We start from the raw sequence: 230,686 nt of genomic DNA, 5'->3' as shown, positions 1-230,686 counted from the left end.
GTAAGCGCGTATCCTTAAACCATCTTAAAAAAGGTGACTTATTATTCTGGGGTTCAACTTCATCTCCTTACCACGTAGGTATTTATGTTGGTGATGGTAAGTATGTTCATGCCGCAACGCCAGGTCAAGGTGTTAAAAAGCAAGCTATTGGCATGTAATTTTACCCATCAGCTGCTAAGCGTGTTTTATAATTATTAAGAATAGAAATTAAAAAGCTCAATCTGCAAAATATGATATGAACCCCGAAATTCGGACAAGAATTTCGAGGTTTTTGTTATGTCCAAATTATCTAAACAAGACAAAATTGATATTTACAATAGCTGGAAAAATTATGGTAAATCAGTTGAGCAATTAGGTAGAGAATACAATGTTACTTCTGGTAATTTAAGATATGTATTAAGCTTAATGGAGCGTTATGGAGTAAAAGTTCTAGATAAGCCATACGAAAATTATGCAACAGAGTTCAAAGAAAAAGCCATTAAAAGAGTCCTTTTTGCTCATGAATCAGCCCGCCGAGTATCATTAGAGCTAGGTTTATCCAATGGTGGACAAATTCATAATTGGATTCGCAAATATAAAGAAGATGGGTATAATGTCATTAATCACAAGAAAGGCAGACCTACCCATGAAGAACAAAGACAAGCAGATAGAGGAGCTTCAAAGGCAGATAAAAGACCTAAAACAGAAGAACTTAAGACTTACTGTCGAAAACGAGTTTGTAAAAAAATTGAACGCCTTAGTCTCCCAAAGAACCAAAAACCAACAGCACAAGAAATAGCTACTACGGTTACTCAGCTAAGGCAGGAACTTCACGTAACCGTTAAGTTTGTGCTTGATACGATCAATGCCAATCCTGATCTGCCACATCTGTCGCGCAGTAATTATTACTACACTTTGACTAAAGATGACAAAAATTTAAAAAACGAAAAAGTTATGAAGCGGATTAAAGAAATATTCGAAGAGCACAGACACCGGTATGGTTACCGCAGAATTACTGCTCAATTGCATCGAGAAGGTATGAGAGTGAATCATAAGCGCGTCAAGCGATTAATGGTCAAAATGCATTTATATGCCATTACCATCAGACGTAGATTTAAATATTCAAGCTATAAAGGAACCATCGGGAAGATCAAGCCTAATTTAATTAAGCGCAATTTTGGGGCTATTATACCTGATAGACATTGGTATTCAGATATTACTGAGTTTCATCTTAATGGAGAAAAGTTATATTTGTCTCCTGTTATGGACGGTTGTACGCAAGAAATTGTAGCTTATACATTAAATCGTCATCCAGTATTAAAACAAGTTATGGATATGCTGGATTTAGCTTATAAGAAACATCCAGCTCTTAATGGCCTAATTTTTCATACTGATCAAGGCTGGCAATATCAGCACGCTGCATTCCAAGCTTGGCTTAAAAATCATGGTGTTTCTCAATCTATGTCACGCAAAGGCAATTCTTCTAAGTGTATAATTTTTTGCGGTAAGTTGAATAATTAATTAAAAAAGCTCAAATCCTTTGAAATTGGACTTGAGCTAAAACAAAAAGACCAGTAGTCTGATGTTAACGAAAAAAACACATTAGAAGCTGGTCTTTTATGGAATCTATTATAGCTGATATCGTAAAAATTATTAAGTCTGAAAATAATGTTATTGCCCGTGAAAAGGCATTAATGTGCTATTTCTTTGATCTGATTAGAGAATTGATGACAGCAGCACTAGAAGAAGTTGATGCTGGTCTAGTTGAAGAGACTAAAAAGCAAGGCTATCAGATCGAGAAGAAAAATAAGCGTTCAGTTGTGACTGCCTTTGGTGAAATCAGCTATTGGCGCAGAAGATATGCTTGTCCTGGCAAAAAGGCTAAATATCCACTGGATAAGCTGATGGGCTATGACAAATATAAGCGTTACAGTGTTTTGGCAGTGAAGGATATTTTGCAGGTTAGCGCCGTGGCAACTTACCGCAATACTGCTTTAGCTGTTAATACTCTCTCCTGTTTCAATATTAGCCATAGTCAAGTTGGCAAGCTGATTGTGCAAGCAAGCAAACAGATTAAAGCACAGCAGCAGTCTGAGGAAAGATACGATGGTATTGCTCAAAAGAAAAAGGTGCCAGTGCTTTATCTTGAAGGCGATGGCGTTGTGATTAAAGGCACCAAGAAGCGACTGGAATTTCATCGCTATCAAGTCTGCGAGGATATTATTAATTTAAGCAAGACACGCAGAAAGAGAGTACAGGCCAAAGAGTTTGTTTCTTTAAGCCGCTTGGATGCTTTGCAAGAAATTAAAGCTTATTTAGCCAATACCTATGACTTAAGCGATACTTTAATCATCAGTAATGCCGATGGCGGTGCTGGCTATGCCAAGAAAGACTTTGATGAAATAGTTGGCTATTGCCGGCAGCACGAACACTTCTTGGATGTCTTTCACTTGAACAAAAAGATTAAAGATCGTCTAAGCTTCATGCCGGCCATGCAAGGCAAATTGATCAGTGCAGTTGAGTTTAAATATGACCGTCACTTGACTGACGTGATTTTAGACACGATTGAAAGCAATCTGATTGATGAGCTGAATACGCCAGAAAATCATGAGAATTTAAGGCGCCTGCGCAGCTATCTTCATCGTCGCTGGGTGGATATTAAGCCATTCAAAATGCGTCATTTGTCAGTAATTAAGGCAATTGGCTGCTGTGAGAGCAATCACCGCAAGTATACTTATCGCGTCAAAGGGCAAGGAAAATACTGGTCAGAAGATGGTGCCGAAGGAATTCTGCGTGTGCTGACTTGCATTAAAAACAAAGAGCTGGAATACTGGCTTAGCAGTGAATTTGCAGGTGGGCAGCTCGATATTGGTGATCAGGAAGAATTGAAAGGTGCAGTTCGTGCCAGCCTAAGAAAGACGCATGAAGCTCATCTGGGCATTCATCACGGCGCCATTGAAAGCTTAACAGCAGGACATAGCTATTTAAACGATTTTAGCAGAAAAATAAATCAAATAAATATTTAAGAAATTAAGGTCAGACTAATGGCTAATAGCCTACCGCAAAAATATTGACACTTACGCAATTCTTTAGATGATGGCTTAATGGAAGTTTTTTTGGTATTCTTAAGCGTGAGATGTTCTATGGCTTTGAAAAAACATTCAAAACCATGGATGAATTAGAGCAAGCAATCAAAGAATACATTCATTACTACAATCATGATAGAATCAAAACGGTACTAAAAAACCATACTCCGATAGAATATCGAAATATGGTCTTAAATAAAGCAGTCCAATAATATGTCCAAAATTTGGGGTTCATATCAATACAGGTTGAGCTTTATTTTTTATCTATTTTATTATTCAGCTACTTTTTCAGAAGCATTTACACGGTCGTTATGACGCTTGATGATTAACTTAACAATCGCATTAGCTACGTTAGTATTCTTCAAAAGTGGACCATGTGAATATGAACCGATGAAGTTACGGTAACGCAAGCCTTCTACATGATCTTGTGGGTTATTCCCGTATCCTTCAATCATGTCGCCGAGTGAATGCAATTTATCTTTGTCATCAAAGTAGGTTTGACCGGAGTGATTTTCAAAGGCTTTAACTTCGCCCCATTCAGTCATATAACGCGTATCACCAATCATACGCTTGTCTGATTTAAAGACAGTGTGCAATGGCAAAATACCTAAACCAGGAATTGTTATACCAGAATTTGTTTTGTAATAATTACCCATTAATTGGTAACCACCACAGATGCAAAGCATTGGATTATCGCCGTTGATATATTCCTTCAATGTGTCTTTGTGACGTGGCAAGTCTTTAGCAACTACTGTTTGTTCAAAGTCTTGACCACCGCCGAAGAATACAAAGTCGTAATCAAAAGCGTTGAATTCATCACCAAGTGAAATATTATCAACTTGAGTGTCGTAGCCTTCACGCTTTAATAAAAAGCTGAGGATCTTGACGTCACCGGAATCACCGTAAGTATTCATCAAATCTTCGTAAAGATACGCAATTTTAATTAATTTATCGCTCATTTTATCGTCCCTTATTTGCTTAGAAATTTATGCTCTTAGTATAGCTTAATAGCTAGAGTGGAGCAAAGGATTAATATTTTGTTATCAAACTCGATGAGGCAAGAATGATGTCAATAATGTATACAGTGTTTTCTTCAATAAAGTAAATAATAGCGTATTTCTTAAAATTAACTCGTCGATATTTTCCTGAAGGAGTTTTTACATATCTTTCTGGAAAATATCTTAGAGATTGCATAGTTTGTTCTAGACCTGTGACATAATCTTGAGCTGTCTGTGATGATTGAGATAATTGTAAAATCGCATTATATATTTCTTTAAGAGCCATGATTACATTAGGTGTTAATCTAATTGTGTATTCTTGCATGGCTTTTAGATCCCTAATTCTTTATTGAGTTGAGCAAAAGCTTTGTTAATTTCAACATTTTTACCATTTTTTGCATCTTGAGCATGTTTAGCTAGTCTTGCCTCAAGCTCTTCCTTAGTCATTTTGTTCATATTCATCCAATCTGGAGTAACGTCACTTAATTTGTCTTCCCAACTAGATTTGACGACATCATATTGAGCAGTGGCTTCTGCGATCATCATTGCCGTATCATGGTCATTTTTATTTTTTCTTGGCTTTGACGATAGGTCAAAAGGAATGCTATCGGTTAATGCAATTTGCCGTAAATAAATATCAATTGCGACTGACATGGGCATCCCTAGTTTGTTTAATACTTTTTCTGCATTTTGTTTTGTTTCTTTGTTAACACGGATGTTAATTGCTGCTTTTTCAGTCATAATTTAGCCTCTTTATGTAAAATATGTAGTTATTTTGTAGTTTACTACTAAATATTATCATAAAATAGCACATAAATAAGCAACTAGTTTCCAAAACTAGTTGCTTATTTTAATAATTGTTCATGAATTAAGTTTTTTCACAAATATATAGATTAATGTAGTTGCTGCAACACTAGAGACAGCTATAATCCATTCGGTAGTGGTGATTGAGTTGTGTGCCAGCAGCTTGTAACCGATGAAGCCGATCTGATAAATGAGATTACAGAAGTAGACTACATAAAAAATAGTTTTAAGTGTAATTTTCATTGTTATTCTACCTTATCTTCTGCAGCCCAGTGATTAATTGGTCCCCACTTAGAACCAACATTGATAGAGTGAGAGATAGCTTCATAGGTAAAGTCCTTACCAATTTTAACTGCATCAATAATTGATTTACCTTTAGCAAGCTCTGCTGCAATGACTGCAGATAAAGTATCACCGGTACCGTTTACGCGGTCAGTCTTAAAGTGTGGTTTGGTAAATTCATGGAAATTTCCATCTTCAGTAAGTAAGATATCGGTAACTTCAGCTTGATCAGCGTCGTGTCTGCCCTTCATCAAGACGTTCTTAGCACCCATCTCTTGCAATTTTTTAGCACCGGCGTGAATTTCTACCTTATTCTCCAATTTCATCCCGGTTAGCTTTTGTTGTTCATAAAAGTTAGGAGTGATCACGTCAGCTAATGGTAAGAGTCGATCTAAGAAGGTTTGGTAAGCATCGTCATCAAGCAAAGTTGCGCCATGCTTGGTGATAATTACCGGATCAAGCACAATTTTACCCATGTCATATTTTTCAAGATTATCGGCTACACAGTCGATAATTTCTTTATTTGCAAGCATTCCCGTCTTGGCAGCACTAATTTTGAAGTCATCATTTAATACGTCGAACTGCTTTTGAATGAAGTCAACCGGCATAATCTGTTGCGCAAAAATTCCGGTTGTATTGCCGGCTACAGCAGCGGTCATTAAGCCCATTCCGTAAACGCCACGGTCATAAAATGCGTGCAAATCGGCGGGCATACCGGCACTACCATCGCTATCATTTCCTGCAATGGTTACTGCGATTTTTGGATCTTTTATCATTTCATACACCTCTTAGTCTTAATGTTAAGAAAATTATAACGTAGTTACAAAAAGAACTGCTAGAATCTGCATACAAAAAACAGTAAACTTTTAAGAAAGCGCTTTTGTAGGAAAGAGATTTAAAATGGCTGAGCAATATATTTTATCAATTGATGAGGGAACCACTTCAACTAGAGCTATTCTGTTTGATCATAATGGAAAGGAAGCAGCTTCTGCTCAAAAAGAAATACCCCAATATTTTCCAGAACCAGGTTGGGTAGAACATGATGCTCATCAAATTTGGATGGCGGTACAAACGACGATTGCTAACGCGTTTATCAATTCAGGTATTTGGCCTAGTCAAATTGCAGCAATTGGTATTACTAATCAACGTGAAACGACGGTTGTTTGGGATAAAGATACAGGTAACCCTATTTATCATGCAATTGTTTGGCAGTCACGTCAGACGACTAAATTAGCCGAAAAGCTTAAAAAAGAAAGCTATAGCGAAAAAAACAGGCAAAAAACAGGCTTAATTATTGACCCATATTTTAGTGCAACTAAGATTCGCTGGATTTTGGACCATGTTCCTGGTGCTCAAGAAAAGGCAGAACAGGGCAAGCTTTTATTCGGCACCATTGATAGCTGGTTAGTATGGAAATTAACTAATGGGCAAAAACATGTGACAGATTATACTAATGCCGCAAGGACTATGCTTTTTAATATTCACACGCTTGAGTGGGATGATGATATTTTAAAGTTATTAAACATCCCTAAGCAGATGCTGCCAGAAGTACATTCTAATTCAGAAATTTATGGTGAAACTGCAGACTGCATGTTCTTTGGCGGTACTGTGCCAATTGCAGGAATGGCTGGTGACCAACAAGCCGCTTTATTTGGGCAACTGGCTTTAAAGCCAGGCATGGTAAAGAATACTTATGGTACCGGTGCCTTTATTGTGATGAATACTGGTGAAAAGCCGACGGATTCCAACAATAATTTGCTTACTACCATTGGTTATGGCATTAATGGCAAAATCGCCTATGCCTTAGAAGGATCAATTTTCGTAGCAGGTAGCGCAATTCAATGGCTGCGTGATTCAATGAAGCTGATTAAACATGCACCAGATTCTGAGCAAGCAGCTTATGAATCAACTTCAGAAAATGAGGTCTATGTTGTACCAGCATTTACAGGGCTGAGTGCACCTTATTGGGATGCGGAAGCACGCGGATCAATTTTTGGTGTTACACGTGGAACAACAGATAAAGATATTATTAAAGCTACTTTGCAATCTTTGGCTTATCAAACTCGGAATGTAGTTGATACTATGCAAAAAGATTCTGGTATTAAGATCCCAGATTTGCGAGTTGATGGTGGTGCAAGCAACAATAACTATTTGATGCAGTTCCAGGCAGATATTTTAAATATCACGATCGAACGGACTAAGATTTTAGAGACTACTAGTCTGGGTGCCGCATTTTTAGCTGGCCTTGCCGTTGGTTATTGGAAAAATACGGATGAATTAAAGCATATTTTCAAAATCGGACAAGCTTTTGAGCCTAAAATGTCTGATGCAGAAAGAGATAAACTATATTCCGGCTGGCAGCGTGCAATCAAGGCAACGCAAGTTTTTGCACATGATTAGTGATGTATAATAAAATGTAATATATTAATACTTTAACAAGGAAAGGTAAGAAAAATGGAGCACGACAGAATACTTGCTTTAGATGGACCGCGTAATTTTAGAGATATCGGTGGTTATAAGAATGATAAAGGACAACACGTAAAGTGGAATAAAATATATCGTTCTGATTCGCTTAGCTCTTTATCTGATGAAGATGAGCAAAAGTTAGCCGATCGTAGAATCACAGTTGATATCGATTTGCGTTCAAAGTATGAGCAAAATGCGGCACCTGATAGGCGATGGCCTAACGTGCGGTATGTTGATGCCCACATTTATTCAGAAAATCGCAAGGAAAACAAGGGTGATAACAAGCTCTATCGTTTCATTCATCATATTCCTGACATGGGTGATAACTACTTAGGTGAGATTTACCAACAAGTTTTGCTTAATACCCACAGCCAGCATATGTTTGCCAAGATTTTTGCGGAACTTATTGAACTTCCAGAAGAGGATGCCTTGGTTTATCACTGCAGTGCGGGAAAAGACAGAACCGGTATGACATCAGCTTTGATTTTGACTGCTCTTGGCGTCGATGATGATACGATTGCGCAAGATTATTTATTGACGAATGAACTGTATAATTTTGCATTAGCCAAGCAATACCCTGATGATAATCAGATTGCCAAGATGGTTTCTAAAATGAACCTGACCAAAGGAGAAGGCCCAGCAATTCGCGGAATTACCGAAACAATCCGTGCAGGTTGGGGCGATTTTGATGGTTTCTTCAAAAAAGAACTTCATTTTAGCCAAAGTGATCTAGATAGATTTAGAAAGATGTATTTAGAATAGGAAATATATGACAACATTATCTGATGTAGCTAAAGAAGCAAATGTTTCAAAAATGACAGTATCTCGGGTGATTAATCATCCTGAGCAAGTGACGCCAGAGTTGCGAGTAATAGTTGAAAAGGTGATGAAAGATTTAAATTACCATCCTAATTCAATTGCCCAAGCTTTAGTTAATAATCGTACTAATGTAGTCAAATTTATTACTTTAGAAGATATTGATACAACCGAGCCTTATTACATGAACTTGCTTTTCGGCTTTGCTCGAGGCTTGAATACTAAGCAATATGCCATGCAGTTAGTAACTGATCCCACCCAAATTAAAAAAGGTCATGCTGATGGTTATTTGATTACGGGTGCGCGGAATAAAGACTATGATATGTTCGATAAGCTGGATAAGCCGTTCGTATTATTCGGTGAAAATCACCGCGGATATGATTTTATTGATACAGATAATCAAACTGCTGAGAAAATTGCTACACAATATGCATTAGATCGCTTATACAAACGCATTATTTTTATTGGAATTGATATTAAAGAGCCGTTTGAATATTCACGTGAAGCTGGTTACATCAATACTTTGCAGCAGCATCAACTAATTCCGCAGATATATCGTGTTCCTAATCATAGTCATAAGGCACAAGAAATAATTCATGAGCATTTTAAGGAATTTAAGAAAGACACGTGCTTTATTTGTGCGAGTGACCGAATTGCGGTGGGCGTAGTCAGACAATTGCAAGATGAGGGAGCTAGAATTCCAGAAGATTTTGGCGTCATTGGCTTTGATGGGGTATTCTTGGACCAAGTTTCTAATCCTAAGTTAACAACAATTAAGCAGCCTATTTTTAAGATGGGTGAAATGTTAGCAAGCATGCTGTTACAAAAAATTGCTCAATCTGGTTCTCCTCAAGGAGAAGTTATGTTTAAGCCAGAGCTAATTAGACGTGAAACTACTAGATAATAGATGCGCATTGATTTTCAAATCAATGCGTTTTTTCATTTTAAAATCTTTTTACTATTTAAATGAAAGCGCTATACTTGAAATGAGACGTAAGTTATAGATACATGAATTACAAATAGAGGTCATAAATTTATGAAAAAAGTTTTAGCGATTAATTCAGGTAGTTCTTCTTTTAAATATAAGCTCTTTTCTTTTCCTAGCGAGCAAGTGATTGCAAAAGGTGGAGCAGAGCGTGTAGGGATGCCAAATTCAATTTTTAAAATAAAATTGGCTAACGGTAACGAATATATCAAAAACATGTCGATCCCTACGCAAAAAGATGCAGTAAAGCTATTGATTGAGTGCTTAAAGAAATATCAAGTTGTAGAAAATTTAAGTGAGATTAAAGGGGTAGGTCACCGAATCGTTAACGGCGGTGAAGTCTTTTCTAGTTCTGTAGTTATTGATAATCACAATCTTCATAAACTTGAACGAATTGCTCAATTTGCACCGTTGCATAATGGCCCTGAGACAGAAGGCGTTAAAGCCTTTATGAGTATTCTCCCTAATGTCCCACAGGTTGCGGTTTTTGATACTGCATATCATCACACTCTTGACGCTGTTCATTATTTATATTCTATTCCGTATAAATACTATAAAGATTACGCAGTGCGTAAATACGGTGCACATGGCACTTCTGTACGCTACGTTGCACCTCGTGCAGCCGAGATGATGCATAAAAACATTAACATTGCCCGTTTAATTGTTTGTCACTTAGGATCAGGTTCATTGATAAACTTTGGGACTGATTAAGCAAGGATACCCCCCATTTTAATGCGGGGAGGAATTGCACTTTCAGTCCCTTTTTCTTTCTATTTATAATTCACTATTTAGGTTATGATATAATATTTAATGAATACAGCTAAGGGGGGTGAAATTATTTGGATCAATCAGTTGTTATTAAAGCTCAATTACTCAATATTGATGATGAAACAGCCCAAGCTTTTTCAAATACCATGTGCAAATATCGTGATGCCTGCAACTTTATCTCGCAGTATATTTTTGAACATGCTTTTGAATTAAAACAGTCCAAGTTAAACAAAGCTCTGTATCATGATTTGCGTGATAAGTTTGAACTTAAGAGTCAAATGGCACAGTCAGCCATTAAAATTGTTATAGCTCGCTATAAGACAGTTAAGACCCAGCTCTTTCAACATCCTTTTCGTTACGATACTGGCAAGAAAGATGGCAAAGGTCGTGGTATTTGGGCACAGATCTATCGTGATTTAACTTGGCTTTGGCAACCGATTAATTTCAAACGCCCTCAGCTTGATTTACAGCGTGGTCGAGATTGGTCTTACCTATCTACTACTAACCAGCTATCATTAAATACCTTGAATGGCAGAAGGAAAGTAGATTTTGTGTGCAAAGGCTTTGACCAGTATCTTGATCAGACTAAATGGAAGTTTGGTTCACTTAAAATGCTTCAATTAAGAGGTAAATGGTATATTCACCTTAGCGCTACCACGGCTATACCGGAGTTTGAAGCTGAACAGGCAGTGCATGTCGTGGGGATTGATCGCGGCTTGCGGTTTTTAGCCGCTTGCTATGATGAAAAGGGCAAATCAATCCTTTTTAGTGGTCAAAAGATATTGCGCAAAAGGCGCAAATATAAGAAGCTAAGAGCGGAGTTACAAGCTAAAGGAACTAAATCTGCTAAGCGTAGATTAAAGAAGATTGGTCAACGAGAGAACCGTTGGATGAGCGATGTCAATCATCGTTTAACTAAGACACTCATTGACCATTATGGCTCTAACACGATCTATGCCTTGGAAGATTTAACTGACGTACGTTTTGCCACGGAAAAGTCGCCAAAGGATCAGCGCTATGAAATAGTGTCATGGGCTTTTTACCAATTTGAGCAATTCTTGACTTATAAAGCTAATTTGAACTCTTCTGCAGTAGTAAAAGTGCCAGCTAAGTATACCAGTCAGCGCTGTCCTAAATGTGGACGTATCCACAAAGATAACCGAGATCATGAACTGCATCTCTATACTTGCGATAAATGTGGCTACAAGTCCAATGATGATCGTTTAGCAGCCATGAATATCCAATTTTTAGGCACGCTTTACCGCAGTGGTGAAGAAGCACCTCAATTTAACAAACAAGCATCTGTCGAGTAGTACTTGATGGATAAACGGGCATCGTCAACTGCCCGATGATGTAGTCTCTTTAGGTGGGAGTCGCAAGACGCTATTACCACAATTCTGAAAAGAATGAGAACTACAAACCCCGGAATTTATTCCGGGGTAGTTGATCAGATATGCGTGATTTGATTGAAAGCGATGAGCCAAGAGCCAAATTAGCTCGCCGCATTTATATTAATTGTGTAGTTCGCTATGTTGGTGCTTATGCTGCAGAAATGGATGGGGTAGACGGTATTGTCTTTACGGCCGGTATCGGTGAACATGATCCCGGCATTCGTGCAGGAGTAATGTCTTCTTTGAAATATCTAGGCTTAAAGGCTGACTTTGAAGCTAACAGAACTGATGGTGAAAAATTTATTTCAAAGCCAAATTCTAAGGTTAAAGCATTGATCGTGCCAACTAATGAAGAAGTAATGATTGCCCGTGAAGTTATTAAACTTACGAGATAATAGAAAAATAATTATTAAAAGAAAGGGCGTATCGTAAGATGCGCTTTTTTTGATACCGGTAACATCCTTCTACATATTGAAACCGGTTTCTTGCATCGACTAAACTATGCATGGAGGAAAAAATTATGGCACATTGGTATGATCACGCAATTATTTATCAAATTTATCCTAAGTCTTTTCAAGATAGCAATGATGACGGTATTGGCGACCTAAATGGTATTCGCGAAAGAATTCCATACTTGCAAAATTTAGGGGTTAATGCCGTTTGGCTTAATCCTATTTTTGTTTCACCTCAGGTAGACAACGGTTATGATGTCTCAAACTATTTTGCCATTGATCCACATATGGGAACAATGGAAGACATGGAGAATTTAATCAAAGAACTTCATGAAGCTGGGATTCATATTATTATGGATTTCGTCTTAAATCACACTTCAGATCAGCATCCATGGTTCCAAGATGCAATTAAGAATCCTGATAGTCTGTATCGTGATTATTATATTTTTGCAGGTCATGATGGCAAACGCCCTAACAATTGGGGCAGCTTCTTTGGTGGCAGCGTTTGGGAGCCAGATCCAGCAGGAACCGGCCAATCTTATTTTCATTTATTTGATAAGCGCATGCCTGATCTTAATTGGAAAAATTCTGAAGTACGCCATGCCATGCTTGAAGTAGCCGAATTTTGGCTAAAAAAGGGAATTGATGGTCTGCGGCTTGATGCATTTATTCACATTAGCAAAGCTGATTTGAGACAAAATTATCCTAATAAAAATGGCAATGATAAACCTGTTATCGCGGAACCATTTTTTGCTAATTTGCCACAAGTTCAGGAATGGATGCGACCATTTTGCGAAAAGATAAAACAGGATTATCCAGATGCATTGTTATTAGGTGAAGCTGCAAGTGCTAGCGTAAATTTGGCTGTTGATTACACTAATAAGCGTAATCATTTGATGGATAGCGTTATTACTTTTCGTTACTTTACTGATGATGAATCAAAAGTAGACAAACGTTATCCTGAACAATATCAACCAAAGGAACTTGATTTTACAGCCTTTAAGCAAAACCAAGTTGTTTGGCAGCAGACTTTAGCAGGCGTTTCGCAGCCAACGCTTTATTGGAATAATCATGACATGGCTAGACTTGCTACCAGAGTAGCTAAGACTCTAACGCAGGCTAAGAGCTTGGCAATGTTAATGTACTTACAGCGCGGGATTCCGATCATTTATTACGGTGAAGAATTAGGCTTAAAGAACTTGCACTTTACTAGTGTCGATCAATTTGAAGATCAAACGGTTGCACCATGGATTAAGAAAGCAGAACAAGCAGGTATCAGTAGAGAAGACGCGATGACAATGGTTAGTGAAACGCATAAATTGCCAGCCCGTGGTCTAATGCCATGGAATGACACTAAAAATTATGGCTTCACTGAAGGAACTCCATGGATTAACGGAAAGATCGAAAATCACGTTTCAGTTGCTAGTGAAATGACTTCAGATAGCAGCATGTTTACTTTTTATAAAAAGATGATTGCCCTTAAAAAAGAAAATTTGTTCCAAAAAGGCGACTATTACATGCTCCCAACTGATAAAAATAGCTATGTTTACCAGCGTGATTTAAACGATGAAAGTGCAATTGTGGCTGTTTCCTTAAGCAATGAGAAGATTACAATAGAAATTCCACAAGGATATACAGAAGAAAAATTAAAAGCAGGAGAATATCAATTAACTAACAGGAAGTTAACCTTGATGCCTTATGCAGGTGTTGTGTTGAAAAAGGAGAATTAAAACATGCAATTAGCAGCATTAAAACACAGAACTGAAAGTGAAGACAGCTTTGTAATTGATGCGACTCATGTTCGTGTTCGTTTTCATAGCGCAAAGAATGATGTTGAAAAGGTTATTGTGCACTATTGCGATAACTATTTGCCATTAAACCAGGCTAAAACAATTGAAATGACTAAAATTGGTGAAGGCCAAGTCGAGGATCACTGGGGAGCCACCCTTGAGGCACCATTCCATCGTTTAAAGTACACATTTGAAGTAATTGGTAATGATGGAACCAGCGTTGTTGTAGGTGATAGGGCAATTAGCAGCGATGTTGAAAGTGCTCTGATGGAAGACGGATATTATTTTAAGGTGCCGTATTGTCATGATATTGATATGGTTAAGACACCAGAATGGGTAAGACATACTGTTTGGTACCAAATTTTCCCAGAGCGTTTTGCTAATGGTGATAAATCTAATGATCCTAAAAATGTAAAGCCTTGGAATCCTGAAGACCATCCTGGTCGAGAAGACTACTACGGTGGTGATTTGCAAGGTGTGTTAGACCATTTGGATTATCTAAAGAAGCTAGGAGTAAATGGCTTATACTTCTGTCCTGTTTTTAAAGCAGGGTCCAACCACAAATATGACACGATTGATTACTTGCAAATTGATCCGGAATTCGGTGATAAAGATCTATTTGCCAAGGTAGTTAATGAAGCTCATGCACGTGGCATGAAAGTTATGCTAGATGCGGTGTTTAACCACTTAGGTGATAAGTCAATGCAATGGCAAGATGTGGTCAAAAATGGCCCAAGTTCTCGTTTTGCTGGCTGGTTCCACATTAATGAATATCCGGTTGAACCATATTATGATCCATTGCAAGGTGAAGGAAATCCTCAATTTGATACTTTTGCCTTTGAAAAACACATGCCAAAATTAAATACTGCTAACCCTGAAGTACAAGACTTCTTGCTAGAAATAGCAACTTACTGGGTGAAATACTTTGACATTGATGCTTGGCGTTTGGATGTTGCCAATGAAGTGGATCATCATTTCTGGAAGAAGTTTCATAAGGCTGTGACTGATATCAAGCCAGACTTTTACATTGTCGGTGAAGTTTGGCACTCAGCTCGTCCATGGCTTAATGGTGATGAATTTACAGGTGTAATGAATTATCCATATACTTTGCAAATTGAAGATCATTTCTTTAAGCACAAGCTAACAGCTGATCAAATGACCAAGCGTTTAACTGATCAGCTCATGAAGTACCGTGATTCAACTAATGCAGCAATGATGAACATGCTTGATTCCCATGATACTGCTAGAATTTTGACAGTGGCTAACGGCGATCAAGATTTGGCTTTGCAGGCATTAACCTTTGAATTTGTGCAAAAAGGCAGTCCATGTATTTATTACGGTACTGAAATGGGAATGACTGGCGGCAATGACCCAGACTGTCGTAAGCCGATGGATTGGTCAAAAGAAGATGGACCTGTTTGGCAAAGAGTTCATGAACTGATTAAGTTCCGTTTAGACCATGATGAGACCTTCGGAAAGGGTACAATTAAGTTACACGTAACAAAAAATGGCTTGATTGAGGTTGATAGAGACGGAATTGAATCTGTTAAGGCATACTTTAATACCACCGATCATGATGTAAAAATCGATTGTAAAGATTCATTTAGTCAAGATTATCAAAATGGAGTATTGGCTCCAAAAGGCTTTGTAATCACGGTTCGCTAAAAGTTACTTTTAATAAGCATGAGAAAAGAAGGCAGATTAGGGTCTGCCTTCTTTTTTCATTACTAAATTCTGATACCGGTAACAAAGGTTTTGATATTGTAAACCGCTTTCAATTCGAAGATAATGTAAGCGTAAACAAAAGAGCACCTGATGTTGCGGGAGATTTAAAGTATATGAAACGAATTTTTGAAATTGATCCTTGGAAGATAATTACTCATAATTTCGATCCAGAAAATAAACGATTACAGGAAAGCATGACTGCAATCGGTAATGACTACATGGGTATGAGAGGAAACTTTGAAGAAGGCTATTCTGGTGATAGCTTACAAGGCACATATCTTGCAGGTGTTTGGTTCCCAGATAAGACTCGTGTTGGTTGGTGGAAGAACGGTTATCCTAAGTATTTCGGTAAGACACCTAACGCACCAAGCTTTATTGGAATTGGAATTACCATTAATGGTGAAAAGTTAGATTTAGCTAAAGTTAAATTTGATGATTTCGAATTATCACTTGATATGCATCAAGGCCTCCTTACAAGAAGCTTCATTTATGAAGGCAAGGACGTCAAAGTTAAATTTGAATTTGAACGTTTCCTTCATATTGTTCAAAAAGAAGCTGCTTTAATCAAAGTAAAGGCTACAGTGCTTGAAGGTCACGCTAAGATCGACTTCGATTCTACACTAGATGGCACGGTGGTAAACGAAGACAGTAATTATGATGAACGCTTCTGGTTGCCACTTGGTGAAGATAAAGATGCTAGAACAATCCAAGTAAAAACTAAAGAAAATCCTTATGAAGTACCTCAATTTACTGTTTTACTTAAGCAAAGCTTGCGCCATGATGGCGAATTTGTCGAAGGAACAGTATCAACTGAAAGTGCAAAATTAAGCGAAAAGCTATCAATTGAATTAGCTGAAAATGAAAGCTATGAGCTTGAAAAAGATGTCATCATTGTAACTAGTCGTGACGTCAAAGACAAGGATCAAGCTAATGTTGCAGCAGGTTTAATGAAGAAGCTTCAATCTAAGTCATTTGCAGAAAACTTAGCAGATCATGAAGCCGTATGGAAGAAGCGTTGGGACAAGTTAGACGTTGTCATTGCTGGTGATGATGCCGCTCAACAAGGTATCCGCTTTAACATTTGTCAATTATTTATGACTTACTACGGTGAAGATGAACGCTTAAACGTAGGCCCTAAAGGCTTTACTGGTGAAAAGTACGGTGGTGCTACTTACTGGGATACTGAAGCTTACATCGTTCCAATGTACTTATGTGTAACTGATCCAAGCGTTACAAGAGCACTTCTTCAATATCGTCACGATCAATTGCCAGGTGCTTACCATAACGCTAAAGAGCAAGGTTTACCAGGTGCGTTGTTTCCAATGGTTACATTTAACGGAATTGAATGTCACAACGAATGGGAAATCACTTTTGAAGAAATACATAGAAATGCAGATATCCCTCATGCAATTGCTATGTACACTGATTACACCGGTGATGATAGCTATGTTAAGAATGAAGGAATGGACGTTTTAGTTGGTACAGCAAGATTCTGGGCAGCCAGAGTTCATTGGTCAAAGTGGCGTAACAAGTACGTTATGCACGGTGTAACCGGTCCTAACGAATATGAAAACAACGTTAACAACAACTGGTTTACCAACACAATGGCAAGATGGCTTCTTCAATACACATTGAAGCGTTTGCCACTTGCTACGAAGGAAGCTCAAGAAAGAGTTCATGTCACTGAAGAAGAAAAAGAAAAGTGGCAAGACATCGTTGATAAGATGTACCTCCCAGAAGATAAGGAACGCGGCATCTTCTTACAACAAGATGACTTCCTAGACAAAGACATTCGTCCAGTTAGCGAAATTGAAGATCAACGTCCAATTAACCAACACTGGTCATGGGACAAGATCTTAAGATCACCATTTATCAAGCAAGCCGATGTTTTGCAAGGTATCTACTTCTTAAATGATCAATACACCAAGGAACAAAAGGAAAAGAACTTCGACTTCTATGAACCATTAACAGTTCACGAAAGTTCACTTTCACCATGTATCCACTCAATCTTGGCTGCTGAACTTGGCAAACAAAAGAAGGCCGTTGAGCTTTATGAAAGAACAGCTCGTTTAGACCTTGATAACTACAACAATGATACGGTTGATGGTTTACACATTACCTCAATGAGTGGTTCATGGCTTGCAATTGTTCAAGGCTTTGCAGGGATGCGTTACGATCATAATCAATTAAAATTTGATCCATTTGTTCCTGATAAGTGGGACCACTACGGCTTTAAGATTAACTACCGTGGTCGTTTGATTGAAGTTTATGTAGATCACAAAGAAACTAAGATTACTTTGCATAAAGGCGAAGACTTAGATGTTGTAGTTAAAGGAAAGAAACTTACTCTTAAAGAAGGTGAAACCCAGAATGCTTAAAGGATTATTGTTTGATTTAGATGGTGTTTTAACCAATTCAGCTAAGTTTCACTTAACAGCATGGAACAATTTGGCAAAAGAATTAGGCATCACTTTAACCGATGAGCAACTCAACAGCTTGCGTGGTATTTCAAGAATGGATTCGCTTGAATTGATTCTGAAATATGGTGGTCAAGAAGACAAATACACCGAAGCAGAAAAAGAAAAATTCGCTGCCGAAAAGAATGCCAAGTTCGTTGAACAAGTTGAAACGATGACGCCAAAGGATATCTTACCAGGTATCCCAGAACTTTTGGCAGATGCTAAGAAGCAAAACTTAAAGATGGTAATTGCTTCAGCTTCAAAGAATGCACCTAAGATTTTGACTAGATTAGGAATCATGGATGAATTTGATGGCATTGTTGATCCAGCAACGCTACATCACGGCAAACCAGATCCTGAAATCTATGAAAAAGCTCAAGCCATTGCAGGTCTCAAGACTGATGAAGTAATCAGTTTTGAAGATGCGGCAGCAGGTATTGAATCAATCAAAGCCGCTGGTCAATTTGCAGTCGGCATTGGTGATGAAAAGCTACTCAAGAGCAAGGGTGCAGATTATGTAGTTCCATCTACAGCTGACTTGAAGCTGAGTGAGATTGAAAAAGTTTTTGAAGAAAAAGAATAAAAACTAAAAGAGAGTAGGGGAAACAATGGTTGAGGTTGATTTAAACCATATTTACAAAAAGTATCAAGGTAATGATAGATATTCTGTAAATGACTTTGACTTACATATTAAAGATAAGGAATTCATCGTTTTCGTTGGTCCATCAGGTTGTGGTAAGTCAACTACATTAAGAATGGTCGCAGGTTTGGAAGACATCAGTAAAGGTACTTTGGAAATTGATCACAAGGTAATGAATGATGTCGCTCCAAAAGACAGACACATTGCGATGGTTTTCCAGAACTATGCTTTGTATCCACATATGACTATTTACGACAACATGGCTTTTGGACTTAAGCTTCGTCACACGCCTAAGGCTGAAATTGATGAAAAAGTTAAAAAAGCCGCTAAGATGTTGGGCCTTGAAGAATATTTGGATAAAAAACCAGGTGCTTTATCTGGTGGTCAACGTCAGCGTGTAGCTTTAGGACGGGCAATCGTTCGCGCAGTTCCTATCTTCTTAATGGACGAACCATTATCAAACTTGGATGCGAAGTTGCGTGTAACGATGCGTATCGAAATTGCTAAGCTTCACCAAGAATTGGGTACTACAACTATTTATGTTACCCACGACCAGACTGAAGCTATGACCTTGGCTGACAGAGTTGTTGTTATGTCTATTGGCCGAGTAGAGCAAATCGGTTCACCGCTTGAGGTTTACAACAAGCCAGTTAACATGTTTGTTGCTGGATTCATTGGTTCTCCTCAAATGAACTTCTTCAATGTTCACTATAAGGATGGACGAATTTCAGATGGTAAAGGTTTGAACATCGGTATCCCTCAAGGTAAAGCTAAGATACTTGACGAAAAAGGATACAACGATAAAGATCTTGTCTTCGGTATTCGTCCAGAAGATATTCACTCAGAAGAAGCATTCTTGCAAACTTGGCCAGATTCAGTAATTGAATCAAACGTTGTTGTTTCAGAACTTTTGGGTGCAACTATTCAACTTCACCAAGAAGTTGATGGTACTGAATTTACCGCGATTGTAAATTCACGTGATTATCATAAGCCTGGTGACAAAGTTAAGATGGGCTTCGATGTTAACAAAGCTCACTTCTTTGACAAAGACAGCACCAAGGCAATCGTTAACTAATTTTATTACAGCTTACAACCTTATGTAGCAAAGGCTACTGTTGTTAAGAATTATTTATTGTTTTGATTTTTTTGGGAGGAAAAGTTATGAAAATTTGGAAGAAAATGGCTTTAGGTAGTGCCGCTGTTCTTGCAGCAATGTCACTTGCAGCATGTTCAAACGGTTCATCAGATTTATCAAGTAGTAGTAACACTAGTTCAAAGAAAGCTAACTTAACTCTTTGGGTAGATACTGAACAAGTTCCTTATTACAAGCAAATTGCAAAGGACTTTACCGAGAAAAATAAGAACATTAAGGTTCGTGTTGTTCAAAGTCCTAACGGTTCAGCTAACGCTAAGACTGACGTTGGTAAGGACCCATCAAAGGCTGCCGATGTATTTGAAGTTCCTAACGACCAATTAGGTCAAATGGCTGAAGCTGGTTACATTAACCCACTTTCACCAGAAGCAACTAAGGACATTAAGGCAAACTACATCGATGTTGCTTCAAAGGGTGTAACTTGGAAGAACAAGGTTTACGCATTCCCATACGCACAACAAGCACAAACCATGTACTACAACAAGTCTAAACTCTCAGCAGAAGATGTTAAGGACTGGAAGACTTTAACCTCTAAGGGTGTTGTAGCTACTGACTTTACTAACGCATACGTAATGTGGCCAGTAATGTTCTCAGCAGGTACAAAGCTTTACGGTGCTAACGGTGAAGACCTTAAGGGTTCAACATTCGATTCACAAAACGGTGTTAACGCTTTGAAGTGGTACGCAGCTCAAAAGAACAACAAGGGCGTAATGCAAACTTCAAACGCTTTGAACCAATTAAAGAAGGGTCATGCACAAGCTATTCTTGATGGTCCATGGAACGCAGCCAACATTAAGAAGATCTTAGGCAAGAACTTCGCAGTTGCTAAGTATCCTAAGATTGAAGTTGGTGGCAAGAGCGTACAAATGGAAGCATTCCTTGGTATCGAAGGCTTCGCAGTTAACTCAAACACTAAGAACGCTAAGGCTGCTTCAGAATTAGCTGCTTACATCACTAACAAGAAGGCTCAATTGATCGCTCACAAGGAAGCTGGTCAAATCCCAGTACTTAAGACTGCTGTAAACTCAAGTGCTGTTAAGAATGACCCAGTGGCTGAAGCTGTAATTGAAATGGCTAAACCAGGTAACTCAGTATTACAACCTAAGCTTCCACAAATGGCAACATTCTGGAACGAATCAGCTCCACTTATCAGTGGTACTTACGACGGTAAGATTAAGCCTTCACAATACAAGGCAAAGCTTGCTAAGTTGCAAAAAGATATTTCTAAGAAATAATTAAAATAATATTTCTTAAAGCATAAGCAAAGGTTGGCCGTTAATCCCAACCTTTTTGCCTAAGAAGGGGAGAAGTTATGTTTCTAAAGAAAAAGCATGTAGCTCCTAAAGCGACATATCGTGAAGTATGGTCTAAAGGTGATATTGCTACCAAGTTATCATTTTTCTTGATGGGTAGTAATGCCTTAGCCAACAAGCAATGGGTAAAAGGTCTTGCATTATTAATCTCTGAAATTGTATTCATTGTTTGGTTCATATTCAGTGGTATTTCAACTTTAGGTATCCTAGCTACATTAGGTCCTATTAAGAGCAAAAAAGTTGTCTATGACTCCGCTCAAGGTGTATATATTACGAAACAGCCTTCAAACTCAGTTTTGATTTTGCTGTTCGGTGTTTTAGCAATTATCTTATGTATTGCAATGATTTATCTTTATATTGTTAACTTAAGATCTACTAGACACAATTACATTTTGAAACGTGATGGCGAACATATTCCGACTAATATTGAAGAACTTAAGAGCTTGCTTGATACTCGTTTACATGCAACTTTAATGGTAATTCCATTATTGGGTATCTTGTTCTTCACAGTTTTTCCAACGGTCTTCATGATTTCAATGGCATTTACTAACTATGATCGTCAACACCCAATTGCCTTTTCTTGGACAGGGTTCCAAGCATTCGGTAATGTGTTGAGTGGTGACTTGGCTGGTACTTTCTTCCCAGTATTGGGTTGGACTTTAATTTGGGCCGTAGCTGCCACTGCTACTACTTTCTTCTTTGGTGTTTTACTTGCCATGTTGATTGAATCAAAAGGCATTAAGTACAAGGCCTTTTGGAGAACCGTCTTCGTAATCATTTGGGCTGTCCCACAATTCGTTTCACTTTTGATGATGGCTCAATTCTTAGACTATCAAGGTGCTTTTAACAACATTTTGATGAACTTGCACTGGATCAGTTCACCAATTCACTTCATTGATAACCAAGCTTCTCCATTAGTTGCGAGAATTACCGTTATTCTTGTTAATATGTGGATTGGTATTCCAGTTTCAATGTTGGTTTCAACTGCAATTATTCAAAACTTGCCAACTGATCAAATTGAAGCTGCCAAGATTGATGGTGCCAACGCTGCACAAATTTTCAGCTCAATCACTTTCCCACAAATTCTATTCGTGATGGCACCTTCACTTATTCAACAATTCATTGGTAACATCAACAACTTCAACGTTATCTTCCTGTTGACGGGTGGTGCACCAATGAACAGTAAGTATAACGGTGCCGGGTCGACTGACTTGCTGGTAACGTGGCTGTATAACTTGACGTTCGGTCAAGAGCAGCGTTATAACGCGTCAGCTGTACTAGGTATCTTAATCTTTATTATTAGTGCGGTCGTCTCGCTGATTGCATATCGCCACACTAATGCTTATAAGGAGGGCTAGAAATGAAGTCATATTCAAATCAAAGACGGCTCTCATTAATCTTTCGGTATATCCTGTTAGCATTACTTGCAATTATCTGGATTTTACCAATTGTGTGGATCGTCTTAGCAAGTTTTTCATACAATGATACTGGATTTGTTTCGACCTTCTGGCCAGAACAATTCACGTTGCAGAACTATATCGGTATTTTTACTAATCCGCAATACCCATTTGGTAACTGGATCATTAACACATTAATTGTTTCTCTTCTCTCAATGGTTATTTCAACATTCTTAACTATTTCAGTTGCCTATGTTCTGTCACGACTTCGCTTTAAGTTTAGAAAACCATTTTTGCAAATTGCTTTGGTTTTAGGGATGTTCCCAGGCTTCATGTCTATGATCGCTTTGTACTACATCTTAAAAGGCTTAAACATGTTAAACCTCTTAGGTTTGTTACTTGTTTATGTTGGTGGTGCCGGACTTGGCTTCTACGTTGCTAAAGGTTTCTTTGATACTATTCCTAGATCAATTGACGAAGCTGCTGAAATTGACGGTGCTACTAAGTGGCAAGTGTTCTTACACATTGGTTTGCCACTTTCAAAGCCAATGATCGTTTACACTGCTTTGACTGCATTCATCGCTCCATGGACAGACTTCATTTTCTCAGGTATTATTCTTTCAACTTCAGGAAATGCTAAGACTTACACTGTTGCTTATGGTTTGTACAACATGGTGCACACAGCCAAAGGTAACGCGACTGCATACTTCGCACAATTCGTTGCAGGGTGTGTAATCATCGCGATCCCTATTACTATCTTGTTTGTCTTCATGCAGAAGTTCTATGTTAACGGAATTACTGCTGGCGCAGATAAGGGTTAAGGTAAATATAAAATTGCTTATGCTAAAAAGCGCTTTGCTCGAAAGGGCAAGGCGTTTTTTGTACCCAAAATTAATCAATATGTTTTTGCTCCTTGCGTAACCGCTTTCGTGTTAGAATGAAGCTGAAAAAGAAACGAAAAAAGGGTTTCTCAAGGACATGAAAATGACGAAAATAAAAATTATTCAAGGCGATATTACTAAAATGAAGGCAGATGCCATCGTTAATGCTGCTAACAATTCTCTTCTTGGTGGCGTTGACGGTGCGATTCATGCGGCAGCAGGTCCGCACTTGCAAGAGGAATGTATGACTTTATATGGCTGCCCAACAGGAGAAGCAAGGATAACGCGTGGCTATAAGTTGCCAGCAAAATATGTAATTCATACAGTAGGTCCAGTATATTCGGGCGACTCAAGTGATGCGCATATGCTTGCATCTTGCTATTACAACTCACTTGTTTCTGCCTAAGCGATCTAATTCAGTGACCATTACAATATCACCCTCACGAATATAGGCCAACATTTTTTGCAGTTCTGGCCGATTAGTGTTAGCCCCACTTAATTTATCCGTAAATAGTTTATCAACGTCTCTTAAAGCCGCTAACTGTCGATCTAAATGTTGTCCCTTGGAACTCACACGCGCATAACCGATTTTAGCCATTTTCAGCTCTCCTTTTGGACAGCTCTAATGAACATTTGTAATTCCTAGTATAGCGCAGAAATAAAAACGGCCACTAGGGTATACCCTAGTGGCCGTTTTTGATCCATTATCAATGGCTTTTTAAATTAGGGCCTAGTACTTTTGGAATGGAAATACTTTCCAACACCAAAAATTCTAGACCCGATAAAATTAGTGATTTCCTGATAATTGAATGGAATATTGGTGGTGTTAATATGAGGAATCATGGTCAATATCTGATTATGATCAATAGGGATCATACCAACGTAGAAGTTGTTTAAATCAATAACGGTCAAAGAATTAGGAACACGCAGTTTAAGCGCTTCTTGGGCTAAAGCTTTCATATTATAGGCATTATTATCAGATATTAAAGTAATATCACTGCCTTCACAAAGGTAGAAATCTGCTGAAGCAACATTACCAAGTAGCTGAAAAGTTGACTGATTCATGATATCTCCTTGACTATTTACAAAAAAGTGCTTTATTTTGCAGAATTAGGCATGTCCTTCTTATTCTACAAGTATATAATTAAAAATAGGTTAGCTCAATATAATTGAACTGGAAGGAGTTTATAATGGGAGAAAAGAAATTACATTATAAAATGTATAAAGATGGCAAAAAATTCGTTTTTGCCGCAATCCCTACACTGTCTTTTTTTGCCTTCAGTGGGGTATCAACGGTAGCAGTTCATGCTGATACCACCTCAGGGAACTTAACTGCCGCCACTGTAAACAGCACTAGTGATACGAAGAGCGCTGTTTCATCAGCAGCTACTGTAGCAAGTAGTAGCAGTGCAACGAAGGCCGATTCAGCTAATGCCACCAGCACTAATGAATACTCTGCATCTGCAAGCAATTTAAGCAAGACAGGTGCAGCGAGCACGTCAAACAGCACTGCAGTTAAGACAAATGCAAAGTATGCAAATTCTGTGGAAACAGTGGATAATAACAAGCGTGGTAATAGAGAGAATACACATTCTATTAACCAAAGACGAATTGTCAAAAGAAGTGCAGTTGTTCCAAGTGCTGGTAAAATAACGATTAATAGAGATAATTTCACAGTATCTGTAACAGCCAGTGACGGAAGCACTATGAACAATGGCAGCTCATTCAATTTATCTGGCCAGTTAGCACACCTAAAGGCAATTAACCTAGGATTCACGCTAACACAAGATGGTACGTTAACTCCTGGATCAACTATTAAAATTCCAGTTAGTGTCACTAATAATTCATCAGCTCTAGTTAGTTCAGCACTTAGTTCAGGGACTAGCTTGGATATCCAAAGCGTTGGTACAATTAAATATCAGGCAGATGATCGCTATGGTACAAGTGGAAGCTATATTATTACTATTGGCGATAGTTTTGACCAAATTATCGGGAAAAAAGTAATTGCTGCTGTAACGGAGAAACCCGCTGAAACTGCTTCACTGGTTGCTACGAATAGTACTCAGAATATTGTTTTAACTATTGATGATAATACTTTTACTTTTGTGCCTGTAAAGAGAATTTACGAGAAGGATACTCAAAATTATAGCAGTAGTGATTATGCTTGGAGCCCTGCTGCTGATCAAATTAACACCGGTACTACTATTAAAGATCCTAACTATGTTAACAACATGCTGGAAAGTAATGGTACCGATGCCGGTAATACAAAAATTCCCATGGGCAACATTGTTAACATCCAGCGAGTGAAAACATCGGGATCAGCTATTACAAACATTCATTTGGGCAAATACTTGGGTACTCAAACTCTTCCAATTAGTGAAGATGGCACCTATTTAATCAAAGGTGATGATAGTGCTGACTCCAATTTTAAATCCGGTACGGGTGTGACGAATTTAAAATTGTAGTCAGCACTATTTAGTTATAAAATATGAGGTGTAGTTAATTTTTAGCTTATCCAAGCGAATCTACCCTAAATGTAGACAGGAAATTTAGATAGACTTCTAACATGACTACAAAATTTGTAAACTTTTGTAAAACTGTTAGAAAGGAAACATTTATAAAACATGACAAGAACAATTGCTCATAAACGCTTAGTTGTTGGAGAAAAAAAGCAAAGATTTGGCTTCCGTAAGACGATTTTAGGTCTCTGCGGGGCAATCTTGGGCAGTACCTTATTGATGGTGAATGTTGCTAATAACGCTAACACGGTACATGCCGCTGAATCTGATCCAGGCCAAGCAAAATCTGTACAAAGTGATGACAGTGCAGATAAAGAAGTTGCACAAACTAAAGCTGGTGCAGCTAAGGATAATGGCGCAAATACTGATGCCAGCAAAGATTCAGCTAAAACGCCAGTTGAAGCTAAGGGCAACGAAGGCACTAATACTGCTAACGGCTTAAACGGTAAAGCTGGCCAGCCTTTAGCTAAGAAAGAGGTGCCGCAGCTTGATTCATCTTTAAAGCAAGATGAAAAAGCTGGTGCAGCTAAGGATAATGGCGCAAATACTGATGCCAGCAAAGCTTCAGCTAAAACGCCAGTTGAAGCTAAGGACAACGAAGGCACTAATACTGCTAACGGCTTAAACGGTAAAGCTGGCCAACCTTTAGCTAAGAAAGAGGTGCCGCAGCTTGATTCATCTTTAAAGCAAGATGAAAAAGCTGGTGCTGATAAAGGCGCAACTGGTACTGGTGCAGATAAATCAGGTGCAACCGGTGCTGGCAAAGGCACGCAAGGTACAGGCACAGGCGCTGATAAAGGTGCGCAAGGCGACAAGTCAGCAGATGTTGCTGGCAAGTACGTACCAAACCAAAATCAAGTTACTACTCACTCTAAGGATACTCATAGTAAAGTAACTGGTAAGACCGATTCAACCAGTGCAAGCAGTGCCAGTGATACGAAGAGTGTTTTTCAGTTGCTAATGGCCTTATCATCTAATAGTGTCCAACCAGCTACCTCCATTAGTGATGATACTTATTTAAAAAATTTAGGAATTGATATTAACGACCTAAATACTAACAGTGTTTTAAAATTAGCTTCTCTGTTCCATATTTTTGCAAATCAAGCTAGTTTATCGGCGGATACTAATGGTAATTTAGCTGTTAAAATTTTAAATGGCTCTAACGATTTTGGTACACGTGGTGATTCATACAATTTAACTAGCGGTGATATTTATTACATTCAACAACTGGCCAAACATCTTCAAAGTAACGCTTTTAGAAATAAAACATCTAATCATGTAGTATTAGGTAAAGATGTTAATGTATCAATTGAAAATAACAAGGTCTTGATCAATGGTATCACTATGGATAATTTAAAACCTGAAGATGTTTATCAAGATACCAATGGGCGAACCTATATTGATTTTAGTGATGTATTTCAACAACTAGTAAAGGCATCTACCAGTTATGCTAGTACTCCTCAGTCAAAAGGTGTTATTTCAAATTATGATGACATGAATAATCGCTATGTTGATGTTTCGAAAGTAGCAACTGGAACACAAATTATTTATGTAAATGTTCCATTCAAATATTTGAGTGCTCCTCAGCCGATTACAATCAAGGGAATATCTCAAGAAGAAAATGGCCCCACTATCGTCATTAACGTTACTGATATTCCAAATGGTGATCAAAATATTTCTACACAAGTTCAATTAGATTATGATGATGGAACGAATTCTCTACCCAACAGTGAAGGGCATTCAGAGCCTAACCATGTATTATGGAACTTAGGTACCGGTGAACAAGTCTTCAATTTCAGCAGTGGTCGGTTTATGGGAAGCGTTTTAACACCTAATGCGACTATTAATGCTGGAGTTAACATCGATGGGAATATTGTTGCTAATATCGTTAATATAACCGGCGGTGAATCGCACAGATGGGATATTCATCCACAACCGACGAAGCCAGCTCCAACGATTACGACAGAGAAGAAGACAGTTAATGAGACCATTCATTATGTCTACAAAGATGGCTCAAAGGCAGTCGATGACCATGTTGCTAAGCCAGTAGAGTTCACACGTCAAGTCTCAACTGACGCAGTAACTGGGGCAAAGACGTATGGTGCTTGGTCAGCAGATCAAAGCTTTGATGCAGTCACAAGTCCTGAATTAAAGGGTTATACAGCTGACAAGGCGCAAATTGACAAGCAAACAGTTAATGGGGACTCAAAGGACTTAGAATTCACGGTTACCTATACCAAGAACGCTCCAACGATTACGACAGAGAAGAAGACAGTTAATGAGACCATTCATTATGTCTACAAAGATGGCTCAAAGGCAGTCGATGACCATGTTGCTAAGCCAGTAGAGTTCACACGTCAAGTCTCAACTGACGCAGTAACTGGGGCAAAGACGTATGGTGCTTGGTCAGCAGATCAAAGCTTTGATGCAGTCACAAGTCCTGAATTAAAGGGTTATACAGCTGACAAGGCGCAAATTGACAAGCAAACAGTTAATGGGGACTCAAAGGACTTAGAATTCACGGTTACCTATACCAAGAACGCTCCAACGATTACGACAGAGAAGAAGACAGTTAATGAGACCATTCATTATGTCTACAAAGATGGCTCAAAGGCAGTCGATGACCATGTTGCTAAGCCAGTAGAGTTCACACGTCAAGTCTCAACTGACGCAGTAACTGGGGCAAAGACGTATGGTGCTTGGTCAGCAGATCAAAGCTTTGATGCAGTCACAAGTCCTGAATTAAAGGGTTATACAGCTGACAAGGCGCAAATTGACAAGCAAACAGTTAATGGGGACTCAAAGGACTTAGAATTCACGGTTACCTATACCAAGAACGCTCCAACGATTACGACAGAGAAGAAGACAGTTAATGAGACCATTCATTATGTCTACAAAGATGGCTCAAAGGCAGTCGATGACCATGTTGCTAAGCCAGTAGAGTTCACACGTCAAGTCTCAACTGACGCAGTAACTGGGGCAAAGACGTATGGTGCTTGGTCAGCAGATCAAAGCTTTGATGCAGTCACAAGTCCTGAATTAAAGGGTTATACAGCTGACAAGGCGCAAATTGACAAGCAAACAGTTAATGGGGACTCAAAGGACTTAGAATTCACGGTTACCTATACCAAGAACGCTCCAACGATTACGACAGAGAAGAAGACAGTTAATGAGACCATTCATTATGTCTACAAAGATGGCTCAAAGGCAGTCGATGACCATGTTGCTAAGCCAGTAGAGTTCACACGTCAAGTCTCAACTGACGCAGTAACTGGGGCAAAGACGTATGGTGCTTGGTCAGCAGATCAAAGCTTTGATGCAGTCACAAGTCCAGCTATTAAGGGTTACACGCCAGATCAGGCTGAAATTGACAAGCAAACTGTGACTGGAGACTCCAGTGACCTTGACTTCACAGTGGTTTATACTGCTAATGGAAGCAGTATTCCTGTTAACCCAAATAAACCGGCTGAACCAAATAAACCGGCTGAACCAAATAAACCAGCTGAACCAAATAAACCGGCTGAACCAAATAAACCAGCTGAACCAAATAAACCAGCTGAACCAAATAAACCGGCTGAACCAAATAAACCAGCTGAACCAAATAAACCAGCTGAACCAAATAAACCAGCTGAACCAAATAAACCGGCTGAACCAAATAAACCGGCCAAGCTAAATAACCTAGGCAAATCAACTAACCCAGGTAAATTGGTCCAGAATAGTAATATGGCATCAGTGAGAAACAAAAAGCAGGCTAATGAAAATGAATTACCTCAAACTGGTGAAAACAATAGTCAAAGTCAAACAATGTCATTTATTGGTATTTTGTTGGCAATGTTTGGAAGTTTATTCGGTTTTCTTGGTATCAAGAAACATCGTAATGATTAACCATTAAATAAATATATCTGTAGTGAATATAGATTATTTAAAGAAGACCCTGAAGAATATTATTATTCTGGCTCTGTGTCAAACATCCTAAAGTAAGAGGTATCAAGATTGTGACGACAATCTTGATACCTCTTTTACTATACTTAAATTGAGGTTGAGGTCGTCAACATCAGTGGAATATACATTCCGAGTGTCAAACTGGCCCAACAACACGTAGTGAACAGTTAGATTTAGGATGTGGGTCCTTGAGATCGAATTTAGAAAATGAACGAATCTGCGAAGTTGTTACCTCAAAAATATATGGAAGGCGATAAAGTGCACGTTTTAGGTATTGATGTGAGTCGTGGAAAGAGTAATTGTGCTCTTTTACACGATCATACGGTTATTAAGGAGTTTCAGATTATCCATAATAAGTCTGGATTGGCAAAGCTCAAGTCAATAATTACGAGTGACCTGCCAGTCATGGCAGTATTTGAAACGACTGGTATTTATTCTAGAGTTCTGACTCGTTTTTTTAGCGAGGAAGGAATGAATTACCTTGAAATAAATCCTTTGGAGTCCTCAATTCGCATGGCGGGGTTGAGAAGGCAAAAAACAGACCGTTCAGATGCAGTTAAATTAGTGCTCCTGGGAATTGATCAGAAGTCACTGATTCATGGTCGTAGACCATATTCAAGGCCATATGAGCAACTTCATTTAATGGCACACCGCTATCTAGAAATAACTAAGGAGAGATCCCGGATTATCAATCATTTACATGCCGCACTTGATCAAACATTTCCCGAGTTAAACGATATATTTAACCCAATTCGATCAGTGCTCGGCTTAACTTTTGTTAGTCTCTTTCCCCACCCTGATTTTTTAACAGGATATATTCCAGGAACGATGGCAAAACAAATCATTGGCTTGGTAAGTCCTAAAATCCATTTGGATTTAATCGTACGTAGATGTAATGAGGTCTGGCAGGCAGGCCAATTGTCGTACCCAGCACAATCTGCGAATTCATTTCTGACTAATCAAATCCATAGTTATTGTGAAGAGATTCAGCGATATAATCAGGCCCATGACTTATTAAAACGCCAATTGATCACTTACGCGAAAACTTTTCCGGAGTTTAAACTCATTGCGAGTATTCCTGGGGCGGGAGAGATATCAACTGCCCTGTTACTAGGATTTACAGGAAAAATAGCGAGATTCCCAAGCTATAAGCAGCTGAATGCTTAAGTAGGAATAGATCTACGACGAACCCAATCCGGAGGGCTCAAAGAAGCTGACCGGATTAATCGGAGAGGTCAAAGTAGTGCCCGTTATATTATGTTTGAAATGATTAGATCCATGCTAGAAATAAAGCACGCATTGATAATCACATTGTGGATTACTACTATAAGTTAAAAAAAGGACCACATCCTAAACCGGATATGGTTGCCATGATTGCTTGTGTGAACAGGCTTGATAGGACGATTATGAATTTGGTCCGCACAAACTAAATTTATAATTACGCAAGAACTTTCCATTAAGCAGACTATTTAAATACCAGTATAGTTGATATTTATGACAGCTTTTTTCTGTCAAAAAGCTATCACTGGTTAGTGTACTCTTTTTTTAATAAGTTGATACTTGACATCATATTAGAAATGGTGTTGATTAATGGTTTTTATCTTTTGAAAGGTCCACTCTTCGGAGTGGGCTTTTTGTTATTGAACCGAAAAACTCCGTTTGAGAAGTCAGATGGCCGCAATTATGCTCTGTAGCCCTGTTTTTGGGCACACTCCTCCCCGGGGTGTCGTACACTGACTTTTCTAGGCAATCAGTTGGTAGATCCGTTCAAACATGCGCTCTTGAAGGAAGCCCGGCTAGAACAGGACTTCCCGTGCAAGCCGCTTAAGACGGTAGCAAAGTTAAATAACTGAAACTTGAAAGTATGAAGACAGACTGATCCCTTGGTATCACAGGGCATATCTTAATTAATTTAACCATTTAGCTTGCTGTTAACAGCGAAACTAACCGTTTCGGCAAAAATGTGAAGAACTGATTCATCATCTGAATAATTTGGGCTCTTCTTGCATAAACTTCATGATTAATAATCGTTTTTAAAGAATTTAGAAGCCATATCAGTGCTTGAGACAACTCAATATCTGGCATGGCTTCGTTCATTATAAAGAATAAATCCCCAATGGTGTGATCATCCTGATTTTGCCGTTCCTGCCAAGCTAATAGGTCATAAGTCATCATGACAATTGCTAAATGGCCACAAAGCCCGTCATAATTTTGAACTTGTGATTTGTCGAGCCGCAAGTATTGCTTGGCAACTTTAAAGTAATTCTCAATTTGCCATCTTCGGGCGTATAGTTGAATGATCTCTTGTGGCTGAAGGCCTAACTGAGTCGTTGCCAGTACTAGGTAGTCATCTTGACGGGCCCGATTAGCCACAAATACCAAGCGAAGCTTGAATTTTTGGTTCCCGACGTGCACTTCGACAAAGCAGCTGTATTGATAAGCTTGCTTGGGTTAATATTTTGAGGCCTGCAGTCGCTTGTATAATGCTTTAACTGAATATTGCCGTCCGCGATATTGATAGTAAATTTTGCTGGACCGTTTAAGCATGCCCACGCCGTTTAATCCCAACTTGGTTAATTCATAGAACATTTTTGGTGAGCTATACCAGCTATCAAATAACACATAGTCAGCTAGAACGCCATTTGCGAGGGCTTGCTTGACAAGTTGCAATGAAACGAGGTTCATTTTTTGCTGTGCTTGGCGACGTCTCCGGCCAGCAATTGTTCGTTGATCGGTTGTTTTAGCTGATTTTCCAAGGACGTTTTGTGGCTTCTTGGAAGACATTAATGCAAAGTTGATCGATAAGAATGTATTGGCGTCACTCCAACCCAAAGTTAAAGCCCGGTATCCCTTAATATATAACTGTTTGTCATGGTCAAAGACTCGCGCTAGTAATTCGGTTTGGGTGGCGTAGTCACGGGAAAAGAGTGTATCGTCAATGATCAATGCTAACCGCCGCCGGCGGTCAATAAACGGTCGTAAATGCTTGATTAAATGACTCCCAACTTGACAAATCAAGCGTTGCCAATTGATCCGGCCATCGTTCAAATTATTTCTGACGGTGCGACTGGTAAAGTTAGGTGTTTCATGGGCTCGATAAAGCGAGCGTCCCAGGAACTTTGTCGTGAGCAGCCATTCAATGACCTTCATCAAGCTGATTTCTGAATTCCGGCGATAATTCACCAACTTGGTGAGTTTAGATAGACCAATGAGGGAAGTAAATTGATGAACAATATTATGAAGCTCGTTTTCTGTATTTTTTTGTCTTATAATATTCATGACGTAAGTCTCCTTTGTATCTTGGTTTTGGTCGACTAAAGTATACAACGCAGGAGAGCTTGCGTTTATTTTTTTGCCAAAAAAGCCAATAACCACACGCCTTTGGCGTGATTATTAGCTTTCAAGTTTCAGTAACTATGTAAAAGGTCATTGGCAATTTGGTTGTCAATGACCTTTTATCGTCCTTATTTTGATCTTGTTACCTAATGATTAAAGGAAACGGAAACGACTTTTGAAATCGGATGTGGGGCAATCGTAGCCGGATTGCCAACGACGGTCAAATGGCTAGGAACATTTACCAGCACAACGGCACCGGCGCCAACCTTGCTGTATGGCCCAATCTCGATTGGCCCCAGTATCTGGGCATTGGCGCCAATGAAAGCACCCTTTCTGACGTGAGGGTGGCGCCGGCCCTTATCCGTCATACGCCGCGTGCCAAATGTCACACCATGAAGAATGGTGACGTCGTCTTCGATGATGGCGGTTGCGCCAATAACAGTTCCCACCCCGTGATCGATGAAAACGCGTTTGCCGATAGTTGCTTCGGGGGCAATTGTAATTCCAGTAACTTTAGCGGCGTGTTGGCTAATTAAGCCAGCTATGACGAATCGTTGATGACTGGCAAAGAAGTGAGCAATCCGATACCAGAACAGTGCCCGAACCCCGGGATACGTTAGAATCACCTGAAGCAGACTATGAGCGGCCGGATCACGCTTGAGAATGGACCTTGCTGTTTGAAACATCTTGATGGCTCCCCTTTAGTTTATCGAATCCACGTTCCAGGTCGGCTAATAGGTCTTTTTGATCCTCAACGCCGACTGACAGACGGATTAGTTCGTCCTTGATGCCGTTTTTAAGCCGGATGTCACGGGGGATTGAACCGTGAGTCATCAAGGCTGGAATTTCGATGAGACTTTCAAGAGCGCCCAGACTTTCGGCCAGGGTGATAACTTGGAGTTGTTCGACAAATTGTTTGGGATCCAGACCGGCTTGTAATTCGAACGAGATCATTGCGCCAAATCCGTGCATCTGTTTCTGAGCAACTTCGTAATCCGGATTGTTAGGATCGCCAGGATAGTAAATTTTGCTGACCAGCGGCTGATTTTTCAAATAATTGAAGATTACTTCCGCATTGGCCAAATGAGCCCGCATTCTAAGTGAGAGGGTCTTCATTCCCCGTTGCAATAACCAGCTCTCCTGGGGTGCCAAGATGCCGCCGATGGCATTTTGCAGGTACCCAATTTTTTCGCCAAGGGCTTGATCCTTAGTGACTACCAGGCCGGCAACCAGATCACTATGGCCACCAAGATACTTAGAAGCACTGTGCAAAACGATATCCACGCCAAGGTCTAAGGGCCGTTGAACGTATGGCGATGAGAAAGTGTTGTCGATAATGCTTAAAATACCACGGTCCTTAGCAATTTTAGCGACGGCAGCGATATCGGTTACCCGCAGCAGTGGATTGGTCGGGGTTTCCAAATAAATGGCCTTTGTGGCGGGGGTGATGGCGGCTTTAACGGCTTGCAGGTCGCGGGTATCAACGACGGTAAACGTCATGCCGAATCGTTTTAAAACCGCGTCAATCAAGCGGAAAGTCCCACCGTAGACGTCATTGCCAATGACGAAATGATCGCCGGCAGAAAATAGTGAGAACACCGTATCGATGGCCGCCGAACCGGAAGCAAACGCAAAGCCAGCGGTGCCGTCTTCCAAATCGGCAATTAATTTTTCAACCGCTTCCCGGGTGGGGTTACCCGAACGGGAATATTCGTATTCGTTTTCACCAATCTTCTGTTGATGAAAGGTGGATGCCATATAGATTGGGACTGATGTTGCGCCTGTGTATTTGTCTTCGCTGATGCCACCGTGAATTAATTTTGTATCAAATTCCATAATCATTGACCTCACTTTTTTAGTTGTTAGATTTAAGTTGATTAGTTGTAAATGTTTTCACTCATGTAACGCTCGCTGCTGTCTGGAAAAACCGTGACGATTGAACTGTTTTCTGGTAATTCATTGGCTACTTTAAGACTAGCTGCTAACGCGGCCCCGCTGGAACTGCCAATGAAGAGCCCTTGTGTTTTGGCCATTTGTTTAACCTGATCAAATGCGTCGTTGTCAGAAATGGTGAGGGTTTCATCAATTTGGACGTCTTTGAAGAAGGGCGGAATAAATTCGACACCAATCCCTTCCGTTTTGTGGGGATGAGCCGGGCCACCATTTAGAATGGAGCCTTCGGGTTCAACGACGACGGTCCGGGTTGCTGAATTCTGTTCTTTCAGATATCGGGCGATGCCGGCAAATGTACCGCCACTGCCCGCGCCAGCAACGAACGCGTTAATTTGAGCAGGGACGTCTGCTACTAACTCCGGCGCCAAGGTGTGGTAATAAGTCGCTGGATTAGCCGGATTTTCAAACTGCATCGGCACAAAACTGTTTGGGGTCTTCGCTGCCAACTCGCGCGCTTTTTGGATGGCGCCTTTGATTCCTTGGTCGCTCGGCGTGTTGATGAGAGTCGCCCCGAGAGCCTTCATCAGCTGTTGTTTTTCAAAACTAAACTTTTCAGGGACGACGAGGATAGTTGGCAAGCGGTGCTGTTGGGCGGCCAGGGCCACCCCAATGCCGGTATTGCCGGCGGTGGGTTCAATAATGGTGGTTTTTCCTTCAGTCACTTTACCGTGGTCGATGGCGTCTTGAATCATGTACTGACCCAAGCGGTCCTTGATGCTGCCGCCGGGATTAAACATTTCAAGTTTGGCGTAAATATGACTGTGGTGAGGAACGTTAATTTGTAGGTCGATCATCGGGGTATGGCCGATGAGTTGGGAAACGGATTGAATAAGCATGGTAAGATCCTTTCTGAATAGTTGTTTTAACTGTTAGACTGCGATTCAGGAAAGATGATCTTTGGCGATGTTAAATGGCCGGTTGGCTGCAGTGAATAGAAAAGGGGCGCGAAATTATGAAAAATCAGAATTCTCGCGCCCTTAGTTCAATTCCAGCCAAGTGGACATTGAACTTCTTTTAAGGTCATTATTCCTCAAAAAATGTCAATGCTAACAGGCCGAACATCGCCAAAAAAGCGTTGTTCGACAGCAACAATTAATCGCATTAAACATTGATTGAGTCATAGTGACACCTCCGAAATTTTTTGTTGCCATAAATATACATAATCCCAGTGGAAGTGTCAAGGATTTTTAAGAAATAAAATGATAAATTGCTGGGGAATTTTATTAATCTGTCACAAAATATGTCAGCTCAGGGTCAATTCAAGAAGGTGGTTATCATCAAAGAATCTCGACATCAATTACCACTGTGAATTGTTGAATATTAATAACTTTGATATTCAATAACGGGTCAAGTAAAATAGGGTTAACCTGGAAGATGGACAATTAATACGGAAATGGGGCTTTTGGGGTGAATATCGAAAAGTTTATCGCCAGACGAAAGGAATTGGGGTATTCTCAAAGCGAACTGGCGCGGGGAATTTGCACCCGGGAGTTTGACAGTTTGAGAGCTTTATTTTGGCCTTTATCCTTGATATAAAGCCTTTTTCCTTGTCAAATTTTTGCTTTAATAATTGCGTACTTTATCGTATTTTTATACAATTAGATTATCAATAATTCATCTAAAACCTAGAGGTATCAGGGCATGCGCGTTAAAGTAACCAAAAATAAAAATTCTCAATCTTTATTATGTAATTAAAGACGTCAATGTCGCTGGCAAACAGACAACTAAAATTGTGGCAGCGCTTGGTAATGAGAATCAGTTGAGAGAAAAGCATCCAGATTATGAACCCCTGGTGTGGGCAAAGAAACAAGCCAAATTACTGGCACAGAAAGAAAAGGCTAACCAAAATTCCTTAATCAAGAGCTTTTCGGCTGCTAAACTGATTGAAAAAGACAAGCAACGCAGCTTTAATGTTGGTTATTTGTTTCTACAAGATATCTTGTCACAGCTTGGGTTAAAGCAAGCCTGCAAAAAGATTCAGGCACAAACTAGAATAAAATATGATTTGTACGCGTGGTGCTAGTTAAATCGTTTTAGTTAAATAAAAAGTCCAATCTTGTTAGACTCGACTTGTAAATAGTAATAATAGGAAAGAGTCTGACTCGATTGAACTACCTCAAGCTTAAGCGTTTTTTTCGCCATTTACAAGTTAGTTTTAGTCGTTTGAATATGATTTGTCGTTCCTGGTACAAGCTGTATGCACCGGATTCTTTGAAGCATCGCAGAAATACTGATCAGACCAAGATATCTGATAGTTCTATACTGGCTATGCTTATCTGGCAAGCAGAATTAGGAATCGAATCTCAAAGAAGATTCTGTAAATTCTTTGCAGAATTATCCCATTCAAGATTTAATCGCAGATCTCGTCAGCTTTTACCACTGATTTACTTGATTCGTCATGTTCTGAACCAAGAAGTAGATCTGTCAGGCAAAATATTGATTATTGATAGTTTTCCTGTTCCGGTCTGTCAGCCTGTTCGCAATTATCGCGTTAAAATCTTTCATGATATGGCTGATATTGGATACAAAGCAACGAAAAAAGTCTACTATTATGGCTTTAAGGTTCATGCCATTGTAAGTGATGACGGCTACTTGCTTGATTACGCAGTAACTAAAGCATCAGTGCATGATGCCAAGGAAACTACAGAACTGATGGCCAATGCCCATCCTGTTAACCATTATCTTTTAGGTGATGAAGGCTACCTCGGCAAAGATTTAGCTTTCAAGTTAAAACAAATGGGCTATAAACTTTGGACACCATACCGCAAAAACATGCAAGGCGCCAAAGAGCGCAATGATCATCAGCTAATGGCTATCAGAAGAACAATCGAGAGCGATTTCTCCTTGCTTAGCTATTACAACGCTGAAAATAATCGTGCTCGGAGTCTAACAGGTTTTCAGGAACGGCTTGAAGCTGCAGTTTTAGCTTACAATATGGCATATTGTCTAGAACGATTTAACTAGCACCACGCGTATGATTTGTATAATATTTTAGCTTTACTTATTTATGCGAGAATTCTTTCTCCTTCTTCTAAAAAATCTAGTCTAGCTTATATGCAGGAAATGCTTGGCGTCGATTTGCCTAACCTGCACGATATTTATCGTGCACTTAGTCTCTTATCTGAGCGCAAAGAGGAATTAGTTAGTGCTAGTTATCACCATAGTATTAATGTTAAGCCGCGTGATACGCGCATTCTGTATTATGACTGCACTAACTTCTACTTTGAAATTGAAGCAGCTGAAGATATGAAGCAATATGGCGTTTCTAAGGAACACCGTCCTAATCCAATCATTCAGATGGGGCTATTCATGGATGCCAATGGCTTGCCTTTAAGTTTTACCTTATTTGATGGCAATAAGAATGAACAACCATCCATGAAGCCGCTAGAAAAAGAAATAATGCGAGACTTTCACCTGTCCGATTTTGTTGTCTGCACTGATGCCGGTTTATCTTCTAACCAAAACCGGAAATATAACAGCTTCAGTAATCGACACTTTATTACTACTCAGTCAATTAAGAAATTAAAAAAGAATCTTAAAGATTGGGCATTAGATCCTAGTGGCTGGCAAAAGCCTAATGATAAAACTCAATACAATTTAAATGAGCTTAATCTAGAAACAGATGACAGTATCTATTACAAGATACGCCCGATTAATGAAAATGACTTAGAGCAGAATCTATTCGTGACCTTCTCTCCTAAATATTTGCGCTATCAACGCCAAATTCGCCAAGGTCAAATTGATCGAGCAATCAAACAAGCTAATTCCAAACAAAAAAACAAAAGAAATAATCCCAATGATCCTGGACGCTTTATTAAGGAAAAACACTTTACTAAAGAAGGTGAGAAAGCCAATCAAGTTCAATACTTGATTGACAAAGAACGGATCAAGAAAGAGGAAATGTTTGATGGCTTCTACGGCATTTGTACTGATCTAGAGGCTTCACCGCTAGAGCTAATTAAAATCAATAAAAATCGTTGGGAAATCGAACGCTGCTTCCGCGAGATGAAGACCGAGTTTCAAGTCCGGCCGGTTTACGTAAGACGAGAGGATCGAATAAAAAGTCACTTTTTGGTTTGCTTCTTAGCCCTGCTGGTCTTTCGCTTATTTAAACAAGAAATACCAGGCTATAGCAGCTATGAATCAATTAAAACTTTACGCCAATTTAATCTCGCTGAAATCAGCGCAGGAGATTATATACCAATCTTCCAAAGAACAGATTTAACTGATAAAATTCATGATAGCTTTGGCTTTAGACTAGACCGTGAGCTAATCACACAAAAATATTTCAAAAAATTTATAAACAGACCAAAAAAGAGAAAAAGTACGCAAAAAATTGAGCATGGTAAAAGCCCCAGAAAGCCTAATAAATAGGCAATCTAGGGCTTTTTTATCTTCTAAAACTGTCAAACTCAGGAATATAAGTGTGACTGGTACGGAAAGCAATTAATCGTGGTCAGTGCTAAGAACACTTCCCGAATCTGCTCAGCTTGCGGGCACAATGACGGCGCCAAACCCTTAGCAATTCGGGAATGGACATGTCATAACTGCCAGACCCACCATGATCGGGATATTAATGCGGCAGTTAATATCCTGAAGCGCGGCTTAAAAGCTGTTGGCTAGGGACTAGCCATGGTAAGAGAGCAGGGTTCTGTAAGTTAGGTGTTCGGCATACCGATGTAACAGCCTAAATACTACTTCGTGTTCCCAGAAGCTCGGTCATTCATGGCCGAGTAGTTCACACAGCCACTATTTAACCGGTACCTGCTTAACGCTATTAACAGCTTCGCGAATCTGCTTTGTAAATTTCCCAACAGCAGCTGGCGCCTGTTGTTTTTCTTTGGCGACAATGTCAACGATGGCACTACCAATAATCACGCCGTCAGCGATTTCGGCCATTGTTCGCGCCTGTTCGGGCGTATGAACACCAAACCCAATGGCAGTCGGAACATCAGTATACTGCTTGATATTGGCAACCAGGTCTTTTAAGCCGTTGAAGAATTCGTTTCGTTCACCGGTAATTCCCAGTGAGGAGACTACGTAGATGAAGCCGGAAGCACTCTTAGCGATCTTTTCTATCCGATGTCCGGACGTCAGCGTAATCAGTGGGATAATGTCGATGTTGTACTTCTCGGCGATCGGCACAATCTCATCACGACTTTCATATGGTAAATCGGGAATTACCAGCCCGGACACGTCTAGGTCGGCACAACGCTTCAAGAAGGCGTCATAGCCATATTTGAAGACGATGTTTAAGTAAGTTAGAAAGACGATTGGAACGTCGGTTTGTTTTCTGGCTGCTTCGACAATCTCAAAGACAGTCTTGGTGCGGACCTTTGCGTCAAAGGCTCGCAGGTCGGCTGCTTGAATAACCGGACCATCGGCGACTGGATCGGAAAAGGGAATTCCTAATTCAACAATGTCGGCACCGGCGTTTGCGAGCGCAACTACATTTTTTACAGTTGTATCAAAGTCCGGGTCATCAGCGACTACGAACGGAATAAAAGCTTTATGATTTTTGAAAATTTCTGATAAATTACTCATCAATGTCCACTCCTTTATATTTGGCGATGCTTGCGACATCCTTGTCACCACGCCCGGAGAGGGTGCAGACAATAATTTGATCTTTGGACATCTTTGGCGCAATTTTTTCAACGTAGGCAACGGCATGGCAACTTTCAATTGCGGCTACAATGCCTTCTTCCCGGGCAATGTATTCGAATGCCTGAACAGCTTCATCATCGGTAATCCCAACGTATTGCGCCCGGCCTTCCTGGGCAAGCGCCGCGTGTTCCGGACCGACACCCGGGTAATCCAAACCGGCTGAAATTGAGTAAACCGGATCAATTTGACCGTCATCGTTTTGCATGAACAGTGATTTCATGCCGTGGAAAATACCAACCGTTCCCCGTTCGATAGTAGCAGCAGTCCGATCAGTATCGACACCTTTGCCGGCACCTTCAACACCGACTAATTTAACGGATGGGTCATCGATATAGTCTGCAAAGCTGCCAATGGCATTACTACCGCCACCGATACAGGCAACAACCATATCCGGCAGTCGGCCTTCCTTGCTTTGGAGCTGCTGTTTGGATTCCTTTGAAATAACGCTTTGGAAGTGTTTGACAATGGCTGGGAATGGTGCCGGTCCAACAGCTGAACCCAGCACATAGAATGTGTCTTCACTTCGGCTGGCCCACTCCTGCAAAGTTGCGTTAACGGCATCTTTTAGAAGCATTGAACCGCTTGTGACCGGATGAACCTTGGCGCCAAGAAGTTCCATTCGATAAACGTTTAGCTTTTGACGGTCGGTATCTTCCTTGCCCATGAAGATTTCACATTCCATCCCCATTAAGGCGGCAATCGTTGCGGTGGCAACACCATGTTGGCCGGCACCGGTTTCAGCGATTAAGCGTTTTTTACCCAAGTGCTTGGCCAGCAGTGCCTGACCAATAACGTTATTAATCTTGTGAGCACCGGTATGGTTTAAGTCCTCACGTTTTAAGTAGATTTTAGCACCACCGAGGTCTTCGGTCATATTCTTGGCATAGTATAGCAGAGATGGCCGATTGGCGTAGTTAACCAATAGATCATTCAGTTCTGCTTTGAATTTGGGATCGTCTTTTAAGTCGTTGAAGACTTTAGTTACTTTTTCAAGTTCGGTCATCAGGATCTCGGGGATGTATTGGCCACCGAAATCTTTACCATAACGGCCGGTTTGCTTTTCATTTTGTTTTGCTTCATTCAGTGTTTTCATAATAAAATTTCCTCTTTTACTTTTTTAATAAATCGGGTTATCTTACTGGCATCTTTATGGCCGGCTGTTTCGACACCGCTGGAGACGTCAACAATATCGGGGCGAACGATTTGAACGGCTTGAGCAATGTTTTCAGACGTTAGGCCACCCGCCAGAATAAGTGGGCGGTCAATATGTGGAATGGCTTTTAAGTTAAGAAGTCGGCCGCTGCCCTTACCGCTGTCAACCATCAGGTAGTCGGCGGTAGAAGTCAGATCAATTGACTGACGTTCAAAGACCTGAATAACCTGGAGACCGGCTTGTTGTAGTCGGGTGATTTCTGTTGGCATGCTTTTACCATGCAGCTGGGCAATATCAATGGCGCCGGCTTTGTAGGCGGCCAGAATATCGTCAGCGGATTCATTGACAAACACGCCGACAGCTTTAATACCAGGCATTAACAGCATTTTTAGTGCTAAGGCTGTTTCAAGTGATACCTGGTGGCGGCTGGGAGCGAAGACAAAGCCGGCAAAATCAGCGTCGGCGGCGTTAACCGCCAAGACATCGGCCGGTTTCATCAGACCGCAAATTTTAACTTTAACCATTTTTAGACCTCCTTGAACGTTTCAATCAGTTGCTTTTTTTGATCGGACCTCATTAAGGTTTCGCCCATCAGAATGGCATTGAAATTGGCTGCTGCCAGCTTTTTAACATCCTGTTTGGTTTTAATGCCACTTTCGGCGACCACAGGGATTGTTTGTGGGACCATTGCCCGTAACTTTAAGCTGTTATTGAAATCCACTTTGAAATCTTTGAGGTTCCGATTATTAATGCCGATGATTTTAGCACCGGATTTTAACGCCTGGGTGACTTCATCAGCGGTATAGGCCTCAACGATTGCCTGCATACCTAACTGTTCTGCCAATTCCCGGTAGGCAATTAACTGCTGGTTGTCCAGAATGGCAACAATCAACAGAATAATGCCGGCACCGTTGGCCTTGGCTTCATAAATCATGTAAGGATCGATTGTGAAGTCTTTGCGCAAGGTTGGAACTGATACCGCTTGGCTGATGTCTTTTAGATAGTGCAGGTGGCCGTTAAAGTAATCCGGCTCGGTTAAAACGGAGATTGCATCGGCACCGGCCTGGTCATAAGCCTTGGCAATTTTCAAATAGGGGAAATCGGTGACGATGGTGCCCTTTGAGGGGGATGCCTTTTTAACTTCGGAAATAATGTGTAAACCGGGCTGCTTTAAGATAGAAAGAAAATTCGGCTTGGTGGTTGCCGGCATGGCAGCGACTTCACGTTTTAATTCGGTTAATGAGTGACGCTTTTGGTGGCGAATCAATCGTTTTTTGGTAACGGTAACCAGATCATCTAAGATCATGCCACCACGTCCTTACGTTTGTTGGAAAAGGCCAACAGCCGGTTGAGCTCCTCGAGGGCTTTGCCATCATCAATGGTTTTGGCTGCCAAGTCAATGCCGGCTTGAATTGATAGTTCAGGATGAGCCAGGTGAAGTGCCGAACCGGCGTTTAATAAAACGATGTCGCGTTTAGGGCCCTTTTTGCCGGATAAAATATCGCGGGTAATTTTACCATTATCTTCGGGGGTGCCACCGACCAATTCGTCTCGTTGACTGCGGTTGAAACCGAATTGTTCAGGCGTCAGTGTATAGCAGGTTAACTTGCCGTCTCGTAATTCAACGACGGCGGTTTCATCAGCAGTCGTCATTTCATCGAGGCCATCGCGACCATGAATAACCATGGCTTTTTTAACGCCCAGCTTCTTCAAAACATTGGCCAACGGTTCAAGTAACGATTCATCGTAGACACCAAGTAATTGGCGGGTTGGATGGGCTGGATTTGCCAGTGGGCCGAGGATATTAAAGATTGTTCGGAAACCAAGTTGCTTTCTAACCGGCGCAACGTACTTCATTGACTTGTGATATTCCTGGGCGAATAGGAAGGCCAAATTATTTTCCTTTAAACTTTGGTAGCTAACGGCTGGTGTTTCGTTAATATCTAAACCAAGGGCTTCCAATACGTCGGCAGCGCCACTCTTGGATGAAGCAGCGCGGTTGCCATGCTTGGCAACTTTAGTGCCGGTTGCCGCAACCACAATGGCACTGGTTGTTGAGATGTTGAAAGTGTTGGCATGATCACCGCCGGTCCCAACAATTTCCAAAACATCATTAGTTTCCGGAAAGGCAAGGGCATGGCTTCTCATAGAGGCTGCCGCACCGGCAATTTCATCAATCGTTGGATTCTTGGCGGTTAAAGCCGTCAATAAACTGGCAGTTTGAACTTCAGATGCTTCACCGTTCATAATTTCATCTAGAACAGCTTGGCTTTCTTCAAAGGTTAGGTTTTCGTGGTTAACGACTTTTTCAATGGCTTGTTTGATCATAATAGATTCCTCCAAATTTAATTTGATTTAAGTTGTTGTGTCATTACGATGAGGTTTAATATGACCTTTGCCATCGTTTGATTTCCTTTGTTAGTTGCATATCCAAGACCTCCGTTTATACAAAAAATCCGCCCATAACTTCGATAAGTTAAGGACGGATTTTTCCGCGGTGCCACCTTAGTTCAATTAACCGGGTCTTCAACAAATAATCATGATCGATTAGTATGAAATTCCCAATTAATTACGCTTAGCGAGGGACCAACATCCCTCCGACAACTGACGTATGCCTGCACGTTTCTCCGTACTCGAATACTTTCGGGAGAACCCTCCGTGGTCCATTTAATCATCTGCGTTCGATTGCACTCTCAGCAACGGCAACTCTCTTTGCGTGCACAATGATCTTGATCTCCACGTCATCGGTTTTTCTCATGGACGAATATTAATTGTTGCTTGTATATTAGAGGCTTTCCGGCAAAATGTCAATGATTTTAATGAAACTTTTTTAGCTAATGTTTTGAAGTTACCAAAAATCAGCGCCCGTTTTGGATGAACATCCGTTAGAAAACGTTGATATAGCAAGGATAAAGGGATGCTGATTATTTGGATAAATGCTGATTCAATTACGTTAAAAAATAAAATGTTTTTTTGAACTTAACAACATTTAATGATTCTGAGAATTAAATGAGAATTTAAGTAAAAACAACTAGCTTTTAGAGTGGGGAAGTGGTAAGACTAATGGTGAGAGAAATAGGGGAAGTGATTGCATGCAACGTCAATTAAGACCGACACAGGGTCAATTTAGGAATCAGGTTCAAGACGCGTTACATAAAAAGCGAGTCGATGAGATTAAGCTAATCGGTGATTTTGCGACCATCGCGAACTTTATCATGTACGTTTCATATATTGGCCTCAATTGTCAAGTTAAGTGCAACACTAATGGCCTATTCTTATAATTGGTCTAGAAAGTTAAACCAGTTGTGGCATAACATCCGCTGGACAACTATAGCTTAAACAGCGGCGGGGACGGTGATTCAGCGTGTCTTGAACCAACTGCAGATCCACTAATGAGAGGTTTTTAAAGGAATGCCCCTTTGGGAAGAACTCTCTTAATTGACCATTCACATTCTCATTAGTGCCCCGTTCCCAGGGAGAATATGGATGGGCAAAGTGGATTTCCGTTCCTTGAACCTGATTTAAACTAGCGAATTCCGAGCCGTTGTCAAACGTGATCGTCCGAAAGTTTTCTGCACCGTAATCATCAATCGTATCTTGGAGGGCTTGCCGGCAAGCCTCTGCCCGGTAATCAGGCAATTTAACGATAATTTCCATCCGGCTAACTCGCTCGGTTAACGTCATTAAAGCTGGTTCGGACTCAACCCGTTTGGCTTTCACTAAGTCGCCTTCCCAATGGCCCAACTCCTGACGTTTCCGAATCACTGCGGGCCGGTCTTCAATGGACTGTCCAAGCCGTTTTTTATTCAGACGGGCATGTCGGTGATTCGGGCGTTTAACGCGGCGACGTAGCTTCATGGGTAAATCATAGTTGTGAAGCTCCGGGAGCTTGCCAGCCTCGATATACCGATAGACCGTAGCCGTTGATGGGCAGGGAAAGCCCGGGTAATGAGCTTTGAAATAGTGGACATACGTATCGACACTGAAAACTCGTGGCTTAGCTTTTAAAGCTTTCGGCAGGGACTTGAAGAACACGGCAGCCCGCTGCAGTAAACCTTTGGGGTGACACTTGGCCCGCTGTTCTCGATAGTAAGCCGCCCCGCGCTCGGCAAAGTAGCCCTGATATGACCAAAGATCAGCTCCTAAAAGATGGGTTTAAAGTGCTCCATAACTGTTAGATTTCTTGTCTAACAGTTATGGAGCACTTTAGGTTCCCTGTGCTTTTTTATTTGTTCAAAAACAGCAACCGTAATTTGTTTTTTCCCAGTACTATAGCTAACTTAAATGTACTTTTCATTAGCCAACGTTAAAATTCGTCTTATACTAAAATCTAATTGTTTAAACGTGATAATCAATGTGATATTATTGTTATATGCCAACAAAGGTTGTCAACAATGTTTAAATTGTTCGTATACTATCAAAAATGGAGGAATTGGTGTTGAAAACAAATCGCTATGTTGTTGCGTTTGCAGGTGTCATGTTTCATTTAATGATTGGTTCCGTTTATGCTTGGAGTGTTTTTACTAATCCAATTGCAAAACAAAATGGTTGGGCAGAATCCTCAGTCGCTCTTGCATTTAGTATCGCTATTTTCTTCTTGGGAATGTCAGCCGCCTTTATGGGCAAAGTCGTTGAAAAAATAGGCCCTAGACTAACGGGAACTATTGCTAGCTTTCTTTACGGAACTGGAACCATTATGACTGGTTGGGCTATCCATCAAAATTCAATTTGGCTATTATATCTCTCATATGGTGTCATAGGCGGCTTAGGACTGGGAGCAGGATACGTTACCCCTGTATCAACAATTATTAAATGGTTTCCAGACAAACGCGGTTTAGCAACGGGGTTAGCTATTATGGGATTTGGTTTTGCAGCAATGCTGACTGGTCCTGTTGCTCAACAGCTAATGGCTAGTGTTGGTCTTGAACAAACATTCTATCTCTTAGGAACATTTTATTTTGTTATTATGCTGCTCGCTGCACAGTTTATTGTTCGTCCAAATCTGGCACTATCAAGCACTACTGAAAATAGCATTTCTCAAAAAAGGGGAACACGTCTAACCCGAGGACCGGAGCTAACAGCTAACCAAGCCCTCAAAACTAGATCCTTCACTTTTCTTTGGATAATGTTCTTTATCAATATTACATGCGGGATCGGCCTTGTCTCAGCTGCATCCCCCATGGCTCAAAGTATGACCGGCATGTCTGTCCAAACAGCCGCAATTATGGTTGGAATCATAGGCCTTTTCAATGGCTTTGGACGTTTGATATGGGCAGCTTTGTCTGATTATATCGGGCGCCCTGCTACTTTCAGTGCCATTTTTATTCTCGATATTGTAATGCTTTCAGCCATGCTCATCTTCAAATTACCGCTCCTATTTGCCATTGCATTATGCTTGGTGATGTCTTGTTATGGAGCAGGATTTTCTGTCATCCCAGCCTACTTAGGTGATGTCTTTGGTACTAAAGAATTAGGAGCTATTCATGGATATGTACTGACAGCATGGGCTGCTGCCGGAGTTGTTGGACCATTACTATTATCATTAACACATCAACTGTTCCACAATTATACTTTGACATTAGCTGCCTTTATTTTGATTGATCTATTGGCACTGCTAATCTCATTCTGGATACAACGAGATTTCATTAAAGCCAGCAAATTAATAAAAAGCAAATCATAAAAAACTACTTTAAAGCGCATTAAATTATTAAAAACTAAGACAAAATTGCATAAAAAAGAGTCTAAAACAGCATGAGCCGTAAAGTGCAACACAAAAGTTAGACAAAATTGAATATTTTTAAACTGCTAAGGCATGTTCCCTGTATTCGCAGGGAGTCATGCCTTTTGTTTTCTGTGATATTCGTCGATTGTTAAACCAATCGACGTAATTCTTTGTGATTTCCTTGAATTCTCCAATATCTTTACATTGTGGAAATCCATTAAGACATTCTGTTTTAAGAAGATGAAAGAGTGCTGCTTCTTCAGCAAGCTCAACGCAATCAGCTGCTAGCCATGCTTCAAGTTCTGCTGCAACCACTAGTCAAGCTTCATCAAGTGCTACTAGCTCAGCTGCATCATCAACAGCTTCAACAACCTCAACGACTTCAACACAGACGACTCAACAAACGACCACGACACAATCATCAGCTCAGACTAGTCAAACTCAAGCTCAACCGAGCCAAGCTAGCCAGACCCAATCAAGTCAAACACAAACTAGCAAACCTGCTGCTCAGACTACAACTCAAACGTCTAGTTCAACATCAAACTATAGCAACAATGGTTCTGATAGTGCTGCTAAGGCTTGGATTGCTGGTAAAGAATCTGGTGGTTCATATTCTGCTCGTAACGGTCAATACTTCGGTAAGTACCAATTAAGTGCTTCATACTTAAACGGTGACTACTCCGCTGCCAACCAAGAACGTGTTGCTAACAGTTATGTTGCTTCACGTTATGGTTCATGGAGCAACGCCAAGAGTCACTGGCTTGCTAATGGCTGGTACTAAAAAGCCACTTTAAATTAATAAATAAATGCAAAGATTGCGGATCATTTCTGATTCGCAATCTTTTTTTCTACTATTAAATCCGTGCTGAAGCACGTGTGTCCCCCCACCAATACCCATTACAAAGTTACTCAGTTGCTAAGTGACTTTATAATGGGCCTTAGAGCATGCTGACAACCCGTTATTTAGATATGCGATATGCTTATTCTAGCAACCGCTTTAAGACGGACACGATCCAGACCTGCTAGTTGTCTCCCCCAATCGACGACCCGCTCTCCCAACCAAAATACCACATGTTTTTATTTAACAATTCACCAACCTTAACGGAGAAAATCCAACTAATTTCCTGACTAAGTACAGTCCCGAACCCCCGACAGTTTGACGACTAGTCCACAACGACAACCACATACCATTCAGCTATGGCGTAATACTAACCCAGTAACGTTTTAGTAGCGATCGTCATGGGCTACTTTTGGCATAAACCTACTATAGTAATACTTAATTAATCGACGCCTTCGTTAACCGACCACAATTGACTACACGATGCGCAACTTCTATCAATTATCTGCTTTACCGAAAAATAATTAGTCAGTACCACGTCTCCACGCAATAAAATGACTAGTTAAGTGTCACTGTAATCAGACCTCCCGACAAATTAACCCGTCAAAATTCACTAGTTAAGAAATTCAGAACGGTGCCTTACTATGCCCACGAGGACCAACGACTGTATCTAGTTCAAAATCGCCGATGCGATTACGTTGATTAATCATCATGGGACGCTGTTCAATTGATCGCCCCAAAGATTGATTATATTTGGATCGTTGGTCAACGTTACGCCGTTGGCGTACGCCATGTTCAGGTAGATCATTCAAGGAGAAACCAATTCTCCCCTGATTTAGCCAATTATAAATAGATTTAGTAGCTAGTTTAAATTCGTGAGCAATCATTCCTGGTGACCAGCTTAGACGTAAATGGTTGAGAATTTTTTGCTTTAACTCATCGCTCAGCTTAGTTTTCCGACCACATCGTGATCGGTTCAGCCGAATGCCCATTTGGATATTGGACAGCCCTAGCTCATAAAAGGTTTCGATTTTAATTCGTTCGGAATAGGTTATACTAGACAAAAGATCAGCTCCTAAAAGATGGGTTTGTGGTAAACACCATTTTAAAGGAAGCTGATCTTTTTTGTCCAAACAGCGTTCGGATTAATTTTACAATCTACCTTACTTGATGTTTTCACAGAATCCGTGTATTCTCTTATTTAAAGTAAAACCTATTTTTATTTTACTCGTTTAAAAGTACTTAGTACTTTTATTAATTGAAAGGAACTTGCATTTATTATGGATAACACGCAACAACGCCCCACGTTCATCTTCTTAATTATTGGCACGGCTTGGTTATTTGATGCCATGGACGTCGGGTTGCTATCATTTATTATGCCCATCGTCCATCAGCAATGGGCACTATCTAATTCACAAACCGGCCTGATTAGTTCAGTCAGCACCATTGGCATGGTCTGTGGTGGATTTTACTTTGGCCACTTAGCCGATCGGATTGGCCGCAAGAATACCTTGATCGCCACCTTGCTGACATTCTCAATCGGCAACCTGATTTTGGCCATCTCACCAGGTTTTTACACATTTTTAGGCATTCGCTTCTTCGTTGGCATGGGGCTTGGCGGGGAATTACCGGTTGCGGCCACCTACATTGCCGACATTTACAGGGGGACTAAACGTTCGCAGATGCTAATTCTGGCAGATAGTTTTTGGGCCCTCGGCTGGTTGGTGGCGTCATTTTTATCATTTCTACTAACGCCGGTTCTAGGATGGCGGGGAATTCTTGTGGTAACCGCAATCGCCGGTGTTTTCGCAATTGTATTACGAAAACACATTCATGAAACAGCACCGAAGAGCACCGGAACTCAACACTGGCTTGTTAGTCTGAAAACCACTTTTAAACCCTGGACACTGATGCTTTGGCTTGCTTGGTTTATGGTGATGTTCAGTTACTACGGTATGTTCATGTGGTTACCAAGTATCATGGTTGATAAGGGCTATGGTATCGTGAACAGCTTTGGTTACACCACGATCATCGTCGTTGCCCAATTACCGGGGTACCTCTGCGCATCGTGGTTAGCCAAGCGCATTCGGGTCAAGTACGTCTTTGCCATTTATATGTTGGGAACGGCCTTTGGCGCCATCATGTTTGGCCAATCAGCGTCAGCCCTTCTCATCGTGATTTCTGGCTGTGTCCTTTCCTTCTTTAACTTAGGGGCATACGGGGCCATTATCGCATTGACGCCGGAACTCTATGCTCACAATATTCGGGGAACCATGACCGGCATGGCGCAAGGAATTGGCCGCATCGGCGCAATCTTTGGCCCCCTCTTAATTGGGGTCTTAATGGATCACCAAATTAGTATTAGTATTATCTTCGTCATTTTTATGGTTTCACTGTTGATCGGTTCGATTGCCGTTTTGGCATTGCCCAGCGCTGATCAGCAACCTAACGGGGAGGTCAACCAATGAATCCCATCGTCTTAAAGGAAAAAATCAGCGAATTTTTGAAAGAAGATTTAGGTTTCGGGGATCTCAGTGTCGCGTTTCTGCCAGGCGGAACCCCCCTATCTGGATCATTTATCGCCAAGCAGAGTGGCATTATTTGCGGTCAAGAAATTCCCCAGGCAACTTATGACTTACTGGGTCACGCAACCTATAAACCACGAATTCCGGACGGCGCTCCGGTTAAGGCCGGCGACATCATTGGCACAGTTTCCGGGACAGCCCAAACCCTACTATCTGGTGAACGGGTCACCCTTAACTTAATTCAGCGAATGAGCGGGATTGCCACCCAGACGACACACTTCGTCAAGCTATTGGACGATGCGACCATTCGAATTACGGATACTCGTAAAACTGCTCCCGGCTTGCGATTATTTGATAAGTACGCCGTCAGCGTTGGCGGCGGCTTCAATCACCGTTTTGACCTAACTGGCGGGATTATGTTAAAGGACAACCATATTGCCTTAGCGGGCGGGGTGACCCAGGCGCTTGCGGCCGTTAAACGGCATGTCGGCCCCCTCACCCCAGTTGAGGTCGAAGTGGAAACCGAAGAAGAACTTCGCCAAGCCGTTGCTGGCGGTGCCAATGTCATCATGTTTGATAATCAGAACCCTGAAACGATCAAGCAGTGGCGCCAGCTCGTCCCAAAAACGATTAAGGTCGAAAAAAAAAAAAGGGGGGGCCCCCCCCCCAAAAAAAAACCCCCCCAACCGCCCCCCCCCCCCCCCCCCCTCCTTTTTCCAAACAAAAAAACCCCCCCCCCCCCCCCAAAAAAAATTTTTTGGTGCCCCCCCCCGAAAAAAAAAACCCCAAAAAGGGGGCCCCCCCCCAAAAAAAAAAAAAAAAAAAAAAACCCCCCCCCCAAAAAAACCTTGACCGGCCTTTTCTTTTTTTTAAAATTTATCAAAAACCCCCCCCCCATTGCTCATAAACTGGAAGTTTGTCAAATGGTGTCGAAGGATAGTTTCTATCCTTTGGAGATCTCCTCGTGTGGGAGATCTTTTTTGTTGTTTTATTAGTTGCGGCGTTTAATCTGGTGTGTTGTCTGAATATCGTACTTGAAGGCATAAGAAATAAGCCTACCATCGTGACGTTATTGTGGTAGATAATCTAGGCAATCAGCTGGTAGACGCGTGTGAACATATTGGCCTGATTGGAGAAGCCATAACAAGCACGTTTGAGCTCCCTGATCATACGGTTGATGCCCTCTATCGGTCCGTTAGAGTAGGACGATTTGGCGGCGTTAATTACTCCATTAAGATTCTTTCGTAGGGTATGCATGGCCGTATCTAGGGGCGTGCCGTTAGGCTGATAGTTAGTGATGATATTCTTGAGTTCATCAGCGTGACGCCCCATCAAAGCATCGTGGAGATCGATGTAGGTTTCATAAGCTGTTTTGAAGGCCGGAAACGTATCGGTTCCAATATCAATAGCGTTCTGTTCGGTCGAGTACTCATTCAGGCCGAAGAGGTAGCGGCTCTTTTGTATGTCAGGGTTGGCCTTGTGGAATAGGCGCCATAGTGATTTCAGTACTTTATATTTCCGCGAATGCTTGTCGAGTTGCTTAAAACATTGAGTGCGAATGGTATCCATCGTCCGGCCCATTAATTGAATAATGTGGAACCGATCAATAATGAGTTCGGCGTTAGGGAATAGTTCGTGCACGAATGCCTGATAGGAGGCGTTCATGTCCATGATGACGCGTTGAACCGCGGCCCGTTCTGCGGTGCTGTACTGACTAAGAAAGAACTGTTTGATGGTTCTATTAAGGCGGTCGCTAAGTACTTTAACTGATTTGTGAGTGTCGGCGTCAATGCAAATAAACGACATGGAGCCGTGCGTGGAACGGAATTCATCAAAGCATAGATTAATCGGTAACCGGCGGCTCGCGTGTGGATGAATATTAGCCGTCAAAATACGCTGAACTGAGTTTGTCGAAATACCGGTGAGACTGGCGATAGTCTTAGCCGGGAGTGATTTACTGGCTAGCTTCAGCACATGAGTCGCTAGTCCGTGACCGATGGCGTGGTTGGTTGATACCACTGGAGTGGTGGCCGTACAAGTGCTATGGCAGTTACTACAACGCCAGCGTTGCTTGTTTAGCTCTAGAATTACGGGCCGGTCCATGGGTCCTGCAATGTGGACATGAGTGAGCTTATGTCCGTTAGGGGGCAACCCACAGCTGTGCTGCTCTACCTTATTCTAACGGCTGTCTTGAAGGCTTCAATCGCAAAATCAAACAAATCGAACGAACAGCTTTTGGCTATTCCAATTTTACCAATCTCTTAACCAGAATTCGTTTGGAAGAAGATCTGTACAAAGAAAAAGAACCAAACAGCCTTTTAATGGCTGCTTGATTCTCTTCATTTACTCATTATCAACAGGAGTTGACAAAGAGCCGAAATACTTTCCAACACCAAAAATTCTAGACCTTTTAAAAAAAAAGGGGGGGGGGGGGGGGTGGCGGGGAAAAAAAAAGGGGGGGGGGGGGGGGGGGGGGGGGGGGGTAAAAAAACGGGGGGGAAAAAAAAAAAAAAAAAGGGGAAAAAAAGGGGGGGGGGGGAAAAAAAAAGGGGGGGAAAATTTTGGAAGGGAATTTGGCCTTCATTTCCAATGAAATAAGATTGATGGTTTCATGAGCCTCAGCGGCATACAATGTTGCCCCTAAAATAAGGTGTGTTTTTTGATCAACGCTTACCTTATAAAGCCCGCGTTGATCCTCCAAGACACGGGCCTTTGGAATCGCCTTGACTGATAGCTTGAAGGTTTGTAAATCATAACCTGCACTCTTAGCTTGACGTTCATTTAAGCCGACGTTAGCCAGTGGTGGATTTAGGAACGAAGCAGTCGGTATCACCATTCGATCGGCCGTTGAGCGATCCCCCTTATCAAACAATTGATCTACAATAATACGAAAATCATCCAATGAGACATAAGTGAACATAGGACCGCCATTAACGTCGCCCAAAGCCCAAACGTTTTGTACTGTGGTCCTTAAATGATCATCGACCTGAATAGCACCACGACTGGTTAAAGCAATATCGGTATTTTCTAGCCCTAAACTATTTATATTAGGCCGTCGACCGACTGCAACCAATACCGCATCAAATTTCGCAGTGTTACTTTGATCACCTTGTTGATAATATAATGTAACCTTCTCACCATTATCTTTTACTTGAGTTAGTTGAGTCGCCGATTTAATCTCGATCCCTGCGTCAGTCAGATCTGCTACGACCTCGGTCGCAATATCAGGATCTTCGCGCTCTAACAATCTGGTATGTTGGTCGAAAATCGTTACATGCGTACCAAAGGAATTAAACATTCCAGCAAATTCAAGGCCAATATAACCGCCACCAATAATTGCTAGTCGTTTCGGTTGTTTCTCCAATTCCATAGCTTCTTTAGACGTAAAAATCCGCTGACCGAATTCTAACCCTGGGATTGATGGCCAATTTGAAACCGCTCCAGTATTAATGAAGATGCGTTCACCTCTCACCTTCTTAGTTGTTCCATCACTCATTTCGACTGCCAAAACATGATTGTCGATAAAACGTGCTGACCCATCCCAAATTGTTGCTAGTGGCTCATCAGCCACCATGTGATAGTTTTTGTCTCGCAACTGTCTAGTCATCTCACCACGCTTATTAACTGCCGTAGTAAAGTCTAAGCCACGTTGACCATTTAAAATTAAATTTTTAGATGGTAGGCAGCCAACATTGATGCAAGTCCCTCCATACATTTGTTTTGACCGTTCGATCAGAAGCACGGGCTCATCATGCTGCGCCAAGTACTTAGCTAATGTCTTACCCGCCTTACCAAATCCAATAATAATATTTTTAAATTTATCCATTGTTTTACCCGCCTTTTACTAGTCATTTGTTATTGCACTTATTATAAGTAAGTAAAGTGTCAAAAGCAATTTATATGCTCAACTACCTATTTATCTGACTTGACTTTATAGTCATCATTTTACCACAGCTTTCCCTCTAGTAGCTGATTTTATGACCTTCTTTACTTTTATAATCGTACTGTCTGGTAGGGTTTGCGCCCGCTCTTGGACCGCCCTACTGGACGCTTGTTATTTCCCATTGCAGCAGTATTATTAGCCTTGCTTGCTGACCTTGCTAGTGTTGTAGCTTTCCTTTGCTGTCAAGAGCGGTTTTATTGCTCTTGGTTGATTTTTAATTTCCCTGCTTAATCCATTATACAAGTGAATTAAGTGTTGACCAAGCACAATAAAAATTAAGTCATGGGGTTTCATAGGATCCTAAATTTGATCAAATTAAGAATCAGCAAAACATCTTTTGTAGATACCCTTTTTTTTAATTCTTGGAGTTTTTCAAGCTTACGCTGATGAAGAGTGATGAGATGATCAAGTTGTTTAAAGAACGACCCGATTTTGATTTGCTCATCTTTTTCGACTGGTATCATAATATCCTTTGTCAGCAAATCAGCCTTAGTCATTCCTTTAATTGATGTACCTTGAATATTGTTCAATTCTTTTTGAAGTAGCTTATAAATTGAATACAATCCAAATTGCTCGTCAACATGTAACTCACTCAATGATAGAAAATCTTGTGATGTCGCAAATTCTTGTTTCATAAGGGTTAGCTTACCTACACCAACTCGAGTAACTATTGCAATTGAATTAGCAGGAATAAGTTTTGCGGCAGAATTTTTGATGGCATTATCTGTAATAAATTTATCCAAATTTACCTCTTGAACATCATCAACTGTGAGATTTGAACTTTGAATCCACGGAATATTTCCGTCCCAGTATTCTGTAACTGCCGTTTTTGGTGTCCCACCACCATAAGTTGTTTTCGAAAAATCAGACAACTTACGCTGTTCCCAAGCGTCAGCAAACCCTGCAAATCTTAATTGCGGGAACTTGCTGCCATTTTCGGCGGCTAGTAACTTAGCTGCTTCGTAAGGTGTCGGGAACTCAATCGCCCGTTTAACCTGATTAAATTCGGTATCAGTTAAAGGGTGTCCCTGCAATTTAGCATAGTTATTGTTATTTAATTTATCACGAAAATTAGCCCATAATTGATCCGGCGTCGCACCATACAGGTCTTTGCGTTCCACCCATTGATTACTTCCGGTCGTTAAGGTTTTAACAACTTCTTTTTCAAATGCCAGTTCCAACATAAAAACATTCCTTCTCCCACCTTTAAATTACTCACTAGTTTATTATACGCGAACAGATTAGCGTTTAGGTTTCATAATTTGTTAATAGGATAGATTGTAAAATTAATCCGAACGCTGTTCGGACAAAAAAGATCAGCTCCTAAAAGATGGGTTTAAAGTGCTCCATAATTGTTAGACAAGAAATCTAACAGTTATGGAGCACTTTTTCTATGGTCAAATATAGTTCAGAATTAAAAGCAGAAGTCGTTAGTGAATATCTTCAAGGTGACATTAGTATCAGTCTTCTTTCAAAGAAACGTAACTTGCCTCGAATACAAGTAGGTAGATGGATACAAAACTTTCGTTTGAGCGGCGCAGACGCTCTTAAACGAAGAAGAGTTAAACGAAGTTTCTCAGTTGAGTTTAAAGTTGATGTGATAAACTACTATCAAACTCATGATGAAACTTTAGCCGAAGTATCCGCAAAATTTGATGTTAATTCTTGTCAAATCAGTCTTTGGAGGACAGCCTTCAATGAGTATGGTATAGAAGCCTTGAAGCCTCATCCGAAAGGCAGAAAAACCAAAGTGAAACATAATAAGAAGAAATTACGTAAGTTAGTAAACAAGAACGAAATCGATCAACTTCGTGAAGAATTGACGAAAAAGAATCAAGAATTATATGATGCAAAATTGGAGAACGAAATCTTAAAAAAATCAATGACCCTGTTCGGAACCTCAAAGGACGAAAGAAAACACAAATAGTTGATCAGATCAGGGTCGAACAAGAGTCTCTTCCGAAATCTAACCGGTATAAAGTCGGCGATATTCTTAAGACCATTGGACTTAAGAAAGCGACTTATCATGATGAACGTAAACGTATCAAAGATTATGTAGATAAGTATGAAGATGTAAAAGTAGAGATACTAAAAATTGCCGAAAGCGGAAGATATCGCGGACGTCTAACCTACGGTTATCGTCGCGTTCAAGAAGAGCTCATTAAATTAGATATCCATCTATCAGACGCCGTAGTGCGTCGTTTGATGGATGAATTAAATGTTCAAGTAAGCCTTTATAACCGCCACAGAAATGGTAGATATTCATCTTATAAAGGTACAGTTGGAAAAGTGGCCCGTAACGTTCTACATCAGCATTTTAATGAAACCGTACCTTTCAAAGTATTACATACCGATGTTACACAAGTACGCTTGGCCGATACTAAGTGGGCTTACGTTTCAGCTATTACTGACGAAGCAAGCAAGGAAGTTTTAGCATTTCAAGTAAGTAATAGTCCTAACAGTAAACTAATTATGGATACACTCGATGAACTCACAGAAAATATTCCGGAAGGAATAAAACCAATAATTCATTCAGATCAAGGTTGGCATTATCAATTGAATTACTATACCGATAAACTCTCTGAAAAAAATTTATACAAAGCATGTCTCGTAAGGGAAACTGTCTTGATAATGCGCCAATTGAAAGCTTCTTTCATCTTCTTAAAACAGAATGTCTTAATGGATTTCCACAGTGTAAAGATATTGGAGAATTCAAGGAAATCACAAAGAATTACGTCGATCGGTTTAACAATCGACGAATATCACAGAAAACAAAAGGCATGACTCCCTGCGAATACAGGGAACATGCCTTAGCAGTTTAAAAATATTCAATTTTGTCTAACTTTTGTGTTGCACTTTAAATGAGGTGATCTTTTTGAATCTTTTAAGAAATTATAGCTGCTAATGCAGCACCAGTCCGAGAGTTTTTATCGTTTAGGCTATCTTTTGGATGACCTTCAAAACAAACTTGACCGCCGAATTTACCAGCATCGGGTCCCATATCGACTAACCAATCGGCTCGTGAAATTAATTTCAGATTATGTTCAATCAGAATTAATGTATTGCCCTTATCAACCAATCCTTCAAATAAATCGATCAATTGTTGAGTATCCTGTAAGTGCAATCCGGTTGTTGGTTCATCTAAGAAATAGATTCGGCCGGTATGATTCAATTCCATTGCTAACTTAACACGTTGCACTTCACCACCAGATAAAGTGGTCATCGACTGGCTAAGATTCAAATAACCAAGTCCAACTTGGTGGAGTAGACTAACCTTTTTGTAGATATCTGGCACATCTTTGAAAAACTCTAAAGTGTCGTTGATAGAAAGATTTAGAACCTCAGAAATATCTTTGCCATGATAAGTGTATTGTAGTGCTTCTTGGCTATAACGTTTCCCATGACACAACTCACATTCTTGAACGATTGGATCCATGAATGCCATCTCGGTGATCATCACACCTTTACCTTTGCAACGGGGACAAGCACCTTTACCGTTATAACTAAATAGTTGTGTTGAAACGCCATTGTTGGCTTTACTGAAAAGCTTTCGTAGAGGATTTAAAATGTTCAAGTAAGTTGCAGGTGTAGAACGAATATTCAAACCTACAGAATCCTGACTCAAATCAATATAGTCTTGATCAGAAACTTGTTGTTTGAAAGCTTGGACTAAAGTACTTTTTCCAGAACCTGCTGGTCCAGATATCACGGTCATTACACCTTGAGGGATTCTGGTAGATACGTCTTTTAAATTATGAGAAGTTACATGATTAACATTTAGCCAAGATTGAGGTTCACGAGGCTTTGGGAAAGTGATTTTTTCTCGTAACATTTTACCCGTAATCGTATCTGACCGTAATAGTTCGTCGTAGGTACCAGTGGAAGTTACTTGACCACCATTTTTGCCGGCTTGTGGTCCCATTTCCACGACATAATCTGCTGTCGAAATAATGGCAGGGTTGTGATCAACTAGGATAATGGTATTGCCATGTTCCTTGAGCTTTTTTAAGGATTGGGTAATTAATTTAATATCGTGAGGATGGAGTCCTACACTTGGTTCATCGAGTACGTAAACTAAATCGGATAGGGAACTCGTCAAATATTTGGCAATTTTAATTCGTTGAGCTTCTCCACCAGATAGAGTATCAGTTCCACGGCCAAGGGAAAGATAACCTAAACCGATGTCGACCAAAGCTTGAATTTTACTACGTAGTTCACGCACCATTGTTTTAGCCTTGGGGTCCGAGATATTATCCAAAAATTTTAGGACACTTACTAAATCCATATCGCTGACTTCTGCAATATTTTTGCCAGCAATTTTACCAGTTAGAGCCTTTTTGTTCAGACGTGTTCCATGACATACTGGGCAAGGTTTTCGAGTGACAATCTTTGATAAGGCAGCTTCATGATGACGACCTGAGGCACTATGAATAACAGAGCGAAGCATACGTGGAACTAGTCCTTCATATAATGCCGTACGGCCCCAATTTGCCGGTGGATTTTTTAATTTTTGTTGCGGAGCGTGCATGAATAAATCATATTCTTCATCGGTGTAGTCTTTAATTTTTTTGTCTAAATCAAATAATCCACTGTTGCCATATTCCTTCCAACGCCAAGTTCCCGGTTGAAAACCGGCAAAAGTCATTGCACCTTCATTGAGTGATTTATTAGGATCAATTAATTGACGTTCATCTATGTCGTCAACAAAGCCTAATCCCTGACATTTTGGACACATTCCCTGAGGTAGGTTGAGGTAGGTTAAAGGAAAACCATTCAGAATACCCAACCCAAGGCTGTCCAATTCGAGAAAACATCAAACGTAAGACGGAATAGATGCCGGTGTAGGTTGCCAGAGTAGATCGAGAATTACGACCAATAGGCTTCTGTTCAACCACAATTGCCACTGGTAAGTTGTCGATTCGGTTCACCTCAGGTTGACCGTATTTAGGCAAATATTGTTGGGTGAAACTAGGAAAAGTTTCATTCAATTCACGTCGGGAAACAGCGGCTAATGTATCAAAAACTAAAGAGGACTTACCAGACCCAGAAAGGCCAGCAAATACAGTCGTTTTATGCTTAGGAATATCTAAACTGACATCCTTTAAGTTATTTTCTTGAGCTCCATGGATAGAGATAGTCCCATCTGCAAATAAATCAGTCATAAAAACCTCCAACAGTAAATTTATAATTCCATTATATATAGAAATCTCGTTTAACAAAAATAATCGGGTCTAGAATTTTTGGTGTTGGAAAGTATTTCCATTCCAAAAGTACTAGGCCCTTTTTGATAACAAAAAAAGGCATCTCAGCCTCCCTAGTGCTATGCTTTAAGCGACGAAACTCAAGATAAGCGGGGTAGGAATAGATGTCTCAACTAGATAATACACTTAAATTACTGGGAATTACAGACACAAACATTCAGGTGTTCGGTACTCGTGAGGAATTTCATGGTCGGGGCTCGGGTCGCAAAAAGTATTTGGTCATCCAGGCAGAGCTTACCTACACACTCAGGCGCTGTCCCAGCTGTGGATACAATACGTTGCCCCCTAACGGACACAAGCTCACTCATGTCCACATTGCAGGACCCATGGACCGGCCCGTAATTCTAGAGCTAAACAAGCAACGCTGGCGTTGTAGTAACTGCCATAGCACTTGTACGGCCACCACTCCAGTGGTATCAACCAACCACGCCATCGGTCACGGACTAGCGACTCATGTGCTGAAGCTAGCCAGTAAATCACTCCCGGCTAAGACTATCGCCAGTCTCACCGGTATTTCGACAAACTCAGTTCAGCGTATTTTGACGGCTAATATTCATCCACACGCGAGCCGCCGGTTACCGATTAATTTATGCTTTGATGAATTCCGTTCCACGCACGGCTCCATGTCGTTTATTTGCATTGACGCCGACACTCACAAATCAGTTAAAGTACTTAGCGACCGCCTTAATAGAACCATCAAACAGTTCTTTCTTAGTCAGTACAGCACCGCAGAACGGGCCGCGGTTCAACGCGTCATCATGGACATGAACGCCTCCTATCAGGCATTCGTGCACGAACTATTCCCTAACGCCGAACTCATTATTGATCGGTTCCACATTATTCAATTAATGGGCCGGACGATGGATACCATTCGCACTCAATGTTTTAAGCAACTCGACAAGCATTCGCGGAAATATAAAGTACTGAAATCACTATGGCGCCTATTCCACAAGGCCAACCCTGACACACAAAAGAGCCGCTACCTCTTCGGCCTGAATGAGTACTCGACCGAACAGAACGCTATTGATATTGGAACCGATACGTTTCCGGCCTTCAAAACAGCTTATGAAACCTACATCGATCTCCACGATGCTTTGATGGGGCGTCACGCTGATGAACTCAAGAATATCATCACTAACTATCAGCCTAACGGCACGCCCCTAGATACGGCCATGCATACCCTACGAAAGAATCTTAATGGAGTAATTAACGCCGCCAAATCGTCCTACTCTAACGGACCGATAGAGGGCATCAACCGTAAGATCAGGGAGCTCAAACGTGCTTGTTATGGCTTCTCCAATCAGGCCAATATGTTCACACGCGTCTACCAGCTGATTGCCTAGATTATCTACCACAATAACGTCACGATGGTAGGCTTATTTCTTATGCCTTCAAGTACGATATTCAGACAACACACCAGATTAAACGCCGCAACTAATAAAACAACAAAAAAGATCTCCCACACGAGGAGATCTCCAAAGGATAGAAACTATCCTTCGACACCATTTGACAAACTTCCAGTTTATGAGCAATGGCGCGGAGGTTATTGATAAATCTTAATAAAAAGATAAAGACCGTCAACGATTTAATCGAGTGAAGGATCCAATTGGTCTGTTTAAATTCTGCGAAGCGCTAACCGTATTGGGCTAACTTTTAACGGCTCCGGCAACCAGAAAACTGATATCGAGTGGTGTCACGTCGTTGGTTAGATTGCCAATCGAAATGAAGTCGGCGCCGCAGCCCTTAAAGGTGCTGATTGATTCGGCGGTGATCCCTCCAGATGCTTCGACCTTAATCGTTTTTGGGACGAGCTGGCGCCACTGCTTGATCGTTTCAGGGTTCTGATTATCAAACATGATGACATTGGCACCGCCAGCAACGGCTTGGCGAAGTTCTTCTTCGGTTTCCACTTCGACCTCAACTGGGGTGAGGGGGCCGACATGCCGTTTAACGGCCGCAAGCGCCTGGGTCACCCCGCCCGCTAAGGCAATATGGTTGTCCTTTAACATAATCCCGCCAGTTAGGTCAAAACGGTGATTGAAGCCGCCGCCAACGCTGACGGCGTACTTATCAAATAATCGCAAGCCGGGAGCAGTTTTACGAGTATCCGTAATTCGAATGGTCGCATCGTCCAATAGCTTGACGAAGTGTGTCGTCTGGGTGGCAATCCCGCTCATTCGCTGAATTAAGTTAAGGGTGACCCGTTCACCAGATAGTAGGGTTTGGGCTGTCCCGGAAACTGTGCCAATGATGTCGCCGGCCTTAACCGGAGCGCCGTCCGGAATTCGTGGTTTATAGGTTGCGTGACCCAGTAAGTCATAAGTTGCCTGGGGAATTTCTTGACCGCAAATAATGCCACTCTGCTTGGCGATAAATGATCCAGATAGGGGGGTTCCGCCTGGCAGAAACGCGACACTGAGATCCCCGAAACCTAAATCTTCTTTCAAAAATTCGCTGATTTTTTCCTTTAAGACGATGGGATTCATTGGTTGACCTCCCCGTTAGGTTGCTGATCAGCGCTGGGCAATGCCAAAACGGCAATCGAACCGATCAACAGTGAAACCATAAAAATGACGAAGATAATACTAATACTAATTTGGTGATCCATTAAGACCCCAATTAAGAGGGGGCCAAAGATTGCGCCGATGCGGCCAATTCCTTGCGCCATGCCGGTCATGGTTCCCCGAATATTGTGAGCATAGAGTTCCGGCGTCAATGCGATAATGGCCCCGTATGCCCCTAAGTTAAAGAAGGAAAGGACACAGCCAGAAATCACGATGAGAAGGGCTGACGCTGATTGGCCAAACATGATGGCGCCAAAGGCCGTTCCCAACATATAAATGGCAAAGACGTACTTGACCCGAATGCGCTTGGCTAACCACGATGCGCAGAGGTACCCCGGTAATTGGGCAACGACGATGATCGTGGTGTAACCAAAGCTGTTCACGATACCATAGCCCTTATCAACCATGATACTTGGTAACCACATGAACATACCGTAGTAACTGAACATCACCATAAACCAAGCAAGCCAAAGCATCAGTGTCCAGGGTTTAAAAGTGGTTTTCAGACTAACAAGCCAGTGTTGAGTTCCGGTGCTCTTCGGTGCTGTTTCATGAATGTGTTTTCGTAATACAATTGCGAAAACACCGGCGATTGCGGTTACCACAAGAATTCCCCGCCATCCTAGAACCGGCGTTAGTAGAAATGATAAAAATGACGCCACCAACCAGCCGAGGGCCCAAAAACTATCTGCCAGAATTAGCATCTGCGAACGTTTAGTCCCCCTGTAAATGTCGGCAATGTAGGTGGCCGCAACCGGTAATTCCCCGCCAAGCCCCATGCCAACGAAGAAGCGAATGCCTAAAAATGTGTAAAAACCTGGTGAGATGGCCAAAATCAGGTTGCCGATTGAGAATGTCAGCAAGGTGGCGATCAAGGTATTCTTGCGGCCAATCCGATCGGCTAAGTGGCCAAAGTAAAATCCACCACAGACCATGCCAATGGTGCTGACTGAACTAATCAGGCCGGTTTGTGAATTAGATAGTGCCCATTGCTGATGGACGATGGGCATAATAAATGATAGCAACCCGACGTCCATGGCATCAAATAACCAAGCCGTGCCAATAATTAAGAAGATGAACGTGGGGCGTTGTTGCGTGTTATCCATAATAAATGCAAGTTCCTTTCAATTAATAAAAGTACTAAGTACTTTTAAACGAGTAAAATAAAAATAGGTTTTACTTTAAATAAGAGAATACACGGATTCTGTGAAAACATCAAGTAAGGTAGATTGTAAAATTAATCCGAACGCTGTTTGGACAAAAAAGATCAGCTTCCTTTAAAGTGGGAGACAAAACAAGTATTCCTTTGGCAGCGGTGGTGGCCGCTTTAGGGATCCCGGTACCCATGATCTCCGGTCGGGGCCTCGGCCATACCGGTGGAACCCTGGATAAACTGGAAGCCATTCCAGGCTATCAGGTTGAAATTAGTGAGCAGGATTTCATTAAACAAGTCAAGAAGGATCACTTAGCCATTATCGGCGCCACGGGAAATATTGCGCCGGCCGATAAGAAGATCTACGCCTTACGTGACGTAACCGATACGGTTGATTCAATTCCACTAATTGCCGGTTCAATTATGAGCAAAAAGATTGCTTCTGGGACCGATGCCTTGGTGATTGATGTTAAAACTGGTGCGGGCGCCTTCATGAAGACATTGGAAGATTCTAAAGCGCTTGCCAGGGCCTTGGTTGACATTGGCAAAGGCGTTGGCATGCAATTTATGGCGCTGATTACCGACATGAACCAGCCATTAGGGAATGCGATTGGCAACTCACTTGAGATTGAAGAATCAATTGATTTATTGAAAGGTAATGGCCCAGCTGATTTGGAAAAACTGATTGTGACTATTGGTGGCTACATGGCAGTCATGGGTGACAAAGCTAAAACGACTGCTGAAGGGCAGAAAATGTGTGAGGAAGTCATTCATAATGGCCAGGCCTTAGCCAGCTTCGAAGCGATGGTTAGGGATCAGGGTGGTGATCCCAATGTTGTCAACGATCCAAATGGGGTCTTGCCCCAGGCTAAATACTAAATTCAATTACCTGCCAAAACATCAGGTGTGATTGCTAAAATTGTTGCCGATGAAGTTGGCGTTGCCAGCATGTTACTCGGTGGGGCCGTCAAAAGGCTGACAATCAATTGGATTACTCGGTTGGTATTGTACTCAATAAAAAGATTGGTGATAAGGTCGAATCTGGTGAACCGCTGTTAACGATTTATAGTAATCGTGAAGAGGTTGATGATATTAAGAAATTGTTGTATGACAATATTGAAGTGGCAGACACAGCCAAAGTGCCAGAGTTGATTTACACAACGATTGAGTAAGCCGATTTTAATCAGTGAATCAGCCATAATGATGATGTAATTTTGGAACCATCATAATCCATCCCCAAAAGCTTCACCTGCGATGCATAAGTAGCGCTCAGAGGTGAAGCTTTTTTGCTGCTCATTTGAACTGAAGCTACTTTAAATATCCGTTATTTAAAAAAATCTTTACGGGTCCTCGCAACCCGTATACAATGACGTTTATTGGCATGCCGTTAACCAAAATAGTTTGATATTCAAACTAATATGGTATATGATGTGTTTTGTTCAAATATTTAAAAAAATCTTTACGGGTCCTCGCAACCCGTATACAATGCCGTTAACCAGAATAGTTTGATATTCGAACTAATATGGTATATGATGTGTTTTGTTCAAAATGAGGGGCTTCATGTTTTTAATTTTAAGGGACGCCTCTCAATAATTAGTTCGGGTTTTGAACTAATTTAATTGGATGTAGATGTTTGCAATTGAAAGGAAGAAATCAATGAGTGTATTAGATGCAGCTGAAATTATGGATTTGATTCCGAACCGTTACCCAATCCTGTTTATGGATAAGGTCGACGAATTAAATCCTGGTGAGTCAATTATTTGTACCAAGAACGTGACAATTAATGAAGAATTTTTCCAAGGCCATTTTCCTGGCAATCCAGTCATGCCTGGTGTGTTGATCATTGAGTCACTTGCCCAAGCCGCTTCAATTTTGATTTTAAAGACAGAGAAATATCAAGGCAAAACGGCTTATCTGGGGGCAATTGACAGTGCCAAATTCAGAAAAGTCGTCCGTCCGGGCGATGTCCTTAAACTACACGTCACCATGGAAAAACAACGTGACAATATGGGCAAAGTTAAGTGTGAAGCAAAGGTCGAAGATAAGGTTGCCTGTTCTGCAGAGTTAACGTTTATCGTCCCTGATCCTAAGAAGAAAATCTAATTTGGACAAATTGGTAGGAGACTAATCTCATGAATGCAATAAGTGATGAAATTAAAGAAGACTACAACTTCATTAGCGATTCTTTGGTGGACATTTATGATCAGATTATGCGAATCGAAGAGAGCGAAATCAAGAAGAGCCGTTTTAAGGACATCACCGCAAAAGAATTGCATTTGGTCCATACGATTGGCTTACATGACCATAAAACGACGTCCGAGGTTGCTCGGATCTTGCGATTGAGCAAGGGAACGCTGACAGCTAATTTAAATAATTTGGAACGCAAAGGGTACATTTTCCGGATAAGGAATCAACGGGATCGGCGAATCATTAATTTGGTGTTAACTAGTAAAGGCCGACTGCTTTACCGAGCCCATTATGCATTCCATCGAAAATTGGTTGAGCAGTGTCTCAAGGGATTCGACGGTTCGGATATCAAAAAAATGAAGCAAGCGTTAATGAACGTGGAAGATTTTATTGGTGAGGTTTCGGGTAGATGAAATTTGAAGATTTCAAAATCATGGCAACAGCCAGTTCGGCACCTGACCACGTTGTGACTAACGATGAGTTAGCGACGATGATGGATACGTCAGATGAGTGGATCACGCAACGGACCGGGATTAAGCGCAGACGGATTGCGACTGAGGAAACGACCAGTTCAATGTGTACTGATGTGGCGACACAATTAATTGCCCAAAGTGACTTAACTGCTAAAGATATTGATTTGATTGCGGTGGCTACGATGTCGCCGGATTATCTCACCCCATCTGTGAGTGCGATGGTTCAAGGTAATATTGGGGCGGATCATGCCATTGCCTTTGATATTGACGCAGCCTGTTCAGGATTTGTTTACGGGTTACATTTGGTAAAACAGATGTTGATTGCCAATCAGCAAAAAAATGCCATTTTGATTGGTGGCGAAATCCTCAGCAAATTGTTGGATTGGTCTGATCGATCCACCGCAGTGCTGTTTGGCGATGGTGCTGGCGGCGTTTTGATTCGAAACACAGCTGTGGATAAGGGTTCGTTTATCAGTGAAGATCTGCGGACATTAGGTAATCTGGGTCAATATTTAACTGCTGGCCAAACAGGCAATCCGTCACCATTTGCAACAGATCAACAGCCATTTTCACCGTTCTTCAAGATGAATGGCCGGCGAGTTTATAGCTTCGCCGTTAAGAACGTGCCAGAATCAATTAACGACGCCTTGAAGCAGGCCAATTTAACGGCTGATGAGGTTGACTGTTTTGTTTTACATCAGGCCAACCAACGGATTGTGGAACGGATCGCCGATGAATTGGCGGTCTCGATGGCTAAGTTTCCAATTAACATTGATGAATATGGAAACACCGCTGCGGCCAGCGAACCAATTTTGTTAGATCAATTAGTTAAACAAAAAATCATTAAAAGGGGGGATGTCATCGCCCTATCCGGATTTGGCGGCGGATTAACGGTTGGAACCATGATTATGAAATATTAGCAAGCAATGAACATTGATGAACAAAAAAAGAATAACAAACATTTAGAGGAGATTTATTATGACTAAAGAAGAAGTATTTAACAAGATCAAGGACATTATCGTAGACCAATTGGACGTAGACGCTGACAAGGTTAAAGAAAACACCAATTTCAAGAACGACTTGGATTTAGACAGTTTGGACATCTTTGAAGTGATTGACAAGATCGAAGACCTTTACGATATCGAAATCGATACTGATGAAGGTATGGAAACTGTCGGTGAATTAGTTGATTACGTTTTGAAGCAAAAAACTGACAAGTAGGTCGATAATTTGAAACTAGGTTATTTATTTAGCGGCCAAGGTAAGCAATTTGACGAAATGGGACAGGACTTGTATCAACAAGAACCTGTTTATCGGCAAACAATTGATCAAGCTTCCGAAGCTTTGAATATGGATATGAGCGATGCCACCGTTTTTGATAATCCGGTCAATACCCAAGTGGCGATTGTCGCCATGAGTACAGGGATTGAACGGATTATCAATCAAGATTTTGGTGATCCAGTTGGTGCCACTGGTTTGAGTCTTGGTGAGTATAGCGCGATTGTCGCTGCCAAGGGATTGGACTTCAGTGATGCCCTTCAATTGGTTCGTGATCGCAGTCACTACATGGATCAAGCCGGTCAGGATCATCCTGGCAAAATGGCGGCTGTCTTAAAAACGACTGCTGACATGGTCGACCAAGCGGTAAAAGTCGGTTCGAAGAAGGGTGAGATCTATGCAGCCAATTACAACACAGATTCTCAAATTGTGATTGGTGGTTCCATTGAGGGGCTTCAGGCAGCTACCGATTATCTGCATGAGCACGGTGTTAAACGGGTTGTCCCGTTGAAAATGACGGTTGCGTCTCACACCCCATTTATGCAGGAGGCCTCCGATTTGTTGGCAAAACGAATTCAAGATGTCTCGTTTAACCAGTTGGCTTTCCCAGTGATCAGTAACACAACGTCTCAACCTTTCGAAGTTAACACGATTAAGCAAACGTTAATCGATCAGCTCATTAATCCAACCCATTTTTATAACTGCATTCAACAGCTTACTCAATTGGGTGTTGATACAGTTGTTGAACTGGGCCCTGGCGATACGCTGATGAAGTTTGCCAAGAATGTGGTGGCGAACGATCATACATTCCATATTGATAGTGTTAAGACGTTAAACGATTTTCGATCAAAAGCAAAGTTGGTGAAATAATGAGTGACACAAAACAAGTTGCATTAGTAACCGGAGCTGCCAAGGGAATTGGCCTGGCAATCGCTAAACGGCTTTCAAGTGATGGGATGACAGTTGTGATTAACTCACACCATACCTTAACTGACGAAGAGAAACAAAGCTTTTCAGACGCAGGCTTTTCATTTGATAATTTGGTTGGCGATGTGGCTAATGAAGCCGACGCTGAAAAAATAGTCGGCGAAGTTGTTGAAAAATACGGTCAAATTGACGTTCTGGTGAACAATGCCGGCATTACAAAGGACAAGTTGTTAAGCCGGTTAAAGTTAGCTGATTTTAAAGCCGTGATCGACACGAACCTGGTGGGTGCTTTTAACATGACCAAGTTTGCGATGAAATTCATGCAAAAGAGCCGCTCAGGGGCCATTGTGAACCTGTCCAGCATTTCTGGGTTACATGGTAATTTGGGTCAGGCAAATTATTCAGCCAGCAAGGCCGGACTAGTCGGGTTAACGAAGACCGCTGCTAGAGAGGGTGCCCTGAGAAATATTCGGTGTAACGCAGTTGCCCCCGGAATGGTTGCCACTGACATGACTGGTAAAATGAGCGAACGCCGACAAAAAGAATTTACGGATCAGATTCCGTTGAAACGATTTGCCGAACCTGATGAGATTGCTGACGCGGTCGCATTTTTGATTCATAATCAGTACATCACTGGCCAAGTGGTCACGGTCGATGGCGGTTTAACAATTTAGAGTTGTTGAAGGAGTAAATTAATGAGCAGAGTAGTGATTACCGGAATGGGAATTGTTTCCCCAATTGGAAACGATGTTGAAAGTTTTTTGAAGTATTTATTTGCTTCTAAAGTGGGCATTAATCCAATTACCAAATTTGACGCAGAGCCGACTGGCATTACCGTTGCTGGTGAGGTGAAAGACTTTGACCCGTTAAAACGAGTTGACAAGAAGTTTGCCAAGCGAAATGACTTGTTCTGTACTTATGCACTGTATAGTGCCAAAGAAGCAATGGAGATGGCTGGTCTCACCGAAGACAACATTGATCCTGAAGATCTTGGCGTGATTTATGGTTCTGGAATTGGTGGCTTGACCACTATTCAAGAACAGGTTATCAAGATGCATGATAAGAGCCCTAAGCGGGTATCCCCATTGTTTGTTCCGGATTCAATTATTAATATGGCGGCCGGTAACATTTCGATTGCTTTTAATGCGCTGAACACCAGCCAGGGAATTGTCACCGCCTGTTCATCAGGAACTAACGCGATTGGAAATGCGTTTGAGTATATCAAGCAAGGCAAGGCGAAGGCCATTATTGCGGGTGGAACCGAAGCGTCAGTGAATGAAATTGGAATCTCTGGCTTCGCGGCCTTAACGGCATTGTCCAAGGAAACTGATCCAAAGAAGGCTTCAATTCCATTTGATAAGGATCGGAATGGATTTGTGCTTGGTGAAGGTTCTGGAACTGTGATCCTTGAAGATTACGATCACGCCAAAGCCCGCCATGCCAATATTTTAGCTGAAATTGTTGGTTATGGAACCACCAGCGACGCCTATCATATGACTGCCCCGGATCCAGAAGGCAAGGGTGCCATTCGTGCCATGCAACAAGCGGTTGATGAAGCCGGCATCGATGAAACCGAAGTTGATTACATCAATGCTCATGGAACCAGCACTCATGCTAACGACAGCGCCGAATCTAAAGCTATTAAACAAGTCTTTGCCAAGAATGACCATGTTAAAGTCAGCAGTACCAAAGGGATGACTGGCCATGCACTGGGAGCTGCCGGCGCAATTGAAGCCGTTGCAACGATTGGCGCAATCCAGCATAACCAGATGCCCGTGAACGTCGGTGTGGTTAACCAAGACGAAGCCTGTGATATTGAGTTGGTTAACGACGACAATAAAAAAGCCCCCGTAAATTACGCAATTAGTAACTCATTTGGTTTTGGAGGCCATAACGCGGTAATTGTATTTAAGGGATGTGATTAAACAATGAATGAGAAAGAAATTGAACGCTTGCTTGAGAAATTTGATCAATCATCACTGAAAGACTTCGAATTGACTCAGGATGACTTCAAATTAAAGTTGAGTAAACGTGAGCAGAATGACCAAGTTGTTGTTCAGCAGCCGACTGGTTCTAAAACGCCAGTCAGTGAAGTGCCAAAATCTACCAGTGCCAATTCTCAACCTGCTGGCGAGCCGCAACAGTCAGTCAAGGACAATGTTGCTGAAATTAAGGCACCGTTTGTCGGCGTCGTTTACTTTGCACCAAGTCCGGATAAACCGGTTTATAAAAAACAGGGTGACCACGTTGAAAAAGGTGAGGTCGTTTGTGTGATTGAAGCCATGAAGATGATCAACGAGGTCAAGAGCGATGTCACTGGAACAATTTCTAATATTTTAGTTGAAGATGGGAGCATGGTCGAATATGACCAGCCGATTTTTCAAGTCACGAAGGGGTAATTAAATGAAAACAGCAGTAAATGATGTCATTCCACAGCGTTATCCCTTTGAAATGATTGATAAGTTTATTGATGTTCAACCAGGAGTTTCAGCCTCAGCCATTAAGCTGATTTCGATTAATGAGTGGTTCTTTGCCAACCAAACGAGTAGTCGATTAGCAGTGCCACGCCCAATTATGATCGAGGCAATGGCTCAAACCGGGGTTGCGGCGATTTTGTCGATTCCTGAAAATAAAGGGAAGAATGTCTTTTTCGGTGGAATCAAGAATGCCACTTTTCAAGATGACTTTCGACCCGGTGACAAATTGGAATTTGAAGTTGTCATGAAAAAATTGAAACGGAATATTGGCTTGGGTCACGGGACGATTCATCGTGATGGCCAATCAATTTGTGAAGCTGATTTAATTTTTGCAGTTGAATGACGGAGGTGAGCAGATGTTTAAAAAAGTATTAGTGGCTAATCGTGGTGAAATTGCCGTCCAAATTATTCGGGCACTGCACGATATGGGCATCACGGCGGTAGCAGTCTATTCTAGTGCTGATAAAGACAGTTTGTTCGTTCACTTAGCTGATGAGGCAATCTGTATTGGTGGGCCACAACCGAGCGAGTCGTATCTCAATATGGCTCAAATCATTAGTGCTGCTAACCTGACTGGGTGTGAAGCAATTCATCCTGGCTACGGATTCTTGTCAGAGAACGCCGAATTTGCGGAACTCTGCGAAACCTGTCATATCAAGTTTGTCGGTCCCAGTCACGAATTGATTTCGCTGATGGGTGATAAATCAAATGCCAGAGAAGCCATGGAAAAAGCTGGCGTGCCAGTAATTCCTGGTAGCCAGGGAGTTGTCAAAACAGTCAGCCAAGCAGAAACAGTTGCAGAAAAAATTGGCTTCCCAGTCTTATTGAAGGCAGCTGCAGGTGGCGGTGGTAAGGGAATTCGTGAGGTTGATCGACCAGAAGATCTTCATAGTGCCTTCGAGCAGACTCAACAAGAAGCCCGGGTATCGTTCAACAACGATGATATTTATGTCGAAAAATTGATTCGAAATGCCAAACACGTCGAAATGCAAGTCATTGCCGATGAATTTAACCACGTGGTCTATCTGCCAGAGCGGGATTGTTCCCTTCAGCGGAACCACCAAAAGGTGATCGAGGAAAGCCCCTGTGTCCAGATTTCACCGACTGAACGGAAAAAATTGGGCGAAATTGTTGCCAATGCAACTTTAAAATTAGGCTATACCAATACAGGGACCTATGAATTCTTGATGACCGAAGACCACCACTTTTACTTCATGGAAATGAACACCAGACTTCAAGTTGAGCACACGATTACCGAAGAAGTGACCGGTATCGAATTGGTTAAAGCCCAGCTGAAGGTTGCTGATGGGCAAGAGTTGCCATTTACGCAAGCAGATGTAGCCGTAAAGGGACATGCCCTTGAGTGTCGTCTCAACGCCGAAGATCCTAGTCATAACTTCGCTCCCCGACCAGGTCGGATTAATCATTTGTTCTTTCCGGCTGGGTCACTCGGAGTTCGAATTGATTCCGGGGTCGCCCAGGGAAGCTTTATTTCACCATTCTATGATTCAATGATTGCCAAAGTGGTCGTTCATTTGAATGATCGGAATACCGTAATTGCCAAGATGAATCGAATTCTAGAGGAACTCAAGATCAATGGGGTAGTGACTAATCAAACCTTCTTAAAGTATTTGATTAACACTGCTGAATTTAATTCCGGCCAGTATTCAACCAACTTTATCGAGAATCAGGTTTTAACGAACAAGGAGGGATTCCATGTTGCAGAGTCGGTTTAAAATGCCCAGTCATGACGAATTAGTCAAACGAATGGATGCAATCCCCGACCATGTACTGCGGGAATGCCCAATTTGTCATGCCAAGTTTTTATCGATGAGGTTGGGCCGTGACCATACATGTCCAAAGTGTGGGTATGGTTTTCGGATTTTGGCCAAACGGCGTGTCAAGATCACATTTGATAAGTTCACTGAAATTGATCAAAATATCACGGTTCCTGATCGATACACTGATGAGAAGTATCGAGCTAAGATTGCCAAAGCCAAGAAAGTAACTGGTCTTAACGAAAGTGTGCTGACTGGAATTGGGTCGCTGAATAAGCAACAGGTTGCTGTGGGCATTATGGATCCATTTTGGATCATGGGTAGTCTGGGCAGTGCAACCGGTGAAAAAATTACCCGGTTGTTTGAACTGGCCACTCGAAAGGATTTACCAGTGGTCATGTTCACCTCTTCAGGTGGTGCTCGGATGCAGGAAGGCATACACTCCTTGATGCAAATGGCAAAGGTTTCCAGTGCCGTTGCGGAACATAGTGCGGCTGGGTTATTGTACATCGTGGTTCTTTGCGATCCAACGACTGGTGGGGTGACTGCCAGTTTTGCAATGGACGGGGACATCATTTTAGCTGAACCACACGCTTTAGTGGGATTTGCCGGTCGTCGTGTAATCGAACAAACAATCATGCAAACACCCCCCAAAGATTTTCAAAGCGCTGAAACCGTCATGAAACATGGCTTCATTGATCAGATTGTGAAACGGTCCGACATGAAGAAAACACTGACCCAACTCCTCCGCTTACATACAAAGGAGAATGCATATGGTTAATGAAACAGCCTATCAGCGGGTTCAAGGTGCTCGTAGAAAAGATAAAATTTCGACTGCAGAGCTGATTCATGGTTTGACAACTGACTTCTTTGAGCTCCATGGCGATCGATTAGAGGCGGATGATCACGCGTTGATTGGTGGAGTTGGTTTGTTGAACAACCGGCCAATCACGGTTGTGGGTATCCAAAAGGGCGCTGATACTGACGAGAATATTGACCGTCATTTTGGGAGTTCGACGCCGCAAGGTTATCGCAAAGCACTACGCTTAATGAAGCAAGCTGAAAAATTCCACCGGCCCATTTTGGCGTTGGTTAATACACCAGGTGCCTGGCCAGACGTGGAATCCGAATATCATGGTCAGGGCTCAGCAGTTGCTCAATGTATCATTCAGGGGATGCAGCTCAAGGTACCTTATATCAGTATCATTGTTGGCGAAGGTGGGAGTGGGGGAGCTCTCGCCTTGGCATGTGGTGATCAGGTGTTGATGTTTGAGGACAGTATTTACTCCGTTCTCTCGCCCGAAGGCTATGCAAGTATTATGTGGAAAGATTCTTCAAAGGTGCAACAGGCTGCCGAAGAACTTGGATTAACTCCAGAGAGTTTACTGAAAGATGGTATTATTAATCAAATTATTCATGAATATAAACCTGGTGATGATTTAAGTGATTTGCGCGACTTCTTGGACAAACAGTTTACCGAACTCGAGAATTTGCCAATGAGCGAATTAATTGAACAGAGACAACGACGTTTTAGAAATTATTAATTCTTGAATTTGCACTTAATTTGACAATTCAAGTTAAAAATAAAATGGAGGCCCAATCATGAGTGACTTTTTAGATGGTAAAACAATCGTAATCATGGGGGTTGCGAATAAGCGAAGCATTGCTTGGGGATGTACTCAGGCAATTATGAACCAGGGCGCAAAAGTTGTCCTGACGTATCAAAATAATCGGATCAAGAAGAGTCTGAAGCGCTTTGTTCCCGAAGACCTGGACTTACTTGAATGTGACGTTTCAGAAGATGAAAACATTGAAAAGGCGTTCGCTGAAATTGGCGACCGCTATGGTAAGATTGACGGTGTCATTCATGCCATTGCTTATGCTGACAAGGATACATTGACTTCTGGATTGGTTAATACCACTAAAGATGGGTATGATTTAGCCCAAAATATCAGTGCTTATTCATTAATTGCAGTTGCCAGATATGCTCAACCAGTGCTGAACAACCCAGCCAGCATCTTGACGTTGACTTACTTTGGGTCCACTCGGGCAATCCCTAATTACAATATGATGGGCGTTGCCAAAGCCGCTTTGGAAGCCAACGTCCGTTATTTAGCATCAGATTTAGGTGCGACTGGTATTCGAGTGAACGCAATTTCTGCTGGGGCCGTTAAGACATTGGCAGTTACTGGGATTAAACATCATGGCGAGTTATTAAAAGAATCCGAATCACGGACAGTTGATCAAAAGAGTGTTACAACTGATGAAATTGGTAACGTTGCTGCCTTTTTGATGAGTGATTTGTCAACTGGAATGACCGGCGATGTGGTATATGTTGATAAGGGCGTTCATCTGATTTAATCAGGACGGTCAATTGTCAAAGCCGGCGAGGAAAATGAGGTAATAAAATGGCGGATCATCAATCACAGATTTTACGAGCATTATTGGAACTGGATAACCGTTATATTTCCGGAAATGAACTTGCTCGGCACTTCAACATCAGTCGGCCGGCCGTTTATAATAACATTCAAAAGCTTAAGCAAAAGGGGCATCTGATTGAGACGAAGAAGGGATTGGGATACAGCTATCAGAAGTCAAAATGTTTTGATGCTCAAGTGATCGATCATTATCGAGTGACAACTTACCCGGTCAGAACGCACGTGTTTGATCGGCTAACTTCAACCAATGATTACGCTAAGCAGTACGGCACCGAAAAAACGGTGTACAAGCCCCAGATCTTCGTGACGGATACCCAGACGAAAGGGCGTGGGCGCTTGGGTCGGCGATTTTATTCACCAGCCAAGACCGGTATCTATATGAGCTTGCTGATTCCGATTCAAACTCGCCAAACGCTGCATTCCGGGTTAATCACAACTGGCACAGCCGTCTGTGTAGTTCGTTCACTTCAACCCTTTTTTCCACAGGTCGATTTTCGCGTGAAATGGGTCAATGATATTCTTGCTCATGACAAAAAATGTGGTGGGATTTTGACTGAGACAACTGCCAGTCTTGAAGATGGCTCTCATGAAAATGTGATCGTGGGGATTGGTCTCAACGTTGATTCAGATGACTTTCCGGATCCGATTAAACACAAAGCCGGCGCAATTGTTGCTCATAGCCAAATTGACCGCAATAAGATTGTGGCCAAGATTATCGACAATTTCTTTTACATGTATCAAACTTACCAAACTGGCAATTTTTTGTCGGAATATGCGCAATTATCAGATATCCTGGGTCGAAAGATTCGGGTCGAAATGGGCAGCCGGGTCTATCTGGGCATTGCTGATCATTTCGATAATGAAGGGGCATTGGTGATGAACACTGATTCAGGCCAGCTAACAGTTTCTAGTGGTGAAGTGACGAAAGTTTATTTACCAGAGAATGGTTATACTGGCTGAGCTAATCCATTACATTTATGGTTAACTTGGATTGGGGTTCACTTAACCGTTAACAACTCATAGGAGCGTTTAGATGAAAATCACAGAAATTGTTCAAACGGCACTGATTACTGCAACCATTATTATTTTGGAAATGATCCCACCGTTACCACTTGGTTTCATTCCGGTTCCAATTGTGATGCAGAATTTGGGAATCATGTTAGCAGCCGTAATTTTAGGACCCAAAAAAGGAACCCTGGCGATTTTCGGGTTCCTCTTGCTGGCGTTGATTGGTTTTCCAGTGCTCAGTGGTGGTCAGGCAGGGCCTGCATTTTTTGCCGGACCAACTGGCGGCTATTTGCTCGGGTGGTTATTAACGCCACTCATGATCGGCTATGGTCTTTCCCGGCCATTTATTAACCGTCGTTGGAGTCGATTAAGTATTATCTGGTTCGCCGGCGTCTTATTGGTCGATGTTATCGGCTCAGTCTGGTTATGGCTGGTCAGCCCGATTTCATTGATTGGGTCACTCGTGTCAAATTTGGCATTTATTCCGGCGGATACATTGAAAGCAGTGGCTGTTTATTTGGTGGCCGAGAGAATGCGGATTTGGAATAAAGAAACCATTCGTTTATAAGAATACAAAAATTGATAGTGTCCAACAGATAAGGCTCATCATCCGAAATTCAAATTCTCGAATTTCGAATGATGGGCCTTATCTAGTAACGGACGATTTTTGGCTCTTTGTCAAATCCTGTTGATAGAGAGTAAATGAATAGAATCAGGCAGTCATTAAAAGGCTGTTTGGTTCTTTTTCTTTGTACAGATCTTCTTCCAAACGAATTCTGGTTAAGAGATTGGTAAAATTGGAATAGCAAAAAGCTGTTCGTTCGATTTGTTTGATTTTGCGGTTGAAGCCTTCAAGACAACCATTAGAATAAGGCAATTCTGCTCCATTGAGCACTGCTGTTAGATTGTGTTTAAAGGTTAAAAGCGTTTTATGCATTAGAGTCCCAATTTGATCTTTGCAGTTGATTAATGACTTAAGCTTTTGAGTATTACCCGTTTCAATGGCTTGAATAAAGTCTTGCATTAGGTTATATGAATTCTCTAAAGCAGTATTGGCATTGATGCCTTCTGTGACTACTTGGGCTTGAGTTAAGCAGTCTTTATAATGCCAATTGTAGCGAGGATGAACCTTTTCGAGCTCATCAAACTTCTTCAAGTATAATTTCCAAGGAGATTTGAGCAGCTGATACTGTCTGGATCTTTTATCAAAGGTCTTCATGACTTTAACTCTCAGTGAGTTGAAAGAACGCGTAAGCATTTGAATCATGTGAAAGCGATCGATGACAATCTGAGCATTAGGGAAACAGGCTCTGACAATGTCCTGATAGTAAAAGTTGAGATCCATCGTAACGGTTCTAACGTTGGCTCTGGCTTGAGGCGAAAAACGTCCAAAATACTTAAGCAGATTCTTCTTATAACGCGTTCTAAGAATCTGCACGACTTGATGACTATCGCCGTCTAAGCAGATAAAGTGCAGCTGACGATCAACGCCTTTGAATTCATCAAAAGCCAAATGAGCTGGCAAATATTCGTAGCTGTCAATAAATCGGTGTGAACAGTTGCCCAGCACTCTCTGGACGGTATTGATTGAAACATTGTTTTCTCTGGCAATACTAGTCATAGATCGATCTTCAGTTAAAGCTGATAATACCTTAAGCTTAGAAGCATTAGAAATAGAACAGTATTTGTTTACTAGTTCAGATTGAGCCATGGACCAGCGCTCACAATCACGACATTTAACTCGCTACTTAGCCAATCTGATAATGACAGGCAAACTGGCATTAGCTGTCGGATAGTGAATATTGGTAATCAAGTGGCCATTGTGCAAGAGATCCAGGGAGCCGCAAAAAGGACAAGCAGGTTGAATCAGTTCAGCTTCATAGATTTTATGATTTTGTAGTTTGATCGATTTATAAAAACAATATTTTCGTCTTTAACATCAAGCTCGAATTTAATACAATGATTAAGAGAGGACATAGAAATCACCTTTATTTATAAAATGTTTAGTGGAATAGATTTTTTATTAAAGAGGACTATGTCCTCCTTTTTTAATGCAATAAAAAACCTGTTAACAGCTTATCATATAGATAAGTCATCAACAGGAAAAATTGTAGAGCCATTTAAATCAACGAATTGCTTGTCTCTGAGATCAAATTCTCGGTGACTTTTTTATTTTACAGATTTAATTGAAAACAGCGGCAGCTTTTCCAGATAGATGATGTCCGTTCGATTAGCGGCATCACCCTCCGCTAAAATGGCGCATTCAGCAACCGTCTTTGCATGAGCCTTTGTTAACAGCCGTTCAGCCGCCTCCAAAGACCCACCAGTTGAAATCACATCATCCACCAAAATAACGTGTTTACCGGCCAGCTGCTCAGCGTCATGGCCATCCAACACAAGTTTCTGCTCATCGGTAGTCGTAATTGATTTAACAGAAACTTCCAAGGGATCAGTCATGTAGGCCTTAACACTCTTGCGGAGAACAACAAACTTGGGATGGTTCGTGAGGCGACTCATTTCCTCAGCTAACGGAATTCCCTTACATTCAAGGGTCACAATATAATCAAAGTTCTCAGTAATCTTAGTGGAAAGTTGTTGAGCAGCTTCGTGAGCCAATTCCGAATCACCTAACAACACAAACGATGCAATCGCCGTGGTATCATTAATTGGAATAATTGGTAACGTGCGCTTCAGCTGGCCAACTTTTAATTCATATGTTTGTTCCATGGTTATACCCCCAAGCCGATAAGCGGCAAAATAAATTTCAGTGCGGCACCCGTTAACAAGCCTGTAAATGGATCAACAATTGCGGTCACGACCAAGGTGAGGGCCGCAATCACACTGTCAGATCCTTGCATGGCCGTGGCGGCATTCTCTGGAAAGATGACAACGGCTCCTAAGATTAACAAGAATCCGACAATTGAAGCCGACGGCACGTACTTGCCAATCTTAGGCAACCAGCCGGCAAATAGAATGACGGCCATGATGAGCATCATCATGATCCCGGCAATCACGGGTTCCGGGGCGCTGGCGGTCGCCGAAATAATCGTTTCAACAGGCGCCCCGCCCAACAAACTGGTTCCCATGTCGGCAAACGCCTGCGTCCCGGTCAGCAAGTTTAAATTAACCGGATTGGGCTTAATTCCAGTCATCTGACCGGTAATGAGTCCATAAGAAATATTGGCCCCAATGTTCAAGCAGGCCAAACTCAATGCCCCGCGAATCACCCGAATATTGAAAATTGGTTTTAAAAAGTGAAAGCGGCGTTCAACGACGTGTGCGGGTAATTCCGCTTCGTAATGGGTCGCAAAGACGGCAATCAAACTGGAACCAATCACCGATAACGCGATGGTCCAAACTAAATCTTTTGTCAGTAGATAGGTCACAATTGCAATGGCAACCGAAGAAATACCAGCCGTTCGTTGTTTTCGCGCCATGTTGACAGCGATTTTGGCCAACATGATCCCCACGCCGGCCATCATCCCAGCCATAATTGAATTGCCAAGAACGGCCACGATTTTTGTCAGCGTCCCACTAACCCCGATCACTGCCATAATGAGCGAACCACCAAAGATGATTGAGGTTCGTTCGCGGGTTGTATCACCCAGGTTTCCGGTAAGGGCTAATGACTCCGCCTGAAATGAAATCGGTGCGACAGACCCAAATGCACCGTTGACCGCGGATGCTAATACAAATGAGAAGGTTGTCGGGAACACGGCAAATCCCAATCCCATTGCCATAATTCCCTGCGGAATTCCGTTTAAAACCACGCCAATTGCGGCGAGTAAGTCGGCTATCCAGTGCATGCCAAGTTTCCTCCTAATACGAATGCTTATGTATTTTTTAACTAATTCGTTCAGGTTTCAATATAATAATATCGCATATTTATAAAAATAGCCACCCCCGATTTAAAATTGAAGTGCAACACTTGATAACTAGACCAATTAGACTAGCTTAAAAGGCCATGAAGGCCTATTCTTATTATTAACGACAAAATCAACAGATAAGGATAGGTGTCTTCATGACCCAAACTAAGAATATCATGCCTAAGCATTACCAACAACTCCAATCTTTTGAACGCGGTCAAATTGAGTCTCTGACTCGATTAGGATTTGGCGTTCGTCAGATCGCCAGCCGGCTTCACCGGAGTCCCAGCACCATTTCTCGCGAATTAAAACGCGGGTTAACCACCCAGATTGATTCCCAGAAACATCGGTCATATCAGGGCTACTTTGCCGAGCGCGGGGCGGCTTACTATCGAGAACAGCGGGCCAAGTGTCACCCCAAAGGTTTACTGCAGCGGGCTGCCGTGTTCTTCAAGTCCCTGCCGAAAGCTTTAAAAGCTAAGCCACGAGTTTTCAGTGTCGATACGTATGTCCACTATTTCAAAGCTCATTACCCGGGCTTTCCCTGCCCATCAACGGCTACGGTCTATCGGTATATCGAGGCTGGCAAGCTCCCGGAGCTTCACAACTATGATTTACCCATGAAGCTACGTCGCCGCGTTAAACGCCCGAATCACCGACATGCCCGCCTGAATAAAAAACGGCTTGGACAGTCCATTGAAGACCGGCCCGCAGTGGTTCGGAAATGTCAGGAGTTGGGCCATTGGGAAGGCGACTTAGTGAAAGCCAAACGGGTTGAGTCCGAACCAGCTTTAATGACGTTAACCGAGCGAGTTAGCCGGATGGAATTTATCGTTAAATTGCCTGATTACCGGGCAGAGACTTGCCGGCAAGCCCTCCAAGATACGATTGATGATTACGGTGCAGAAAACTTTCGGACGATCACGTTTGACAACGGCTCGGAATTCGCTAGTTTAAGTTTAAATCAGGTTCAAGGAACGGAAATCTACTTTGCCCATCCATATTCTCCCTGGGAACGGGGCACTAATGAGAATGTGAATGGTCAATTAAGAGAGTTCTTCCCAAAGGGGCATTCCTTTAAAAACCTCTCATTAGTGGATCTGCAGTTGGTTCAAGACACGCTGAATCACCGTCCCCGCCGCTGTTTAAGCTATAGTTGTCCAGCGGATGTTATGCCACAACTGGTTTAACTTTCTAGACCAATTATAAGAATAGGCCATTAGTGTTGCACTTAACTTGACAATTGAGGAACTTTTTATTGATTAATTGACGGAGAAAACACGGGATTTCAATCCCGTGATGAATCCGGCCTTTTTTCTTTTGTTTTTTTGCTTGTTCCCCTTCTTCCTTAAACATATGTTTGATACAATCTTAAAAAGAAAGGAGGGAACAAATGTGCTAAAAGGGATCAAATTAAGACTCTATCCTAATAAAATTCAACAAAACCAGCTTGAGCAGATGTTTGGCAATGATCGTTTTGTTTGGAATCAAATGCTGGCCATGATGAATGAGCGCTATCAGAATAATAAAGATTTGCCTTTTTTAGGCAAGTTCAAGCTGAATTATCTGCTTAAGCCGCTTAAAAAAGAATATCCTTTTTTGAAAAACAGCGATTCTTCAAGCTTGCAGGTAGTTAATGAATTCCTAACTCAATCTTGGAAGAACTTCTTTCAAGATAAAACTGGTCAAATTGGCAAGCCTCGTTTTCATTCACGCAAGTATCTGAAAAAGTCTTATACGGGCAAGTCAATCATAAAAACTGCAGGTAAAAGGTACTTGAAGATTCCTAAATTAGGCTATGTCAAAACCAGCAAGACTGGAGTTTTGCAAAACACTAAGATTAAGCGCTACACTGTTCTGCTTGAACCAACAGGAAAATATTATTTGTCTCTACAGGTGGAAATATCTGAACCAGAGAAGTACAGCTTAACTGGCAAACAGGTTGGGATTGATGTTGGCGTGGCTGATTTAGCGATTCTGTCTAATGGGCTAAAATATCCTAGTTTTAATAGCTCTTATTTTGAAAAGAAAGCTAAAATTTGGCAGAAAAAGTATTCTCGCCGTAGACATTTAGTTAAATTACTAGTTTTACAAAATAAGAATAAAAGGGTGCTTTGTCCTAGAAGCTTAGAAAGCTTTGCTAATTGGCAAAAAGCGCAAAAGTCAAAAGCCAAATACCAAGCTAAAGCAGCTAATCAGCGCAGAGATTATCTGCATAAACTAACTACGCATTTAGTTAAGCAATATGATGTAATTGCGATTGAAGATTTGAAAACCAAGAATCTTCAGAAAAATCATCATTTGGCTAAGTCAATTGCCAATGCTTCATGGCGAATGTTTAGACAAATGCTAGAATACAAATGCGAATGGTATGGCAAGAAACTAATTGCAGTTGATCCCAAGAACACTTCCAGAATTTGTTCAAAATGTGGCTATAACAGTGGCGCTAAGCCATTAGAGATTCGTGAATGGACTTGTTCTAAGTGGTCAGGGACTGACCATGGTAACAAGCTGAGTTCCGTGAGTTAGGTATTTGACTAGTTCAATGTAAGATCCTAAACACTACTCAGTGTTCCCAGAAACCCGGCACTTCAGTGCCGGTGTAGTTCATAGTTGTCCGGGTTCTTGCATTAGCAGCATCAAATACTGATTTAGTCGCATTCCAGATTCGTTCGGCAATGTCGGCATGATTCATGGTATAAAGGTGAATTCCGTCAACGCCTTCAGAAACAAGATCGATAATTTGATCAACAGCGAACGCAATTCCGGCCTCCCGCATTGCTTCCTTACTGTTCTGATAACGATCTAAAATAGCACTGAACTTTTTAGGTAGTGGAACCCCTGTAATTTGAGTAATTCGTTCAATTTGTTTCTTGTTGGTACAAGGCATGATGCCGGCTTCGATTGGGACGTGAATCCCGGCAATTTCAGCCTTTTCCTGGAAATCATAAAAAGCTTGATTATCGAAAAATAGTTGACTGATCAGGTGATCGGCGCCAGCATCGACTTTGGTTCTTAAATGGGCAATATCATCAACAAACCCAGTGGCCTCAGGGTGACAATTTGGGTAACAAGCACTGGCAATGCTAAAGTCTGGTCGATTTTGATGAACAAAGGCTACCAGATCATTGGCGTGATTAAAGTCACCAACTGGTTGTTTTCCGGGAATTTTATCACCGCGAAGACCTAAAATGTTTTTAACATTAAATTCTGAGAGATTATCCAGTAGGTTTAAAACCTGTTCGCGGGTTTGGTACAATCCGGGGACGTGGGCGACTGCCGGGATGTTCAGCTGATTTTGAATTAAATCAGCAATCTGAACGGTACCGGTATAGTGGTCAGATCCACCAGCCCCTGATGTAACCGAGATAAAATCCGGATTAATTGATTGGAGCTGTTGAAGGGTTGGTAAAATTGCTTCTTTGGGCGAGTCTTTCTTAGGCGGGACGACTTCCAGGGAAAAGACAGTTTTATTTTTAAATAACGCTGTTAGGCTCATTTATCTCACTTCTAACTTTCTTCGTTGCATCAACAATATTTTGTAGACTCTTAAAGGATTCTTCTTCAGTTCGCGTCTTTAAGCCACAATCCGGATTAATCCAAATCTTGTCAATTGGTAGTTTATGAACGAGTTGTTTAATCAAGTCCTCGACTTCTTTTTCAGATGGAATTCGTGGTGAGTGAATATCGTAAACACCGGGTCCAACTTCAGTCTGGAAGTTTGCAGCAACAAGTTGATCAATTAAGGTAAAGTCGGCACGGGAAGCTTCAAATGAAATGACGTCGGCATCCAGTGCATCAATCGCCTTGATGATATCGCCAAATTCACTGTAGCACATATGAGTATGAATCTGGGTGCTTGCTTGAACCTTACTGTGGACTAACCGGAAGGCTGGAACTGCCCAGTCGAGGTATTCAGAATACCAGTTGGATTTACGCAACGGTAAGTTTTCTCGCAAAGCCGGTTCATCGATTTGGATAATTTTGATGTCGTGTTTTTCAAGATCCAGGACTTCATCTTGAAGGGCTAAAGCAATCTGGGTGACTGATTCTTTAGGTGAAACATCCTCACGTGGGAATGACCAGTTAAAAATCGTAACCGGACCAGTCAGCATGCCTTTGATTAATTTATCAGTGTGGTTTTTCGCAAAGACAGAAGCTTTTACGGTGATTGGTGCGGTTCGTGAGATATCGCCCCAGATGATTGGTGGTTTAACCCCTCGGGTACCGTATGATTGAACCCAACCGTTTTGCGTAAAGACGAAACCGTCAAGCTTTTCACCAAAGTATTCAACCATGTCGTTTCGTTCATATTCACCGTGAACAAGGACATCCAAACCAATTTCCTCTTGCTTTCTGAGGATACGAACAATCTTATCTTCGTTAAATTTGTCGTACTGTTCACGGGTAATTTCACCCTTGCGAAGTTTTGAACGATTTTGACGAACATCTTTAGTTTGTGGGAATGAGCCAATTGTTGTTGTTGGTAAAACTGGTAAATTGAATTCTTTTTTCTGAATTTTTTCACGTTCACTGCGTTCTGGCAAACGGGTATAATCAGCCTGACTTAAACTGGCAATTCGGTGATGAACAACTGGGTTGACTGGATGTTTAACGCTTTGAAACAGGTTGTCGTTTTTCGTTAAAGCAATTTTACCATCCGCTTCATCATGATAAATATTATCGAGTTCTTTAATCTCATCCAGTTTTTGTAAGGCAAAAGCAAGATACTGTTTCACATCGCCAGGCAGCTTTGTCTCGTCTTCTGCAGTGTATGGGACATGCAGAAGGGATGTGGAACTATTTAATACAACCGGGGCTTTGGTGTTGAGCTGGTTTAAAAAGTTAATGGTATTTTCATAATGATTACGCCAAATATTTTTGCCGTTTACAACTCCGGCGAATAGGATTTTATCATCTGGGAACCCATTTTGTTTTAACAGCTCATTGTTGTACTTGCCTTCAACGAAATCCAAACCGATTCCATCAAAGTTCTTTGAAGTGACATCATTATAAATATCACGAATATCGCCAAAATAGTTTTGCAAAAGAATCTTCGTTGATCGTTTCTCGGCAAGAATGCCGTCATATAAGTCGTCAAAGAGTTGTTTTTCAACAGAGTCAACGTCGAAACTTAAAGCGGGTTCATCGATTTGAAGCCACTTAACGCCCTTTTGACTCAAGCGGTCAATAATTTGTTTGTAAGCTTCAACCAACGCCTCAACATAATCTCGGGGCTTGGTGTCTTCAATAAACCGACTTAGCTTCAAAAGGGTGTAAGGACCGATAACAACAGCCTTGGCATTGATCCCTTGTTCAAGGGCTTCGTTAATTTCATTAAACAATTTATTGCCAACTAATTTAACGTTAGTTTCTTTTGAAAATTCAGGAACAATGTAGTGATAGTTGGTGTTAAACCACTTTTTCATTGGGAGAGCCTTCACGGTTTCAGAACCATTTTGATAGCCCCGGGCTTGAGCAAAGTATTCGTCCAATTCGGATAAGTGAAGATCTTTATAACGGGAAGGGATAATGTTTAATATGTTGGCAGTGTCCAAAACACCATCAAAGAATGAAAAGTCACCTACTGGAATTAGATCAATGCCTGCATCTTTTTGAGCCTGCCAGTGATTTTTTCTGATTTCGTAAGCTGTTTGTTGTAATTCTTCCTGGTTAATTTTATTTTTCCAATAATGTTCAGTGGCAAATTTTAATTCACGGTGATGGCCAATGCGTGGGAACCCAATAATTGTTGTTGTCATAGTTGTTAAATCCTCCTTGATTTAAGTACGCAATTGTTAATGAGAGTGTCTGATTTTCGCTAATCATTTGGGAAAGGTTAAAGAAAAAGACGCTGCAATCTTTGTCAGATTGTAGCGTCCATAAAAAGCAGTATTAATGGATCATTTCAGAAACTAGATAACGTGGCGTTCGAAAGGTTGATCAGAGATCCCTTGTGACAAGATTTCTTTACTCCACTCTTTAGCAGAGAACAATGAATGGTCACGGTAATTACCGCAACTATACTTGTCAGTCCCTTGAACGTCTTTCCATTCGATGTCGTTGGCAATTGCGTCGAGTGACCCCTTCAAAGCCTTTGCGACTTCAGTGGTGCTGTGTTCACCCCAAGTAATTAAATGAAAACCGGTTCGGCAGCCAAATGGTGAGCAATCGATAACCCCGTCAAGGCGATCTCTAAGTAATCCGGCTAAGAGATGTTCAATCGTATGCAACCCTGCAGTAGGAATGGCATTGGTGTTTGGTTGAACAAGTCGTAAGTCGTAATTAGAAATGACGTCGCCCTTTTTTCCAGTTTCTTCAGTGATGAGACGAACGTAAGGTGCCTTTACCTTTGTGTGATCTAATGTAAAACTTTCAACTTTTGCCATAAGATATCATATCTCCTTAAAATTTATTAATTACAGTTACTATCTTAACAGTCACTACTGAATAATAAAATCCCTTAGAGCGGTTCAGCAAATTCGTCCCCACATATCAGAAATAATCTGACGGAGGGGCGAATGCTTCGCTGTACCACCCTGAATTCGTATTACTCTCGCAAGCAATACCTCTGAAAGTGCCAATTATTCCAAATTCTCATAATTGATACCCTGTGAGTTAACGGTCACAGCCGACAACCAAGCGTTAACTTAATTGCACTATTCAGAGTTCATATTCGCTGATTGTTAAGATATCCTTTTTCACCAACCGGATTCTCTTTGAATCTTGTTAAATCAGTTAATCTTCTCTTCAGAGCTTTTCCCTAATCGGATTAGCATTAAAATCTAATGATAATAGTAGTCGACTTTTTAATATTTGTCAACTGTTATGTTGAAACCGTAAGTGTCAATATTTTTGCGGTAGTCCAAAAATCATTAGTCTGACCTTAATTTCTTAATATTTTATGTGGTTTAACATTCGATCTAATTTAGCTAAATAGCTTCCCCCGACAACCTCTGCTGTTAGTGCCCCGTGTTGAATGCCAACATGAATTTCATGGCGACGCTTCAAGCTGTCTCTGGCCGCTGCCAGCAGCTTCTTGTGATCTAAGCTGATTAATTTGCCTGCTTCAAAATCACTATTTAGCCATTGCTCTAAGTCACGATTCTTGATACAGGCCAAAATCCGAAGCATGCCTTCTGCTCCAGCTTCAGACCAGTATTTGCCTTGGCCTTTAACACGATAAGTGTACTTACGGCGATTGCTTTCACAGCTGCCAATTGCCTTAGTAACCTTCAAATTACGCATTTTAAACGGTTATTTGAACTCTAAGGCATAAATCAATTTGCCTTGCAGTTCTGGAGCGAAACAAAGTCGGTCTTTAATCTTTTTGTTCAAATGGAAGACATCCAAAAAGTGCTCATGTTTAGCGCAACGACCGACAATTTCATCAAAGTCCTTTTTCGCGTAACCAGCACCACCATCGGCATTACTGATGATCAAGGTATTAGCTAAATCATAAGTGTTAGCTATATATTCCTTAGCTTCATTCAAAGCGTCTAGACGACTTAATGACACAAATTCTTTGGCATTAGTCCGCTCTCTACGTTTGCAGGTCACATTACGTAATCCTTCACAAACTTGATAGCGATGAAACTCAAATCGTCCTTGAGTGCCTTTAATCATGACGCCATCGCCTTCAAGACAAAGAACTGGCACTTGCTTCTTTGCAGTTTGAGCATCATAACGACTATCAGCTTCTTGTTGCTCTTTGATCTTTTGACCTGCAGTCTTAACTAAATTGCCAATCTGAGCGTGACTAATATTAAAACCCGAAAGACAATTAACAGCTAAGGCAGTATTGCGATAAGCAGCGACGCTGCTTACTGCCGGGATATTTCTTACTGCCAAGACGCTATAATGCTTGTACTTATCAAAGCCCATGAATTTATCTAAAGGATAGCGACTTTCTTGCCCAGCTTTAACGTACCTTCTTCTGACATAAGTCGCTTCGCCAAAAGCCATATTGATTGAACGTTGATTCTTCTTTTCAATTTGGTAGCCCTGATTCTTCATTGATTCACTTAGCTCTTGATCTGCTCGTTCCAAGGCTAAGGACATCAATTCTCTGATCAAATTGAGAAAGAAAAAGGCTATAGCTTTTTCTCGCTTAATAATATTAGTTTCAGACTTTATAATTTTGACGATTTCAGTTACACTTAATTCCATAAAAGACCAGCTTCTAATGTGTTTTTTTGCTTAACATCAGACTACTGGTCTTTTTGTTTTGGAGTCAAGTCCTGAAATGGATTTGACTCCTTTTAATTTATATTTAAACGTTACCGCAAACTATTTTACACTTAGACGGTTGGTTCACAGGGATCCGATTATGAGATTTGGCAACATATTGCCAAATCTAAAGATGCCAAAAAATTAGGTTTAAAAATAAAAGTTAAACAGATTACTGATGTGGTTCAATTAAATAAAGCTACAGCTCAGGGGAATGTTGATGTTAATGCATTTCAATCTTGGAGTTATTATTTAGCTTTGGAGTTATTATTTAGCTTATAACAAAGAAAATAAGTCTGATAAATTAGCGGCATTAGGTACTACTTATATGGAACCTTTAGGCATTTATTCTAAAAAGTATAAAAAAATAAAGGATATTCCTAATGGTGCAACAATTGCTATTGCTAATAATCCATCACAAGCTGCACGTGGTTTAATTTTGCTACAAAAGGCCGGTTTGATTACATTGAAAAATAATTTTGTTTATTTAGGTACTATTAGTGATATCAAAAATAATCCTAAACATTTAAAATTTAAAGAAATTGATGATACTACTGGTCCACGTGTCATCAATAGTGTTGATGCGGTCTTAATTTCAAATACTGTTGCCTTAGAAGGTCATTTACATGTACTAACTGATTCTAATTTTCATGAAAAATTTGATCAAAGTACGAAAGACAATATTAATATTCTAGCTACTGCAGCTAAAAATAAAAATAACTCAGTTTATAAGAAATTAGTAAAACTATATCATAAAAAAATATTCAATCGTATATTAAAAATAAATACTATGGTACAAAAATCGAAGTTAAAAAATCACTATCATACTTTGATAATTAATTTTTATGGAGGGTATTATAAATGACTAAACTTGCAATTGTTACTGGTGCGGGTCAAGGAATTGGAAAAGGGATTGCTGAACGTTTAGTGAAGGATGGATATGCTATTGCTGTAGCAGACATTAACAGTGAAACAGCTACAGAAGTTGCTAATAAGTTACGCAATAAAGGTTATCAGGCTAAGGCCTATTATGTTGATGTAGCCAATCGCAATGAAGTCTTTGCACTTGTCAAACATGCTGTAGGTGATTTAGCATTATATGTTAATAATGCTGGGATAGCTTTTATTGATAGCTTTATTGATTCTGACCCTAAACGTGTTGAACGTTTATTTGATGTAAATCTTAAAGGTACATACTGGGGTATTCAAGCTGCAGCTAAGCAATTTAAAAAGCAAGGAAAAGGAGGCCGGATTATTAATGCAGCATCATTGGCTGGATATGAAGCTTCTGCTCTGCAAAGTGCTTATTCTGTTTCAAAATTTGGAATTCGTGGCTTGACTCAAGCTGCGGCCAAAGAATTGGCAGTAGATAAAATTACTGTTAATGCTTATAATCCAGGAATTGTTCGCACAAAAATGCGAGATTCAATTGATAAAAAAATTGCAAAAATTAAACATGAAACAATAACGCAGCAACAAGCAAATTGTCTCAAGAGATAGCGCTTGGTCGTGAAGCAAAATCTAGCTATGTAGCTGAAGTTGTGGCTTGGTTTGCTTCATCAGGTGCTGAGTATGTTACTGGACAATCACTTCAAGTTGATGGTGGAATGAGATTTCATTAAAAAAATATTTAGAATAAATAATCTCTAATAACAATAAAAATAGTTATTAGAGATTTTTTTGTCAAAAAAGCAAAAAATAACACCTACATTATTTTTGGAAGATAAAATAAATTTAAAAATAATTTTGTATTATCAAAACGGCTTAGCCACAATATATTGATTATAAATAATCAAAAATCTACATGTTGTATTATTGAGCAGACGATGCTATAGTATGTTTACACATATATTAGATAAAACAATAAATAATGATAGGAGCAAATATGAGTTATTATGATCATTCACAGTCACCAGTTGAATTTGCTTACAATAACAACGGCAAAAATATGCGAGCTATTAACTGGAATGACATTAAAGATGATAAGGATCTTGAGGTTTGGAACAGAGTTACTCAAAACTTTTGGTTACCTGAAAAAATCCCAGTTTCGAATGATATAAGTTCTTGGAATCAATTATCTGATGACTGGCAACAGCTTATAACTCGCACTTTCACTGGATTGACTTTATTAGATACAACTCAATCAAGTGTGGGTGATGTAGCCCAAATTAAAAATTCACAAACTGATATAGAGCAAGCTATCTATGCAAATTTTGCTTTTATGGTTGCTGTCCATGCAAGATCATATGGAACTATTTTTTCTACTTTATGTACTAGTGAACAAATTGAAGAAGCGCATGAATGGGTAGTTAATAATGATGCTTTACAAGCAAGAGCTAAAGCGGTAATTCCGTATTATACAGGCAATGATCCGCTTAAATCAAAGGTTGCCGCAGCAATTATGCCAGGGTTCCTGCTTTATGGTGGTTTTTATTTACCATTTTATTTAGCTGCAAGAGGTAAATTGCCTAATACTGCTGATATTATTAGATTGATCTTAAGAGATAAGGTTATTCACAATTATTATAGTGGTTACAAATATCAATTGGCCGTAAAGAAATTAGCTCCAGCTAAACAAGCAGAAATGAAAAAATTCGTTTTTAATTTCTTAGATAAACTAATTGATTTGGAAAAGAAATATTTGCACGAGCTTTATGATGATTTTGATTTGGTTGATGATGCAATTCATTTCAGTTTGTATAATGCAGGTAAATTTTTACAAAATTTAGGCTATGATTCTCCTTTTACCGCAGAAGAAACTTATATTTCTCCAGAAGTATTCGCTCAATTATCAGCTCAAGCTGATGAAAACCATGATTTCTTTTCTGGTAATGGTTCTTCATATGTAATGGGAACAGGAGAGGAGACTAAAGATGATGACTGGGATTTCTAAAAAGCCATTAGTTGTCTATTATTCTTCCACTTCAAATAATACAGCACGCTTTGTAGAAAAGTTAGATTGTAATTCTATTAGGATTCCTATTAAACTCAGTAAAGAAATTTCAGTTTCTGAAGAATATATTTTAATTACGCCAACTTATTCTGGTGGCCATGGGACTACAGGTGCTGTGCCTAAGCAAGTTATCCACTTTTTGAACAAATTGGCTAATCGGCAAAAATGTATTGGTGTTATTGCTAGTGGAAATACCAATTTTGGTAATTCTTTTGCCTTGGCAGGGGATGTAATTTCTAAGAAATTACATGTTCCTTATCTATATAAATTTGAGTTACTGGGAACAACTGAAGATGTAAATAATGTTAATAAAATAATTGCTGATGCAGGTGAAGACAATGACTGATAATCTTAATCATGATTCATATATTTCTTTAAATGCACTTACTAAATTTAAAGATGAAAAAGGAAATTATAATTTTAAAGCTGACAAGGAAGCTACTAAGCAATATCTTGAAAATCATATTGAACCAAGAATGAAAAAGTTTGCTTCTTTAGAAGAAAAATTAGCTTATTTAGTTGATAATAATTACTATGATAAAAAAGTTCTAGATTTATATACACCTAAATTTATTAAAGAAATTTTCAAATTAGCTTATGCACAAAATTTTAGCTTTTTGAACTTTATGGGTGCAGCTAAATTCTATAAAGCATATGCCTTAAAAACAAACGATAATAAACAATTTTTAGAACGTTTTGAAGATCGGGCTGTTATGAATGCTTTATTTTTAGCTGATGGCAATGAAGAACTGGCCTTGAATTTAGTTAAAGATATTATTAGTAATCGTTTCCAGCCAGCAACTCCGACTTTCTTGAATGCAGGTAAAAAGAGACGTGGTGAATATATTTCATGTTATTTGCTCAGAGTTGAAGACAATATGGAATCAATTTCACGAGCAATAAGCACAAGTCTGCAATTATCTAAACGTGGTGGTGGTGTTGCTCTATGCTTAACTAATTTGCGTGAATTAGGTGCACCTATTAAAAAAATGAAGAATTTATCTAGTGGGATAATTCCTGTAATGAAATTACTAGAAGATTCATTTTCTTATGCCAATCAATTAGGGCAAAGACAAGGTGCCGGTGCAGTTTATTTAAGTGCCCATCATCCCCAGATTATGCAATTTTTAGATACTAAACGAGAAAACGCTGACGAAAAGGTAAGAATTAAATCTTTATCACTTGGCGTAGTGATTCCAGATATTACTTTTGAACTAGCCAAAGAAAATAAAAAGATGGCTTTGTTTTCACCATATGATATTAAACGTGAATATGGTAAACCAATGTCAGATATTTCAATTACTAAAGAATACCAAAATCTCCTTAATAATCCATGTATTAAAAAGACATTTATCAGTGCTAGAAAATTCTTCCAAACTATTGCTGAAGTTCAATTTGAATCAGGGTATCCTTATATTATGTATGAAGATACTGTCAATCGAAGAAACCCACAAAAGAAATTGGGGCGGATCGTGATGTCTAATTTATGTTCAGAAATTGCTCAGGTTAATACGCCAAGTACCTATAATGAAGACTTAAGTTTTAATAAGACGGGCTACGATGTTTGTTGTAATTTAGGATCACTTAATATTGCAGCAGCAATGAATAGCGCTGACAAGTTAGGTGGTTTGGTTTCTGATAGTGTTCAAGCGCTTAATCGTGTTGCCAGGTCTTCAGATTTAGATTGTGCTCCTTCAATTAAAAAGGGAAATAAAGCTAATCGAGCAATCGGTCTAGGAGCAATGAATTTACATGGCTTTTTAGCAACTAATCATATTTATTATGATTCACCAGAAGCAGTTGAATTTACAGGAATTTTCTTTTATACAATTGCATACCATGCATTTAAAGAATCAAATAAATTAGCTGAAAAGTATGGTGCTTTTAAAGGATTCAAAGATTCATCATATGCTAGTGGTGATTATTTCAAAAAATTTATTGATGAGGAAGTCTCACCGAAAACAGACAAGATTAAAGAAATTGTAGCTAAATATAAATTAGTTATTCCAACTAAAGAAGATTGGGAAGAATTGATTACTAAAATTAAAAAGACAGGTATAGCTAATGCTAACTTATTAGCAGTTGCACCTACTGGATCAATTAGTTATTTATCTTCATGTACACCAAGTTTGCAGCCAGTAGTAGCTCCTGTTGAAACACGCAAAGAGGCTGATTTGGGTCGAATTTATGTACCAGCTTATAAGATTAATAAAGACAATTATGAGTATTACGAAAAGGGTGCATATGAAGTAGGACCTAATGCTATTATTGATATTACAGCTGCTGCACAAAAGTATGTTGATCAATCAATTTCGTTAACTTTATTTGTTGAAGATAATGCAACAACAAGAGATTTAAATAAGGCTTATATTTATGCCTTTAAAAAGCGATGCAACTCAATTTATTATGTTAGAGTAAGAGAAAAAGTTTTAGCTGGTAGTGAGAACTTGACTGCAGACGAATGTTTAATTCAAAATGGTGCAGAATGCCAGAAATGTATGATTTAGTTTAATAATAGAAAAGCAGCTAAAGAGTTTACTTTAGCTGCTTTTTTTATACTTTTTTTATATGAGTAGGAAAAATTATTCTTGTTTAAATTGCTTAATATCATTAAGCAGGCTGGTATAAACATAATTTAAGTTAACATATTGTGACCTTTTTTGAAGTTCTTTTAATATTTTTTGTTGCTGATTAGTTAAAGATAAATGTTTTAATGCAATTTGCGATTGAATATACATGACTAGTTTGCTCGTATAAGCCAAAGGATGATCACCTTTTTCAGACTTTTGCATAACTAAGCCTGCGGCATCTCTAATTGTCTTATATTTGTTTATATTTAATTCATTATACATATCATCGAAAAAAGCTGCGATAAAATTGTCCTAGAAAAACATGAAACTTTCAAGCTTTTTTTGTGTAGTTATTACAATATCTTTATCTGCCTTTTTTTCTTTTTCCTTTTTATTCATAAACTACATTTGATGAATAATAGGTCTAAAAATACAATTTAGATTCATCCTTTTGTCACTTCCTCTCATAGAGGCTCTAATTTTTTTATTTTTTATTTCCTAAATCTACTTTTAATATTAATTTTTCTAAAATGTTCATTTTTTTCCTTTGCTTAATTAATTTATGCTTTAAGTATATTGGGTTTTAGTTTGAAAAAATAAAAAAATCGTATTTGAACATTTTCACTTAAAGATGTTCAAATACGACAATTTAAATGTGATTATTTAAAAATTTATCTAGCTCACTTCCATACTCGCTCATTCCGGCAAATTTAACATTAGAAATAATGGTTTGGCATTTATTCAAGTCATCCTTATTATGATTAAAATGATAGCTCGATAAATATTTGTAAAAACAGATCATATCTTTATAAAAAAAGAATTGTGGTTTTAGGAAACTGTCAAATAGTTTGTGTAAATAGATCTTTCTCGTAAATTGATTTTTTAATTTTTTCTTAGTCAAAGTAGGATTCCAATGTATCCTGCACTTGGCCGAAGCCTTTATGGATTCGGTTGAAGTAGCGATCATTGTAGCTTATTGCCTGAATGCCAATGAAAGTATCAAGCGACTGCTCGCTTGGAAACTCTGCTTTGGGCTTTGCCTTGCGTTTAACGACATTGTTAAAGGATTCAATCATGTTGGTGGAATAGATTGAGGGTCTGATCTGTTTGGGATAGTTGTAAAAGACCAATAGATCAGGCTCAATGTCTTTTAGATTCCTAATGACATGATTGTATGCCTTGTTCCATTTGTCATAGAATGCATGAAGAGTTTGTACAGCGGCTGTCTTGTTAGGCTGCCTATGAATCTGCTTGAAATCGTTCATGATTGTCTCACGATCGTCAACACGCACTTTATTGCAAATATTGCGCATGACATGAACCAGGCAGCGCTGAAAATGTGCTTTGGGATAAGTCTTTGCCAGAGCTGTTTTCATGCCGACAACACCGTCAGACAAGAAAAGCTCGACTTGCTTCAAACCCCGCGATCTCATGTTTTGAAGCATTTCAGTCCAAACTTCGACGTTTTCGCTGGGTGCTATGCAGTAGTCGATTACTTCTTTATGGCCATTGGGCCTGATGCCGATGGCAATATAGACGGCTTCACGCTCAAACGTTTCTCGGCACAGCGGAAGATACGTTGCGTCAAGATAAACGCAAAAGAACCTGTCGCTAAGCTTGCGTTTGTGATAGGCTTCAACCTTTGGAATCATTTGCTTGGAAATATTTGATACCTGAGCCGGACTGTAATGGCTGCCGTACATCTTTTCAATCAGATCGGCTATTTCTCTGGTAGTGACGCCTTTGGCATAAAGCTTGATAATCATGCTTTCCAGGACGTCCGAGTGCTGCTTGTAGTCAGGCAGAGTGTGCTGATGAAATTCGCCGTTTCTGTCTCTGGGAACCTGAATTTCGATCTGGCCAAACTGCGTATCAACCTTGCGATAATAGATGCCGTTTCTGGAATTGCCAGAGTTCCATCCGCTTTTTGCATAAGGATCATAGCCTAAAAAGGCAGTCAATTCAGCTTCAAGCAATTGATTAACTGCAGTTTGAATTTCCTTGCGCAAAAAATCATTAACTTTGTCTTGATTGAATAGTGCTTGAGCCATATTTTTGGTAAAATCATTCATGAAGGAGTTCTTCTTTCTGTATGTTGTTTTTTTGTTCAATCCAATCATACGAGAAAGGAACTCCTTTTTCTAATGTTTTCAGAAATTAATTTAAGGAATCATTCATCCTTACACAAACTATTTTACGGTCTCGGTTTTAGTGGTAACTTTTCTGAAGTAGTAACTAAATAATCTACATAGTTGTAATTGTTTTCCTTTATTGACAAACAAAGCAAATTAGCCAATATTGCTAACAATACTTCTTGAATTTCGGTTTCATTACTACTAATAAATTTAATGATTGCATTTTTAGCAATCATTAAATTACTATCTAGGTCATAAAAATCCATGAAATTACAAAATAGAGTTAACTTTTCTTTATTAAGATCGGGAATATTAAATACTCGGTCTTTTAAAGCGTTTCTGACTTCAATATCTGGCTCTTCTTCATCATCCTTTAAAGACTCAAGCCATCCTTTTACTATTAAAATATCGTCAGTCTTATCAGTTGAACCGCTTTTTTCAAGATTCTGTATTATCTTTTTAAGTAGTACTTTGTCTGAATGATAGTAAGCATCCATTACTTCAGCTTCAAGATCTATTTTATATTCATGTTGAAAACTACCTTTTAAGCTTAACTCTTTAAAGAAAGACCATAAAGGAATATTGTTATATTCCAGTATTGCAATCAAATCTTCCGCAGTAATTCGGTGCTCCTTTTTTTCAACTTATGAATACGCTAATGATTATCACTTATCAAAAATTTACATGGTACTAAGTGCTAACATTTATTTATATAAATACACTAAAAAACGCAGCTTTGACTGCGTTTTTTCTAACTATAAATACAATCAAATCATTGTAATAACAATCCAGATTATATTTGTAACTAATAATACTAGTGCAACTATTCCCTTAAATAGCGGACGCTTCTGTAAAGAAGTTAATTGGTTAACTAAATGTTCTACACTAGCACCAATAACTATGTTCATGAGCACCATTACCATACGATAAGGAAAGTTCCCCCACCATGATGTTAAGTTTAGTACTGCTAATAACGTAAAAGTTATTGTTACATCATAAGAATATAAGAGACGTTTTAGCAAAATAATGCACCTGCTTGATAGATCAAGATTTAGTAAATTTATTGATTAATTGCCGGAGAAAACACGGGATTTCAATCCCGTGATGAATCCGGCCTTTTTTAGTTTTTTTGCTTGTTCCCCCCTTCTTTCTTAAACATATGTTTGATATAATCTTAAAAAGAAAGGAGGGAACAAATGTGCTAAAAGGGATCAAATTAAGACTCTATCCTAATAAAATTCAACAAGGTCAGCTTGAGCAGATGTTTGGCAATGATCGTTTTGTTTGGAATCAAATGCTGGCCATGATGAATGAGCGCTATCAGAATAATAAAGCTTTGCCTTTTTTAGGCAAGTTCAAGCTGAATTATCTGCTTAAGCCGCTTAAAAAAGAATATCCTTTTTTGAAAACCAGCGATTCTTCAAGCTTGCAGGTAGTTAATGAATTCCTAACTCAATCTTGGAAGAACTTCTTTCAAGATAAAACTGGCCAAGTAGGCAAGCCTCGTTTTCATTCACGCAAGTATCTGAAAAAGTCTTATACAGGCAAGTCAATCATAAAAACTGCAGGTAAAAGGTACTTGAAGATTCCTAAATTAGGCTATGTCAAAACCAGCAAGACTGGAGTTTTGCAAAACACTAAGATTAAGCGCTACACTGTTCTGCTTGAACCAACAGGAAAATATTATTTGTCTCTACAGGCGGAAATATCTGAACCAGAGAAGTACAGCTTAACTGGCAAACGAGTTGGGATTGATGTTGGCGTGGCTGATTTAGCGATTCTGTCTAATGGGCTAAAATATCCTAGTTTTGACAGTTCTTATTTTGAAAAGAAAGCTAAAATTTGGCAGAAAAAGTATTCTCGACGTAGACATTTAGTTAAATTACTAGTTTTACAAAATAAGAATAAAAGGGTGCTTTGTCCTAGAAGCTTAGAAAGCTTCGCTAATTGGCAAAAAGCGCAAAAGTCAAATACCAAGCTAAAGCAGCAAATCAGCGCAGAGATTATCTGCATAAACTAACTACGCATTTAGTTAAGCAATATGATGTAATTGCGATTGAAGATTTGAAAACCAAGAATCTTCAGAAAAATCATCATTTGGCTAAGTCAATTGCCAATGCTTCATGGCGAATGTTTAGACAAATGCTAGAATACAAATGCGAATGGTATGGCAAGAAACTAATTGCAGTTGATCCCAAGAACACTTCCAGAATTTGTTCAAAATGTGGCTATAACAGTGGCGCTAAGCCATTAGAGATTCGTGAATGGATTTGCCCTAAGTGTCAAACCAAGCATGACCGAGATATTAATGCGGCAGTTAATATCCTGCATAAAGGAAGTACAAAGCTAAGTGGTCAGGGACTGGCCATGGTAACAAGCTGAGTTCTGTGAGTTAGGTATTTGACTAGTTCAATGTAAGATCCTAAACACTACTCAGTGTTCCCAGAAACCCGGCACTTCAGTGCCGGTGTAGTTCATAAACTATTAGAGTACTGAATCCGCCACATATTGCACTCAATACAATATTTAAAACCATATTTGAAATATGTGGCGCAATTATAAAATTATATAACTCTATTACTAGGGTTAAACAGATAAAAGTATAAATTGCTTGCTTTTTTTTCATAAAACTATTGCCATCCACAACTAGTAACTGTTCTTGCTAAGAAATTATAATCAACCCAAACTCCACCTTTAATACTGCTTCCCACTAGTGCAGATACTGATGAGCTAATTGCTCTCACTGCAAAGATAGCTAAACCACCTGAAACATAATTAGCAATAAGTGCACCTACTTACAGCTCCAGCTGCTTGAGCTGTCAATTTAGAAAGTTTTTTCATTTTTTTTGTCCCCCATATTTGAAAAGAATTATTAAGGCTTACCAGGGAATAAAATGATAATTATATCTTCTGGTCTCATAACTTTATTCATTTCTTTCAAGTTTGTTGATCATTATTATACAGAGGCTTAAACGAAAAATATCAAAATAGCTATATTTGACTTTTATTAAAAAATGGTCATTTGTATTTTTTCAAAAAGTTAGCTAATTCATTAGCATATGCGTTCATTTCAAAGGTTCTAAATGCCTCAATTGCTTTATTACATTTACCAAGATATTTTTCCTCACCCAGATTTTTGTACTTAATAAAATTAATTAAAAATAGATATACCGACCTATAAAAAATAAGATCTGGATTATCAATATTTTCTTCTAATACATTTGTATAAAGCTTAATATCTTTTAAATCATTATTTTCAATTAGGATAATCAACATATTTACGCAAAGTGAAACTAGATACTTTTGAATAATAATGTTATTGGTCTCTCGATATTTTCGAATTAAGCTTTGCGATATGATTTTATTATCAGAGAGTGAATAAAATCTCATGGAATTACCATATAACATGATTTTAGCTTCATCGAATTCATCCATGCTAAATAGCTTCTCTCTAACTTTATCTTGCAATTTTTTATTATCTCGAAGACTATTATTCATTAAAGCTAAGAAAATATCCGCATACAATAATTGATCAGTTTTAGCCTCACTTGATAAGCAGCTATCCTTAATCTGCTGTCTGATTTCTTCTAACTTACTTTTATCATTTTGAAAATATGCCTGCGCTAACAAACTATTTAGCTTTTCCTCTAGAAACTGATTTTCTTCGTAATTCTCATCTAATCTACCGAAAAATTGTTTTACTGAAATTTGATTGTAAATCAATAAACTAATTAAATCTTTTGCTGTAATCTTGTGTTTTCCTTTTTCAACTTTGGAATAATAAGATGGAGAAAGTATTTCGCCAGCAAATTCCTTTTGTTTTTTATTTTGGCTAACCCTGCATTCTCTGAGTAATTCTCCTATTGTCACAGAAATCACCTCCGATATCAAAAAATAATTTAATGACTATTTTAGCGATACAAGGATTAAAATTAAAGCAATGAAATATAAAGGGCTCCAACTTGGAGCCTTTTTATGTAGAGTTAAACACTATTCTTGTAGTTAATCATTCACTGCTACGGTAGAATTAACTCCTTTTTCAGTTTTCTTAACTTTAATGCCCATTCGTACAGCTACAAACAAGACAGTTACTTCTACTACTAACAAAACAATTAAAGCATAACGTACATCACCCATACCAGAAATTGTCGTAAAAATAGTAGTCATTACTGTAGCTGAAGCCATGGCACAAGTATTTAACAAGCCCATAGTTGATGCTAAAATTTTATGCTCAACTGTATTAACCAGCCATTGAGTTAACTTGATAGAGGCAATGCTGGCTGTAGCTGCTAGCAAGAAGAAGAATGGTAAGACAATGTAAATGTTAGCGATAATTGTAGCTAAAGTAGTTAAAAAGCTAAGACCACCAGCAACAATTGTCATCGTGAATGCTGAAACTTTTCTAAATAATTGTTGACCAAACATGCTACCAAATGCGGCACCACAGCTAACTAACACGCCCATTACCGCCATAGTAAAGCTGTAATTACCAATTAACATTGTTGACTTGTGTCCTGCCATTACAATTGGAATTAATGCACTCATGGCACCTAATACACCATTGAGTAGAGCTACAATAACCATGATTGTTAATAAGCCTTGCGCTTTTTTAGCTTGAGTAAATGAATCTTTCATAGTGGCAAAGAACTTTTGCTCATTTACTTCTGAGCGTTCAAGAGTATTGCCATTCTTTTTGTGTTTTAATCCAACACTGGCATATAAGAGTCCGGCGGCTAAAAACGTGAAGGCATTGATAAAGGCTAAGTTAGAGTATGACAAGAATAAGAGCAAACCTGAACCAACGAATTGGGCGATCATATTAATGATTTGTGATACCCCACCAGTAAAGCCCTCAGCTTCACCGAATTCCTCTTTACCTACAATATCTGCAATTAATGGTGATACTAACCCACCTGAGTAAGAGCCAAAGGTATCAGAGAAAAAATTGATTACTACCACTGCGATAACAAGGTTCCAATCTGAAACTTTAGCTACAAACAAGAAACCAACAGTTGCGTAGAGAGCGAATCTTACTACAGCCATTAAGAAAATATTCTTAAACTTGTTGCGAGTTCTATCAGCTAAGTAACCAGCAAAAATTTCGAATAATCTAGGAATTGATTCTGAGATTGCAATTAAAGATAGGGCAAGCGAATAATTATGCAATTTACTTGCATAAGTCATAAATGCCAAATAGAAAAGTACGTCGCCCGTGCCTGAAAGAAAACTGGCAATAGAAAATCTTCTGTAGTCCTTATTTTTCAAAAATACGTTCATAATGTTTAACTCCTTTGCTTTAATGTTGATTTAATCTTAGCAAGGAATTAAAATTATTTTTAAAAATTTCGTATTTGAACATTCGGAGGGAAAGCATGACAATTGGAGAATTACTCAAAGAAGAAAGAATTAAAAAGGGACTAACACAAAAGAAATTTGCAGGTGGTATTGTAAGTGTTTCTTACTATTCTAAAGTTGATGCTTTTGTTACGACATAATCAAGAACATAGCCGTCGTCGCTGACAATCGCATGAACTTTGAAACCATAATAGTAGATCTTTTTGGTTGCCTTATAGCCAATATTCGCAGAACCGCGAAAAATCCTTACGCGATAATTGCGAACCGGCTGACAAACTGGAACGGGAAAACTGTCAATAATCAAGAATTGTCCGCTTAAATCAACTTTTTGATTCATTTTTTGGCGTATCTGATAAATCAACTGGAGCAGCTGTCGAGAACGGCGGTTAAAACGCGAATGCGATAGACAGCCGAAGCATTCGCAGAACCTTCTTTGTGATTCGATTCCAGTCTTGGCCTGCCAGATAAGCAAAGCCAAGATTAAACTGTCCGTAGCTTTTACCCGGTTGATGTTTCGCCGTTGACTAAATTCAGCCGGAGCAGATAAACGATACCAGTACCGGCAAATTTTGACTAAATCTTTAAAACCAACTTGTGTTAGGATGACTAAAACGCTTAAGCTTAAGGCAGTTCAATCAGATCAGACTCTTTTCTATTGAATACTACAACTTGAGTCTAGTCCGATTGGACTTTTTTATTAACTAAAACGATTTAACTAGCACCACGCGTATTGGTATCTATGTTTTTAGAGTCTTTATATAGATTAACTGCATTTTTTGCAGTTCCGCTTGTAGCAAGGGCTTCAGGCTTTTTTTGCCCATATTCGCCCCTTAAATAAACATCAGTAGCTTTTACATCGAGCTTAGAAAGGTATAGACGATTCGGTTCATTCTTTTTAGTCTTTGGGTTAAATCCCATTTGCTTTTGTAAGAGTAAGCCAGTTGATTTAAGTTCAGCTTTTATTTTAATAACTGAAACTTGAAAGCTAGAAATCACGCTCTTTCCGCATGGTTTCTAGTCTTTTTTGCGTAAAAATAAAAACGCAGGATTTCTCCGCGTTATACTTTAAGTGTCAAATCCAAAGTAAAGGAGATCCTACGCAATGAAAAGTATAACGCAATTTAACCAAGAAAAGGACACTAAATCTTTAATTTCTTCATTTACTAAGTTAATTGGTCTAGGTGATTTGAGTAAAAAGGTAAACTTCAAACGACATTCCCTGGTTAGCCTGTTAATGGTTATTACCTGGATGATCAAGGCTAGATTTGCGCGAAAGTCGCTTTATCGCTGTCAGCGCGCCAAGAATTTTACTGCTAAAACTGGCAGAAATGTGCTCAATGATGGCCGCATCAACTGGCAGAAGCTGGTCTGTTTGGCTGCTGTTAAACTGATTTCTGTTTTGAAACCGGTAATTGATCGACGTAGAAGATTGGCTTTAATCGTTGATGACACGCTAATGGCTCGTTCTTGTTCTAAGAAGACCGAATTATTGGCTAAAGTCTATGATCATGACAAGCATGAATTTTTAACCGGCTATCGTGGTCTAACTGTTGGCTGGAGCGATGGCAATACTTAGCCTTAAACAAATCACAGATTCAAAGCTATGACGGGCAATGCGGCTACATTGCCGTGACAGCTCTAACTTATGATCTGTTGGCTTGGCAAGAAAGACAGAGTATCGATGATCGAATCTTAGGCGATTTATTCTATTTAATGAATGAAGCGCTGCCTGATTTAGCCTTTGAAGAGGCATTGGTCTACCTGCTTACCGCTCTTAAAGAAGCAAAAGCAGAGATCTCCGCCACAGTGGAACAAATATTAGACAACTTTATTAAGTTATTGCCGGTTTTCATGCAAAAGCAGCTGCTGCGGACATCTTAAAAACTAATTTAAGAGACAAAAAGCCAGATCCAATATGGATCCGGCTAGTTTTAGTGCTTTCAAGTTTCAGTTATGGATTAAAAGTAAAACTAGCGAAAGCGATTACTTATTTATCTCGATAAGAAATACCCCATGCGAAGATCAAAATTAAAATAAAGTTCAATAATAAAGTAAATCCGGTTACCCAGAAAACAGTCGCATAGTTTGAAAAACCCGAAATGGCAGAACCCATTAATGATCCAAGTACTGCACCTACTGCTTGGAAAGACTGATTATAACTAAAAATTCGACCAAAACTTTCTTTAGGAGTATTCAGAGTTAAAACAGTTTGAGCTGCAGGCAACATTCCCGCACTAGCAATACCTAATAAGAAACGTAAGAAGGCAAGCATCCACGGATTATTAGTTAAAGCCATTGGTGCAAATAAAATGAAGCCGATGACTAAACCTACACGCAAAACGCGTAACGGCCCAATTTCATCCATCTTATGGCCAATCTTAGATGCAGCAAGCAAAGTACCAAGTCCTGGCGTTGCTGCTACGGTACCAGCAACAAATGCAACATCAGAACCATGAGGCATCATTGATTTTACGTATAATGAAACGATAGGATCAATTGACATAGTTGAAGATTGAACCAACAGCGTAGTGATGAACATAACGATAATTAATTTAATGCTTGGCAAACTCTTCATGATTTCGCCCATTGGCTTCATCTTTTCGCGAGAAATTGGGGTGAAGTCTTCATGAACCAGGAATGTTGTTCCTAAAAATACGATGAACATCAAGACACCAGTAATAAAGAACGGAATACGATAGCCCCACGCACCGCCAAAGATATTGCCAAAGAAACTGGAAAGGGTACCACCTAATAATGGGCCGACCAAGTTGCCGGCAGTACCAGCGGTCATCATCTGACTCATTACCCAGCCGCTACGTTCGTGCGGCGTTTCACTGGCCATCAATGCGGTAGCGTTGTTGATATAACCCGAAAAAGATCCCTGGATGAATCGCATGATAACGATATAAATCGCATTTGGTGCAAAACCAGTCAAGGTAATAGTAATTGCCATTACGCCGGATGCACGCATACACATTAGTTTTCTTCCTTTACGGTCAGCTAAACTGCCCCAATATGGAGAAACTATTGCCTGGGCGATAAAGGTCATCGCAAATGCTAGACCAGAATATAGGTTAATTTGTAATTTAGAATAATTACCCAAATCAGAAATAAACAGTGAGATAAAGGGCATTGTCATTGAGTAGCCCATCCCGGTAATGAAACAACCTAGCCACAGGGTATAAAAAGCTTTGTGCCACCCCGCAGGCAGATTGCGTGATTTAATAGCAGTCAAATTGTCATCTCTTTCAAAAAATAAGAATGGTTTTTAACATCCATTTTAGCACATACAAAAAACTAAATATTTTTTCAATTTTTTACAATAGAAAAACTATTAACCAAATAATGTGCTACGATAATGGTTCTAGAAGGGAGTTATTCTTTATGGCACATATGTCACGGCGAGAATATCGCATGAAGAAGGAACATAGACAAGGCGGTACAGATCAATCACGAGTTAATTATGCTAAAAATAAGGCAAATAGTCGTGAAGAATTTAGAAGCAAAAAAATTAGCAACCCTAAACCTGCTGCTAATACCAAAATTGATCTTTCACGAGAAAATTATAATCACGTAAAGCTTAATTTTTGGACAATCTTTTCTGATCGACCATATATCTCAGTTGCAATTATTGTTCTAGCACTATTTCTTGCCATAATTAAATTATGGTGGGGATTATTAATCTTACTGTTAGTAGTAATTGTCGGAATACATGTCATTGGCCACAGTCACCACCCTCATCAGGTGCTTAGTCTTGAGTTTCATTTAAAGGCCTCAAGAAAATTAAGCATGTTAAGAGCTTTAGAGTTAGGTGGCTCAGTTACCATGTTTTTGGCTACCTATATGAAACAGGTGGTTACTGTTGATTTCTCATCAGCAGGTTCAACTGATAGTTTCCAAATTATCCAAGGAGCCTTATCCAATAATGGTGGTTACTATGGTCAGCAAGGATCGTATTTCTTGAGTTTGTTAAATACAGTTACTGGCGGTCAGCTTTGGAGTTCATATCGTTATGCTACAAATAGTGCGCAAATGATGGATAGCAACTCAGGGCGCTGGATTATTATGTGGATCATGCTTTTGATGATTGCCCCAGCTTTTTGTGTATTGGCACAATTCTTTAAAGAACCATATTCTAGAAATGTGACTTTGATTACTTCATTGATTACCACATTTAGTTTTATCTTAACTCCTGTTTTAATGCGTAAATGGGTAGTTGGTTATGCTATGGAAAACCAAATGGCGAGAGAAGCAGCGAATAATGCTGTTCACATTGGGACGATGGCCTACGTTGGAATGGCTTGCTCGATCCTAGTATTAATAATTGCAACCTATCGGGTAATTAAACAAGACAAGTTTGAATAAAGAAAAAACAGCTTAGTCAACTTGACTAGCTGTTTTTTTGAAAATTAAGGAATAAATTAATTTTAGTACCAGTTATGTGCTAACCAAAATCTCTTAGCGTTAACCCATGAACCGTAACGACCATAAACGTATCTGTCAGCAGTAAGTTCTTGGTTCTTTGGTGATAAGTCACCGTGTAAGTAACCGATGCTTAATTGGTACTTACCGTAACATGAACCGTTTCTAGCAGTGTAGCTACCGCCTGATTCACGCATTGCGATCCATCTCTTAGCTGCCTTTTCTTTATTAGACATCTTCTTAGCAGCTTGAACAGTTTGACTGGTAGAATTGTTAGCAAAAGTTTGTGCAACTGCGACACACGCAAAGGCAAGTGCTAATGCAGCTACTAATTTAACAAAAATAGATTTAACTTGTTTACTCATTGATTTCATTCCTTATTAAAACTTACTTTTAAAAAATTTATATAGTTCTTAATGACTATGCTTATATATTACAAGGTCTATATGACAGCAATGTTACAAAACGAAAACGGCACTCTTACAATCAGAAAGAAATTGCCTTTTTTAAGCACTTTTACCGATATTTTGGTAAAATTTAGAGTAAATTATGCTAATTAGGAGGCAAATATATGGCAGTTAAACGTTTTTATGAAACTTTCCACCCAGAACATTACGATTTGCGTATTAATGTAAACCGTAAGAATAAAACTATTAATGGTACTTCCACAATTACTGGTGATGTAATTGAAAATCCAGTATTTATTAACCAAAAATTTATGACCATTGATAGCGCTAAGGTTGATGGTAAAAATGTTGATTTTGATGTAATCGAAAAAGATGAAGCAATCAAAATTAAAACAGGAGTAACTGGCAAAGCTGTAATCGAAATTGCTTATAGCGCACCACTTACTGATACTATGATGGGTATTTATCCTTCATATTACGAATTAGAAGGTAAGAAGAAGCAAATCATCGGTACGCAATTCGAAACTACTTTTGCTCGCCAAGCATTCCCATGTGTGGACGAACCTGAAGCTAAAGCTACATTCTCACTTGCTCTTAAGTGGGATGAACAAGATGGTGAAGTTGCACTTGCTAACATGCCAGAAGTAGAAGTTGACAAGGATGGCTACCACCACTTTGAAGAAACTGTCCGCATGTCTAGTTACTTAGTTGCCTTTGCCTTTGGTGAATTACAATCTAAGACTACTCATACTAAGGATGGCGTATTAATTGGCGTTTACGCAACTAAGGCACACAAGCCTAAGGAATTAGACTTCGCTTTAGACATTGCTAAGCGCGCAATTGAATTTTACGAAGAATTCTACCAAACCAAATACCCACTTCCACAGTCATTGCAACTTGCATTGCCAGACTTCTCAGCTGGTGCCATGGAAAACTGGGGTCTTGTAACTTACCGTGAAGCATACTTGCTCCTTGACCCAGACAATACTAGCTTGGAAATGAAGAAGTTAGTTGCCACAGTTATTACCCATGAATTGGCTCACCAATGGTTCGGTGACTTGGTAACCATGAAGTGGTGGGACAACTTATGGCTTAACGAAAGTTTTGCCAACATGATGGAATACTTATCAGTTGATGGTTTGGAACCTGACTGGCACATCTGGGAAATGTTCCAAACTAGTGAAGCTGCATCTGCATTGAACAGAGATGCTACTGATGGTGTTCAACCAATTCAAATGGAAATTAATGACCCAGCAGATATTGACTCAGTCTTTGACGGTGCCATTGTTTATGCTAAGGGTTCAAGAATGTTAGTCATGGTTCGTTCACTTCTTGGTGACGACGCACTTCGCAAGGGTCTTAAGTACTACTTCGACCACCACAAGTTTGGCAATGCCACTGGTGATGACCTTTGGGATGCACTTTCAACTGCAACTGATCTTGATATTGGTAAAATCATGCACTCATGGCTTAAGCAACCTGGTTACCCAGTAGTTAATGCCTTCGTTGCTGAAGATGGTCATTTGAAGCTTACGCAAAAGCAATTCTTCATTGGTGAAGGTGAAGATAAGGGTAGACAATGGCAAATTCCATTGAATGCTAACTTCGACGCACCTAAGATTATGTCTGATAAAGAAATTGACTTAGGCAATTACAAGGTACTTCGCGAAGAAGCAGGTCACCCACTTAGACTTAATGTTGGCAACAACTCACACTTCATCGTTGAATATGACAAGACTTTGCTTGATGATATTTTGTCAGATGTTAATGAATTGGATCCAATTGATAAGTTACAATTGCTTCAAGACTTACGTCTCTTAGCAGAAGGTAAGCAAATTTCTTACGCTTCAATTGTTCCACTTTTGGTTAAATTCGCTGATTCTAAGTCAAGCTTGGTAATTAACGCACTTTACACTACTGCAGCTAAGCTTCGTCAATTCGTTGACCCAGAATCAAATGAAGAAAAGAACTTGAAGAAGCTTTATGATCTCTTATCAAAGGATCAAGTTGCACGTTTAGGCTGGGAAGTAAAGCCAGGCGAAAGCGATGAAGATGTTCAAATTCGTCCATACGAGTTGAGCGCAAGTCTTTACGCTGAAAATGCGGACTCAATTAAGGCAGCTCACCAAATCTTTACTGAAAATGAAGATAACTTGGAAGCATTGAATGCAGATATTCGTCCATACGTTTTAATCAATGAAGTTAAGAACTTTGGCAATGCTGAATTAGTTGATAAGTTAATTAAGGAATACCAAAGAACAGCTGACCCATCATACAAGGTTGACTTACGCAGCGCTGTAACCAGCACCAAGGATCTTGCAGCTATCAAGGCTATTGTTGGCGACTTTGAAAATGCTGACGTAGTTAAGCCACAAGATTTACTTGGTTGGTACCGTGGTTTACTTGCTAACCATTATGGTCAACAAGCAGCTTGGGACTGGATCAGAGAAGACTGGGATTGGCTTGACAAGACTGTTGGTGGTGACATGGAATTTGCTACATTTATCACTGTTACTGCAGGCGTCTTCCATACCCCAGAAAGACTTAAGGAATTCAAGGAATTCTTTGAACCAAAGATTAATGTTCCACTTCTTAGTCGTGAAATTAAGATGGACGTTAAGGTCATCGAAAGCAAGGTTAACTTGATCGAAGCTGAAAAAGATGCTGTTAATGATGCAGTTGCTAAAGCAATTGATTAAGTAATATAAAGTAATAAAAATAAGGATCTATCTGTAAATAGGATAGGTCCTTATTTTTCGTGGTGTAATTGTTTTTATTGCTTACCTTAGATAAGAAGGGAGTTTTTCTTTGGGTAAACGAGATTCAAATACAGCATTCTTGGGACAGCCAAAGGGCTTGTCCACTTTATTCTTCACTGAAATGTGGGAGCGTTTCAGTTACTACGGCATGCGGGCTATCTTATTATTCTACATGTATTACGCAGTTACCAAAGGTGGTTTGGGGATGTCTCAAACTACTGCTGCTTCAATCATGTCGATCTATGGTTCGCTTGTTTATTTATCAACACTAGTTGGAGGCTGGCTTTCTGACAGAGTATGGGGCTCTAGAAAAACAGTCTTCTACGGCGGTGTGCTTATTATGTTGGGACACATCGTTTTGGCTTTGCCAGCTGGTGTAACGGCGCTATACAGTTCGATTGCTTTAATCGTTGTAGGTACTGGATTATTAAAGCCGAACGTATCCGATATGGTTGGTGGTCTTTATTCTGTTGAAGATCGCCGTCGTGACGCTGGTTTCAGTATTTTTGTTTTCGGGATTAACTTAGGCTCATTTATTGCTCCATGGCTTGTACCATGGGTAGCTCAGGGCTTCGGTTTCCATATTTTTGGTAGCCAATTGAACTTCCATGCAGGATTCTCATTAGCTGCAGTTGGTATGTTCTTTGGTTTAGTACAATATGTACTTGGTGGTAAAAAATACTTATCAACTGAAAGTCTGACACCTAATGATCCTATTGATAAAGGCGATTTGCTTAATGTGATCAAGTGGGTTGTCATTATTATCATCGCAATTGTTGCAATTTTAGCCGCTATGGCAGGAGTAGGGCAATTAAGCGTTGATAATGTAATTACCTTATTAACTATTTTGGCGATTGCATTGCCAATCTACTACTTCGTGATGATGCTTCGCAGCTCAAAGGTTACTAAGATTGAACGCTCAAGAGTGAAGGCATACATTCCATTATTCTTCGCCGCAGCTATTTTCTGGGGAATAGAAGAATCAGGTTCAGTTGTTTTGGCATTATTTGCGGAACAAAGAACTGTTTTACATATTGGTGGTTGGCATTTTACTGCAGCTAACTTCCAGTCGCTTAATCCATTGTTCATCATGATTTTGACGCCAGTGTTTGTATGGCTGTGGGAACACTGGAAAAAGCAGCCAACTGCACCAGGTAAGTTTGCGGCAGGTCTTGTGTTTGCTGGCCTTTCATATATGTGGATGGCACTTCCAGGGATGCTCTATGGTACAAGCGGCAGAGTAAGTCCATTCTGGCTAGTGGGGTCATGGTTTATTGTTGAAATTGCGGAAATGTTGATTTCACCAATTGGTTTATCAATTACAACCAAGCTTGCGCCAAATGCATTCCGCTCACAGATGATGAGTATGTGGTTCATGGCTGATGCAACGGGGCAGGCAATTAACGCTCAAATCGTTAAGTTCTATTCATCTGGCACAGAAGTACAATACTTCATGGCTGTTGGGCTAGTTAGTGTTGTATTTAGTGTAATTATGTTTGTTTTAGTTAAGAAAATTAACGTCTTAATGGAAGGCGTACATTAGAATATGAAAAATGACGTGGGAATAATCTCACGTCATTTTTAAAATCTGCGTAAATAAATGCTATAGACTACTAATAAAACACCAAAGATTAAGAAGATAATTGCTAAACTGCGTTGCCATTTAGCCTCATTAGTTTTAGTATTATCTTTTTTGGCGTTATTATTCTTAATACTTACACATCTTAAATATGAAATTGCTGCCATAACTAAGCAAATGATTCCGATAATTAACATAAAAACCTCTCAAAAATCTATATCTTTATGTATAATTTTACGCAAAAAAATAATGCCATTCAAATTTGAATAGCATTATTTTTCATTTCTTAGTAAACAATTACTGCATCATTAGTAGAAACATTGCTCCATACGCTTCTAATTTCGGCAGGACGAATATTTACGCATCCGTGTGAGCCACCGCGTAGATAAGCAGTTTTGCTCCAGTCATTTCTCCAGCTGGCATCGTGCAAGCCGCAACCACTTAAAGTAAATGGCATCCAATATTGAACTTTAGATGCATATTTAGAACCATCATCATTAAATCCACGTAAAACGCTTGGTGATTCCTTGTACATGATGTACCAAACGCCTTTTGGAGTTTGATTGCCTTTGCCGCCTTCAAGGGTACCGGTAACTACATCGTTTAAGTGAACAACAACGCGTCCTTTGCGAACGACCCATAATTCTTGGTTTTTAATTGAAACAACAACGTAGTTATTTCCGATACCGTTGTTGCTCTTGCCATAACCATGCGCATAAGTGCTGTAGCCATCGCCATAAATGTACTTGCTACCATCAAGTTCAGTAGTTCCATCGATAAAGGCCTTTTCTACAGCAGCTTTTGCTTTCTTAAGATAAATGCCCCAGCCGTAGCTTTCATTAGTTACGGTAATGGTTTTGCCCTTAGCTTTGTTACCAACAGGAACCATGAATTTGTAGCTCTTTTTCAAAGTTTGAACTTCTTTGTTGATATCGTGAAGCTTATTGGTCAAATTTTTAACATCAGTGAAATTATATTTGCCATCTTTATAGGTGACTTCACCAATTAAATCTTCAGCCTTTAATGTGTATTTTTTACCAGCAATGTTATAAGTTACAGAAGCTTTTGGCATCTTCTTCAGTTTTTCTTTTGCTTCACTTAAATCTTTAGAATTATAAGTGTATTTTTGATTGTTGATTAAATCGGTATGCTGCTTATCGAAATATTCTTTAACTGTTTGTTTATCAATGGTTTGAATATTTGCATCCCGTTCAGAAATTATTTTTTTATTTCTTAAAAAGATGACATTATCAGCTTTTTCATTAATCTTTGTCATGGCCTTATTAACTGTCAACTTGCCGACTTTAACGCCATAGATTGTAACATTGGGATTGAAATGAGTAGAAGCAAAGGTACGCTCACGTTGTTCAGCTTCTACTTTTTTATTATGGAAAAATACGCCACCAATAATTGCAATTATAATAATTACGCCGATAATTATTAAATAGAGATTATTGCGATTATTATGTTTTCTTAGTTCTGTTCTAGATTGCATTTTATCAATTACCTATCTCATTAGATTTTCGAATAAGTGTTTGTTTTGAAACAGTATAGCACTATTTTTATCCTAGCAAAGTTACTATTGTATTATGTTTCTAGGATAACATACGTTATCAATTTTAACAGATTTCGAGGGATAATATGAATAATAATCCACTTGTTTTTCAAATAAAAATTATGGCCCGCATTCAGGCGGCTCTTTAATTCACCTACATATGCAAATCGTAGGTTTTGAGCATGAGGATGGGTATGAACTACACCGGCACTGAAGTGCCGGGTTTCTGGGAACACTGAGTAGTGTTTAGGATCTTACATTGAACTAGTCAAATACCTAACTCACAGAACTCAGCTTGTTACCATGGCCAGTCCCTGACCAGTTGGCGTTGCTTTATGCAGGATATTAACTGCCGCATTAATATCTCGGTCATGCTTGGTTTGACACTTAGGGCAAATCCATTCACGAATCTCTAATGGCTTAGCGCCACTGTTATAGCCACATTTTGAACAAATTCTGGAAGTGTTCTTGGGATCAACTGCAATTAGTTTCTTGCCATACCATTCGCATTTGTATTCTAGCATTTGTCTAAACATTCGCCATGAAGCATTGGCAATTGACTTAGCCAAATGATGATTTTTCTGAAGATTCTTGGTTTTCAAATCTTCAATCGCAATTACATCATATTGCTTAACTAAATGCGTAGTTAGTTTATGCAGATAATCTCTGCGCTGATTAGCTGCTTTAGCTTGGTATTTGGCTTTTGACTTTTGCGCTTTTTGCCAATTAGTGAAACTCTCTAAACTTCTAGGACAAAGCACCCTTTTATTCTTATTTTGTAAAACTAGTAATTTAACTAAATGTCTACGTCGAGAATACTTTTTCTGCCAAATTTTAGCTTTCATTTCAAAATAAGAGCTATTAAAACTAGGATATTTTAGCCCATTAGACAGAATTGCTAAATCAGCTACGCCAACATCAATTCCAACTCGTTTGCCGGTTAAGCTGTACTTCTCTGGTTCAGATATTTCTACCTGTAGAGACAAATAATATTTTCCTGTTGGTTCAAGCAGAACAGTGTAGCGCTTAATCTTAGTGTTTTGCAAAACTCCAGTCTTGCTGGTTTTGACATAGCCTAATTTAGGAATCTTCAAGTACCTTTTACCTGCAGTTTTTATGATTGACTTGCCTGTATAAGACTTTTTCAGATACTTGCGTGAATGAAAACGAGGCTTGCCAATTTGACCAGTTTTATCTTGAAAGAAGTTCTTCCAAGATTGAGTTAGGAATTCATTAACTACCTGCAGGCTTGAAGAATCGCTGTTTTTCAAAAAAGGATATTCTTTTTTAAGCGGCTTAAGCAGATAATTCAGCTTGAACTTGCCTAAAAAAGGCAAAGCTTTATTATTCTGATAGCGCTCATTCATCATGGCCAGCATTTAATTCCAAACAAAGCGATCATTGCCAAACATCTGCTCAAGCTGGTTTTGTTGTATTCTATTAGGATAGAGTCTTAATTTGATCCCTTTTAGCACATTTGTTCCCTCCTTTCTTTTTAAGATTATATCAAACATATGTTTAAGAAAGAAGGAGGAAACAAGCAAAAAAACTAAAAAAGGCCGGATTCATCACGGGATTAAAATCCCGTGTTTTCTCCGGCAATTAATCAATAAATATATTCACCCTAATAATTTTGAAGGCGAAACGCTTTTTGATGAAAATGGGGTAGAGGTCAATATTGCTGAACATCCAGTGCAAGGATATACGGAATTGAATATCAACCTTTTGAATAAAGATAGCATTGATTTGTGGGCTGATTGGATTCAAAGCGGTGCAAAATATTTGCTTAATATCATGTATAACGGCAGATGTGATTCATATAATTTATTTTTCTATCCTCGTGAAGATGGCGGCATTTGTGCTAAGTATATTACCCGTTTTGAGGCACCACCATATTTTGTAGGCTATAAATTATCTCAGGTAAATGATGAGATCACTTTGGACAAAGAAGCGCATCGCTTTAGAGAGTTTTATGATAATGGATCAAAGATTGACTAAAAAAGCCTTCTCGCAATGAGAAGGTTTTTCGTTAGAATTCAGTATGAATAATGTCATCTTCTGGACGATGTGCTTGGATACGCAAGACTTGCCAAGCCAAATCACTTTCTGGTTCAGTGAGATTGATAGTTAATTTACTATCTTTAAAAGCAAAATCTAGGTCGGCTCTGTGATCGATCCATTCAACGCGGTTAGGTTCTTGAGTTAAACCAGATACCACGATTTTTTCAGGAAGTGGGCGCTTTACAAAAACATATTTTTGGTAATCTGCATGCCGATTTTCTAAAATAAAACCATTGTCTGTTTCAAGATTGCTGTGTTTACCTTCATTTAAGGCATGACCAAATAAGTGCATCCAAGAGTTAATGGTATCAGGCAATTTTTGAGTAGCATCATCAAATTTGCCATCGGTTACAGGGATGTTAATGATAGTATTTTTACCATTTTGGCGGTTATTGACGATTGTATCAATTACATCATCACCGTTTAAATCGATGCCATCTGCTTTGTCAGCTAGAAAAATGGTGTATTTACTGCAGGCTTTTTCAAAATCATCTTTTTGAGCATTGGTCATGACAGCACGTGCACCAATGTTTCTAGCAGTTTTAACTAAAAAGTCTGCATCCGCATTTCCGTTAATTTTAAAATTTAAGACAATTGCAAAATCAGGATTCATCGTTTTTCCTCCTTATTAATTACTAGTTAAGTTTAACCTAAAGAAGTGAAATCTAAAAATGAAAATTATTATTGCACCCGCAAAAATTATGAAAATTGATCGCGATTTTTTTCCAGTTCAGTCTAAGCCTGAATTTTTAGACAAGACTAGGATTCTAGAAGAATTCCTAAAATCTCGTTCTGAAGACCAACTAATTGAGTTATGGCATGCCAGTAAAAAAGTAACAGAGCAAAGCATTGAGCAACTGAAAAATATGAATTTAGATAAGCGGTTAACTCCAGCAATTTTGGCTTTTTTAGGCATTCAATACCAATATATGGCACCGGATTTGTTTACTCAGCCAGCGCTTGATTATATTCAAAAAAATCTGCGCATTTTATCTGGCTTTTACGGGATGCTTAGACCTTTTGATGGTGTTTGCCCATATCGTTTAGAACTCAATACCAAAATGAAGGGCTTTATTGATTATAGCTTGTATCATTTTTGGAATGATCAAATTGCTGAAAGTCTGTTTAAAGAAGATGATACAGTCATTAATCTGGCTTCCAAGCAATATATGCGCTTAGTCAAACCTTATTTAAACGAAAATCGAAAAATGATCACCATCGATTTTCAAGAATTGAAAAATGATCAATGGAAAACCGTAGGTGTTCATGCCAAGATGGCACGTGGTGAAATGGTGCGTTTTATTGCCGAAAATCAAATAAAAAATCCCGCAGAATTGCAAGATTTTCATGATTTTGAATTTCAATATTCACCTGAAGCTAGTTCTCTCGACCATTATGTCTTTAGAACTCATTTTGATTTTAAACGTCATTAAAACGCAGGTTTTAAAAATTGCGCAGTTAAATCGGCTGCCATGTCTTTGTACTCACCACTGAATCTATGATCAGCATTTGGGATCATATGCAGTTCACTGTTTTCGTAAACTTCATCGTATTTCTTGGCGTATTTTGGATCAACAACTTGGTCATTAGTACCGGCGATTACAGAAACTGGTCTAGTGAAACGTTGTGATACTTCATAAATTGGTAAAACTTGTGCGGTTCTTAAATAAAAGCCACCAAGCTTCATCCCTAATTTATTGCCCACGAGTGGTACGACATCAGGAATATGATTTGGATCATAAGTTGCGCCCTGAGTATTGCCTCTTAATGCGTCGTCTTTTAATTGAGCAGCAGGAGCTAAAAGTACAACTTTTTTAACAACGTCAGGATAAAGACCTGCAAGCATTGATGCCACTACGCCACCTTGAGAATGTCCCACTAAGAAGATGTCTCGAACGTGTGGATCAGTACGTACATAGTCTAAAATTGCTTTACCATCGGCGATCTCATTGCAGACAGTCATGTCTTCAAATTTACCGTCGCTTTCGCCATGCCCATTAAAATCAAAACGAACGCTGGCAACATTTTCATCGCGTAAATCATCAGCAATTTGTCTTAATAAATCTGTATTTCTATTAGCAGTGAAACCATGCATAATAATTGCCATGTCATAGATTTCACCAAATGGTTCTTCACGGTCACCTACTAGGGTTAAACTGTCTCTTTCAATCGTAATGCGGGACATAAACATTCTTCTTTCTAAATTGGTCTACTATTATTGTAAACTTTTTCAGGCAGAATATAGTAGAAAAGAAATTAAGAAATTGGAAAGATTGTGCGATTACGCGTAAAATTGATTCGTTAATTAAATCATGCGAGGTATTAATGATGGAAATAGTTTTTATTCGTCATGGTCAAACAGATGTTAATAAGGATAATCGTCTTCAAGGTGCACATGTTGATGCAGAATTGAATGATTACGGCCGCGCTTATGCTAAAAAAGCTGCAGCTAACTTTGATGAAAATAAGTTTGACGTAGTATATTCCAGTCCAATGAAACGAGCAGTAGAGACTGCTAAGATTTTTACTAAGGGAAAGAAAAAGATTAATCTTGATGATCGCCTGCTTGAATTTGATTTTGGCGACTGGGATGGCAAGAAGATGGATGATATTGTTAAGGAATATCCAGATGTTGTTGATCCTTGGGAAAAGATCGATCGTGACTATATTAAATATGCCAAAAATGGTGAAAGCTACGAAGATTTTGATAAGCGATGCGGTGACTTTTTAGATGAAATGTACCAAAAGTATCCTGATAAAAAGGTGTTAGTAGTAGCTCACGGCCGCTTGATTCGAATGATAGCTGCTCACTACTTAACTAATGGCGACATGGATAAAATTGATACGATGAATAACTGTGCTTTAGCAAAATTTAGCGTTAAGAAGAAGATTGCACGAATGATCTTCTACAATCGGCTACTTGCTTAATGAAAAGCGAGCAGCTTTTTTTATGTATATGTATTGACAATGCGTCACAAAAGAATAATATAGTAATTGATTAGTGACGAAACGGCAGTGTGTTGAAAGAGAGGATAAAAATGGTTAAAGCAACATTTAAAAATTTACCTTCCGCTAAACGCCAACGAATCGAAAAGGTTTTGTTAGAAGAGTTTAGTAGCTATCCTTTAGCAGATGCTAAGGTTTCCCATATAGTAAAAAAAGCAGATATTGCACGTGGTGCATTTTATAAGTATTTTGATGATTTAACAGATGCTTATGTCTACATGTATAACATCGCAATTGAAAATATTCATGCTAATATGAGTCCCGATGAAAAATTTGATCCAGATCATTTTTATGATCGAATTGTTAAGTTCATTGATAAAACTCAAAATAGCAAATATGAACGCATGATGAAATTGCACATGTCACAAAATGAATATCTCATCCCGGATAATTTCAAAATTTATTCAAGACAATTATTGAATATGAGTCCTGAATTGTGGAGTGCAATGGTTTTAAGTCATGAAGTAATTAATCTTTGTTTGTCAGACCCAGAAAATCAAGAGAAAAACTTGGCTCGTTACAAGAAGAGCTTATACATGATTGCAAAGGGGATGGAATAATTGTTTTTAGCACTAAAAGAAATTAAACATGAAAAGTTGCGCTATGGCTTAATTATTTTAATGATCTTTTTAATCAGTTATTTAATTTTTATGTTGTCATCACTGGCTGTAGGTTTGGCGAGTGAAAATACACAAGCAATCAATAGTTGGGGTGCTAAGAAAGTTGTCCTAAATAAAAATGCCAATATTAGTTTGAGTCAGTCTATTTTGACTAAAAAAGACTTAAAAGATGATGAGATTGGTAAAAATGAAGCATATATCGGTCAAGTGGCGGTTGTAGTTAAGTCTAAAAAACGGCCATCTGTTTCTGCGCAATTTTTAGGAATTAAAAAAGATCAATTTATTTATAAAGATCAGGACTTGGTAGCCGGTAAGCGAGGAAAAGGTAAAACAGAAATTACCGTAGATTCAAGCTTAAGAGATAAAGGCTATCGTTTAGGCGATAAAATCAGCTTAAACGGTTCAGCCAGAAAGTATAAGATCGTGGGCTTTGTTAATAACGCCAAGATCAACATCGCTCCAATTATTTATGGCTCCTTTGCCACCTGGAGAAAGTTACGGATGGTAGCGCCAAATGTGGCCGCTGCAGCAATCGTTTCGAAAAATGCTAATTATAAATACAACTATAAAGATGCAAAAACGTATCCGATTGCTACATTTATTAATAAATTGCCAGGCTATACTGCACAGAATATGACTTTCGAATTAATGATAGGTTTCTTATTTGTCATTTCTCTAATTATCATTGCGGTATTCCTATATATTTTAACCATGCAAAAAATGCATAATTTGGCTGTAATGAGAGCACAAGGAATTCCAAATAAAACCTTGGTTGGTGCGACAGTTAGTCAATCAATTATTTTAGTAGTTGTGGGCGTAGTGATTGCTCTAATATTGATGTGGATTACAGCTGCTGTTTTGCCAGCTGCCGTCCCAATGAGCTTTACCCCAGCCATTATGGTTGCTGGTACGTTAGGGATGCTTGTAATGGGCATTATTGGTAGTTTGATTCCGATTAGATCTATTTTGAAGGTTGATCCTGCAAAGGCAATTGGTGAATAAAATGGCAGTAATTGAGTTGAAAAATGTAGAAAAATTTTACGGTAAAGGCGATGCTCGAGTTGAAGCGTTAAAGGATATCAATTTTGAAGCCGATAAAAGCAAATTGGTTTTAATTATGGGACCGTCCGGTGCAGGTAAAAGTACTTTTTTAACGATTGCCGGATCGCTGCAAAAACCAACTTCAGGCCAAGTTATCGTCAATGGGGAAGATATCAGCAAGTTTTCTGATAAAAAAAGAAACAGCTTACGTTTAAATGAAATTGGTTTTATTTTACAAGCTTATAATTTAGTTCCATATCTGACTGTTCATGATCAATTTGTTTTGGTTGATAAAGTTAAAAAAGAAGGTAATTTGTCCAAAGAAGATTTAGACAAATTGCTCAAAGATTTGGGGATTACTAAATTAGTTAAAAAATATCCTAATGAATTGTCAGGCGGTCAGCAACAGCGTGTGGCAATTGCACGTGCACTTTATGCTAATCCTGCAATTTTGCTGGCTGATGAGCCTACGGCATCTCTTGATACGCAAAACGTAGAAGAGGTTGGCAAGTTGTTTAAGAAACTTGCTAAAGAACGTGAAAAAGCAATTTTGATTGTCACCCACGATCCTCGTCTTGAAAAATATGCGGATCATATTTATGAGATGACGGATGGAAAAATGAGTCAAAAGAAATAAAAAATACCTAGTTCAAACTAATGAACTAGGCTTTTTCATTTGAATTATAAGTTAGGATCCATCTTAAAACGAAGTGGTGAGTCTGCAGTTTGTTTGGTAATTAATTTAGCAGATAGTTCCTTGAAAATATCAGCGGCAGTTTTAGCCATCTTTTCATTAGCTTCGTTAACTAAGTCGACCTTCTTTGCTTGGTCAGTTTCTTTAGCTAATTTTTGATCATATTCGTAACGCAGACGAGTGGTTTTTTCTCTAGCATCGTCCTGGGCATTGCCTAAATCTGTTCCATATTTGTTCCAGTCGCGATCAGCTAGAGTGCTTGCCAGTTTAAATACCCAGTAGGCAGAATTGGTGCTGTAAGTTTCCTTGCCATATTTGTACATGGTAGGGACTTTAGTTCCTTGCGGATAAAATGGAACATAAACGCTTTGTGCAGCTACACCCATTGCTAGCCAATGAATCATATTTTCACCGTTTAATTCTAACAAGTGAGATTCTTGGGTAGTAGCAACAGAAATAGGTCTGAATGTCGCATTATTTTTGTTCTTCGGATTAGTCAAATCATAAGGCGTATTTTGGTAATGATTGCTCAATACGGCTTGTGCATCTTGAATAGAGATTGGCTTATCTGGTTTTCTAATAAATGGTAAATCAAAATCTTGCGGCTTTTGTTCAACAGATGGTGTTAACAATTTTTGTCCAATCCAAACACGTGGGGTGTTGTAATGCAAGTCGCTATCATCGTGCGTGCCAAAGATTTCGCGCCAGTTAAAGACTGCATCTTTAGGCCATAATTGATTTTGATAGACAAAGTCTTTTAAATTCTTTGAATACATAAAATCATTGCCGTCAAAGACGACTGCTTGAATGGCTAATTGATTGGCAACAACTGCATAAGAATCATCTGGAATTCTTTGGGCTACCCATTGATGCCCCGAACCGATTTCCATATACCATGCTTCGTTGGGATCACTGAATAAAATACCATCTGCTTCAGCAGCACCATGTTTTTCAACAATTTCACCTAAACGCTGTACACCTTCACGGGCAGTTTTAATATATGGCAAAACAACGGTTACCATTGCCTCTTCTAAGATGCCTTTTTCTGTATCAAAAGGATCTACTGCTAATACACGTTCATTAGCATAGGCACTTTCTGTAGCACTCATTGCTACGTGGTGTTCATTAATTCCATCTTCTTCAAAGACGCCGTACTTATCTGTCCATTCTGGCGTTGATGAATATGAAAATATAGTCTCTGGTAAGTCCATTTCAAATTTGTTATCTTTTGATTTGAAATGGTTATTTTTTACATTGTCTTGATGTGGATTGAATGCTAGATGCTTAGGCCAAGCAGTTTTTGCATCTTCATTTCGTCCGATGATCACGCTTCCTGTTAAGGAAGCTTTCTTACCAATAAGAATAGAAGTACATGATGAACGTCCAATTACATTATTCATAAAAAAATCACGCTTTCTAAATCGGAGACTGTAAAATAGTTTGTGTAAGGATGAATGATTCCTTAAATTAATTTCTTAAAATATTAGAAAAAGGAGTTCCTTTCTCGTATGATTGGTTTGAACAAAAAACACATACAGAAAGAAGAACTCCTTCATGAATGATTTTACCAAAAATATGGCTCAAGCTCTATTCAATCAAGACAAAATTAATGATTTATTGCGTAAAGAATTACAACAAGCAGTTAATGACTTGTTAGAAGCTGAATTAACTGCCTTTTTAGGTTATAATCCTTATGCAAGAGACGGCTGGAATACCGGCAATTCTAGGAACGGTGCCTACTTTCGCAAGGTGGATACGCAGTTTGGCAAAATTGAAATCCAGGTGCCACGAGACCGCAACGGCCTGTTTCATCAGCACACGCTGCCTGACTACAAGCAGCACTCCGATGTCTTGGAAAACATGATCATCAAGCTTTACTCTAAAGGTGTAACTACCAGAGAGATAGCTGATTTGATTGAAAAAATGTATGGCAGCCATTACAGCCCCGCTCAAGTATCCAATATTTCTAAGCAGATGATCCCCAAGGTAGAGGCCTATCACAAGCGTAAGCTGAGCGATAAGTTCTTCTGCGTTTATCTAGACGCTACCTACGTTCCTCTGCGCCGAGAAACTTTTGAACGTGAAGCTGTCTATATTGCCATTGGTATCAAACCTAATGGCCACAAGGAAGTTATCGACTACTGCATTGCGCCCAATGAAAACATTGAAGTCTGGACGGAGCTGCTCCAAAGCATGAAGTCTCGCGGCTTAGAGCAAGTAGAGCTTTTTCTTTCAGATGGCGTTGTGGGCATGAAGACAGCACTGGCAAAGACCTATCCTCAAGCTCATTTCCAGCGTTGCTTGGTTCATGTCATGCGTAATATCTGCGCTAAAGTACGCGTGGAGGATCGCGAGGCAATTATGAACGAATTCAAGCAGATTCACCAGCAAGCCAATAAAGCAGCTGCTGTTGATGTATTGCATGCCTTCTATGCCAAATGGGACAAGAGTTATAATCATGTCATAAGAAACCTGAAAGACATCGAGCCGGACCTGCTGGTCTTCTATAATTATCCTAAGCAGATCAGAGCTTCAATTTACTCTACCAACATGATTGAATCTTTTAACAACGTCATTAAGCGCAAGGCTAAGCCTAAAGCAGAGTTTCCGACTGAACAGTCGCTTGATACTTTTATTGGCATTCAAGCAATGAGTTACAATGACCGCTACTTCAACCGAATTCACAAAGGCTTTGGTCAGGTTCAGGACACCTTAGAATCTTACTTTGATTAAATAAAGAATAAAAAATCAATCTATGAGAAAGATCTATTTACACAAAAGATTTGACAGTTTCCTAAATCGCATTTGTAACATAATTATAATGTAATTGTATTAATTTTTATATTATATTTAAAATATGTAAAAAAAGGGGGTCTGGGCATGGCTGAAGGACCAGAAAATAAATCAATTGAGTTAACGACAGATTATGCAGATCATACTATTAATATGAAATTTTCTGATAATCTGACAGATGATCGTGAGCGAGGCTACATTCTTTCTGCAGCTTTCTTTTCATTCTGTGCTGCACAAGGGTTAGATAAACAAGCAGTTATTGAAATGGTATCCTCACATTATGATCAATTTACCGGAGATAACGGTTCATCGCTATTTAAGTGACTATAAGAAAGTGACAAAAATACAATGTTTAGACTTTCATTTGTTATTTATTGGATATATGATGTACATGAAGATAAAAATAACAAGCGTATTGAAAAGCACATGTTTAACAAATGATTGAGGTGTATTAAAATGGCAAGAAAAAAAGAAATAAGCAAAGACAAGATTTTAGATACTGCTTATAAGATGGCTATTAAAGGCGGAATTGAAGGCTTAACAGCTCGTAGTATTGCGAAGGCAGGACACTTCTCAACTCAACCTTTATATCTAGAATTCGATAATATGGGAGATCTTCGTAATCAAGTATTGAAGAGAATTTCTTCAGATTTAAGAACTCACACTTTGCACCAAAAGGTCACTGGTAAGCCTTTAATCGACTTGGATTTATCATACATTGATTTTGCACAAAAGCATGTTAACTTGTTCCGTGCAATGTTCGTTGATGGTAAGTTCGGCAGCAAGATTATTGCTGATACTTTGATGGATCTTGGAATTGAAAAGTTTAATGAACAATATCCTGACACTGGATATGATAAAGACAAGATTAATGACATTGTGATTGCTAACTGGATTTCAACTACTGGTATGGCTGCATTGGTTGTAAATGAAATTGCAAGTTTCAACCAAAACCAAATCATTAATGTTTTGAATGCTCAAATCCATGATGCTATGCTTAACGATCGTCTTAGCGAAACAGAAGAGAATCCAATGTTTGCTGCAGATGACGAAGTATCTCTTAAGGATAACTTAGCATAATATTTCATCAATCATCTGTGCTTTTTAATCTGAAAAGACACCTTACAATAGTGAGGTGTCTTTTTGCTGTTAAAAAACAGCTATTTTTGTGGTCATTAGGTTATAATTAATATATTAAAGGAATTTTCAAAAGGTGGTTTTTATGAAGGTACTCGCTTTATCTGGCTCAAATGCAGATAACTCATTTAACGAAAAATTGCTCAAAGCTATTATCAAAAATTTAGATTATAAATACGACTTCGACTTTGCAACTGTTAAGGGCTTACCAATGTTCAAAGAAGGTGTTGAGGCTCCTAAAGAAATTTTAGATTTAGGTGAAAAAGTTGGAGATGCTGACATGATCTTGATCGGTTCTCCAGAACAACAACACTCAGTTACAAGTGCCTTAAAGAGCGCTCTTGAGTGGCTTTCTAGTTCAGTTCATCCTTTCCATGACAAGCCAGTTGTAATTGTTTCAACTTCACCAATGCCTCAAGGTGCTGCCCGTTCTCAAACTCGTTTAAAGAGTATTTTAGCTGCTCCTGGTTTTAGTGCTCACGTATTTAATGGTGATGAATTCATGATGGGAATAGCACTACAACAATTTGATGAAGAAGGCAATTTGGCAGAACCAGGTACGCTTAAGTTTTTGAATCACTTCTTTGATGAAGTAGATGATTGGTATGCACAACTTACTAAGTAGGGGGCTTATTTAAATGAAATTATTAGTAGTCGTTGGTACAAATGCTCCATTTTCATATAATCGTTTTTTAGCAAAATTTATTGCTAAGCGTTATGCAGATAAGGCTGATTTTGAAGTTAAAGAAATTGATCAAATTAAGCCTTTCTCTAGAACAGCTGAACCAGATGAAGCTACCAAAAATTGGATTGAAGATATTAAAAATGCAGATGGCGTAATTTTGACTACACCTGAATATGATCATGCTATTCCTGCAGCTCTTAAAAGTGCTCTTGAATGGCTTGGCTCACACGCTGGTCCTGATGTAATGAAGATGAAACCAGCAGCAGTTGTGGGTACATCATACGGTATTCAAGGCTCAAGTCGTGCTCAAGAAGATGCACGTGAAATTTTGCTTTCACCTGATATGAGCGCTAATGTTTTGCCAGGCAACGAAATTTTAATCGGTGGTGCACCAAGCAACTTTGATAAAACTACTGGTGATCTTTCAAATGAAGACTACATCAAGCAATTAGATGCAATGATGGATAACTTCATCAAATTTGTGGAACAAGCAAATAAATAATTTTGCTAGTTCTCTAGCTCAATAATAAAATTACCGGATAGAAAGCTATCCGGTTTTTTATCAAAAATGAAATGTAATGGGGGTGAATTAAATGGTGGATCCAATTGTTTTGCCATTAGAGCGAGTCCGCAATCCTCGTGATTTGGGCGGCTATATTGGCGATCATGGACGTAGAGTAAAGATGTATCGTTTACTTAGAACAGGCAAGATCAGTAATATTACGTTACATGATCAACAATTCTTGCTTGATTATGGTTTGACTAAAATCATTGATTTACGCTCGCCATTAGAGTGTCATAATATGCCTGATAGTAAGATCCCGGGCGTAGAACACATTAATTTGTCTATCTCTACTGATGATAATACGCAAGGTGGCAAAAAAGACCTTGCTAAAACGTTTGAAATTTATCGTCATGACCAATATGCTGGTTTTAAAATGATGTGTGATCGTTATCGCTCGCATGTATTAAAAGAGCATGCCCAAAATAGTATTCACAAAATTCTAGAAGTTTTAGCTAATACTGAAGATGGTGCAGTTCTTTATCATTGTTCAGAAGGTAAGGATAGAACAGGAATTGTGACGGTGGTTGTTCTTTACCTATTGGGCGTTGATATGGAGACTATTAGGCAAGATTATCTGTATTCAAATTATATGCTAAATGATTACCGCGCCGTGCGAGATAAGAAGATGCAAGAAGAGGGAGAAAATTTATGTTTCCGCGCCAATATGCGCATCTTAGGTTCTGTCTCTGATGCATTCTTAGATACTGCATTAATTGCAATTGAAAAAGATTTTGGTGGTATCGATAATTATCTTGAAGAAAAAATTGGCGTAACGCCGGAATTGCGTGATAAATTACGTGAATTGTATTTAGAGAACTAGAAATTAAAATGATTAAAGATTTAGCATTAGAACAAGTAGTAGGTCATCACCATGCTTTAGGCACGTCGATTACTTTGCAAATATTCGGGACACAAGATCGAAGCTTATTGAAAAAATCTTTTGATTTAATTGATCATTATGAAGATATTTTTACTGTTAATCGTGATCAATCTGAAGTAATGGATATTAATCATGCCTCAGGTGATTATCCTGTTCAAGTTTCGAGTGCAGTCTATAGCCTAGTGAAGTTAGCCGTAGAAAAAAGCAGAGAAAATTTTGGCTTTAACGCTTTGATTGGACCAGTAGTAAAATTATGGCATATCGGTTTTAAAGGCGCTCATGTCCCTAAGGATGAAGAAATTAAAGACAAGATGCTGATGACAGATCCGTTTAAAGTAGAATTAAACGATCAAGATCAAACCGTTTTTCTTCAAATGAAGGGAATGGAATTAGATCTTGGTGGTATTGCTAAGGGCTGGATTGCCGATCGAATTCGTGATTTATGGCTAGCATACGGCGTTGAGGCAGGCATTATCAATCTAGGTGGTAATATTCTACTGGTAGGCGATTCACCTAAACGAGATAATGGCAAATGGGTTATCGGTATCCAAGATCCAAAAGAGCCTCGTGGCGATAATATTACTTCTGTAATGGTAGGAGAATGTTCAGCTGTAACTAGTGGTACATATGAGCGTTATCTAGTGGTTGATGGGCATAAGTATCACCATTTAATCGATCCTAGAACTGGTTATCCTGTAAAAACAAATTTGGCAGGCGTAACCACTTTTACAAAAACATCAGTTGAAGCAGAAATTGAATGCAAGAGATTATTCTTTGTAGGTCATCCTCTTGAGAATTGGCATGATAATCCCGACAGAATCGGAGCAATTTTTGTTTATAACGATGAACATGTTGAATACGACAATTTTAATAAGTAAAAAATAGGACTAAGCAAATAGTTTGTTTAGTCCTATTTTGTTTACCCAACGGTCTTGCCAATATTGAAGATACTGTTGAAGACGCCGTTGGAAAGCCCAGGTGTGCTGTAGATAATGAAACGCAAAAAGCTAGAATCTATTGTCTGTTGCATGAACCATGGATTTTGCAAAGCATTGAACATTGATAAGACAACGTAGACTATGAAGTAGCTGGCTACTAGGGATGCTAGAGCTCCTAGAACATTATCTAAAAGGCTGCCAAGATTAGTGGCGTGTGGATTTTTAGCAGGAATCCAGCCTTTAAATATTTTCATGATCATTTTACCAACAAAGAAGATAATGAAGAAGGCCGCAAAGCGCGCGATCATCAATTCTACATTAGTTGTTGAGTTGCTTTTGATCATTTCTCCCGTAATTTGGGTATAAAGCCAATTGCCAAATGGATTTTGCATGAAAATTGCAACCATGAAGACAATGGCGGAACAAATTAAACCAATAATGTATCTGGTAAAGCCAGTTTTATAGCCCGTATAGGCTTTGTAAGCTAAATAAGCCAAAACAATTAAAGTAACAACCATTTTTCATTCTCCTTTGCGGAATATTATACCCTATTTTGCATGCGGCAAAACTTTGACGATTGCAATAAAATACTTCATAATTGTAAGGACGATTTATCTTTACTAATAAGTATATAGCGTTAAATTTAGAAGTGTGAAACAAGGTTTCACGGGTGAAAAATGAATCCTGAAAAATTTATCTTAGAATTATCAAAACATAATTTTATATTAACTGATAAACAAAAAGAACAATTTAAACTTTATTTTAAATTCTTAATTGAGGTCAATGAACATGTTAACTTGACTCGAATTACAGAAGAAAATGAAGTTTATCTCAAGCATTTTTATGATAGTATTACGCCACTTTTTGTTTTTGGCGATGTTTTTAAAGATGGAGCTACTCTTTGTGATGTCGGAGCAGGAGCTGGTTTTCCTTCGATTCCGTTGAAGATTTTAAAGCCATCTCTTAAAGTAACAATTGTTGATTCACTAGCTAAAAGATTAACTTTTTTGAAAGACCTGATTGCTAAATTGGGTTTGGATAATGTGGAGTTGGTTCATGGTCGTGCCGAAGACGTTGGTCAAAATAAGCTTTATCGTGAAAAGTTCGACATTGTTACCGCACGTGCCGTAGCCAAGATGAGCGTTTTGAGCGAGTATTGCTTACCGCTGGTAAAAAAAGACGGCTATTTTGTAGCTCTTAAGGGGCCAAAGGCTGAAGACGAACTGGATGAAGGCAAAAAAGCACTTGCAGTTCTCGGCGGCAAATTGATTAAAGATGAAGAGCTGACTTTACCAGGAACTACAGAAGAAAGAACTTTGGTTTTAGTTAAAAAAGTAAAAGAGACGCCAAAGAAATACCCTCGTCAAGCAGGGACGCCGCGGCGTAAACCAATATGTTAATAGGAGGATGAAGAATGTCATTATTTTCTTTTATGCATCATGATGAAGAAATCCCCAAGAATAAGCAAATTCAAGATCTTGAGTTAGATAAGATTGTTCCTAATCAATATCAACCACGACGTCAATTTTCTGATGACTCAATTAAGGAATTGGCTGATACTCTTGATCAAGATGGATTGCTTCAACCAATCGTAGTACGTGAAGATGGTGATGATCACTATGAGATTATTGCAGGTGAACGTCGCTATCGTGCTGCTAAGAGTTTAGGCTGGGAGACTATTCCAGCAATCGTCAAGAATATGAACGATGATCAAGCAGCTTCTCTTGCTTTAATTGAAAACTTGCAACGAGAAGACTTGAACCCCATTGATGAAGCTAAAGCTTATACTAATTTAATGAAATTAAATGATTTAACTCAGACTGCTTTGGCTAAAGACATGGGCAAATCTCAATCTTATGTTGCAAACAAGTTGCGCTTGCTCAAATTAGATGATGATGTGCAAACTGCTTTAGTTGAAGGCAAGATTACTGCTCGTCATGGTCGTGCTCTTTTAAATTTAGATGCTGCAGATCAAAAACGAGTTTTAGCTGAGGTTGAAGCTAAAGGCTTGAATGTAAAGCAAACTGAAGAAATTGCTAAAGATGTTGATGCCTACTTTAATCCTCAACCTAAGAAGAAAGAAAAAGCAGAACAAAAGCGTGTTGTTAACCGCATCCCTAAGGATCTTAAAGTTCAAATTAATACCATCAAGAAGGCTGTTAAATTGGCAAAAGATTCAGGAATTAAGGTTAAAATTAAAGAAGATAAAAATCCTGATGATTATAAAATCACCATTGAATTAAAAAGAAAGTAGAAAGGATGGGAAAATATGGTAAATGTAATTTCGGTTGCTAACCAAAAAGGTGGCGTGGGTAAAACCACTACTACTATTAATCTAGCAGCCTCAATTGCCGACCGTGGTTACCGTGCTTTAATTGTGGATATTGACCCACAAGGAAATGCCACCTCTGGTTTAGGAATTGAAAAATCAGAGATTGACCAGGACATTTACAATGTTTTGATTGACGAAATTCCAATCCAAGATACGATTCATCATACGTCAACAGCTAAGTTAGACATGGTTCCAGCAACTATTAATTTATCTGGAGCTGAAACTGAGTTAATTAGCATGATGGCACGTGAAACGAGACTGAAGTCATCTTTAGATGCAATTAGTGATCAATATGATTTTGTCTTTATTGATTGTCCTCCTTCATTGGGGCAGCTTTCAATTAATGCCTTTACTGCATCCGATTCAATTTTGATCCCAGTTCAAAGTGAGTACTACGCTATGGAAGGTTTAAGTCAGCTTTTAAATACTATTCGTTTAGTACAAAAGCACTTCAATAAGGACTTAGGCGTTGAAGGCGTGCTTTTAACTATGCTGGATGCTAGAACTAATTTGGGTGCTGAAGTAGTTAAGGAAGTACAATCATACTTTAGTAAAAAAGTTTATAAGACAATTATCCCAAGAATTACTAAATTAGCAGAGGCTCCAAGTTATGGTCAGTCGATTACCGAATATGCTCCAAGATCTCGTGGTGCTAAGGTATATGATGATTTAGCAAAAGAGGTGTTAAAAGCTCATGGTAAGAGACTCCAAAAGTAAAGAAACTAGAAAAAAAGGCAGCTTAGGCCGTGGTATTGAAGCCTTATTTGAAGATGAACCACAAATTGAAGAGACTGAAGAAGTTCAAGAACTCAATTTAAGTGAGATTCGGCCTAATCCATACCAACCTAGAAAACGATTTGACGATAAGAGCCTGAAGGAATTATCTGATTCTATTAAGGAGAATGGCGTTTTTCAACCTATTGTCGTGCGCAAGTCCGTCAATGGCTATGAAATTATTGCCGGTGAACGCCGTTATCGTGCATCGAAGTTAGCTAAGAAAAAGACTATTCCTGCAATTGTTCGTAAGTTTGACGAGAGTCAAATGATGGAAGTTGCAGTACTAGAAAACTTGCAACGTGAAGATTTGACCCCACTTGAAGAAGCTCAAGCTTATGAAATGCTACAAAAAAATCTTGGCTTGACTCAAGAAGAAGTTTCTAAGAGAATGGGCAAATCTCGTCCATATATTGCCAACTATTTACGTTTATTGACTTTACCAAGCAAAACTAAGTGTTTATTGCAACATGGCGAATTATCAATGGGTCAAGCTAGAACTCTTTTAGCTTTAAAAGATAAAGACAAGATTGATGGCTTAGCTAAAAAGGTGGCCCAGGAAGGGATACCTGTTCGTAAAGTTGAAGCCTTGGTCAATGAAATGAATGCCAAAAAGCCTCAAAATAAGGCTATTAAGAAGTCAGCCTTTATTAGAGCAAGTGAAAACCAACTTTCTAATAAGTTTGGCGCAAGCGTTAATATTTCAGAAACCAAAAAAGGTAAGGGTCACCTATCAATTGATTTTACTTCTGCTGAAGAGTTGAATAGAATTCTTGATATGTTAGGTGTTGATTTAGATGACTAAAGATATCGCTTATAATTTAGCTGATACAGTTCAAATGAAAAAGCCCCATGCATGCCAAGTAAATGACTGGGAAATTTTGCGTATGGGTGCTGATATTAAGCTGAAGTGTATGGGATGCGGTCACATGGTTATGATGCCACGTAGCGAATTTAACCGGAAGCTGAAAAAGGTTCTAACTAAGGCTAATGATCCGGTTAATGCAAAAAAAGAGCAATATGTGCCAAAAGATCGTATCGTTCGCCCAAATTTTAGATAAAATAGACAAGTAAGATAAAAATTATAAAAATAGATTTTTTAGAAAAAGAGGACAACAAATGTCATTAACTGCTGGTATCGTTGGTTTACCAAACGTTGGTAAGTCAACTTTGTTTAATGCGATTACTAAGGCTGGTGCAGAAATGGCTAACTACCCATTTGCCACCATTGAACCAAATGTCGGAATGGTTGAAGTTCCTGACAAGCGTTTAGCAAGAATTCAAGAATTGATTCCTGCTAAGAAGATTGTGCACACTACTTTTGAATTTACTGATATTGCCGGTTTGGTAAAGGGTGCTTCAAAGGGTGAAGGTCTTGGTAACAAATTCCTCGAAAACATTCGCCAAACTGATGCTATTGTTCACGTAGTTCGTGCTTTTGATGATGACAACATTACTTCAGTTACAGGTAAGGTTGATCCAGAAGAAGACATTAATACTATTAACTTAGAGCTTGCAATTGCCGACCTTGATGCTGTTAACCGCCGCATCAACAAGGTGAAGAAAGTTGCTCAACAAGGCGACAAGGAAGCTAAAGCTGAAATGGCTGTTCTTAATAAGTTGCAACCAGTTCTTGAAGAAGGTAACGCTACTCGTTCAATCGACTTCAATGAAGATGAACAAAAGATTGTTAAAGGCTTATTCCTTTTGACTTCTAAGCCAGTTATTTACGTAGCTAATATCGCTGAAGATTCAATGGCTGACCCCGAAAGCGACAAGTACTACCAAATCGTTAAGAAACATGCTGAAAGCGAAGGTGCTGAATGCTTAGGTATTTCTGCCGCAACTGAAGAAGAAATTGCTGGTATGGATGACGATGAAAAGAAGGAATTTCTTGAAATGGAAGGCGTTGAAGAATCTGGTTTGGACCGTTTGATTCGTGCTGCTTACCACATTTTAGGTCTTAGAACCTTCTTTACTGCTGGTGGTCCTGAAACTCGTGCTTGGACTTTCCACAAGGGTATGAAGGCTCCACAAGTTGCCGGTGTTATTCACTCAGACTTTGAACGTGGCTTCATTCGTGCTGAAGTTGTTTCCTTTGACGATTTGGACAAACTTGAAACTATGCAAAAGGTTAAGGAAGCAGGTAAATTGCGTCTTGAAGGTAAGGACTACGAAGTTCAAGACGGTGATATTATCGAATTTAGATTTAATGTCTAGGAGTAAGAATGGCTGAAGAGACAAAAAAAGAACAAACAGCTTCAAATATTGATAGTGAAAAGCAAGCAAAACTGAAGCGTCAAACTGAAGCTGATAATCAAGACGAAGAAATTAAGCAAATGGATCCTAAGGAATTACGTAATAAGTTGAGTAATAAAAATCAAGATTACGTTTTCCGTTTGGAAAAAGAATTACAATTGCAAGGTTCAATTTCTCGTGCTGAAGCAGTAGAGATGACTGATAAATTATTAGGCGAAATTATAGTGGCTCAACGCCACGGTCAACCAGCCAATGGTTTGTATTTAGCTTCTCCAAAAATCAAGGCAGAACAAATGCTTCATCCAAACAAGAAGCCAGTTGCAACTCCATTTTGGCAATTAGCTATTGATGGTGCCTTGATGTATCTTGCAATTTTTGTCGGTTTGTTTGGAATCGTTGCTTTATTTGAGACTAAGAAGCAACCCGCAAACTCTCAAATGGGTATTTTGACTTTAGCCAGTGTAGGTATCGTAATGGGTATCGGTATGGTTAAGTATAATGACTGGATTATGCCTAAAAATGGCAAGCGTCAATCATGGGCTAAGATTATCTTAGGCATGATCGCAGTTGTCGTTGTATTATTCGTATGGATTTGGTTATTATCTCTTCCAGCCTTGAAGCCAATTAACCCAGTATTACCAGGTGAAGTTGATATTATTATCGCTGCAATTGCATTTGGTGCTCGCTACTTGTTCAGAAGATATTACAAGATTACAGGTTCACCATTTGCACCAAATGTACGACGCAAATAATTTGCTTCTTTTTAAGAAAAAGTACATACTTAATTTAATAACGTCAAAAAAAGATAAATAGGTAACAGCCTATTTATCTTTTTATTTATGAAGTGCATGGTAAGGTGGGTCTATATGGTCAAAACATTAAGCAAATCGATTAGACAATATAAAAAATTGTCATTGCTTTCACCATTATTTGTTATTGGCGAAGTAATTATCGAAATGCTGATTCCATATTTGGTCGGAATTTTGATCGATAATGGAATTATGAAGGGGAATATGTCCTATATCAGTAAAATGGGGTTGTTATTGCTGATAATAACTATCGTTTCATTGATATTAGGTGCTAGTGCGAGTTATGTTTCAGCACATGCTGCAGCGGGTTTTGCGGCTAACTTGCGTAAGGATATGTTCTACCATATGCAGGACTATTCTTTTGAAAATATCGATCGTTTTTCAAGTGCTAGTTTGGTTACGCGTTTGACTACTGATGTTAATAACTGCAAATGGCATATCAAATGATTATCAGAATTGCAGTTAGAGCACCAATGATGTTCTTGGTTTCAATTGTGATGTCTGTAATAATTAGTCCAAGATTATCTTTGATTTTCTTAGTTATAGGCCCAATTTTTGCGATTCTATTAGGATTAATTATTAAATCTGCATATCCATATTTCCCTGAGATTTTTAGAGGATATGACCGCATGAACCAAGTCGTTCGTGAAAATGTTCGGGGTATTCGCGAAGTAAAGACTTATGTTCAGGAAAAAAATCAGATTAAGGAATTCGAAAAGTCATCAGGCTTTATTTATAAGTTGTTCGCTACAGCGCAAAAGATCATGTCTTTGAATGCACTAGTTGTAGCTGCCGTTTTGAACATTTCTACTTTAGCTATCTGCTGGTTTGGGGCTAAAGAAATTGTTGGCGGCACTTTGCAAACTGGTCAACTTATCTCAATGTTCACATATTCAAACTCTGTTTTGTTCAGTTTGAATATTTTAGCTATGATTACTACACAATTGATTGTTTCAGGTGCTAGTGGTCGTCGTATTGCTGCCGTAATTACTGAAAAGCCAACCATTGAAAATCCTAAGAAGCCACTTAAGCGTTTGACTAACGGTGAAATTATTTTTGATCATGTTAGTTTCAAATATGAATTAGCTGATAAAACCGATGCGTTACATGATATCAATTTGCATATCAGATCAGGTGAAACTTTAGGAATTATCGGTGAAACTGGTTCTTCTAAGTCAACTTTGGTTTCTATGATTCCGCGTTTGTATGATGTAACGGCAGGTGCCGTTCGTGTAGCGGGTCATAACGTTAAGTCATACGATTTAAAAACTTTGCGTGATAACGTTGCGATGGTTTTACAAAACAACGTTTTGTTCACTGGTACGGTAAAGGATAACCTCAAGTGGGGTAACGAGAATGCTACTGATGAACAAGTCGTAGCTGTAGCTAAAATTGCGCATGCTGATGGCTTTATCCGTGAAATGCCAGATGGTTACGATACCATGATTGAACAAGGTGGTAACAACGTATCTGGTGGTCAAAAGCAAAGAATTACTATTGCGAGAGCTTTGCTTAAGAATCCTAAGATTTTAATTTTGGATGATTCTACCTCAGCTGTTGATACCAGTACTGAACGTGAAATCAGAACTTCTTTGGCTAAAGACATGCCTGATACAACGAAGATCATCATTTCACAAAGAATTGTTTCAATTAAGGATGCTGACCGTATCATCGTTATGGATCACGGTAAAATTCAAGATATTGGAACGCATGAAGAATTAATGAAGACTAACGAGCTTTATAGTTCAATTGCTAAGTTCCAAGAAGAACAAGGAAAGTAGGTGAGCGTTTTGGATCAAGCAATAGATAATAAAAAACAAACTACGGGCAGCCGAATTAAAATTTTGATGCGTTTGCTTAAGTTGGTAAATAGCACAAGTCCATGGATGCTCACCATTTCCATGATTACAATCGTTTTGGCAGCGGCAAGTAATGTTATTGGTTCACTATTTATTGAACGCTTAATCAATGACTACATTATTCCGTTGACTAAGGAAAAGGTGCCAAATTATGGCCCGCTTGCAACTGCTATTGCGGTAATGTTTGGTATTTATGCCATTGGTTTTTTGTCCAACTATTTATTCAATATGTTAATGGGTGTGTTAGCCCAGAAGGTGCAATTCCGTGTTCGTAACGAAATGTTTACCCACATGGAAAGCTTGCCAATTTCATATTTTGATCAAAATGAATTTGGCGATATCATGAGTCGTTATACTAACGATATTGATACCTTAATGCAGATGATTTCACAGTCAATTCCGCAATTTACTAACTCAGCTTTGAGTTTGATCTTCGTTGTCGTAGCGATGTTCTCACTTAGTTGGCAATTGACGGTCTTCTCATTTATCATTTTTGCCATGTCATTTGGTATCGTACGTTTCTTGACCTTAAGATCAAGTCACTACTTCCAAGTTCAACAGAAGAAGTTGGGACAAATTAATGGTTATAACGAAGAAATGCTTAATGGTTTGAAGGTTATTAAAGTCTTTAGCCATGAACCAGAATCTAAGGCTGGTTTTGATAAATATAACGAAGAATTGCGTCAAGCCTCAGGTAAGGCTAACACCTATGCCACTATTCTTTTCCCAATTATGGGTAACATGGGTAACTTGCTTTACGTTTTAATTGCCTTTGTTGGTGGTGCCGTTGCTATTAACGCTTGGGCTCCGCTTTCTCTTGGTGCTATTGGTTCATTCTTGCAATTATCAAAACAATTTAGTATGCCAATTGCCCAGATTTCACAACAGTTGAACTCAATTGTAGTGGCTGTGGCCGGTGCTGAAAGAATCTTTAACTTGGAAGATCAAGCTTCAGAAGCTGACAATGGCGATGTTACAATTTCACGAGGCGCTGAAGTTGGCAGCATGTGGAATTGGAATGTCCCTGAAAAAGATGGCTCTGTTAAGAAAGTGCCAGTTCGTGGACACATTATTTTTGATCATGTTAACTTTAGTTATGTTCCAGAACACCCAATCTTGCATGATATTTCAATCAATGCCAAGCCGGGCATGAAGGTTGCCTTAGTTGGTGAAACTGGTGCTGGGAAGACCACTATCTCGAATATGTTGAACCGTTTCTACGATATTGATTCAGGTAAAATTACATATGATAGTATCCCAATTAAGCAGATTAAGAAGGATGATTTGCGTAGATCACTTTCAATTGTTTTGCAGGAAACACACTTGTTTACTGGTACTATCATGGACAACATTCGTTTCGGTAATCCTGAAGCCAGTGATGATGATGTTTACCAAGCAGCTAAATTATCACACGCTGATGAATTTATTCACGACCTTGATCATGGTTATGATACTGTGATTGATGGAGACGGCGGAGACTTGTCACAAGGACAAATGCAGCTGCTCAGTATCGCTAGAGCGATGATTGCCGATGAGCCCGTAATGATTTTGGACGAAGCAACTTCAAGTATCGATACCAAGACCGAAAAGATGGTTCAAGCGGGGATGGACAACTTGCTTGCTGGACGAACTAGTTTCGTTATTGCCCACCGTTTGTCAACTATTGTTAACTCTGATTTGATCTTGGTTCTTGATCATGGTCATATTATTGAATCTGGTAACCATGAAGAACTCTTGAAGCAAAAGGGTTATTACTACGAACTCTACACTGGTAAGAAAGAAATTCAATAAAAGCGAAATAGAGCACAAGTTGCTCTATTTTTTGCATTTTTCTAAAAAATAGCTTTAATTTTCAGCCTTTTAGAGAAAAATAGTAAAATATAGACCATAGGATCTGCTACACTTATAATAGATAAATTTAAATAGACTATAACCAATTAGCAAAATAAAGAGAGGGGTTTTCTTTATGAAAATCTTAGTTGTTGATGATGACAAGGAAATCGTAGAATTATTAAGCATCTATCTGAAAAATGAAGGTTATGAACCAATTGCGGCATATAGCGGTAAAGAAGCAATTACTAAATTAACCACAACACCAGATATTGCTCTGATGATTTTGGACATAATGATGCCAAATATGTCAGGAATTGAAGTAATTAAAGAAGTTAGAAAAGATTCAGATATTCCAATTATTATTGTTTCAGCCAAAACTGGTGATATGGACAAGATCCAGGGGTTAATCACTGGTGCTGACGACTACGTATCTAAGCCATTTAATCCACTTGAAGTAATGGCTAGAGTTCGCTCACTTCTTCGTCGTAGTCAAAAACGAGTTAAAGATGATGAACCTGATGTTTTAGAGGTAGGCCCACTAGTTATTAATCGTGATTCACACGAAGTTAAAACTATTGATGGCAAGGCAATTCAATTAACTGCTCTTGAATTCGGCATTTTATATCTTCTTGCTAGTCACCCTAACCGAGTATTTTCAGCAGATGAAATCTTTGAACGTGTATGGCAACAAGAATCTATCGTTTCGGCTAAAACTGTAATGGTTCACGTTTCCCACTTGCGTGATAAGATTCAAAAAGCTACCGGCGGTGAAGACGTTATTCAAACTGTTTGGGGCGTAGGATATAAAGTCGAGGCATAGTTAATGAAAAAAGAACGCGTCAAGTTGACTGGCGCTGAGAAGAGTGAATTGTTTGCAGAAGGAATTGTCACGATTGTCCTTCTGCTTTTGTTAAATCTATCAATCATTATTTTGATTCACCTGGCTATTTTGCAAGATGAAAGCTTGGTCAACGGCATTTATTTCTTAAAAAAGACAATGACCTTTGCAGGTGGATATCATCTTTGGTCTTGGCAAAATACGTTTATTATTTTGATGGGTGTTGGCGATATCGTCGTTTTATACTGGCGCTTAATCAGACGCTACCATCAGATGCAGCTGCGCCACGTTATTTTGGAGTTGCACTATATCGCAAGTGGTCATTTTGATCACCGCATTAACTTCCGGGTACGCCCAGATTTGCAACGAGTGGTTGATTCAATTAATTCATTGGTTGATAGTACAGTTCATTCCATCAATGAGGAACGTGCAATTGAGCAATCAAAAGATGAACTGATTACCAACGTTTCGCATGATATTAGAACGCCGTTAACTTCAATTATTGGTTATTTAGGATTGTTGAAAAGTGGAGTGGCTTCGCCAGAAGATCAACAAAAATATGTCGATATTGCTTATACCAAGGCGGAGCAAATGAAGTCGCTGGCCAATGATTTATTTGAATATACTACGCTTAAGTCCACTAAGTTGAATTTGACTAGTCTGCATATTTATTCAATGCTAGAACAAGTTGCCGCTGGATTCGAACTGGAAGCGGAGAAAAAGGGCATAGAAATTAAAATTGAGGCTCGTCCTAAAGATTTAACTATCAGGGCAGATGCAGAAAAATTAGTTAGTGTCTATAACAATTTGATTTCTAATGCCTTTAAATACGGCATTGGTGCTACGCAAATTAAATTGGTAGCCAATCTAGTAAACAAGCGAGAAGTTGAATTACGTGTAGAAAATAATGGTGAGCCTATTCCAAAGAAATCATTGAAAAAGATATTTGACCGTTTTTACCGCGTAGAAACGTCGCGCAATACTAAAACTGGTGGTACAGGATTGGGGCTTTCTATCACCAAGGGTGTGGTCGATTTGCATCATGGTACTATCAGATGCGAATCGGATAAGAATTGGACAAGTTTTATTATTCGTCTGCCACTTAATCCTAAGAAGACAAACAGCAAGGGCTAGCTGTGTTATAATTTTGATTGAAATGTTTTAATACAACGAGGAGAAAGTTAATGAGTATTTCTTTAAATACCTGTATTTTAATTTTAAAAGAGCATCATTTACTTAAGTCGAGTGCAGTACAAGATACTGTTGCAACCAAGATGGAATACGTGTCATATGATTCACGTGATATCCAAACTAATACTTTATTCTTCTGTAAGGGTGCAGGTTTTAGACCAACATATTTATCAATGGCTAAGGATAATGGGGCAATCTGTTATGTCGCTGAACAACCTTATCCAGAAGGTAAAGGGATGCACGCTTTGATCGTGCGTGATGTGTCAAAGGCAATGGCACTACTTTCAGCTGCATTCTTCCGTTTCCCACAAGATGATTTGTATGTCGTAGCATTCACTGGAACTAAGGGTAAGACTACTTCTGCATACTTCTTGAAGGGGATGCTTGATCAAGCTAATGGTGGCAAGACTGCTTTAATTTCATCAGTTAATGATGTTATTGGACCAAAGCCAGAAGACAGCTTTAAGTCTAGTTTGACTACTCCAGAAAGTTTGGACTTGTTCCGTGATATGCGTACTGCTGTTGATAACGGAATGACTCATTTGGTAATGGAAGTTTCAAGTCAAGCATATAAGAAGAATCGTGTCTTTGGTTTAACTTATGATTTAGGTTTCTTCTTGAATATTAGTCCAGATCATATTGGACCGAATGAACACCCTAACTTTGCAGATTACTTACACTGCAAGTTGCAATTGTTGGTAAATTCACGTAAGTGTATTATCAATGCAGAAACAGCTCACTTCAATGAAGTTTACGCTGCAGCCACCACCACTACTAATCCTGATAGCATTTACTTATTTGCTAGAGAAGATTTTGAAAATCCAGATTTAAAGGTGCCAATTGACTTTAGATTTGCTTCTCAAGAATTGGATATGAAGGAGACTCGCTTCAAGCTATTCTGCGCTAGTGATAAAGCACGTAAGTTGCCAATCAACGGTGACTATACTTTGAAGATGCTTGGTGACTTTAACGAATCCAACGGTACTGCCGCAATTATTGGTGCTGGCCTTGCTGGTCTTAACCATGATCAATGTGCTAAGGGTATTCGTGATGTAACTATTCCAGGCCGTATGCAGACTGAAAGAACTAAGAATCACGGTATGGTTGTAGTTGATTATGCCCACAATAAGGCTTCAATGATGGCTTTGATGAACTTTATGCAAAGTGAATTCAATAATCCTAAGATTATTGTGGTTGTCGGTGCACCTGGGGACAAAGGCGTATCTCGTCGTCCAGGCTTTAGCGAAAGCTTGAGTGCATATGCAGATAAGGCATTCTTAACTACTGACGATCCAGGATTTGAAGATCCTAAGAGTATTGCCGAGGAAATAGATTCGGGTATCGATCACTCTAAATGTGACGTTACGATTGAATTAGACCGTAAGAAGGCAATTCATGATGCGATTGCTATGGCTGGCCCAGATGATGTAGTTTTAATCTGCGGTAAGGGTGCAGATGCATTCCAAAAGATTCGCGGTGTGAATACTCCATACCCATCAGATATCGTAGTTGCTCAAGAAGTGATCAATGAATTAGAAGGTCAAAAAGAGCATTTTAGAAAGTAGAAGATAAGATGAAACATTTCTTTAGTATTATTGGTGGAATGGGAACCATTGCCACTGAAAGTTATGTTCGTTTAATTAACCATCGAGTAAAAATTGCGCGAGACCAAGATTATTTAAACTATATTTTGGTTAATGATGCTCAAGTTCCTGATAGAACTGCTTATATTAAGGATCATTCTAAGCCTAACTTCTTTTATGACTTAAAAGATGATGTAGAAGGCCAGGATAAGCTAGGAACAGACTTTTTGGTTATGCCATGTAATACTGCGCACTATTTCTATGATGATTTGGCTGCACTTACCGATAAGCCATTTTTGCATATGATGCGGATTGCAGTGCATAATTTTATTGATAATTATCCTGATGAAAAGAAGATTGGCTTAATTGCTACAGAAGGGTCAATTTATGATCATTTATATGCTGATGAAATTCAAAAGGTTGGCAGAACGGTAGAATTAGGTGGTCCTGAGATTCAACCGATGGTCAATGAATTGATTTATTCTGATATTAAAGAAAAAGGCATTGTTGATCATGACTTGTATCACAAGATTCTGAAAACAATGCATGATAAGTATGGCTGTAACGTTATTTTGCTTGGCTGTACTGAATTATCTTTAGCTCAAGAAAAGGCGCCAGATCATCCTTATAACGTGATTGATCCGCAATCAATTATTGCTGACGTGTCAATTGAGGTTGCGCTTAAGATTCGTCACGGGATGGATCCTGAAGAAGCATGTAAGAAATATATGTATAAGTAAAAAATACCGAATCAGTATTAAGCTGGTTCGGTATTTTGTTTTCGCTTAATTTACAATATCGTAATGTTGTATATCGTAATTTACAATATTATAATGTTGTAAATCGTAATATTGTAAATGAAAGGGAGGCTAAGAATGAAGTTTGTTGGAAGAAAAAAAAATTAGCCAGCTTATATCAACATTATTAGACGAATGAACTACACCGGCACTGAAGTGCCGGGTTTCTGGGAACACTGAGTAGTGTTTAGGATCTTACATTGAACTAGTCAAATACCTAACTCACGGAACTCAGCTTGTTACCATGGCCAGTCCCTGACCAGTTGGCGTTGCTTTATGCAGGATATTAACTGCCGCATTAATATCTCGATCATGCTTGGTTTGACACTTAGGGCAAATCCATTCACGAATCTCTAATGGCTTAGCGCCACTGTTATAGCCACATTTTGAACAAATTCTGGAAGTGTTCTTGGGATCAACTGCAATTAGTTTCTTGCCATACCATTCGCATTTGTATTCTAGCATTTGTCTAAACATTCGCCATGAAGCATTGGCAATTGACTTAGCTAAGTGATGATTTTTCTGAAGATTCTTGGTTTTCAAATCTTCAATCGCAATTACATCATATTGCTTAACTAAATGCGTAGTTAGTTTATGCAGATAATCTCTGCGCTGATTAGCTGCTTTAGCTTGGCATTTGGCTTTTGACTTTTGCGCTTTTTGCCAATTAGCAAAGCTTTCTAAACTTCTAGGACAAAGCACCCTTTTATTCTTATTTTGTAAAACTAGTAATTTAACTAAATGTCTACGTCGAGAATACTTTTTCTGCCAAATTTTAGCTTTCTTTTCAAAATAAGAGCTATTAAAACTAGGATATTTTAGCCCATTAGACAGATCGCTAAATCAGCTACGCCAACATCAATTCCAACCTGTTTGTCAGTTAAGCTATACTTCTCTGGTTCAGGTATTTCAGCTTGTAGAGACAAATAATACTTGCCCGTTGGTTCAAGCAGAACAGTGTAGCGCTTAATCTTAGTGTTTTGCAAAACTCCAGTCTTGCTGGTTTTGACATAGCCTAATTTAGGAATCTTCAAGTATCTTTTACCTGCAGTTTTTATGATTGACTTGCCTGTATAAGACTTTTTCAGATACTTGCGTGAATGAAAACGAGGCTTGCCAATTTGACCAGTTTTATCTTGAAAGAAGTTCTTCCAAGATTGAGTTAGGAATTCATTAACTACCTGCAAGCTTGAAGAATCGCTGGTTTTCAAAAAAGGATATTCTTTTTTAAGCGGCTTAAGCAGATAATTCAGCTTGAACTTGCCTAAAAAAGGCAAAGCTTTATTATTCTGATAGCGCTCATTCATCATGGCCAGCATTTGATTCCAAACAAAACGATCATTGCCAAACATCTGCTCAAGCTGGTTTTGTTGTGTTCTATTAGGATAGAGTCTTAATTTGATCCCTTTTAGCACATTTGTTCCCTCCTTTCTTTTTAAGATTATATCAAACATATGTTTAAGAAAGAAGGGGGGAACAAGCAAAAAACTAAAAAAGGCCAGATTCATCACGGGATTGAAATTCCGTGTTTTCTCTGACAATTAATCAATAAATTTCAATTTGTAGTTATTTACGGTCGGCGCCGAATCGGTAAAACTGCCTTGATCAATGAATTTTTAAAAGACAAGAAAGCGATCTACTTTACTGCCATTGAAGAAAATAAAGAAGATAATTTGCGACTATTTTTGTCATTTGGCTTTTCGCTGATCAAATGTGATCAACATAAGGAAAAAGAATTAATTTTGAAGACTCATTTTGATTGTTTAGGGCTATAATAAGAGCAAAAAAATCAAAGAAGGTCTCAAAATGTATCAAGAAGATAAAAATGACTTGAAGATTTGGCTTTTGAATAATATTACTGAACTTATTAGTAGACGAAAATACTAAGCCAGAAGAACGCAAAGTTTTGCTCAATGCTAAGCATCAACTCGAAACTGGCGAATCAGCTAACTATGTTTGCAACTTGATTCGTGTAGGACTTGATCCGTTAAGCTGGCAGAGTAAGCTATCTAAAGGTGTAACTAAGTTTCACTATGAGATTGCAAACGGTGCTCGTCCTGTTTCTCATCAAGCGGGAGCACTTGGCGGTGCAACTTTGGGCTTAGCCTTTTCTGATATTGGTAGAAGATAAAACAAAAATTAAATATAAAAAAATTAGCTATCAGACTAGATTAGTTTGATAGCTATTTTTTGCGTATTAATACTAAATTATATTTTTACAGCATTTAATCATTGCAATACAATAATAGTATAAAGATATATGATGAGGCTAAAAATATGATTGAAGTAACCGTTGATTTTATGTTGTTAAAAAGAAAGATGAAATCAAAAGATTTGGCTAAGGCAATCGGTATTACACCAGCCAATTTATCTATTTTGAAAACAGGTAAGGCACATGGTGTTCGTTTTGATACGCTTAGCAAAATTTGTGAGGCATTAGATTGCCAACCCGGTGATCTGCTCAAGTATGTGCCAGATGATGAAGGTGAAAAAGATGAAAAATAAAAATGAATTTTCAGCTTTAAAGTTATTTATCTCAATGCTGATTGCCTGGGCAATAGTATTTGTAGGAGCCTGGGCTAGTAAAGGCTTCAGTGCAGACTTTTTCGCCATGCCACGTTTTACTATAGTGCTAGTTGTTTCTGTTGCCGGTGCAATCGTAATAGGGCCAGCGATTTATGGCTTTTTATATATCGGCAGGAGGCATGACAAGTAAAATCCGTTAGTGAAATTTTGAATTATATATTGACAAATCCATCAATATATATTAGTGTATTAGTTAAGTAGTACAGATACGGAAAGACGTGTAGACATGGTCATTACAATAAGTGCAATTATAGTTTTAGGTTATTTAGCCGTTTGTTTTTTAGTCAGTATGGCTAGAACAAGTGGAGCAAAGCGTGAAGAATGGCATGTCTACAATGGACAAGGCATGAGCTTTGGAGATGCCTTTGTGAGATATTTTATTGAAGATATCACGCTGGGGCATGTAACGATTTAGGAGGTGTACGTATGATGATGTACTTACTATATATTTTGATTGGTTTGTTGATTGTTTTAGGTGTTAATTTAGCAATCACTGCATTTTGGGCAGTGCATGATATGTACGTACACCGAGATCGAGAAGACCAAGATCTTACTACTTTCAAAAAATATTTTGTTAAAAATAATAATATTCCGACTAAAATGTCAGATATTTTCAATTAACGAAGCCGCCGCAAGGCGGTTTTTTTGCTGGAAAAAGTTTCGGATTCCCTGTTTTGAGTTAATCTGCAGCACTATTATGTTAAAATTGAAAGCGAATACAAGAAGGCTTGAATAGGGGAATCCTATGACTAATAAATTAATTAACTTTACTAAAGATGGACAAAAAATCATTTTAAATTATCAAGATCAACCGCTAGAGCTAACAATCTTAACTCCAGAGATTATTCGTGTGTTTCAAGATCGCGGCAACGCCAGCAATTCTTATGCTATTGAAGGCGATAAGAAAATCAAGACTGACTTTGATATTGAAGACAAAGGCGATCATACCGAAATAACGACTGAAAAGCTAATCGTCAAGGCATACGATGACGAAAAGATCGATGTCTACGATGAAAAGGGCGATCCATTAATCATGGATTATCGCGGCACTAGAACGCCAATCGATCGTCAGATGGATAAGGAGCACTTGAAGCTTGCTGAATCAGAAGGTCACGATGTTAAGAAATTGCTTGGCATGCATGACGAAAACTATTATGAAATTATCAAGACTTTAGCAAGCGATGAACAATTTTATGGCCTGGGTGATAAGACTGGTTTCTTAAACAAACGTCATTATGCTTATGACAACTGGAACACAGATAATCCTGACCCACAAGTAGAAAGTTTTACTCGACTTTATAAGTCAATTCCAATTTTGCTTGGTATTAAGAATGGGCATCCTTACGGTATCTTCTTTGATAATACTTACCGGAACCACATTGATCTAGGTAAAGAAAGCAACAATTACTATTACTACTCAGCAGTTGATGGTAATGTTGACTACTACATCATTGGTGGTGATTCACTTAAGGAAGTTATTACCAACTATACTTATTTGACTGGTCGTGTACCAATGCCACAAAAGTGGACATTAGGTTACCAACAATCACGTTGGGGCTATAGTGTCAGTCAGAAGCAAGTAGAAAAGATCGCAGAAAACTTGCGTAAATATGATTTACCATGTGATGTTTTGCATCTTGATATCGACTACATGGATGGCTACCGTGTCTTCACTTGGAGAAAAGATACTTATGAAGCTCCAGAAGATTTTATTAAAAAGATGCGCAAGCTCGGCTTCAGAATTATTACAATCATTGATCCTGGTGTAAAGAAGGATGACGACTACAAGATCTACCAAGAGGGTCTTGAGAAAGGCTACTTCGTTAAGGCACCAGATGGTACGGTTTATGTGAATGAAGTTTGGCCAGGGGATGCCGTCTTCCCAGACTTTGGTCGCAAACAAGTGCGCGAATGGTGGGCTAAGAACTGCAAGTACTTGGTTGACTTAGGCGTTTCAGGTATTTGGGACGATATGAACGAACCAGCTTCATTTAGAGGCGAAGTTCCAGAAGATGTTGTCTTCCATAACGAAGATGAAAAGACGACTCATAAGAAGATGCACAGCGTCTATGGTCATAACATGGCTAAGGCAACTTATGAGGGACTTAAGAAGTATTCAGGCAAGCGTCCATTTGTAATTACCCGTGCCGCATATGCTGGAACACAAAAGTTTTCCACAGTCTGGACTGGTGATAACCAAAGTTTGTGGACACATGTACAAATGATGATTCCGCAATTATGCAACTTAGGGATGAGTGGATTTAGTTTTGCTGGTACTGATATTGGTGGTTTTGGCGCTGATACTACTCCTGAACTTTTGACTCGTTGGATTGAAGGAGCTTTGTTTAGTCCACTTTACAGAAACCACGCGGCTCTAGGAACTCGTTCACAAGAGCCATGGGTATTTGGTGAACCAACATTATCAATCTATCGTAAATACTTGAAGTTGCGTTACCGCTTCGTGCCATACTTGTACGATGAATTTTATCGTGAAAGTAAAACTGGTTTGCCAATCATACGTCCACTTGTCTTGAATTATGAAAATGATCCACATGTGTATAACATGAATGACGAATACATGGTGGGCGAAGACATTTTGACAGCTCCAGTTGTTCAAGAAGGTCAAACGGAGCGTGCTGTTTACTTACCAGAAGGTGAATGGATCGACTTCTGGAATGGCGTTGAATATAGCGGCAAGAATACGATCCTGGCTGATGCTCCAATTGATAAATTACCATTGTTCATTAGAAAGAATGCTATTTTGCCATGGGGCAAGGAAGTTAGTCACATTTCTGATGAGCCAGATAAGACCATGACCTTCAGAGTCTTTGGTGACAAGGTCAAGTACACTCATTATCAAGATAATGGTCTGGACTTCAATTACCAAAATGGCGAATACAACTTATACGATGTGGAAGTTGCTGACGGCCATGTGAAAATTAAGTTGGCACATCATGGTTATGCACATGAATATCAACAGATTATAGTTAAGTTAGCTGATCGCGAAGTTGTCTTTGATTATTGCGACGGTGAATATGTAGAAAAATAGAAATGAATTTGTAGCCATCGATTAAATTCGGTGGCTATTTTTTGTGGGTGGAAAAATTGTAAAATTCAAGATGGAAAAATGTTAAAGTTGAATATTATAAGGCTTCAACTAGTGTATTTCATGAACTAGTTGGAGCTTTTTTGATACCAAATCAGTCTACTTTTTCTTCAAAATCGGTCCTTCTTTACATGTGAAGCTGTCGTTTTTATATAATCTCATGAAAGGGGATGAACGCAATGACCATGAGAATATGGAACAAAGTTTTAAGCATTGAATTAATTATCGGCATGGTGATCTCAATAGGTGTCGGAATAATAGTCGAAAACATTCCGCAGCTTTACTGGTCAAGAGTATGTTGGATTACGCTCGCAGTTTTAGCAATTATTTTTGCTTTGCAAATTTGGGGCAAAAATAATCATACAGTCAAGCATGTTAGTCAATGGCTTAGCAATTTGACACTGATTTTGATATTTAATTTCTTGATTTACACGGCTGTTTCTACTATTAATTTAACGAATAAATCGCTGGTTCTTGTTAGTTCAATTGTTGGATTATTGCTATTTCTAGTGGTTGATATTCCAGTAGTTGTAGTTAACTTCCCAGTAGTAAAAAATTGGTTCATGCGTTTATTCATGGTCTTCCTCTTGTATGTGAATGATATTTACAATGTTAATCGTTTTTTAGGGACTACCAATGAAGTTAAACTAATTTTGCATTCAGGCGTGGTAGATGCAATTGCATGCTTTATTTTGACATTCTTTATTGCCAGGGCGTGGAATTTTAGATTTAGCTGGAATTTAAAGTTGATTAAAACGAAGTATTTTCAGCTGTGGTTGCTTTGTTAGCAATAGTGATTTCCTTTATTGATTAATTGCCGGAGAAAACACGGGATTTCAATCCCGTGATGAATCCGGCCTTTTTTAGTTTTTTTGCTTGTTCCCCCCTTCTTTCTTAAACATATGTTTGATATAATCTTAAAAAGAAAGGAGGGAACAAATGTGCTAAAAGGGATCAAATTAAGACTCTATCCTAATAGAACACAACAAAACCAGTTTGAGCAGATGTTTGGCAATGATCGTTTTGTTTGGAATCAAATGCTGGCCATGATGAATGAGCGCTATCAGAATAATAAAGCTTTGCCTTTTTTAGGCAAGTTCAAGCTGAATTATCTGCTTAAGCCGCTAAAAAAAGAATATCCTTTTTTGAAAACCAGCGATTCTTCAAGCTTGCAGGTAGTTAATGAATTTCTAACTCAATCTTGGAAGAACTTCTTTCAAGATAAAACTGGTCAAATTGGCAAGCCTCGTTTTCATTCACGCAAGTATCTGAAAAAGTCTTATACAGGCAAGTCAATCATAAAAACTGCAGGTAAAAGGTACTTGAAGATTCCTAAATTAGGCTATGTCAAAACCAGCAAGAATGGAGTTTTGCAAAACACTAAGATTAAGCGTTATACGGTCGTACTTGAACCAACGGGCAAGTATTATTTGTCTCTACAAGCTGAAATACCTGAACCAGAGAAGTACAGCTTAACTGGCAAACAGGTTGGGATTGATGGTGGCGTGGCTGATTTAGCAATTCTGTCTAATGGGCTAAAATATCCTAGTTTTGACAGTTCTTATTTTGAAAAGAAAGCCAAAGTCTGGCAAAGAAAATATGCTCGTCGCAGACATTTAGCTAAATTATTAGTTTTGCAAGACAGTAATAAAAAGGTGCTTTGTCCTAGAAGCTTAGAAAGCTTTGCTAATTGGCAAAAAGCGCAAAAGTCAAAAGCCAGATACCAAGCAAAAATAGCTAATCAGCGCAGAGATTATCTGCATAAACTAACTACGCATTTAGTTAAGCAATATGATGTAATTGCGATTGAAGATTTGAAAACCAAGAATCTTCAGAAAAATCATCATTTTGCTAAGTCAATTGCCAATGCTTCATGGCGAATGTTTAGACAAATGCTAGAATACAAATGCGAATGGTATGGCAAGAAACTAATTGCAGTTGATCCCAAGAACACTTCCAGAATTTGTTCAAAATGTGGCTATAACAGTGGCGCTAAGCCATTAGAGATTCGTGAATGGACTTGTTCTAAGTGTCAAACCAAGCATGACCGAGATATTAATGCGGCAGTTAATATCTTGCATAAAGAAAGTAAAAAGCTAAGTGGTCAGGGACTGGCCATGGTAACAAGCTGAGTTCTGTGAGTTAGGTATTTGACTAGTTCAATGTAAGATCCTAAACACTACTCAGTGTTCCCAGAAACCCGGCACTTCAGTGCCGGTGTAGTTCATGTGGATCAGACGTATCTATCCAAAATTGATTTTACAAACCGATGATTTAGGTCCATGTCAAAACTTTAAGCGCGGTTTGCTTAATTAATGGGTGATAGATTATGGATTACAAAGATCAAACTTCGATGCAAAAAACACAACTAAGCATTTCCGTTGATGAAGATTTAGCTAAGGATGTCCAAGAAAATTAGAAATGCTAGGATTAGATCAAAGTGATTTTTTAATAGGTCTTTTGACTAATATAGCTAATAATAAAAAATTACCTTTTAGCAAGCTTACTAATGAAGAAGAGGAAAAAGCAATATTGGCTGCTAAATTAAGTGCATTAACAACGAGCTGGGGAAATATTCCTGAGTTAAAGAATTTACAACAGTTGAAAGAGTGGCTGAATGAAGAAAGAAACGATTAATATTCAATTGGACAAGGACATCGTTAATACGGCAAAAGCAATTCTAAAAGAAAATAATTTAGCCATAGATGATGCGGTTAAAATGTTGTATAGCCAATTTGTTTTAACTGGGCAGTTACCGTTTAAAATTGGTAAAGGGAAGAATTAATGTCAAAAATAATAGATTTCTTAATCACATACGTCATACTTTTGTGTTACTTTATATTGGATTCCAAAGGAATAAGTTTTCAAATATTCATCAAACCAGCAAGAAATAATCTTGTTGGTTTTTCTTCGTCATTTTTGCGGATTCTTCGTCAAATAGGGTAAAATGACTAAGAATAATTATGAGTGACTAAGAAAACAGATCATGTAAACACGCATGATCTGTTTTTTGCGTAAAAACTGCATAAAAATGAATTTTATTGAAGAAAAATTACTAAAAATGATTATTCTTGAATAAATATGATTGATTTTGAAAGAAAAAGCGGATACAATAATGATCGAGGTGAAAAAAAGAATGCTGACACAGGAACGCCAAAGCTTAATTGAAAACTACGTTAATCGGCACGAAGTGTGCCGCGTTAGTGAGTTATGCGACTTAACTGATACATCCGAATCTACTATCCGTCGAGATCTTATTCAGATGGAGAAGAACGGTATGCTTAAGCGCGTGCATGGCGGTGCTCAATCAGTAAAGAATTTCTCTCGTGATGTTTCCCAAAACGTCCGCTTTAATTTGAATCACGACGTTAAGATCGCGATTGCTAAATATGCAGCTCGCAACTTCGTTCAACCTGGTGATAATGTCTTTATCGATGCGGGAACGACCACATATGAATTAGTTCCATTTTTGGCCGATATTCCTAAGGTGAAGATCATTACTAATGGCGTTGAAACGGCGTTATGCAGCTTGAATCACGGCATCAAGACCATTTTAATTGGTGGCGAGGTCAAAGACGACACTCATGCGGTGATTGGTCAAACCGCACTTGCTCAAATTAGAGGGATGAATTTTTCAGTTAGCTTTGTTGGAGCCAACGGAATCGAAAAAAATGGTAATCTTACAACGCCAGATCCCGAAGAAGCTGCAATTAAGGCTGCCGAAATCAAACAGGCTAGACATGCTTATGTTTTAGCTGATTCATCCAAGATTGGTGAACGCAACTTTGCGGTTTTCGCCAACACTAAGGACGTTTACGTGGTAACAGATCAACTTAAAACCAGTCAAAAAGCGGCATTACCTGCCGATATCAACCTAGAGGAGGCAAAATAATGATCTATACAGTAACTGTTAACCCAGCGCTTGACTATGTTCTTCAATTAGAAAAAGTTAACCGCGGGGAAGTTAACAGAACTAATAATGATGCATTTTTAGCAGGTGGGAAAGGAATTAACGTTTCTCAAATTCTTAACCAATTAAGTGTTGATAACACTGCTTGGGGCTTTGTTGGTGGCTTCACTGGCAAGGAATTGGTTCGTCAATTGAACCAAAAGAGAATTGAAAGCGACTTTGTTACTATTTTAGACAACACTCGTGTGAACGTTAAGATTCACGCAGAAAAGGAAACTGAAATTAACGCAGCTGGTCCTAATATTACTGACCAAGAAATCACTGCTTTCAAGGATCGTTTGAACGACTTGAAGAAGGGCGACATTGTTGTCATGAGTGGTTCACTTACTCCAAGCTTGCCAACTGATTTCTATCAATCACTTCTTCCAACTATTAAGGAAGCTGGTGCAGAATTCGTAGTTGATACTACTGGTCAAGCTCTTCTTGATACTTTGGAATACAAGCCATTAGTAATTAAGCCTAACCACCATGAATTGGCTGACCTCTTTGGCGTAACCTTTGATTCTAGCGACGTTATGCTTGAATATGCACAAAAGTTGCTTGATATGGGTGCACAAAACGTAATGGTTTCAATGGCTGGTGAAGGTGGTTTCCTTTTGACCAAGGATCACGTATACCACGCTAAGGGTGCTGTTGGTACTGCTGTTAACTCAGTTGGTGCTGGTGACTCAATGATCGCTGGTTTCGTTGGTACTTACTACAAGACCCAAGATCCTAAGGAAGGCTTCAGAATTGGTATGGCTTGTGGTGCTGCTACTGCATTTACCAAGGATATTGCTGTAAAGAGTCAAATCGATGCAGTATTACCACAAATTAAGGTTGAACAAATTTCTTAATTTATAAGGGAGAAAGATAAAGATATATGAGAATTAAGGACATATTAAGTCCTGAGTCCATGATTATGGAACTCAAGGCTAAGAATAAAGAAGATGCCATTAAGGAAATGGCTGACCTTGAAGTTGCAACCGGCATCGTTAATGATGAAGATGCATTTATCAAGTTTATCTGGGACCGTGAAAATGAATCTACTACCGGTATTGGTGGAGGAATCGCAATGCCTCACGCACGTAACAAGTCAATTAACAAGGCTCGTGTATTGTTTGCTAAGAGTAAGGAAGGCATTGACTACAACTCACTTGATGGTCAACCAGTTCACTTATTCTTCATGATTACAGCACCAGCTGGTGCTGATAATACTCACCTTCAAGCTTTAGCTAAGCTTTCTGGTTTATTAATTGATCCAGAATTAGTTGAAAAACTTAAGGCTGCTAAGACTCCAGAAGAAGTTATCGACCTTTTTGAAAAGGCTGAAACTAAGAAGGACGAAGAAGACAAGAAAGCTGCTGAAGCTAAAAAGGCTAAAGAAGCTGCTAAGGCTCAAGGTAGTTCAGATGATGACAACAAGCCTTTAATTGTTGGTGTTACTGCATGTATCAACGGTATTGCCCACACTTACATGGCTCAAGAAGCCTTGATCAAGGAAGGTAAGAAGCGCGGTATCGAAGTTAGAATCGAAACTAACGGTTCTGAAGGTGTTAAGGATAAGTTAACCCCTGATGAAATTAAGCGCGCTAAGGGGGTTATTATCGCTTCTGACAAGAAGGTTGATATGCCACGTTTTGACGGCAAGCACTTAGTTAACCGTCCAGTTGTTGATGGTATCAACAAGCCAGGCGAATTAATCGATGACATTATGGATGACAAGGCAGATGTTTACCACGCAAGTGCAGCTGATAAATCAGCTGAATCATCAAGCACTGAAAAGCCAGGCTTATGGGCAGGCATTTACAAGAACTTGATGAACGGTATCAGCCACATGCTTCCATTCGTTATTGGTGGTGGTATCTTAATGGCCGTATCATTCATCGTAGAAAACTACATGGGTGGTCCTAAGACACCAGCATTCGTATTCTTAAACAATGCCGGTAACTTGGCCTTTGCCTTCATGGTTCCAGTTCTTGCTGCTTACATTGCCGAATCAATCGGTGATTTACCAGCCCTTATGCCAGGTTTCGTTGGTGGTTACATGGCTGCGATTGTTAACGGTCAATTCCAAGTTAACGTTCAAGCACACGCAACTTCACCAGCTGGATTCTTAGGTGGTATCGCTGCTGGTTTCATTGCAGGTTACTTAATGGTTGGCTTGAAGAAGCTATTTGCTAAATTACCTCACTCAGTTGAAGGTATGAAGCCAATGCTGTTCTACCCAATCTTGGGCTTGCTGTTAATTGCAGCTATTATGTTCTACATCATTAACCCAATCTTTAGTGGTATTAACTTTGCTATTACCCACTTCTTGAACGGTATGGGTACTGGTAACTTGGTACTTCTTACCACTATCTTGGCAGGTATGATGTCAATCGATATGGGTGGTCCTTTCAACAAGGCTGCTTACGTATTTGCTTCAGGTGCCTTTGCTAATGATCCACACTCAGCTACTGCTGCTATTTTGATGGCTGCCGTTATGGTTGGTGGTATGGTTCCTCCATTTGCTACAGCTATCGGTACTACATTCTTCAAGAATAAGTACACTTTGGAAGAACGTCGTGCAGGTGTTTCAAACTGGGTATTAGGATTCTCATTCATTACTGAAGGTGCTATTCCATTTGCAGCTGCTGACCCAGGTCGTGTAATTCCTTCATGTATCATTGGTTCAGCTGTCGGTGGTGCGTTAGTTGGTTTATGGCACGTTGGTGTTCCAGCTCCTCACGGTGGTCTTTGGGTATCACCACTTGCTGGTAATATTGGTGGACCAAGTCACATTTTGTTCTACTTCTTTGCAACTATTATCGGTTCTGTTGTAGCTGGTTTGGTTATGAGTTTCTGGAAGAAGAACGTTAAAGACGATCCTAACGAATAAAAAAGCGTAATTGAGTAAAATAATTTAAGTTATTAATCAAAAAATGCTCCATTATGTAAAAAACGTATTATAATATAAATATCTTGATGATCTCTACTTAAATCAAGATACTCTGTTATGTTGGCTCTTTGTCAAATCCTGTTGATAATGAGTAAATGAATAGAATCAGGCAACCATTAAAAGGCTGTTTGGTTCTTTTTCTTTGTACAGATCTTCTTCCAAACGAATTCTGGTTAAGAGATTGGTAAAATTGGAATAGCCAAAAGCTGTTCGTTCAATTTGTTTGATCTTGCGGTTGAACCCTTCAAGGCAGCCGTTAGAATAAGGCAGGGCTGCTCCGTTAAGCACAGCTGTTAGATTATGCTTAAAGGTTAATAGTGTTTTGTGCATTAAAGTTCCAATTTGATCTTGGCAGTTGATTAACGATTTGAGCTCATGCGTATTGCCAGTTTCAACGGCTTGAATAAAGCTTTGCATCAGGTTATATGAATTCTCTAAAGCAGTGCTGGTGTTAATGCCTTCTGTAACTACTTGTGCTTGAGTTAAGCAGTCTTTGTAATGCCAGTTGTAGCGAGGATGAACTTTTTCAAGCTCATCAAACTTCTTCAAGTATAATTTCCAGGGAGATTTGAGCAGCTGATACTGTCTGGATCTTTTATCAAAGGTCTTCATGACTTGGACTCTTAGTGAGTTGAAAGAACGCGTAAGCATTTGAATCATATGAAAACGATCGATGACAATCTGAGAGTTAGGAAAACAAGCTCTGACGATATCTTGATAGTAAAAATTAAGATCCATCGTGACCGTCTTAACGTTAGCTCTAGCTTGGGGCGAGAAACGACCAAAATACTTAAGCAGCGTCTTCTTGTAGCGAGTTCTAAGAATCTGCACGACTTGATGACTATCGCCGTCTAAGCAGATAAAGTGCAGCTGACGATCAACGCCTTTGAATTCATCGAAAGCCAAATGAGCTGGCAGATACTCATAGCTGTCAAGGAAACGGTGAGAGCAGCTGCCTAAAACTCTTTGAACAGTGTTGACAGAAACATTGTTTTCGCTGACAATGCTGGTCATCGAACGATCTTCAGTTAACGCAGACAAAATTTTTAGCTTAGAGGCATTAGAAATAGAACAGTATTTATTTACCAATTCAGACTGAGCCATAGACCAGCGCTCACAAGCGCGACATTTAACTCGTTGCTTAGCCAATCTGATAATGACCGGTAAACTTGCATTAGCTGTTAAATAGTGAATGTTGGTAATCAAATGGCCATTGTGTAAGAGATCTAGGGAGCCGCAGAAAGGACAAGCAGGTTGAAGCAATTCAGCTTCATAGATTTTGTGCTTTTTCATCTGGACCATTTTGTAGAAATAGTCTTTGAAAACAATATTTTTTTCTTTAATATCAAGATCAAATTTAATACAATTATTAAAAGAGGACATAGAAACACACCTTTATTTATAAAATGTTTAGTAGGATAGATTTTTTATTACAGGGGACTATGTCCTCCTTTTTTATGCAATAAAAAATCCTGTTAACAGCTTATCATATAGATAAGTCATCAACAGGAAAAATTATAGAGCCGTTATGTTTTGCGCTACCTTCGGGTAGCGCTTTTTTTTTTTGAGAAAATTAAAGGGATAAAATAAGCTAAAACTAGTAAGTAGGTGAAAAAGTTGAATGATCAAATTATCCGGATCACTAGGGCTCTCAATCATCCAATCCGTATTCAAATTCTTTATTATTTAAATGATCATCAAAAAAGCAGCGTAAATAATTTAGTTAAACAATTCGATGTTAGCCAGCCAGCTATTTCACGTCATCTTAGAATCTTAGAGGAAGCTAAGCTGGTTAAAAGTGAACGGGTTAAGCAAGAAAAATACTATAGTTTAGCTGATAACCATATTATTAAAATCTTGGATGTTTTACGTCAGCACGTCAAAGAATAGCTAAGTGTATAATTTTTTGCGGTAAGTTGAATAATTAATTAAAAAAGCTCAAATCCTTTGAAATTGGACTTGAGCTCAAACAAAAAGACCAGTAGTCTGATGTTAACGAAAAAAACACATTAGAAGCTGGTCTTTTATGGAATCTATTATAGCTGATATCGTAAAAATTATTAAGTCTGAAAATAATGTTATTGCCCGTGAAAAGGCATTAATGTGCTATTTCTTTGATCTGATTAGAGAATTGATGACAGCAGCACTAGAAGAAGTTGATGCTGGTCTAGTTGAAGAGACTAAAAAGCAAGGCTATCAGATCGAGAAGAAAAATAAGCGTTCAGTTGTGACTGCCTTTGGTGAAATCAGCTATTGGCGCAGAAGATATGCTTGTCCTGGCAAAAAGGCTAAATATCCACTGGATAAGCTGATGGGCTATGACAAATATAAGCGTTACAGTGTTTTGGCAGTGAAGGATATTTTGCAGGTTAGCGCCGTGGCAACTTACCGCAATACTGCTTTAGCTGTTAATACTCTCTCCTGTTTCAATATTAGCCATAGTCAAGTTGGCAAGCTGATTGTGCAAGCAGGCAAACAGATTAAAGCACAGCAGCAGTCTGAGGAAAGATACGATGGTATTGCTCAAAAGAAAAAGGTGCCAGTGCTTTATCTTGAAGGCGATGGCGTTGTGATCAAGGGCACCAAGAAGCGACTGGAATTTCATCGCTATCAAGTCTGCGAGGATATTATTAATTTAAGCAAGACGCGCAGAAAGAGAGTACAGGCCAAAGAGTTTGTTTCTTTAAGCCGCTTGGATGCTTTGCAAGAAATTAAAGCTTATTTAGCCAATACCTATGACTTAAGCGATACTTTAATCATCAGTAATGCCGATGGCGGTGCTGGCTATGCCAAGAAAGACTTTGATGAAATAGTTGGCTATTGCCGGCAGCACGAACACTTCTTGGATGTCTTTCACTTGAACAAAAAGATTAAAGATCGTCTAAGCTTCATGCCGGCCATGCAAGGCAAATTGATCAGTGCAGTTGAGTTTAAATATGACCGTCACTTGACTGACGTGATTTTAGACACGATTGAAAGCAATCTGATTGATGAGCTGAATACGCCAGAAAATCATGAGAATTTAAGGCGCCTGCGCAGCTATCTTCATCGTCGCTGGGTGGATATTAAGCCATTCAAAATGCGTCATTTGTCCGTAATTAAGGCAATTGGCTGCTGTGAAAGCAATCACCGTAAATATACTTATCGCGTCAAAGGGCAAGGAAAATACTGGTCAGAAGATGGTGCCGAAGGAATTCTGCGTGTACTGACTTGCATTAAAAACAAAGAGCTGGAATACTGGCTTAGCAGTGAATTTGCAGGTGGACAGCTCGATATTGGTGATCAGGAAGAATTGAAAGATGCAGTTCGTGCCAGCCTAAGAAAGACGCATGAAGCTCATCTGGGCATTCATCACGGCGCCATTGAAAGCTTAACAGCAGGACATAGCTATTTAAACGATTTTAGCAGAAAAATAAATCAAATAAATATTTAAGAAATTAAGGTCAGACTAATGGCTAATAGCCTACCGCAAAAATATTGACACTTACAAGAATAGTTTGAGTTTGACAAGCATATAAAAATATGTTTATATAATGATGTCATTCTAGAACAAAAGCATTTAAATAAAATTCAGCAAATTTTACATTTTAAGTATTTCTTATAATTTATAAGTTTTTATTGATAGCATCAGGTCTAAGCGACTCTGGTGCTATTTGTGTACGCTTAAAAATATTGACACGATTATCAAACTAGCTTATTCTAACTTTAAGTCAGAAAAGAATTGCTGAATAATTTTCTGATTTAAATGCTTTTTTTGTATGGAGAAACATATATTGAAAAAAATTAAATCTAGAATTACTAAGTCACTTTTTATTATGGGATTAATGGGCATGATTATGCTTCTAGCTTCTGCGTGCTCAAATAAAGACCAAGCTAAAACTAAGTCAGATAAAGTTTCTATTGTCACTACGACTAATGTTTATGCAGATATTGCCAAGAACGTTGCAGGTAAGTACGGCAGTGTTCAAGCAATTATTAAAAATAGTGCAACCGATCCGCACGATTTTGAACCAACTACTGCCGATGCTAAGAAGTTAACTAATGCCAATATTATTGTTGCCAATGGCTTAGGCTACGATAGCTGGATGAACAAGTTAGCTAGCTCAGTAAGCAAGAAGCCTGTCTTAGTAGGTGAAGACTTAATGGGGCTCAAGAAGGTCGACAACCCTCATATCTGGTATGATTTAGATATGCCAACCAAGTATGTTAACTACTTAGTTAAGCGTTTATCTAAGTTAGACAAAAAGCACGCAGCTTACTTTAAGGAAAATGGTGACAAGTACTTAGCTAAGATTGCTAAGGTTAAGCAAATTGCCAAGTCAGCTGATAAGAAGAACAATAAGCCCGTCTTTGTTAGTGAACCTGTTTTTGATTATGGTTTAGAAGAGGCAGGTTACAAGATTGGTGACAAGGAATTTGAAGAAGCTATCGAAAATGGTACTGATCCAAGTCCTAAGACCATCAACAAGATGACTAATGAAATTAAGGACAAGAAGATCGCATTCTTTGTTAATAACACTCAAGCAAGTAGTTCAACTGTGAAGACTTTCGTTAAGCTTGCTAAGGAAAACGGTGTACCAGTGCTCAATGTGTGCGAAACAATTCCAAATCATATGACTTACTTAGATTGGATGAGAGAAAATTACCAAAATTTAGCTAATATTAGCAAAAAATAGATAGAATTTAGCAAGTAAAGGGGATGCTAAATTGATTTTAGATGTGAATGATCTTTCGATGAGATTTGATACCAAGACCGTTTTTCAAGATATAAATTTTCATCTTGAAAAAGGATCGATGACTGCTCTACTGGGGCCAAATGGGACAGGAAAGACAACCTTAATTAAGATTTTGATGGGGATGCTTACACCAACTGATGGTAGCTATAATTTTTCATCAGATGTTAAGCTAGGATATGTGCCACAATTTAGAAATATTGATTCAGAATATCCACTTTCAATTCGTGCGTTTGTTGGTTTGAATGCACCACTTTTTAAAACCAAAAAGGTGAAGGATCAGATCGATCATCAATTGGTTGAAACTCACTTAGATCCAATTGAGGATACTCGAATGGGTGAAGCTTCAGGAGGGCAAAAGCAGCGTGCATATTTGGCACAAGCATTGCTGGATAATCCTAATATGATTATTCTGGATGAAGCCACAGCGAGCCTTGATCCGGCAGCTAAGGAAGAATTGATGGGGCTGATCAAACACCTTAATCAGGAACACAAGATTACGGTTTTGTTCGTCACTCATGATATTCCATTAGCTAAAAAATATATGACTGATTATCTCTATCTTAATAAGGGTTCAATCAGACAGGGAAAGATGAGTGAGTTTAAGGAGGATTTCGAATAATGTTTCAATATGAATTTATGCGTTATGCCTTCTTAGCAAGTACATTTATTGCGATTACCTGTGGGATTGTCGGAGTCTACGTTGTAGCACGCAGCTATGCCTTTTTAGCACATACCTTGTCAGAAATCGGTTTTGCGGGAGCAGCCTTTGCCGTGTTCATCGGTATTGCACCGTTATGGGGGATGTTGCTCTTTACGCTATTAGGTTCAATTGGTGTTGGTGAATTGTCCTTGCACAGTGATCAAAAAGAGTCTTCAATTAGTGCAATTTCTGCATTGTTCATTGGACTAGGTGTTTTATTTCTTGCCATCTCAGGGTCTAATAGCCGCTATGCAACGAATATTTTGTTCGGTAGTATCATCGGTGTAGACAAACAAGGCGTGATCCAACTGGTTGTTTTATCAGTCATTGTTTTGCTGATGATCTTGCTGGTTCAAAGAAACTTGAATTTCGATTCATTTGACCATATCGGTGCTATTGCGCACGGCGTGCATACTGGCTTCGTAGGAATTGTTTTCCTCATTTCTTTAGCTATGTCAGTTGCTATTGGTGCACAAATTGTTGGTTCATTGCTAGTATTTATCTTGCTAACATTGCCATCTTCAACTGCCCGTCATATCGGCCGAACGATTCCAGCAATGATTGCCTGGTCAGTCTTCTTCGCTCTAGTAGGTGTCTGGGCAGGTCTATATTTAGGCTTTATTACTAATTGGCCTGTCACATTCTTTATTGCAACGATTGAGGTAGTGATTTACCTAGTTGTTTATGGCATCCATGTAGTTAAACATCGCTAATAAAAATAAGAAGCAGGTTGAATCTCAACCTGTTTTTTCATTGGAAAAGAAAAAGAACTACTCCATTCCGAGGAGTAGTTCTTAAATGATGTGAGAAATTTTACTTTCCATTAATTGTTATATAGTTTGTTGGGCAAAGTTGCAAGCAAAAATTTTAATTTTTTTATTGACTTTAAGTAAGTAATTCTATATTATTACTTGTGAAAAGTAAGAAAGGAGTGAGCTAAATGTTTGTACGTCAAGAAAATTCTTGTTGTTGCATTTGTCAAAAAATTGACAATTTATTTGGCGTACAGTCATTTTCTCGCGCAAGGATTTTCTGTTTTCTATCATAAATAGGAACTTTTCATCTGTTACAAAGATTATCCAAGGAGTCATTGACAGTATGTGTCAATGACTCCTTTTGTTTGCTCAAAGTAATGCAAGGGGGATTTTATGCAAACATTTGTAGCGCTTATAGTAGCGATGGCTTTATTAGCTGGAATGATCTATCTTCATCATAAAAAGTGGGGATTTACTAAATTAGTATTTTTATCATTAGTTGTTGGAATTGTATATGGTATTGGTTTGCAACTGATATTTGGAGCAAAAAGTTTAGTAATTAGTCAAAGTATGGATTGGCTTTCTATAGTTGGGGATGGTTATATTTCGCTTCTTCAAATGTTAGTTATTCCATTGATTTTTGTTTCTTTAGTAGGTGCTTTTACTCAATTAAAAGTTACAGAAAAAATTCATAAGATTGCAGGAAACGTCTTAGTAGTTTTATTAGGAACAACAGCTGTAGCATCATTTATCGGTTTCATTAGTGTGGTTTTATTTCATTTACAAGGTGCCAATTTTGCACGTGGGTTAACTGCTACTTCGCAGGCGTTAACTTCAATTAGAGACCATCAAGAATCGCTTAAGAATGTAACTTTAGCACTACAAATCGTTTCATTCTTTCCCAAAAATATATTTGCAGATTTTGCAGGTATGCGAGCAGCAAGTACTATTGCAGTGGTAATTTTTTCATTATTTGTCGGGGTAGCATTCTTAAGTCTTAAGAAAGAAAAAACAAAATTAGCAGAGACCTTTGCACGTGGTATTCAAGCTTTGAGAGCTATTATTATGAAAATAGTAAAAATGGTCTTAGAGTTAACGCCTTATGGAATTTTTGCTTTGATTGCTCGTGCCGCCGCTACTAATAGTTTTACGACAATGGGTAAATTATTAATATTTATTATTGCTGCATACTTTGCAATTGGGGTAATGTTCCTAGTACACGCAGTTTTATTGATGATTAATGGAATTAATCCGATTACTTATTTTAAAAACGTTTGGCCAGTATTAGTTTTTGCTTTTACTTCTAGAACTAGTGGAGGAAGTCTTCCCTTAAATGTTAGAACACAAAAAAATCAGTTGGGTGTGAGTGATACAATTGCTGATTTTAGTGCTAGCTTTGGTTTATCCATAGGTCAAAATGGATGTGCTGGAATTTATCCATCAATGGTTGCCGCAATCAGTGCGTCTGTTGTAGGTGTAAATATTTTTTCATGGCAATTCATATTGACCTTGGTATTAATTGATGTGATTTCAAGTTTTGGCGTTGCCGGTGTTGGTGGAGGATCAACTTTTACTACTTTAATGGTTTTAGGTGCCTTAAATTTACCCGTTTCAGTGCTAGGAATTTTAATTGCGATTGATCCAATTGTAGATATGGCTAGAACAGCATTAAATGTTAATGATTCAATGCTTGCAGGGGTAATTACTGCCAAAAGATTAGGTGAATTAGATTTTAAAAAATTAAATAGTACTGCTCAAATTATGGATTATGAATAATAGATCTAAGTTTCATGACTAAAAAGTCCTAGATTGTTTATGTCTTTTACTGAATATTTAATATTAAATTTTGAAATTTGTAATAATTGATAAAGTTTACGTATTTGATTTTAACTTTTAGACACTGTCAAATAGTTTGTGTAAATAGATTTTTCTCGTAGATCGATTTTTTAATCTTTTATTTAGTCAAAATAGGATTCTAAGGTATCCTGAACCTGACCAAAACCTTTGTGGATTCGATTGCAATAGCATTGTTGCCAATCATTTGGTTAATTATTTCGCTTGGTGTGATGCGAATGCCAGCTGCACGTGCTTGTGTGATTGGATTAGTATTAACGATTGTACTTGCTATCGTTAGTTTTAAATAGCCGGTTTTAGATACTATGACAGGAGCCCTAGAAGGGATCATCATGGGTATTTGGCCAATCATGTTCGTAATCGTGATGGCGTTATTTGCGTACAATGTAACTACTGAATCGGGCGGAATGAAAATCATTCAGGACATGCTGGCTACGATTTCAACTGATAAGCGCATTATCGTGCTAATTATTGCTTGGGGCTTTGGTGGCTTTCTTGAATCAATTGCCGGTTTTGGTACAGCGGTCGCAATTGCGGCAGGTATTTTGATTGCCTTTGGGTTAGATCCAATTAGAGCGTCAGTAATTAGTCTGATTGCCAATACCACTGCAACAGCATTTGGTGCAATTGGATTGCCAATTTTAACATTGGCTGAAGTAACTAACTTGAAGCAAGAAAATTTATCCTTCATCGTAACTTTGCAATTATTCGTTTTGGTATTGCTAGTGCCATTTATTTTGGTAATTTTGACGGAAGGCAGCATTAAGGTTGTTAAAGGCGTTGGCTTGATTACCTTGATGTCGGACTTGGCATGGCTATTCCCCAGGTAATAGCCGCTAAATTTGTTGGTGCAGAATCACCTGCAATTGTAGGTTCACTTTGCACAATCACTATTACGGTTTTATTTACCAGATGGCATGAAGATGAAGAAGGACCTGATGTGGAGCGTCCAAGTACGAAGGAAATGCTTAAGGCATGTTCACCATTTATCTTGGTCTTTATCTTCGTCATTTTTGCATCATCATTGGTAGCGCCAGTGAATAATTTGCTCAGCAAGGCTACAACTAACTTGGTTATTTACACTGGCAAGAATCCTAATACCTTGGCTATTAATTGGTTAAATTCTCCAGGAACATTGCTTTTGATTTCCACATTAATTGGGGAACCATTCAAGGCGTTAGCTTTAAGAAAATGATGCAGATTTTAAGACAATGCATTAAGAGCGTGTGGAAGACCACGATTACGGTTTGCGCCATTGTAGGACTTGCTAAGGTGATGGTCTACGCTGGTATGACTGATGCATTAGCTATTGCCTTGGTAAGCTTGCTTGGACCTGTTTATCCATTGTTTGCACCGTTAATTGGAGCTCTTGGAAACATTCTTAACAGGCTCCGCTACTTCAGCTAACGTGCTCTTTGGTAACTTGCAACTGTCAGCTGCAACGGACTTAGGTGTAAGCAAGTACTGGGTTGTAGCGTCGAACATGACGGGTGCAACGGCAGGGATGCTGTCACCACAGAATATTGCGGTAGCAACCGGTGCGATTAATCGTGAAGGTGATGAAGGCGAGATCTTGAAGGAAACTGGCAAGTGGGGCAGTCTGTATCTCGTGATTTGTTGCGTCTTCTTGTATGTAGTTGGTTTAGTTGCAGGGATGATCTAATGGATGAAAAATTAAAATCTGTTCTGCTTAGTATGAAAACACAGCCAGATATTACTGGTGATGTTGAAGCAATGACAATAATTGATCATGCTTTAAGTGAAATAGAACAAGATATTGATCTAAATAAGGTTATTTTTAAGTTAAATCAGGAAATTGATAATTATTCATTGATGCATGATTTCAAGTTACCATCAACGTTAACTAAATTAAAAATTATGCTAGATGAAAATCCAAATAAGTGGACGGGAGCTGGCTTGACAGGTTCCATTTAAAAGCAAAAAGCTGATAATTCACGTGAAAGTGAGTTGTCAGCTTTTTTGTATGGGTATCTTTTTCAAGTCAGTGTCATTAAAAACTTATCGATATCAAATACGCTGAAATGATACCAAAAAAATGAGAGTTTGGAAAAAGTTTTATTTATTCTTGATGATTCTTATCAAATTCTTCCTGAGCTTTAAAATTACGCTCAAATATTTCGTAACGTTTTTGTTCAGTGGCTAGTTTCTTTTTGGCATATTCGGTAAGACTAACAACATCTTGATCAGCCTCGTAAGTAATGTATTGCGCTTTATCGTCTTTTTCGATGATTAAAGATGGCATTTCATTTTTAGCAAGTTCTAAGTTAATTAGCTCTCGACCAGTTATGCCATTTCCGTCTTCAAAGGGATGAATTCGTTCAAAATTAATATGTGCAGCCATCAGATTTTGGAGGAATTCATCTTTAGTTTGACTGTTTTCTAGACGATAATTGGTATTTTCTGCCCATTGTTTGACAGCAATAGGAGTCTCAGCTACGGAAGAAGTTTGGAAATCAGCACCTAAGATCATATTTTCATTTTGTTTGAATTTACCTGCAGTACCAATGGTATTTTTAGTTAATTCAAATTATTGTAATTTCAAAATATTATCAATGGTTAATTCCGCATTATTGTTAGTCATATTGAGCATTAGATAGAATGCATCTTTTTGATTACTGGCTTCGTAAATATCACGTAGCTTAACGCCTTTATTATTCACAAAAGTTACTCTGTCGTATAAAACAATGGCTTCCGTTTGCCCGAGCGATAATGAATTACCTTCAATTGCATTTGAGTGATAGGCAAAACGGACTAAAGCATCCCTAATATAATCTGGAGAATAAGCCTGCATGAATTACTTACCAATCAAACTCTCGAATTCGTTCAATCTCTTTTCAAAAGTCTTGAAAGCATCTTCCAAATAATCGGGCTTAGTCATGTCAACGCCGGCACGCTTCATGATCTCAGTAGGATAGTCACTAGAACCTGACTTAAGGTAGCCCAGGTATGCATCCCTATCAGCCTGACTACCATGCACAACCTTGTTAGCCAAAGCCGTTGCAGCCGCAAATCCAGTCGCATATTGATAAACGTAGAAGTTGTAGTAGAAGTGCGGAATTCGTGACCATTCAAGCGCAATATCGCCACCAGGTTCAACACTGTCGCCGTAGTAATGCTGGTTAATTTGACCATAAACATCATCCAAAATATCGGCAGTCAATGGTTCGCCCTTAGCATCTGCTTCGTGGATAAATTGTTCAAATACCGCAAATTGAGTTTGGCGGAACAATGTACCCTTGAATGAATCAAGGTAGTAGTTCAAGATGAATGCGCGCGTCTTAGGATCAGTAATATGGTCCAAGAAATATTCAGTCAAAATATTTTCATTAGTGGTTGAAGCAATTTCAGCCACGAAGATTGGGTAATCACCGTAGATATAAGGCTGACTGTGGCGGGTGTACCAAGAGTGAACTGAGTGTCCAGTTTCATGAACTAAAGTATAGAGTGAATCGATATTGTCTTCCCAGTTCAAAAGTTCATATGGATCGGTATCGTAAGCACCACCAGAGTAAGCACCAGTAACCTTGCCCTTAGATTCAACAGGGTCAATCACACGGTTGTTAAAAATATAATCAACATGCTTTAAGTAGTCTTCGCCAAGTGGCTTCAAGGCTCCTTTAGCTACCTTTTTAGCCTCTTCAAAGTTGTAAGACAAAGCAGGCTTACCAGTTAGCGGCACGTACATGTCCCACATTTGTAAGTCTTTAAGACCTAAAATTTTCTTGCGCAATGCGACATAACGGTGAAGCAAGTCAAGGTGTGAATCAACTTCTTTAATTAATGTGTCGTAAACTTCAACAGGTACGCCGTTATCAGCTAATGCGGCTTCACGAGCTGAATCATACTTGTGCATGCGTGCGTTGTAGTTATGTTTTTTCACAACGCCGGAGAGAGTAGAGGCAAGCGAGTTTTGGAATTGACCATAGCTGGCATAGAGAGTATTAAAAGCACCTTTACGCACGTCACGATTTTGGGACTGAATCAATAATGAATACAAGCCATTGGATAATTGCTCCATGTTGCCGTCTTCATCTTGCATATAGCCATATTCCATGTCAGAGTTGGTTAAAACGTTAAAGGTATTCTCTGACACGCTCATGGCATCCCCTGCGTCAGCGATAATTTTTTCTTCTTCTGCTGGCAAAGTGTGAGGACGCTTGTTAGTGATCATTTCCAAATAGTGGGCGTAATCAGCTAATCTTGGCTCGTCTTTTTTGAATTGCTCAAACTTTTCGGCAGGGATACTCAAAATTTCAGGATTAATAAAACTGGTTGCTGCTTCAAATTGATTGGACAAGCTTTGCACGCGGCTAACGTAGCCCAAATAATGTGAGTTAGAAGTATCAACATCGCTAGACATAGTGGCATAAACGTAAATATTTTCTACATCACGTTTAACTGCCAAAATCTTGGTCAAGCCTTCATACAAATCTTTGCCTGATTTAGCCAAGCTTCCCTTTAATTCACTTAGCTTAGCCACCTCATCTTTTGCCTTGTCAAAGGCATTTTCCCAGTCTTGGTCTGTTTTAAAGATGCGGGTTAAATCCCACTTCAAATCTTCTGGGACTTCGCTTCTTGTTGGAATCGCCATAAATTTTCCTCCATTAATTACATTTTGTATACATCATAATTCGATGTACAATGAAACACAAAAAATAAGTTATTATTAATTATAAGTAATTTTATTTCATCTAGCGATTAAAAGTGATACAAATGAACATGTATTAATTTTGAAGGGAAAAGATACAGATAATGGACCAAAATCCAAAACGAAGAGAAGAATACCGAGCAAGACAATCCTCGCTTAATCTCCACCGCAATCGTGCTTTTGCTGCAGAAAGTACCGTATATAAAAGTGGCAATATGTTTGCACGCTTTATTGGCGTAGTCGCATTAGTGGTCATTTGCTTTGGGGTAGCTTGGGCTGCGCACATGTATTTCACCATTCATAGTGCAGTTGATGGTAAAGGCGATAGCAATGTGCCAGCTTCAGCTAAGATTGCCAATAGACAACCGATTTCTGTTTTAGTTTTAGGTGTGGATCAAGGTATTGAAGGGCGTCATGATCGTGGTAATTCAGATACTATGATTTTAGCTACAGCTAATCCGCAAAAAAATTCTGCAACGATGACCTCGATTCCGCGTGATACCTTGGCTGATATTAAAGGCGATCCAGGAGACAAGTACTTCATGTTTAGGGTGAATTCTGCCTATGAAATTGGTGGCAGTCAATCAAGCATGAAGACCGTTTCGAGCATGTTAAATGTACCAATTGATTATTACCTAGAAGTAAATATGAAGGCGCTGCGTAGTTTGGTTAATGCGGTAGGCGGCGTAGATGTTAATGTGCCATTTGACTTTTCATATGACTGGTGTGATTTCCATAAAGGAAAGCAGCACTTGAATGGTCGTCATGCCGTGGCTTATGTCCGTATGAGAAAAGAAGACCCACGTGGTGACTACGGCCGTCAGCTTCGCCAGCGTCAGGTAATTGAAGCAATTATGACCAAGGCTATGTCAGTTAATACTATCAGCAATTACCGTAAGCTTATTGATATTTTCAATAAATATGTGAAGACTAATTTAACCTTTAACGATATGCTTAGCCTGGTTTTGAATTATCGTGGCTGTGCAAAGAACTTGAAGAGTGGTTATATTCAAGGGCATGATGCTTGGATTGATGGCTCTTCGATTCAGGTTGCTTCAACTAAAGAATTACAAAAGATTTCAAATAGAATTCGCAAGAATTTAGGTTTAGAAACTGAAACTTTAGATAATGAAGAGACACGGCAAAATGATTTGAATGACCAAAATAGTCATATCAAGTGGGACGATCCGCAAGCATTTACTAATTATCAGATCTATGATCAGAATTCAGATAAGCCTGCAAGTGGCTCTAGCTCTGGTTATGGCAAGAATCCTGATGCTTCGTCGTCAAGCAGTAGTAGTTCTAGTTCATCATCAAGTAGTGGCGGCTGGAAGTTTCAATGGTAAAAATTAACAGCATCCTGATATGGGATGCTGTTTTTTTTGCTGATGTAAAATAAACTGAGAGGTGAGGAATATGATTGGCACAATTGTAAATACATTAGCGTTATTAGTAGGAACGTCCATTGGTTGTTTAGTGAAAAAGGGGATTAACAAGCGTTACGAAGACGTTTTGTTTATCGCAATGGGGCTAGCCGCTCTAGGTATTGGCTGGGAAAACGTGACCAACACCATGCCTAAGAGCCACTATCCCGTTTTATTCATTGTCAGCCTAGCTCTAGGCGGCGTATGTGGGACCGCTCTGGACATTTCTGGGCGTTTTGATCGGTTGGTTGCAAAAGTGGGAAAATCCAATTTAGGTAAAGGCCTTGCAACTGAAATCTTGCTTTGCTGTATCGGGGCGCGCTCTCTATTGTAGGCCCTGTTATTGCGGCTGTAAAAGGCGACAACACCATGCTGTTCACTAATGCTACGCTGGATTTTGTAACGTCGATGGTTTTTGGTGCAAGCTTCGGCTGGGGGATGCTGGTTGTTGCTCCCGTTCTATTCTGCTGGCAAGGCAGCATTTATCTCGTTGCCAAATTTTTATCGGCAAGCTTTTTTACCTGTCCACTAGTAACAGAGATTTCCATTGTGGGCGGCTTCTTAATTGCCTGTTCAGGGTTAGCCCTGTTAAAAATTCGTGATGTTAAAACGCTGAACTTTTTACCATCACTACTTATACCAATCATCTTTTTCATTATTAAAGATGTAACAGGTCTATTTAATTGGAATTGATTTTTCTAAAAATTTTGCCAGCCATAGTGTGATGATGGATCAAATGTTGTTTTATTCCCATTAATTTAAAGTCGGCATTTTTGGCAACCCGTTCACTTTTACCATTTTCAACCGCGACGATTAAATCAACGTATTTAAGATTTAACTCGCTGAAGGCATACTTGCATACTTCAAGAACGCTTTTAGTCATAATACCGCGGCCTTGGTATTTGCTAGACAGCCAATAGCCGATTTCGCCTTTTTGGTTGGTGATTAAATTATGCAAATCGATCATGCCGCATGGTTCACCATTAACAAGAATGGTTAATACGATCATGCGCTCTTTGACCATGTCGGCTTGGATGGTTTTGATAAATTTGGCTTCGTCAGCTGAAGATTGCATGTTATAAGCCCAAGGCAGCCATTTACCCATGCTTTCTCGGTCATGCGCGATCGCTTGATAAAGATCAATTGCCTGCCAAGTTTGCGGCAACACTAAATGGATGCCTAAGTCATCGATTTGGAAGTGGATTAAAGAAAAATAGTAATGGACATTTTTTTTCATTTTATCGTCCCTTTCTAAATACAAATTGAGTTATTGCAAGTATACTTAATTCATATTCAAAAGTCATTGTAAAGTTGGCTAAATTTTGCTAAGTTCGTAAAAGTTACTGCTTTTGCGTTGAAAGGAGAAAATTATGCAAAAAAAAGAATCAATATTTCCAGTCATTTATGGCATAATTTCCGCAATAATTGCTTTTATTGCCGTATTTTTTATCTGCCTGCACACTTTTAGATTGAATTTGCAATTAGCGATTATACTGGCAGGTATTTTTGCAATTTTCTTTTTTGGTTTGTCTTATTTTAGAGGTCATGCTTCAGTTGAAATCAAGCGCATCGTTTATAAATATAAGTTAACGGATCAAGAAGTGGCTAATATTACGGGGATGAAGCCAAGCGACTTTCCAATTTATCATGATCGCTTGCAACTGATTCTGCCTAAGCGTTACTGGCCTCGCGTGCTTGATGCGCTGCAAAAGTATGAAAAAGAACAAGAATCTACAAATAATAGTTAGAGGGGAAAATGAGTTTATTAACTGTTAAAGACTTAAGTCAAAGTTTTATCGACAAGACTTTGTACGAAGATGCCAATTTTGTGTTGAATAAGGAAGACCACATGGGGGTTACTGGTCAAAATGGGGTAGGTAAATCTACCTTGATTAAGATCTTGACGGGTGAGATTATCCCAGATGAAGGTCAAGTTAAGTGGCAAAACAAGATTGATGTTGGCTATTTAGACCAGTATGCCAAGCTTGCACCTGGTGTAACTATCCGCGGCTTTTTGCGGACCGCTTTTGATGATCTTTTTAAGAAAGAACAAGAATTAAACGAGCTGTATACCAAGTATGCTGAAAATAGCGACGATAAGCTGCTAGAAAAAGCTGGCAAGATTCAAACATACTTGGAAGAAAATCACTTTTATGACATTGATACCGAGATCGAGCAAGTCGCAGCCGGATTGGGGCTAGCAGATCTAGGTTATGATCACGATGTTTCTAAGCTTTCAGGTGGGCAACGTTCTAAGATCATTTTAGCTAAGCTTCTTTTGCAAAGCCCTGATGTTTTAGTACTAGACGAACCAACTAACTACCTGGATGTATCGCATATTGACTGGCTGGTTGATTATCTGAACAACTTCTCTGGCGCCTTTATCGTAGTTAGTCACGACTACGACTTTTTAGGTCGTATTACCAATTGCATTATTGACATCGATTTTGGTACGATTACGCGTTATACCGGTACACTGAAGCAAGCGTTACGTCAAAAAGTGGCTAACCGTGAAACCTACCTTAAGGCTTATGCTAACCAGCAACGCAAGATTGCTAAGACTGAGGCATATATCCGCAAGAATAAGGCGGGTACTCGTGCTAAGAGTGCTAAATCTCGTGAAAAACAATTAGCAAGAATGGACGTTTTAACACCGCCGAAGAACAACCGGCGGGCTAAGTTTGAATTCCCATATGTAGCTACGGCTTCTAACTTGCTTTTGCAAGCGCAAGACTTGGTTATTGGTTATGATCATGCGTTAGTTAAGTCCGCCTTTAATTTCTCCGTTGGTGGGGATGAAAAAGTAGCGATCACTGGTTTTAACGGAATTGGTAAGACCACGTTGCTTAAGACTTTATTGGGCCAATTGAAGCCAATTTATGGCTCATATGAATTATCTGTAACGGCAAAACTGGCTTACTTTAAGCAGGACTTAGCTTGGCCTAACAACAATATGACGCCGCTACAATATTTGCAGGAAGAATTTGAACGCAAAAAGCCAAAGGAATTACGACAAGCGCTCGCACGGATGGGCTTGACTGCACAGCAAGCCATGAGTCCATTAAAAGAATTATCTGGTGGGGAACAGGAAAAGGTGAAATTAGCCAAAATGCAGTTTGAACCTGCTAATTTGCTTTTCCTTGATGAACCGACTAACCACCTAGATAACGATACTAAGGATGCGTTAAGAAAAGCCATTGTCAATTTCCCAGGTGGAGTAATTATTGTTAGTCACGAACGCGACTTCTTCCGTGGTGATTGGGTAGATAAAACAATAGATATTGAAACAATGAATTGAGGATAAAACTATGTCCGATAAGCACGATGGTGAATTTTATCAGGAAATATTGGATATTTGTTTAACCGCTGGACGTTTGATGATTGAAGGCGGCAGTGAAATGTATCGGGTTGAGGATACAATGCTAAGAATTGCTCGCAATGCAGGGGCAGAAGATCCTCGTGTTTTTGCCACGCCTACCTGTGTGTTTATGAGCTTGAATCATGGCAATCTCTCTCAAATGAAGCAAGTGCGCGATCGTAACATTGATTTGGAGTTAGTAGATCGTGTTAATGCATTGTCACGTCAATTTGCAGTTAAGCAAATTGATTTGCCTCAGTTGAAAGAAAAGATAGCCAAAGTAGCCGATGCGCCGTTCTTTCCAATGTGGATGCAAATCATCGGTGCGGCAGTCCTTAGTGCAACCTTGATGGTTTTGTTTATGGACAATTATGACTGGGTTGATTTCCCAGGTGCAGCCATAGTTGGGGGCCTCGGTTTTTGGGCATATTGCGAGTTTAAAAAGTATACTAAGGTCCGCTTTTTATCAGAACTAATTGCGGCAATGGTGATGGGCTTTTTAGCCATAGGACTGAATTGGCTGGATTCACAGATGATTGTGGGCAACATTTTGGTTGGAGCGCTGATGACTTTGGTCCCAGGACTGGCTTTGACAAATGCTTTGCGCGATTTGTTCATGGGGGATCTGCTGTCTGGCATCGTAAGAATGTGTGAGGCCGTTTTAAGTGCACTAGCTTTAGGTGGCGGCGTCGCCATTGTCTTGAAGTTCATGGGGGTCTAGGTATGCCTTTTTGGTTAGAGATAGTAATAAATGTAGCTTTTTCTTATATTGCTTCTGTGGGTTTTGCTATCACGATTAATGTTCCGCATCGTGCCCTTAATTCATTGGGGATTAGTGGTGCCGTTGGCTGGATGGCTTATTGGTTTTGTTTTCATTTAGGCATGGGTAGAATGGTTTCTAACCTGATTGGGGCCTTTTTGATCGGAATTTTGGGACTGTTTTTTGCTAGGAGAAAAAAGTGTCCTGCAACGGTCTTTAACATTCCTGCATTGGTGCCGCTGGTGCCGGGGATGCCAGCATATCAGGCCGTTCGTGCCCTTGTAGCCGATAATTATACGCTGGGTCAAGAACTCATTTTGCGGGTGGCGATCGTCACGGTCGCAATTGGGTTAGGATTTCTATTTTCTACAATGTGCATTGAAGCATTCTATAGGATAAAATATCGGCACTTAAAGAAGATAATGCTGTACATGAAACGTAAAAGATAGTACAATACGTAGCTGACGAGTCGATTAGTTAACGCGAGATGCGTATATTTATGAGATAGAGGACATCCGCCTTAAGTGGCAAGCACGGGAAGTGCTGATGTTGGACACACTGATGTGAACAGTTTGCATGTCCACATATGCTTATGCATGTGCCTTGAGTTAAAAAGGACAAGCTTTACATGAGCTTGTCCTTTTTGTTTTGCTTAATTTATTGATTAATTGCCGGAGAAAACACGGGATTTCAATCCCGTGATGAATCCGGCCTTTTTTAGTTTTTTTGCTTGTTCCCCCCTTCTTTCTTAAACATATGTTTGATATAATCTTAAAAAGAAAGGAGGGAACAAATGTGCTAAAAGGGATCAAATTAAGACTCTATCCTAATAGAACACAACAAAACCAGCTTGAGCAGATGTTTGGCAATGATCGTTTTGTTTGGAATCAAATGCTGGCCATGATGAATGAGCGCTATCAGAATAATAAAGATTTGCCTTTTTTAGGCAAGTTCAAGCTGAATTATCTGCTTAAGCCGCTTAAAAAAGAATATCCTTTTTTGAAAAACAGCGATTCTTCAAGCTTGCAGGTAGTTAATGAATTCCTAACTCAATCTTGGAAGAACTTCTTTCAAGATAAAACTGGCCAAGTAGGCAAGCCTCGTTTTCATTCACGCAAGTATCTGAAAAAGTCTTATACAGGCAAGTCAATCATAAAAACTGCAGGTAAAAGGTACTTGAAGATTACCAAATTGGGCTATGTCAAAACCAGCAAGAATGGAGTTTTGCAAAACACTAAGATTAAGCGCTACACTGTTCTGCTTGAACCAACAGGAAAATATTATTTGTCTCTACAGGTAGAAATATCTGAACCAGAGAAGTACAGCTTAACTGGCAAACGAGTTGGGATTGATGTTGGCGTGGCTGATTTAGCGATTCTGTCTAATGGGCTAAAATATCCTAGTTTTAATAGCTCTTATTTTGAAAAGAAAGCTAAAATTTGGCAGAAAAAGTATTCTCGACGTAGACATTTAGCTAAATTATTAGTTTTGCAAGACAGGAATAAAAAGGTGCTTTGTCCTAGAAGCTTAGAAAGCTTCACTAATTGGCAAAAAGCGCAAAAGTCAAAAGCCAAATACCAAGCTAAAGCAGCTAATCAGCGCAGAGATTATCTGCATAAACTAACTACGCATTTAGTTAAGCAATATGATGTAATTGCGATTGAAGATTTGAAAACCAAGAATCTTCAGAAAAATCATCATTTGGCTAAGTCAATTGCCAATGCTTCATGGCGAATGTTTAGACAAATGCTAGAATACAAATGCGAATGGTATGGCAAGAAACTAATTGCAGTTGATCCCAAGAACACTTCCAGAATTTGTTCAAAATGTGGCTATAACAGTGGCGCTAAGCCATTAGAGATTCGTGAATGGACTTGTTCTAAGTGTCAAACCAAGCATGACCGAGATATTAATGCGGCAGTTAATATCCTGCATAAAGGAAGTACAAAGCTAAGTGGTCAGGGACTGGCCATGGTAACAAGCTGAGTTCTGTGAGTTAGGTATTTGACTAGTTCAATGTAAGATCCTAAACACTACTCAGTGTTCCCAGAAACCCGGCACTTCAGTGCCGGTGTAGTTCATATAAAGAGCCTGCCGACCTTGTTGGTCGTAGCTTTGTTCTAGTTTGTGCCAGTTGACTGCTTGATTTTTAAAACCATAAGGATTGTTGAGGTAGACAATCTTCTTTTTCTTGTTGTAACCTGTAATTACGCAAGCATGCGATGACGGGGTAACGTTCACCTTACCAGCGTTGGTTTCCCACGTCTGCATGTTGTTGACGCGGCTAAAGGTTGTAGTGGTAATAATTAAAACGGGATGGCCATCAGAGACCAGTTTTAATACCTTCAGGAAGTTGCTGTCAGAGGCATTGACGATATGATTGGTGTATTTACGCGCAACGTTATAAAGCGGCCCGTTATAAACGCACCAGCCGGCATTAGCTACGGTCATATGACCAACGAAGCCTTGATTAGGGTTACCGCGATATTTTCCATTATCCGTAAAAGAATCAACGTGTTGAATGTTTTGAGCTAATTCATTTTTTGATACTTTAATGCCATAATAGTTCATGAGCATAGCTAAGCTAGTTACCTCACAGCCGTTGGGCAAATCAGGTAATTGATTATCTAGAGGAACATTTAACTTTTGTTTCTCTTTCATCGTCATCCAATTAAGTTCATCATCAATTTGATTTTTATTGGTCAAGTAGGTTAGACTAAGCACAAAAATTAATCCAATTGGGATAATTAAAAATAAGTACTTTAAATTAATTTTTTTATTTTTCATTGATAAACTTTGGGACTGATTAAGCAAGGATACCCCCCATTTTAATGCGGGGAGGAATTGCGCTTTCAGTCCCTTTTTCTTTCTATTTATAATTCACTATTTAGGTTATGATATAATATTTAATGAATACAGCTAAGGAGGTGAAATTATTTGGATCAATCAGTTGTTATTAAAGCTCAATTACTCAATATTGATGATGAAACAGCCCAAGCTTTTTCAAATACCATGTTCAAATATCGTGATGCCTGCAACTTTATCTCGCAGTATATTTTTGAACATGCTTTTGAATTAAAACAGTCCAAGTTAAACAAAGCTCTGTATCATGATTTGCGTGATAAGTTTGAACTTAAGAGTCAAATGGCACAGTCAGCCATTAAAACTGTTATAGCTCGCTATAAGACAGTTAAGACACAGCTCTTTCAACATCCTTTTCGTTACGATACTGGCAAGAAAGATGGCAAAGGTCGTGGTATTTGGGCACAGATCTATCGTGATTTAACTTGGCTTTGGCAACCGATTAATTTCAAACGCCCTCAGCTTGATTTACAGCGTGGTCGAGATTGGTCTTACCTATCTACTACTAACCAGCTATCATTAAATACCTTGAATGGCAGAAGGAAAGTAGATTTTGTGTGCAAAGGCTTTGACCAGTATCTTGATCAGACTAAATGGAAGTTTGGTTCACTTAAAATGCTTCAATTAAGAGGTAAATGGTATATTCACCTTAGCGCTACCACAGCTATACCGGAGTTTGAAGCTGAACAGGCAGTGCATGTTGTGGGGATTGATCGCGGCTTGCGGTTTTTAGCCGCTTGTTATGATGAAAAGGGCAAATCAATCCTTTTTAGTGGTCAAAAGATATTGCGCAAAAGGCGCAAATATAAGAAGCTAAGAGCGGAGTTACAAGCTAAAGGAACTAAATCTGCTAAGCGTAGATTAAAGAAGATTGGTCAACGAGAGAACCGTTGGATGAGCGATGTCAATCATCGTTTAACTAAGACACTCATTGACCATTATGGCTCTAACACGATCTATGCCTTGGAAGATTTAACTGACGTGCGTTTTGCCACGGAAAAGTCGCCAAAGGATCAGCGCTATGAAATGTTGTCATGGGCTTTTTACCAATTTGAGCAATTCTTGACTTATAAAGCTAATTTGAACTCTTCTGCAGTAGTAAAAGTGCCAGCTAAGTATACCAGTCAGCGCTGTCCTAAATGTGGACGTATCCACAAAGATAACCGAGATTATGAACTGCATCTCTATACTTGCGATAAATGTGGCTACAAGTCCAATGATGATCGTTTAGCAGCCATGAATATCCAATTTTTAGGCACGCTTTACCGCAGTGGTGAAGAAGCACCTCAATTTAACAAACAAGCATCTGTCGAGTAGTACTTGATGGATAAACGGGCATCGTCAACTGCCCGATGATGTAGTCTCTTTAGGTGGGAGTCGCAAGACGCTATTACCACAATTCTGAAAAGAATGAGAACTACAAACCTCGGAATTTATTTCGGGGTAGTTGATAGAAACTATTTTAGCAAAATCTTATTATGAATTCTAAAAATGGATGACAAAAAAATTTTTTGTAGTATGTTAGTGAGTAGAATTAACAAAAAGGAAAGTTTATTTTGAAGATTAATTTAGAAGATTTAAATGATAAAATTGAAAATCAAGATTACATTCAAGATCTTGAAACAGTAAAATATGGCGATATCAGCAAGTCTAAGAGCAAAATTAAGCCCTATGCAGAGAAGATGGTTAAGGAGGTTGCTGCTGCGTTTAAGCACGATTCATTAGTGCAAACTCAATTAGCGGTAACAGGCCAGCGACCAGTTACCTTTGCTTTAGAGACTAACATTATCAACTTGCCTTACAGCAATTATAAGAAGATTGCCAACTTTTTTGAGGAAGGACAAGAATATCCGCTTAATGTTTATTTTGAAACGCGGTCTGATTATGTCAATGTTTCGCACTTTAGAATTGATCAATTGGCAACTGAAGAAGAAGTTGAAAAAGATACTGATAAGGTTGTAGATCAACTAGTAGAGGCAATTATTGAAAAATTGAAAGTTGTGCGCGAATACCAGGTTCCAGAAAAGGCAACGGCTAAAAAGAAAGAAACCAAGAAAAGCAAAACTACTAATATAATGTAGAGCAAGGAGGACGAGACATGTTTAGCTGGAATATTATTGGTATCTTAATCTGGGTTGCCATCATACTTTATTTAGTATTTATTATCCAAAATATTCGTAGCAGACGAATTAAAATGATTATCAAACAGCATAAGCACTTTAGTTGGCCTAACTTTATCTTGACTGTAGTTGAAGTTGTCGTTTTGTTAGTGGCAGCTGGCTGGATGTTTAATCAGACCTTTATGGATAATCCAGATTTGGAAGATGCGAGTCGAATTACTTCAAGCGTTAAATATGAACCGCTGATAATGAAGACAGGGGTTGGCAATTCAAGCTATGTCACGATTAATTCAGCTAAGAAGAGATACGGTTCTCAATCATATACATTTTATAAGGCAGGAAGCAAAATTACAGCGTCTAGCGATTATGCATCGATTGCATATGGTGATACGGCATTAGATGTTAATGCGGAAAAGATTCCATATGTTAAAAAGACGCTCAAGAAGATGGATAAGAGATATCAACGTGCTTATGTAGCCATTTATACGGCCACATATAAGAAGAACTGGCAAAACGGTATTGGAATGCACGCGGGGCATTTGGCAACGCGTTACTACTTGATCCGGGTGCCAGATCAAAGTTTTATCAAGCAAGGAAAATAAGCAAAGAAAATCCCCATTCAAAGACGAATGAGGATTTTTTTATTGATTAATTGACAGAGAAAACACGGGATTTTAATCCCGTGATGAATCCGGCTTTTTTCTTTTGTTTTTTTGCTTATTCTCCCTTCTTTCTTAAACGTATGTTTGATATAATCTTAAAAAGAAAGGAGGGAACAAATGTGCTAAAAGGGATCAAATTAAGACTCTATCCTAATAGAACACAACAAAACCAGCTTGAGCAGATGTTTGGCAATGATCGTTTTGTTTGGAATCAAATGCTGGCCATGATGAATGAGCGCTATCAGAATAATAAAGATTTGCCTTTTTTAGGCAAGTTCAAGCTGAATTATCTGCTTAAGCCGCTTAAAAAAGAATATCCTTTTTTGAAAAACAGCGATTCTTCAAGCTTGCAGGTAGTTAATGAATTCCTAACTCAATCTTGGAAGAACTTCTTTCAAGATAAAACTGGTCAAATTGGCAAGCCTCGTTTTCATTCACGCAAGTATCTGAAAAAGTCTTATACAGGCAAGTCAATCATAAAAACTGCAGGTAAAAGGTACTTGAAGATTACCAAATTGGGCTATGTCAAAACCAGCAAGAATGGAGTTTTGCAAAACACTAAGATTAAGCGCTACACTGTTCTGCTTGAACCAACAGGAAAATATTATTTGTCTCTACAGGTAGAAATATCTGAACCAGAGAAGTACAGCTTAACTGGCAAACGAGTTGGGATTGATGTTGGCGTGGCTGATTTAGCGATTCTGTCTAATGGGCTAAAATATCCTAGTTTTAATAGCTCTTATTTTGAAAAGAAAGCTAAAATTTGGCAGAAAAAGTATTCTCGACGTAGACATTTAGCTAAATTATTAGTTTTGCAAGACAGGAATAAAAAGGTGCTTTGTCCTAGAAGCTTAGAAAGCTTCACTAATTGGCAAAAAGCGCAAAAGTCAAAAGCCAAATACCAAGCTAAAGCAGCTAATCAGCGCAGAGATTATCTGCATAAACTAACTACGCATTTAGTTAAGCAATATGATGTAATTGCGATTGAAGATTTGAAAACCAAGAATCTTCAGAAAAATCATCACTTAGCTAAATCGATTGCCAATGCTTCATGGCGAATGTTTAGACAAATGCTAGAATACAAATGCGAATGGTATGGCAAGAAACTAATTGCAGTTGATCCCAAGAACACTTCCAGAATTTGTTCAAAATGTGGCTATAATAGTGGCGCTAAGCCATTAGAGATTCGTGAATGGATTTGTTCTAAGTGTCAAACCAAGCATGACCGAGATATTAATGCGGCAGTTAATATCTTGCATAAAGAAAGTAAAAAGCTAAGTGGTCAGGGACTGGCCATGGTAACAAGCTGAGTTCTGTGAGTTAGGTATTTGACTAGTTCAATGTAAGATCCTAAACACTACTCAGTGTTCCCAGAAACCCGGCACTTTAGTGCCGGTGTAGTTCATCTTTAATTTCAACTAATAATCCACCTTCAACGAAGGCCAAGATGAAGCTAGCAGTTAGGAAGTCCATGACATTGCCTGATGAAAATGCTGCAAACAGCATAAAGGCAATTGAAAGCAGCATCGAACTGATCAGGTAGGTGTGCTTCTTCTTATTCATTAGCCATTTAACAAAAGCGTACAGCATGATTGCTACATATGGTCCAACAAACAGCAGCATCCCGATCCAGCCTAATGAATAAATTTGGCTGGTGAAGTCACGTTCTAGGTTAAAAATGTTGGTTTCACGTGTGTATGAGATACCTAAGAACTTGTCTAACTTATTATTGTTAGTTTTAACCACTTGATCTAGCATAGCCTTTTCAACGTGACGGTTTTGCATTCGCGCAGTTCCCGACTCATTCATGATCTTAAGCCAAAACTTCGGATCATATTTATAAGGGTAGCTCTTAGTGACGAACTTTTTGTTTAGGGCATAATCTTGATAATGCTCTTCGATAAATTCAGTTAAAAATTGCTTGCGCTTCTTGCCACTTGGGTATTTTTTGAGACCAGCGGCCAATTCTTTTTTAGCGACAGTTAAACTATTATCTGATTGTTGTGCTAAAAACTTTTCGTAATTGTAACGCTGGATTGCTGGGCCAAAGGGGATGATCGCCATCGCGCCGATTTCGATTAGCAATGCGACTAAGATTGCCTTGACATTCTTGGTGACATCTTTGACGATGAACAAGTGAAAAACGTAAAGCAAAATGCCGATGATAATGCCGCCGATTAAACCGATCAGGGCAACTTTGGTTCCAAGCTCAATCATGGCAAGAGCTTGCACAATATTCAAAGTAACGGTTTTCCAATTAAAATGGCTAAACATGAAGTAGAGCATTAGCGGTACTAACATGAATAGGACGGCCGAAACCATATTAGCGAAGTTGAAGAATCCCTTGGATGCCATGTGAGAATAGCCGATATTAGGATTGAAGAACCATTCAAAAATGTTGGCACTGATTGGCCCCGTTTCGTAACTTCTAAGTGAAATCACGAAGAGATTACTGATTACAATAGTGAATGAAAATAGTCCGCTGATTCCTTCAATTACATGCCAGAATTGGTCACGGGTGAAATCCAATTCGGTAGTAAAGAAAATTACCAGCAGCGGCAAAATCATTCTAATGAGGTAGAAGATCTCACTGACAGTAGAATAGTTGTAATCATTTGGATTCACACTATTGAAATATTTCACGTGTAACAAGTGCAATGCTGAGTAAATAATTAATAAAGCTAGGTAAAATAGCAGCCACTTGTTTTTACCCAATTTTTGCCAATTCTGTTTTTGGCTGAAAAACATGCAAAAGATGACAAAGACAGCCAAAATTCTGATGATCGTAGGCAAAGTAAATGGCAAAACGTCAGCCAATTTGCCGTGATAAAACCAATAAAGGTCCAAAAATGGCTGAATAAGGATGAACCAAAATAAAACTGTTCGAGTTTTCTCTTTCATAAAAAATCTCCCTAAATTAAATCGATATTGTATTAATTTTAGGCAAAAAAAGATCCTGCGTAAATATTACCCAGGATCTTTTTGAATTTGTTTTACTTTTTGCTGTCCTTGTCGGCCTTTTTAGTTTTAGCAACCTTTTCAACTTTAACTTCGTTAGTTGAAGCAGTCTTAATATTTTTAGCGGCACGAGCAGCATTTAAGTTCTTGAAGTTGACTACGATCTTGTTGTTCAAGTCACTGATTGCACTGGCATCAACTGGATCGTATGAAGTGATGGCTAAGAGAGCAGAATTTTCATAAATTTTTTCTACCTTACCTAGGAATGGCTTCTTAAGTTCTTCTTCTGACTTGGCACCAACGATTGCGCCAACTTTTACATCTGCTTTTTTCATAGAGTTATCTCCTCTCTTGATAAAAAATCTTGGTCTTTTGTAACATTGGAATGTTAATATAGATGAGCAACATTTTCAAGTGGGGGACTTTCTTTTGAAGAAAATAATTTTAATCGCGGGCCCGAGCGGTGCCGGAAAGACAACGATTTCTGATTATTTAAATGAAAAATATGGTATACCGCGTGTCTTGACACATACGACGCGTCCAATGAGACCAGGGGAAAAGCAGAATTTCTCCTATCATTTTGAAACGGATGAAAGCTTCAAGACACTGCACTTTTTTGAACATATTAGATATGGGTCTTATCAATATGGTTCAAGTCGTGAAGCCTTAAACCTCGCTTGGAAAAAAAGTGATCTCGTTTCTTTAATTGTCGATATTAAAGGTGTTTACACTTATCTAAAACAATTAGGTAATAAAGTTTATTTCCTTTATGTGACAACTTCGACGAAGGAAGAGCTAAAAGAGCGCCTTTTAAAGCGGGGAGACGATCCCGAAAAAATCAAAGAGCGACTCAGCGGCAGTGAATTAAACTTATTGCCGGAAGACTTGAAAGAATACGCTCACATATTAGTTAATGATAATCTATCAGAAACTAAGAGTAAGCTGGATTCAATCTTATCAAGGCTTGAAGAGTGATTTGAAAGCCCTTAAATTTACAAGATTTTTTTTAAATATGCAATGTTTCTTAACGTGATGGTAGTTCTTTTGAAACAATTATGTAACATTCAGAAGGTATTATATTAACCGTCAGCTGATTTAAGAAATCAGTCAAAAACGAAACAAATATTAAATAAAAGAAATCTATAATTTAAGGGAGACTATTAATTTTGAATTTTAAACGTACTTTATTTAAATACACTGCAGCTTTATCAATTTTCTTTACAGGTATCTCAGCTATTAACGTTCCAGCTACTGTTCACGCTGACGAAGTTTCAACTAGCACTGTAAATACTGACAACTCAATGTCAGACATCGAAACTTCAACTCCAGCAGCAACTACTGTTAAGAAGACTTCAGCTGTTACTAAGAAGCGTAACGCAATCGTTAAGCTTGCTAAGAAGGAAATTGGTAAACCTTACGTTTACGGTGCTTCAGGTCCTTCAGCATTTGACTGCTCAGGTTTAATTTCATACGTTTACAAGAACGCTGCTAACAAGACTTTGCCAAGAACTACTTACGGTCAAATCACTCTTGGTAAGACTGTTTCAGTTTCAACTAAGAAGCTTAAGAAGGGTGACTTGTTATTCTGGGGTAACTACCACGTAGGTATCTACATTGGCAGTGGCAAGTTCGTTCACGCTCCAGCTCCTGGTCAAAATGTTAAGACACAAACCTTAGCATCATTCTTCCCATCATCAGCTAAGCGTGTTATCGACTAATCACATTTAAAATTACGTCTTTCTAAAAATTATTAGCAAAAAGAGCTAGGTGAATTTCACCTAGCTCTTTTGTGCCTAAAAATATTAAAAATTATGCTTACGAAGATTATTGAGGTAGTGCTTAAATTCGAAAATCCTGATTTTTCAGGCAGTGCTAGCTTTGCTAGTTTTGACGATTTACTAGATGAAATTGGCAAAATTGCGCAAAAGCAGCAAGTCGTTTTTGTAATTGATGAATATCCTTATTTAGCAGAGTCTTATCCTGGTTTTAGCTCATTATTGCAAAAATACATTGATCGTAATTTTCTACATAGCAAATTGTTTCTAGTTCTGTGTGGTTCGTCTATGTCATTTATTGATTAATTGCCGAAGAAATCACGGGATTTCAATCCCGTGATGAATCCGGCCTTTTTTAGTTTTTTTGCTTGTTTCCCCCTTCTTTCTTAAACATATGTTTGATATAATCTTAAAAAAGAAAGGAGGGAACAAATGTGCTAAAAGGGATCAAATTAAGACTCTATCCTAATAAAATTCAACAAAACCAGCTTGAGCAAATGTTTGGCAATGATCGCTTTGTTTGGAATCAAATGCTGGCTATGATGAATGAGCGCTATCAGAATAATAAAGCTTTGCCTTTTTTAGGCAAGTTCAAGCTGAATTATCTGCTTAAGCCGCTTAAAAAAGAATATCCTTTTTTGAAAACCAGCGATTCTTCAAGCTTGCAGGTAGTTAATGAATTTCTAACTCAGTCTTGGAAGAACTTCTTTCAAGATAAAACTGGCCAAGTAGGCAAGCCTCGTTTTCATTCACGCAAGTATCTGAAAAAGTCTTATACGGGCAAGTCAATCATAAAAACTGCAGGTAAAAGGTACTTGAAGATTCCTAAATTAGGCTATGTTGGAGTTTTGCAAGATGTTAAGATTAAGCGCTACACTGTTCTGCTTGAACCAACAGGAAAATATTATTTGTCTCTACAGGTAGAAATATCTGAACCAGAGAAGTACAGCTTAACTGGCAAACAGGTTGGGATTGATGTTGGCGTAGCTGATTTAGCAATTCTGTCTAATGGGCTAAAATATCCTAGTTTTGACAGTTCTTATTTTGAAAAGAAAGCCAAAGTCTGGCAAAGAAAATATGCTCGTCGCAGACATTTAGCTAAATTATTAGTTTTGCAAGACAGGAATAAAAAGGTGCTTTGTCCTAGAAGCTTAGAAAGCTTTACTAATTGGCAAAAAGCGCAAAAGTCAAAAGCTAAGTGCCAAGCTAAAGTAGCTAATCAGCGCAGAGATTACCTGCATAAATTAACTACGCATTTAGTTAAACAATATGATGTAATTATCATTGAAGATTTGAAAACCAAGAATCTTCAGAAAAATCATCACTTAGCTAAGTCAATTGCCAATGCTTCATGGCGGATATTCAGACAAATGCTAGAATACAAATGCGAATGGTATGGAAAAAAGCTAATTGCAGTTGATCCTAAGAATACTTCCAGAATTTGTTCAAAATGTGGCTATAATAGTGGCGCTAAGCCATTAGAAATTCGTGAATGGACCTGTTCTAAGTGTCAAACCAAGCATGACCGAGATATTAATGCGGCAGTTAATATCCTGCATAAAGGAAGTACAAAGCTAAATGGTCAGGGACTGACCATGGTAACAAGCTGAGTTCCGTGAGTTAGGTATTTGACTAGTTCAATGTAAGATCCTAAACACTACTCAGTGTTCCCAGAAACCCGGCACTTCAGTGTCGGTGTAGTTCATGGAAAAGCAAGTATTGGGTTATCAAAGTCCGTTATATGGCAGAAGAACAATGCAATTGAAGATAGAACCATTTAATTTTCATGAAGCACAAGAAATGTTACCCAGCATAGATAAGAAATCGGCTTTTGCACTATATGCTATTTCAGGTGGTATTCCGCAATATTTGAGCTATTTTTCAAAAGCAAAAGCATTAAAGAGGCTATTGTAGATAATTTTTTACAAAAAGATGGCCGTCTTTTTGAGGAACCAAATAATTTGATCAAACAGGAATTGAGAGATCCGGCAAATTATAATTCGGTCATCGCTGCAGTGGCTCAAGATCATTCTCGTCTTAATGAAATTGCGACAGCGACAAAGATTAAGGCTACTTCTTTAAGAAGCTTTTTAAATAATTTGATTGAATTAGAGATTGTTGAAAGAGTTGTCCCAATTACAGAGGATCCTAATAAAAGCAAAAAGTCCGTTTATAAAATCAAAGATGGCATGTACCGTTTTTGGTATCGTTTCATTCCAATGCGATTAACTTTGATCGAAAGAGGGTTATCAGCAGTTAACAAAATAAATACTAAAAAGTGATATTATCTGTTAATTGATGCCAATAACTGATATAATATCCTTAACGAAAGTTGAGGAGTTTTTTTATGGCATCCAATAAACAATTACCCAAGTATTTATCTATCGGACAAGCTTCTAAATATTTAAATATCGCAATTCCTACTCTAAGGCTGTGGGAAAGAAAAGGAATTATTAAGCCAATCAGAACTGCTGGAAATCAAAGAAGATATACCCCGCAAATGCTGGATGATGCACTAGCAGGGAAAAAGCCGGCCAAGCCAGTATCCAAAGATAAATTGATAATTGGCTATTGTCGTGTCTCTTCTGCCGGACAAAAAAACGATTTAAAGCGTCAAATAGCAGTAGTTACTAATTTCTGTGAAATGCAAGGCAAGCCGTTTAAAATTATTTCTGATATTGGTTCAGGGCTTCATTATCACAAAAAAGGCTTAAAAGAGCTGATTCATCTGATCTGCACCCAGCAATGCAGTCAAGTAGTAGTCAATTATCAGGATCGTTTAGTTAGATTTGGTTTTGAATTAATTGAGGACATATGCCAAGAAAACGATGTTGAAATAACAGTTATTAATCAAACCAAAGCCGAAAGCTCTAATGAAGAGCTAGTAGACGATGTGCTTTCAGTTATTACTGTTTATTCTGCTAAGCTTTATGGAAAGAGAAGCCATCATAATGAAAAGATCATCAAAACCAATCAAGAGCTATTCAAAGACCGTTAGAGCATACTCGCTTAAGCTTGATGAAGATACTTATACTAAATTAGATCAGCTTTTTATAAATTATGGCAAATGTCGCAATATGTTTCTAAATCAATATTGTGGCATCAGTCATATGCTTGATGTTAAGCAGTATCGCAAATTACGTGATCAAATTAAAGGCTCTAAGCAAAACAAAAAGTATGTAGCCAAATACAATTTCTTAGATAAACATTGGTGTTACGCATTAAGCGATGCTTGTGCCAACATCAATTCGATGTGGAGTAATTTAGCTAACCAAATTCGTAGAGTCGTGCAAGCAAATGAGGCAATAGATAAAGATGAAAGACACTTGATCTACTATCTGCTTTCCATTAGAGAGTTGTGGTATTATGCCTTAACCAACAATCAAGCAGTACTTTTAGATTTGTCTCACGGATTGCAAAAGCACCTAGCAGAATTAGAAGAAGCTGTTACGCCTAAACAAAGAAAACATGCTTATTCATATTTAAGCAGATTAACTAGACGCTATAAATATACTCCTCGAAAGCATCATAGCTTAAATAAATCTATGACTTATGATGAAAGCATGTACAAGTTTACCGGCAATCAGCTAGAAGAGCTTGCCATTTCATCGCCTGTATCAAGAAAGAGATTTAGTTTAAAGCTGACAAGTCCATGGCATTATCGTTTAAATGGCAATTTACAAATTATCTTAGATCGCGATAAAAAGCGGCTTGAAATTCATAAGGTAATTAAAGTTAGACAAAAGAAAGAATATCAAGCAGGCACTAAACTCGGTATTGATAAAGGGCTTGCCACGCTGGTTTCTTGCAGTAGTGGTCGTGAATATGGCAAAGGTTTTAGCCAGTTTACTAGACCTGAAATTGAACAGGAAAGCCAATACTTAGCTAGACGCAATCCTTATTACGGTTATCGCTATCAATTAAAGAAAAAGCTTAATCAGCTAAAAAACGCCAATATACCTAAACAAATTATCAAGAAAAAGCAATTAACTAGGCAATTAAACAAGTTGAACGCTAATAATATTGGTCATAAGCGCAAAGATAAGCGCCACGCATCTTATCATGCTTGTCTTGAAAGTAAAATTAACCATGCAATTAAAACAATGATTAAGCTGGAAACACCAAGTTTGATTGTTAAAGAAGATTTGACCTTTACTAAGGAAAAAATAGCTAAGAAAGGCAGTAAATATGAACGCCAAGTTAGACGCAATCTTTCATCATGGACTAAAGGAATATTAAATGAACGTTTAGAGTATTATTGCCAGCAATATGGCATTGACTTTAAAGACGTTAACCCAGCCTACACTTCCCAATATTGTCCAAATTGCGGACGGCACTTTATCGTAAGATTTGGCAAGCACAATGAAAAGACCTTATGTCCTAATTGTGGAGAAATGGACTGTAATATCGCCGCATCAAAGAATATTCTAGCAAGAGCCACAGATAAAGAAATTACGCTTTATAAGCCATATAAAAAAGTAAAAGCAATTCTTGATCAAAGAATTGCCAGTTAAGAAGAATTATTAAATAAGTCGACTGCCACAAAGCGAAAGGCGGAATGCCTCTCCTTTTATCAGCTAAGCTGAGGACATGTCGCAAAGGACTTTAAGTCCATTCTTAGAGCTAGGGAATGTTCCTAGGCTAAAGAAAAACAAGAATCGAAGAACCTTCATGTGGGGCAGATCAAAGCCAGTCCCTATTAATAGGGTAATAGAAATATTAACCGCGCCGCGTTCAACCGTACCCACAGAGCTTAACGCTTAAAAAAATCGCTCTAGCAAAAGCTAGAGTGAGTGAGACATGATAAAAGCTATTAGGAATATTAGTTTTTGTTAGGTTTTATAATTCGGATGAGTGAAATGGCATGGCAAGGGATTGAGCCTAAGTTAAACAATTTCTTGGGACCTGCTTTTGAAAAATTGTCACAGGATTACTTGTGGGAACATTACGATATTGAAAAAATGCCGTTTACTAAACTTGGAAATTGGTGGGGACCTGACTCAAGAACTCATAGGCAAGTGGAATTGGATATTTTAGGTTTTTCTACAGAAGATTCTAGTTTTGCAGTATTTGGCGAATGCAAATGGCGCAACGAAAAAATTAGCAGACAAATATTAGAAAAATTGATTTTTAATAGTGCGCTGTTTAATTATCCCAAAAAAGAATATTATTTTTTTCAAAAACCGGCTTTACCGATGAATGTCAGAAATTAGCCAAAGATGTGGGATATAATCTGATTGTTTTTGAAGAAATGTAAGCCGTTTAATATTTATTAAATTAGTATTACTTTTGTAACATTCCTGTAACATAAGGCACTTATTATAGAGACTGTTGAATAGTTAATTAAGTTTAAAGATTTTCCGATAAAATAAATTTTTGTTACCAAAATCTAATAACTTGTGATATAGGTAAACATAATAGGAGAATTTGATGAATATTAAAAGTAACTTTGTAAAAGTTACTGCAGCTGCTGCTTTAACTCTGACCGGTGTAGCTACAGTAAGTGCTGTTAAGCCAGATTCAACTACTGCTAATGTTCAAGCTGCTACTACTAAAGTAAAGATCAATTATGTTCCAGGTTACGGTATTAACATCTGGGATAACTACAACCATGGTCACTTCACTGGCCAACATGCACCTCATGGCACTACTTGGAATGTTATTAACCAAGCAACTGACAAAAAAGGCCGCACTTGGTACCAAGTTGGTGAAGGTCAATGGATCATGGCTCAATACACTGTGCCAGCTAATTCCAAGAAGGCTAAGAAGGTAGTTAAGACTACTAAGACCACCACTAATGCAACTGCTACAACTACTAAGAAAGCTAAGAAGTCAGTTCAAGCAACTGGTGATGCTTCTGCAGTTATCACCTTAGCTTCTGCACAGCTTGGCAAGGCTTATGTCTGGGGCGGCAACGGCGGCAATGGCTTTGACTGTTCAGGTCTTACCTCATACGTTTACTCAAAGGCAGCTGGCGTTAACTTAGGTAGAACTACTTATGATCAAGTTAAGCAAGGTTCAACTGTTTCTATGGATAACCTTCAACCTGGTGATTTGCTTTTCTGGGGTTCAGCTTCAGCTCCATATCACGTAGGTATTTACGTTGGTAACAATCAATACATTCACGCAGCTACACCTGGTCAAGGTGTTATCAAGCAAACTTTGAGTAGTTACTTCTACCCAAGCGTTGCTAAGCGTGTTTTATAAAAAAGAGATTATCAAACTAAAGTGGGCTATGTATTAGCTCACTTTTTTCTTTTCATAATTATAATTGCTAAGTGTATAATTTTTTGCGGTAAGTTGAATAATTAATTAAAAAAGCTCAAGTCCTTTGAATTTGGACTTGAGCTCAAACAAAAAGACCAGTAGTCTGATGTTAAGAACAAAAAACACATTAGAAGCTGGTCTTTTATGGAATCTATTATAGCTGATATCGTGAAAATTATTAAGTCTGAAAATAATGTTATTGCCCGTGAAAAGGCATTAATGTGCTATTTCTTTGATCTGATTAGAGAATTGATGACAGCAGCACTAGAAGAAGTTGATGCCGGCTTAGTTGAAGAAACTAAAAAGCAGGGCTATCAGATTGAAAAGAAAAATAAGCGCCCAGTTGTGACTGCCTTTGGTGAGATTAGCTATTGGCGCAGAAGATATGTCTGTCCAGGCAAGAAGGCCCAATACCCACTGGATAAGCTAATGGGTTATGACAAATACAAGCGTTACAGTGTTTTGGCAGTAAAAGATGTTTTGCAGGTTAGTGCTGTGGCTACTTACCGCAATACCGCTCTAGCAGTTAATACCCTTTCTTGTTTTAAGATTAGTCACAGCCAAGTTGGCAAGCTGATTGTGCAAACAGGCAAACAGATTAAAGCACAGCAGCAGTCTGCTGGAATACTGGCTTAGCAGTGAATTTGCAGGTGGACAGCTGAACATTGATGATCAAAAAGACCTGAAAGGAGCGGTTCGTGCCAGCCTAAGAAAGACGCATGAAGCTCATCTGGGCATTCATCACGGCGCCATTGAAAGCTTAACAGCAGGACATAGCTATTTAAACGATTTTAGCAGAAAAATAAATCAAATAAATATTTAAGAAATTAAGGTCAGACTAATGGTTAATAGCCTACCGCAAAAATATTGACACTTACTAGGATGAATTAGAAATTGCCGAGTGACTTAATATCGGGTATGATAAATGCAATTAATAATAGATAACCAAACTCACGGAATTTGAAAGGATGCAAACAATGAAAGCAGTTATTACAGTGATTGGCCATGATCAAATTGGCATTGTGGCAAAAGTTTCTCAACGGTTGGCAACTTTGAAAGTTAACATTACCGATATTTCCCAGACGCTGATGCATGGTGATTTTACCATGATGCTCATGGGCGAATGGAACGATGATGATGTGCAGTTTGAAGTTGTCAAACAGGGCTTACAGGATTTGGCAAATGAGACCGGCCTATCGATTAATATTCAGCGTCAAGAATTATTCGACGCGATTCAAAAGCTGTAGGAGGTCGCCAAAATGGAAACCAAACAAATTTTAGAGACCATTCAGATGATTTCTGAAGAAAAACTTGATATTCGAACCATCACAATGGGAATCTCGCTATTTGACTGTATCGATAGCGATGGTGTTAAGGCCCGGCAAAAGATTTATGATAAATTGACGACCAGTGCCAAAGATTTGGTGAAGGTTGCTGATCGAATTGAATCAGAGTATGGCATTCCCATTGTGAATAAACGGATTTCTGTGACCCCGATTTCAATGATTGCTGCCGCGTGTCACGATGATAATTATGTTGCCTATGCGCAGACAATGGAAAAGGCTGCTGAAACCCTGGGGGTTGATTTGATCGGCGGCTTCTCCGCGTTGGTTCAAAAAGGCTACCAATCAGGTGATCGAAAATTGATTGCTTCGATGCCGGAAGCCCTGAGTGAGACACAACGGGTTTGTGGCTCGGTTAATGTGGGTTCAACAAGAGCCGGGATTAACATGGATGCCGTCAAACAAATGGGCCAAGTGGTTAAAGATTTGTCTGAAATCGATCCGGTCAGCTGTATGAGTCTGGTGGTCTTTTCCAACGCGGTTGAAGACAATCCGTTCATGGCCGGCGCCTTTCATGGCGTTGGTGAAGCTGATAAAGTCATTAACGTTGGGATTAGTGGTCCGGGCGTTGTTAAACGGGCGCTCGAACAGGTCAAGGGGGAATCAATTGACACGGTTTCCGAAACGATCAAAAAAACGGCCTTCAAAGTCACGCGAATGGGCCAGTTTGTCGGTAATGTGGCTGCTAAAGCGCTGAACGTGCCGTTTGGAATCGTTGATTTGTCGCTGGCGCCAACGCCAAGTCAAGGGGACTCGGTCGCCGAAATTCTTGAAGAAATCGGTTTGGAAAGTGTGGGTGCCCCGGGAACGACGGCTGCTTTGGCATTGTTGAATGATGCAGTCAAGAAGGGTGGCGTGATGGCTTGTGAACATGTTGGCGGGCTGTCAGGTGCCTTTATCCCCGTGTCAGAGGACAGTGGGATGATCAAAGCTGTTGAGCACGGTAATTTGAATTTGGAAAAATTGGAAGCAATGACTGCTGTTTGTTCGGTGGGATTGGACATGGTGGCTGTTCCGGGAGATACGCCGGCTGAAACAATCAGTGGGATGATCGCGGACGAAGCAGCTATTGGTGTGATTAATAATAAGACAACGGCGGTGCGGTTGATCCCGGCCAAGGGCAAGCAAGTCGGAGAGCAAATTGACTTCGGCGGCATATTCGGCTATGCGCCGGTAATGCCGGTAAACACCAATAGTCCAGCGAAGTTCGTTCAAAGGGGCGGAAGAATCCCGGCACCGATTCATTCGTTTAAAAACTAAGAGCGCGACGAGCCCCGGTTGACCCCGGTATATAAGTCAAAGACAGCCCTGATGAACGTTTTTTGTTCATCAGGGCTGTCTTTGACTTATATATTAGGGTCGGGGGTCGTCGGAGCATATCTCAAAGGCCGAAAGGAGCAGTAAATAAAATAAGCACCACAAAGCCCGGAGACTACAAATCCTTCTCCACCACAACACAAGGCACGCCATCCTCATAAAACACATCGGACGTGATCTCATAAGAAACTGTTTAGTATCTTTTGAGAAGTAACCTGATAAAAGCTAACGAAACCATCATGAGACTAGTGTTGAGCTTACGCTCACAGTTACGCCATAAACGATGATAATTTCCCAACCAACTAAATGAACGTTCAATGAGCCACCGTTAGGGGATAACCGAAAATTGGTGTAACTCATTTCTTTTAACGACGATTACCTTGGCTGAGGTTAAACTGCTAATCTCATTGGCAAAATTTTGGCCGGTATAACCACTATCAACCATCATGGTTCGAACCAATTTAAACTGCTCTAAATTAAGGGTGACGAGTGCAATCGCCCCGTCACGATCAGTGATGTTAGCCCGTTTAATATGGATAGCTTGCGGGAATCCATATTAAACGGGCTAAATGGCGCTTAATGCCGGAAATTTTCTTGCCACCATCGTAACCCTTATTTTCAGCGGTAGCGGTGTTCTTAATGCTTTGGGCATCTAAAATGACGAACGAAGTTCGGGCTGACTGCCCTTGCCTTAATCGTCGATCAGCGACAATTTTTTTAAAACCTGAGTTAATAAAGCTGGTTTATCAGGGGTGGGGGCTTTTGACCAACTCATCCAATAGTAGTAAACGGTGGACCACTTTGGATAATCAGCCGGCAAATCACGCCAAGTACAGCCATTTTTAAGGACATAGAGCGTGGCACAGAAGATATCATAAGGATCAATGTGTTTTGGGTGAGTTCGTTTTCTTGAAGCTTCCAGATCCTGACGGATCAAATCGAATTGTTGCCGAGAAATATCGCTTTGGTAATGATGACTAAAATGTTGCATATGATCACCAAGATTTTTGAATCCAGTAATAATGGCGTCTTTTTCCAAGCTATTCAACCATAGCCGTTTAATGGTCTTCTTTTTAACGTCAATCTGGGCTTGGCTCATGATTGACCAGGCAATATTGGAGCCTTCCCGACCACTATCGGTGGCAACAATAATGGTATCGGCCTTCGTTAACAGGTCTTTGACGACCTTGAATTGATCTTTTTTACTAGCTGACACCTAAGTGTATAATTTTTTGCGGTAAGTTGAATAATTAATTAAAAAAGCTCAAATCCTTTGAAATTGGACTTGAGCTCAAACAAAAAGACCAGTAGTCTGATGTTAACGAAAAAACACATTAGAAGCTGGTCTTTTATGGAATCTATTATAGCTGATATCGTAAAAATTATTAAGTCTGAAAATAATGTTATTGCCCGTGAAAAGGCATTAATGTGCTATTTCTTTGATCTGATTAGAGAATTGATGACAGCAGCACTAGAAGAAGTTGATGCTGGTCTAGTTGAAGAGACTAAAAAGCAAGGCTATCAGATCGAGAAGAAAAATAAGCGTTCAGTTGTGACTGCCTTTGGTGAAATCAGCTATTGGCGCAGAAGATATGCTTGTCCTGGCAAAAAGGCTAAATATCCACTGGATAAGCTGATGGGCTATGACAAATATAAGCGTTACAGTGTTTTGGCAGTGAAGGATATTTTGCAGGTTAGCGCCGTGGCCACTTACCGCAATACTGCTTTAGCTGTTAATACTCTCTCCTGTTTCAAGATTAGCCATAGTAAAGTTGGCAAGCTGATTGTGCAAACAGGCAAACAGATTAAAGCACAGCAGCAGTCTGCTGGAATACTGGCTTAGCAGTGAATTTGCAGGTGGACAGCTGAACATTGATGATCAAAAAGACCTGAAAGGAGCGGTTCGTGCCAGCCTAAGAAAGACGCATGAAGCTCATCTGGGCATTCATCACGGCGCCATTGAAAGCTTAACAGCAGGACATAGCTATTTAAACGATTTTAGCAGAAAAATAAATCAAATAAATATTTAAGAAATTAAGGTCAGACTAATGGTTAATAGCCTACCGCAAAAATATTGACACTTACGGACTTCGTAGCCCCATTCTAAACAAACGCGCGCCATGCTATAATGATTAATGCAAAAAAGTATAATGAACCGGAAAAAGGTGAAAAGCCTTTACAGCCCCTTCGCTACTGTAAGATTGACTGAAATGTCGCAACTCACTGGCTAAAGCCGGGAAGAATACATTTGGGGATGAGATCAAGTCAGGAGACGCTTATTATACTGATTGCAAAGTTTCTTAGGGTCGACTTTGTCAATTAATAATAAACTTTCCTGGGATTAGTCTGCCCAAAAATGTCGGATGTTAGTTATTAATGATGGAAGATGGCTCTAGCTAGGCTTTTTTGTGTTACAGAAAAGTCTAACCAGTCCAGTATTAATAGCGGTTAACGACCGTTAAATTTGTTTTGAGGAGTGTTCAGTAGTGAAAAGAAAACAATTTCTATATTGGTTTTCAATTGTATTAGGGATTTTTCTGATATTTTTCAGTGGTGGTAATTCATCCAGGGCTGATGCAGCATCAGACTTCAGTTCGGCAATTTCCACTGGGTTAACAGAGATCGCGCAACAAGGGTCCCAAATTGATTCCGGGGCTGATACAGCATCAGACGTCGATTCGGCAATTTCCGCTGGGTTAGCGGAGATCATCGCGCAAAAAGGGTCCAAAATTGATGCTTGGGATGCCACATGTTTAGTGTTTGGGGACAGAATTACTGATTTGCAGGCTCAATATGCTTACAAATCAATTCTTAATAATAACGACTTTCTCAGTGGTGGCAGTCAAGGGTTAAACGGGATCTCTGATGTTTCTGCCGTCAATGGTTTGGTGGCAATCGGCAAAGATCCAACTAATGTGAATGGTAAGAATTTAGTTGCTAACATTGTAAAGGATGCAAATAATCCTGCCAGTGATTATTCAATTGTTAATGATTTGGAAGCTTTGAGTACTGGTAGTTATGGTCAGGCAAGCGAAACTGCCCGAACTTCTTTAACCAAGAAGTTAATTGGGATGCAAGATCAAAAAACAGGTTTGTGGAACGGGTTTGATAAAGTTGATTATACCGCTCGGGCAATATTAGCATTATCGATGAATACGAATCAACCAGGGGCTGCAGATGCTTTAAACACGGCAGTTAAAGCGGTAAGTAATCATTTTTATCAAGAAAATGGCGGATTTGCTGATAGTAGTAACACAATGTATGGCGCTGAAAATGTCTACAATGATGTAACAATGACTAATGCCCTTGCCTCTGCCGGCGTAAATGTTTATGTACCATTAAAAGAGAAAACTGATTATATTGCCCCTGTTCAAAGAGTTCTCGATCAACATCCGGTTTCCGCTGGGAATTCCGCAATGCTGATTCAACAGGCAACCTTGGCATTTGAACAGGCCCGATTCACCAGAAATGGTGGTAAAGGATCCATCTTCGCTTTCAATCAAACGGATGCGGCGAAATATGGTGAGATTGTCAGTATAAAGGCGGCCGCAATTACCAAAAAGTGGTCAATCATCAATGATCCTCAGGCAACGGCCGCTGCCAAGAGTGACGCCCTTAACCTGGTAGATCAAATACTAGCGACGTATGTTTCGAAGTTAAGCGCTGATTCAACCAGCAGTGCTGCAATCGCCGATCGAGCAGCTGGGGTTACGGCTATTAATCATGTAACCGTTTCTCATGCCGCACCAGCAACGCCCGTAACGCCACCAACTGTTACGAACAATAACGTAACGGTTGTCAACAATCCGGCCAGCTCTTCCAGTGCATCGAGTTCATCAGCAGCAACATCCACTTCTTCATCTAGTAGTGTGCCAATAAGTACGCCGACTGTTTCCGGGAAGCCTGTTAAAAAAGCAAGTCATCGTTCCATCGTATATGCACTGACAACTGTCAAACTATATAGAAGTTCGAACTTTACTAAATCGAATCTGACGAAGACCTATAAGAAACGTGCCCGGATTAACCGCCCAATGTTCCTGGTTATCAGCCAGCAAACGAACAAACAGGGCCATGCGATCTATCGAGTAAAGGACATGAATTTAGGCAAAACCGGTTATACGCTTTCTGGTTCAAAGTATTTTGCCCACGCCTACTATTCCGCAAAGGTGACCCGCATTAAAGTCATCTATCCTAAGGGAATCAACGAGTATGGTAAGGTTAACTTAACGAGCAAGAAGCGCCACGTTAAAAAGAATGCGTCATTAAGCGTCAGAAAAGTTGTTAACTATGGGCTTTCCAACCGGATCCAACTTACAAATGGCCGCTACATCACTGCTAACAAGAAGTTCATCTTGGCTACTAAGATCAAGAAGAGCTCCCAAAATACTCGTCCAAGCACACCTACGGCCACAACCACAGGGACGTCAACGAGTACCCCACCGACTAACTCAGGGTCAACAGCGACTACGACAACGACGACAAGCTCTAAGCCGACGGCAACGACGGGGACAACCACAACTACTAATAATTCACCTAGTGCCACGCCAACTTTGCCAGTGGCACCCACAAATCCTGTTACGCCATCAAACGATGCTAAAACCATCACAACCACTATTAGTATTCATGCCGATGGGGCGACCATCGCAAGTGGCAGTATCAAGGTTAACAGTGGGGCCAGCGCATTGGATGCCTTGCAGGCATTTGCCCAGCAACAAGGATTGGCTTTAACTTATAAAGGATCGGGGGCTACTGCATACGTTACCGGGATTAATGGTTACAATGCTGGGCCAGCCGGGACAATGACTGGATGGCTTTATTCAGTTAATGGCACCGAACCTGGTTCATCGATGGGTGCTTATACTTTGAAAGATGGCGATTCAATTTTGATGACCTACAATAAGTAATTCTTCATCTAACAATCAAATATCAAAGTGGTTGGGGGAAAATGAGGCCCCAGCCACTTTTATGCATTATCTAAAGAGATCACACCTATGAATAAATATATAAAATCAGTCTTGACTTCTGCAACTTTGGTTATCGCCGCTTTGACGCTCTCAACAACTACCAACGCCGCATCAATTAGGAAGGCTAGTACCGGCACCATTCACAGCAGAATTGCCCGTACTTATTCCTATGCCAAAAAGATGATTAAAGAAAATAAGACCGGACTTTCCGGTCAAAGCAGTTCTATTTTTAGTAAGAAACTCAATCCTGATACTGGTGCGACTGCAGGGTACTCTGACTTTCTGTTAGGGCTCAAGGGAAACGGTTATAAATTTAATACCAAGGAAAAAACGTTGCTGCGAAAAAACTTGGTAATCAAAAAGACAACCCCTGCTGGAACAATGGCCAATGCCGTGATGGCCGTTCAGGCGATGGGGCTCAACGCTAGAGATTATAAGCCATATGGCCACAAAAAGGGAATCAATCTGGTAACCAAGTTGTACCGGACAAGTGTTTCCAAACAAACGACAAGTGCCCAGGCACAAGTGCTGATTGCCATTTCGATGAGCTCAAAGTTCAAGCAGCCAAAGGGAGCGAAGTTTAGCAAAGCAAGCTTGAGTGCTCGGCTAGTGAAAGCTCAATTAAATAATCACGGTTGGACGTATAATAACCAACAAGGAGTTAGGGATGCCGACACGACCAGCATGGTTCTAACCGGTCTGGCTCGAGGAAAGGTTAATACAACTAACGTCAAGAACAGCTTGCTGAAGGGGCAAAAATTTCTTACTGGTATTGTGCAGCCCAGTGGTGCATTTGGCTACACGTTTAATGGCAAAACAACGCCAAATGCCAATTCAACCGCTGAAGCAATTATTGCCCTATCAAATGATTTTGGCATGAAGCAATATGTGAATAACACGGCGATGAAAACAAGTCAAACTAGGACGCCGCTTTATGCAATGCTGACCTATGTCAATAAATCCGGTTCAATTAAAAACGCAGCTACTCAGCTCTATGGTGTCGGTCAGGTAAATTTAGCGGTTGCCGCTTATAAAGCTGCTTTAAAGAATCGTTCAGTTTACACAATTAATTAATCGCCAAATTTTGAGTGAGAGGTGACAAAACAATATGAAAAAAGCAATTAGCTTCATTCTTTCGTTCATTCTCACAATTGGAATCGCTTTTGGTGCCCAACAGGTGATTTCATCGAGAGACGCAGCCCCTAAGCCGACAACTTCTAAACAAGTGACTTCTTCAAGTTCAAGTTCGACCAGTTCAAGTCATCTTAAACAGCCAAGTCACCAGCAAAAAGCAAAGGGTGCAAGCAAAGCAAAACCAAAAGCAGATAGGCGGGCTCAAAAAACAGACAACAAGCCCCAAACTGCTAGTTCTCAATCAAGCACAAGCCCTAATCGGACAACCGGATCCAGTGCAAAGGCAAGTCCTAACAAGGTCGCTAAAACTAAGCGGTCAAATGCCCCTAAATCTGATAAGCTGGGTAAAATTAACCACAAAGCAGAAACCAAGGTGTTTCAGGATACGCATCATGCGGCTAAAAAGCCGTCTAATGCTAAGAATACAATTCAAATCCATTTAACGGTTGATGGATACAAAAAAGTTTTCTATTCGAAGCGGATGCGCGTTAAAAAGGGCGCCAACGCGTTTTCGATTTTAAAGCAAACGAACCTGAAGATTAGTTATATTCCGGGCCCCTCCGTTTACGTGAACGGCATTAACGGCCTCAAGGAAAATGACGTTAAGGCCGGTTCCGGTTGGATGTTCAGTGTTAACAAGAAATTTATTGACCATGCTTCAAACTTAACGAAGCTTAAGAGTGGGGACAACGTTCGTTGGTATTTTACAACGGAGGGGTATTAACTTATTAGATCCCGCTAATATTGATTCAAACAAAGCGACTGCTGCCAAAGGGAGGGATATATTCCTTTGGCGGTGGCCGCTTTTAATGATTATTCTCTTTTAGAGCTTTCTCCAAAAAATGCCGAAAAATTTTGGACAATTCTCCAAACATAAATGGCGAAAAAGAGGTTATATTCCTTTGATAAGGGATCACTCGATAATCCGGGGGAATTTTTGAGTGGTAACCAAGCTATTTTTCTAGAGGGAGTTGTTTTTTATGAATAAATTGAATCAATTACTAATAATTGCAGCGGCTTCAGTGGGGGCTTCATTTTTATTATTGACAGGGGTTCTAATGCCAGCTTTTGCTGCCACCAGCCCCACTTCCACGACCCAAACATCACCGATCACAACTATTGCCACTCAAGACCAAGCAGAGGACAATAACAGCGGCACCCTTGACGGAGGTGTCACTTGGCAAATTGCGAACGATACCTTGACGATTAGTGGTGGAACCATTGGGTCTAGAATTTTTGGTGTTGGAAAGTATTTCCATTCCAAAAGTACTAGGCCCTTTTTGATAACAAAAAAAGGCATCTCAGCCTCCCTAGTGCTATGCTTTAAGCGACGAAACTCAAGATAAGCGGGGTAGGAATAGATGTCTCAACTAGATAATACACTTAAATTACTGGGAATTACAGACACAAACATTCAGGTGTTCGGTACTCGTGAGGAATTTCATGGTCGGGGCTCGGGTCGCAAAAAGTATTTGGTCATCCAGGCAGAGCTTACCTACACACTCAGGCGCTGTCCCAGCTGTGGATACAATATGTTGCACCCTAACGGACACAAGCTCCACATTGCAGGACCCATGGACCGGCCCGTAATTCTAGAGCTAAACAAGCAACGCTGGCATTGTAGTAACTGCCATAGCACTTGTACGGCCACCACTCCAGTGGTATCAACCAATCGCTCCGATAAACATTGCCTTTTTCACTGATCTTTCCCCAAAATTAATTACTTATCACTTCGCGTTATTTAACCGTATAAACCGAATGCCCCTTCAAAGCCTGCCGATAAGCAGCCGTTGCCAGGTTCACCTGACCGACGCCGATCAATTGACTGGTAGCACCCTTAATTGAACCGGTCTTGTTAACGTAGCCGAGCATTGCCCGCAGTGGGGAGGCGGCTTGCTTGGTGGTGAAGTAGCCATTGGCGTACTTGACGGTTGCTTGCTTTGATGACAGGGCAATGATTGCTTCGGCTGTTGAGTTAGCGTTAGCGACGGTCTTGCCATTGAAGACGTAGCCATAAGCACCTGAAGCGGTGATGTTACTCTTTAAGTAGGACTGGCCCTTCACCAATGCGGTTTTAACGGCACTCAGTGAGGATTTGCTGTGGGCCAGCGCGGCGATTGCCATTGAAGTGGTATCACTATCAACGCTGGCAGCGGTGTTGTTGTAAGCCCAGCCATTATTACTTTGCTGGTCCTTAACCAATGATTTTGCCAAACTGGTCTTGGAGAACTTGGCGTTTGATGGGCGTTTAAACGTTGATGACATGGTCAGGGCAAGCAGAACCTGGCTCTTGACGTTTGGTGTTTGCTTGCTCATTGACTTGGCGGTACAGCCCAGATACCAGGTTGACGGCCTTCTTGGCGCCGGCTGGCTTAAACTTGGTTGGGTTTAGGCCAACGGCTTTTAGCCCCTGAATTGCGTTGGCGTAGTCGGCAGCAGTGCTCTTCGAATTGATCACCAGATTGGCCGCGATGCGCTTCTTCTGGGTGGTCGTAAATTTGTACCCCCAGCCCTTTAAGCCAACCAGCAAATCGGCGTAACCGCTAGCGGCACCGATGGTTGGGTTGGCTTTTTTACTAAACAGAGCGGTCGTCTTGCCTGACAATCCGGTCTTGTTTTTAATCATCAGATTCTTCGCGTAACGGTAGTTGGCTTTGATCTTGCTATTTTGATAAGACCGCCAAATCCTAATAGGGTTGAAGCAGAGATCATGAGTAGCTTTGATGTTAATTTCATTGATTAATCCATCCTTTTTCTATTGGTTTTTATCCGGTAAAATATTGTATTTGGTGACTAAGCGGTGAAACAGCTTCTCCCATGGTTTGTAAAATAGCGCGATGAGAAAGGCATTGGATGCTGCGTGGAACGTGTCAAATGGAAAGAAACTGGCCGCAAAAGCCAAGATAAAACTCTTGATGGTCAGCGGTGATACGTAGGCCAGGGCGTACCAGAGGTCCATGATCCAGCCAAACAAATAGCCCCAGACGCAGGCAAACACGATCATAAAAATCAGACTATGGGACAATCGGGCCTTCATGAAGAGGCCAGCGGTTAACCCCATTAAGCCCCAGGCGACCATCTGCCAAGGCGTCCATGGTCCTTGACCCATAAACATGTTGGAAACCAGTGCCGTGGTAGATCCTGTGATAAAGCCCAGTTCCGGGCCGAGACTGATACCGCTTAGAATTACGACGAAGCTGGCTCCCTGCACACCAGGAATGGCGCCCAGTGGGACCCGGGTGGCAACCGCCAACGCGATCAAAACGGCGACAAACATCAACGTTTGGGTGCTGATTGGATCGTGTTCGAAGCGCCAGTACGCGGGTAAAAGGCTACAGATTAGGCACATAAAGCTAAATAATAGGTAGTGCTTTCCCTTCAATAAGACAATGAATAGCAGAAAAATAAACATTAACAGTAACGCAATTAATAACCGATACCGGTTGAGTAACGAAGATTGTTTCAAGTAACACTCACCCCCTTTCTGGATGGTTCGCCAGCTTCAGATCGACTGGCAGTAGGGCGTCCTTAACCTGATCACGGGCAATCCGGTTAATTGGCGTGGTGAAGAAAAAGTTATCGGAAAAAAATGATTGCGTGGCAAGCAGCGTGTTGAGATGGCCATCAAACATAAACGTGCATTTGTCGGCAAATTTAGCACAGAATTCCATGTCGTGGCTGGCAATCACAATGGTCATACCGGCTTGTTGGTACTGTTTTAGCAGGTTGCCCACCTGAATTTTGGTGTAGGGATCCAGTCCCTTGGTTGGCTCGTCCAGAACCAACAGATCAGGGGTCGCCATCAGTGCGATTGCTAATCCAACCAGCTGTTGTTGGCCGCCACTAATGTCAAATGGATTTTGTTTCTCAATACGGTTCAAATGAAATTGATTAATCATATGGTCAACTTGGGCCTTAGCGTCTGGCAACCGTAATTCAGCCGCCTGAACTTCCAGCTCCTCACGAACGGTATCGGCTGTAAATTGGAGACGGGGAGTTTGCGACAGAAATGCCAGTTTGGCCATTCGCTGGTTAATGGCCATTTTCCAAACTAACTGGTGGACGAAACGAATTTTGCCGTGCTGCGGCGTCATTAGTCCACAAATCAGCGTTAACAGGGTTGATTTGCCGGAGCCGTTTTTGCCGATAATTGCCAACCACGTACCGGGATTAATCGCCAGGTTCAGGTGATGGAGGACGTTATGTTGGCCGTCGAAGCTAAAGGAAATGTTATTGACGGTTAGAATTGGTTTTTCGGCTGGGGGTAATTGCGCAACCTTGCCGCCGGTCGTCACTGATTGAAATTGAAGATGGTGAGTCCGAATCGCCGACTGGGCATCGGCTACTGAAATCGGCAATTGGGAGGTTCGAATCTGTTGATCTAAGAAGAGCTTGGGAATTGACGGTACGAAATAGGTCAAGTGGGCATCAGTGGCCATTTTTGCCAAGCCGCTGTGGGGATCACCGTCAAAGGTCAGGTGGTGATCCTGCAGGAGAATCATCCGGTTGGCCATGGCTGCTACCGTGCTCAGCCGGTGTTCAGTCAACATAATTGTAATCCCTAATTCTTGATTAATCCGCCCTAAAACGGTGAGAAAATGCTGAGCGGTCAGCGGATCCAACTGGGACGTGGGTTCGTCCAGTAAAATTAATTTTGGGCGCAAGATGAGAACCGAAGCCAGGTTTACCAACTGAAGCTGGCCGCCGGATAATTGATGTATTTGGCGATCGAGGTTTTGATCCAAACCTAAGAAATTTGCCAGTTCGGTAATCCGGCGTTCGATTTCATTGCTGGGACAGCCAATATTTTCTAATGGGAAGGCCAGTTCTTCGATCACCGTTGCCATCACCGGCTGGGTTTGTGGATCTTGGGCCACATAGCCGACGGTTTGGGCACTCACCAACTTCGGCATGTCAGCAACCGGTGTTTCGGCAATTTGAACGTCACCAGTTCGGGCTCCTTTGGGCATGAGCTCCTTTTTCAAATGGTTAAGCAGGGTCGTCTTGCCACTGCCGGTATTACCGGCAATCACAATAAAATCGCCGGGGTCAATGGTGAAGTTGATGTCGTCCAGAACGGGGGTTGATTGATCGGGATAGGTGAACGTGAGATGGGTCACGGTAGCTAATTTTTGCATGAACGATAGACCCCCTCTGAGATTAATGGTAGTAAGAATAGGAGTGCCGTGACGACGATGGGCCAAGTATCGCCCAGCGTAAAAATGGTGGTGAAATTGGCGACTGAACGACTGGTGCCCATTGAAAGAATCCGGACGCCGATAGTTGCAACTAGCATGACGGTGGCAATCGTGATGAACAGCAGGTCACTAAACTGCCAGTGATACGAGCGGTAGTGGGTCCGCTTGGCGGCGCCAAATCCGCGGGCGTCCATTAAATTGGCGGTTTCCATCGCAGAAGACAGTGCGTCCTGCAGAAGAATTTCGAAGATGTGGAGCGTCTTTTGGGTGCGGGTCTTCAATGATCCATTAACCACGTCGACGTTGCGGGTTTTTTGCAGGCGCAAAATCCGTTTGAGACTATCGGTGAAGCTGGTGACCAGCGTAAACGAAATGGTGACCAGTATTGCCAGCCGGGGCGCAATCGGCGAGAACACGTAGATCAGCTTGCTGGGGGTCAGAACCGCGTTTAGGACTAAAAAAACAAACAGCATTGCGATCAGGACAATTGCCATCGCAATGCCGTACAGAAATGCCGGATACGAAAATTTGAACGTCAGAATGCCCCATTTGAAATGCCAAAGAATCGGCGGAAACTTTTGATTGAGGAGCGTATTGAAAAATAGAATCATTAATAGAAATGAAACGGCGTATTTCAGTTGGCGCGCCGTCTTTCGGCCGCCAAGGTAGTAGGTGGCCGTGATCGTGAGCGCGATGAACTCAGCCACCGCGACTGCCACGTGATTAAACAGCAGGAGGCAGACGATCAGCTCAGTAAAGTACAGCGTGAGCGCTACTGGATGAAGCTGCGAAAAAAACGTCATCTTGATTGGGGTGTGTGTCATGGAAAATCCCGACTTTCTAAGGGTTAGTAAGTCCTTCTAGCAGTATATCATCGTTGCCAAGGGTGGTAAACGACATATCTTGTGTGGTGGCTAGTATTATTTTGAGGCGTTTTTAAATGGTGAAATTTGCGAACTGATTTATCACCTTTTGGATATTATGTACAGCCTTTTTACACCATTTTTACACTAAATTTACCGTGACCTGCTAAGCTGTCATTTATACGGGTTCATCCGAACAAGCGAGGTGGTTAACACGTAAATAACTTTCTGAAAATCATTGAAAGCAAAAGCTGCAACATCCTTCAAGCAACATCCCGAGGCGGAAAAAGTCATCCGTGTCGGGGCTTTGCTTTGGTAAATTTTATAAGCATATTACTATCTCCCTGGTCGACAGTAGCGCTCTACTACTTAGTAGAGAGAAAATTGATAAGCTTCATAGAATTGACCAAGGAGGAATGTTTTATGCCAAAGACTTTGAAGAATTTATTTGCAAGAACCACTGAAAGAAAGAATCGCCGTTCAGGAACCTTGAAAGATGATTTGAATTCACGTCTTTTCTGGAATTCGGTATTGAAAGGCCAACAGAAGTAATCATGGTTAAATTAATAAGTTTTGCGTGACGATCCTCATCAGTTTTCGGACTGAATGGGGATTTTTTGTATGGTGGCTAATACCAAGTGCTAAGTGTATAATTTTTTGCGGTAAGTTGAATAAATAATTAAAAAAGCTCAAATCCTTTGAAATTGGACTTGAGCTCAAACAAAAAGACCAGTAGTCTGATGTTAACGAAAAAACACATTAGAAGCTGGTCTTTTATGGAATCTATTATAGCTGATATCGTAAAAATTATTAAGTCTGAAAATAATGTTATTGCCCGTGAAAAGGCATTAATGTGCTATTTCTTTGATCTGATTAGAGAATTGATGACAGCAGCACTAGAAGAAGTTGATGCTGGTCTAGTTGAAGAGACTAAAAAGCAAGGCTATCAGATCGAGAAGAAAAATAAGCGTTCAGTTGTGACTGCCTTTGGTGAAATCAGCTATTGGCGCAGAAGATATGCTTGTCCTGGCAAAAAGGCTAAATATCCACTGGATAAGCTGATGGGCTATGACAAATATAAGCGTTACAGTGTTTTGGCAGTGAAGGATATTTTGCAGGTTAGCGCCGTGGCCACTTACCGCAATACTGCTTTAGCTGTTAATACTCTCTCCTGTTTCAAGATTAGCCATAGTAAAGTTGGCAAGCTGATTGTGCAAACAGGCAAACAGATTAAAGCACAGCAGCAGTCTGCTGGAATACTGGCTTAGCAGTGAATTTGCAGGTGGACAGCTGAACATTGATGATCAAAAAGACCTGAAAGGAGCGGTTCGTGCCAGCCTAAGAAAGACGCATGAAGCTCATCTGGGCATTCATCACGGCGCCATTGAAAGCTTAACAGCAGGACATAGCTATTTAAACGATTTTAGCAGAAAAATAAATCAAATAAATATTTAAGAAATTAAGGTCAGACTAATGGTTAATAGCCTACCGCAAAAATATTGACACTTACTTATAATTGTTGTTATTTGCTCTTTTTCTGCGTAAATGCAATAATGAATTCGTTAGTTATAAGTAGTAAGTTTTGCTACTAAGGGGATTGAAGAATGACTAAGCATAAATTATTTAAGTTGGGAGCAGCTGCGGCACTCACTGTCACAGGTGTCTCTGCAATTACGTCGCTGAAAACGGCCCGTGCAGCCAATTTTACTGCGATTAAGAGGGTAAAGATTAATTATTTACCCGGTAAGGGCTTAAACATTTGGACTAATTATAATAAGGGTAAGTTTATGGGTTACCGTGCAAAGGACGGTACTATTTGGAACGTTGCCGAAACTGCTGTAGATAAGAAAGGTAACCTTTGGTATAAGGTAGGTACGCGTGAATGGATTGAAGCGCGTTACACTGTTGATGTCGGGATGGATACGCCGGCTTCTACCAATGCCAAAACTAAGAAGTCAACTGCTAAAAATGGCGTTAACAATGTGATTTCTTTGGGTACTGTAACTAAGAAGAGTACTAAGAAATCTAAGGCCACTAAAGCTAAAGCAGCTAAGGTGAAGAAGGCTAAGCAAATTGTTGATGCGGCAGTGAAAAAGACGAGCAAGAAGTCGACTACGAAGAAGGTTGCATCAACGCAGGCTCCAAGTAAGGCCGGTGCCATCGTTGCGTTAGCTAAGCAACAAGTAGGTAAGCCTTATGCTTGGGGCGCTAATGGTCCAGACAGCTTTGACTGTTCTAGCTTGGTGCAATATGTCTTTAAGAATGCAGCTGGCATGAACTTGCCTCGTACTACCTACGATCAAGTTAAGGTTGGTCAAACAGTTTACCAAAAGAGTCAGGCTAATGGTCAACCTGTTTCTGCGAACAATTTGCAAGTAGGAGACTTGTTGTTCTGGGGCTCAGAAAGCTCACCATATCACGTTGCTATTTACATTGGTAACAATCAATATGTCAACGCTGCAACGCCTGAACAAGGTACTATTTTGCAGACAATGACCAGTTACTTTGCACCGACGATTGTTAAACGAGTATTATAATAATGGCACAGCAACAAGTTCCTAATGAGCGGTCGGCTCATGGTCAATCTGATACTTCAATAGGACGTAAGGGCCAAGCAAGTGGCAGACACCAGAACTAAACCGACCATGATGAGTTCGCACATTATGTGTGGGCTTATTTTTTTGGAGAGAATAATGCAAAAAATCTCAGAAAGACTAAATGTATATCTTTCATTTACATAGACATTTCTATTTCAAATGACCTTTCTGTCTGAAAAATCTAAAAGTATAAGTATAATACTTGCCGATCTTTACCTTATACTTGTGAGTGGTGACCAACTTAGTCTTACCCGGTTGGTAAGTGATCGTCGTAGTGTAGCCGTCGCCATAAAAGGTCGTGCCAAAATTACGGACCTGCGTTGCGCGATAGCGTTTCTTAGTCGTCATATCGGTGATATAAATCTTAGGCGTTCCTGTGATTTTCTTCGTTGTGGAGAAAGACCAGGGCGTTTTTTTACCAACTAATTCATAAGGAAAGACGCGGCGAGATGGATAAACCATGGTGTCTACAACTGGATCGCGCAGAATATCATCGGCGAACCAGCCGTTTTGCACCGAATAGAGCACGTTGTTGCTGACGCCATTACCGTAAGCGGCACCGATGCCCATCCGAGTTGCACGAGCTGACAAAATCAAGGCCCGGTGGCCGATGTTGCCCTTGCCCGCGATGTTGTTGTCTTCGCGAATCAGGTCCGTGACAATATCACCCGCTGTAGCGCCGTTATTAGATTCCAAGAAGTTGACGTTGCCTAAAGTCGAGTTCTCAGCGGTGTTCCAGTCATCTTCATTGAAGTAAAACGGTCGCGTGTAACCCAATAGTCCGTGCACCTTCAAGTCCTTGGTCGCATTCACGGCAGCTAATGCAGCAACACCGATTTGGGCGTGCGTATTATCGTCGGCGTGGTTCAACTCCGCAGGCAAGCCTGCTAGTGAACGGTAATAATTGACGTAGTCCATCGTGTCAGGGATGTATGTCGGATTCAAAACCCCAGCTGAAAATGGCAAGCCAAAGTTTGGCTGCTGTTGATAAATGTTTTGTTTAGTATATTTAATCTTGCTTAAAGAGTAATACTGGCGCTGGAACTGCCGCAGCTTCAGTCTTAGAATATTTGGCAGCATGGACAGTCGTCGTATTGATGCCAAAAGCGGCAATGATTGCAGTCGCAGCGACCAGCAATTTATGTTTGATCTTCATTTTTCTTGATTCCCAGTCTAGCTAGACCAAATATTGTTTGAAGCGTCCTTGGTCGTCGGGGGCGATGTTGGCCTTGAGGTGCACGCCGTCATCTTCGTAGTCTTCGCTTAAGACTTGGGCGTTTTCGTGCAGGTAGGCCAGCTCTTTACCAGCAGAGAGCGGCAAGAGCAAGCTGAATTCTTCATAATTGGAGAAGACACGCTTGGTGATTAAATCGGCCAGCATCTTGATCGACTTCGGATCGATGGCTGAATAAAGAATGTCGTCACCTTCGATCTGTGGGTAGTTGCGGTCAGTCTTGTCGGCCTTGTTGTAGGCAGTGATCATCGGGATGCCCTTGACGCCGATTTCATCCAAAACATTTTGCGTAGTGCGAATCATTTGGACCATGTTCGGGTCGGAAGCGTCAACCACGTTGATTAAAAGATCGGCATCCTTGGTTTCTTGCAGGGTTGCCTTGAATGATTCAACTAAGTTGTGCGGCAATTTTGAGATAAAACCGACGGTATCAGACAAGATGAAGCTGAAGTTATCCTTGAGATCAATGCGGCGCACGCTAGTGTCCAGTGTGGCAAAGAGCATATTTTTGACAAAAACTTCCTTATTAGTACCTTCAGCTGAAAATTCCTTGAGCAGGCCATTCATCGTGGTCGACTTGCCGGCGTTGGTGTAGCCGACTAAGGCAACTTTAGGGATGCGGCTCTGGTTGCGGCAAGCTGACTTGATCTCTTCTTGGCTGGCAACAGCCTTGAGTTCCTTCTTGATGGCTGAAATTTGCTTGCCGATTGTCCGGCGGTTCATTTCCAGCTTACTTTCACCGGCACCACGGTTGGAGTAGCCACCACCACGCTGCTGGTCCAAGTTGTTTTCAGAAGGGTGCAGGCGTGGCAATTCGTATTGCAGGCGAGCAAGTTGAACTTGCAACTTGGCTTGCTTGGTACGGGCACGACTGGCGAAAATTTCAAGAATTAATTCGGTGCGGTCAATGACGCGCAATTTAGTCAATTTTTCCAAGTTGCGGATTTGTACCGGCGTTAATTCATCGTTTAAAACTAAAACTTTAGCCTTGAGGCCGTGAGCCATCGCCTTGATCTCGTTGATCTTGCCTAAACCAAAGTAGGTTCCAGCAACGATTGATTCGGCATTTTGGTAGCTTTGACCAACGACTTCCATGTTGTTAGCTTCGGTTAAGTTGGCTAGTTCTGTCATGTAGTAGTCGAAGTTGGGGTCGTTCAAGTTGACGCCAGCTATGTAAGCTTTTATTTTTTTAGGTTGATTATCGATCATAAGTCCACCTCGTTATCTAGTTTGTGTATATCTATATTGTATTACAGTTAGTTATAATAAGGAAAAAAGGTGAATGAAGGATCGACTAGAAAAAAAGGTTTGCTAGATGGTACACTAATCACGTAACAGTAGTAGAATCCATAGATTCACGAAAAATAACACAAAAAAATCGTTACTCTAAACCGGAAAATGAGAGTAGCGATTTTTCTATTTCATTATTTTTTTACCAGTAATTATTTAAAAAAATAGAAATTACAAATATGTTCCATAGATGTTTTGCTTGTATCAACTCAACAGTTTTAAATTAAAGCTTATTAAATCGATTAGAATTCTAAAAAAGCAGCAAAACACCGCCATTATTCACCGAAAAATATGCCAAATTCCCCATTATTTTGATTTGTAACCCTTTTCCACCTAGTAAAAACGCAGTTTATGAGTATATAATAGAAGGGATTTGTAAGATTATAAAAGGGGACAAACATGACAGATAATAATGATCAAAGTCAAAAACCGATGCATCATCATCACCGTCACCACCATCATCGCCATCACCACCGCAAGTTTTGGCGAGGATTTTGGATTGTAATTGGTGTGATTATTGTCATCGGACTTTTTGTTTGTGGTTACATTTATAAGAATTTGCGTGATACCACACAAAACATGTATACGCCTGTTGCTAAACAAACCAAGAGTAATAAGGGACGTAATTTAGATACGCTATTAAATGAAAAGAAGCCAATCAATATTTTGCTTCTTGGTACAGATACCGGGGCTATGGGACGTCATTGGAAAGGTAGAACTGATACCATGATGATGATGACCATTAATCCAAAGAAGAATAGCACGACTATTATTTCTATTCCACGTGACTCTAATGCAATCTTCCCAGATTACCCAGAATATGGGGTAACGAAGATGAACTCAGCTTACACTTTGGGTGGGGTAGCTGAGACTGTAAAAACTCTTGATAAATATTACAGCGTGCCAATTGACGGCTACATCATGATTAACATGGGCGGCTTGAAGAAGGCAATCGATCAAGTCGGTGGTATAGATGTAACTTCACCACTTACGTTCAATAATATGGGCTACCACTTCGAAGAAGGCAAGACTTATCATATGAATGGTAAAAAAGCATTAGCCTTTGCTCAACTTCGTCACGGAGATCCGCGTCAAGACTACGGTCGTCAAGATCGTGATCGCCGCGTAATTATGGCGCTTCTTAAGAAGGCTGTTTCACCAACAACATTGTTGAATTCTAAGTTCTTGAATTCAATTTCTGATGAAATGCAGACTGACTTGACCATGAATCAAATGTACAAGATTGGTATGGATTACCGCAAGGCCACTGATAACTTGAGCCAAGACCATGCTCAAGGTGTAAGTAAGCAAACTATGAATCCTAAGTTTGGCTTGATGGAAATCGAAGTCGTAAGTAAGGAAGAAAGACAAAGAGTATCTGATAAGATTAGGGATGCTCTCGAATTGCCAAAGACTAAGGTAGCTGCTAATAAAGCAAGTTACGTTATGAATCATAATTAAAGGAAAGACAGATGGAACAAGAACAAAAGCAAACTGATAATACAATTGATCTTACTCAATTGCTTCAACTTTGTCGCAGACATATCTGGGCATTGATTCTTTGGAGTATTGGATTAGCATTAGTAGGTTGGGGAATTGCTAACTTTGTCATTTCACCCAAGTATACTTCTAGTGCACAAATCTTAGTTAACCAAAAATCCAATAAGAATGATCCTAATACAGCATATATAACCCAACAAGCTAACATGCAGTTAGTTAATACCTATAAAGATATTGTAACTAGTCATGTAATCTTGCAGGATGCTTCTGATCGTTTGGCTAACCCGGTTAGAGTGGTTAAGAAGGCTAAGCCAGCTAAGTATAGAACCAATGCTGACGGAAGAAGAGTCTTAGTGAGAAAGGCTCAACCAGCAGTGATTGAACGTGACGGTAAGTCTTACAGCGTTTCAGCTGCACAATTAGCTAAGAATATTTCTGTTAATACGCAACAACAATCACAGATATTCTCAGTTTCTGCTACGGCTGATACTCCTGAAAAGGCTAAGGCTGAAGCTAATGCAGTTGCTAGATCATTCAGAGATCAAATTCCTAATATCATGAATATCGATAACGTTACGATCGTTGCACCAGCTACTAATGGTGTTCAATCATCACCTAACGTTAAGATGTTTACTTTAGCAGGATTTGTTATTGGCTTAGTATTAACCTTTGCAATGATCTTAATTCGTGAAATGACTAATACCACTGTTCGTGATGATACTTACTTAACTCAAGATTTGGGTTTGACCAACTTAGGATATGTATCTCACTTCCATGTATCTTCATCATTTAAGTTGATTAAGAAGAATAATAATAAGCCAGCTGCTAAGCGTGAACAACGCAAGAGACGCAGAGTATAGGAGGTAACTGATGTCACTTTTTAAGAAAAAACGTGGTACAGATGAAACCATTAAAAAGGGTGCTAAGTTAATTACTGTTGCTGATCCTAAGAGTCCAGTAACTGAACAGTTCCGTACCATTCGTACCAACATTAACTTCATGGCAGTTGACCATAATATCAAATCTGTTGCTTTTACTTCTGCTAATATCAGTGAAGGTAAGTCAACCGTTGCAGCTAACGTTGCTGTAACCTATGCTCAAGCGGGCCGTAAGGTATTGTTGATTGATGCCGACTTACGTCGTCCTACTGTTCACAGAACATTTAACTTAAGCAATCATGTAGGATTAAGTACAGTTATCTCTTCTACTGCAAAAGAAGTAGATCTAGATGAAGTAGTCCAAGAAAGTGGGATCGATGATTTAGCCATTTTAACCGCTGGTCCTACACCACCTAACCCATCAGAATTGATTGGATCTAAGAGAATGCAAGACTTCATCAGCTTAGTTGAAGATCACTATGACATGGTAATCATCGACTTGGCACCAGTGCTTGAAGTATCTGATACGCAAGAATTAGCTCGTCGCTTAGACGGTATTATCTTAGTAGTACGTCAAGGAAAAACACAAAAGGCTGCTATTAAACGTGCTGTTGAAATACTTAACTTCTCTAAGGCCAAGGTATTAGGCTTCATTATGAACGATATTAGTTCTGATAATGCCGGCTACGGTTATGGCTATGGCTATGGTTATGGTTATGGATATGGCTACGGTTACGGCGAAGAAGATAAAAAGAAAAAAGGTTTCTTTTCAAGACGTAAGAAATAATGGTTTTAGTTGATATTCACTGTCATATCTTGCCAGGCGTTGATGATGGTGCCAAGGATTGGCAAACGTCAATTAAGTTAGCTAGAGAAGCAGTTGCCGATGGTGTAACTCATGCAGTTTGCACTCCGCACATGCTTAATGGCAAGTATATCAATCATAAGAAAGACGTTATTCGTTTAACAGAAAACTTTCAGGATATGTTAGACGATGCCAAGATTCCGTTAACGGTGTTTCCTGGGCAAGAGGTCAGAATTTCTGGAGACTTGCCTAAGGCATTAGATGATGACGATATTCTTTTCTTAGATGAAGATGGACAATACATGCTCTTGGAATTTCCAAGTGACGATGTACCAGCTTATACGCGAGATATGGTCTTTGAATTAATGCAGCGCGGGATTACACCAATTGTGGTTCACCCAGAGCGTAACAAAAAGATTCTGGAAGAGCCAACTATCTTGCAAGAATTAATTGAGCAGGGATGCTTAGTGCAAATTACTGCTAGTTCTTACATGGGAACTTTTGGCAAGAAAATTGAAGAAATGTCACGCAAGTTTATCGAAACAGGCCAATGTGCCTGCTTCGCTTCGGATGCGCACGATTTGCCAAAAAGGCAATACCAATATAGTGAAGCATTAAAAAAGCTAAGCAAGGAGTTCGGGAGTGATCTTGCTCAGCAGTATCAAGATAATGCTCGTGCATTTGTAAATGGGGACAATGTGCAGCTAGATTGGCAGCCACTTGGCAAAAAGAAAAAATTCTGGCTATTTTAATCTGCAAATCTGCAGATTTATGCCATTAGCTGAATATTTGTGCTATATTGACTAAAAAGAGTGTTTATTTTAAAGAGAAGTACTAAAATATATGACATTGAGGGTAAGAGGAAAAATGATGGTAATGGAGAAACTAAAAGTTAATCCGGCCAAAGTGCATGGGCGGTACGTTTATCACGCAGTGAAAAGATTGTTTGACATTGTTGCTAGTGCGGTCGGATTGATTCTACTGTCTCCATTATTTTTATTTTTAATAATAAAAATAAGACATGAAGACGGTGGACCATCATTCTATTCACAAGAGAGAATTGGTAAAGATGAAAAACCATTTAAGATGTGGAAGTTTCGTTCAATGGTTGTCAATGCAGATCAAATGATTGATCAACTGGAAGATCAGAACGAAATTAATGGTGCGGTTTTCAAGATAAAGGATGATCCAAGAATAACTAAGATTGGGCATACTATTAGAAAGCACAGTCTTGATGAATTGCCACAATTATGGAATGTCCTAATCGGTGATATGTCACTAGTTGGACCACGCCCGCCTCTACCATCAGAAGTAGAAGAGTATACCGATTATGACAAGCAGAGATTGCTTGTCATGCCAGGTTGTACAGGATTGTGGCAAGTTACTAAGCGTAACGAAGCTGACTTTGATGAAATGGTTTGGCTTGATATTGTATATATCAATCATTCCGGAATATTGGAAGATTTGAAGTTGATTATTAAGACTATTGGGGTGGTTATTCATCCTAATGGAGCGTATTAAGGAGTACATCTTTTATGAAAGTTTGTTTAGTTGGGTCTAGTGGTGGACACTTAACGCATTTATACATGTTAAAACCTTTCTGGCAAAATAAAGATCGGTTTTGGGTAACTTTTGACAAGGAGGATGCTCGAAGCAAACTTAAAGGTGAGAAGATGTATGGATGTCATTATCCTACTAATCGTAATCTGAAGAATCTAATTAAAAATACTTTCTTAGCTATTAAAGTACTCCGTAAAGAACGTCCTGATGTTATTATTTCAAGTGGAGCTGCAGTAGCAGTTCCATTTTTTTATATCGGCAAACTAATGGGAGCAAAAACAATTTATATTGAAGTATTTGATCGTTATGATAAGCCAACTTTAACTGGCAAATTAGTATATCCTATTACTGATCGTTTTATTGTTGAATGGGAAGAAATGAAAAAAGTTTATCCTAAGGCAATTAATCTAGGTAGTATTTTTTAGTTAGGTGATTTAATGATATTTGTTACAGTTGGTACACATGAACAACCATTCAATCGATTAGTTAAAAAAGTCGATGAGTTAGTTGCTAATGGCGATATTAAAGAAAAGGTTATCGTTCAGACTGGATTCAGTACCTATGTACCCCAGAATTGTGAAGCTCATAAAATGATGTCATTTGATGATATGCAAGCAGCTTTAAAAAAAGCTAGGATTGTAATTACGCATGGTGGTCCATCTAGTTTCATTGAAGCTCTGCAATTTGGAAAGGTCCCTATTGTAGTATCAAGACAAGAAAAGTTTCATGAGCATGTTAATAATCATCAAGTTGAATTTACAGAATTAATAGCTAAACGGATGAATAATATTATTCCTGTCTATGATATCGATGATTTAAAGAAAACGATTGATAATTATGATGAAATTGCTAAAACAAAAAATGCTGGTGAAAGCAGTAATAATAAACAATTTAATGAGAAATTAGGGAATATCGTAACTGATTTATTAAAGCAGTGAATACTATAATGAGCAAACTAAAACAACAAATCAAAAATCAAATTAATTCGGGTAAGTTACCTCGTACTCAAAAGTTATTTAATAAAGTTGAAAACTACAAAGTGGTTTCGTTTGATATTTTTGATACTTTATTAAAAAGAAGAGTTAATAAACCTGAAGATGTATTTCAATTAATGCAATTAGATATAGGAAAAGAAGTGCCTAATTTTAAAGATAGACGAATTAATGCAGAAAGAAAGGCACGATTTTCTAGTAATCCTAAGGAAATAACACTGGATGATATTTACAATAACTTCTTTGGTTTGAGTAACCAACAAAGAGATTATTGTAAAAAAATAGAATTAAAGTATGAAAAAGAAGTGTTAGTCCCAAATCGACCTATAGTAGATTTATTCAACGAATGCATAAGAAGTGGGAAAAAAGTTTTTATTATTTCTGATATGTATTTACCACTATCATTTGTTGAAAATATTCTAAATGACTTAAATATTAAGGGTTATACTAAATTATATCTTTCAAGTGATAAGCACTTAACTAAGCGCTCGGGATTATTATTTGATTTGTATTTAAAAGAAAATAACTTAGATGGAAAAAATTGTATCCATATTGGAGATTCATGGAAATCCGATTATAAGAATCCTAAGTCTAGAAATATTTCTGCAATTCATATTCCAAAAGTTAATAATAATTCATCCAAGAAGCATTTAGGTGAGCAATATTTAGATAATTTTATTTATTTGAATGAAGTTAATGAGAATATGCCTGATCCATATTATAAATTTGGATATGAAAAATTCGGTCCGTTCTTATGGGGATATGTTAAATGGCTTCATTTAAATTTTAAAAAAGAAAATATTAAAAAAGTGTTTTTCTTTTCTCGTGATGGATATATTATGAAAAAAGCTTATGATCTTTTATATCATGATGATATAAAAGATATGTATCTTGAAGTATCAAGAAGAAGCTTGAGAGTTCCAGTCTTATGGTTGAATTCCAATTTTGAGAATTATATTAATATGATTTCTCCATCGAAACTTATTACTATTCAATCGATTTTTGATGGAGCAGGTTTAGATATCAATAACTATAAACAATTATTAATAAAATATAATTTTACTGAAAAAAGTAATTTTGATAGAGATGAGATATTAGAAAATAGTCAACTTAAGGAATTATATACTGAACTTCTACCAGAAATATTAAAAAAGTCAAAGTCAGAGTATAAATTATTACAACAATACTTAAATCAACAAGGTGTAAGTGGGAAATTTGCTATAGTAGATATTGGTTGGGGTGGTAGTATGGAAAGATATCTAACACAAACGTTAAACACTTTACAAATTCCACATGATATCTATGGTTATTATATTGGCGTTGCAGATTATTATAAAAAAAATATAAAGGAATTTCCTTTAAAAATGAAAGGATATCTTTTTGATTTTAAGAATGATAGTAATGCTATAGATAAACGAAGTAGTTTTGTAGGGTTGTTTGAATCTTTGTTTTTGGAGCAGGCTGGCTCTGTTGAAAATTATAAACGTGAAAGTAATGGCAAAGTAGTGTCAAACAGATATCCATATGAATATCTTGATAATAATAAACCTACTTTTGAATTAATAAGTGTCAAAAAAATTCAAAAAGGAGCCATCGATTTCATTAAAGATGTTCAACGTGATTTTGTTCTATCAAATGTACTGAAATTTGATTCTGATGAACTGTATCAAGGAATAGAACAAACAGGGATGCAACCTAATAAGGAAGATCTTAATTTATTTGCTAACTTTCATTTTTATGATGAAGGCAGAGACGATAGGCTAGCTGCACCTGCCGGATTATTCTCTTATATAGAACATCCTAAAAAACTAAAAGAAGATTTTCTAGTTTCTCGATGGAAAATAGGATTTATGAAAAAGATGCTTAAATTACCATTACCTTATCAAAAAATGTATGAACAAATGCGTAAGTTAAAGTGATTAGTATGAAAAAAAGAATTCTAGTAATAGGATTAACAGAGAGAATGGGTGGAGTAGAGACATTCATTTATAACACCACTCGTTTTTCTGATAAAAACAAATACAAATATGATTTTTTAGTACACGGAACAGATCACACTGTTTTTCAAAAAGAAATTACAGATTTCTATAATGATGGAGAAGATCATTTCTTTTTCGTCCCTAGTATAAAAAAGCATCCAGTGTCTTCTTTAAGAGCTTTGTCAAGATTCTATAAGAATAATGCTTCGAAATATGATTATATTCATTTGGAAACTGGTGCTACTTCAGAAATAATGTATGTTTATCCATTTATCAAAAAATATAGTTTGAAGGTTATAACACACAGTCACAATGGTAATGGATATACTCCAGTTGTTAATGCTATATTTAGGCCATTGGTTAATAAGGCTTCTTTAAAAGAATTATCTTGCTCAGATGAGGCCACGAATTGGTTATTTGGTGAAAAAAGACAAAAAAGTGTCATCACTGTAAATAATGGAATAGATGTAGAAAGATTTACTTTTAATGCTCAGGCTAGAAAAGAAATTAGAAATAAGTACCATATTTCAGATGATGCTCTAGTTATTGGACATATTGGCAGATTTTCGGAGCAAAAGAATCATAAATTTATTTTAAAAGTATTTAAACAAGTGTTGAATCAAAGACCAGATGCCATCCTTATGTTGGTGGGAACAGGTGAACTTAAAGATGAAATTAAAAAGCAAATAAGCAACCTTAATTTGCAGCAAAAGGTAATCTTGTGTGGTTTACAAGCTAGAACTGAGGACTTCTATAGTGCATTTGATATATTTTTGATGCCATCTTTGTATGAAGGACTACCTGTGGTGGGAGTAGAAGCACAATGCGAAGGGCTACCTTGCTTCTTTTCAAATAATATTTCAAAAGAAATTAAGATTACCGATCTTAGTTTTTTTATTTCTTTAGATGAATCACCAGTTGAGTGGAGTAAGAAGATATTAGCTCAAACATTAACTGATCGAAAAAAATATCCTGCAATCGTGGATAAAGAGAATTTTTCAATTAAATCTACTGTGAAAGAATTAGAGTCAATATATGGAGTCAGATAAAGTCAAAATCAGCGTTATAGTGCCAGTTTATAACGTTGAACATTATTTAAGTAGATGTGTGAAAAGCATTATTTCGCAAACATATAGTAATTTAGAGATTATTTTAGTAGATGATGGATCTACAGATAAAAGTGGCAAATTATGTGAGGGATTTAAAGATACTAGAATAAAAGTCATACATAAGAAAAACGAAGGTTTAGGAAAAGCACGAAATACAGGAATAAAGTATGCTACTGGTAAATATATTATGTTTGTTGACAGTGATGATTACGTTGACAGAACAATGGTAGCAAATTTGTATAATTCTTTAAGAAAAAATAATGCAGATACCTGTATTGGAGGATTTAAAAGAGTTTTTTCAAATAAGACTGAGGTATATAAAAATAAATATTCTAATCAGACTTTTTATGGTAAAGAAGTATTAACAAATGTTTTAGTAAAAATGTTTGGAAAAAGTTCAAAAAAAGATGATCATATAGAAATGTCTGCTTGGAAAGTTTTGTTTAATAGTGATATTATAAAGAAATATAATATTTTATTTCCGTCAGAAAGAAAATTTATAAGTGAAGATATTATATTTGATACCGAATATTTTCCTAGAGCACATGTTGTAACAATGAGTGATGATATTGGTTACAATTATTGTGATAATGATAATTCTTTAACGACAAAATATAATCCCACTAGATTTAATTTGCAAAAATTATTGTTTAAAGAATTAGTTAAAAGAAGTAAAAATTTGGGTATTTTTGACTTATCATATCAAAGGATATTAGATACATTTATTGCAAATGTAAGGTATTGTGTAAAATTAGATCAAAAGTATCTATCAAGAAAAGATGCTAAATCCAAAATATTAAGTATCTGTCAGGATAATACTGTTCAAGTAGCGTTAGAAAAGCATCGAGTTAATGATGGTATTAAATCGAATTTTGTTAATTTTTTGGTAATGAAGAAAAAAGTTAATTTTTTATTACTAATAATGCAATTAAAAAATAAATTGGGAGTATAAATGATACCAAAAGTAATTAATTATGTTTGGGTTGGTGGAAAAGAACTGCCTTCATCCACGAAGATGGTGATTAATACTTGGCGAAGAAATTTACCAGATTATAAAATTATTCAATGGAATGAAAAAAATTTACCAATCAACCAATTAAAAAAAGATAATAAATTTTTTAGAAAATGTTGTGAGTACAAGCTATATGCATTTATGTCCGATTATTTAAGATTATGGATACTTTTTAATTATGGGGGAATATATTTAGATACGGATGTAGAAGTTCTAAAAAAATTTGATCCACTATTAAAAAATGAAGGCTTTATTGGTTTTGAAGCTGGGGATAAAAAAATTGGTGAGTATATTGGTTCAGGAATTATAGGAGCACAAAAAGGTAATGAGACAATAAAGAAATTGCTGGATTTCTATAAAGAGGAAATTTGGAATAGTCAAGAATATGTGAATACTATAATCTATAAAAAAATATATTTAAGGGACAATAATATTTTTAAGAATATGACAATATATCCAAGAAATTATTTTGCCCCCTATTCACCTTGTGAAACTCAGGCCACTATTAATCATGTAGTAGAAAATAAGGATTCTTATACAATACATTGGTTTAATGCAAATTGGAATCTTTCACGCAAAGGATATATTTTTATAACTACAAAATATATTAATAATCCTATTTTAAAGGCATTAATAAAAGTTAAAAGATATTTAGGATATAAAAAATGAACTTTTTTAAGGAACAAATAAAGAAAATGGTTTTTAAGGAAAAGTATTATTCTTCTGAATCTTATATAAATTTCCTAAGAAAAAAAGGTGCAACTATAGGACATAACTGTACTATATACTATCCCAGAAATACAATTATTGATTATCAAAATACCTTTATGATTAATATTGGTAATAATGTAAAAATAGCTGATGGGGTTAGAATTTTAACACATGATTTTTCTTTATCAGTTATTGCTAATACATATGATGAAATTATCGGAAGTGTTAGAAAAGTAACTATAGGTAATAATGTATTTATTGGTATGAATGCAACTATATTGGCCGGAACTGTTATAGAAGATAACGTAATAATTGGAGCCGGAGCAGTAGTATCTGGAAAATGTAAAAATAATTCTGTCTATGCTGGTAATCCAGCCAAAAAAATAGGGTCAATTGACGAATTATATAAAAAAAGAAAAAATAAGGAAATTGAAAATGCAAAGGAATTAGCTCGAACTTATTATATAAAAACTGGTAAGATTCCTACGAGTGATGTGTTACGTGAGTATTCTATGCTCTTTTTAGATAAAAGTCAGAAAATCCCAGGTAATTTAAGAAAAATAATGATTGCAGCAGGAGCTTTAGAAAATATTCAAGAGAATATTAGCAAGAAAAACATACCATTTAAAGATATTAATGATTTTATTGAACATTGTAATCTGAAATAGAAGGAAGATAGTAAACGATGAAAGTAAAAATAGATTCAAGAATATTCGCTATATTTTTCTTCATTCTGATTGAAACAATGTATGGATTCGAATTAACGTTTATTAGAATTCCAAATGATATATATACTGTCCTTTTATATGCTAGTGTATTTTGTTTTTTATGTGCAATTTCTATGACTAAATGGACAGTTTCAGAAGCCACACGTGCTATCTGTATGTTAGTAATCGCTTTAGCTGTATATATTTCTTCAAAAGAATCATTATATTTTCTTTTGATGTTTGCAGGGATAATTATGCATTGCATAAATTATAAAGATGCCTTGATTACAATTTTCATTACACGATTATTTATTTTATTTTGGATCATTTTATTATCTTTGTTTAATGTAATACCTATAAATGAAATGAGTGTTTCTAAAGGCGTATCGGGATTTGCAGTAGGATACGGTTTAGGCTTTATACATCCAAATGATTTAGCTCAAGCTATTTTTATTTTGTGTATTATTTATTTGTGTATTAGAAGAAATAAAATAGATATAAAGGATAAGATACTTTTCTTTTTAGTAACGGTAATTAATTATTCAATTACAAAGTCTAGAACTATTTTTATTATTTCTATTTTTATTTTGTTCATTTTGATAATAAATAATTTTAATCTTGGAAATAAAATGCTAATTTATAGTGCTATTCCTATTTACATAGTAGCCGTTTTGATATCCTTGGTTATTCCCTATTTATATAATGAATCAACGGGAATTTTAAGAAATATTGCATTTATTGCTAATGGTATATTAAGTGGTAGATTTTCAAACGCTAGTATGTTGTTTCAAAATTTTCCAGTAACTCTCTTTGGCAAAATAGTAAATACTGATATATTGCAATCTATTTATGGATACGATGTAATTGATAATGGATATGTGTTTTTACTATTTAATTATGGAATTATTGGTAGTCTAACAATTCTAATCTTATACTTTTATGTAATAAAGAAATTAATTAAAAGAAAAGAAATAGTTTACCTTATTATGGTATTGGCATTTTTGTTACTTGGAACGATGGAAAATGTAATTAGATCAGTAGCTGTTAATTTCACTATGATTTTTTGGTATGAATTTATTAGGGACTCAAAAAATAATATAGGACTATGAAAAAAAAATCTATAGGAGTAAATGCTTTTTTAAATAGCATAAGAAACATACTAAATATAATCTTTCCGCTAATTACATTTCCTTATGTATCTAGAGTTTTACAAGTAAATGGTATAGGAAAGTATAATTTCTCTCAGTCAGTAATTAGTTACTTTGTTTTGATAGCTGAACTTGGAATAATGCCATACGCTATTAGAGAAGGAGCACGATATAGAGATAATCAGGAACAAATAAACAATTTTTGTTCTCAAATATTCTCTATAAATATCATATCTACAGTTATTGCTTATATTCTTCTATTTTTTTGCCTTTTTTTATTTAAAAATTTAAAAAATTATATATTATGTATTTTTATTTTTAGTCTTCAGATATTTTTTACTACCCTGGGAACAGAATGGATATATTCTATTTATGAAGATTATGCTTATATAACCTTTAGGAGTATCTTATTTCAAATAATTTCTATAATACTTTTGTTTATATTTGTTAGAAATAAAGGCGATTATTTAAATTATGCATTAATTACAGTTTTTTCTTCGGTTGGAGCCAATCTTTTAAACTTCTTTAATGCAAGAAAATATTGCGTAATAAGGTTTACAACGCACATAGAATGGAATAAGCATTTAAAACCAATTTTGTTAATATTTGCTTCTTTAGTAACAGCAACGATATATATCAATTCTGATATTACTCTGTTAGGCATTATAAAGAACGATTACATTGTTGGACTGTATAGTGTCTCGTCAAAAATTTATTCCATAATAAAAACTTTATTAACATCGGTTTATATTGTGGCTGTCCCCAGACTATCTTTATATTTAGGTAAGGGCAAAAAGGATAATTATTTACAACTATTATCAAGTATTACGATTAATTTGCTATTACTCATTTTGCCAGCAATGATTGGCTTATTCATGCTTAGTAGAAATATATTATTAATTTTATCAGGTAAATCATATCTTGCGGGTACCACTTCTTTACAGATACTTTGTTTTGCATTAATTTTTGCTATGCTGTCAGGGGATTTATATGAATGTGTGTTAATTCCCTCGAGGCGAGAAAAATATATATTGATTGGTGCTACTGTTAGTTCAACAGTTAATTTGATCTTAAATATTATTTTAATACCATTATGGGGGCAGAATGCTGCAGCATTATCTACGGTAGTTGCTGAATTTATTACTTGTTTAATTGATGGGTATTTCTCCAAGGATTTAATAAGTAACATAGTCAAATCAAAAAAGTTATTTAAAAATATTATTCAATCATTAATTGGATGCATAGGAATAATAGTTATGTGTATATTATGTGATGCATATATTAATCCTCTAGTCTTGAAAACTATTTTTTCCGTTCTTTTCTCAGTAATAATATATGTAATTATCTTATTAATTGAGAAAAATGAAGTAGTAATGTATCTATTTGGAAAGTTAAAAAATAAGTTTTAATTATATAACTTCTTATTTCGTAATGTTTTTATAGATATTATGGAAAAGATGATGGGATAATTTTTTTAAGGAATATCTTCATAATAAGAAATTTAGAATATTGGTAGCAATAAGGCCGAGCAATCAAAAAATATTAGTTCATCTTTTATAAGACAAATCGGAACAAAAGAAATATAACAATTCTATTGAAACCTAAGATTGGTTATGGCATATATCGATCATAATGAAGAACAAGCCGCTACTATAGGAGACAATGTCTATATAGGTCCAAGTGTATGCGTAGTGGAAGATGTTAAAATAGGCAATAATGTTACTATCGGCGTTGGTAATGTGGTGACTAAAGATATTCCTGATAATGCAACGGCTGTAAGAAATTATGCTCGCGTTTTAAACTATCGAAATTCAGGTAGATATATTGGTAATAAGTGGGAAACAAAGTAGATTCTTATAAATATGATCTAAGCCATAATCTTGGCTCTTTGTCAAATCCTGTTGATAGAGAGTAAATGAATAGAATCAGGCAGTCATTAAAAGGCTGTTTGGTTCTTTTTCTTTGTACAAATCTTCTTCCAAACGAATTCTGGTTAAGAGATTGGTAAAATTGAAATAGCCAAAAGCTGTTCGTTCGATTTGTTTGATTTTGCAATTGAAGCCTTCAAGACAGCCGTTAGAATAAGGCAGAGCTGCTCCGTTAAGCACAGCTGTTAGATTATGCTTAAAGGTTAATAGTGTTTTGTGCATTAAAGTTCCAATTTGATCTTGGCAGTTGATTAACGATTTGAGCTCATGCGTATTGCCAGTTTCAACGGCTTGAATAAAGCTTTGCATCAGGTTATATGAATTCTCTAAAGTAGTGCTGGTGTTAATGCCTTCTGTAACTGCTTGTGCTTGAGTTAAGCAGTCTTTGTAATGCCAGTTGTAGCGAGGATGAACTTTTTCAAGCTCATCAAACTTCTTCAAGTATAATTTCCAGGGAGATTTGAGCAGCTGATACTGTCTGGATCTTTTATCAAAGGTCTTCATGACTTGGACTCTCAGTGAGTTGAAAGAACGCGTAAGCATTTGAATCATATGAAAACGATCGATGACAATCTGAGCGTTAGGAAAACAAGCTCTGACGATATCTTGATAGTAAAAATTAAGATCCATCGTGACCGTCTTAACGTTAGCTCTAGCTTGGGGCGAGAAACGACCAAAATACTTAAGCAGCGTCTTCTTGTAGCGAGTTCTAAGAATCTGAACGACCTGATGATTATCGCCATCCAAGCAGATAAAGTGCAGCTGGCGGTCGACTCCTTTGAACTCATCAAAAGCTAGATGAGCTGGCAAATATTCGTAGCTGTCAATAAATCGGTGTGAACAGTTGCCCAGCACTCTCTGGACGGTATTGATCGAAACATTGTTTTCGCTGGCAATGCTGGTCATAGATCGGTCTTCAGTTAAAGCTGATAATACTTTAAGCTTGGAAGCATTAGAAATAGAACAGTATTTGTTTACTAATTCAGATTGAGCCATGGACCAGTGATCACAATCGCGACATTTAACTCGTTGCTTAGCCAATCTGATAATGACAGGCAAACTTGCATTAGCTGTTGGATAGCGAATGTTGGTAATCAAATGGCCATTGTGTAAAAGATCCAAAGAGCCGCAGAAAGGACAAGCAGGCTGAATTAATTCAGCTTCATAGATTTTGTGCTTTTTCATCTGGACCATTTTGTAGAAATAGTCTTTGAAAACAATATTTTTTTCTTTAATATCAAGATCAAATTTAGTACAATTATTAAAAGAGGACATAGAAACACACCTTTATTTATAAAATATTTAGTAGGATAGATTTTTTATTTCCTCCTTTTTAATGCAATAAAAAACCTGTTAACAGCTTATCATATAGATAAGTCATCAACAGGAAAAATTATAGAGCCGTAAATCCTGGTGTAGGATTGGCAGCTGAAAAGGGAATGGATATATAAGGAAATTTTAAATTATTATGAGGGACAGCATTTTTTAAATTCGGATGGTAGCGTTAATTATACAACTGTAGTAGAGAGAGTTACAGAAATTCTAAGGAAAAATGGCTTAGTTCCTAATGGAAAAATGCAAAAAGTAAAGGGAATTACAATTTATCCTTCGGACTATTTTTGTCCACTTAATCATATGACTGGTAAATTAAATATTACTGCTAATACACGCTCTATACATCTTTACACTGCTTCTTGGCAATCTAAGAGTGCAAGATTTAAAGGTCGAATTAGAAGATGGCTGCCACCGTTTATTTTGAATTTGGTTTTAAGGGAAAAACATCATGAATAATATTTATATTTCTACTTTTGGGAAAAAAACAATTAAAGTAAAAAATGAAATTCCGATTGAAGTGGGTTCTGCTAATAGAAATAATTTTTTGTATTCTGTCCGAGATGATACAGGAATAAATATTTCTAATGAAAATAAATATTATGGTGAATTAACGGGTCTATATTGGGTTTGGAAAAATCAAGCGATACAAAATGATGAGTTAATTGGATTTGGACATTACAATAAAACGTTAAATGTTAGCTTTAAAAAAGCTTATGAACTTTTAGTAAATGAAAAGAAATATAATTTTTTAATTGCTGAAAAAACATATATTACCCCACATGCGCAAAAAGATGAATTGAATGCTATAACTGCAATATTGAAAAAGTATTATCCAAGATATTATGAGTCATGGACTAAAATTTATAATGTTGATGGTTCTAGTAATCAATGTAACAATGCGCAGTTGTTTATAACTACGGGAAAATATTTTAACCTATACTGTAACTTTTTATTTGACGTCCTAAAAAGAATGCGAATTATTATTGGAGATAAAAAAGGTAGTCCGTATGATGTAAGATATTGTGCTTTTATGGGTGAACGCTTACTTACTGTTTTTATAGTTGCAAATAATTTATCTTATAAAGAATATTCTATTAAGTATGCAAATTTAATTAATATAGGACGCAAAGTCGCTAAAATATTACATGTAAATAAAAAGTCAAGACTATATAAAAATTTGAAATTAAAGTTTGGTGTAAAATCATCGTATAAAAAATAGTAGGAATTGTTTTGTTTAATTCGGATATAAAACGACTGATTGAGAATATAAATACTGTAAGACTACAAGCTGATAGAAAGATATAAGAAGCACATGAATTTGCCTAGAATAGGTCAACTATGCTATATATTTAAAGATAGAAATTTAAGAGTAAAATGGGATATTTCTAGTGGTGTTAAAAAAACTAATTTTTGTATAACTTCTTCAGCTTTGGTTAATTTAAAGGCGTGGAAAGAAGTAGGTGGATTTGATGAATCACTGTTTATCGATGCAGTAGATAATGATTTTTGCGCTGCATTAATGAGAAAAGGTTATTTTAATTATCAAATTAATTTTGTGGGTTTTATACAAGAAATTGGACATGCAACCAAGCATCATTTTATATATAAGGATGTATATACTTTGAATCATAGTGCATTTTGCCGATATTATATAGCTAGAAATAATATGTTGATTGCAAGACGGTATGGAGCGGAAACAAACAGTGTTTTACGTGAACTAATGTATCGATGTAGAGAAATAATTATAATAATTTTGTTTAAAAAAAATAAAATGGCTAAATTAAATAATTATTTTAGAGGGATTATAGATGGTATGACAAAAAATACTGTTAGACGAAATTATTTAAAAAATCTAAGGTAATTATTTATTTTAAATAGCAGTAGTTGATAGAGAGTAAATGAATAGAATCAGGCAGTCATTAAAAGGCTGTTTGGTTCTTTTTCTTTATATTGATTTTCCTCTAAACGAATTCTGGTTAATAGATTGATAAAATTAGAATAGCCGAAAGCTGTTCGTTCGATTTGCTTGATTTTGCGGTTGAAGCCTTCAAGACAGCCATTAGAATAAGGCAGCGCCGCACCGTTAAGCACCGCTTTTAGATTGTATTTAAAAGTTAGCAGCGTCTTATGCATTAGGGTTCCAATTGAATCTTTGCTGGTAATCAATGATTTAAGCTCTTGAGTGTTGTTTGTTTCAATTGCTTGAATAAAACTCTGCATCAGGTTATATGAGTTCTCTAAAGCAGTATTGGCGCTGATGCCTTCCATGACTACTTGAGCTTGTGTTAAGCAGTCTTTATAGTGCCAGTTGTAGCGAGGATGAATTTTTTCCAATTCATCATATTTCTTCAAGTATAGCTTCCAGGGAGATTTGAGCAGCTGATACTGTCTGGATCTTTTATCAAAGGTCCTCATGACTTTAACTCTGAGCGAGTTAAAAGAACGAGTAAGCATTTGAATCATGTGAAAGCGATCGATGACAATCTGAGCATTAGGGAAACAGGCTCTGACAATGTCCTGATAGTAAAAGTTGAGATCCATCGTAACGGTTCTAACGTTGGCTCTGGCTTGAGGCGAAAAACGTCCAAAATACTTAAGCAGATTCTTCTTATAACGCGTTCTAAGAATCTGCACGACTTGATGACTATCGCCGTCTAAGCAGATAAAGTGCAGCTGACGATCAACGCCTTTGAATTCATCGAAAGCCAAATGAGCTGGCAGATACTCATAGCTGTCAAGGAAACGGTGAGAGCAGCTGCCTAAAACTCTTTGAACAGTGTTGACAGAAACATTGTTTTCGCTGGCAATGCTGGTCATCGAACGATCTTCAGTTAACGCAGACAAAATTTTTAGCTTAGAGGCATTAGAAATAGAACAGTACTTGCTTGCCAATTCTGATTGGGCCATTGACCAGCGACTGCAATCACGGCATCTAACTCGCTGCTTAGCCAGTCTAATAGTTACTGGATGGCTGGCATTAGCTGTTAAATAGCGAATGTTGGTAATCAGATGTCCATTATGCAGGAGAGCCAAGGAGCCACAATAAGGACAAGCAGGCTGAATCAATTCTGCTTCATAGATTTTATGCTTTTGTAGTTTGATCGATTTATAAAAATAATCTTTAAAAACAATATTTTCGTCTTTAACATCAAGCTCGAATTTAATACAATGATTAAGAGAGGACATAGAAATCACCTTTATTTATAAGAATTTGTGTGGAAACGATTTTTATTAAAGAGGACTATGTCCTCCTTTTTTAATGCAATAAAAAACCTGTTAACAGCTTATCATATAGATAAGTCATCAACAGGAAAAATTATAGAGCCATATTTTTCAGTCGCATCTCTTTTGTGGAGGTGCGATTTTTTTAGTTATCGTGCGCATATAAAAATGTGTTATTTTATATATTTATCGCTGGTTCTATCTAAGAAACGAAAACCGTAAAATAGTTTGTGTAAGGTGATTCCTTAAATTAATTTCTGAAAACATTAGAAAAAGGAGTTCCTTTCTCGTATGATTTGATTGAACAAAAAAACAACATACAGAAAGAAGAACTCCTTCATGACTAACTAACTTGTTTTACAATGTATTTAAAAGAAAAAATTTTAAATTAAGCAGTTGCCAGATATCTTTATTGGCAATGGACTATAATGATTGTTACTTCCAACGCATTAGGGCAGGCAAAAACTACTTTAAGATAAAATTACTAGATGATCTATTTACATAGCTATTTGACAGGTTCACATTGAAATTACTGAAACTATTTTGTGATATAGAATAAAGCCAAAGATATATCTTGAGGAGATAAAAATGAGTCTGAGTGAAGCAGAAGTAAAAGAAAAGATGGGTATAGATACTTTCAGTCAAATATCACAGTTGAAGAAATATCATCTATCATATAATGAAAAATATAGATTATTTTTGATAAAGGAAAATAGTCATTGGAAGAATAATAGTAGAATAGAAAACGGCTTTGCTGCTTATTTAAAACCTGCAATTGGTAGAAATAAATATAAGAAGCAACGTAAACCTTCAAAAGATGGTTATCAACAAGGACATATATTTGGAGTTGAATTAATTCAACATATTTCAAAACTAAAAACACCAGAATTTGAAAATTTTAAAGGTAAAGATAAACTGCCAAATAATTTTTTAGAAAACAGATTAGTTAAAACATATAATGCTGGCTTTAAAAATATATTTCGACAGACTGAACAAGCTAATGGGTATGGTAAAAAGAAAAGTAGTAAAGAATATATTGGTCAAGCCAAATTTGAGCAACAAGTGAATAACTTTTTGAAGCATAATGAATCTACTAATTCAAATATACAGGTTTATTATGAAGCGGAAGCCATTTATAATGACTCAGAAATTTCAGTAATAGGTACTAGATTGTATGCACGGGTGGTCGGAGATGAAAAACATCCGTTAAATAAAATTGTTGATTCTAAAAAGAAAGAAGCGAAGCCATATATTCCATTCCATGTTTTCATACCCAATGTTGAGGAATAGAAATATAGTGTGATGAAGTTGAAAAGGTATTTTTAAACATACTATTATGAATTTGAGATATAAAAGTTAGACAATTTAATAAACTAATTTATTAAGGAGTGATTTCAATAGTTGGTTGGAGTCAGTCCTTTTTCTATATTGTAGAAGTTGGTATGTTTTAAGAGTTTCAATTAGAAGGATAACCTTTTTAGAGACTGTAAAATAGTTTGTGTAAGGATGAATGATTCCTTAAATTAATTTCTTAAAATATTAGAAAAAGGAGTTCCTTTCTCGGATGATTGGTTTGAACAAAAAACACATACAGAAAGAAGAACTCCTTCATGAATGATTTTACCAAAAATATGGCTCAAGCTCTATTCAATCAAGACAAAATTAATGATTTATTGCGTAAAGAATTACAACAAGCAGTTAATGACTTGTTAGAAGCTGAATTAACTGCCTTTTTAGGTTATAATCCTTATGCAAGAGACGGCTGGAATACCGGCAATTCTAGGAACGGTGCCTACTTTCGCAAGGTGGATACGCAGTTTGGCAAAATTGAAATCCAGGTGCCACGAGACCGCAACGGCCTGTTTCATCAGCACACGCTGCCTGACTACAAGCAGCACTCCGATGTCTTGGAAAACATGATCATCAAGCTTTACTCTAAAGACGTAACTACCAGAGAGATAGCTGATTTGATTGAAAAAATGTATGGCAGCCATTACAGCCCCGCTCAAGTATCCAATATTTCTAAGCAGATGATCCCCAAGGTAGAGGCCTATCACACGCGTAAGCTGAGCGATAAGTTCTTCTGCGTTTATCTAGACGCTGCCTACGTTCCTCTGCGCCGAGAAACTTTTGAACGAGAAGCTGTCTATATTGCCATTGGCATCAAACCTAATGGCCACAAGGAAGTTATCGACTACTGCATTGCGCCCAATGAAAACATTGAAGTCTGGACGGAGCTGCTCCAAAGCATGAAGTCTCGCGGCTTAGAGCAAGCAGAGCTTTTTCTTTCAGATGGCGTTGTGGGCATGAAGACAGCACTGGCAAAGACCTATCCTCAAGCTCATTTCCAGCGTTGCTTGGTTCATGTCATGCGTAATATCTGCGCTAAAGTACGCGTAGAGGATCGCGAGGCAATTATGAACGAATTCAAGCAGATTCACCAGCAAGCCAATAAAGCAGCTGCTGTTGATGTATTGCATGCCTTCTATGCCATAATCATGTCATAAGAAACCTGAAAGACATCGAGCCGGACCTGCTGGTCTTCTATAATTATCCTAAGCAGATCAGAGCTTCAATTTACTCTACCAACATGATTGAATCTTTTAACAACGTCATTAAGCGCAAGGCTAAGCCTAAAGCAGAGTTTCCGACTGAACAGTCATTAGATACTTTTATTGGCATTCAAGCAATGAGTTACAATGACCGCTACTTCAACCGAATTCATAAAGGCTTTGGTCAGGTTCAGGACACCTTAGAATCTTACTTTGATTAAATAAATAATAAAAAATCAATCTATGAGAAAGATCTATTTACACAAAAGATTTGACAGTTTCGATGAGTTAGATAAAAATAGTATTTTTAAATTTCAAATTGATCAAATTAAAGAAGGAAGTTATGAGTATAGATATTTAGGTTTTATACCGTGGAGAAAGTTAAAAAAACTTAAACATCAAAATCAAAAGGATATCCCTTTTAAATTATTAAAAGAGATGAATAAAACATACTGTATTAAAATTAGTAACTTTATTAATAAATACAAGTCACCTTTTGGGTTAACAGAAAATATGTTTTTTATAGTATTTGAATATAAGGAAGACAAAAAAGAAAAAACAAATTATCTTGTTGAAAGTATATTATTAATTAACGAATCTAGTCAACAGGAAAGTAGTAGCATTCAAGGTGAAGAAGATAACTCATATATAACTTTGAATAACTGGCTTTTATCTCAGATGATAATACCCTTCGTATATTCAGCTGGTTTAAGTTTTTTATAACAGCAATATATTTAGCTTTTCATAAATGGCTGGAATTTAAATTATTACAATTAT

General features: G+C 38.8%; 191 protein-coding genes, 44 pseudogenes and 1 riboswitch (1 of these 236 cut by a window edge). Of the genes and pseudogenes, 167 read left to right on the top strand and 68 right to left on the bottom strand.

All coding sequences use genetic code 11. The features are described from left to right. The 4 genes and pseudogenes from AADV52_RS07920 to AADV52_RS07905 all read left to right on the top strand — a co-directional run. A protein-coding gene (locus AADV52_RS07920) for a C40 family peptidase (protein ID WP_014919578.1) crosses the window boundary here: on the top strand, window positions 1-158 show its 3' end. The gene continues 292 nt to the left of window position 1, outside the view; only the last 158 of its 450 coding nucleotides appear in the window; its start codon lies off the left edge, out of view; the stop codon is at window positions 156-158. Window positions 159-276: 118 nt separating this feature from the next. Further along, window positions 277-1,500 carry an IS3 family transposase gene (locus tag AADV52_RS07915; RefSeq protein WP_014919577.1) on the top strand — a complete coding sequence of 408 codons (1,224 nt, stop codon included), beginning with the start codon at window positions 277-279 and terminating at the stop codon, window positions 1,498-1,500. A gap of 98 nt (window positions 1,501-1,598) precedes the next feature. Continuing rightward, window positions 1,599-3,005 (top strand): ISLre2 family transposase, encoded by a 1,407-nt coding sequence (locus AADV52_RS07910; protein ID WP_126096208.1) that lies wholly within the window; start codon window positions 1,599-1,601, stop codon window positions 3,003-3,005. A 57-nt stretch (window positions 3,006-3,062) separates the two neighbouring features. Beyond that, window positions 3,063-3,277 (top strand): annotated as a pseudogene (locus AADV52_RS07905) (IS3 family transposase); the annotation flags it as partial. A gap of 60 nt (window positions 3,278-3,337) precedes the next feature. Here the strand turns inward: AADV52_RS07905 and AADV52_RS07900 are convergent. From AADV52_RS07900 to thiD, 5 genes are all read right to left on the bottom strand, one after another. Beyond that, window positions 3,338-4,024, bottom strand: coding sequence for a type 1 glutamine amidotransferase (locus AADV52_RS07900; RefSeq protein ID WP_014919574.1), 687 nt, complete (start codon window positions 4,022-4,024; stop codon window positions 3,338-3,340). A gap of 70 nt (window positions 4,025-4,094) precedes the next feature. Beyond that, a complete protein-coding gene (locus AADV52_RS07895; RefSeq protein ID WP_014919573.1) occupies window positions 4,095-4,388 on the bottom strand; it encodes a type II toxin-antitoxin system RelE/ParE family toxin in 294 nt (97 codons plus the stop codon). A gap of 5 nt (window positions 4,389-4,393) precedes the next feature. Next, window positions 4,394-4,804, bottom strand: a complete 411-nt coding sequence (locus tag AADV52_RS07890; RefSeq protein WP_014919572.1) for a type II toxin-antitoxin system RelB/DinJ family antitoxin — start codon at window positions 4,802-4,804, stop codon at window positions 4,394-4,396. Between the two features lie 120 nt (window positions 4,805-4,924). Continuing rightward, the gene (locus tag AADV52_RS07885) at window positions 4,925-5,110 is read right to left on the bottom strand and encodes a hypothetical protein (protein WP_041808849.1); all 186 of its coding nucleotides are present in this window, start codon (window positions 5,108-5,110) and stop codon (window positions 4,925-4,927) included. Between the two features lie 2 nt (window positions 5,111-5,112). Further along, window positions 5,113-5,925 carry a bifunctional hydroxymethylpyrimidine kinase/phosphomethylpyrimidine kinase gene (gene thiD, locus AADV52_RS07880; protein ID WP_014919571.1) on the bottom strand — a complete coding sequence of 271 codons (813 nt, stop codon included), beginning with the start codon at window positions 5,923-5,925 and terminating at the stop codon, window positions 5,113-5,115. A 124-nt stretch (window positions 5,926-6,049) separates the two neighbouring features. Here thiD and glpK point away from each other — a divergent pair, with 124 nt between their 5' ends. The 15 genes and pseudogenes from glpK to AADV52_RS07805 all read left to right on the top strand — a co-directional run. Continuing rightward, window positions 6,050-7,549 (top strand): glycerol kinase GlpK, encoded by a 1,500-nt coding sequence (gene glpK, locus AADV52_RS07875; protein ID WP_014919570.1) that lies wholly within the window; start codon window positions 6,050-6,052, stop codon window positions 7,547-7,549. Between the two features lie 54 nt (window positions 7,550-7,603). Further along, window positions 7,604-8,377 (top strand): tyrosine-protein phosphatase, encoded by a 774-nt coding sequence (locus tag AADV52_RS07870; protein WP_012212360.1) that lies wholly within the window; start codon window positions 7,604-7,606, stop codon window positions 8,375-8,377. A gap of 7 nt (window positions 8,378-8,384) precedes the next feature. Continuing rightward, on the top strand, window positions 8,385-9,335 hold the full coding sequence (locus tag AADV52_RS07865; RefSeq protein WP_014919569.1) for a LacI family DNA-binding transcriptional regulator: 951 nt from the start codon (window positions 8,385-8,387) through the stop codon (window positions 9,333-9,335). A 132-nt stretch (window positions 9,336-9,467) separates the two neighbouring features. Further along, window positions 9,468-10,109, top strand: a pseudogene (locus tag AADV52_RS07860) (acetate kinase); the annotation flags it as partial. 146 nt (window positions 10,110-10,255) lie between these two features. Beyond that, window positions 10,256-11,497: an RNA-guided endonuclease TnpB family protein gene (locus tag AADV52_RS07855; protein ID WP_126096207.1), complete on the top strand. Its 1,242-nt coding sequence runs from the start codon at window positions 10,256-10,258 to the stop codon at window positions 11,495-11,497. 134 nt (window positions 11,498-11,631) lie between these two features. Next, window positions 11,632-11,970, top strand: a pseudogene (locus tag AADV52_RS07850) (acetate kinase); the annotation flags it as partial. 125 nt (window positions 11,971-12,095) lie between these two features. After that, window positions 12,096-13,757 carry an alpha-glucosidase gene (locus tag AADV52_RS07845; RefSeq protein WP_014919567.1) on the top strand — a complete coding sequence of 554 codons (1,662 nt, stop codon included), beginning with the start codon at window positions 12,096-12,098 and terminating at the stop codon, window positions 13,755-13,757. Between the two features lie 3 nt (window positions 13,758-13,760). After that, complete coding sequence (locus tag AADV52_RS07840; protein ID WP_014919566.1) at window positions 13,761-15,482, top strand: glycoside hydrolase family 13 protein; 1,722 nt, start codon at window positions 13,761-13,763, stop codon at window positions 15,480-15,482. A gap of 173 nt (window positions 15,483-15,655) precedes the next feature. Next, complete coding sequence (locus AADV52_RS07835) at window positions 15,656-17,920, top strand: glycoside hydrolase family 65 protein (RefSeq protein WP_409044992.1); 2,265 nt, start codon at window positions 15,656-15,658, stop codon at window positions 17,918-17,920. Next, the gene (gene pgmB / locus AADV52_RS07830) at window positions 17,913-18,584 is read left to right on the top strand and encodes a beta-phosphoglucomutase (RefSeq protein ID WP_003630508.1); all 672 of its coding nucleotides are present in this window, start codon (window positions 17,913-17,915) and stop codon (window positions 18,582-18,584) included. Before AADV52_RS07835 ends, pgmB begins: the two co-directional genes overlap by 8 nt. 25 nt (window positions 18,585-18,609) lie before the next feature. Then, window positions 18,610-19,716 carry an ABC transporter ATP-binding protein gene (locus AADV52_RS07825; protein ID WP_014919564.1) on the top strand — a complete coding sequence of 369 codons (1,107 nt, stop codon included), beginning with the start codon at window positions 18,610-18,612 and terminating at the stop codon, window positions 19,714-19,716. 86 nt (window positions 19,717-19,802) lie between these two features. After that, window positions 19,803-21,029 carry an extracellular solute-binding protein gene (locus AADV52_RS07820; RefSeq protein WP_014919563.1) on the top strand — a complete coding sequence of 409 codons (1,227 nt, stop codon included), beginning with the start codon at window positions 19,803-19,805 and terminating at the stop codon, window positions 21,027-21,029. Between the two features lie 77 nt (window positions 21,030-21,106). Beyond that, window positions 21,107-22,465, top strand: coding sequence for a carbohydrate ABC transporter permease (locus tag AADV52_RS07815; RefSeq protein WP_014919562.1), 1,359 nt, complete (start codon window positions 21,107-21,109; stop codon window positions 22,463-22,465). Between the two features lie 2 nt (window positions 22,466-22,467). After that, the gene (locus AADV52_RS07810; RefSeq protein ID WP_014919561.1) at window positions 22,468-23,325 is read left to right on the top strand and encodes a sugar ABC transporter permease; all 858 of its coding nucleotides are present in this window, start codon (window positions 22,468-22,470) and stop codon (window positions 23,323-23,325) included. A 163-nt stretch (window positions 23,326-23,488) separates the two neighbouring features. Then, a pseudogene (locus tag AADV52_RS07805) lies at window positions 23,489-23,779 on the top strand (macro domain-containing protein); the annotation flags it as partial. Here AADV52_RS07805 and AADV52_RS07800 read toward each other — a convergent pair. Together AADV52_RS07800 and AADV52_RS07795 are read right to left on the bottom strand one after the other, a co-directional pair. Further along, window positions 23,780-23,983: pseudogene (locus AADV52_RS07800) on the bottom strand (recombinase family protein); the annotation flags it as partial. A 125-nt stretch (window positions 23,984-24,108) separates the two neighbouring features. Next, a complete protein-coding gene (locus tag AADV52_RS07795; RefSeq protein WP_014919559.1) occupies window positions 24,109-24,450 on the bottom strand; it encodes a hypothetical protein in 342 nt (113 codons plus the stop codon). A gap of 125 nt (window positions 24,451-24,575) precedes the next feature. Between AADV52_RS07795 and AADV52_RS07790 the strand changes: the two genes are divergently transcribed. The 4 genes from AADV52_RS07790 (at window position 24,576) to AADV52_RS07775 (ending at window position 31,181) form a co-directional block, all read left to right on the top strand. Next, entirely contained in the window at window positions 24,576-25,850 is a 1,275-nt protein-coding gene (locus AADV52_RS07790; protein WP_014919558.1) for a KxYKxGKxW signal peptide domain-containing protein, read from the top strand. A 159-nt stretch (window positions 25,851-26,009) separates the two neighbouring features. Next, on the top strand, window positions 26,010-29,789 hold the full coding sequence (locus AADV52_RS07785) for a mucin-binding protein (protein ID WP_409044991.1): 3,780 nt from the start codon (window positions 26,010-26,012) through the stop codon (window positions 29,787-29,789). 264 nt (window positions 29,790-30,053) lie between these two features. Beyond that, window positions 30,054-31,013, top strand: coding sequence for an IS110 family transposase (locus AADV52_RS07780; protein WP_014919556.1), 960 nt, complete (start codon window positions 30,054-30,056; stop codon window positions 31,011-31,013). Between the two features lie 6 nt (window positions 31,014-31,019). Next, a complete protein-coding gene (locus AADV52_RS07775) occupies window positions 31,020-31,181 on the top strand; it encodes a hypothetical protein (RefSeq protein ID WP_330165089.1) in 162 nt (53 codons plus the stop codon). 585 nt (window positions 31,182-31,766) lie between these two features. On the opposite strand, the pseudogene AADV52_RS07770 reads toward AADV52_RS07775, so the two are convergent. The 4 genes and pseudogenes from AADV52_RS07770 to AADV52_RS07755 form a co-directional block, all read right to left on the bottom strand. Next, window positions 31,767-33,125 (bottom strand): annotated as a pseudogene (locus AADV52_RS07770) (transposase). A gap of 203 nt (window positions 33,126-33,328) precedes the next feature. After that, a complete protein-coding gene (gene epsC, locus AADV52_RS07765) occupies window positions 33,329-33,868 on the bottom strand; it encodes a serine O-acetyltransferase EpsC (protein ID WP_014919553.1) in 540 nt (179 codons plus the stop codon). After that, complete coding sequence (locus AADV52_RS07760; RefSeq protein WP_014919552.1) at window positions 33,834-35,018, bottom strand: trans-sulfuration enzyme family protein; 1,185 nt, start codon at window positions 35,016-35,018, stop codon at window positions 33,834-33,836. Before AADV52_RS07760 ends, epsC begins: the two co-directional genes overlap by 35 nt. A gap of 41 nt (window positions 35,019-35,059) precedes the next feature. Then, window positions 35,060-35,971, bottom strand: a complete 912-nt coding sequence (locus tag AADV52_RS07755) for a PLP-dependent cysteine synthase family protein (protein WP_014919551.1) — start codon at window positions 35,969-35,971, stop codon at window positions 35,060-35,062. Window positions 35,972-36,867: 896 nt separating this feature from the next. Here AADV52_RS07755 and AADV52_RS07750 point away from each other — a divergent pair. The 4 genes and pseudogenes from AADV52_RS07750 to AADV52_RS07735 all read left to right on the top strand — a co-directional run. Beyond that, entirely contained in the window at window positions 36,868-37,158 is a 291-nt protein-coding gene (locus AADV52_RS07750; protein ID WP_014919550.1) for a hypothetical protein, read from the top strand. 83 nt (window positions 37,159-37,241) lie between these two features. Continuing rightward, on the top strand, window positions 37,242-38,099 hold the full coding sequence (locus AADV52_RS07745) for an IS982 family transposase (protein ID WP_014919549.1): 858 nt from the start codon (window positions 37,242-37,244) through the stop codon (window positions 38,097-38,099). 15 nt (window positions 38,100-38,114) lie between these two features. After that, window positions 38,115-39,509, top strand: coding sequence for an IS1634 family transposase (locus AADV52_RS07740; protein WP_107775355.1), 1,395 nt, complete (start codon window positions 38,115-38,117; stop codon window positions 39,507-39,509). 42 nt (window positions 39,510-39,551) lie between these two features. Next, window positions 39,552-39,758: pseudogene (locus AADV52_RS07735) on the top strand (zinc ribbon domain-containing protein); the annotation flags it as partial. A 126-nt stretch (window positions 39,759-39,884) separates the two neighbouring features. Here the strand turns inward: AADV52_RS07735 and trpA are convergent. The 6 genes and pseudogenes from trpA to AADV52_RS07705 form a co-directional block, all read right to left on the bottom strand. Next, the gene (gene trpA, locus AADV52_RS07730; protein ID WP_014919547.1) at window positions 39,885-40,679 is read right to left on the bottom strand and encodes a tryptophan synthase subunit alpha; all 795 of its coding nucleotides are present in this window, start codon (window positions 40,677-40,679) and stop codon (window positions 39,885-39,887) included. Next, window positions 40,672-41,892, bottom strand: coding sequence for a tryptophan synthase subunit beta (gene trpB, locus AADV52_RS07725; protein ID WP_014919546.1), 1,221 nt, complete (start codon window positions 41,890-41,892; stop codon window positions 40,672-40,674). Before trpB ends, trpA begins: the two co-directional genes overlap by 8 nt. Further along, window positions 41,889-42,476 carry a phosphoribosylanthranilate isomerase gene (locus AADV52_RS07720; protein WP_014919545.1) on the bottom strand — a complete coding sequence of 196 codons (588 nt, stop codon included), beginning with the start codon at window positions 42,474-42,476 and terminating at the stop codon, window positions 41,889-41,891. Before AADV52_RS07720 ends, trpB begins: the two co-directional genes overlap by 4 nt. Window positions 42,477-42,478: 2 nt before the next feature. Beyond that, entirely contained in the window at window positions 42,479-43,258 is a 780-nt protein-coding gene (gene trpC, locus AADV52_RS07715) for an indole-3-glycerol phosphate synthase TrpC (RefSeq protein ID WP_014919544.1), read from the bottom strand. Further along, window positions 43,255-44,280, bottom strand: a complete 1,026-nt coding sequence (gene trpD, locus AADV52_RS07710) for an anthranilate phosphoribosyltransferase (protein ID WP_014919543.1) — start codon at window positions 44,278-44,280, stop codon at window positions 43,255-43,257. The genes trpC and trpD overlap by 4 nt, the downstream gene beginning before the upstream one ends. Window positions 44,281-45,246: 966 nt before the next feature. Continuing rightward, window positions 45,247-46,080 (bottom strand): annotated as a pseudogene (locus tag AADV52_RS07705) (IS30 family transposase); the annotation flags it as partial. A gap of 310 nt (window positions 46,081-46,390) precedes the next feature. Between AADV52_RS07705 and AADV52_RS07700 the strand changes: the two are divergent. Further along, window positions 46,391-47,632 (top strand): L-lactate MFS transporter, encoded by a 1,242-nt coding sequence (locus tag AADV52_RS07700; RefSeq protein WP_014919540.1) that lies wholly within the window; start codon window positions 46,391-46,393, stop codon window positions 47,630-47,632. 117 nt (window positions 47,633-47,749) lie between these two features. Here the strand turns inward: AADV52_RS07700 and AADV52_RS07695 are convergent, their stop codons facing one another. Beyond that, a complete protein-coding gene (locus AADV52_RS07695) occupies window positions 47,750-47,989 on the bottom strand; it encodes an integrase core domain-containing protein (RefSeq protein WP_014919539.1) in 240 nt (79 codons plus the stop codon). 46 nt (window positions 47,990-48,035) lie between these two features. Here AADV52_RS07695 and AADV52_RS07690 point away from each other — a divergent pair. After that, window positions 48,036-48,455: pseudogene (locus AADV52_RS07690) on the top strand (LysM domain-containing protein); the annotation flags it as partial. Between the two features lie 692 nt (window positions 48,456-49,147). Here the strand turns inward: AADV52_RS07690 and AADV52_RS07685 are convergent. Next, a pseudogene (locus tag AADV52_RS07685) lies at window positions 49,148-49,576 on the bottom strand (IS30 family transposase); the annotation flags it as partial. 216 nt (window positions 49,577-49,792) lie between these two features. Between AADV52_RS07685 and AADV52_RS07680 the strand changes: the two are divergent. Both AADV52_RS07680 and nadC (AADV52_RS07675) read left to right on the top strand, forming a co-directional pair. Next, window positions 49,793-50,980 carry an MFS transporter gene (locus AADV52_RS07680; protein WP_057962186.1) on the top strand — a complete coding sequence of 396 codons (1,188 nt, stop codon included), beginning with the start codon at window positions 49,793-49,795 and terminating at the stop codon, window positions 50,978-50,980. After that, window positions 50,977-52,032, top strand: coding sequence for a carboxylating nicotinate-nucleotide diphosphorylase (gene nadC, locus AADV52_RS07675; RefSeq protein ID WP_409044990.1), 1,056 nt, complete (start codon window positions 50,977-50,979; stop codon window positions 52,030-52,032). The genes AADV52_RS07680 and nadC (AADV52_RS07675) overlap by 4 nt, the downstream gene beginning before the upstream one ends. Before the next feature lie 91 nt (window positions 52,033-52,123). Here the strand turns inward: nadC (AADV52_RS07675) and AADV52_RS07670 are convergent. Next, window positions 52,124-53,197, bottom strand: a pseudogene (locus AADV52_RS07670) (ISL3 family transposase); the annotation flags it as partial. A gap of 2 nt (window positions 53,198-53,199) precedes the next feature. Here AADV52_RS07670 and AADV52_RS07665 point away from each other — a divergent pair. After that, a pseudogene (locus AADV52_RS07665) lies at window positions 53,200-53,370 on the top strand (transposase); the annotation flags it as partial. Window positions 53,371-53,447: 77 nt separating this feature from the next. Here AADV52_RS07665 and AADV52_RS07660 read toward each other — a convergent pair. The 3 genes and pseudogenes from AADV52_RS07660 to AADV52_RS07650 form a co-directional block, all read right to left on the bottom strand. Further along, window positions 53,448-54,863, bottom strand: a complete 1,416-nt coding sequence (locus tag AADV52_RS07660) for an FAD-dependent oxidoreductase (protein WP_409044989.1) — start codon at window positions 54,861-54,863, stop codon at window positions 53,448-53,450. A gap of 407 nt (window positions 54,864-55,270) precedes the next feature. Continuing rightward, window positions 55,271-55,852: a restriction endonuclease subunit S gene (locus AADV52_RS07655; RefSeq protein WP_230856772.1), complete on the bottom strand. Its 582-nt coding sequence runs from the start codon at window positions 55,850-55,852 to the stop codon at window positions 55,271-55,273. A 57-nt stretch (window positions 55,853-55,909) separates the two neighbouring features. Then, a pseudogene (locus tag AADV52_RS07650) lies at window positions 55,910-56,164 on the bottom strand (type I restriction endonuclease subunit R); the annotation flags it as partial. 209 nt (window positions 56,165-56,373) lie between these two features. On the opposite strand from AADV52_RS07650, the gene AADV52_RS07645 reads away from it, so the two are divergent. The 3 genes and pseudogenes from AADV52_RS07645 to AADV52_RS07635 all read left to right on the top strand — a co-directional run bounded on the left by AADV52_RS07645 (window position 56,374) and on the right by AADV52_RS07635 (window position 57,802). Further along, a complete protein-coding gene (locus tag AADV52_RS07645) occupies window positions 56,374-56,907 on the top strand; it encodes a helix-turn-helix domain-containing protein (RefSeq protein WP_014919533.1) in 534 nt (177 codons plus the stop codon). Continuing rightward, window positions 56,835-57,509, top strand: a pseudogene (locus AADV52_RS07640) (IS3 family transposase); the annotation flags it as partial. The gene AADV52_RS07645 and the pseudogene AADV52_RS07640, both read left to right, overlap by 73 nt. Window positions 57,510-57,583: 74 nt before the next feature. Further along, window positions 57,584-57,802, top strand: a complete 219-nt coding sequence (locus AADV52_RS07635; protein ID WP_227028438.1) for an IS3 family transposase — start codon at window positions 57,584-57,586, stop codon at window positions 57,800-57,802. A 62-nt stretch (window positions 57,803-57,864) separates the two neighbouring features. On the opposite strand, the pseudogene AADV52_RS07630 reads toward AADV52_RS07635, so the two are convergent. Then, window positions 57,865-60,142: pseudogene (locus AADV52_RS07630) on the bottom strand (ATP-binding cassette domain-containing protein). A 203-nt stretch (window positions 60,143-60,345) separates the two neighbouring features. Here AADV52_RS07630 and AADV52_RS07625 point away from each other — a divergent pair. Continuing rightward, entirely contained in the window at window positions 60,346-61,584 is a 1,239-nt protein-coding gene (locus tag AADV52_RS07625) for an ISL3 family transposase (protein WP_409044988.1), read from the top strand. 303 nt (window positions 61,585-61,887) lie between these two features. Here AADV52_RS07625 and nadC (AADV52_RS07620) read toward each other — a convergent pair whose 3' ends face one another. Together nadC (AADV52_RS07620) and AADV52_RS07615 are read right to left on the bottom strand one after the other, a co-directional pair. Beyond that, entirely contained in the window at window positions 61,888-62,727 is an 840-nt protein-coding gene (gene nadC, locus AADV52_RS07620) for a carboxylating nicotinate-nucleotide diphosphorylase (protein WP_014564315.1), read from the bottom strand. Then, window positions 62,724-63,911, bottom strand: coding sequence for an MFS transporter (locus AADV52_RS07615; RefSeq protein ID WP_057962186.1), 1,188 nt, complete (start codon window positions 63,909-63,911; stop codon window positions 62,724-62,726). The genes nadC (AADV52_RS07620) and AADV52_RS07615 overlap by 4 nt, the downstream gene beginning before the upstream one ends. Before the next feature lie 176 nt (window positions 63,912-64,087). On the opposite strand from AADV52_RS07615, the pseudogene AADV52_RS07610 reads away from it, so the two are divergent. The 16 genes and pseudogenes from AADV52_RS07610 to AADV52_RS07535 all read left to right on the top strand — a co-directional run. Further along, window positions 64,088-65,130: pseudogene (locus AADV52_RS07610) on the top strand (thymidine phosphorylase); the annotation flags it as partial. Between the two features lie 484 nt (window positions 65,131-65,614). Next, window positions 65,615-66,061: a 3-hydroxyacyl-ACP dehydratase FabZ gene (fabZ, locus tag AADV52_RS07605; protein WP_014919527.1), complete on the top strand. Its 447-nt coding sequence runs from the start codon at window positions 65,615-65,617 to the stop codon at window positions 66,059-66,061. A gap of 29 nt (window positions 66,062-66,090) precedes the next feature. Beyond that, a complete protein-coding gene (locus AADV52_RS07600) occupies window positions 66,091-66,558 on the top strand; it encodes a MarR family winged helix-turn-helix transcriptional regulator (RefSeq protein ID WP_014564303.1) in 468 nt (155 codons plus the stop codon). Further along, complete coding sequence (locus tag AADV52_RS07595; protein WP_014919526.1) at window positions 66,555-67,538, top strand: beta-ketoacyl-ACP synthase III; 984 nt, start codon at window positions 66,555-66,557, stop codon at window positions 67,536-67,538. Before AADV52_RS07600 ends, AADV52_RS07595 begins: the two co-directional genes overlap by 4 nt. Window positions 67,539-67,596: 58 nt before the next feature. Further along, window positions 67,597-67,839: an acyl carrier protein gene (locus AADV52_RS07590; protein WP_013855204.1), complete on the top strand. Its 243-nt coding sequence runs from the start codon at window positions 67,597-67,599 to the stop codon at window positions 67,837-67,839. A 9-nt stretch (window positions 67,840-67,848) separates the two neighbouring features. Next, window positions 67,849-68,766 (top strand): ACP S-malonyltransferase, encoded by a 918-nt coding sequence (locus tag AADV52_RS07585; RefSeq protein ID WP_014919525.1) that lies wholly within the window; start codon window positions 67,849-67,851, stop codon window positions 68,764-68,766. Then, window positions 68,766-69,497 carry a 3-oxoacyl-ACP reductase FabG gene (fabG, locus tag AADV52_RS07580; RefSeq protein WP_014564300.1) on the top strand — a complete coding sequence of 244 codons (732 nt, stop codon included), beginning with the start codon at window positions 68,766-68,768 and terminating at the stop codon, window positions 69,495-69,497. Before AADV52_RS07585 ends, fabG begins: the two co-directional genes overlap by 1 nt. Window positions 69,498-69,518: 21 nt before the next feature. After that, window positions 69,519-70,748 (top strand): beta-ketoacyl-ACP synthase II, encoded by a 1,230-nt coding sequence (gene fabF / locus AADV52_RS07575; protein ID WP_409044987.1) that lies wholly within the window; start codon window positions 69,519-69,521, stop codon window positions 70,746-70,748. Window positions 70,749-70,751: 3 nt separating this feature from the next. Next, window positions 70,752-71,222: an acetyl-CoA carboxylase biotin carboxyl carrier protein gene (accB, locus tag AADV52_RS07570; protein WP_013855208.1), complete on the top strand. Its 471-nt coding sequence runs from the start codon at window positions 70,752-70,754 to the stop codon at window positions 71,220-71,222. Window positions 71,223-71,226: 4 nt separating this feature from the next. Beyond that, the gene (locus tag AADV52_RS07565; protein WP_014919524.1) at window positions 71,227-71,643 is read left to right on the top strand and encodes a 3-hydroxyacyl-ACP dehydratase FabZ family protein; all 417 of its coding nucleotides are present in this window, start codon (window positions 71,227-71,229) and stop codon (window positions 71,641-71,643) included. A gap of 13 nt (window positions 71,644-71,656) precedes the next feature. Further along, window positions 71,657-73,036, top strand: coding sequence for an acetyl-CoA carboxylase biotin carboxylase subunit (gene accC, locus AADV52_RS07560; protein ID WP_014919523.1), 1,380 nt, complete (start codon window positions 71,657-71,659; stop codon window positions 73,034-73,036). Continuing rightward, window positions 73,017-73,859, top strand: coding sequence for an acetyl-CoA carboxylase carboxyltransferase subunit beta (locus tag AADV52_RS07555; protein WP_014564296.1), 843 nt, complete (start codon window positions 73,017-73,019; stop codon window positions 73,857-73,859). Before accC ends, AADV52_RS07555 begins: the two co-directional genes overlap by 20 nt. Continuing rightward, window positions 73,852-74,622: a carboxyltransferase subunit alpha gene (gene accA, locus AADV52_RS07550; RefSeq protein WP_014919522.1), complete on the top strand. Its 771-nt coding sequence runs from the start codon at window positions 73,852-73,854 to the stop codon at window positions 74,620-74,622. Before AADV52_RS07555 ends, accA begins: the two co-directional genes overlap by 8 nt. A 58-nt stretch (window positions 74,623-74,680) precedes the next feature. Beyond that, window positions 74,681-75,439 (top strand): enoyl-ACP reductase FabI, encoded by a 759-nt coding sequence (gene fabI, locus AADV52_RS07545; protein WP_003630369.1) that lies wholly within the window; start codon window positions 74,681-74,683, stop codon window positions 75,437-75,439. Window positions 75,440-75,486: 47 nt separating this feature from the next. Then, on the top strand, window positions 75,487-76,476 hold the full coding sequence (locus tag AADV52_RS07540; protein ID WP_003630368.1) for a biotin--[acetyl-CoA-carboxylase] ligase: 990 nt from the start codon (window positions 75,487-75,489) through the stop codon (window positions 76,474-76,476). Window positions 76,477-76,549: 73 nt separating this feature from the next. Further along, on the top strand, window positions 76,550-77,092 hold the full coding sequence (locus tag AADV52_RS07535; RefSeq protein ID WP_014919521.1) for a biotin transporter BioY: 543 nt from the start codon (window positions 76,550-76,552) through the stop codon (window positions 77,090-77,092). 144 nt (window positions 77,093-77,236) lie between these two features. Here AADV52_RS07535 and AADV52_RS07530 read toward each other — a convergent pair. The 3 genes and pseudogenes from AADV52_RS07530 to AADV52_RS07520 all read right to left on the bottom strand — a co-directional run bounded on the left by AADV52_RS07530 (window position 77,237) and on the right by AADV52_RS07520 (window position 80,330). After that, window positions 77,237-78,501 (bottom strand): annotated as a pseudogene (locus tag AADV52_RS07530) (ISL3 family transposase). Between the two features lie 192 nt (window positions 78,502-78,693). After that, a complete protein-coding gene (locus tag AADV52_RS07525) occupies window positions 78,694-79,251 on the bottom strand; it encodes a phosphoribosyltransferase family protein (protein ID WP_014564291.1) in 558 nt (185 codons plus the stop codon). A gap of 2 nt (window positions 79,252-79,253) precedes the next feature. Further along, window positions 79,254-80,330 carry a guanine permease gene (locus AADV52_RS07520; RefSeq protein ID WP_014564290.1) on the bottom strand — a complete coding sequence of 359 codons (1,077 nt, stop codon included), beginning with the start codon at window positions 80,328-80,330 and terminating at the stop codon, window positions 79,254-79,256. 215 nt (window positions 80,331-80,545) lie between these two features. Here AADV52_RS07520 and AADV52_RS07515 point away from each other — a divergent pair, with 215 nt between their 5' ends. Then, window positions 80,546-81,580, top strand: a complete 1,035-nt coding sequence (locus AADV52_RS07515) for an IS30 family transposase (RefSeq protein WP_014564289.1) — start codon at window positions 80,546-80,548, stop codon at window positions 81,578-81,580. Window positions 81,581-81,746: 166 nt separating this feature from the next. Further along, window positions 81,747-82,919 (top strand): RNA-guided endonuclease TnpB family protein, encoded by a 1,173-nt coding sequence (locus AADV52_RS07510; protein ID WP_133174218.1) that lies wholly within the window; start codon window positions 81,747-81,749, stop codon window positions 82,917-82,919. Between the two features lie 37 nt (window positions 82,920-82,956). Here AADV52_RS07510 and metF read toward each other — a convergent pair whose 3' ends face one another. The 4 genes and pseudogenes from metF to AADV52_RS07490 all read right to left on the bottom strand — a co-directional run bounded on the left by metF (window position 82,957) and on the right by AADV52_RS07490 (window position 88,559). Next, window positions 82,957-83,889 (bottom strand): methylenetetrahydrofolate reductase [NAD(P)H], encoded by a 933-nt coding sequence (metF, locus tag AADV52_RS07505; RefSeq protein WP_014919517.1) that lies wholly within the window; start codon window positions 83,887-83,889, stop codon window positions 82,957-82,959. Continuing rightward, complete coding sequence (gene metE, locus AADV52_RS07500) at window positions 83,867-86,152, bottom strand: 5-methyltetrahydropteroyltriglutamate--homocysteine S-methyltransferase (RefSeq protein ID WP_014564286.1); 2,286 nt, start codon at window positions 86,150-86,152, stop codon at window positions 83,867-83,869. The genes metF and metE overlap by 23 nt, the downstream gene beginning before the upstream one ends. 153 nt (window positions 86,153-86,305) lie before the next feature. After that, the gene (locus tag AADV52_RS07495; protein ID WP_003618609.1) at window positions 86,306-86,779 is read right to left on the bottom strand and encodes an S-ribosylhomocysteine lyase; all 474 of its coding nucleotides are present in this window, start codon (window positions 86,777-86,779) and stop codon (window positions 86,306-86,308) included. Window positions 86,780-87,284: 505 nt separating this feature from the next. Beyond that, window positions 87,285-88,559, bottom strand: a pseudogene (locus tag AADV52_RS07490) (ISLre2 family transposase). Between the two features lie 135 nt (window positions 88,560-88,694). On the opposite strand from AADV52_RS07490, the pseudogene AADV52_RS07485 reads away from it, so the two are divergent. The 5 genes and pseudogenes from AADV52_RS07485 to nrdE all read left to right on the top strand — a co-directional run. Beyond that, window positions 88,695-89,459, top strand: a pseudogene (locus AADV52_RS07485) (MetQ/NlpA family ABC transporter substrate-binding protein); the annotation flags it as partial. A gap of 21 nt (window positions 89,460-89,480) precedes the next feature. After that, a pseudogene (locus tag AADV52_RS07480) lies at window positions 89,481-90,241 on the top strand (acetoin reductase). A gap of 263 nt (window positions 90,242-90,504) precedes the next feature. Beyond that, window positions 90,505-91,512: a class 1b ribonucleoside-diphosphate reductase subunit beta gene (gene nrdF / locus AADV52_RS07475; protein ID WP_014919513.1), complete on the top strand. Its 1,008-nt coding sequence runs from the start codon at window positions 90,505-90,507 to the stop codon at window positions 91,510-91,512. Next, window positions 91,493-91,918 carry a class Ib ribonucleoside-diphosphate reductase assembly flavoprotein NrdI gene (nrdI, locus tag AADV52_RS07470; protein WP_005720082.1) on the top strand — a complete coding sequence of 142 codons (426 nt, stop codon included), beginning with the start codon at window positions 91,493-91,495 and terminating at the stop codon, window positions 91,916-91,918. The genes nrdF and nrdI overlap by 20 nt, the downstream gene beginning before the upstream one ends. Beyond that, complete coding sequence (nrdE, locus tag AADV52_RS07465; RefSeq protein WP_014919512.1) at window positions 91,911-94,079, top strand: class 1b ribonucleoside-diphosphate reductase subunit alpha; 2,169 nt, start codon at window positions 91,911-91,913, stop codon at window positions 94,077-94,079. Before nrdI ends, nrdE begins: the two co-directional genes overlap by 8 nt. 75 nt (window positions 94,080-94,154) lie before the next feature. On the opposite strand, the gene AADV52_RS07460 is transcribed toward nrdE, so the two are convergent. The 3 genes from AADV52_RS07460 to AADV52_RS07450 form a co-directional block, all read right to left on the bottom strand. Further along, the gene (locus AADV52_RS07460) at window positions 94,155-94,424 is read right to left on the bottom strand and encodes a bacteriocin immunity protein (RefSeq protein ID WP_014919511.1); all 270 of its coding nucleotides are present in this window, start codon (window positions 94,422-94,424) and stop codon (window positions 94,155-94,157) included. A 611-nt stretch (window positions 94,425-95,035) separates the two neighbouring features. Continuing rightward, complete coding sequence (locus tag AADV52_RS07455) at window positions 95,036-96,214, bottom strand: IS256 family transposase (RefSeq protein WP_040457022.1); 1,179 nt, start codon at window positions 96,212-96,214, stop codon at window positions 95,036-95,038. A 122-nt stretch (window positions 96,215-96,336) separates the two neighbouring features. Then, window positions 96,337-96,885: a hypothetical protein gene (locus AADV52_RS07450; protein ID WP_014919508.1), complete on the bottom strand. Its 549-nt coding sequence runs from the start codon at window positions 96,883-96,885 to the stop codon at window positions 96,337-96,339. A 551-nt stretch (window positions 96,886-97,436) separates the two neighbouring features. On the opposite strand from AADV52_RS07450, the pseudogene AADV52_RS07445 reads away from it, so the two are divergent. Beyond that, window positions 97,437-98,551: pseudogene (locus tag AADV52_RS07445) on the top strand (RNA-guided endonuclease TnpB family protein); the annotation flags it as partial. Between the two features lie 744 nt (window positions 98,552-99,295). Here the strand turns inward: AADV52_RS07445 and AADV52_RS07440 are convergent. Both AADV52_RS07440 and AADV52_RS07435 read right to left on the bottom strand, forming a co-directional pair. Further along, window positions 99,296-100,147, bottom strand: coding sequence for a helix-turn-helix domain-containing protein (locus AADV52_RS07440; RefSeq protein ID WP_014919504.1), 852 nt, complete (start codon window positions 100,145-100,147; stop codon window positions 99,296-99,298). A gap of 132 nt (window positions 100,148-100,279) precedes the next feature. Then, window positions 100,280-101,554, bottom strand: a complete 1,275-nt coding sequence (locus tag AADV52_RS07435; protein WP_014919503.1) for an MFS transporter — start codon at window positions 101,552-101,554, stop codon at window positions 100,280-100,282. Window positions 101,555-101,649: 95 nt separating this feature from the next. Between AADV52_RS07435 and AADV52_RS07430 the strand changes: the two are divergent. Then, window positions 101,650-101,754: pseudogene (locus AADV52_RS07430) on the top strand (helix-turn-helix domain-containing protein); the annotation flags it as partial. Here the strand turns inward: AADV52_RS07430 and AADV52_RS07425 are convergent. Then, window positions 101,751-102,267 (bottom strand): annotated as a pseudogene (locus AADV52_RS07425) (IS982 family transposase); the annotation flags it as partial. The pseudogenes AADV52_RS07430 and AADV52_RS07425 sit on opposite strands and share 4 nt — an antisense overlap. A gap of 139 nt (window positions 102,268-102,406) precedes the next feature. Continuing rightward, window positions 102,407-102,604: pseudogene (locus AADV52_RS07420) on the bottom strand (plasmid replication initiation protein); the annotation flags it as partial. A 130-nt stretch (window positions 102,605-102,734) separates the two neighbouring features. On the opposite strand from AADV52_RS07420, the pseudogene AADV52_RS07415 reads away from it, so the two are divergent. Further along, window positions 102,735-103,513, top strand: a pseudogene (locus AADV52_RS07415) (hypothetical protein). A 106-nt stretch (window positions 103,514-103,619) separates the two neighbouring features. Here AADV52_RS07415 and AADV52_RS07410 read toward each other — a convergent pair. Continuing rightward, entirely contained in the window at window positions 103,620-104,867 is a 1,248-nt protein-coding gene (locus AADV52_RS07410) for an MFS transporter (RefSeq protein ID WP_014919498.1), read from the bottom strand. Between the two features lie 149 nt (window positions 104,868-105,016). Here AADV52_RS07410 and AADV52_RS07405 point away from each other — a divergent pair, with 149 nt between their 5' ends. Then, entirely contained in the window at window positions 105,017-105,997 is a 981-nt protein-coding gene (locus tag AADV52_RS07405) for a hypothetical protein (RefSeq protein ID WP_014919497.1), read from the top strand. Between the two features lie 62 nt (window positions 105,998-106,059). Here the strand turns inward: AADV52_RS07405 and AADV52_RS07400 are convergent, their stop codons facing one another. Further along, window positions 106,060-106,419, bottom strand: coding sequence for a hypothetical protein (locus AADV52_RS07400; protein WP_014919496.1), 360 nt, complete (start codon window positions 106,417-106,419; stop codon window positions 106,060-106,062). 206 nt (window positions 106,420-106,625) lie between these two features. Between AADV52_RS07400 and AADV52_RS07395 the strand changes: the two genes are divergently transcribed. Both AADV52_RS07395 and AADV52_RS07390 read left to right on the top strand, forming a co-directional pair. Next, window positions 106,626-109,160: a M1 family metallopeptidase gene (locus AADV52_RS07395; protein ID WP_014564269.1), complete on the top strand. Its 2,535-nt coding sequence runs from the start codon at window positions 106,626-106,628 to the stop codon at window positions 109,158-109,160. Between the two features lie 109 nt (window positions 109,161-109,269). Next, complete coding sequence (locus AADV52_RS07390; RefSeq protein ID WP_014564268.1) at window positions 109,270-110,763, top strand: peptide MFS transporter; 1,494 nt, start codon at window positions 109,270-109,272, stop codon at window positions 110,761-110,763. Between the two features lie 38 nt (window positions 110,764-110,801). Here AADV52_RS07390 and AADV52_RS07385 read toward each other — a convergent pair whose 3' ends face one another. Next, on the bottom strand, window positions 110,802-110,996 hold the full coding sequence (locus AADV52_RS07385) for a hypothetical protein (RefSeq protein WP_014564267.1): 195 nt from the start codon (window positions 110,994-110,996) through the stop codon (window positions 110,802-110,804). 89 nt (window positions 110,997-111,085) lie between these two features. After that, window positions 111,086-112,294 carry a L,D-transpeptidase family protein gene (locus AADV52_RS07380; protein WP_014919495.1) on the bottom strand — a complete coding sequence of 403 codons (1,209 nt, stop codon included), beginning with the start codon at window positions 112,292-112,294 and terminating at the stop codon, window positions 111,086-111,088. 175 nt (window positions 112,295-112,469) lie between these two features. On the opposite strand from AADV52_RS07380, the pseudogene AADV52_RS07375 reads away from it, so the two are divergent. Beyond that, window positions 112,470-112,553: pseudogene (locus AADV52_RS07375) on the top strand (DUF4931 domain-containing protein); the annotation flags it as partial. A gap of 91 nt (window positions 112,554-112,644) precedes the next feature. On the opposite strand, the pseudogene AADV52_RS07370 reads toward AADV52_RS07375, so the two are convergent. After that, window positions 112,645-113,868 (bottom strand): annotated as a pseudogene (locus AADV52_RS07370) (RNA-guided endonuclease TnpB family protein). A 94-nt stretch (window positions 113,869-113,962) separates the two neighbouring features. Here AADV52_RS07370 and AADV52_RS07365 point away from each other — a divergent pair. Beyond that, window positions 113,963-114,352 (top strand): annotated as a pseudogene (locus AADV52_RS07365) (DUF4931 domain-containing protein); the annotation flags it as partial. 31 nt (window positions 114,353-114,383) lie between these two features. Here AADV52_RS07365 and AADV52_RS07360 read toward each other — a convergent pair. Further along, window positions 114,384-115,028, bottom strand: coding sequence for a hypothetical protein (locus AADV52_RS07360; protein WP_014919492.1), 645 nt, complete (start codon window positions 115,026-115,028; stop codon window positions 114,384-114,386). A gap of 58 nt (window positions 115,029-115,086) precedes the next feature. On the opposite strand from AADV52_RS07360, the gene yaaA reads away from it, so the two are divergent. Beyond that, window positions 115,087-115,848, top strand: a complete 762-nt coding sequence (gene yaaA / locus AADV52_RS07355) for a peroxide stress protein YaaA (RefSeq protein WP_014919491.1) — start codon at window positions 115,087-115,089, stop codon at window positions 115,846-115,848. On the opposite strand, the gene AADV52_RS07350 is transcribed toward yaaA, so the two are convergent. Further along, window positions 115,845-116,600 carry an alpha/beta hydrolase gene (locus AADV52_RS07350; RefSeq protein WP_014919490.1) on the bottom strand — a complete coding sequence of 252 codons (756 nt, stop codon included), beginning with the start codon at window positions 116,598-116,600 and terminating at the stop codon, window positions 115,845-115,847. The genes yaaA and AADV52_RS07350 overlap by 4 nt on opposite strands. 143 nt (window positions 116,601-116,743) lie before the next feature. Here AADV52_RS07350 and AADV52_RS07345 point away from each other — a divergent pair, with 143 nt between their 5' ends. From AADV52_RS07345 to AADV52_RS07330, 4 genes are all read left to right on the top strand, one after another. Beyond that, complete coding sequence (locus AADV52_RS07345) at window positions 116,744-117,343, top strand: histidine phosphatase family protein (RefSeq protein WP_014919489.1); 600 nt, start codon at window positions 116,744-116,746, stop codon at window positions 117,341-117,343. A 110-nt stretch (window positions 117,344-117,453) separates the two neighbouring features. After that, window positions 117,454-117,981: a TetR/AcrR family transcriptional regulator gene (locus AADV52_RS07340; protein WP_014919488.1), complete on the top strand. Its 528-nt coding sequence runs from the start codon at window positions 117,454-117,456 to the stop codon at window positions 117,979-117,981. Then, window positions 117,982-119,043 (top strand): ABC transporter permease, encoded by a 1,062-nt coding sequence (locus tag AADV52_RS07335; RefSeq protein WP_014919487.1) that lies wholly within the window; start codon window positions 117,982-117,984, stop codon window positions 119,041-119,043. It abuts the gene before it with no gap. A gap of 1 nt (window position 119,044) precedes the next feature. Continuing rightward, a complete protein-coding gene (locus AADV52_RS07330) occupies window positions 119,045-119,719 on the top strand; it encodes an ABC transporter ATP-binding protein (RefSeq protein ID WP_014919486.1) in 675 nt (224 codons plus the stop codon). 44 nt (window positions 119,720-119,763) lie between these two features. Here AADV52_RS07330 and AADV52_RS07325 read toward each other — a convergent pair whose 3' ends face one another. Then, on the bottom strand, window positions 119,764-121,176 hold the full coding sequence (locus AADV52_RS07325) for a C69 family dipeptidase (RefSeq protein ID WP_014919485.1): 1,413 nt from the start codon (window positions 121,174-121,176) through the stop codon (window positions 119,764-119,766). A 154-nt stretch (window positions 121,177-121,330) separates the two neighbouring features. Here AADV52_RS07325 and AADV52_RS07320 point away from each other — a divergent pair, with 154 nt between their 5' ends. The 7 genes from AADV52_RS07320 (at window position 121,331) to AADV52_RS07290 (ending at window position 126,714) form a co-directional block, all read left to right on the top strand. After that, the gene (locus AADV52_RS07320; protein WP_126096198.1) at window positions 121,331-122,509 is read left to right on the top strand and encodes an IS256-like element IS1201 family transposase; all 1,179 of its coding nucleotides are present in this window, start codon (window positions 121,331-121,333) and stop codon (window positions 122,507-122,509) included. Between the two features lie 147 nt (window positions 122,510-122,656). Continuing rightward, a complete protein-coding gene (locus AADV52_RS07315) occupies window positions 122,657-122,893 on the top strand; it encodes a hypothetical protein (protein WP_014919481.1) in 237 nt (78 codons plus the stop codon). 132 nt (window positions 122,894-123,025) lie between these two features. Continuing rightward, entirely contained in the window at window positions 123,026-123,649 is a 624-nt protein-coding gene (locus AADV52_RS07310) for a TetR/AcrR family transcriptional regulator (RefSeq protein ID WP_014919480.1), read from the top strand. Between the two features lie 142 nt (window positions 123,650-123,791). Further along, window positions 123,792-124,331, top strand: coding sequence for an NADPH-dependent FMN reductase (locus AADV52_RS07305; protein WP_014919479.1), 540 nt, complete (start codon window positions 123,792-123,794; stop codon window positions 124,329-124,331). Between the two features lie 13 nt (window positions 124,332-124,344). Then, window positions 124,345-124,893 (top strand): NADPH-dependent FMN reductase, encoded by a 549-nt coding sequence (locus tag AADV52_RS07300; protein WP_014919478.1) that lies wholly within the window; start codon window positions 124,345-124,347, stop codon window positions 124,891-124,893. A gap of 91 nt (window positions 124,894-124,984) precedes the next feature. Next, window positions 124,985-125,776 carry a tyrosine-protein phosphatase gene (locus AADV52_RS07295; RefSeq protein ID WP_014919477.1) on the top strand — a complete coding sequence of 264 codons (792 nt, stop codon included), beginning with the start codon at window positions 124,985-124,987 and terminating at the stop codon, window positions 125,774-125,776. Between the two features lie 8 nt (window positions 125,777-125,784). Beyond that, entirely contained in the window at window positions 125,785-126,714 is a 930-nt protein-coding gene (locus tag AADV52_RS07290) for an FAD:protein FMN transferase (RefSeq protein WP_014919476.1), read from the top strand. A gap of 41 nt (window positions 126,715-126,755) precedes the next feature. Here AADV52_RS07290 and AADV52_RS07285 read toward each other — a convergent pair whose 3' ends face one another. After that, the gene (locus tag AADV52_RS07285) at window positions 126,756-127,292 is read right to left on the bottom strand and encodes a CvpA family protein (protein ID WP_014564241.1); all 537 of its coding nucleotides are present in this window, start codon (window positions 127,290-127,292) and stop codon (window positions 126,756-126,758) included. 159 nt (window positions 127,293-127,451) lie between these two features. Here AADV52_RS07285 and rsmG point away from each other — a divergent pair, with 159 nt between their 5' ends. The 13 genes and pseudogenes from rsmG (at window position 127,452) to AADV52_RS07220 (ending at window position 140,992) form a co-directional block, all read left to right on the top strand. Next, complete coding sequence (gene rsmG, locus AADV52_RS07280; protein WP_014919475.1) at window positions 127,452-128,174, top strand: 16S rRNA (guanine(527)-N(7))-methyltransferase RsmG; 723 nt, start codon at window positions 127,452-127,454, stop codon at window positions 128,172-128,174. A 14-nt stretch (window positions 128,175-128,188) separates the two neighbouring features. Then, entirely contained in the window at window positions 128,189-129,028 is an 840-nt protein-coding gene (gene noc, locus AADV52_RS07275) for a nucleoid occlusion protein (RefSeq protein WP_014564239.1), read from the top strand. Between the two features lie 15 nt (window positions 129,029-129,043). Continuing rightward, window positions 129,044-129,823, top strand: coding sequence for a ParA family protein (locus tag AADV52_RS07270; RefSeq protein ID WP_014919474.1), 780 nt, complete (start codon window positions 129,044-129,046; stop codon window positions 129,821-129,823). After that, window positions 129,801-130,685, top strand: coding sequence for a ParB/RepB/Spo0J family partition protein (locus tag AADV52_RS07265; protein ID WP_014919473.1), 885 nt, complete (start codon window positions 129,801-129,803; stop codon window positions 130,683-130,685). The genes AADV52_RS07270 and AADV52_RS07265 overlap by 23 nt, the downstream gene beginning before the upstream one ends. After that, a complete protein-coding gene (locus tag AADV52_RS07260) occupies window positions 130,678-130,941 on the top strand; it encodes a DUF951 domain-containing protein (RefSeq protein WP_014919472.1) in 264 nt (87 codons plus the stop codon). The genes AADV52_RS07265 and AADV52_RS07260 overlap by 8 nt, the downstream gene beginning before the upstream one ends. A gap of 58 nt (window positions 130,942-130,999) precedes the next feature. Further along, on the top strand, window positions 131,000-132,100 hold the full coding sequence (ychF, locus tag AADV52_RS07255) for a redox-regulated ATPase YchF (protein WP_014919471.1): 1,101 nt from the start codon (window positions 131,000-131,002) through the stop codon (window positions 132,098-132,100). An 8-nt stretch (window positions 132,101-132,108) separates the two neighbouring features. Further along, window positions 132,109-132,891 (top strand): DUF1129 domain-containing protein, encoded by a 783-nt coding sequence (locus tag AADV52_RS07250; protein WP_014919470.1) that lies wholly within the window; start codon window positions 132,109-132,111, stop codon window positions 132,889-132,891. Between the two features lie 114 nt (window positions 132,892-133,005). After that, window positions 133,006-134,729, top strand: a pseudogene (locus tag AADV52_RS07245) (ABC transporter ATP-binding protein). 9 nt (window positions 134,730-134,738) lie between these two features. Continuing rightward, window positions 134,739-136,598, top strand: a complete 1,860-nt coding sequence (locus AADV52_RS07240; RefSeq protein ID WP_014919469.1) for an ABC transporter ATP-binding protein — start codon at window positions 134,739-134,741, stop codon at window positions 136,596-136,598. 175 nt (window positions 136,599-136,773) lie between these two features. After that, window positions 136,774-137,460: a response regulator transcription factor gene (locus AADV52_RS07235; RefSeq protein WP_014919468.1), complete on the top strand. Its 687-nt coding sequence runs from the start codon at window positions 136,774-136,776 to the stop codon at window positions 137,458-137,460. Window positions 137,461-137,463: 3 nt separating this feature from the next. Beyond that, on the top strand, window positions 137,464-138,612 hold the full coding sequence (locus AADV52_RS07230) for a sensor histidine kinase (protein ID WP_014919467.1): 1,149 nt from the start codon (window positions 137,464-137,466) through the stop codon (window positions 138,610-138,612). A 50-nt stretch (window positions 138,613-138,662) separates the two neighbouring features. Further along, window positions 138,663-140,234: a UDP-N-acetylmuramoyl-L-alanyl-D-glutamate--2,6-diaminopimelate ligase gene (locus tag AADV52_RS07225; RefSeq protein WP_003627351.1), complete on the top strand. Its 1,572-nt coding sequence runs from the start codon at window positions 138,663-138,665 to the stop codon at window positions 140,232-140,234. A gap of 8 nt (window positions 140,235-140,242) precedes the next feature. Beyond that, window positions 140,243-140,992 carry an aspartate/glutamate racemase family protein gene (locus AADV52_RS07220; protein WP_012212275.1) on the top strand — a complete coding sequence of 250 codons (750 nt, stop codon included), beginning with the start codon at window positions 140,243-140,245 and terminating at the stop codon, window positions 140,990-140,992. Window positions 140,993-141,280: 288 nt separating this feature from the next. On the opposite strand, the pseudogene AADV52_RS07215 reads toward AADV52_RS07220, so the two are convergent. Further along, window positions 141,281-142,503, bottom strand: a pseudogene (locus AADV52_RS07215) (RNA-guided endonuclease TnpB family protein). A 90-nt stretch (window positions 142,504-142,593) separates the two neighbouring features. On the opposite strand from AADV52_RS07215, the pseudogene AADV52_RS07210 reads away from it, so the two are divergent. The 14 genes and pseudogenes from AADV52_RS07210 to AADV52_RS07145 all read left to right on the top strand — a co-directional run. Continuing rightward, window positions 142,594-142,785 (top strand): annotated as a pseudogene (locus AADV52_RS07210) (ATP-binding protein); the annotation flags it as partial. A 70-nt stretch (window positions 142,786-142,855) separates the two neighbouring features. Beyond that, window positions 142,856-143,180: pseudogene (locus AADV52_RS07205) on the top strand (bacteriocin immunity protein). Window positions 143,181-143,326: 146 nt separating this feature from the next. Then, window positions 143,327-143,554 (top strand): helix-turn-helix domain-containing protein, encoded by a 228-nt coding sequence (locus AADV52_RS07200; protein ID WP_014919462.1) that lies wholly within the window; start codon window positions 143,327-143,329, stop codon window positions 143,552-143,554. Then, complete coding sequence (locus AADV52_RS07195; protein ID WP_003630196.1) at window positions 143,544-143,765, top strand: hypothetical protein; 222 nt, start codon at window positions 143,544-143,546, stop codon at window positions 143,763-143,765. The genes AADV52_RS07200 and AADV52_RS07195 overlap by 11 nt, the downstream gene beginning before the upstream one ends. A 96-nt stretch (window positions 143,766-143,861) precedes the next feature. Next, window positions 143,862-144,050 (top strand): hypothetical protein, encoded by a 189-nt coding sequence (locus AADV52_RS07190; RefSeq protein ID WP_014919461.1) that lies wholly within the window; start codon window positions 143,862-143,864, stop codon window positions 144,048-144,050. A 14-nt stretch (window positions 144,051-144,064) separates the two neighbouring features. Next, window positions 144,065-144,256: a hypothetical protein gene (locus AADV52_RS07185; RefSeq protein WP_014919460.1), complete on the top strand. Its 192-nt coding sequence runs from the start codon at window positions 144,065-144,067 to the stop codon at window positions 144,254-144,256. 124 nt (window positions 144,257-144,380) lie between these two features. Beyond that, window positions 144,381-146,684 carry a glycoside hydrolase family 31 protein gene (locus tag AADV52_RS07180; protein ID WP_014919459.1) on the top strand — a complete coding sequence of 768 codons (2,304 nt, stop codon included), beginning with the start codon at window positions 144,381-144,383 and terminating at the stop codon, window positions 146,682-146,684. Window positions 146,685-146,920: 236 nt separating this feature from the next. After that, entirely contained in the window at window positions 146,921-147,529 is a 609-nt protein-coding gene (locus AADV52_RS07175; protein ID WP_014919458.1) for a hypothetical protein, read from the top strand. 84 nt (window positions 147,530-147,613) lie between these two features. Beyond that, window positions 147,614-148,873: an RNA-guided endonuclease TnpB family protein gene (locus AADV52_RS07170; RefSeq protein WP_126096205.1), complete on the top strand. Its 1,260-nt coding sequence runs from the start codon at window positions 147,614-147,616 to the stop codon at window positions 148,871-148,873. Window positions 148,874-149,162: 289 nt separating this feature from the next. Further along, on the top strand, window positions 149,163-149,378 hold the full coding sequence (locus AADV52_RS07165; RefSeq protein WP_227028437.1) for a hypothetical protein: 216 nt from the start codon (window positions 149,163-149,165) through the stop codon (window positions 149,376-149,378). Beyond that, window positions 149,359-149,526: a type II toxin-antitoxin system RelB/DinJ family antitoxin gene (locus tag AADV52_RS07160; protein ID WP_003630190.1), complete on the top strand. Its 168-nt coding sequence runs from the start codon at window positions 149,359-149,361 to the stop codon at window positions 149,524-149,526. Before AADV52_RS07165 ends, AADV52_RS07160 begins: the two co-directional genes overlap by 20 nt. A 351-nt stretch (window positions 149,527-149,877) precedes the next feature. Further along, window positions 149,878-150,633, top strand: coding sequence for a DeoR/GlpR family DNA-binding transcription regulator (locus AADV52_RS07155; RefSeq protein ID WP_014919457.1), 756 nt, complete (start codon window positions 149,878-149,880; stop codon window positions 150,631-150,633). Continuing rightward, window positions 150,633-151,547: a 1-phosphofructokinase gene (gene pfkB, locus AADV52_RS07150; RefSeq protein ID WP_014919456.1), complete on the top strand. Its 915-nt coding sequence runs from the start codon at window positions 150,633-150,635 to the stop codon at window positions 151,545-151,547. The genes AADV52_RS07155 and pfkB overlap by 1 nt, the downstream gene beginning before the upstream one ends. A gap of 26 nt (window positions 151,548-151,573) precedes the next feature. Further along, a complete protein-coding gene (locus AADV52_RS07145) occupies window positions 151,574-153,571 on the top strand; it encodes a PTS fructose transporter subunit IIABC (protein ID WP_014919455.1) in 1,998 nt (665 codons plus the stop codon). Window positions 153,572-153,736: 165 nt separating this feature from the next. On the opposite strand, the gene AADV52_RS07140 is transcribed toward AADV52_RS07145, so the two are convergent. Beyond that, on the bottom strand, window positions 153,737-155,014 hold the full coding sequence (locus AADV52_RS07140; protein ID WP_126096204.1) for an ISL3 family transposase: 1,278 nt from the start codon (window positions 155,012-155,014) through the stop codon (window positions 153,737-153,739). Between the two features lie 234 nt (window positions 155,015-155,248). Between AADV52_RS07140 and AADV52_RS07135 the strand changes: the two genes are divergently transcribed. The 8 genes and pseudogenes from AADV52_RS07135 to AADV52_RS07100 all read left to right on the top strand — a co-directional run bounded on the left by AADV52_RS07135 (window position 155,249) and on the right by AADV52_RS07100 (window position 163,611). Further along, window positions 155,249-155,521, top strand: a complete 273-nt coding sequence (locus tag AADV52_RS07135; RefSeq protein ID WP_003630183.1) for an ArsR/SmtB family transcription factor — start codon at window positions 155,249-155,251, stop codon at window positions 155,519-155,521. Window positions 155,522-155,657: 136 nt separating this feature from the next. Then, window positions 155,658-157,064 carry an ISLre2 family transposase gene (locus tag AADV52_RS07130; RefSeq protein ID WP_126096195.1) on the top strand — a complete coding sequence of 469 codons (1,407 nt, stop codon included), beginning with the start codon at window positions 155,658-155,660 and terminating at the stop codon, window positions 157,062-157,064. 325 nt (window positions 157,065-157,389) lie between these two features. Further along, a complete protein-coding gene (locus tag AADV52_RS07125) occupies window positions 157,390-158,307 on the top strand; it encodes a metal ABC transporter solute-binding protein, Zn/Mn family (protein WP_041808838.1) in 918 nt (305 codons plus the stop codon). 31 nt (window positions 158,308-158,338) lie between these two features. After that, on the top strand, window positions 158,339-158,986 hold the full coding sequence (locus tag AADV52_RS07120) for a metal ABC transporter ATP-binding protein (RefSeq protein WP_014919451.1): 648 nt from the start codon (window positions 158,339-158,341) through the stop codon (window positions 158,984-158,986). After that, on the top strand, window positions 158,986-159,780 hold the full coding sequence (locus AADV52_RS07115; protein ID WP_014564225.1) for a metal ABC transporter permease: 795 nt from the start codon (window positions 158,986-158,988) through the stop codon (window positions 159,778-159,780). Before AADV52_RS07120 ends, AADV52_RS07115 begins: the two co-directional genes overlap by 1 nt. Before the next feature lie 435 nt (window positions 159,781-160,215). Then, complete coding sequence (locus AADV52_RS07110; protein WP_014919450.1) at window positions 160,216-161,598, top strand: L-cystine transporter; 1,383 nt, start codon at window positions 160,216-160,218, stop codon at window positions 161,596-161,598. Between the two features lie 230 nt (window positions 161,599-161,828). Continuing rightward, window positions 161,829-163,339, top strand: a pseudogene (locus AADV52_RS07105) (L-lactate permease). Then, window positions 163,339-163,611, top strand: a complete 273-nt coding sequence (locus AADV52_RS07100) for a bacteriocin immunity protein (protein ID WP_014919449.1) — start codon at window positions 163,339-163,341, stop codon at window positions 163,609-163,611. Before AADV52_RS07105 ends, AADV52_RS07100 begins: the two are co-directional and overlap by 1 nt. A gap of 145 nt (window positions 163,612-163,756) precedes the next feature. Here the strand turns inward: AADV52_RS07100 and AADV52_RS07095 are convergent, their stop codons facing one another. The 3 genes from AADV52_RS07095 to pepF are packed head-to-tail and all read right to left on the bottom strand — an operon-like array spanning window position 163,757 to window position 166,288. Continuing rightward, a complete protein-coding gene (locus tag AADV52_RS07095; protein ID WP_227028492.1) occupies window positions 163,757-164,203 on the bottom strand; it encodes a Fic family protein in 447 nt (148 codons plus the stop codon). A gap of 21 nt (window positions 164,204-164,224) precedes the next feature. Then, entirely contained in the window at window positions 164,225-164,488 is a 264-nt protein-coding gene (locus tag AADV52_RS07090) for a hypothetical protein (RefSeq protein WP_041808836.1), read from the bottom strand. Between the two features lie 3 nt (window positions 164,489-164,491). Beyond that, a complete protein-coding gene (gene pepF, locus AADV52_RS07085) occupies window positions 164,492-166,288 on the bottom strand; it encodes an oligoendopeptidase F (protein WP_014919448.1) in 1,797 nt (598 codons plus the stop codon). Between the two features lie 161 nt (window positions 166,289-166,449). Between pepF and AADV52_RS07080 the strand changes: the two genes are divergently transcribed. Next, a complete protein-coding gene (locus AADV52_RS07080) occupies window positions 166,450-167,691 on the top strand; it encodes an LCP family protein (protein ID WP_014919447.1) in 1,242 nt (413 codons plus the stop codon). 70 nt (window positions 167,692-167,761) lie between these two features. After that, window positions 167,762-168,462: pseudogene (locus AADV52_RS07075) on the top strand (DUF554 domain-containing protein). Here the strand turns inward: AADV52_RS07075 and AADV52_RS07070 are convergent. Then, on the bottom strand, window positions 168,449-169,006 hold the full coding sequence (locus AADV52_RS07070) for a GNAT family N-acetyltransferase (RefSeq protein ID WP_014919446.1): 558 nt from the start codon (window positions 169,004-169,006) through the stop codon (window positions 168,449-168,451). The pseudogene AADV52_RS07075 and the gene AADV52_RS07070 sit on opposite strands and share 14 nt — an antisense overlap. Window positions 169,007-169,139: 133 nt before the next feature. Here AADV52_RS07070 and AADV52_RS07065 point away from each other — a divergent pair, with 133 nt between their 5' ends. The 5 genes from AADV52_RS07065 to AADV52_RS07045 all read left to right on the top strand — a co-directional run bounded on the left by AADV52_RS07065 (window position 169,140) and on the right by AADV52_RS07045 (window position 173,873). Continuing rightward, a complete protein-coding gene (locus AADV52_RS07065) occupies window positions 169,140-169,517 on the top strand; it encodes a hypothetical protein (RefSeq protein WP_014919445.1) in 378 nt (125 codons plus the stop codon). 8 nt (window positions 169,518-169,525) lie between these two features. Continuing rightward, entirely contained in the window at window positions 169,526-171,067 is a 1,542-nt protein-coding gene (locus AADV52_RS07060; RefSeq protein WP_014919444.1) for an ABC-F family ATP-binding cassette domain-containing protein, read from the top strand. Between the two features lie 10 nt (window positions 171,068-171,077). Beyond that, complete coding sequence (locus tag AADV52_RS07055; protein WP_014564215.1) at window positions 171,078-171,848, top strand: threonine/serine exporter family protein; 771 nt, start codon at window positions 171,078-171,080, stop codon at window positions 171,846-171,848. A gap of 2 nt (window positions 171,849-171,850) precedes the next feature. After that, window positions 171,851-172,336 carry a threonine/serine exporter family protein gene (locus AADV52_RS07050; protein WP_014919443.1) on the top strand — a complete coding sequence of 162 codons (486 nt, stop codon included), beginning with the start codon at window positions 171,851-171,853 and terminating at the stop codon, window positions 172,334-172,336. A 277-nt stretch (window positions 172,337-172,613) separates the two neighbouring features. Beyond that, the gene (locus AADV52_RS07045; RefSeq protein WP_126096203.1) at window positions 172,614-173,873 is read left to right on the top strand and encodes an RNA-guided endonuclease InsQ/TnpB family protein; all 1,260 of its coding nucleotides are present in this window, start codon (window positions 172,614-172,616) and stop codon (window positions 173,871-173,873) included. 51 nt (window positions 173,874-173,924) lie between these two features. Here AADV52_RS07045 and AADV52_RS07040 read toward each other — a convergent pair whose 3' ends face one another. Then, window positions 173,925-174,674, bottom strand: a complete 750-nt coding sequence (locus tag AADV52_RS07040) for a C39 family peptidase (protein ID WP_041808833.1) — start codon at window positions 174,672-174,674, stop codon at window positions 173,925-173,927. 150 nt (window positions 174,675-174,824) lie between these two features. On the opposite strand from AADV52_RS07040, the gene AADV52_RS07035 reads away from it, so the two are divergent. From AADV52_RS07035 to AADV52_RS07020, 4 genes are all read left to right on the top strand, one after another. Beyond that, the gene (locus tag AADV52_RS07035; protein WP_126096202.1) at window positions 174,825-176,066 is read left to right on the top strand and encodes an RNA-guided endonuclease TnpB family protein; all 1,242 of its coding nucleotides are present in this window, start codon (window positions 174,825-174,827) and stop codon (window positions 176,064-176,066) included. 239 nt (window positions 176,067-176,305) lie between these two features. Continuing rightward, window positions 176,306-176,830 carry a hypothetical protein gene (locus AADV52_RS07030; RefSeq protein WP_014919439.1) on the top strand — a complete coding sequence of 175 codons (525 nt, stop codon included), beginning with the start codon at window positions 176,306-176,308 and terminating at the stop codon, window positions 176,828-176,830. Between the two features lie 17 nt (window positions 176,831-176,847). Then, a complete protein-coding gene (locus AADV52_RS07025; protein WP_014919438.1) occupies window positions 176,848-177,471 on the top strand; it encodes an LVIS_2131 family protein in 624 nt (207 codons plus the stop codon). 140 nt (window positions 177,472-177,611) lie between these two features. Then, a complete protein-coding gene (locus AADV52_RS07020; RefSeq protein ID WP_148271901.1) occupies window positions 177,612-178,841 on the top strand; it encodes an RNA-guided endonuclease TnpB family protein in 1,230 nt (409 codons plus the stop codon). Between the two features lie 76 nt (window positions 178,842-178,917). Here the strand turns inward: AADV52_RS07020 and AADV52_RS07015 are convergent, their stop codons facing one another. Then, entirely contained in the window at window positions 178,918-180,432 is a 1,515-nt protein-coding gene (locus tag AADV52_RS07015; RefSeq protein WP_014919436.1) for an O-antigen ligase family protein, read from the bottom strand. A 92-nt stretch (window positions 180,433-180,524) separates the two neighbouring features. Continuing rightward, window positions 180,525-180,824, bottom strand: a complete 300-nt coding sequence (locus tag AADV52_RS07010) for a DUF2187 domain-containing protein (RefSeq protein WP_014919435.1) — start codon at window positions 180,822-180,824, stop codon at window positions 180,525-180,527. 94 nt (window positions 180,825-180,918) lie between these two features. Here AADV52_RS07010 and AADV52_RS07005 point away from each other — a divergent pair, with 94 nt between their 5' ends. The 13 genes and pseudogenes from AADV52_RS07005 (at window position 180,919) to AADV52_RS06945 (ending at window position 191,134) form a co-directional block, all read left to right on the top strand. Continuing rightward, on the top strand, window positions 180,919-181,464 hold the full coding sequence (locus tag AADV52_RS07005) for a guanylate kinase (protein ID WP_014919434.1): 546 nt from the start codon (window positions 180,919-180,921) through the stop codon (window positions 181,462-181,464). 191 nt (window positions 181,465-181,655) lie between these two features. Beyond that, complete coding sequence (locus AADV52_RS07000) at window positions 181,656-182,207, top strand: C40 family peptidase (protein ID WP_014919433.1); 552 nt, start codon at window positions 181,656-181,658, stop codon at window positions 182,205-182,207. Between the two features lie 93 nt (window positions 182,208-182,300). Further along, entirely contained in the window at window positions 182,301-182,570 is a 270-nt protein-coding gene (locus tag AADV52_RS06995; protein WP_003627295.1) for a hypothetical protein, read from the top strand. A 58-nt stretch (window positions 182,571-182,628) separates the two neighbouring features. Further along, a pseudogene (locus AADV52_RS06990) lies at window positions 182,629-183,874 on the top strand (RNA-guided endonuclease TnpB family protein). Window positions 183,875-183,968: 94 nt separating this feature from the next. After that, a complete protein-coding gene (locus AADV52_RS06985) occupies window positions 183,969-184,178 on the top strand; it encodes a Protein of unknown function (RefSeq protein ID WP_023192438.1) in 210 nt (69 codons plus the stop codon). Window positions 184,179-184,225: 47 nt separating this feature from the next. Beyond that, window positions 184,226-184,546: an AAA family ATPase gene (locus tag AADV52_RS06980; RefSeq protein ID WP_023062121.1), complete on the top strand. Its 321-nt coding sequence runs from the start codon at window positions 184,226-184,228 to the stop codon at window positions 184,544-184,546. A 65-nt stretch (window positions 184,547-184,611) separates the two neighbouring features. Beyond that, a complete protein-coding gene (locus AADV52_RS06975; protein WP_014919431.1) occupies window positions 184,612-185,262 on the top strand; it encodes an IS607-like element ISLhe9 family transposase in 651 nt (216 codons plus the stop codon). Then, window positions 185,216-186,778, top strand: coding sequence for an RNA-guided endonuclease TnpB family protein (locus AADV52_RS06970; RefSeq protein ID WP_014919430.1), 1,563 nt, complete (start codon window positions 185,216-185,218; stop codon window positions 186,776-186,778). The genes AADV52_RS06975 and AADV52_RS06970 overlap by 47 nt, the downstream gene beginning before the upstream one ends. 345 nt (window positions 186,779-187,123) lie before the next feature. Beyond that, the gene (locus AADV52_RS06965) at window positions 187,124-187,477 is read left to right on the top strand and encodes a DUF234 domain-containing protein (RefSeq protein WP_230856745.1); all 354 of its coding nucleotides are present in this window, start codon (window positions 187,124-187,126) and stop codon (window positions 187,475-187,477) included. A 217-nt stretch (window positions 187,478-187,694) separates the two neighbouring features. Then, entirely contained in the window at window positions 187,695-188,471 is a 777-nt protein-coding gene (locus tag AADV52_RS06960) for a C40 family peptidase (protein WP_014919428.1), read from the top strand. 204 nt (window positions 188,472-188,675) lie between these two features. Beyond that, window positions 188,676-189,354: pseudogene (locus AADV52_RS06955) on the top strand (UPF0236 family transposase-like protein). A 154-nt stretch (window positions 189,355-189,508) separates the two neighbouring features. Further along, complete coding sequence (locus AADV52_RS06950) at window positions 189,509-189,778, top strand: ACT domain-containing protein (RefSeq protein ID WP_014919426.1); 270 nt, start codon at window positions 189,509-189,511, stop codon at window positions 189,776-189,778. Window positions 189,779-189,790: 12 nt separating this feature from the next. Continuing rightward, complete coding sequence (locus AADV52_RS06945) at window positions 189,791-191,134, top strand: PFL family protein (protein WP_014919425.1); 1,344 nt, start codon at window positions 189,791-189,793, stop codon at window positions 191,132-191,134. A gap of 250 nt (window positions 191,135-191,384) precedes the next feature. Here AADV52_RS06945 and AADV52_RS06940 read toward each other — a convergent pair. Together AADV52_RS06940 and AADV52_RS06935 are read right to left on the bottom strand one after the other, a co-directional pair. After that, window positions 191,385-192,182 (bottom strand): annotated as a pseudogene (locus tag AADV52_RS06940) (IS5 family transposase). Window positions 192,183-192,242: 60 nt separating this feature from the next. Then, window positions 192,243-192,407 (bottom strand): annotated as a pseudogene (locus tag AADV52_RS06935) (toprim domain-containing protein); the annotation flags it as partial. A 135-nt stretch (window positions 192,408-192,542) separates the two neighbouring features. Here AADV52_RS06935 and AADV52_RS06930 point away from each other — a divergent pair. The 6 genes and pseudogenes from AADV52_RS06930 to AADV52_RS06905 all read left to right on the top strand — a co-directional run. Continuing rightward, a pseudogene (locus tag AADV52_RS06930) lies at window positions 192,543-193,221 on the top strand (UPF0236 family transposase-like protein). A 96-nt stretch (window positions 193,222-193,317) separates the two neighbouring features. Continuing rightward, window positions 193,318-193,486, top strand: a riboswitch (cobalamin riboswitch). A gap of 191 nt (window positions 193,487-193,677) precedes the next feature. After that, a complete protein-coding gene (locus AADV52_RS06925; RefSeq protein WP_014919420.1) occupies window positions 193,678-196,095 on the top strand; it encodes a DUF5776 domain-containing protein in 2,418 nt (805 codons plus the stop codon). Window positions 196,096-196,182: 87 nt separating this feature from the next. Beyond that, window positions 196,183-197,229, top strand: a complete 1,047-nt coding sequence (locus tag AADV52_RS06920; RefSeq protein ID WP_014919419.1) for a hypothetical protein — start codon at window positions 196,183-196,185, stop codon at window positions 197,227-197,229. 34 nt (window positions 197,230-197,263) lie between these two features. After that, a complete protein-coding gene (locus AADV52_RS06915) occupies window positions 197,264-198,013 on the top strand; it encodes a DUF4430 domain-containing protein (protein ID WP_014919418.1) in 750 nt (249 codons plus the stop codon). 256 nt (window positions 198,014-198,269) lie between these two features. Next, the gene (locus tag AADV52_RS06910; RefSeq protein ID WP_014919417.1) at window positions 198,270-198,635 is read left to right on the top strand and encodes a hypothetical protein; all 366 of its coding nucleotides are present in this window, start codon (window positions 198,270-198,272) and stop codon (window positions 198,633-198,635) included. A 15-nt stretch (window positions 198,636-198,650) separates the two neighbouring features. Continuing rightward, window positions 198,651-198,983: pseudogene (locus AADV52_RS06905) on the top strand (transposase family protein); the annotation flags it as partial. 43 nt (window positions 198,984-199,026) lie between these two features. Here the strand turns inward: AADV52_RS06905 and AADV52_RS06900 are convergent. The 4 genes and pseudogenes from AADV52_RS06900 to AADV52_RS06885 form a co-directional block, all read right to left on the bottom strand. After that, window positions 199,027-200,025: pseudogene (locus AADV52_RS06900) on the bottom strand (fucose-binding lectin II). 19 nt (window positions 200,026-200,044) lie between these two features. Continuing rightward, window positions 200,045-200,755: an ECF transporter S component gene (locus AADV52_RS06895; RefSeq protein WP_014919416.1), complete on the bottom strand. Its 711-nt coding sequence runs from the start codon at window positions 200,753-200,755 to the stop codon at window positions 200,045-200,047. Between the two features lie 7 nt (window positions 200,756-200,762). Next, window positions 200,763-202,427, bottom strand: coding sequence for an ABC transporter ATP-binding protein (locus AADV52_RS06890; protein WP_014919415.1), 1,665 nt, complete (start codon window positions 202,425-202,427; stop codon window positions 200,763-200,765). Continuing rightward, on the bottom strand, window positions 202,415-203,311 hold the full coding sequence (locus AADV52_RS06885) for an energy-coupling factor transporter transmembrane component T (protein WP_014919414.1): 897 nt from the start codon (window positions 203,309-203,311) through the stop codon (window positions 202,415-202,417). The genes AADV52_RS06890 and AADV52_RS06885 overlap by 13 nt, the downstream gene beginning before the upstream one ends. A 462-nt stretch (window positions 203,312-203,773) precedes the next feature. On the opposite strand from AADV52_RS06885, the gene AADV52_RS06880 reads away from it, so the two are divergent. From AADV52_RS06880 to AADV52_RS06870, 3 genes and pseudogenes are all read left to right on the top strand, one after another. Next, window positions 203,774-203,902 carry a hypothetical protein gene (locus AADV52_RS06880; RefSeq protein ID WP_013854969.1) on the top strand — a complete coding sequence of 43 codons (129 nt, stop codon included), beginning with the start codon at window positions 203,774-203,776 and terminating at the stop codon, window positions 203,900-203,902. 224 nt (window positions 203,903-204,126) lie between these two features. Then, window positions 204,127-204,805 (top strand): annotated as a pseudogene (locus AADV52_RS06875) (UPF0236 family transposase-like protein). Window positions 204,806-204,954: 149 nt separating this feature from the next. Beyond that, window positions 204,955-205,887, top strand: coding sequence for a C40 family peptidase (locus AADV52_RS06870; protein ID WP_014919411.1), 933 nt, complete (start codon window positions 204,955-204,957; stop codon window positions 205,885-205,887). 210 nt (window positions 205,888-206,097) lie between these two features. Here AADV52_RS06870 and AADV52_RS06865 read toward each other — a convergent pair. Together AADV52_RS06865 and hflX are read right to left on the bottom strand one after the other, a co-directional pair. Next, window positions 206,098-207,103: pseudogene (locus tag AADV52_RS06865) on the bottom strand (CAP domain-containing protein). A 21-nt stretch (window positions 207,104-207,124) separates the two neighbouring features. Beyond that, window positions 207,125-208,390: a GTPase HflX gene (hflX, locus tag AADV52_RS06860; RefSeq protein ID WP_014919408.1), complete on the bottom strand. Its 1,266-nt coding sequence runs from the start codon at window positions 208,388-208,390 to the stop codon at window positions 207,125-207,127. Window positions 208,391-208,870: 480 nt separating this feature from the next. On the opposite strand from hflX, the gene AADV52_RS06855 reads away from it, so the two are divergent. The 15 genes from AADV52_RS06855 to AADV52_RS06785 all read left to right on the top strand — a co-directional run bounded on the left by AADV52_RS06855 (window position 208,871) and on the right by AADV52_RS06785 (window position 222,722). Beyond that, complete coding sequence (locus tag AADV52_RS06855) at window positions 208,871-209,932, top strand: LCP family protein (RefSeq protein WP_012212250.1); 1,062 nt, start codon at window positions 208,871-208,873, stop codon at window positions 209,930-209,932. An 11-nt stretch (window positions 209,933-209,943) separates the two neighbouring features. Further along, entirely contained in the window at window positions 209,944-210,831 is an 888-nt protein-coding gene (locus AADV52_RS06850) for a YveK family protein (RefSeq protein ID WP_014919407.1), read from the top strand. Between the two features lie 10 nt (window positions 210,832-210,841). Further along, on the top strand, window positions 210,842-211,636 hold the full coding sequence (locus AADV52_RS06845; RefSeq protein WP_014919406.1) for a CpsD/CapB family tyrosine-protein kinase: 795 nt from the start codon (window positions 210,842-210,844) through the stop codon (window positions 211,634-211,636). Beyond that, complete coding sequence (locus tag AADV52_RS06840; protein WP_014919405.1) at window positions 211,636-212,406, top strand: tyrosine-protein phosphatase; 771 nt, start codon at window positions 211,636-211,638, stop codon at window positions 212,404-212,406. The genes AADV52_RS06845 and AADV52_RS06840 overlap by 1 nt, the downstream gene beginning before the upstream one ends. Before the next feature lie 118 nt (window positions 212,407-212,524). After that, window positions 212,525-213,175: a sugar transferase gene (locus AADV52_RS06835; RefSeq protein WP_014919404.1), complete on the top strand. Its 651-nt coding sequence runs from the start codon at window positions 212,525-212,527 to the stop codon at window positions 213,173-213,175. A 14-nt stretch (window positions 213,176-213,189) separates the two neighbouring features. Beyond that, a complete protein-coding gene (gene pssD, locus AADV52_RS06830) occupies window positions 213,190-213,639 on the top strand; it encodes a PssD/Cps14F family polysaccharide biosynthesis glycosyltransferase (protein WP_014919403.1) in 450 nt (149 codons plus the stop codon). Window positions 213,640-213,651: 12 nt separating this feature from the next. Continuing rightward, on the top strand, window positions 213,652-214,152 hold the full coding sequence (locus AADV52_RS06825) for a glycosyltransferase (protein ID WP_014919402.1): 501 nt from the start codon (window positions 213,652-213,654) through the stop codon (window positions 214,150-214,152). 8 nt (window positions 214,153-214,160) lie between these two features. Beyond that, window positions 214,161-216,125 carry an HAD family hydrolase gene (locus AADV52_RS06820; protein WP_107775361.1) on the top strand — a complete coding sequence of 655 codons (1,965 nt, stop codon included), beginning with the start codon at window positions 214,161-214,163 and terminating at the stop codon, window positions 216,123-216,125. A 5-nt stretch (window positions 216,126-216,130) separates the two neighbouring features. After that, window positions 216,131-217,234 (top strand): glycosyltransferase, encoded by a 1,104-nt coding sequence (locus AADV52_RS06815; protein WP_041808829.1) that lies wholly within the window; start codon window positions 216,131-216,133, stop codon window positions 217,232-217,234. After that, a complete protein-coding gene (locus tag AADV52_RS06810; protein WP_014919400.1) occupies window positions 217,221-218,246 on the top strand; it encodes a glycosyltransferase family 2 protein in 1,026 nt (341 codons plus the stop codon). The genes AADV52_RS06815 and AADV52_RS06810 overlap by 14 nt, the downstream gene beginning before the upstream one ends. Next, complete coding sequence (locus AADV52_RS06805) at window positions 218,247-218,975, top strand: glycosyltransferase family 32 protein (RefSeq protein ID WP_107775360.1); 729 nt, start codon at window positions 218,247-218,249, stop codon at window positions 218,973-218,975. It abuts the gene before it with no gap. Next, the gene (locus AADV52_RS06800; protein ID WP_107775359.1) at window positions 218,972-219,685 is read left to right on the top strand and encodes an acyltransferase; all 714 of its coding nucleotides are present in this window, start codon (window positions 218,972-218,974) and stop codon (window positions 219,683-219,685) included. Before AADV52_RS06805 ends, AADV52_RS06800 begins: the two co-directional genes overlap by 4 nt. Before the next feature lie 17 nt (window positions 219,686-219,702). Continuing rightward, window positions 219,703-220,833 (top strand): hypothetical protein, encoded by a 1,131-nt coding sequence (locus AADV52_RS06795; protein WP_014919396.1) that lies wholly within the window; start codon window positions 219,703-219,705, stop codon window positions 220,831-220,833. Further along, window positions 220,830-222,281, top strand: coding sequence for a flippase (locus AADV52_RS06790; RefSeq protein WP_014919395.1), 1,452 nt, complete (start codon window positions 220,830-220,832; stop codon window positions 222,279-222,281). Before AADV52_RS06795 ends, AADV52_RS06790 begins: the two co-directional genes overlap by 4 nt. Window positions 222,282-222,485: 204 nt before the next feature. Further along, window positions 222,486-222,722, top strand: a complete 237-nt coding sequence (locus AADV52_RS06785) for a transferase (RefSeq protein ID WP_014919394.1) — start codon at window positions 222,486-222,488, stop codon at window positions 222,720-222,722. 75 nt (window positions 222,723-222,797) lie between these two features. On the opposite strand, the gene AADV52_RS06780 is transcribed toward AADV52_RS06785, so the two are convergent. Beyond that, window positions 222,798-224,075 carry an ISL3 family transposase gene (locus AADV52_RS06780; protein WP_108468181.1) on the bottom strand — a complete coding sequence of 426 codons (1,278 nt, stop codon included), beginning with the start codon at window positions 224,073-224,075 and terminating at the stop codon, window positions 222,798-222,800. A gap of 508 nt (window positions 224,076-224,583) precedes the next feature. Here AADV52_RS06780 and AADV52_RS06775 point away from each other — a divergent pair. Together AADV52_RS06775 and AADV52_RS06770 are read left to right on the top strand one after the other, a co-directional pair. Further along, window positions 224,584-225,354, top strand: a complete 771-nt coding sequence (locus AADV52_RS06775) for a DUF4422 domain-containing protein (protein ID WP_014919392.1) — start codon at window positions 224,584-224,586, stop codon at window positions 225,352-225,354. A gap of 99 nt (window positions 225,355-225,453) precedes the next feature. Continuing rightward, window positions 225,454-225,996 carry a hypothetical protein gene (locus tag AADV52_RS06770; RefSeq protein ID WP_107805702.1) on the top strand — a complete coding sequence of 181 codons (543 nt, stop codon included), beginning with the start codon at window positions 225,454-225,456 and terminating at the stop codon, window positions 225,994-225,996. Window positions 225,997-226,043: 47 nt separating this feature from the next. Here the strand turns inward: AADV52_RS06770 and AADV52_RS06765 are convergent, their stop codons facing one another. Further along, entirely contained in the window at window positions 226,044-227,321 is a 1,278-nt protein-coding gene (locus AADV52_RS06765) for an ISL3 family transposase (RefSeq protein ID WP_014919390.1), read from the bottom strand. Window positions 227,322-227,945: 624 nt separating this feature from the next. Between AADV52_RS06765 and AADV52_RS06760 the strand changes: the two genes are divergently transcribed. The 3 genes and pseudogenes from AADV52_RS06760 (at window position 227,946) to AADV52_RS06750 (ending at window position 230,632) form a co-directional block, all read left to right on the top strand. Continuing rightward, window positions 227,946-228,647, top strand: coding sequence for a hypothetical protein (locus AADV52_RS06760; RefSeq protein ID WP_014919389.1), 702 nt, complete (start codon window positions 227,946-227,948; stop codon window positions 228,645-228,647). Between the two features lie 320 nt (window positions 228,648-228,967). After that, a pseudogene (locus AADV52_RS06755) lies at window positions 228,968-230,130 on the top strand (IS256 family transposase). A gap of 22 nt (window positions 230,131-230,152) precedes the next feature. After that, entirely contained in the window at window positions 230,153-230,632 is a 480-nt protein-coding gene (locus AADV52_RS06750; RefSeq protein ID WP_014919387.1) for a hypothetical protein, read from the top strand. The last annotated feature ends 54 nt before the right edge of the window (window positions 230,633-230,686 follow it).

The sequence above is a fragment of the Lactobacillus helveticus genome (genome assembly GCF_046109915.1).
Lineage (GTDB): Bacteria > Bacillota > Bacilli > Lactobacillales > Lactobacillaceae > Lactobacillus > Lactobacillus helveticus.
This window is presented reverse-complemented; position numbering and strand designations above follow the sequence as displayed.

Bases quoted from the DNA above. Each gene is read 5' to 3' on its own strand.
- AADV52_RS07260 (WP_014919472.1), top strand. From the start codon at position 130,678: ATGACTAAAGATATCGCTTATAATTTAGCTGATACAGTTCAAATGAAA.
- nrdF (WP_014919513.1), top strand. From the start codon at position 90,505: ATGAGTTATTATGATCATTCACAGTCACCAGTTGAATTTGCTTACAAT.
- epsC (WP_014919553.1), bottom strand. From the start codon at position 33,868: ATGTTTCAAACAGCAAGGTCCATTCTCAAGCGTGATCCGGCCGCTCAT.
- AADV52_RS07555 (WP_014564296.1), top strand. From the start codon at position 73,017: ATGTTGCAGAGTCGGTTTAAAATGCCCAGTCATGACGAATTAGTCAAA.
- AADV52_RS07340 (WP_014919488.1), top strand. From the start codon at position 117,454: ATGGTTAAAGCAACATTTAAAAATTTACCTTCCGCTAAACGCCAACGA.
- AADV52_RS07645 (WP_014919533.1), top strand. From the start codon at position 56,374: ATGGTCAAATATAGTTCAGAATTAAAAGCAGAAGTCGTTAGTGAATAT.
- AADV52_RS07145 (WP_014919455.1), top strand. From the start codon at position 151,574: ATGAGAATTAAGGACATATTAAGTCCTGAGTCCATGATTATGGAACTC.
- nadC (WP_014564315.1), bottom strand. From the start codon at position 62,727: ATGAATCCCATCGTCTTAAAGGAAAAAATCAGCGAATTTTTGAAAGAA.
- AADV52_RS06810 (WP_014919400.1), top strand. From the start codon at position 217,221: ATGGAGTCAGATAAAGTCAAAATCAGCGTTATAGTGCCAGTTTATAAC.
- AADV52_RS07175 (WP_014919458.1), top strand. From the start codon at position 146,921: ATGACCATGAGAATATGGAACAAAGTTTTAAGCATTGAATTAATTATC.
- AADV52_RS07010 (WP_014919435.1), bottom strand. From the start codon at position 180,824: ATGAAAAAAGCAGATGTAAAAGTTGGCGCAATCGTTGGTGCCAAGTCA.
- AADV52_RS07165 (WP_227028437.1), top strand. From the start codon at position 149,163: ATGCTAGGATTAGATCAAAGTGATTTTTTAATAGGTCTTTTGACTAAT.
- AADV52_RS07785 (WP_409044991.1), top strand. From the start codon at position 26,010: ATGACAAGAACAATTGCTCATAAACGCTTAGTTGTTGGAGAAAAAAAG.
- AADV52_RS07225 (WP_003627351.1), top strand. From the start codon at position 138,663: ATGAGTATTTCTTTAAATACCTGTATTTTAATTTTAAAAGAGCATCAT.
- AADV52_RS07395 (WP_014564269.1), top strand. From the start codon at position 106,626: ATGGCAGTTAAACGTTTTTATGAAACTTTCCACCCAGAACATTACGAT.
- rsmG (WP_014919475.1), top strand. From the start codon at position 127,452: ATGAATCCTGAAAAATTTATCTTAGAATTATCAAAACATAATTTTATA.
- AADV52_RS07405 (WP_014919497.1), top strand. From the start codon at position 105,017: ATGGCACATATGTCACGGCGAGAATATCGCATGAAGAAGGAACATAGA.
- AADV52_RS07320 (WP_126096198.1), top strand. From the start codon at position 121,331: ATGAATGATTTTACCAAAAATATGGCTCAAGCTCTATTCAATCAAGAC.
- AADV52_RS06750 (WP_014919387.1), top strand. From the start codon at position 230,153: ATGAGAAAGATCTATTTACACAAAAGATTTGACAGTTTCGATGAGTTA.
- AADV52_RS07595 (WP_014919526.1), top strand. From the start codon at position 66,555: ATGAAATTTGAAGATTTCAAAATCATGGCAACAGCCAGTTCGGCACCT.
- AADV52_RS07790 (WP_014919558.1), top strand. From the start codon at position 24,576: ATGGGAGAAAAGAAATTACATTATAAAATGTATAAAGATGGCAAAAAA.
- AADV52_RS06795 (WP_014919396.1), top strand. From the start codon at position 219,703: ATGAAAGTAAAAATAGATTCAAGAATATTCGCTATATTTTTCTTCATT.
- AADV52_RS07185 (WP_014919460.1), top strand. From the start codon at position 144,065: ATGATGTACTTACTATATATTTTGATTGGTTTGTTGATTGTTTTAGGT.
- AADV52_RS06880 (WP_013854969.1), top strand. From the start codon at position 203,774: ATGCCAAAGACTTTGAAGAATTTATTTGCAAGAACCACTGAAAGAAAG.
- AADV52_RS07600 (WP_014564303.1), top strand. From the start codon at position 66,091: ATGAATGCAATAAGTGATGAAATTAAAGAAGACTACAACTTCATTAGC.
- AADV52_RS07140 (WP_126096204.1), bottom strand. From the start codon at position 155,014: ATGTCCTCTTTTAATAATTGTATTAAATTTGATCTTGATATTAAAGAA.
- AADV52_RS07305 (WP_014919479.1), top strand. From the start codon at position 123,792: ATGAAGGTACTCGCTTTATCTGGCTCAAATGCAGATAACTCATTTAAC.
- pgmB (WP_003630508.1), top strand. From the start codon at position 17,913: ATGCTTAAAGGATTATTGTTTGATTTAGATGGTGTTTTAACCAATTCA.
- AADV52_RS06820 (WP_107775361.1), top strand. From the start codon at position 214,161: ATGAGCAAACTAAAACAACAAATCAAAAATCAAATTAATTCGGGTAAG.
- AADV52_RS07845 (WP_014919567.1), top strand. From the start codon at position 12,096: ATGGCACATTGGTATGATCACGCAATTATTTATCAAATTTATCCTAAG.
- AADV52_RS07090 (WP_041808836.1), bottom strand. From the start codon at position 164,488: ATGCAGGCTTATTCTCCAGATTATATTAGGGATGCTTTAGTCCGTTTT.
- AADV52_RS07230 (WP_014919467.1), top strand. From the start codon at position 137,464: ATGAAAAAAGAACGCGTCAAGTTGACTGGCGCTGAGAAGAGTGAATTG.
- AADV52_RS07100 (WP_014919449.1), top strand. From the start codon at position 163,339: ATGGATGAAAAATTAAAATCTGTTCTGCTTAGTATGAAAACACAGCCA.
- AADV52_RS07080 (WP_014919447.1), top strand. From the start codon at position 166,450: ATGGACCAAAATCCAAAACGAAGAGAAGAATACCGAGCAAGACAATCC.
- fabG (WP_014564300.1), top strand. From the start codon at position 68,766: ATGAGTGACACAAAACAAGTTGCATTAGTAACCGGAGCTGCCAAGGGA.
- fabI (WP_003630369.1), top strand. From the start codon at position 74,681: ATGAGTGACTTTTTAGATGGTAAAACAATCGTAATCATGGGGGTTGCG.
- AADV52_RS07635 (WP_227028438.1), top strand. From the start codon at position 57,584: ATGTCTCGTAAGGGAAACTGTCTTGATAATGCGCCAATTGAAAGCTTC.
- AADV52_RS07160 (WP_003630190.1), top strand. From the start codon at position 149,359: ATGAAGAAAGAAACGATTAATATTCAATTGGACAAGGACATCGTTAAT.
- AADV52_RS06885 (WP_014919414.1), bottom strand. From the start codon at position 203,311: ATGACACACACCCCAATCAAGATGACGTTTTTTTCGCAGCTTCATCCA.
- AADV52_RS07040 (WP_041808833.1), bottom strand. From the start codon at position 174,674: ATGAAAAATAAAAAAATTAATTTAAAGTACTTATTTTTAATTATCCCA.
- ychF (WP_014919471.1), top strand. From the start codon at position 131,000: ATGTCATTAACTGCTGGTATCGTTGGTTTACCAAACGTTGGTAAGTCA.
- AADV52_RS06910 (WP_014919417.1), top strand. From the start codon at position 198,270: ATGAATAAATTGAATCAATTACTAATAATTGCAGCGGCTTCAGTGGGG.
- metF (WP_014919517.1), bottom strand. From the start codon at position 83,889: ATGAGCCTAACAGCGTTATTTAAAAATAAAACTGTCTTTTCCCTGGAA.
- AADV52_RS07060 (WP_014919444.1), top strand. From the start codon at position 169,526: ATGAGTTTATTAACTGTTAAAGACTTAAGTCAAAGTTTTATCGACAAG.
- AADV52_RS07865 (WP_014919569.1), top strand. From the start codon at position 8,385: ATGACAACATTATCTGATGTAGCTAAAGAAGCAAATGTTTCAAAAATG.
- AADV52_RS07345 (WP_014919489.1), top strand. From the start codon at position 116,744: ATGGAAATAGTTTTTATTCGTCATGGTCAAACAGATGTTAATAAGGAT.
- AADV52_RS06790 (WP_014919395.1), top strand. From the start codon at position 220,830: ATGAAAAAAAAATCTATAGGAGTAAATGCTTTTTTAAATAGCATAAGA.
- accA (WP_014919522.1), top strand. From the start codon at position 73,852: ATGGTTAATGAAACAGCCTATCAGCGGGTTCAAGGTGCTCGTAGAAAA.
- AADV52_RS06845 (WP_014919406.1), top strand. From the start codon at position 210,842: ATGTCACTTTTTAAGAAAAAACGTGGTACAGATGAAACCATTAAAAAG.
- AADV52_RS07590 (WP_013855204.1), top strand. From the start codon at position 67,597: ATGACTAAAGAAGAAGTATTTAACAAGATCAAGGACATTATCGTAGAC.
- AADV52_RS07025 (WP_014919438.1), top strand. From the start codon at position 176,848: ATGTTTAGCTGGAATATTATTGGTATCTTAATCTGGGTTGCCATCATA.
- AADV52_RS06805 (WP_107775360.1), top strand. From the start codon at position 218,247: ATGATACCAAAAGTAATTAATTATGTTTGGGTTGGTGGAAAAGAACTG.
- hflX (WP_014919408.1), bottom strand. From the start codon at position 208,390: ATGATCGATAATCAACCTAAAAAAATAAAAGCTTACATAGCTGGCGTC.
- AADV52_RS06760 (WP_014919389.1), top strand. From the start codon at position 227,946: ATGAGTCTGAGTGAAGCAGAAGTAAAAGAAAAGATGGGTATAGATACT.
- fabF (WP_409044987.1), top strand. From the start codon at position 69,519: ATGAGCAGAGTAGTGATTACCGGAATGGGAATTGTTTCCCCAATTGGA.
- AADV52_RS07220 (WP_012212275.1), top strand. From the start codon at position 140,243: ATGAAACATTTCTTTAGTATTATTGGTGGAATGGGAACCATTGCCACT.
- thiD (WP_014919571.1), bottom strand. From the start codon at position 5,925: ATGATAAAAGATCCAAAAATCGCAGTAACCATTGCAGGAAATGATAGC.
- AADV52_RS07265 (WP_014919473.1), top strand. From the start codon at position 129,801: ATGGTAAGAGACTCCAAAAGTAAAGAAACTAGAAAAAAAGGCAGCTTA.
- AADV52_RS07835 (WP_409044992.1), top strand. From the start codon at position 15,656: ATGAAACGAATTTTTGAAATTGATCCTTGGAAGATAATTACTCATAAT.
- nrdI (WP_005720082.1), top strand. From the start codon at position 91,493: ATGATGACTGGGATTTCTAAAAAGCCATTAGTTGTCTATTATTCTTCC.
- AADV52_RS07360 (WP_014919492.1), bottom strand. From the start codon at position 115,028: ATGAATCCTGATTTTGCAATTGTCTTAAATTTTAAAATTAACGGAAAT.
- AADV52_RS07110 (WP_014919450.1), top strand. From the start codon at position 160,216: ATGCAAACATTTGTAGCGCTTATAGTAGCGATGGCTTTATTAGCTGGA.
- AADV52_RS07125 (WP_041808838.1), top strand. From the start codon at position 157,390: ATGGAGAAACATATATTGAAAAAAATTAAATCTAGAATTACTAAGTCA.
- AADV52_RS07285 (WP_014564241.1), bottom strand. From the start codon at position 127,292: ATGGTTGTTACTTTAATTGTTTTGGCTTATTTAGCTTACAAAGCCTAT.
- AADV52_RS06975 (WP_014919431.1), top strand. From the start codon at position 184,612: ATGGCATCCAATAAACAATTACCCAAGTATTTATCTATCGGACAAGCT.
- glpK (WP_014919570.1), top strand. From the start codon at position 6,050: ATGGCTGAGCAATATATTTTATCAATTGATGAGGGAACCACTTCAACT.
- AADV52_RS07315 (WP_014919481.1), top strand. From the start codon at position 122,657: ATGGCTGAAGGACCAGAAAATAAATCAATTGAGTTAACGACAGATTAT.
- AADV52_RS07250 (WP_014919470.1), top strand. From the start codon at position 132,109: ATGGCTGAAGAGACAAAAAAAGAACAAACAGCTTCAAATATTGATAGT.
- AADV52_RS06960 (WP_014919428.1), top strand. From the start codon at position 187,695: ATGAATATTAAAAGTAACTTTGTAAAAGTTACTGCAGCTGCTGCTTTA.
- accB (WP_013855208.1), top strand. From the start codon at position 70,752: ATGAATGAGAAAGAAATTGAACGCTTGCTTGAGAAATTTGATCAATCA.
- AADV52_RS07870 (WP_012212360.1), top strand. From the start codon at position 7,604: ATGGAGCACGACAGAATACTTGCTTTAGATGGACCGCGTAATTTTAGA.
- AADV52_RS07720 (WP_014919545.1), bottom strand. From the start codon at position 42,476: ATGGTTAAAGTTAAAATTTGCGGTCTGATGAAACCGGCCGATGTCTTG.
- AADV52_RS06890 (WP_014919415.1), bottom strand. From the start codon at position 202,427: ATGCAAAAATTAGCTACCGTGACCCATCTCACGTTCACCTATCCCGAT.
- AADV52_RS07015 (WP_014919436.1), bottom strand. From the start codon at position 180,432: ATGAAAGAGAAAACTCGAACAGTTTTATTTTGGTTCATCCTTATTCAG.
- AADV52_RS07330 (WP_014919486.1), top strand. From the start codon at position 119,045: ATGGCAGTAATTGAGTTGAAAAATGTAGAAAAATTTTACGGTAAAGGC.
- AADV52_RS07825 (WP_014919564.1), top strand. From the start codon at position 18,610: ATGGTTGAGGTTGATTTAAACCATATTTACAAAAAGTATCAAGGTAAT.
- trpB (WP_014919546.1), bottom strand. From the start codon at position 41,892: ATGAAAACACTGAATGAAGCAAAACAAAATGAAAAGCAAACCGGCCGT.
- AADV52_RS06780 (WP_108468181.1), bottom strand. From the start codon at position 224,075: ATGTCCTCTTTTAATAATTGTACTAAATTTGATCTTGATATTAAAGAA.
- AADV52_RS06950 (WP_014919426.1), top strand. From the start codon at position 189,509: ATGAAAGCAGTTATTACAGTGATTGGCCATGATCAAATTGGCATTGTG.
- AADV52_RS06985 (WP_023192438.1), top strand. From the start codon at position 183,969: ATGGAAAAGCAAGTATTGGGTTATCAAAGTCCGTTATATGGCAGAAGA.
- AADV52_RS07070 (WP_014919446.1), bottom strand. From the start codon at position 169,006: ATGAAAAAAAATGTCCATTACTATTTTTCTTTAATCCACTTCCAAATC.
- AADV52_RS07890 (WP_014919572.1), bottom strand. From the start codon at position 4,804: ATGACTGAAAAAGCAGCAATTAACATCCGTGTTAACAAAGAAACAAAA.
- AADV52_RS06970 (WP_014919430.1), top strand. From the start codon at position 185,216: ATGAAAAGATCATCAAAACCAATCAAGAGCTATTCAAAGACCGTTAGA.
- AADV52_RS07270 (WP_014919474.1), top strand. From the start codon at position 129,044: ATGGTAAATGTAATTTCGGTTGCTAACCAAAAAGGTGGCGTGGGTAAA.
- AADV52_RS07900 (WP_014919574.1), bottom strand. From the start codon at position 4,024: ATGAGCGATAAATTAATTAAAATTGCGTATCTTTACGAAGATTTGATG.
- nrdE (WP_014919512.1), top strand. From the start codon at position 91,911: ATGACTGATAATCTTAATCATGATTCATATATTTCTTTAAATGCACTT.
- pssD (WP_014919403.1), top strand. From the start codon at position 213,190: ATGAAAGTTTGTTTAGTTGGGTCTAGTGGTGGACACTTAACGCATTTA.
- AADV52_RS07755 (WP_014919551.1), bottom strand. From the start codon at position 35,971: ATGCTTATTCAATCCGTTTCCCAACTCATCGGCCATACCCCGATGATC.
- AADV52_RS06800 (WP_107775359.1), top strand. From the start codon at position 218,972: ATGAACTTTTTTAAGGAACAAATAAAGAAAATGGTTTTTAAGGAAAAG.
- AADV52_RS07540 (WP_003630368.1), top strand. From the start codon at position 75,487: ATGGCGGATCATCAATCACAGATTTTACGAGCATTATTGGAACTGGAT.
- AADV52_RS07295 (WP_014919477.1), top strand. From the start codon at position 124,985: ATGGTGGATCCAATTGTTTTGCCATTAGAGCGAGTCCGCAATCCTCGT.
- fabZ (WP_014919527.1), top strand. From the start codon at position 65,615: ATGAGTGTATTAGATGCAGCTGAAATTATGGATTTGATTCCGAACCGT.
- AADV52_RS06965 (WP_230856745.1), top strand. From the start codon at position 187,124: ATGGCATGGCAAGGGATTGAGCCTAAGTTAAACAATTTCTTGGGACCT.
- AADV52_RS06835 (WP_014919404.1), top strand. From the start codon at position 212,525: ATGGTAATGGAGAAACTAAAAGTTAATCCGGCCAAAGTGCATGGGCGG.
- AADV52_RS07310 (WP_014919480.1), top strand. From the start codon at position 123,026: ATGGCAAGAAAAAAAGAAATAAGCAAAGACAAGATTTTAGATACTGCT.
- AADV52_RS07050 (WP_014919443.1), top strand. From the start codon at position 171,851: ATGCCTTTTTGGTTAGAGATAGTAATAAATGTAGCTTTTTCTTATATT.
- AADV52_RS07380 (WP_014919495.1), bottom strand. From the start codon at position 112,294: ATGCAATCTAGAACAGAACTAAGAAAACATAATAATCGCAATAATCTC.
- AADV52_RS07535 (WP_014919521.1), top strand. From the start codon at position 76,550: ATGAAAATCACAGAAATTGTTCAAACGGCACTGATTACTGCAACCATT.
- metE (WP_014564286.1), bottom strand. From the start codon at position 86,152: ATGACAACAACAATTATTGGGTTCCCACGCATTGGCCATCACCGTGAA.
- AADV52_RS07200 (WP_014919462.1), top strand. From the start codon at position 143,327: ATGATTGAAGTAACCGTTGATTTTATGTTGTTAAAAAGAAAGATGAAA.
- AADV52_RS07885 (WP_041808849.1), bottom strand. From the start codon at position 5,110: ATGAAAATTACACTTAAAACTATTTTTTATGTAGTCTACTTCTGTAAT.
- AADV52_RS07680 (WP_057962186.1), top strand. From the start codon at position 49,793: ATGGATAACACGCAACAACGCCCCACGTTCATCTTCTTAATTATTGGC.
- AADV52_RS07055 (WP_014564215.1), top strand. From the start codon at position 171,078: ATGTCCGATAAGCACGATGGTGAATTTTATCAGGAAATATTGGATATT.
- AADV52_RS07065 (WP_014919445.1), top strand. From the start codon at position 169,140: ATGCAAAAAAAAGAATCAATATTTCCAGTCATTTATGGCATAATTTCC.
- AADV52_RS07400 (WP_014919496.1), bottom strand. From the start codon at position 106,419: ATGAGTAAACAAGTTAAATCTATTTTTGTTAAATTAGTAGCTGCATTA.
- AADV52_RS07515 (WP_014564289.1), top strand. From the start codon at position 80,546: ATGACCCAAACTAAGAATATCATGCCTAAGCATTACCAACAACTCCAA.
- AADV52_RS07810 (WP_014919561.1), top strand. From the start codon at position 22,468: ATGAAGTCATATTCAAATCAAAGACGGCTCTCATTAATCTTTCGGTAT.
- AADV52_RS06785 (WP_014919394.1), top strand. From the start codon at position 222,486: ATGGCATATATCGATCATAATGAAGAACAAGCCGCTACTATAGGAGAC.
- AADV52_RS07760 (WP_014919552.1), bottom strand. From the start codon at position 35,018: ATGGAATTTGATACAAAATTAATTCACGGTGGCATCAGCGAAGACAAA.
- yaaA (WP_014919491.1), top strand. From the start codon at position 115,087: ATGAAAATTATTATTGCACCCGCAAAAATTATGAAAATTGATCGCGAT.
- AADV52_RS07460 (WP_014919511.1), bottom strand. From the start codon at position 94,424: ATGTATAATGAATTAAATATAAACAAATATAAGACAATTAGAGATGCC.
- AADV52_RS07820 (WP_014919563.1), top strand. From the start codon at position 19,803: ATGAAAATTTGGAAGAAAATGGCTTTAGGTAGTGCCGCTGTTCTTGCA.
- AADV52_RS07325 (WP_014919485.1), bottom strand. From the start codon at position 121,176: ATGAATAATGTAATTGGACGTTCATCATGTACTTCTATTCTTATTGGT.
- AADV52_RS07495 (WP_003618609.1), bottom strand. From the start codon at position 86,779: ATGGCAAAAGTTGAAAGTTTTACATTAGATCACACAAAGGTAAAGGCA.
- trpD (WP_014919543.1), bottom strand. From the start codon at position 44,280: ATGATCAAACAAGCCATTGAAAAAGTCGTTAACCACGAAAACCTAACC.
- AADV52_RS07510 (WP_133174218.1), top strand. From the start codon at position 81,747: ATGTTTGATACAATCTTAAAAAGAAAGGAGGGAACAAATGTGCTAAAA.
- AADV52_RS07615 (WP_057962186.1), bottom strand. From the start codon at position 63,911: ATGGATAACACGCAACAACGCCCCACGTTCATCTTCTTAATTATTGGC.
- AADV52_RS07915 (WP_014919577.1), top strand. From the start codon at position 277: ATGTCCAAATTATCTAAACAAGACAAAATTGATATTTACAATAGCTGG.
- AADV52_RS06825 (WP_014919402.1), top strand. From the start codon at position 213,652: ATGATATTTGTTACAGTTGGTACACATGAACAACCATTCAATCGATTA.
- AADV52_RS06945 (WP_014919425.1), top strand. From the start codon at position 189,791: ATGGAAACCAAACAAATTTTAGAGACCATTCAGATGATTTCTGAAGAA.
- AADV52_RS07895 (WP_014919573.1), bottom strand. From the start codon at position 4,388: ATGCAAGAATACACAATTAGATTAACACCTAATGTAATCATGGCTCTT.
- AADV52_RS06995 (WP_003627295.1), top strand. From the start codon at position 182,301: ATGCTTACGAAGATTATTGAGGTAGTGCTTAAATTCGAAAATCCTGAT.
- AADV52_RS07435 (WP_014919503.1), bottom strand. From the start codon at position 101,554: ATGAACGTATTTTTGAAAAATAAGGACTACAGAAGATTTTCTATTGCC.
- AADV52_RS07290 (WP_014919476.1), top strand. From the start codon at position 125,785: ATGATTAAAGATTTAGCATTAGAACAAGTAGTAGGTCATCACCATGCT.
- AADV52_RS07385 (WP_014564267.1), bottom strand. From the start codon at position 110,996: ATGTTAATTATCGGAATCATTTGCTTAGTTATGGCAGCAATTTCATAT.
- AADV52_RS07235 (WP_014919468.1), top strand. From the start codon at position 136,774: ATGAAAATCTTAGTTGTTGATGATGACAAGGAAATCGTAGAATTATTA.
- trpA (WP_014919547.1), bottom strand. From the start codon at position 40,679: ATGAGTAATTTATCAGAAATTTTCAAAAATCATAAAGCTTTTATTCCG.
- AADV52_RS07780 (WP_014919556.1), top strand. From the start codon at position 30,054: ATGAACGAATCTGCGAAGTTGTTACCTCAAAAATATATGGAAGGCGAT.
- AADV52_RS06850 (WP_014919407.1), top strand. From the start codon at position 209,944: ATGGAACAAGAACAAAAGCAAACTGATAATACAATTGATCTTACTCAA.
- AADV52_RS07350 (WP_014919490.1), bottom strand. From the start codon at position 116,600: ATGTCCCGCATTACGATTGAAAGAGACAGTTTAACCCTAGTAGGTGAC.
- AADV52_RS06915 (WP_014919418.1), top strand. From the start codon at position 197,264: ATGAAAAAAGCAATTAGCTTCATTCTTTCGTTCATTCTCACAATTGGA.
- AADV52_RS06855 (WP_012212250.1), top strand. From the start codon at position 208,871: ATGACAGATAATAATGATCAAAGTCAAAAACCGATGCATCATCATCAC.
- AADV52_RS07130 (WP_126096195.1), top strand. From the start codon at position 155,658: ATGGAATCTATTATAGCTGATATCGTAAAAATTATTAAGTCTGAAAAT.
- AADV52_RS07520 (WP_014564290.1), bottom strand. From the start codon at position 80,330: ATGCACTGGATAGCCGACTTACTCGCCGCAATTGGCGTGGTTTTAAAC.
- trpC (WP_014919544.1), bottom strand. From the start codon at position 43,258: ATGATCTTAGATGATCTGGTTACCGTTACCAAAAAACGATTGATTCGC.
- AADV52_RS07300 (WP_014919478.1), top strand. From the start codon at position 124,345: ATGAAATTATTAGTAGTCGTTGGTACAAATGCTCCATTTTCATATAAT.
- pepF (WP_014919448.1), bottom strand. From the start codon at position 166,288: ATGGCGATTCCAACAAGAAGCGAAGTCCCAGAAGATTTGAAGTGGGAT.
- nadC (WP_409044990.1), top strand. From the start codon at position 50,977: ATGAATCCCATCGTCTTAAAGGAAAAAATCAGCGAATTTTTGAAAGAA.
- AADV52_RS07910 (WP_126096208.1), top strand. From the start codon at position 1,599: ATGGAATCTATTATAGCTGATATCGTAAAAATTATTAAGTCTGAAAAT.
- AADV52_RS07840 (WP_014919566.1), top strand. From the start codon at position 13,761: ATGCAATTAGCAGCATTAAAACACAGAACTGAAAGTGAAGACAGCTTT.
- AADV52_RS06870 (WP_014919411.1), top strand. From the start codon at position 204,955: ATGACTAAGCATAAATTATTTAAGTTGGGAGCAGCTGCGGCACTCACT.
- AADV52_RS06775 (WP_014919392.1), top strand. From the start codon at position 224,584: ATGAATAATATTTATATTTCTACTTTTGGGAAAAAAACAATTAAAGTA.
- AADV52_RS06765 (WP_014919390.1), bottom strand. From the start codon at position 227,321: ATGTCCTCTCTTAATCATTGTATTAAATTCGAGCTTGATGTTAAAGAC.
- AADV52_RS07190 (WP_014919461.1), top strand. From the start codon at position 143,862: ATGGTCATTACAATAAGTGCAATTATAGTTTTAGGTTATTTAGCCGTT.
- AADV52_RS07625 (WP_409044988.1), top strand. From the start codon at position 60,346: ATGTCTCAACTAGATAATACACTTAAATTACTGGGAATTACAGACACA.
- AADV52_RS06920 (WP_014919419.1), top strand. From the start codon at position 196,183: ATGAATAAATATATAAAATCAGTCTTGACTTCTGCAACTTTGGTTATC.
- AADV52_RS07660 (WP_409044989.1), bottom strand. From the start codon at position 54,863: ATGGATAAATTTAAAAATATTATTATTGGATTTGGTAAGGCGGGTAAG.
- AADV52_RS07020 (WP_148271901.1), top strand. From the start codon at position 177,612: ATGTTTGATATAATCTTAAAAAGAAAGGAGGGAACAAATGTGCTAAAA.
- AADV52_RS07795 (WP_014919559.1), bottom strand. From the start codon at position 24,450: ATGAATCAGTCAACTTTTCAGCTACTTGGTAATGTTGCTTCAGCAGAT.
- AADV52_RS06815 (WP_041808829.1), top strand. From the start codon at position 216,131: ATGAAAAAAAGAATTCTAGTAATAGGATTAACAGAGAGAATGGGTGGA.
- pfkB (WP_014919456.1), top strand. From the start codon at position 150,633: ATGATCTATACAGTAACTGTTAACCCAGCGCTTGACTATGTTCTTCAA.
- AADV52_RS07525 (WP_014564291.1), bottom strand. From the start codon at position 79,251: ATGGAACAAACATATGAATTAAAAGTTGGCCAGCTGAAGCGCACGTTA.
- AADV52_RS07115 (WP_014564225.1), top strand. From the start codon at position 158,986: ATGTTTCAATATGAATTTATGCGTTATGCCTTCTTAGCAAGTACATTT.
- accC (WP_014919523.1), top strand. From the start codon at position 71,657: ATGTTTAAAAAAGTATTAGTGGCTAATCGTGGTGAAATTGCCGTCCAA.
- AADV52_RS07815 (WP_014919562.1), top strand. From the start codon at position 21,107: ATGTTTCTAAAGAAAAAGCATGTAGCTCCTAAAGCGACATATCGTGAA.
- AADV52_RS07455 (WP_040457022.1), bottom strand. From the start codon at position 96,214: ATGAATGATTTTACCAAAAATATGGCTCAAGCACTATTCAATCAAGAC.
- AADV52_RS07155 (WP_014919457.1), top strand. From the start codon at position 149,878: ATGCTGACACAGGAACGCCAAAGCTTAATTGAAAACTACGTTAATCGG.
- noc (WP_014564239.1), top strand. From the start codon at position 128,189: ATGTCATTATTTTCTTTTATGCATCATGATGAAGAAATCCCCAAGAAT.
- AADV52_RS07195 (WP_003630196.1), top strand. From the start codon at position 143,544: ATGAAAAATAAAAATGAATTTTCAGCTTTAAAGTTATTTATCTCAATG.
- AADV52_RS07180 (WP_014919459.1), top strand. From the start codon at position 144,381: ATGACTAATAAATTAATTAACTTTACTAAAGATGGACAAAAAATCATT.
- AADV52_RS06840 (WP_014919405.1), top strand. From the start codon at position 211,636: ATGGTTTTAGTTGATATTCACTGTCATATCTTGCCAGGCGTTGATGAT.
- AADV52_RS07565 (WP_014919524.1), top strand. From the start codon at position 71,227: ATGAAAACAGCAGTAAATGATGTCATTCCACAGCGTTATCCCTTTGAA.